General features: G+C 71.6%; 198 protein-coding genes and 1 other RNA gene (2 of these 199 running past the window's edge). 121 read left to right on the top strand and 78 right to left on the bottom strand.

Going from position 1 to position 230,686, the window contains the following annotated elements:
• Positions 1-5, top strand: partial view of an FxsB family cyclophane-forming radical SAM/SPASM peptide maturase gene (locus F5972_RS02090; protein ID WP_225311099.1) — the end only. 1,165 nt of this gene lie to the left of the window's left edge; the window shows 5 of its 1,170 coding nt (coding positions 1,166-1,170); its start codon lies off the left edge, out of view; it ends in the stop codon at positions 3-5.
• Positions 2-1,330 (top strand): HEXXH motif domain-containing protein, encoded by a 1,329-nt coding sequence (locus F5972_RS02085; RefSeq protein ID WP_150930497.1) that lies wholly within the window; start codon positions 2-4, stop codon positions 1,328-1,330. The genes F5972_RS02090 and F5972_RS02085 overlap by 4 nt, the downstream gene beginning before the upstream one ends.
• A 79-nt stretch (positions 1,331-1,409) precedes the next feature.
• On the opposite strand, the gene F5972_RS02080 is transcribed toward F5972_RS02085, so the two are convergent.
• Complete coding sequence (locus tag F5972_RS02080) at positions 1,410-3,116, bottom strand: ATP-binding protein (RefSeq protein ID WP_150930494.1); 1,707 nt, start codon at positions 3,114-3,116, stop codon at positions 1,410-1,412.
• A gap of 352 nt (positions 3,117-3,468) precedes the next feature.
• The gene (locus tag F5972_RS02075) at positions 3,469-4,983 is read right to left on the bottom strand and encodes an LCP family protein (protein ID WP_150930492.1); all 1,515 of its coding nucleotides are present in this window, start codon (positions 4,981-4,983) and stop codon (positions 3,469-3,471) included.
• Positions 4,984-5,037: 54 nt separating this feature from the next.
• Between F5972_RS02075 and F5972_RS02070 the strand changes: the two genes are divergently transcribed.
• On the top strand, positions 5,038-6,096 hold the full coding sequence (locus F5972_RS02070) for a glycosyltransferase family 2 protein (protein ID WP_150930490.1): 1,059 nt from the start codon (positions 5,038-5,040) through the stop codon (positions 6,094-6,096).
• A gap of 111 nt (positions 6,097-6,207) precedes the next feature.
• Here F5972_RS02070 and F5972_RS02065 read toward each other — a convergent pair whose 3' ends face one another.
• Positions 6,208-8,094 carry a CDP-glycerol glycerophosphotransferase family protein gene (locus F5972_RS02065; RefSeq protein ID WP_150930489.1) on the bottom strand — a complete coding sequence of 629 codons (1,887 nt, stop codon included), beginning with the start codon at positions 8,092-8,094 and terminating at the stop codon, positions 6,208-6,210.
• A gap of 34 nt (positions 8,095-8,128) precedes the next feature.
• Positions 8,129-9,535 (bottom strand): bifunctional cytidylyltransferase/SDR family oxidoreductase, encoded by a 1,407-nt coding sequence (locus F5972_RS02060; RefSeq protein WP_150930487.1) that lies wholly within the window; start codon positions 9,533-9,535, stop codon positions 8,129-8,131.
• A gap of 170 nt (positions 9,536-9,705) precedes the next feature.
• Between F5972_RS02060 and F5972_RS02055 the strand changes: the two genes are divergently transcribed.
• The 8 genes from F5972_RS02055 to F5972_RS02020 all read left to right on the top strand — a co-directional run bounded on the left by F5972_RS02055 (position 9,706) and on the right by F5972_RS02020 (position 17,869).
• Positions 9,706-11,271 carry a CDP-alcohol phosphatidyltransferase family protein gene (locus F5972_RS02055; RefSeq protein WP_225311098.1) on the top strand — a complete coding sequence of 522 codons (1,566 nt, stop codon included), beginning with the start codon at positions 9,706-9,708 and terminating at the stop codon, positions 11,269-11,271.
• Positions 11,272-11,448: 177 nt separating this feature from the next.
• Positions 11,449-12,126, top strand: coding sequence for a DUF5941 domain-containing protein (locus tag F5972_RS02050; RefSeq protein WP_225311097.1), 678 nt, complete (start codon positions 11,449-11,451; stop codon positions 12,124-12,126).
• Between the two features lie 93 nt (positions 12,127-12,219).
• Entirely contained in the window at positions 12,220-12,951 is a 732-nt protein-coding gene (locus F5972_RS02045; RefSeq protein WP_150930483.1) for a phosphocholine cytidylyltransferase family protein, read from the top strand.
• Positions 12,952-12,995: 44 nt separating this feature from the next.
• Positions 12,996-14,036 carry an iron-containing alcohol dehydrogenase family protein gene (locus F5972_RS02040; RefSeq protein ID WP_191909935.1) on the top strand — a complete coding sequence of 347 codons (1,041 nt, stop codon included), beginning with the start codon at positions 12,996-12,998 and terminating at the stop codon, positions 14,034-14,036.
• Positions 14,014-14,772: a CDP-alcohol phosphatidyltransferase family protein gene (locus F5972_RS02035; RefSeq protein ID WP_150930479.1), complete on the top strand. Its 759-nt coding sequence runs from the start codon at positions 14,014-14,016 to the stop codon at positions 14,770-14,772. The genes F5972_RS02040 and F5972_RS02035 overlap by 23 nt, the downstream gene beginning before the upstream one ends.
• 174 nt (positions 14,773-14,946) lie before the next feature.
• Positions 14,947-15,828 carry a glycosyltransferase family 2 protein gene (locus F5972_RS02030; RefSeq protein WP_150930478.1) on the top strand — a complete coding sequence of 294 codons (882 nt, stop codon included), beginning with the start codon at positions 14,947-14,949 and terminating at the stop codon, positions 15,826-15,828.
• Between the two features lie 138 nt (positions 15,829-15,966).
• Positions 15,967-16,596, top strand: a complete 630-nt coding sequence (locus F5972_RS02025) for an ion transporter (RefSeq protein ID WP_191909898.1) — start codon at positions 15,967-15,969, stop codon at positions 16,594-16,596.
• A 769-nt stretch (positions 16,597-17,365) separates the two neighbouring features.
• Positions 17,366-17,869, top strand: a complete 504-nt coding sequence (locus F5972_RS02020) for an ion transporter (RefSeq protein ID WP_318527499.1) — start codon at positions 17,366-17,368, stop codon at positions 17,867-17,869.
• Between the two features lie 43 nt (positions 17,870-17,912).
• On the opposite strand, the gene F5972_RS02015 is transcribed toward F5972_RS02020, so the two are convergent.
• Positions 17,913-18,662 carry an acetoacetate decarboxylase family protein gene (locus tag F5972_RS02015; protein WP_150930472.1) on the bottom strand — a complete coding sequence of 250 codons (750 nt, stop codon included), beginning with the start codon at positions 18,660-18,662 and terminating at the stop codon, positions 17,913-17,915.
• A 147-nt stretch (positions 18,663-18,809) separates the two neighbouring features.
• Here F5972_RS02015 and F5972_RS02010 point away from each other — a divergent pair, with 147 nt between their 5' ends.
• Both F5972_RS02010 and F5972_RS02005 read left to right on the top strand, forming a co-directional pair.
• Entirely contained in the window at positions 18,810-19,178 is a 369-nt protein-coding gene (locus F5972_RS02010) for a YciI family protein (RefSeq protein WP_150930469.1), read from the top strand.
• A 39-nt stretch (positions 19,179-19,217) separates the two neighbouring features.
• A complete protein-coding gene (locus F5972_RS02005) occupies positions 19,218-20,435 on the top strand; it encodes an RNA polymerase sigma factor (protein ID WP_150930467.1) in 1,218 nt (405 codons plus the stop codon).
• A 16-nt stretch (positions 20,436-20,451) separates the two neighbouring features.
• On the opposite strand, the gene F5972_RS02000 is transcribed toward F5972_RS02005, so the two are convergent.
• From F5972_RS02000 to F5972_RS01985, 4 genes are all read right to left on the bottom strand, one after another.
• Positions 20,452-21,636: a glycosyltransferase gene (locus F5972_RS02000; protein ID WP_150930465.1), complete on the bottom strand. Its 1,185-nt coding sequence runs from the start codon at positions 21,634-21,636 to the stop codon at positions 20,452-20,454.
• 86 nt (positions 21,637-21,722) lie between these two features.
• On the bottom strand, positions 21,723-24,086 hold the full coding sequence (locus F5972_RS01995) for an acyltransferase family protein (protein WP_150930464.1): 2,364 nt from the start codon (positions 24,084-24,086) through the stop codon (positions 21,723-21,725).
• Between the two features lie 240 nt (positions 24,087-24,326).
• Complete coding sequence (locus F5972_RS38700) at positions 24,327-26,387, bottom strand: LCP family protein (protein WP_263641789.1); 2,061 nt, start codon at positions 26,385-26,387, stop codon at positions 24,327-24,329.
• A gap of 321 nt (positions 26,388-26,708) precedes the next feature.
• Positions 26,709-28,265 carry a phospholipid carrier-dependent glycosyltransferase gene (locus tag F5972_RS01985; RefSeq protein ID WP_150930462.1) on the bottom strand — a complete coding sequence of 519 codons (1,557 nt, stop codon included), beginning with the start codon at positions 28,263-28,265 and terminating at the stop codon, positions 26,709-26,711.
• Positions 28,266-28,633: 368 nt separating this feature from the next.
• Here F5972_RS01985 and F5972_RS01980 point away from each other — a divergent pair, with 368 nt between their 5' ends.
• The 3 genes from F5972_RS01980 (at position 28,634) to F5972_RS01970 (ending at position 32,956) form a co-directional block, all read left to right on the top strand.
• Entirely contained in the window at positions 28,634-30,796 is a 2,163-nt protein-coding gene (locus tag F5972_RS01980; protein ID WP_150930460.1) for a hypothetical protein, read from the top strand.
• Positions 30,797-30,941: 145 nt separating this feature from the next.
• Positions 30,942-31,874, top strand: coding sequence for a glycosyltransferase family 2 protein (locus F5972_RS01975; protein ID WP_225311096.1), 933 nt, complete (start codon positions 30,942-30,944; stop codon positions 31,872-31,874).
• Complete coding sequence (locus F5972_RS01970) at positions 31,871-32,956, top strand: glycosyltransferase family 4 protein (protein ID WP_150930458.1); 1,086 nt, start codon at positions 31,871-31,873, stop codon at positions 32,954-32,956. The genes F5972_RS01975 and F5972_RS01970 overlap by 4 nt, the downstream gene beginning before the upstream one ends.
• Before the next feature lie 22 nt (positions 32,957-32,978).
• Here F5972_RS01970 and F5972_RS01965 read toward each other — a convergent pair whose 3' ends face one another.
• Positions 32,979-33,935, bottom strand: a complete 957-nt coding sequence (locus F5972_RS01965) for a lysylphosphatidylglycerol synthase transmembrane domain-containing protein (protein WP_225311095.1) — start codon at positions 33,933-33,935, stop codon at positions 32,979-32,981.
• Positions 33,936-34,081: 146 nt separating this feature from the next.
• Between F5972_RS01965 and F5972_RS01960 the strand changes: the two genes are divergently transcribed.
• The 3 genes from F5972_RS01960 (at position 34,082) to F5972_RS01950 (ending at position 37,212) form a co-directional block, all read left to right on the top strand.
• Positions 34,082-34,936, top strand: a complete 855-nt coding sequence (locus tag F5972_RS01960) for a class I SAM-dependent methyltransferase (RefSeq protein ID WP_204284069.1) — start codon at positions 34,082-34,084, stop codon at positions 34,934-34,936.
• A complete protein-coding gene (locus tag F5972_RS01955) occupies positions 34,933-35,859 on the top strand; it encodes a lysylphosphatidylglycerol synthase domain-containing protein (protein ID WP_150930456.1) in 927 nt (308 codons plus the stop codon). The genes F5972_RS01960 and F5972_RS01955 overlap by 4 nt, the downstream gene beginning before the upstream one ends.
• Before the next feature lie 225 nt (positions 35,860-36,084).
• Positions 36,085-37,212: a glycosyltransferase family 4 protein gene (locus tag F5972_RS01950; RefSeq protein WP_150930454.1), complete on the top strand. Its 1,128-nt coding sequence runs from the start codon at positions 36,085-36,087 to the stop codon at positions 37,210-37,212.
• A gap of 275 nt (positions 37,213-37,487) precedes the next feature.
• Here F5972_RS01950 and F5972_RS01945 read toward each other — a convergent pair whose 3' ends face one another.
• The 7 genes from F5972_RS01945 to F5972_RS01915 all read right to left on the bottom strand — a co-directional run bounded on the left by F5972_RS01945 (position 37,488) and on the right by F5972_RS01915 (position 50,289).
• On the bottom strand, positions 37,488-37,898 hold the full coding sequence (locus F5972_RS01945; protein WP_150930453.1) for a DUF6896 domain-containing protein: 411 nt from the start codon (positions 37,896-37,898) through the stop codon (positions 37,488-37,490).
• Positions 37,899-37,993: 95 nt separating this feature from the next.
• Positions 37,994-38,419 (bottom strand): hypothetical protein, encoded by a 426-nt coding sequence (locus F5972_RS01940; protein WP_150930451.1) that lies wholly within the window; start codon positions 38,417-38,419, stop codon positions 37,994-37,996.
• 204 nt (positions 38,420-38,623) lie between these two features.
• Positions 38,624-38,836, bottom strand: coding sequence for a DUF7660 family protein (locus tag F5972_RS01935; protein WP_449843631.1), 213 nt, complete (start codon positions 38,834-38,836; stop codon positions 38,624-38,626).
• 136 nt (positions 38,837-38,972) lie between these two features.
• Entirely contained in the window at positions 38,973-39,383 is a 411-nt protein-coding gene (locus F5972_RS01930) for a DUF7919 family protein (RefSeq protein WP_225311094.1), read from the bottom strand.
• 228 nt (positions 39,384-39,611) lie between these two features.
• Positions 39,612-40,103: a hypothetical protein gene (locus tag F5972_RS01925; RefSeq protein WP_150930447.1), complete on the bottom strand. Its 492-nt coding sequence runs from the start codon at positions 40,101-40,103 to the stop codon at positions 39,612-39,614.
• A complete protein-coding gene (locus F5972_RS01920) occupies positions 40,100-46,873 on the bottom strand; it encodes a polymorphic toxin-type HINT domain-containing protein (RefSeq protein WP_150930445.1) in 6,774 nt (2,257 codons plus the stop codon). The genes F5972_RS01925 and F5972_RS01920 overlap by 4 nt, the downstream gene beginning before the upstream one ends.
• An 86-nt stretch (positions 46,874-46,959) precedes the next feature.
• The gene (locus F5972_RS01915; RefSeq protein WP_150930443.1) at positions 46,960-50,289 is read right to left on the bottom strand and encodes a LamG-like jellyroll fold domain-containing protein; all 3,330 of its coding nucleotides are present in this window, start codon (positions 50,287-50,289) and stop codon (positions 46,960-46,962) included.
• Between the two features lie 552 nt (positions 50,290-50,841).
• On the opposite strand from F5972_RS01915, the gene F5972_RS01910 reads away from it, so the two are divergent.
• Positions 50,842-51,945, top strand: a complete 1,104-nt coding sequence (locus F5972_RS01910) for a mannose-1-phosphate guanylyltransferase (protein ID WP_225311093.1) — start codon at positions 50,842-50,844, stop codon at positions 51,943-51,945.
• A gap of 64 nt (positions 51,946-52,009) precedes the next feature.
• On the top strand, positions 52,010-53,224 hold the full coding sequence (locus F5972_RS01905; RefSeq protein ID WP_225311092.1) for a DNA-3-methyladenine glycosylase family protein: 1,215 nt from the start codon (positions 52,010-52,012) through the stop codon (positions 53,222-53,224).
• 12 nt (positions 53,225-53,236) lie between these two features.
• On the opposite strand, the gene F5972_RS01900 is transcribed toward F5972_RS01905, so the two are convergent.
• Positions 53,237-53,875: a hypothetical protein gene (locus F5972_RS01900; RefSeq protein WP_150930441.1), complete on the bottom strand. Its 639-nt coding sequence runs from the start codon at positions 53,873-53,875 to the stop codon at positions 53,237-53,239.
• Between the two features lie 106 nt (positions 53,876-53,981).
• Here F5972_RS01900 and F5972_RS01895 point away from each other — a divergent pair, with 106 nt between their 5' ends.
• Both F5972_RS01895 and F5972_RS01890 read left to right on the top strand, forming a co-directional pair.
• Complete coding sequence (locus F5972_RS01895; protein WP_150930439.1) at positions 53,982-56,729, top strand: bifunctional FO biosynthesis protein CofGH; 2,748 nt, start codon at positions 53,982-53,984, stop codon at positions 56,727-56,729.
• A 67-nt stretch (positions 56,730-56,796) separates the two neighbouring features.
• Positions 56,797-57,603 carry a carboxypeptidase-like regulatory domain-containing protein gene (locus F5972_RS01890; RefSeq protein ID WP_150930437.1) on the top strand — a complete coding sequence of 269 codons (807 nt, stop codon included), beginning with the start codon at positions 56,797-56,799 and terminating at the stop codon, positions 57,601-57,603.
• Between the two features lie 99 nt (positions 57,604-57,702).
• On the opposite strand, the gene F5972_RS01885 is transcribed toward F5972_RS01890, so the two are convergent.
• Positions 57,703-59,127, bottom strand: coding sequence for a coenzyme F420-0:L-glutamate ligase (locus tag F5972_RS01885; RefSeq protein ID WP_191909897.1), 1,425 nt, complete (start codon positions 59,125-59,127; stop codon positions 57,703-57,705).
• A 43-nt stretch (positions 59,128-59,170) separates the two neighbouring features.
• A complete protein-coding gene (gene cofD, locus F5972_RS01880; RefSeq protein ID WP_150930435.1) occupies positions 59,171-60,106 on the bottom strand; it encodes a 2-phospho-L-lactate transferase in 936 nt (311 codons plus the stop codon).
• 172 nt (positions 60,107-60,278) lie between these two features.
• Between cofD and F5972_RS01875 the strand changes: the two genes are divergently transcribed.
• From F5972_RS01875 to F5972_RS01860, 4 genes are all read left to right on the top strand, one after another.
• Entirely contained in the window at positions 60,279-62,780 is a 2,502-nt protein-coding gene (locus tag F5972_RS01875; RefSeq protein ID WP_150930434.1) for a hypothetical protein, read from the top strand.
• A gap of 192 nt (positions 62,781-62,972) precedes the next feature.
• Entirely contained in the window at positions 62,973-63,230 is a 258-nt protein-coding gene (locus F5972_RS01870; protein WP_111701756.1) for a WhiB family transcriptional regulator, read from the top strand.
• Between the two features lie 306 nt (positions 63,231-63,536).
• On the top strand, positions 63,537-66,533 hold the full coding sequence (locus F5972_RS01865; protein ID WP_150930432.1) for a glycosyltransferase family 2 protein: 2,997 nt from the start codon (positions 63,537-63,539) through the stop codon (positions 66,531-66,533).
• The gene (locus F5972_RS01860; protein ID WP_150930430.1) at positions 66,530-68,002 is read left to right on the top strand and encodes a DUF5719 family protein; all 1,473 of its coding nucleotides are present in this window, start codon (positions 66,530-66,532) and stop codon (positions 68,000-68,002) included. The genes F5972_RS01865 and F5972_RS01860 overlap by 4 nt, the downstream gene beginning before the upstream one ends.
• Positions 68,003-68,055: 53 nt before the next feature.
• Here the strand turns inward: F5972_RS01860 and F5972_RS01855 are convergent, their stop codons facing one another.
• Positions 68,056-68,523, bottom strand: coding sequence for a metallopeptidase family protein (locus F5972_RS01855; RefSeq protein ID WP_225311091.1), 468 nt, complete (start codon positions 68,521-68,523; stop codon positions 68,056-68,058).
• Between the two features lie 201 nt (positions 68,524-68,724).
• On the opposite strand from F5972_RS01855, the gene F5972_RS01850 reads away from it, so the two are divergent.
• The 7 genes from F5972_RS01850 to F5972_RS01820 all read left to right on the top strand — a co-directional run bounded on the left by F5972_RS01850 (position 68,725) and on the right by F5972_RS01820 (position 75,335).
• Positions 68,725-69,090, top strand: a complete 366-nt coding sequence (locus tag F5972_RS01850) for a DUF3499 domain-containing protein (RefSeq protein WP_139573364.1) — start codon at positions 68,725-68,727, stop codon at positions 69,088-69,090.
• 115 nt (positions 69,091-69,205) lie between these two features.
• Positions 69,206-70,561 carry a phosphomannomutase/phosphoglucomutase gene (locus F5972_RS01845; RefSeq protein WP_150930428.1) on the top strand — a complete coding sequence of 452 codons (1,356 nt, stop codon included), beginning with the start codon at positions 69,206-69,208 and terminating at the stop codon, positions 70,559-70,561.
• A gap of 4 nt (positions 70,562-70,565) precedes the next feature.
• Entirely contained in the window at positions 70,566-70,739 is a 174-nt protein-coding gene (locus tag F5972_RS01840) for a Trm112 family protein (RefSeq protein WP_150930427.1), read from the top strand.
• Positions 70,736-71,881 (top strand): SIS domain-containing protein, encoded by a 1,146-nt coding sequence (locus F5972_RS01835; RefSeq protein ID WP_150930425.1) that lies wholly within the window; start codon positions 70,736-70,738, stop codon positions 71,879-71,881. The genes F5972_RS01840 and F5972_RS01835 overlap by 4 nt, the downstream gene beginning before the upstream one ends.
• 44 nt (positions 71,882-71,925) lie before the next feature.
• Positions 71,926-72,867 (top strand): cation diffusion facilitator family transporter, encoded by a 942-nt coding sequence (locus F5972_RS01830; protein ID WP_150930423.1) that lies wholly within the window; start codon positions 71,926-71,928, stop codon positions 72,865-72,867.
• A gap of 133 nt (positions 72,868-73,000) precedes the next feature.
• A complete protein-coding gene (locus F5972_RS01825) occupies positions 73,001-73,597 on the top strand; it encodes a DUF6230 family protein (protein ID WP_150930421.1) in 597 nt (198 codons plus the stop codon).
• Between the two features lie 34 nt (positions 73,598-73,631).
• Positions 73,632-75,335 (top strand): DUF6114 domain-containing protein, encoded by a 1,704-nt coding sequence (locus tag F5972_RS01820; RefSeq protein ID WP_150930419.1) that lies wholly within the window; start codon positions 73,632-73,634, stop codon positions 75,333-75,335.
• Positions 75,336-75,361: 26 nt separating this feature from the next.
• Here the strand turns inward: F5972_RS01820 and F5972_RS01815 are convergent, their stop codons facing one another.
• A complete protein-coding gene (locus F5972_RS01815) occupies positions 75,362-75,694 on the bottom strand; it encodes a MerR family transcriptional regulator (protein ID WP_150930417.1) in 333 nt (110 codons plus the stop codon).
• A 172-nt stretch (positions 75,695-75,866) separates the two neighbouring features.
• Here F5972_RS01815 and ahcY point away from each other — a divergent pair, with 172 nt between their 5' ends.
• Positions 75,867-77,294 (top strand): adenosylhomocysteinase, encoded by a 1,428-nt coding sequence (gene ahcY, locus F5972_RS01810; RefSeq protein WP_150930415.1) that lies wholly within the window; start codon positions 75,867-75,869, stop codon positions 77,292-77,294.
• A gap of 100 nt (positions 77,295-77,394) precedes the next feature.
• Positions 77,395-78,639: an adenosylhomocysteinase gene (locus tag F5972_RS01805; RefSeq protein ID WP_150930413.1), complete on the top strand. Its 1,245-nt coding sequence runs from the start codon at positions 77,395-77,397 to the stop codon at positions 78,637-78,639.
• A gap of 167 nt (positions 78,640-78,806) precedes the next feature.
• Here the strand turns inward: F5972_RS01805 and F5972_RS01800 are convergent, their stop codons facing one another.
• A complete protein-coding gene (locus F5972_RS01800; protein ID WP_150930411.1) occupies positions 78,807-79,427 on the bottom strand; it encodes a TetR/AcrR family transcriptional regulator in 621 nt (206 codons plus the stop codon).
• 72 nt (positions 79,428-79,499) lie between these two features.
• On the opposite strand from F5972_RS01800, the gene F5972_RS01795 reads away from it, so the two are divergent.
• Entirely contained in the window at positions 79,500-79,787 is a 288-nt protein-coding gene (locus tag F5972_RS01795; RefSeq protein ID WP_191909896.1) for a hypothetical protein, read from the top strand.
• On the top strand, positions 79,784-79,969 hold the full coding sequence (locus F5972_RS01790) for a hypothetical protein (RefSeq protein WP_150930409.1): 186 nt from the start codon (positions 79,784-79,786) through the stop codon (positions 79,967-79,969). The genes F5972_RS01795 and F5972_RS01790 overlap by 4 nt, the downstream gene beginning before the upstream one ends.
• A gap of 3 nt (positions 79,970-79,972) precedes the next feature.
• Here the strand turns inward: F5972_RS01790 and F5972_RS01785 are convergent, their stop codons facing one another.
• Both F5972_RS01785 and F5972_RS01780 read right to left on the bottom strand, forming a co-directional pair.
• The gene (locus F5972_RS01785) at positions 79,973-80,422 is read right to left on the bottom strand and encodes a Mut7-C RNAse domain-containing protein (RefSeq protein ID WP_150930407.1); all 450 of its coding nucleotides are present in this window, start codon (positions 80,420-80,422) and stop codon (positions 79,973-79,975) included.
• Between the two features lie 286 nt (positions 80,423-80,708).
• Positions 80,709-81,632, bottom strand: a complete 924-nt coding sequence (locus F5972_RS01780) for an RDD family protein (RefSeq protein ID WP_225311090.1) — start codon at positions 81,630-81,632, stop codon at positions 80,709-80,711.
• A 190-nt stretch (positions 81,633-81,822) separates the two neighbouring features.
• Between F5972_RS01780 and F5972_RS01775 the strand changes: the two genes are divergently transcribed.
• The gene (locus F5972_RS01775; protein WP_150930403.1) at positions 81,823-82,815 is read left to right on the top strand and encodes a stage II sporulation protein M; all 993 of its coding nucleotides are present in this window, start codon (positions 81,823-81,825) and stop codon (positions 82,813-82,815) included.
• A gap of 22 nt (positions 82,816-82,837) precedes the next feature.
• On the opposite strand, the gene F5972_RS36865 is transcribed toward F5972_RS01775, so the two are convergent.
• The 5 genes from F5972_RS36865 to F5972_RS38695 form a co-directional block, all read right to left on the bottom strand.
• The gene (locus F5972_RS36865; RefSeq protein ID WP_191909895.1) at positions 82,838-84,280 is read right to left on the bottom strand and encodes a DUF58 domain-containing protein; all 1,443 of its coding nucleotides are present in this window, start codon (positions 84,278-84,280) and stop codon (positions 82,838-82,840) included.
• A gap of 7 nt (positions 84,281-84,287) precedes the next feature.
• On the bottom strand, positions 84,288-85,286 hold the full coding sequence (locus F5972_RS01765) for an AAA family ATPase (RefSeq protein ID WP_150931233.1): 999 nt from the start codon (positions 85,284-85,286) through the stop codon (positions 84,288-84,290).
• Positions 85,287-85,351: 65 nt separating this feature from the next.
• Complete coding sequence (locus tag F5972_RS01760) at positions 85,352-86,524, bottom strand: DUF4350 domain-containing protein (protein ID WP_150930401.1); 1,173 nt, start codon at positions 86,522-86,524, stop codon at positions 85,352-85,354.
• Complete coding sequence (locus F5972_RS01755) at positions 86,521-87,183, bottom strand: DUF4129 domain-containing protein (protein WP_225311089.1); 663 nt, start codon at positions 87,181-87,183, stop codon at positions 86,521-86,523. Before F5972_RS01755 ends, F5972_RS01760 begins: the two co-directional genes overlap by 4 nt.
• A gap of 5 nt (positions 87,184-87,188) precedes the next feature.
• Entirely contained in the window at positions 87,189-88,730 is a 1,542-nt protein-coding gene (locus F5972_RS38695) for a DUF7544 domain-containing protein (RefSeq protein WP_150930399.1), read from the bottom strand.
• 312 nt (positions 88,731-89,042) lie between these two features.
• On the opposite strand from F5972_RS38695, the gene mtrA reads away from it, so the two are divergent.
• The 6 genes from mtrA to F5972_RS01720 all read left to right on the top strand — a co-directional run bounded on the left by mtrA (position 89,043) and on the right by F5972_RS01720 (position 96,296).
• Complete coding sequence (gene mtrA / locus F5972_RS01745) at positions 89,043-89,720, top strand: MtrAB system response regulator MtrA (protein WP_030509347.1); 678 nt, start codon at positions 89,043-89,045, stop codon at positions 89,718-89,720.
• 15 nt (positions 89,721-89,735) lie between these two features.
• Positions 89,736-91,490, top strand: a complete 1,755-nt coding sequence (gene mtrB / locus F5972_RS01740) for an MtrAB system histidine kinase MtrB (RefSeq protein ID WP_150930398.1) — start codon at positions 89,736-89,738, stop codon at positions 91,488-91,490.
• The gene (locus F5972_RS01735) at positions 91,480-93,249 is read left to right on the top strand and encodes an LpqB family beta-propeller domain-containing protein (RefSeq protein ID WP_150930396.1); all 1,770 of its coding nucleotides are present in this window, start codon (positions 91,480-91,482) and stop codon (positions 93,247-93,249) included. The genes mtrB and F5972_RS01735 overlap by 11 nt, the downstream gene beginning before the upstream one ends.
• Positions 93,250-93,295: 46 nt before the next feature.
• Complete coding sequence (locus F5972_RS01730) at positions 93,296-94,057, top strand: ComF family protein (RefSeq protein ID WP_150930393.1); 762 nt, start codon at positions 93,296-93,298, stop codon at positions 94,055-94,057.
• 525 nt (positions 94,058-94,582) lie between these two features.
• The gene (gene hpf / locus F5972_RS01725) at positions 94,583-95,278 is read left to right on the top strand and encodes a ribosome hibernation-promoting factor, HPF/YfiA family (protein ID WP_150930391.1); all 696 of its coding nucleotides are present in this window, start codon (positions 94,583-94,585) and stop codon (positions 95,276-95,278) included.
• 313 nt (positions 95,279-95,591) lie between these two features.
• Positions 95,592-96,296, top strand: a complete 705-nt coding sequence (locus F5972_RS01720) for a response regulator (protein WP_225311088.1) — start codon at positions 95,592-95,594, stop codon at positions 96,294-96,296.
• Positions 96,297-96,585: 289 nt separating this feature from the next.
• On the opposite strand, the gene F5972_RS01715 is transcribed toward F5972_RS01720, so the two are convergent.
• The 3 genes from F5972_RS01715 to F5972_RS01705 form a co-directional block, all read right to left on the bottom strand.
• Complete coding sequence (locus F5972_RS01715) at positions 96,586-97,653, bottom strand: pentapeptide repeat-containing protein (RefSeq protein ID WP_191909894.1); 1,068 nt, start codon at positions 97,651-97,653, stop codon at positions 96,586-96,588.
• Between the two features lie 409 nt (positions 97,654-98,062).
• Positions 98,063-99,268, bottom strand: a complete 1,206-nt coding sequence (locus F5972_RS01710) for a winged helix-turn-helix domain-containing protein (RefSeq protein WP_150930387.1) — start codon at positions 99,266-99,268, stop codon at positions 98,063-98,065.
• Positions 99,269-99,371: 103 nt separating this feature from the next.
• Positions 99,372-99,644: an HGxxPAAW family protein gene (locus F5972_RS01705; RefSeq protein WP_150930385.1), complete on the bottom strand. Its 273-nt coding sequence runs from the start codon at positions 99,642-99,644 to the stop codon at positions 99,372-99,374.
• Between the two features lie 220 nt (positions 99,645-99,864).
• On the opposite strand from F5972_RS01705, the gene secA reads away from it, so the two are divergent.
• Positions 99,865-102,666 (top strand): preprotein translocase subunit SecA, encoded by a 2,802-nt coding sequence (gene secA / locus F5972_RS01700; protein WP_150930382.1) that lies wholly within the window; start codon positions 99,865-99,867, stop codon positions 102,664-102,666.
• Positions 102,667-102,902: 236 nt separating this feature from the next.
• Here the strand turns inward: secA and F5972_RS01695 are convergent, their stop codons facing one another.
• The 3 genes from F5972_RS01695 to F5972_RS01685 form a co-directional block, all read right to left on the bottom strand.
• The gene (locus tag F5972_RS01695) at positions 102,903-103,373 is read right to left on the bottom strand and encodes an Rv3235 family protein (RefSeq protein ID WP_150930380.1); all 471 of its coding nucleotides are present in this window, start codon (positions 103,371-103,373) and stop codon (positions 102,903-102,905) included.
• 262 nt (positions 103,374-103,635) lie between these two features.
• Complete coding sequence (locus F5972_RS01690; RefSeq protein ID WP_150930378.1) at positions 103,636-104,970, bottom strand: PTS transporter subunit EIIC; 1,335 nt, start codon at positions 104,968-104,970, stop codon at positions 103,636-103,638.
• A gap of 26 nt (positions 104,971-104,996) precedes the next feature.
• Positions 104,997-105,737, bottom strand: coding sequence for a GntR family transcriptional regulator (locus F5972_RS01685; protein WP_150930376.1), 741 nt, complete (start codon positions 105,735-105,737; stop codon positions 104,997-104,999).
• 153 nt (positions 105,738-105,890) lie between these two features.
• Here F5972_RS01685 and F5972_RS01680 point away from each other — a divergent pair, with 153 nt between their 5' ends.
• The 7 genes from F5972_RS01680 to F5972_RS01650 all read left to right on the top strand — a co-directional run bounded on the left by F5972_RS01680 (position 105,891) and on the right by F5972_RS01650 (position 112,155).
• Positions 105,891-106,925, top strand: coding sequence for an SIS domain-containing protein (locus tag F5972_RS01680; protein ID WP_150930375.1), 1,035 nt, complete (start codon positions 105,891-105,893; stop codon positions 106,923-106,925).
• Between the two features lie 32 nt (positions 106,926-106,957).
• Entirely contained in the window at positions 106,958-107,194 is a 237-nt protein-coding gene (locus tag F5972_RS01675; RefSeq protein ID WP_036329147.1) for a glucose PTS transporter subunit EIIB, read from the top strand.
• A gap of 106 nt (positions 107,195-107,300) precedes the next feature.
• On the top strand, positions 107,301-107,747 hold the full coding sequence (locus tag F5972_RS01670; RefSeq protein WP_150930373.1) for a PTS sugar transporter subunit IIA: 447 nt from the start codon (positions 107,301-107,303) through the stop codon (positions 107,745-107,747).
• A 7-nt stretch (positions 107,748-107,754) separates the two neighbouring features.
• Positions 107,755-108,390, top strand: a complete 636-nt coding sequence (locus tag F5972_RS01665) for an HAD family hydrolase (protein WP_150930371.1) — start codon at positions 107,755-107,757, stop codon at positions 108,388-108,390.
• Positions 108,391-108,414: 24 nt separating this feature from the next.
• Positions 108,415-108,672 carry an HPr family phosphocarrier protein gene (locus tag F5972_RS01660; protein WP_150930369.1) on the top strand — a complete coding sequence of 86 codons (258 nt, stop codon included), beginning with the start codon at positions 108,415-108,417 and terminating at the stop codon, positions 108,670-108,672.
• A 235-nt stretch (positions 108,673-108,907) separates the two neighbouring features.
• On the top strand, positions 108,908-110,608 hold the full coding sequence (ptsP, locus tag F5972_RS01655) for a phosphoenolpyruvate--protein phosphotransferase (protein WP_150930367.1): 1,701 nt from the start codon (positions 108,908-108,910) through the stop codon (positions 110,606-110,608).
• Positions 110,609-110,796: 188 nt separating this feature from the next.
• Positions 110,797-112,155, top strand: coding sequence for a glycoside hydrolase family 3 protein (locus tag F5972_RS01650; protein WP_225311087.1), 1,359 nt, complete (start codon positions 110,797-110,799; stop codon positions 112,153-112,155).
• 65 nt (positions 112,156-112,220) lie between these two features.
• Here the strand turns inward: F5972_RS01650 and phzG are convergent, their stop codons facing one another.
• Positions 112,221-112,856 (bottom strand): phenazine biosynthesis FMN-dependent oxidase PhzG, encoded by a 636-nt coding sequence (gene phzG / locus F5972_RS01645; protein WP_150930365.1) that lies wholly within the window; start codon positions 112,854-112,856, stop codon positions 112,221-112,223.
• A 226-nt stretch (positions 112,857-113,082) separates the two neighbouring features.
• Here phzG and F5972_RS01640 point away from each other — a divergent pair, with 226 nt between their 5' ends.
• The 3 genes from F5972_RS01640 (at position 113,083) to F5972_RS01630 (ending at position 115,020) form a co-directional block, all read left to right on the top strand.
• The gene (locus tag F5972_RS01640) at positions 113,083-113,778 is read left to right on the top strand and encodes an HAD family hydrolase (RefSeq protein WP_225311086.1); all 696 of its coding nucleotides are present in this window, start codon (positions 113,083-113,085) and stop codon (positions 113,776-113,778) included.
• Between the two features lie 61 nt (positions 113,779-113,839).
• Entirely contained in the window at positions 113,840-114,337 is a 498-nt protein-coding gene (locus F5972_RS01635) for a DUF6912 family protein (RefSeq protein ID WP_150930361.1), read from the top strand.
• 50 nt (positions 114,338-114,387) lie between these two features.
• Complete coding sequence (locus F5972_RS01630) at positions 114,388-115,020, top strand: HAD family hydrolase (RefSeq protein ID WP_150930359.1); 633 nt, start codon at positions 114,388-114,390, stop codon at positions 115,018-115,020.
• A 13-nt stretch (positions 115,021-115,033) separates the two neighbouring features.
• Here F5972_RS01630 and F5972_RS01625 read toward each other — a convergent pair whose 3' ends face one another.
• From F5972_RS01625 to F5972_RS38690, 3 genes are all read right to left on the bottom strand, one after another.
• A complete protein-coding gene (locus tag F5972_RS01625) occupies positions 115,034-115,483 on the bottom strand; it encodes a hypothetical protein (protein ID WP_150930357.1) in 450 nt (149 codons plus the stop codon).
• A complete protein-coding gene (locus F5972_RS01620) occupies positions 115,476-121,760 on the bottom strand; it encodes an RHS repeat-associated core domain-containing protein (RefSeq protein WP_150930355.1) in 6,285 nt (2,094 codons plus the stop codon). Before F5972_RS01620 ends, F5972_RS01625 begins: the two co-directional genes overlap by 8 nt.
• A 109-nt stretch (positions 121,761-121,869) precedes the next feature.
• The gene (locus F5972_RS38690) at positions 121,870-126,000 is read right to left on the bottom strand and encodes a LamG-like jellyroll fold domain-containing protein (protein WP_150930353.1); all 4,131 of its coding nucleotides are present in this window, start codon (positions 125,998-126,000) and stop codon (positions 121,870-121,872) included.
• Positions 126,001-126,395: 395 nt separating this feature from the next.
• On the opposite strand from F5972_RS38690, the gene F5972_RS01610 reads away from it, so the two are divergent.
• The 5 genes from F5972_RS01610 (at position 126,396) to F5972_RS01595 (ending at position 131,223) form a co-directional block, all read left to right on the top strand.
• A complete protein-coding gene (locus tag F5972_RS01610; protein ID WP_150931227.1) occupies positions 126,396-127,115 on the top strand; it encodes an HAD family hydrolase in 720 nt (239 codons plus the stop codon).
• A gap of 188 nt (positions 127,116-127,303) precedes the next feature.
• Entirely contained in the window at positions 127,304-127,552 is a 249-nt protein-coding gene (locus F5972_RS01605; protein ID WP_150930351.1) for a hypothetical protein, read from the top strand.
• A gap of 264 nt (positions 127,553-127,816) precedes the next feature.
• On the top strand, positions 127,817-128,008 hold the full coding sequence (locus tag F5972_RS01600; RefSeq protein ID WP_150930349.1) for a hypothetical protein: 192 nt from the start codon (positions 127,817-127,819) through the stop codon (positions 128,006-128,008).
• 67 nt (positions 128,009-128,075) lie between these two features.
• The gene (locus tag F5972_RS36860; protein ID WP_191909893.1) at positions 128,076-128,213 is read left to right on the top strand and encodes a hypothetical protein; all 138 of its coding nucleotides are present in this window, start codon (positions 128,076-128,078) and stop codon (positions 128,211-128,213) included.
• Positions 128,214-128,304: 91 nt separating this feature from the next.
• Positions 128,305-131,223 (top strand): DUF11 domain-containing protein, encoded by a 2,919-nt coding sequence (locus tag F5972_RS01595; RefSeq protein WP_150930347.1) that lies wholly within the window; start codon positions 128,305-128,307, stop codon positions 131,221-131,223.
• Between the two features lie 105 nt (positions 131,224-131,328).
• Here F5972_RS01595 and F5972_RS01590 read toward each other — a convergent pair whose 3' ends face one another.
• Positions 131,329-132,873, bottom strand: a complete 1,545-nt coding sequence (locus tag F5972_RS01590) for a penicillin-binding transpeptidase domain-containing protein (RefSeq protein WP_150930345.1) — start codon at positions 132,871-132,873, stop codon at positions 131,329-131,331.
• Between the two features lie 108 nt (positions 132,874-132,981).
• Between F5972_RS01590 and F5972_RS01585 the strand changes: the two genes are divergently transcribed.
• From F5972_RS01585 to F5972_RS01570, 4 genes are all read left to right on the top strand, one after another.
• Positions 132,982-133,944 carry a LysR family transcriptional regulator gene (locus F5972_RS01585; protein ID WP_150930343.1) on the top strand — a complete coding sequence of 321 codons (963 nt, stop codon included), beginning with the start codon at positions 132,982-132,984 and terminating at the stop codon, positions 133,942-133,944.
• Positions 133,941-134,828: a serine hydrolase gene (locus F5972_RS01580; RefSeq protein ID WP_225311085.1), complete on the top strand. Its 888-nt coding sequence runs from the start codon at positions 133,941-133,943 to the stop codon at positions 134,826-134,828. The genes F5972_RS01585 and F5972_RS01580 overlap by 4 nt, the downstream gene beginning before the upstream one ends.
• Positions 134,829-134,890: 62 nt before the next feature.
• Positions 134,891-136,804 carry an acetoacetate--CoA ligase gene (locus tag F5972_RS01575; RefSeq protein WP_150930340.1) on the top strand — a complete coding sequence of 638 codons (1,914 nt, stop codon included), beginning with the start codon at positions 134,891-134,893 and terminating at the stop codon, positions 136,802-136,804.
• A gap of 70 nt (positions 136,805-136,874) precedes the next feature.
• On the top strand, positions 136,875-138,317 hold the full coding sequence (locus F5972_RS01570) for an AAA family ATPase (protein WP_150930338.1): 1,443 nt from the start codon (positions 136,875-136,877) through the stop codon (positions 138,315-138,317).
• A gap of 6 nt (positions 138,318-138,323) precedes the next feature.
• Here the strand turns inward: F5972_RS01570 and F5972_RS01565 are convergent, their stop codons facing one another.
• Positions 138,324-138,926: a winged helix-turn-helix transcriptional regulator gene (locus F5972_RS01565; protein ID WP_150930336.1), complete on the bottom strand. Its 603-nt coding sequence runs from the start codon at positions 138,924-138,926 to the stop codon at positions 138,324-138,326.
• Between the two features lie 98 nt (positions 138,927-139,024).
• Between F5972_RS01565 and F5972_RS01560 the strand changes: the two genes are divergently transcribed.
• The gene (locus tag F5972_RS01560; protein ID WP_150930334.1) at positions 139,025-139,669 is read left to right on the top strand and encodes a dihydrofolate reductase family protein; all 645 of its coding nucleotides are present in this window, start codon (positions 139,025-139,027) and stop codon (positions 139,667-139,669) included.
• Positions 139,670-139,706: 37 nt separating this feature from the next.
• The gene (locus F5972_RS01555; protein WP_150930331.1) at positions 139,707-140,573 is read left to right on the top strand and encodes an alpha/beta fold hydrolase; all 867 of its coding nucleotides are present in this window, start codon (positions 139,707-139,709) and stop codon (positions 140,571-140,573) included.
• A gap of 285 nt (positions 140,574-140,858) precedes the next feature.
• Here F5972_RS01555 and F5972_RS36855 read toward each other — a convergent pair whose 3' ends face one another.
• From F5972_RS36855 to F5972_RS01505, 10 genes are all read right to left on the bottom strand, one after another.
• Positions 140,859-141,983 (bottom strand): HpcH/HpaI aldolase/citrate lyase family protein, encoded by a 1,125-nt coding sequence (locus tag F5972_RS36855; protein ID WP_191909892.1) that lies wholly within the window; start codon positions 141,981-141,983, stop codon positions 140,859-140,861.
• Positions 141,984-141,993: 10 nt separating this feature from the next.
• Positions 141,994-143,460 (bottom strand): dihydroorotase, encoded by a 1,467-nt coding sequence (locus F5972_RS01545; RefSeq protein ID WP_150930329.1) that lies wholly within the window; start codon positions 143,458-143,460, stop codon positions 141,994-141,996.
• A complete protein-coding gene (locus tag F5972_RS01540; protein ID WP_150930327.1) occupies positions 143,445-144,884 on the bottom strand; it encodes an MmgE/PrpD family protein in 1,440 nt (479 codons plus the stop codon). Before F5972_RS01540 ends, F5972_RS01545 begins: the two co-directional genes overlap by 16 nt.
• Positions 144,877-145,713, bottom strand: a complete 837-nt coding sequence (locus F5972_RS01535; RefSeq protein WP_150930325.1) for a cyclase family protein — start codon at positions 145,711-145,713, stop codon at positions 144,877-144,879. Before F5972_RS01535 ends, F5972_RS01540 begins: the two co-directional genes overlap by 8 nt.
• Before the next feature lie 113 nt (positions 145,714-145,826).
• The gene (locus F5972_RS01530) at positions 145,827-147,059 is read right to left on the bottom strand and encodes a CaiB/BaiF CoA transferase family protein (RefSeq protein WP_150930323.1); all 1,233 of its coding nucleotides are present in this window, start codon (positions 147,057-147,059) and stop codon (positions 145,827-145,829) included.
• Positions 147,050-148,462, bottom strand: a complete 1,413-nt coding sequence (locus F5972_RS01525) for an FAD-dependent oxidoreductase (protein WP_191909891.1) — start codon at positions 148,460-148,462, stop codon at positions 147,050-147,052. Before F5972_RS01525 ends, F5972_RS01530 begins: the two co-directional genes overlap by 10 nt.
• Before the next feature lie 80 nt (positions 148,463-148,542).
• The gene (locus F5972_RS01520; RefSeq protein WP_150930319.1) at positions 148,543-149,661 is read right to left on the bottom strand and encodes an ABC transporter substrate-binding protein; all 1,119 of its coding nucleotides are present in this window, start codon (positions 149,659-149,661) and stop codon (positions 148,543-148,545) included.
• Between the two features lie 45 nt (positions 149,662-149,706).
• Entirely contained in the window at positions 149,707-150,867 is a 1,161-nt protein-coding gene (locus tag F5972_RS01515) for a class I SAM-dependent methyltransferase (protein ID WP_150930318.1), read from the bottom strand.
• A complete protein-coding gene (locus tag F5972_RS01510; protein ID WP_150930317.1) occupies positions 150,864-151,100 on the bottom strand; it encodes a hypothetical protein in 237 nt (78 codons plus the stop codon). Before F5972_RS01510 ends, F5972_RS01515 begins: the two co-directional genes overlap by 4 nt.
• The gene (locus F5972_RS01505; RefSeq protein ID WP_191909890.1) at positions 151,100-151,927 is read right to left on the bottom strand and encodes an acetoacetate decarboxylase family protein; all 828 of its coding nucleotides are present in this window, start codon (positions 151,925-151,927) and stop codon (positions 151,100-151,102) included. Before F5972_RS01505 ends, F5972_RS01510 begins: the two co-directional genes overlap by 1 nt.
• A 258-nt stretch (positions 151,928-152,185) precedes the next feature.
• Here F5972_RS01505 and F5972_RS01500 point away from each other — a divergent pair, with 258 nt between their 5' ends.
• The 20 genes from F5972_RS01500 to hxlB all read left to right on the top strand — a co-directional run bounded on the left by F5972_RS01500 (position 152,186) and on the right by hxlB (position 170,248).
• Positions 152,186-153,010 carry an ABC transporter ATP-binding protein gene (locus F5972_RS01500; RefSeq protein WP_150930313.1) on the top strand — a complete coding sequence of 275 codons (825 nt, stop codon included), beginning with the start codon at positions 152,186-152,188 and terminating at the stop codon, positions 153,008-153,010.
• A 10-nt stretch (positions 153,011-153,020) separates the two neighbouring features.
• Positions 153,021-153,878 carry an ABC transporter permease gene (locus F5972_RS01495; protein WP_150930310.1) on the top strand — a complete coding sequence of 286 codons (858 nt, stop codon included), beginning with the start codon at positions 153,021-153,023 and terminating at the stop codon, positions 153,876-153,878.
• Positions 153,878-154,696 carry an IclR family transcriptional regulator gene (locus F5972_RS01490; RefSeq protein ID WP_150930309.1) on the top strand — a complete coding sequence of 273 codons (819 nt, stop codon included), beginning with the start codon at positions 153,878-153,880 and terminating at the stop codon, positions 154,694-154,696. The genes F5972_RS01495 and F5972_RS01490 overlap by 1 nt, the downstream gene beginning before the upstream one ends.
• A 53-nt stretch (positions 154,697-154,749) precedes the next feature.
• Positions 154,750-155,640, top strand: coding sequence for an alpha/beta fold hydrolase (locus F5972_RS01485; protein ID WP_150930307.1), 891 nt, complete (start codon positions 154,750-154,752; stop codon positions 155,638-155,640).
• Positions 155,637-156,995, top strand: coding sequence for a phenylacetate--CoA ligase family protein (locus tag F5972_RS01480; RefSeq protein WP_150930305.1), 1,359 nt, complete (start codon positions 155,637-155,639; stop codon positions 156,993-156,995). The genes F5972_RS01485 and F5972_RS01480 overlap by 4 nt, the downstream gene beginning before the upstream one ends.
• Positions 156,996-157,039: 44 nt before the next feature.
• Positions 157,040-157,903 carry an amidohydrolase family protein gene (locus F5972_RS01475; protein ID WP_150930303.1) on the top strand — a complete coding sequence of 288 codons (864 nt, stop codon included), beginning with the start codon at positions 157,040-157,042 and terminating at the stop codon, positions 157,901-157,903.
• A 104-nt stretch (positions 157,904-158,007) separates the two neighbouring features.
• Positions 158,008-158,919 carry an ABC transporter ATP-binding protein gene (locus tag F5972_RS01470; RefSeq protein ID WP_150930301.1) on the top strand — a complete coding sequence of 304 codons (912 nt, stop codon included), beginning with the start codon at positions 158,008-158,010 and terminating at the stop codon, positions 158,917-158,919.
• Positions 158,916-159,629 (top strand): ABC transporter permease, encoded by a 714-nt coding sequence (locus F5972_RS01465; RefSeq protein WP_150930299.1) that lies wholly within the window; start codon positions 158,916-158,918, stop codon positions 159,627-159,629. The genes F5972_RS01470 and F5972_RS01465 overlap by 4 nt, the downstream gene beginning before the upstream one ends.
• Before the next feature lie 11 nt (positions 159,630-159,640).
• Positions 159,641-160,792, top strand: a complete 1,152-nt coding sequence (locus F5972_RS01460; RefSeq protein WP_150930297.1) for a sensor histidine kinase — start codon at positions 159,641-159,643, stop codon at positions 160,790-160,792.
• The gene (locus F5972_RS01455) at positions 160,789-161,394 is read left to right on the top strand and encodes a response regulator transcription factor (protein ID WP_150930295.1); all 606 of its coding nucleotides are present in this window, start codon (positions 160,789-160,791) and stop codon (positions 161,392-161,394) included. The genes F5972_RS01460 and F5972_RS01455 overlap by 4 nt, the downstream gene beginning before the upstream one ends.
• A gap of 327 nt (positions 161,395-161,721) precedes the next feature.
• Positions 161,722-162,417, top strand: a complete 696-nt coding sequence (locus F5972_RS01450) for an isochorismatase family protein (RefSeq protein ID WP_150930293.1) — start codon at positions 161,722-161,724, stop codon at positions 162,415-162,417.
• Positions 162,418-162,420: 3 nt separating this feature from the next.
• Complete coding sequence (locus tag F5972_RS01445) at positions 162,421-163,209, top strand: ATP-binding cassette domain-containing protein (RefSeq protein WP_150930292.1); 789 nt, start codon at positions 162,421-162,423, stop codon at positions 163,207-163,209.
• Complete coding sequence (locus F5972_RS01440) at positions 163,206-164,231, top strand: ABC transporter permease (protein WP_150930290.1); 1,026 nt, start codon at positions 163,206-163,208, stop codon at positions 164,229-164,231. The genes F5972_RS01445 and F5972_RS01440 overlap by 4 nt, the downstream gene beginning before the upstream one ends.
• A gap of 52 nt (positions 164,232-164,283) precedes the next feature.
• The gene (locus tag F5972_RS01435; RefSeq protein ID WP_150930287.1) at positions 164,284-165,318 is read left to right on the top strand and encodes an ABC transporter substrate-binding protein; all 1,035 of its coding nucleotides are present in this window, start codon (positions 164,284-164,286) and stop codon (positions 165,316-165,318) included.
• Between the two features lie 55 nt (positions 165,319-165,373).
• On the top strand, positions 165,374-166,111 hold the full coding sequence (locus F5972_RS01430) for an SDR family NAD(P)-dependent oxidoreductase (RefSeq protein ID WP_150930285.1): 738 nt from the start codon (positions 165,374-165,376) through the stop codon (positions 166,109-166,111).
• On the top strand, positions 166,092-166,934 hold the full coding sequence (locus F5972_RS01425) for an FCD domain-containing protein (protein WP_150930283.1): 843 nt from the start codon (positions 166,092-166,094) through the stop codon (positions 166,932-166,934). The genes F5972_RS01430 and F5972_RS01425 overlap by 20 nt, the downstream gene beginning before the upstream one ends.
• 14 nt (positions 166,935-166,948) lie before the next feature.
• Complete coding sequence (locus F5972_RS01420) at positions 166,949-167,341, top strand: RidA family protein (protein WP_225311084.1); 393 nt, start codon at positions 166,949-166,951, stop codon at positions 167,339-167,341.
• Positions 167,338-168,735, top strand: coding sequence for an amidohydrolase family protein (locus F5972_RS01415; protein ID WP_150930279.1), 1,398 nt, complete (start codon positions 167,338-167,340; stop codon positions 168,733-168,735). Before F5972_RS01420 ends, F5972_RS01415 begins: the two co-directional genes overlap by 4 nt.
• Entirely contained in the window at positions 168,732-169,694 is a 963-nt protein-coding gene (locus F5972_RS01410; protein WP_150930277.1) for a sugar kinase, read from the top strand. Before F5972_RS01415 ends, F5972_RS01410 begins: the two co-directional genes overlap by 4 nt.
• Positions 169,691-170,248: a 6-phospho-3-hexuloisomerase gene (gene hxlB / locus F5972_RS01405; protein ID WP_150930275.1), complete on the top strand. Its 558-nt coding sequence runs from the start codon at positions 169,691-169,693 to the stop codon at positions 170,246-170,248. The genes F5972_RS01410 and hxlB overlap by 4 nt, the downstream gene beginning before the upstream one ends.
• Before the next feature lie 53 nt (positions 170,249-170,301).
• Here hxlB and F5972_RS01400 read toward each other — a convergent pair whose 3' ends face one another.
• Entirely contained in the window at positions 170,302-171,015 is a 714-nt protein-coding gene (locus F5972_RS01400; protein WP_150930273.1) for a DUF4328 domain-containing protein, read from the bottom strand.
• A 127-nt stretch (positions 171,016-171,142) separates the two neighbouring features.
• Here F5972_RS01400 and F5972_RS01395 point away from each other — a divergent pair, with 127 nt between their 5' ends.
• Positions 171,143-171,955 carry an alpha/beta fold hydrolase gene (locus F5972_RS01395; protein ID WP_150930271.1) on the top strand — a complete coding sequence of 271 codons (813 nt, stop codon included), beginning with the start codon at positions 171,143-171,145 and terminating at the stop codon, positions 171,953-171,955.
• An 8-nt stretch (positions 171,956-171,963) separates the two neighbouring features.
• On the opposite strand, the gene F5972_RS01390 is transcribed toward F5972_RS01395, so the two are convergent.
• Positions 171,964-172,824, bottom strand: coding sequence for a helix-turn-helix domain-containing protein (locus F5972_RS01390; protein ID WP_150930269.1), 861 nt, complete (start codon positions 172,822-172,824; stop codon positions 171,964-171,966).
• Between the two features lie 127 nt (positions 172,825-172,951).
• Here F5972_RS01390 and F5972_RS01385 point away from each other — a divergent pair, with 127 nt between their 5' ends.
• Positions 172,952-173,707, top strand: a complete 756-nt coding sequence (locus tag F5972_RS01385; RefSeq protein WP_150930267.1) for an SDR family NAD(P)-dependent oxidoreductase — start codon at positions 172,952-172,954, stop codon at positions 173,705-173,707.
• 16 nt (positions 173,708-173,723) lie between these two features.
• Here the strand turns inward: F5972_RS01385 and F5972_RS01380 are convergent, their stop codons facing one another.
• Positions 173,724-175,253 carry a carboxylesterase/lipase family protein gene (locus F5972_RS01380; protein WP_150930265.1) on the bottom strand — a complete coding sequence of 510 codons (1,530 nt, stop codon included), beginning with the start codon at positions 175,251-175,253 and terminating at the stop codon, positions 173,724-173,726.
• A gap of 134 nt (positions 175,254-175,387) precedes the next feature.
• Between F5972_RS01380 and F5972_RS01375 the strand changes: the two genes are divergently transcribed.
• The 5 genes from F5972_RS01375 to F5972_RS01360 are packed head-to-tail and all read left to right on the top strand — an operon-like array spanning position 175,388 to position 177,869.
• Positions 175,388-176,275, top strand: a complete 888-nt coding sequence (locus F5972_RS01375) for an SDR family oxidoreductase (protein WP_150930262.1) — start codon at positions 175,388-175,390, stop codon at positions 176,273-176,275.
• A 1-nt stretch (position 176,276) separates the two neighbouring features.
• On the top strand, positions 176,277-176,417 hold the full coding sequence (locus F5972_RS36850) for a nuclear transport factor 2 family protein (RefSeq protein ID WP_191909889.1): 141 nt from the start codon (positions 176,277-176,279) through the stop codon (positions 176,415-176,417).
• Between the two features lie 12 nt (positions 176,418-176,429).
• Positions 176,430-176,666, top strand: a complete 237-nt coding sequence (locus F5972_RS01370) for an SgcJ/EcaC family oxidoreductase (RefSeq protein ID WP_225311141.1) — start codon at positions 176,430-176,432, stop codon at positions 176,664-176,666.
• A gap of 58 nt (positions 176,667-176,724) precedes the next feature.
• Positions 176,725-177,375, top strand: a complete 651-nt coding sequence (locus F5972_RS01365) for a winged helix-turn-helix transcriptional regulator (protein WP_150930258.1) — start codon at positions 176,725-176,727, stop codon at positions 177,373-177,375.
• A gap of 35 nt (positions 177,376-177,410) precedes the next feature.
• Positions 177,411-177,869, top strand: coding sequence for a DinB family protein (locus F5972_RS01360; RefSeq protein ID WP_263641788.1), 459 nt, complete (start codon positions 177,411-177,413; stop codon positions 177,867-177,869).
• An 18-nt stretch (positions 177,870-177,887) separates the two neighbouring features.
• Here the strand turns inward: F5972_RS01360 and F5972_RS01355 are convergent, their stop codons facing one another.
• Together F5972_RS01355 and F5972_RS01350 are read right to left on the bottom strand one after the other, a co-directional pair.
• Positions 177,888-178,106, bottom strand: coding sequence for a hypothetical protein (locus F5972_RS01355; protein WP_225311083.1), 219 nt, complete (start codon positions 178,104-178,106; stop codon positions 177,888-177,890).
• Positions 178,107-178,231: 125 nt separating this feature from the next.
• On the bottom strand, positions 178,232-178,435 hold the full coding sequence (locus tag F5972_RS01350) for a hypothetical protein (protein ID WP_225311082.1): 204 nt from the start codon (positions 178,433-178,435) through the stop codon (positions 178,232-178,234).
• Positions 178,436-178,643: 208 nt separating this feature from the next.
• Between F5972_RS01350 and F5972_RS01345 the strand changes: the two genes are divergently transcribed.
• Together F5972_RS01345 and F5972_RS01340 are read left to right on the top strand one after the other, a co-directional pair.
• A complete protein-coding gene (locus tag F5972_RS01345; RefSeq protein ID WP_225311081.1) occupies positions 178,644-179,327 on the top strand; it encodes a phospholipase D-like domain-containing protein in 684 nt (227 codons plus the stop codon).
• Between the two features lie 139 nt (positions 179,328-179,466).
• Entirely contained in the window at positions 179,467-182,553 is a 3,087-nt protein-coding gene (locus F5972_RS01340) for a DUF3427 domain-containing protein (protein ID WP_225311080.1), read from the top strand.
• A 152-nt stretch (positions 182,554-182,705) separates the two neighbouring features.
• Here the strand turns inward: F5972_RS01340 and F5972_RS01335 are convergent, their stop codons facing one another.
• Positions 182,706-183,815, bottom strand: a complete 1,110-nt coding sequence (locus F5972_RS01335; RefSeq protein ID WP_225311079.1) for a DUF3103 family protein — start codon at positions 183,813-183,815, stop codon at positions 182,706-182,708.
• 730 nt (positions 183,816-184,545) lie between these two features.
• Between F5972_RS01335 and F5972_RS01330 the strand changes: the two genes are divergently transcribed.
• From F5972_RS01330 to F5972_RS01315, 4 genes are all read left to right on the top strand, one after another.
• Positions 184,546-185,649, top strand: a complete 1,104-nt coding sequence (locus F5972_RS01330; protein ID WP_150930248.1) for a methyltransferase domain-containing protein — start codon at positions 184,546-184,548, stop codon at positions 185,647-185,649.
• 187 nt (positions 185,650-185,836) lie between these two features.
• Positions 185,837-186,499 (top strand): hypothetical protein, encoded by a 663-nt coding sequence (locus tag F5972_RS01325; RefSeq protein ID WP_150930246.1) that lies wholly within the window; start codon positions 185,837-185,839, stop codon positions 186,497-186,499.
• Positions 186,496-187,173 carry a DUF4166 domain-containing protein gene (locus F5972_RS01320; RefSeq protein WP_150930244.1) on the top strand — a complete coding sequence of 226 codons (678 nt, stop codon included), beginning with the start codon at positions 186,496-186,498 and terminating at the stop codon, positions 187,171-187,173. Before F5972_RS01325 ends, F5972_RS01320 begins: the two co-directional genes overlap by 4 nt.
• 10 nt (positions 187,174-187,183) lie before the next feature.
• Entirely contained in the window at positions 187,184-187,819 is a 636-nt protein-coding gene (locus tag F5972_RS01315; protein WP_150930242.1) for a TetR/AcrR family transcriptional regulator, read from the top strand.
• Between the two features lies 1 nt (position 187,820).
• Here F5972_RS01315 and F5972_RS01310 read toward each other — a convergent pair whose 3' ends face one another.
• Positions 187,821-189,947 (bottom strand): glycoside hydrolase family 6 protein, encoded by a 2,127-nt coding sequence (locus F5972_RS01310; protein ID WP_150930240.1) that lies wholly within the window; start codon positions 189,945-189,947, stop codon positions 187,821-187,823.
• A gap of 198 nt (positions 189,948-190,145) precedes the next feature.
• Complete coding sequence (locus F5972_RS01305) at positions 190,146-191,108, bottom strand: NAD(P)-dependent alcohol dehydrogenase (RefSeq protein WP_150930238.1); 963 nt, start codon at positions 191,106-191,108, stop codon at positions 190,146-190,148.
• Positions 191,109-191,208: 100 nt separating this feature from the next.
• Here F5972_RS01305 and F5972_RS01300 point away from each other — a divergent pair, with 100 nt between their 5' ends.
• Positions 191,209-191,889, top strand: a complete 681-nt coding sequence (locus F5972_RS01300; protein WP_150930236.1) for a TetR/AcrR family transcriptional regulator — start codon at positions 191,209-191,211, stop codon at positions 191,887-191,889.
• Between the two features lie 72 nt (positions 191,890-191,961).
• Here the strand turns inward: F5972_RS01300 and F5972_RS01295 are convergent, their stop codons facing one another.
• From F5972_RS01295 to F5972_RS01275, 5 genes are all read right to left on the bottom strand, one after another.
• The gene (locus tag F5972_RS01295) at positions 191,962-193,560 is read right to left on the bottom strand and encodes a tripartite tricarboxylate transporter TctB family protein (protein WP_150930235.1); all 1,599 of its coding nucleotides are present in this window, start codon (positions 193,558-193,560) and stop codon (positions 191,962-191,964) included.
• Entirely contained in the window at positions 193,557-194,003 is a 447-nt protein-coding gene (locus tag F5972_RS01290; protein WP_150930233.1) for a hypothetical protein, read from the bottom strand. Before F5972_RS01290 ends, F5972_RS01295 begins: the two co-directional genes overlap by 4 nt.
• A 186-nt stretch (positions 194,004-194,189) precedes the next feature.
• On the bottom strand, positions 194,190-194,756 hold the full coding sequence (locus F5972_RS01285) for a hypothetical protein (RefSeq protein ID WP_150930231.1): 567 nt from the start codon (positions 194,754-194,756) through the stop codon (positions 194,190-194,192).
• A gap of 211 nt (positions 194,757-194,967) precedes the next feature.
• On the bottom strand, positions 194,968-195,888 hold the full coding sequence (locus F5972_RS01280; protein WP_150930229.1) for a hypothetical protein: 921 nt from the start codon (positions 195,886-195,888) through the stop codon (positions 194,968-194,970).
• Between the two features lie 88 nt (positions 195,889-195,976).
• On the bottom strand, positions 195,977-196,825 hold the full coding sequence (locus F5972_RS01275; RefSeq protein ID WP_150930227.1) for an SDR family oxidoreductase: 849 nt from the start codon (positions 196,823-196,825) through the stop codon (positions 195,977-195,979).
• Between the two features lie 85 nt (positions 196,826-196,910).
• Here F5972_RS01275 and F5972_RS01270 point away from each other — a divergent pair, with 85 nt between their 5' ends.
• Together F5972_RS01270 and F5972_RS01265 are read left to right on the top strand one after the other, a co-directional pair.
• Positions 196,911-197,633 carry a TetR/AcrR family transcriptional regulator gene (locus tag F5972_RS01270; RefSeq protein WP_150930225.1) on the top strand — a complete coding sequence of 241 codons (723 nt, stop codon included), beginning with the start codon at positions 196,911-196,913 and terminating at the stop codon, positions 197,631-197,633.
• 141 nt (positions 197,634-197,774) lie between these two features.
• Positions 197,775-198,095, top strand: coding sequence for a hypothetical protein (locus tag F5972_RS01265; protein ID WP_150930223.1), 321 nt, complete (start codon positions 197,775-197,777; stop codon positions 198,093-198,095).
• Between the two features lie 74 nt (positions 198,096-198,169).
• On the opposite strand, the gene F5972_RS01260 is transcribed toward F5972_RS01265, so the two are convergent.
• A complete protein-coding gene (locus tag F5972_RS01260; protein WP_150930221.1) occupies positions 198,170-198,640 on the bottom strand; it encodes an NUDIX hydrolase in 471 nt (156 codons plus the stop codon).
• A gap of 44 nt (positions 198,641-198,684) precedes the next feature.
• On the opposite strand from F5972_RS01260, the gene F5972_RS01255 reads away from it, so the two are divergent.
• Both F5972_RS01255 and F5972_RS01250 read left to right on the top strand, forming a co-directional pair.
• A complete protein-coding gene (locus F5972_RS01255; RefSeq protein ID WP_150930219.1) occupies positions 198,685-198,924 on the top strand; it encodes a ribbon-helix-helix domain-containing protein in 240 nt (79 codons plus the stop codon).
• Positions 198,921-199,355: a PIN domain-containing protein gene (locus F5972_RS01250; RefSeq protein WP_150930217.1), complete on the top strand. Its 435-nt coding sequence runs from the start codon at positions 198,921-198,923 to the stop codon at positions 199,353-199,355. The genes F5972_RS01255 and F5972_RS01250 overlap by 4 nt, the downstream gene beginning before the upstream one ends.
• Before the next feature lie 96 nt (positions 199,356-199,451).
• Here the strand turns inward: F5972_RS01250 and F5972_RS01245 are convergent, their stop codons facing one another.
• A complete protein-coding gene (locus F5972_RS01245; protein ID WP_150930215.1) occupies positions 199,452-200,201 on the bottom strand; it encodes a helix-turn-helix domain-containing protein in 750 nt (249 codons plus the stop codon).
• Between the two features lie 74 nt (positions 200,202-200,275).
• Between F5972_RS01245 and F5972_RS01240 the strand changes: the two genes are divergently transcribed.
• Positions 200,276-201,130: an SDR family oxidoreductase gene (locus F5972_RS01240; RefSeq protein ID WP_150930213.1), complete on the top strand. Its 855-nt coding sequence runs from the start codon at positions 200,276-200,278 to the stop codon at positions 201,128-201,130.
• A gap of 19 nt (positions 201,131-201,149) precedes the next feature.
• Here the strand turns inward: F5972_RS01240 and F5972_RS01235 are convergent, their stop codons facing one another.
• From F5972_RS01235 to F5972_RS01215, 5 genes are all read right to left on the bottom strand, one after another.
• Positions 201,150-202,622, bottom strand: a complete 1,473-nt coding sequence (locus F5972_RS01235) for an FAD-binding oxidoreductase (RefSeq protein WP_150930211.1) — start codon at positions 202,620-202,622, stop codon at positions 201,150-201,152.
• 107 nt (positions 202,623-202,729) lie between these two features.
• Positions 202,730-204,181, bottom strand: a complete 1,452-nt coding sequence (locus F5972_RS01230) for an NADH-quinone oxidoreductase subunit NuoF family protein (protein ID WP_191909887.1) — start codon at positions 204,179-204,181, stop codon at positions 202,730-202,732.
• The gene (locus F5972_RS01225) at positions 204,178-205,161 is read right to left on the bottom strand and encodes a hypothetical protein (RefSeq protein ID WP_150930209.1); all 984 of its coding nucleotides are present in this window, start codon (positions 205,159-205,161) and stop codon (positions 204,178-204,180) included. The genes F5972_RS01230 and F5972_RS01225 overlap by 4 nt, the downstream gene beginning before the upstream one ends.
• Positions 205,162-205,285: 124 nt before the next feature.
• Complete coding sequence (locus F5972_RS01220; RefSeq protein ID WP_150930207.1) at positions 205,286-206,437, bottom strand: DUF1996 domain-containing protein; 1,152 nt, start codon at positions 206,435-206,437, stop codon at positions 205,286-205,288.
• 11 nt (positions 206,438-206,448) lie between these two features.
• Positions 206,449-207,039 (bottom strand): DUF4142 domain-containing protein, encoded by a 591-nt coding sequence (locus F5972_RS01215; protein ID WP_150930206.1) that lies wholly within the window; start codon positions 207,037-207,039, stop codon positions 206,449-206,451.
• A gap of 129 nt (positions 207,040-207,168) precedes the next feature.
• On the opposite strand from F5972_RS01215, the gene F5972_RS01210 reads away from it, so the two are divergent.
• Entirely contained in the window at positions 207,169-207,735 is a 567-nt protein-coding gene (locus F5972_RS01210; RefSeq protein ID WP_225311078.1) for a sigma-70 family RNA polymerase sigma factor, read from the top strand.
• The gene (locus F5972_RS01205) at positions 207,735-207,932 is read left to right on the top strand and encodes a zf-HC2 domain-containing protein (protein ID WP_111699420.1); all 198 of its coding nucleotides are present in this window, start codon (positions 207,735-207,737) and stop codon (positions 207,930-207,932) included. The genes F5972_RS01210 and F5972_RS01205 overlap by 1 nt, the downstream gene beginning before the upstream one ends.
• Before the next feature lie 84 nt (positions 207,933-208,016).
• Here F5972_RS01205 and F5972_RS01200 read toward each other — a convergent pair whose 3' ends face one another.
• Positions 208,017-208,733 (bottom strand): ArsR/SmtB family transcription factor, encoded by a 717-nt coding sequence (locus F5972_RS01200; RefSeq protein ID WP_150931215.1) that lies wholly within the window; start codon positions 208,731-208,733, stop codon positions 208,017-208,019.
• Positions 208,734-209,114: 381 nt separating this feature from the next.
• Between F5972_RS01200 and F5972_RS01195 the strand changes: the two genes are divergently transcribed.
• From F5972_RS01195 to F5972_RS01185, 3 genes are all read left to right on the top strand, one after another.
• Positions 209,115-210,068 carry a DMT family transporter gene (locus tag F5972_RS01195; RefSeq protein ID WP_150930204.1) on the top strand — a complete coding sequence of 318 codons (954 nt, stop codon included), beginning with the start codon at positions 209,115-209,117 and terminating at the stop codon, positions 210,066-210,068.
• Positions 210,069-210,180: 112 nt separating this feature from the next.
• Positions 210,181-211,002 (top strand): tryptophan 2,3-dioxygenase, encoded by an 822-nt coding sequence (locus F5972_RS01190; protein WP_150930202.1) that lies wholly within the window; start codon positions 210,181-210,183, stop codon positions 211,000-211,002.
• A 28-nt stretch (positions 211,003-211,030) separates the two neighbouring features.
• Positions 211,031-215,974 (top strand): NAD-glutamate dehydrogenase, encoded by a 4,944-nt coding sequence (locus tag F5972_RS01185; RefSeq protein ID WP_150930200.1) that lies wholly within the window; start codon positions 211,031-211,033, stop codon positions 215,972-215,974.
• Positions 215,975-215,992: 18 nt separating this feature from the next.
• Here the strand turns inward: F5972_RS01185 and F5972_RS01180 are convergent, their stop codons facing one another.
• On the bottom strand, positions 215,993-217,126 hold the full coding sequence (locus tag F5972_RS01180) for a hypothetical protein (protein ID WP_150930198.1): 1,134 nt from the start codon (positions 217,124-217,126) through the stop codon (positions 215,993-215,995).
• An 83-nt stretch (positions 217,127-217,209) separates the two neighbouring features.
• Here F5972_RS01180 and prfB point away from each other — a divergent pair, with 83 nt between their 5' ends.
• Positions 217,210-218,328: a peptide chain release factor 2 gene (prfB, locus tag F5972_RS01175; protein WP_150930196.1), complete on the top strand. Its 1,119-nt coding sequence runs from the start codon at positions 217,210-217,212 to the stop codon at positions 218,326-218,328.
• A 12-nt stretch (positions 218,329-218,340) separates the two neighbouring features.
• Here prfB and F5972_RS01170 read toward each other — a convergent pair whose 3' ends face one another.
• Positions 218,341-218,532 carry a hypothetical protein gene (locus F5972_RS01170; RefSeq protein ID WP_150930194.1) on the bottom strand — a complete coding sequence of 64 codons (192 nt, stop codon included), beginning with the start codon at positions 218,530-218,532 and terminating at the stop codon, positions 218,341-218,343.
• Positions 218,533-218,711: 179 nt separating this feature from the next.
• Here F5972_RS01170 and ftsE point away from each other — a divergent pair, with 179 nt between their 5' ends.
• The 7 genes from ftsE (at position 218,712) to F5972_RS01130 (ending at position 226,502) form a co-directional block, all read left to right on the top strand.
• Positions 218,712-219,401 (top strand): cell division ATP-binding protein FtsE, encoded by a 690-nt coding sequence (gene ftsE, locus F5972_RS01165; RefSeq protein ID WP_111699428.1) that lies wholly within the window; start codon positions 218,712-218,714, stop codon positions 219,399-219,401.
• Positions 219,402-219,415: 14 nt separating this feature from the next.
• The gene (gene ftsX, locus F5972_RS01160; protein ID WP_150930192.1) at positions 219,416-220,315 is read left to right on the top strand and encodes a permease-like cell division protein FtsX; all 900 of its coding nucleotides are present in this window, start codon (positions 219,416-219,418) and stop codon (positions 220,313-220,315) included.
• 66 nt (positions 220,316-220,381) lie between these two features.
• Complete coding sequence (gene smpB / locus F5972_RS01155; RefSeq protein ID WP_150930189.1) at positions 220,382-220,864, top strand: SsrA-binding protein SmpB; 483 nt, start codon at positions 220,382-220,384, stop codon at positions 220,862-220,864.
• 3 nt (positions 220,865-220,867) lie between these two features.
• On the top strand, positions 220,868-222,751 hold the full coding sequence (locus tag F5972_RS01150) for a penicillin-binding transpeptidase domain-containing protein (protein ID WP_150930187.1): 1,884 nt from the start codon (positions 220,868-220,870) through the stop codon (positions 222,749-222,751).
• Between the two features lie 393 nt (positions 222,752-223,144).
• Positions 223,145-223,532: a transfer-messenger RNA gene (gene ssrA / locus F5972_RS01145) on the top strand.
• A gap of 177 nt (positions 223,533-223,709) precedes the next feature.
• Entirely contained in the window at positions 223,710-225,830 is a 2,121-nt protein-coding gene (locus tag F5972_RS01140; protein WP_191909886.1) for an NACHT domain-containing protein, read from the top strand.
• A gap of 138 nt (positions 225,831-225,968) precedes the next feature.
• Positions 225,969-226,502, top strand: a complete 534-nt coding sequence (locus tag F5972_RS01130; RefSeq protein WP_404803024.1) for an IS5 family transposase — start codon at positions 225,969-225,971, stop codon at positions 226,500-226,502.
• Positions 226,503-226,613: 111 nt separating this feature from the next.
• Here the strand turns inward: F5972_RS01130 and F5972_RS01125 are convergent, their stop codons facing one another.
• A complete protein-coding gene (locus F5972_RS01125) occupies positions 226,614-226,952 on the bottom strand; it encodes a VOC family protein (RefSeq protein WP_225311077.1) in 339 nt (112 codons plus the stop codon).
• Between the two features lie 198 nt (positions 226,953-227,150).
• Between F5972_RS01125 and F5972_RS01120 the strand changes: the two genes are divergently transcribed.
• Positions 227,151-227,786 (top strand): GntR family transcriptional regulator, encoded by a 636-nt coding sequence (locus F5972_RS01120; RefSeq protein WP_150930181.1) that lies wholly within the window; start codon positions 227,151-227,153, stop codon positions 227,784-227,786.
• On the opposite strand, the gene F5972_RS01115 is transcribed toward F5972_RS01120, so the two are convergent.
• The gene (locus tag F5972_RS01115; protein WP_225311076.1) at positions 227,759-228,802 is read right to left on the bottom strand and encodes an adenosine deaminase; all 1,044 of its coding nucleotides are present in this window, start codon (positions 228,800-228,802) and stop codon (positions 227,759-227,761) included. The genes F5972_RS01120 and F5972_RS01115 overlap by 28 nt on opposite strands.
• 91 nt (positions 228,803-228,893) lie before the next feature.
• Positions 228,894-229,976, bottom strand: a complete 1,083-nt coding sequence (locus tag F5972_RS01110) for a S1C family serine protease (protein ID WP_150930180.1) — start codon at positions 229,974-229,976, stop codon at positions 228,894-228,896.
• 136 nt (positions 229,977-230,112) lie between these two features.
• On the opposite strand from F5972_RS01110, the gene F5972_RS01105 reads away from it, so the two are divergent.
• Positions 230,113-230,686 carry the beginning of an acyl-CoA dehydrogenase gene (locus F5972_RS01105; RefSeq protein WP_150930178.1) on the top strand. Its footprint extends 1,670 nt past the window's final position, so 574 of the gene's 2,244 nt are visible here — the first part of the coding sequence; its start codon is at positions 230,113-230,115; its stop codon lies beyond the right edge, outside the window.

Genomic DNA, 230,686 nt, shown 5'->3' with positions numbered 1-230,686 from the left:
GATGATCTCACCGCAGCTGACAGAGCACCGGATCCCGGCCGACGCGTTCGACGAACTCGCCGGGGGCGCGGGGGGCGCCCCGGCGGTCGGCCGCCTGGTCGCGGCCCAGTACAGCAAGCACCTGCTGCTCGTACGGGGAGTGCTGGACGCGGCGCGGCGGGCCGGGCACGCGCGGTGGGCCGCCGCGCGCCGCGCCTACGACCTGCTGGCGGCCGTCCAGGCGCATCACCCCGAGGCGGTGGCCGCGGTGCTCCGCCATCCGTCGGTGGGGGCGTGGGCCCGGCACGCGGTCGCCACCGGCGAGGGGATCGAGCGGTTCGCGTCCCTCGCCGCCGCCGCGGTGGTCAGGGCCGGTGTGACGTGCGAGGTCGACGTCCCGGTGACCGGCGGAGTGGTCACGCTCCCCTCGCTGGGCCAGGTCACCCTGCCCGCCGAGTGCGCGGCCCGGACCGCCACCGCGACCGTCCACTCCGCTCCCGGCGGAGCCGAGGTCGGCGTGGAGGGCCTCGCCGTACGGATCGGGGGAGCGGAGCCGGGATGGACGGGCCTGCGGTCGCTGTCCGCCGAGAGCGACGGCCGGCGGTTCCGGGTGCTCGTGGACGACCTCGACCCGCACCGGATGCCCGGCTCGGGCAACCTGGGCGGCCGTCTGAGCGAGCCGGAGGCGGAGCGCTGGCGGGGCGTGCTCCAGGAGGCGTGGGACCTGCTGGCCCGCAACCATCCCCGGGTGGCCGACGAGGTCGCCGCGGCGATCACCGTCTTCACCCCGCTCGCGCCGCCGGAGCGCGGCCTGTCCAGCGCGACCTCCCGGGAGACGTTCGGCTGCGTCGCGCTGTCCACGCCCCCCGACGCGCAGACGCTGGCGGTCACGCTCGCCCACGAGACGCAGCACGCCAAACTGTCCGCGCTGCTCGACATCGTGCCGCTCACCCGGCCCGACGACGGCGCCCGCTACTACGCCCCCTGGCGCGACGACCCCCGGCCGGCCGGCGGCCTGCTGCAGGGGGCATACGCGTTCCTCGGCGTCGCGGGCTTCTGGCGGCGGCAGCGGCACCACGAGAGCGGTGCGGACGCGGTGAGCGCCGCGGCCGAGTTCGCCCGGTGGCGTGAGGCGGCCCGCGTGGTGTCGGGCACCCTCCTCACGAGCGGCAGCCTGACCGCGCCCGGCGAGCGGTTCGTCGCCCGGATGGCGCGGCGGCTCGACGAGTGGCGCCGCGAACCGGTCCCGGCCGCCGCGGCGACAATCGCCAGGGAGGCCGCCGACCGGCACCTCACGTCGTGGCGCGAGCGCAACGGCGAGCTTCCCGCCCCGGTGGCCCCGGTCGCCTGAGCCGCCGGCGACAGCCGTCCGGCCACATCGGCGGCGGACGACGCGCCGGGTGATCCTCCGGCTGACAAAACTCGATCACTCAGCGGGGGAAGGCGGGCCCCGGCCCGTACCTGACCCCGGTGCCGCCACGCGCGTCCCCGATCTTCTCCAGGATCCGGCGGGCGCGCAGGTCGTCGAGCATGTCGCGCGCGGCGTACACCTGGATGTCGAAGAGGCGCTGCAGGGTGCGGTTCGTCACGAAGCCGTACTCGCGAACGTGATCGATCACTTTCTGGTCCGTTCCGTCCACGCCTCGGCGCCGGTAGGCGACCGCCCGCGACATCGCCGCCACCGTCTCGGCCCGTAGACGATAAGTGGGGAACGGTTTCCTGACCGTGCGTCTGGTCGGCTCCAGCAGGGCGAACTCCTCCGCCATCCGCGAGAGCACTTCCTGGGCTTCCGCCGGAGGGCGCTGGATGACGGCGGCGAGCCGGAGCGCGTCGACCGTGCTGGTGCCGCGCAGATGCGACAGCGTCAGCAGAACGTTGACGTCACGCCCGGCCTTCGCCGGCAACTCCCCAACGAAGCGAACGAAGGCGTCGTTTCCGATGCCGCCCGGAAGCGTCGCCCGTACGAAGGTGCCGTTGTCCTCGATGGTCGGAGGTTCCTTACCCACGCGGAGCATCTCCCGGTAGGCCCGGTCGATGCCCTGGCCGGTGCGCTCGGCGAGCTGCAGTGCGGAGATCGCCTCGGTCAGGAGCCGGTTACGAGGCGTCGACGGGTGCGTGAGAATGTTGTCCGGCGTGACCCCGGCGACCAGCCCGCCCGGGCTCGTGATGACGAGCCGTTCAGGCGAGTGCTCGATGTCCACCGTGCCACCGGTCTCGAACGACCGGTGGATGAACGCGTTCACGATCAGCTCGCGTACGGCGTCCTGCGGATAGTCGGTGAGTTGCAGTTGCACCCCACCGGAGATGGTCAGGGGGTGGATCTCCCGGCGCGTGGCGACCGCCTCCGCCATGGCGTCGATCGCGGCGAGCAGAGGTTTGGTCCCTCTGGCCCTGCCCGTCGCCTCGCTTCCCAGGGTCGGGCGGAACTGATACGAGTACCCGTAGCTCGGCACGATCGTGCGCAGTGCCCGCTCGTCGGCCAGCAGGAGAACTCCGGCATTGGTGACACCACCGCCCGGAGCGATGAGCCGCAGCGCTTCGAGCATCGCGCGGTCGGACAGTTCGGCGATGTGATCGCGGCCGGCCGCCACTAGTAGATCGCGAAGACGGGCTACTTCGACGGCGCTCAGGTCGTCGAGCCCGGCGCCGGACGCATCGGCGGACCAGTCGATCTGGCCTCGCGCGATCATGACTTCGCGCTGCTGGGCGGGCGGAAACGGAAGGCATTCCTTGCCGAGGCGACGTGTGGCGAGGCCCGCGGCGTTGCTGTGCGGCATGACCCCGCGGGGAACGGACACCACGACCAGCCGGACGCCGTCCACGAACCTCTCCACGACGAATGGCGTGATCGGAGGAGACGTCTGATCGAAGACCCCCTTGCGGATTCCGTCCAGGGAGTATGAGGCGGGTACGCCTCGCAGCGCGGCCTCGCGCACTGTCGCCTTGTCGTCCACGCCCAGCACGACCGTGCCGCCCTGGGCGTTGATGAAGCAGACCAGCGCGTCGGCGAGCAGGCTGAAGGTGACTCTGGGCGAGTCGGCGACGAGCTTGAAGTCCAGAGTCTCCGACTCCAGCGCATCCGCCGGCACGCCTGCGCCGACGGTGTCGAGCACGGCGTTCAGCGCCTCCGGTTCCATGCACTGATGCTAACTGAGAGAGCGGTAATTCCGACGCTTTCTCAGTTGCCGCTCAGTGATCTCATGCGTCAGCCGCCGCCGGCCGTGCTGTCGGCGGCGCGAGGTCATGATGTGGACAGCAGTGAGCCGAAGCCGAGCAGGGCCAGGAGGAAGGCCAGGGCCGCCACGCCGTACACGACGTTCATCGCGACCGTCCCCGCGAGCGCAGGAAAACGGGCGATGAAAGGCCGTCCGCCAGTATTCGGTCCACTTGTGGATGACGCTGGTGCCTTTTTGAACGGGCACCCGTTCCGCTTTCTGAGTTATCCACGAACCGGAATTCCGGTGCGCGTTTCACCGCGGCCGGTGGAAGTCACTTCTTGCAGATGTTCTGGGTCGCGGTGCGGGCCGAGGGGGTCGCCACCGGCGTGGAGGCGGGGGAACCCGAGGCGGACGCCGTGGGGGCCGCGGTCACGGTCACCTTCTTCACGTCGTGGTTCTTCTGGCCCACGACCACCTCGATGCCGGTCACGTCCGGCTGCTCGCGCAGTTCGGCGCCCGGGATCGCGGCGGCCACCGTACGGGCCGAGTCCTCGCGGCCGGGCGGGTAGCGGACGACCGTGTTCGCGAAGTCGCGCCGGGCCGTGTCGCCGGGGGCCGACGGCACCATGAACCCCGCCTCGACGAGCTTGGTCTTCGTGGCCGCGCCGAGGCCTTGGATGAGCGTGCCGTTGAGCACCTTGACCGAGATCCGCGCGGGCGGGATGGTCAGGGCCCTCGGCGAGGCCGAGGCCGCGGGGCTGCTCGATGGAGACGCCGACGGTTTCGTGGACGCGGACGCCTTCGCCGGCGGCTCCACGAGGGGCTGGTCGGCGTCGAGCCGCCGGAACAGCTCACGGGCGGCCGGCTTGTCCCACAGCACCGCCGACTCGCCCGTGGGCGAGCGGTAGTTCACGTCGGCCAGCGGCACGGTCGCGAACGCCACGTCGTCGGTCGAGACGTCCCTGAACTGGCTGACCATGCCGAGCAGGTCCTTCTGCAGGGCGGGGTCCACCATGATCGTCCTGAACGTGGAGTCGAGGAACCCGGCGAGCTTGGCCGGGTTGGCCAGCGTGCCGCCGCTCAGCGCCTTGTCGAGCAGCGCCGAGATGACCTGCTGCTGCCGGTCGATGCGGTCGAGGTCCGACCGGGCCGTGGCCCTGGTGCGGGCGTACGCGAGCGCGTTGACCCCGTCCAGGGTGTACGTCCCCGGCCGCAGGTTGAGCTTCGTCTTGGGGTCGTCGATGGCCACCGGCGTGCAGACCGTGACGCCGCCGAGCGACTCCACCACGCCGATGAACCCGAGCACGTTCACCTCGACGTAGTGGTTGATGCGCAGCCCGGTCACCTGCTCCACCGTCTTGACGGTCAGCTTCGGCCCGCCGAACTGGTACGCAGAGTTGATCTTGTGGTCGCCCTTGCCGGGGATCGTCGTCCAGGTGTCCCGCGGCAGGCTGACGACGGTGACCCTGCTGTGGTCCTCCGACAGGTGGAGCACCATCATCGTGTCGGTGCGCTCGCCGACGTCGCGGCCGAGGTGGAGCTGGACCTGCTGGCGCCTGCTCAGGTCGTCGCGCTTGTCCACGCCGACGAGCAGGATGTTCATCGCGCCCCGTGACGTGGTCTCGCTCGTGCCCGCCTCCACGGACCGGATGCGGCCGGAGGCGAAGTTGGGCACCGTCCACAGCACACCCGAGCCGACCAGCACGATTCCGGAGAGCGCGCCCGAGATGACCAGGGATCGGAGGTTGGTCCCGCGGCGGCGGGCGCGCTGCGGCGCCAGCCGCACTCCGCCGTACCCGTCGCCCCCTATGCGGACGCCGGAGTCCTCCTGATCCTCGCCGGGCATTCCCGTCCTCCGGTTGCCGTCTCCACCCCTCCGTACAGTAGCGTGAGCGCCGCCATGAAGCCCTTTCCCGACTCGCGACAGTCGAGCCAGAATCCCGCGCGGAACTGGCCGCCGGTATCGGTGATCATGCCGGTGCTGAACGAGGAGCGGCACCTGCGCGACGCCGTCCGGCAGGTCCTCGAACAGGACTACGAGGGCCCGCTCGAGGTCGTCATCAGTGTGGGCCCGTCCCACGACCGCACCCAGGAGGTGGCCGACGCCATCGCGGCCGAGGACCGCCGCGTCGTCGTCGTGCCGAACCCCACGGGCCGCACGCCCAACGCGCTGAACGCCGCGATCGCCGCGTCCCGCAACCCGATCATCGCGCGGGTGGACGGGCACGCGATCCTGCCCCGCGACTACCTCCGTACGGCGGTCGAGACGCTGGAGCAGACCGGCGCCGACAACGTCGGCGGCATCATGGCCGCCGAGGGGATCACGCCGTTCGAGCAGGCGGTGGCCTGCGCCATGACCTCGAAGATCGGCGTGGGCAACGCCCGGTTCCACACGGGCGGGGAGGCCGGCCCGGCCGACACCGTCTACCTGGGCGTCTTCCGCCGCAGCGCGCTCGACCGGGTGGGCGGCTACGACGAGCACTTCCTGCGCGCGCAGGACTGGGAGATGAACCACCGCATCCGGGAGACCGGCGGGCTGGTGTGGTTCCAGCCGAGGATGCGCGTCACGTATCGGCCCCGGCCCAACGTGCGCGCCCTGGCCAAGCAGTACTTCCACTACGGGCGCTGGCGGCGGGTCGTCTCCCGCACCCACCAGGGCACGATCAACCTGCGTTATCTCGCCCCGCCCGCCGCCGTCGCGGCGATGGCGCTGGGCCTGGTGGTCTCGCCGGTGTTCTGGCCCGGCCTGCTCGTCCCCGGGGGCTATCTCGCGGCGATCGTCGCGGGCTCGGTCCTCACCGGCCGCCACCTGCCGCCCGCCGCGCTCGTACGCCTCCCGGTGGTGTACGCGGCCATGCACGTCTCGTGGGGGACCGGCTTCCTGACCAGCCCCCCGAAGCTCAGCAAGCCCCGTCCCAAGCCGGAACGGGCGAGCCTAGACGACCTTTTCGAAGACTGAGGTGTCCAGCGTGCAGCCGATCGGGTGGGGGACGAGGATCTCCCGCCCGAACGGCACCGTCGAGGTCACCTGGTACCGCCCCTTGACCTGGAAGCCTTCCGTGAGTGATGTTCAGTCGTGTGCGGAGGGGGCGAGGGCTTCGAGGCCGAGGAAGCGGGCGCGCTCCTCGGCGCGGGCGGCGGCCCGCCGTACGGCGTCCTCGAAGCGGGCCAGCGGGTCCGGATGGTCCGGATGGTCCGGGCCGAGCAGGTAGCCCCGCAGGGCGCGGCGGGCGCCGGCCATCTCGTCCTCTCCTGGAGCGTCCAGGCGGCGCAGGATGTCCGGCAGTTCCGCCAGGTCGGGGCCGAGCAGGTAGGCCGCCCCGGCGGCCGGGTAGCGCTCGCGGAAGCGGTCCCCTGACAGGGCGGCCACGTTCGTCACGACGTACGGCTTGCCGCTGGCGACGAAGTCCGACACCACGCTGGAGATGTCGGAGATCAGCACATCGGCCTCGTTGAAGCAGTCGTAGAGCGACGGCTCCCGGCCGGTCACGGCCACGTGGGGAATGCCGGTCCGCTCGCCCAGCAGCGCCATGATCCGCCGGTGGGCCGTACGGGCCGCCGGGGACCGGTGGCCGGTCAGCGGGTGGGGCTTGTAGATCACCCGTACCGGCTGCGCCAGCAGCGCGCGCACGATGGCGGGCCCCATCGCGACGAGCGAGCTGTGGAACACGTCGTCGCTCCACCCCTCCCACGTCGGGGCGTACAGGATGGTCCGGTACGGCGCCGTGCCCTTCGTGTGCGGGCCGGTGCGCCGGATCCCGGCGAGCTGCGGGCGGCCCACCTCCTCGACGGCCTCGTCCCGCACGCCCACCTGGGCGCGCAGGTAACGGTCGCGCCCGGCGGGCCCGGCCACCCAGACCTCGTCGTACACCTTCGTGTACGGATTGAACGACGCCTCCTTGTCGCTGTCGCCGTGGCCGATGAACACGCTGCGGACGCCCGGCACCCGCAGCATGTGGATGTTGTTGCCGACGTTGGCGGGAAACAGCGCGACCCGGACGCCGTCCAGCGCGCGGAAGTTCATGAGGTCCACCGACGAGGGGATGCACACCACCGGCAGCGTCGTCGGGCCGAGGGCCGTGGCGAGCGACCGCTCGCGCAGCACCACCAGCGTCCTCGGCCTGATCCGTTCCAGCGTGCTCAGCCACATCGTGGCCTGGTACGCGGCCGTGGCCGGGCCGGAGAAGTACATGACGACCTCGGGCCGGTAGGCGGCGACCCACTCGTCCACGGCCGACAGGACACGCCGCCGGTCGCCCAGGTGGGCGGCCCGCCGGGCGTGGACCAGCAGCGTGGCGGTGACGACGGCCTCCAGCGCCACGGCCGCGGCGGCGCCCGCGGCGCCCGCCCAGCCGAGGCCGGACGGCGTCAGGGCCGCGGCCGGCACGATCGCCAGCGCGTCGAGGTAGAGCGGGCGGGTGCCGCGCCAGGCGAGCAGCGCGCGGGGCGGCGCGGGCGGGATCGGCAGCGCGGTCAGACGGATGTTGCGCGTCACCACCGGCATCTGGTGGTGGACGCGATCGAGCCGGCAGGCGAGCCAGGTCTGCGCGGCCCGCACGCCGTGGAACAGGAACAGCCCCGTCGCCAGCGCGGCGTACCACCACGGCCGTCCCGGCGCCATCCGCGCCAGCAGCACCACGGCGGCGGTCTCCCGCGCCAGGAAGCGGACCGTGGCCCCAAGATGAGCCCGGCTGAGCGCCGCCGCCGCCCGGCCGGGCAGCGCGGTCTCCGCGGCGTACGACAGCGGCGCCAGCACCGCGAAGGTCGCGGGCAGCGGCCAGACGGCCGCCGCGAGCAGGGCCGGGTACGACGCGAGCGTCAGCGCGGTGAGCAGCCCGCGGTGTCCCCCGGCCAGCCTGCGCAGGCCCCGGCGCCCCCCGGCGGCCAGAGCCAGGCGGCGTGCGAGCGGCGTGAGCCGCGCCTCGGAGGCCGTGCGCCCCCTGATGTTTCCCCCCATGGGCGAACGCCCGTCCCTCCGTACGTGGTTGCGGTCATCGGCTGAGCCGCACGTCCACGACCTGTCCCGTGAGGCGGGACAGCAGCACGTCGAGGCTGGTGCGGGCGACGGCGGCGGGGGAGAGAAGCGTTCCGGCGGGTTCGTCGCCGAACGCGCGCAGCCGCATGGGGGTGGCGGTGCGCTCGGGGTTGACGCAGTTGACGCGGACACCCTGGCAGGCCCACTCGTCGGCGAGCGCCTGGGTGAGGTTGACGACGGCGGCCTTGGTGGAGGAGTACAGGCTGTAGTCGGCCCGGCCGCGCGTGTAGGACGAGGACGTGTAGAGCAGCAGGTGGCCGTGGGTCTCCATCAGGTATTTCACCGAGGCGCGGGCGATGTTGACCGGGCCGAGGTAGTTGACGCCGATGGTCTCCTCGATCGTGTGCTGGCCGGCCTCGCCGAGCCTGCCCATGTGCAGCACGCCCGCCGTGTTGACGACGTGGTCGATCCGGCCGGTCGCGGCGTACACGCGGGCCAGGGCGTCCTCGACGGCGGCGGCGTCCTCGACGCGCACGCCGTTCTCGCTGCGGGAGAAGGAGTGGACGCTCGCGCCGTAGCCCCGGGCGAGCGTGACGACGTCCGCGCCGATGCCGTAGCTGCCGCCGAAGACCACGAGCGTGCGGCCCTCCAGCCCGGCGCGGTACTGCGCCTCGGTCAGCGCGGGAGCGGTGTTCTCGGCGAGCTGGAAGAGCTTGTCGGCCAGATAGACGTCGACCGGGTGGGTGACCTTCATGTTGCGCTCGCTGCCGGGCACGATGTAGATCGGCACGTCGGGCAGGTAGCGCAGCACCACGCCGCAGTCGTCGGTCGTCGGCAGGGAGGGGAACTCGGGGTCGGCCAGGGCGCGCTCGTACGCCGCCCGGATCACCGACAGCCGGAAGCACTGCGGGGTCTGCCCGCGGCGCAGCCGGGAGCGGTCGGGGATGTCGCGGATGATCTCGCCGCGCGGGCCGGGGGCGGCCACGACGATCGTGTCGGAGGACGGGATCGCCACCTCGACCGCCTCGTAGCGGCCGAGCGCCGCCACGCACTCGCTGATGACGCGTGGCTCGATCAACGGCCGGACCGCGTCGTGCAGCAGCACGTCGCACTCCCGCTCGCCCAGCGCGGACAGCGCCCGCCAGGTCGTCTCGGTACGGCTCGCGCCTCCTTCGAGCACCCGGGAGACCTTCGTGTAGCCGTTCCGCCTGACGAGCTCCTCGGCGTCCGGGACGAAGCCGGGGGTCATCAGGACGATCACCTCGTCGATCTCCGGATGGCCGTCGAACACGTCGAGGGTGTGCTCCAGGATCGTCTTTCCGGCGATCTTCAGAAGCTGTTTCGGCGTGTTCAGCCCCACGCGCTGGCCGACGCCGCCGGCCAGCACGACCCCCACCCTGCGCAGACGCGATTCCGCGATCATGATGTCCTCCCCGACAGCAGACCATACCCGTGCCGGAAGCCGCAGAAGGTGATTGCCACCTAGTGATCACTCGGTTACTTTGCGAGGTGAGCACGTGCGGCCGACGTGAAACGGGTTTCCATATGGGGGCGGATCCGAGCAAGCCCGGTACGGTACGGGACACACAGACGGTGGCGGTCGTCCTCGCGACCTCGCCGGCCGCCGGGCTGCCCTGCTCCGACGGCGCCCGGTCGGAGGGCAGCCTCCTGGAGCGGCTCGTCGCCCAGCTGCTCACCCTGCCGGTCCGCGAGGTCGTGGTCGTGGTGAGGAGCCAGGACGGCTGGGAGGGCGAGCGAAGACAGATCGCGGCGGGCGGTCCGGGGCCGCAGGCCGCGGGCGGGCGGCGGCCGGGTCCGGCGGGCGGGCCGGAACGGGAGATCGAGAGCGGCCCGCGGCACCAGATCTGCGTGAGCGACGGCCTCGCCGAGGACCTGCGGATCGTGGCCAAGGCGGCCCGCGCCTCGACCTCCCCGGTCGCCGTGCTGGCCGCCGACGTCGTCGCGCACACCGACGCGCTGGCCCTGCTGCTCGAACATCCCGCCCGCCCGACCGGCGCGATCGTCGCCAGCGGCGACCCGGCCCCGCTGCGGCCGCCCGTGCGGACGGAGTGGGGCCGCGTCGTGTCGGCCGGCACCTCCTTCCACGAGGTCGAGTGGGCCAACGGCACCTTCCGCGGCGTCCTGCAGGTCGGGGAGGCGCACCTCGCCGGGCTCGCCGACCTGGCCGAGGAGCTGGCCGACCTCGCCCAGCGCCGCCACCTCGGGCGGGTGGGCGACACCGAGGTGCCCGAGCTGCTGCTCACCGGGCTCGCCCGGGCGGGCGTCCCGGTGCACGCCGTCACGCCGGGCGCGCTGCACTGCGGGCGGGTCGCGACCCGCCCGGCCGCCGAGCGGGCGGTGCGCGAGCTCGCCGACGTCGACGAGCCGCGGGCCCGGCTGGACGCCGCCGTGAAGAGCGGAGACGGCTTCTTCACGACCTTCTGCGTCAGCTCGTGGTCCCGCCACCTGATCCGGCCGGCCGTACGGCTCGGCCTGACGCCCAACTCGATCACCGGCGTCTCGGTCGCGTTCGCGCTCATCGCCGCCGTCTGGTTCTCCGACGGGCACCGGGCGGGGCTCGTCGTGGGGGCCGTCGCGCTCTACCTGTCGTTCGTGCTCGACTGCCTGGACGGTCAGGTCGCGCGGTACACACGCCGGTTCTCCCCGCTCGGCGGCTGGCTCGACGCCATCTGCGACCGGATCAAGGAGTATGTGGTCTACGTCGGGCTGGTGCTCGGGTACACCTCCGGCCCGGAGGGGTCCTGGCAGATCTGGGCCCTGGCCGTGGCCGCGCTGATCCTGCAGACGATCCGGCACATGGTCGACTTCGCGTACGCCGGATCGCTGGCGGACCGGGCGCGGGCGGCGAGCCTGCGGGCGGCGGCCCCGCGTTCGATGGCGGTGCCCTGGGACGAGGCCCCGGCGGCGGCCGCGGCCTCGGGCACCGGGTCGGTGCTGGCGCTGTCGCGGCGGCTCGACCGGGGTGTGGCCTACTGGCTGAAGAAGATGATCGTCCTGCCGATCGGGGAGCGGACCGCCCTGATCTGCGTCACGGCGGCGCTGTTCGACGCGCGGGTGACGTTCCTCGCGCTGCTCGGCTGGGGCGGGGTGGCGCTCGTCTACACGGCCGCCGGGCGGATGGCGAGGTCCTTCGCATGAGCGAGCGTAGCGAGCGAATCAGTGAACACAGCGCCCGGCGAAATGCTGACCTGCGCGCCTCCGGCACGACCCTGCTTCGAGCCGAAGGCGAGGAGGTGGCATGAGCGAGCGTAGCGAGCGAATCAGTGAACACAGCGCCTGGCGCATGCCGCTCCGAGCCGAAGGCGAGGAGGTGGCATGAGCCGCCCCGGCAATGACGCCGCTTACGACGCCGCTCGGGAGGGCTCCGACGTGATCTCCGTCCACATGACTCCCGTGCCGCGCAGCGTCGTGGTCGCCCAGCGCGACGACGGCCCGCTGTCGCGGGCGATGGGGCTGCTCGTCGCCGGGCAGCTGCCGCCCCTGCCGCCCGCGCTCGCCGGGGCGTTCGTGACCGGCGTGCTGCTGGTCCTCGGCATCGCCGGGGCCGACGACTTCGCGGTCTTCGCGCCCGCGATCGCCCTGCTGCTCGCCGGGGCGGGCAGCGCGCACCGGCACGACGGGCGGCTCGACTGGCTGGCGCCCCCGATTCTGCGCCTCACGGAGTACGGCTTCGTCGCCTCGGCCGGGTTCGCCCGCTCGGTGCCGCCCGTGATCACCTTCGCGCTGCTCGGCGCGATGGCCTTCCACCACTACGACATCGTCTACCGGGTGCGTCAGCACGTGTATCCGCCGCCGTGGCTGGCCACGGCCGGGCTCGGCTGGGACGGCCGGATGCTGGTCGTCGCCCTGGCCGGACTGCTCGATATGGTGGCTCCCGCGTTCGTCCTGCTCGCGCTCTACCTGTGGGGACTGTTCGGCTGGGAGAGCCTTACCTGCTGGCTGGCCGCCCCCCGCACGCCCGACCAGGCGGTGGAACCGGCTCCCCAGGATTAACGTCAGACCAACGGCGGATTACCCAAGTGCGGCCCCGGGCCAACTAACCTTTGGGTTTACTGTCTGACGCTCGACCTCAAGGAGTGCGGGAAATTGCTCGGAATGGTGCTGGCCGCCGGAGCCGGACGTCGCCTGCGGCCGTACACCGACACGCTGCCCAAGGCGCTGGTGCCGGTCGACGGTGAGACCACGATCCTCGACATCGCCCTGCGCAACCTGGCGGCCGTGGACCTGCGCGAGGTCGTGGTCATCGTCGGCTACCAGGCCCAGGCCGTACAGGAGCGCCAGGCCGACCTGGAGCGCCGCCACGGCGTGTCGCTGACGCTGGTGCACAACGACAAGGCCGAGGAGTGGAACAACGCCTACTCGCTGTGGTGCGCGCGTGACCACTTCTCGCGGGGCGCGCTGCTGGTCAACGGCGACACCGTCCACCCGGTCTCGGTGGAGCGGACTCTCCTCGCCGCCGAGGACACCTCCGACATCCTGCTCGCCGTGGACGACGTGAAGTCCCTGGCCGAGGAGGAGATGAAGGTCACACTGGAGGACGGCCGGCTCAAGCGGATCACCAAGCTGATGGACCCCGCCGAGGCGTACGGCGAGTACATCGGCGCCACGCTGATCCGGCCCGGCGCGGCCGAGCGGCTCGCCGACGCGTTGCAGGCCACCTTCGAGCGGGACCCCCAGCTCTACTACGAGGACGGCTACCAGGAGATGGTCCGGCGCGGCGAGACCATCTCCGTGGCGCCGATCGGGAAGGTCGACTGGGTCGAGGTGGACAACCACGACGACCTGGCGAAGGCCCGTGAGATCGCGTGCCGTTACTGAGCCGCGCGGCCTTCTGAGGAGTTCGCATGCCGATTCTGGCAAGGATGCTCCCCGCCCCCCTCACGATGGAGGTGCGGCGGGGCGCGATCGCGCAGCTCGGCACCCTGCTGGCCGACAGCAGGGTGGCCACCTCCGGCCGGGTCGCGGTCGCGGTCGGCGTGGGGCAGGGCGACCGGATCGCCGAGGTCATCGCGCCCTCGCTCGGTGAGGCCAAGGTGCTGCGGGTGGCGGACGGCACGGTCGACGCGGCCGTGTCGCTCGGCGCCGACCTGCGCAAGGGCAACTACGAGGCGGTGATCGGCGTCGGCGGCGGCAGGACCATCGACGCCACCAAGTACGCCGCGTCCCTGGCGGGCATCCCGATGGTCGCGGTGGCCACCAACCTCTCCCACGACGGGATCTGCTCCCCGGTCGCCTCCCTCGTGTACGAAGGGGGCAAGGGCTCGTTCGGGGTACCCATGCCACTGGCGATCATGGTGGACCTGGAGTTCGTCCACGACGCCCCGCCCTCGCTCGTCCGGTCCGGGATCGGCGACGTGCTCAGCAACCTGTCGGCGATCGACGACTGGCAGCTCGGCAACGTCGAACGCGGCGAGCCCATCGACGGCCTCGCGATCTCGATGTCGCGTACGTCCGCCGAGGCCGTTCTGGGAAGGCAGGACTCGATCGAGTCGGACGCGTTCCTGACCGTGCTCGCCGAGGCGCTGATCCTTTCGGGCATGTCGATGGTCATCGCCGGGTCAAGTCGTCCGGCGAGTGGCGGCGATCATGAGATCCTTCATGCCGTGGACCAGCTTTTCCCCGGAACCTCCAACCACGGTGAGCTGGCCGGCATCGGCGCGGCGTTCTGCTACTTCCTCCGGGAGGACGCGCACCGGCTCGGCCAGGTGACCGACTGCCTCAGACGGCACGGCCTGCCGGTCGTGCCCGGCGACGTCGGCCTGACGACCGACCAGTTCACGGCCGCGGTGATGCTGGCCCCCAGCACCCGGCCCGGCCGCTACACCATCCTTGAGCACCTCCGGCTGTCGGAGCCCGAGGTCCGGGCGAGAGTTGAGGACTATGTCCGCGCCGTCGGTAGCTGAGCTTCGCGCGGTCGCCCAGCCGCAGACCACCATGGACCGCCGCAGCGGCGAGCACTGGGCAGGCCTGCTGTACATGCGGCGGCTGTCCATCTACGCCACCTGGCTGCTGGCCAAGACGCCCATCACCCCCAACCAGGTCACCGGCCTGATGATCCTGTGCGGGGTGGCGGCGGGCGCCGTCCTCGCCCTGCCCGGGCTCTGGGCGGCGCTGGCCGCGGCCCTGCTCATCCAGGTCTACCTGCTGCTCGACTGCTCGGACGGCGAGCTGGCCCGCTGGACCGGCCGCACCTCGATCACCGGGGTCTACCTCGACCGGGTCGGGCACTACTTCGCCGAGGCGGCGCTGCTGATCGGCCTGGGCTTCCGGGCGTCGGAGACGCTGCCCGACTGGTACACGGTCATGGGCGTGGCGGCGGCGCTGGGCGCGATCCTGATCAAGTCGGAGACCGACCTGGTCGACGTGGCCCGCGCCCGGTCCGGCCTGGTCGCGACCACCGAGGCGGCGGCGCAGCAGTTCGCCTCGCCGCGGCTCGCGCTGGCCCGCCGGGCGGCGGCGGCGCTGCGGTTCCACCGGGTGATCCAGGCCGTCGAGCTGTCGCTGATCGTCGTGGCCGCGGCGGTGCTCGACAACTGGTTCTCCGCCACGCGGATCCTCATGGTCGCCTGCCTCGTCATCGCGGTGGTCCAGCTCGTGCTGCACCTGGTCAGCATCCTCGCGTCCCGGCGGCTGTCGTGACGGGGGCGGCGCGGCGTGCCGATCGCTCGTACATCCGCGGTTGGGTGGGTGTTTGGTGGCAGTTCCGATACCCTTGTGCCACGGTAAACCAGGCAGCTCCCGGATCGCCCGGCCATACAGACTCGGTGAACATGAAGTCGTGTGCAGTGCGCCCCGCGTCGAGGCGATGACGCGGTGAAGATCTCCTGTGTCATCCTCACCATGGGCAACAGGATCGCCGAGCTCGACCGGGCGGTGGAGTCCGCGCTCACGCAGACCGACGGCGACATCGAGGTGGTCGTCGTCGGAAACGGCGCGGACGTCCCGGAGCTGACCACCGCACCGCCGCTGGGCACCTCGGCGACGATCAAGACGGTCCGGCTGGAGCACAACGCGGGCATTCCCGAGGGGCGCAACCGGGGCGTGCAGGAGTGCTCCGGCGACATCGTCCTGTTCCTCGACGACGACGGCTGGTACGCCAACACCAAGGTGGCCGCGCACGTCCGCGAGCGGTTCACGCACGAGCCCGACCTCGCGGTGATCTCCTTCCGGGTGATGGACCCCGAGGGCGGCCTGGTGCAGCGGCGCCACGTGCCCCGCCTGCGGGCCGGCGACCCCGAGCGCTCCTCCCCCGTGACGACCTTCCTGGGCGGTGCCTGCGCCATCCGCAAGTCGGCGTTCCTCCAGGTCGGCGGGTTGCCCGAGCGGTTCTTCTACGCCCACGAGGAGACCGACCTGGCCTGGCGGCTGCTCGGCGAGGGCTACCGCATCGAGTACGACGCCGAGACGGTGATGTACCACCCGCTGGTGCTGCCGAGCCGGCACACGGACTTCTACCGCCTGAACGCCCGCAACCGGGTGTGGCTGGCCCGCCGCAACCTGCCGTGGCCGCTCGCCGCGCTCTACCTGCTCAACTGGATGGTGCTCACGCTCGTGCGGGAGCGGTCGCTGCCCGCCGTCAAGGCGTGGTTCGGCGGGTTCGTCGAAGGGCTGCGGGAGCCGGCGGGCGAGCGCCGTCCGATGGCCTGGCGCACCGCCTGGCGCATGCTCCGCCTCGGCCGCCCTCCCATCGTCTGACGCCGCGCTCACGGCCACTCCGTACGGGTGGTCTGGTGATCGTGCCCGTCGGCCAGGACGGGACATACGTCCTCAGGAACCACATCCAGCAGCGAACTATAGGATTTCGGGCGATTGTTCTCGTCTGATCTTCTGGGTGTGGGATTGCCGGCTCATCGCGAACGACTCCGCGTCCTCGTCGACACGCCGGCCTTCCAGCGGGTGGTCATCGCCGTCATCGCGCTGAACGCGGTGACGCTCGGGCTGGAGACGTCGCCCGAACTGGCCGACCGCCACTCCACGGCCTTCCTCGTGGTCGACCGGGTCATCATCGCGATCTTCGTCGTCGAGATCCTCGCCCGGATCTCCGCGCACGGGAAGGGGTTCTTCCACGACCCCTGGAACTGGTTCGACCTGCTCATCGTGGCCGCCGCCCTCGTGCCGGCCTCGGAGTCGCTGTCGATCCTGCGGCTCTTCCGGTTCCTGCGCGTCCTGCGGCTGATCTCCGTGGTGCCGGGCATGCGGCGGGTCGTCTCCGCGCTGTTCACCGCGATTCCCGGGCTGACCTCGGCGCTGGTCCTCCTGCTGCTGTCGCTCTACCGACCTGTGGGCCAGTGCTCCGGCGTTCACGCCGGGGGTGAAGGCCCACGCGGGAGTGCCCACCAGGGCGCGAGCGTGCCCTGGCCCTCCACCCGTGAACAGATCAGCTCATGGGTCAAGCCCTGGCGGGAGAGATGCTCACACTGTCCGCTCACATGGGTCGTTTCTGCTGGTCGATGTAGTGCTTGAGGACCGTGAGCGGTGCGTTGCCCACGCTTCCGGCAAGGTGGCAGCCGCACCCAGAAGTGCCCGCTCCACGGGGTACCAGCGGACGGAAGCGCTGTATATCTCGCTGGGATCCGCTCCGAGACGCCCTTCAGTGCGGGTGGCGCCCGCGCCGCAGATCGAGGGGTGACTCACGGTGTGGATTCCGTCACGGTGGCGTAAACCCGGGGGTACGATCAGGGCGTGGAGGTGGCCAGGCAGGCGCGGGCGCACGTGGCGCGACTCGACCTCACCGCCGCCCACATGGCGGTGCTGGACGGTCAGGCCCACACCGCCCGCGCGCTGTGGAACCTGCTGCACGAGTACTGCACCTTCCGGCAGGGCCGCCTGGCCTCGGTCAAGGACTGCGACACCGCGATCCGGCAGACCCGCCGCGAGATCGACTGGATGGGCCGGCTGCCCGCCCAGGCGGCCCAAGCGGTGCTGAGAACCTACCGGCAGGCGTGGGCCAACTTCTTCGACCCCGCCCATCCCGCCGGGCGGCCCGGCTTCAAGAGCCGGTCCCGGTCCCGGATGGCCGTGGATGTCCCCCAGGGGCGGGACCTGAACATCGCCCGGCTGAACCGGCGGTGGGGCGCGGTCAACCTGCCCAAGGTCGGGCGGGTGCGGTTCCGGTGGACCAGGGACCTGCCCGGCGTCACCAGGGGCGGCCCGGCCGGGCGGATCACCGGAGCCCGGCTAGTCAAGGACGCCCACGGGTGGCAGATCGTGTTCCGGACCGAACGCCAGGTGCCTGCCCCGGCCGCCCGCCCCGGCCCTGTGGTGGGGATCGACCTTCGGAGACCTCGGGACCTCGCTGTTCACCATGTTCACGGTGCTCACGGTCGAGAACTGGCCGCAGGTCGCCGAGGACGTGATGGCCAAGGAGCCGATGGCCTGGGTCTTCTTCGCCACCTTCATCGTGATCACGGCGTTCTTCGTCCTCAACCTCCTCATCGGCGTGATCGTCTCGGCGATGGAGGCGGAGGTCAACGCCGCGCGGTGGGAGGAGGACCAGGCGCTGGAGCTGGAGCAGCACACGGCGGTGATGAACGAGATCCGGGCGCTGAACGAGAAGATCGACCGGCTTGCGGCCGCCCTGCCCGCCTCCGCCGACCCCGCTCGCGCGGCCCCCGGCGACGCTCCTCAGGCGGCCTCCGCCGACGCCGCTCGCGGCGGGCTCGCCACCGAGCCCGAGGCCGTGGACCCTGGCGACCCACCGGAGGAGGAGCTCTGCTCCTGCCGTCGGGACCCGTGACGCGCGCCGGTCCCGGGCCGATCCAGGCCTCCCGGGCCGGGCTTCACGCCTGTCGCGGCTCCTCGAACGTCATCGACACGTGTTCGGCGGTGACCGTCAGCAGGGCCCGCCGGGGCAGCCCCAGCTCGCTCAGCTCCTTGGCGATCGGATGGTTGCCGAGCCGGACGAGCGCGCCGCCCGGCCGCCACCGGATCCCCCTGGCGCGGGCGGCCCAGGAGACACGCCGGGTCACCCCGTCCAGATGGGTGTAGGCGTCCGGCACCGGAACGGACCCGCCGACCAGCGGCGCTGGAGCGGCCGGCATCCCCGGCCTGATCAGCAGGTCGACGACCATCCGGCCGTCCCTGCGCAGCACGCACCGCTTGTACGGCGAGCCGAGCCGCAAATCGACGTCGGCCAGTTCCTTCGGGAAGCCCCAGATGCTCCTGCCCGCCTCCAGCGTGAAGCCCTGGTCGACCGGGAGCCAGTGGACGAAGGCGCCCGAGCCCGCCCCGCGCAGGTCCTTGAGACCGGCGAGCAGCCCCCGCCTCGGCGGGGCGCCCGCGCCGGCCGGCCGTACGAGGAACATCACGCCGAACTCGTCGTAGGAGCCGAGGTCGGAGTCGCGGTAGCGGACGAACGCCAGCATGCACAGGGCCTTGCCGGGCAGCACCTCGGTGACGTCCATCCCCGAGTACGCGAGGACCGCACGGGCGGCGTCGGCCCGCACCAGGTAGGCGGCGAGGCACATCGAGGCGTCGCGGACCTCCACCGGCATCTCGACCCGGCGCCCCTGCACGACATGGCTTGCCATGGTTCCAGTACAGCAAGCCCGGCCGCCGGAGGACAGTCGTACGGCGGCAAGGTTGTCCCAGATCGGATGTCGATGCGCGATGAGGCCGATCGTATAGAGGGTGAGGGCCGGCGCCCCGCCTGCCCGCCAGAGGAGGTACGGAAGACGATGAGGCACTATCTGCTGAGCATCCGGCAGCCCGGCGGCGGGACGCCCCCGCCGGAGGTCCTGGACCCGATCATGCGGGAGCTTGCGGTCCTCAACGAGGACCTGCGGGCCGCGGGGGCATGGGTCTTCAGCGGTGGGCTGCACGCCCCGGACACGGCGACGGTGGTCCGGGCGCGCGACGGCGAGGAACTCGTCACCGACGGTCCGTACACCGAGGGCAAGGAGCACGTCGGCGGGCTGACGATCATCAGGGCGTCCGACCTCGACGAGGCGCTGGAGTGGGGCCGCAGGCTCGCGCGGGCGACCACGCTTCCGATCGAGGTGCGTCCGTTCGCGCACGTCGTGGGTGACGACGGCGGAACCGCCTAGCATGCCGGCTCGCATCGGCCCTCCGCCGAGGGAAGGGCGATGACGGGGGTTTCCGACGTCGAGCGGGTGTTCCGCGAGGAGTACGGCCGCGCCGTCGCGGTCCTGGTCCGCGACTTCGGCGACATCGACCTCGCCGAGGAGGCGGTCCAGGACGCCTTCGCGGAGGCGGTGCGGCGCTGGCCGCGGGACGGGACGCCGCCGCGCCCAGCTGGATGGATCATCACGACCGCCCGCAACCGGATGATCGACCGCTTCCGGCGGGAGGCCACGCGCGAGGACAGGCAGGTGCGGGCCGCCTTGTCGCACCACCACGACGAACCGGACGAGGAGGGCGCGGTGCGCGACGACCGGCTCCGGCTGATCTTCACCTGCTGCCATCCCGCGCTCGCTCCCACCGCCCGGGTCGCGCTGACGCTGCGCCTGCTGGGCGGGCTCACCACAGCGGAGATCGCGCGGGCGTTCCTGGTCGCCGAGCCGGCCATGGCCCAGCGTCTGGTGCGGGCCAAGGCCAAGATCCGCGATGCCGGGATCCCGTACAGGGTTCCGCGCGAGGCCGACCTGCCGGACCGCCTCCGGGCCGTGCTGGCCGTCGTCTACCTGATCTTCAACGAGGGGCACACGGCGAGCGCGGGCGACCGGCTGGTCCGCGAGGATCTGTGCGCGGAGGCGATCCGGCTCGGGCGCCTGCTGGCCGAGTCGATGCCCGACGAGCCGGAGGTTCTCGGCCTGCTCGCGCTCATGCTGCTCCTGCACGCGCGCCGGGCGGCCCGCACGACGCCGGACGGCGACCTCGTGCCCCTCGCCGGGCAGGACCGGAGCCTTTGGGACCACGCCCTCGTCGCCGAGGGCCGGGACCTCGTGCGGGCGTGCCTGCGTCGCGACATGCCGGGGCCGTACCAGATCCAGGCGGCGATCAACGCCGTCCACAGCGAGGCGCCGTCCGCCGCCGCCACGGACTGGAGGCAGATCCTCCGCCTGTACGACCACCTGCTGGCGCTCACGCCGAGCCCCGTCGTCGCGCTGAACCGCGCGGTCGTGGTGGCCGAACTCGACGGTCCTCGCGCGGCACTCGCCCTTCTGGAGCCTTTGGACCTGGGCGGCTACCACGTCTTCCACGCCGTACGGGCCGATCTGTTGCGGCGGCTCGGCCGCACCGGGGAGGCGGCCCGCGCGTACGAGGCGGCGGCAGCCCGCAGCCGCAACGCCGCCGAGCGCGCCTTCCTCGAACGCCGCCGCCGGGCGCTCGGCGTGGAGTGAGGCCGGCGGCGGCCCGTCAGGCGGGGACCGTGCGGCCGGGACGCAGGGCGGAGACGGCTCCGGGGGCCTCGGCCCACCGCTCCAGCAGGGCGACGAACTCCCCGGCCACCGCGGGCCAGTGGTAGTGGTTGAGCGCCTCGACGTACCCCCGGGTGCCCATCGCGGCCCGCCGGTCGGGGTCGTCGCGCAGCCGCAGCACCGCCCGCACGACCGCGTCAGCCACCGTGTCGGACGCCGACTCGGACGCCGCGCCGGTGACCGCCCCGGTGTCCGGCCCGGCCTCGCCGAAGGGGACGATCGTGCCGCAGTCGACCCGTCCGACCAGGGACGCGGCGTTCGGCAGCGGGGTCGTCACGACGGGGATGCCGCGCGCCATGTACTCGACGATCTTCGTGGGCGTCGACTGCCGGTAGTTCGGCAGGTCGTGCAGGAGGGACAGCCCGGCCAGGGCGCCCTCGGCCATCCGCAGCGCGTGCCGGTTGGGGACGTACCCGAACCAGTCGAGCACGCCCTCGCGCTGCGCGTCGCGCAGCATCGGGCGGACCGCGGCGTCGGCCGGCCCGATCAGGTCCAGGCGGATGCCGTACGGGCGCAGCCGCCGGGCGACCTCGATCATCTCGGCGGCGCCCCGCGCCGCCGAGATGTGCCCGACATAGACGACGCGGGAGTCACCCGGCGGCGGAGGCGGCGTCGGCGGCACGTACGTGTGGTTGGGCACGACGGGGTGCGGGCCGGGGAAGCGCGCCCGGTAGGCCTCCTCGGCGAGGATCAGGTGGAGGCGGCGCTCGGCCCGGCTCTCGATCGCCCGGATCAGCGGCGGCAGGACGCCGCGCAGCGGCCCCGGAAGGTACGACTTGGTGTCCAGCGCGGCGATCGTGTCCTCGTGGACGTCCCAGACCGTGGGCGGCCTTCTGCGCGGCAGGGTGAGCAGCAGCTCGATGTCGTGCACGAGCAGCAGGTCGGCGTCCCGCGAGGCCCTGCGCAGGGCCGAGGAGGACGCCCGCAGCGCCCTGCTCCGGTGCAGGCCCACCGCCCGGGGCACGTCGACGGCGCGGATCCCCGGCGACGGCGTCACGTTGCAGTGCGTGAACGGCGCGACGAAGGTCACCTCGTGTCCCGCGTCGAGCAGCGCCCGGATCTGCCGGTGGGTGATCCGCGCGTCCTCCGGGTGATGCACGGTCGTGGCGACACATACCCTCATACAGGGAGGCTGGCCGCGCAGTCCGAAATGACCGGATGCCTCGGGTGAATGCTCCCCGAAATGCGGCTGAACTTCCCGTGCGGGCGCTACTTCGTCGCCTGCGCGCTCGGCCTGCGGTAGAGCCAGGTGAGCCGGGGCTCAAGCAGCCACTTGAACGCGGTGCGGGTCACCGGCAGGCACAGCACGATGGCCAGGGCGAAGCACGAGCACACGATGGCCGCCACCCCGAGGGGGCCGTACAGCCAGGGCACGCTGAGCCAGCCCATCTCCTTGGCGATCATGATGGGCACGCCGTGCAGCAGGTAGCAGTAGAGCGTGCGGGTACCGAGGTCGGTGAACCACGTCTGCCGCCGGGGAACCAGCGACATCACGGCCGCCGACATGGCCAGCGCGGCCACGAGCAGCCCCGTACGCAGCGCCATGCCCTTCCACCACACCAGGTGGAGGTCCTTGAAGCTGTTCTTGTAGTAGATCGGGCCGAGCTTGATCGAGTAGTTCGTCACGAGGAAGACGGCCACGCCCGCCGCGCCGAGCAGGACGACCACCGACAGTGCCCGCACCCAGCGCTGCTTGAGGAAGTCGAAGACCTCCGGCTTGAGCACGAGGCCGAGCACGAAGAACGGCAGCAGGCCGAAGAACCGGTCCATGCTGAAGTCACCGGTCAGTTCGGAGAATCCGGCGAAGAGATACACCGCGATCGAGATGACGAACGGATAGCGCATGCGCTTCCACACGGGTGTGGACAGCCGCCAGAACAGCAGGGCCAGCAGATACCAGTTCAACCACGCCGGGTCCATGATCGTGATGCTGAACTTGTGCCCGAAGGCGGTGCGCAGCAGGGCGTAGCCCACCTCGACGATCACGTAGGGCACGAGGAACGTGTCGACCAGCTTGTTGGTCTTGGCGTTGGAGTTCCAGAAGTTCCTGGACAGGTAGCCGCTGATGATGACGAACAGCGGCATGTGGAAGACGTAGATGAACAGGTACGCCGCCCGCGACGAGTCGGCCGCGAGCGTCGGGACCAGCGCGTGCCCGATCGGCACCAGGGCGATGCCGACGAACTTCACGTTGTCCAGGTAGGGATCGCGCGGCTTCCTGGCCCGGGGCGCGGGCTCCTGCTCGGGCTCCTGCCCGGGGTCGCCGCCCTCCATCCCGTCCTGCCGGTCCGTACGCCGGGCGAACGGATCGCCGAACGGGTCGGCGGACCGGCTGGGCGCCTCGGCCCAGGCGGGCAGCGGAGCGCGCAGCGGCCTGCCGAGCGGGCCCGTCGGGCGGGGGTCCGGCACGCCGTCGTCCTGGACGCGCCGCCAGGGGTCCCACTGGCCGGGGTCGCCCTCCGGGCCGGGCCACGCGGGGGCCGCCGGGGCCTCCGGCACGGGCGCGGCCTGGAAGGCGGCGGGCGCGGCGTGCGAGGCCGCTCCTCCGGGGGGCGGGGGAGGGGCCGTGAAGTCGGTGATCGGCGCCTGGAAGGCGGTGGGCGGGTCGTCGTCCGGGAACGGCCGTTCGCCGCGACCACCGGACGCGGCCCGCTGCGAGTAGGGCGGGACGCCGAAGGGATCGTCCGGAGGCGAGGACAGCGCGGCGGTGCCGGTCGGCGGGGTGTCCAGGAACGGGTTCACGGACATGTCGGGACCGGCCTCGGGGCCGCCGAAGGCCGGAGCGGGGAAGGCGGGCGGTGCAGCGGCCGGGTTCGGCGGCGTTCCGAAGACATCGGCTCCGCCGCCCCCGAAGGCCGGGGCGGGGAAGGCGGGCGGTGGAGCGGTGGGGTTCGGCGGTGTCCCCAAGACGTCGGTTTCGCCGCCGCCGAAGGCGGGAGCGGGGAAGGACGGTGGCGTTCCGAAGGATTCGGTTTCGCCACCGCCGAATGCCGGGGCGGGGAAGGCGGGGGTGCCGCCGGGGACGGGTGTGGGGGCGTCCGGGCCGGATGCCAGGGGCCGCCTGCCCGGCCCGTTCGGTCCCCGGCCGGGACCGGTCTGCCCCCGTCCGGCGGAGAAGTAGTCGAATCCCGGGGCGGAGGGCGCGGACTCGGGCGGCGCGCCCAGCCGGGCGGCCCCCGGCCTGCGCGGCGTGCGTACGGGCAGGGGCTGCTTCTCGTACGGCGCCTGGCCGGCGGGAGACGCCCCGCCTGCCGGGGCCTGCGCCTGCGGCGTCGCGTCGCCCGGCCGGCCGTCCTCGTGGCGTCCGCGCACGGGCAGACCGGGGTCGCCCTCCGCGGCCGGATCCGGGGCGCCGCCCTCGTGGCGGCCGTGAGCCGGCGCGCCGGGCTGGTCCGCGTGGGGTTCGCGCACCGGAGCGCCCGTGGCCGACGGCTCCCGGCGGGCCGGACCGCCCTCCGGAGCGGGCCAGTCTCCGGTGATGCGGCCTATCACTCCGGTAGGAGCCTCTTCGGCGTCGGCGTCGACGCCTGGCGGGGAACCGGGAACCGGGGGATGACGGCGGGTGTCACTCACGGGAGAAACGCTCAGCTATCTGTCGGGGGAGGCTCGGGGGACGGCCACGCTCCAGGGGCACCCGAGGCGTGTCACCGCGTCCTTTCGGACACTAGCGAAGGCGCCCCGGCGCATCAGCCGAACGGGCGAACAGGGGCGCGTTCGCCAGATCACCACCCTAACGTTCTTGGACACCTCTGTCGCCTCGGGGGCCGGACGTAACCCAGGTGTATCCGTCCCGTCCGGCCCCCGGCGACGCGTCTAGCTGGAGCAGATGTCGGTGTCGGCGGTGACCGCGTTGTCCCCGACCTGGAGGGGAATCCGCACGCCCTTCCAGTCGGCGCCGATCACCAGCTGGACGATCGGCCCGCGTACCCGGCCCTTGGGCGCGTCCGGTGGCGGCGACGCCGGGGTGAACGGCGTAACCGGCCCGGTCGCCGCCTTGCCCGTCTCCGGGGAGACGGGGTTGAGCAGCTTGCTGATCAGGATCTTGGAGTAGTTCCAGCCCTGGCCGGTGTAGCGGACCATGGTCTTGGGCTGGTCGCTGCCGTCGGGCTTCTTCGCGTCGCCGACCCCGACGACGTTGAAGCCGAGCCCGGTGAGCTCCTCGGCGACCTCCTTGGCGAGGCCGGACTTGTTGGTGCCGTTGAACACCTGCACCTTGACCTGCTGCGGCTTGGTGACCACCGGGCCGCTCGGCGAGGCGGCGGCGGACGCGGCCGGGCTCGCGGAGGCGGTGGGCGTCACCTCGGTGTCGTTCGCGATGGCCCGGAACAGGTTGCCGGCGGCCGGCTGCTTCCACTGCACGCGGTTCTTGTCGGCCACGTACGGCTCCCACGGGACCGTGGTGGCCTTGAAGCCCTTGGCCGAGAGCTTCTGGGCACTCGTCGCGATCTTGATGAGCTCCTCGGTGTTGAGCGCGTCGTCCATCGTGACGGACCGGGCCGCCGCCGCGATGAACTTCTGCAGCTTGGTGACGTCCCTGAGCAGCGCGCTGCTGGTCGCCTTCTTCACCACCTGGGAGATGAAGACCTGCTGGCGCTTGATCCGGGAGATGTCGCTGCCGTCGCCGATGTGGCGCAGCCGTACGTAGCCCAGCGCGGCCTCGCCCATCACGACCTGCTTGCCGGCGGGGAGCGTGAGCTTCGAGTTCTTGTCGTTGACGGCCTGCGGCAGGCAGATCTGGATGCCGCCGAGCGCGTTCACGATGTTCTTGAAGCCGGTGAAGTCGACCTTCATGAAGTGGTCGATGCGGATGTTGGTGAGGCTCTCGATCGTGCGGCGGGTGCAGATCATCCCGCCGTCGGAGAACGCGGAGTTGATCATCCCCATGTGCGCGGGGACCAGCGTCTTGTTGCGCGAGTAACAGGCGGGGATCAGCACCATCGAGTCGCGGGGGAAGCTCAGCAGCGTCGCCGCGTCCCGGTTGGGCGACACGTGCAGCAGCATGATCGTGTCGGTGCGCTCGCCGTCGTTGACCAGGTGCTGGCCGTACCTCTTGTTGTCGCCGGTACGGGTGTCCGAGCCGACGAGCAGCACGTTGATCGCACCGGTCGGGCTCACGGGACGGTTCTTGTCGAGTTCGTCGGTGGACGCGCCCCTGTTGATCAGGCCGAGCGTGCTCCGGTAGACCTTGTAGGCCGTCAGCGTGCCGATCACCAGCACACACGTCAGCGCGATGCTGATCCAGCCGCCGACGCTGAGGCGCGACCGGCCGCCGCCCGATCCGCGCCGGGAGGGCGGCTCGTCGTCCGGAGGCAGGCCGTCGCCGCCACCCGAGGCGCGACGTCCGCGGTCGTCGCCGGGCTCGCGCCGCCGGCGACCGGCGGGTTCGCCGGGGCCGCCGGGTACGGCCGGTCCGCCCGGTCCGGCGGGGGAGACGCCGTAAGCGGTCTCCTCGTCGCCGCGCCTGCGGCCCCGCCGCCGGGGCGGCTCGCTCTCGTGGCCGTCGCCGGCGGGGCGGCGGGCCTCGCGGGTGGGTTCGAAGCGGGCCTCGTCACCCGGCCCGTAAGCGGGTCCGTAGCCCGGCTCATGACTCGGCTCGGGGCGCTGGCCGGAGCGGCGGCGTCCCCGGCCGCCCTCCTGCGGGCCGGGAGGGAGGTCGCCCTGCTGCCTGCGTCCGCGCGGCATGTCCGCGTAGCCCGCGGGGTCGGCCGGCAGGTCGGCGTAACCGGCGGGCACGGGGGCCGCCCTTCTGCCGCCACGCGCCGGCGGCTGGAAGGCGCCGCCGTACGAGCCGTCGTCGGAGTGACCCCAGACCCTCTGGTCAGCGGAGGCGGGAGGAGGCCCGGCGGGCGGGGTGACGCGCCTGCGCTCGCTCACCGCGGGCCCGCCCAGGAGGCGGCGGGACGAGTGGGCGAGAGGCCGACAGGGTCAACGTTTCGCTCGCACACTTGTCCTCCTTGCCTGGCGATCACGGGGCGCGCTCCGAGCGTAGGTCACGGGAGCGCCTGCGGGCGCCACGATTGGGAGGATCCAGGCCCGGCATACGCCGCGCCACTGCCCCCCTGATCCCAGGGCCAGAGCATACTAAACACCGACATTTTGGGTATAAGAATCGGTTTGTCTTTACCCTGACTTGGTGTTCTTCACGCCATTCGTCCAGGTCACATCACCCTGGCGGAACTTCTAGGGATCGGCCGCTCAGGCGCCCTCGTGGCGGCCTTCGGACACCGGTGCGGCGGCCCGTGTGGCGGTCTGTGTGGCGGCGCGCCTCGCAGCGTGTGTGGCCGACTGTGTGACGGCCAGCGCGGCGGCCAGGCAGGCGAGCGGCACCGCGGGCAGCGTGTAGCGGTAGTCGAACTGCGCCGTCGCGGCGGGAACGAGCAGCAGCGCCCAGGCCGTCGTCCAGCCGAGCAGCCAGCCACCGGGCGCCGGCGTTCCCGGCTCCCTCCGGGCCGCTGTCATCCGCCTCGCCGCCCACGCGGCGGGCGGCACCAGGAGGACGGCCAGCAGCGCCGCCCCGGGCAGCCACGCCACCCGCTGGTAGCCCCGCATCCAGCCCGCGAGCGGCTCGGCGATGCGGACCGTGAGCGACCCCTGCTCGTAGCGCCGGGCGAACTCCTTGCCCACCAGGGCGGGATACCGGCCGGGCGGCGGCGGCACGGTCGCCGGGAAACGGTAGTAGCCGTAGGTGTCGGCGTCCGGGTAGACGGGCCGCCCGGGCGTGAACGACCGGCCCAGCTCGGTCAGTGTCGTACGGAGGTATTCGAGCGGCTGGCTGCGGATCGCGAGCGAGGCGAACCTCCCGGCCAGCGTGTCGGTCTCCTTGGTGAACGTGATGCCGGGCAGCCGGACCAGGGGTGAGGCGGCGTCCCAGATGTACTCCTGGGACACCGGGCGGGCCGCGGGCGGCCGGGGATCGCACAGTACGGCGAGGTCGGCCGGCGGGTCCATCACCGCGCAGTCGGCGAACGACATCGTCCGGGCGTAGAGGAAGACGCCGTTCGAGCCGATGATCCCGAACCGCTGGTGGGCCGCGTAGAACCAGCCGGCGTACGCGGCGACCGGCACGAGCGCGGTCACCAGGAAGGGCAGGACGATCGCGGCCACCACCCTGCCAGGACGTACCGTGCCTTTGCTCTCCGCCATCGCTTCCGCCGTGCTTTCGGCTGCGGCACCCGCTCGCCGCATGCCGTACGCGAGCAGGAACAACGCGAAGACGGCGATCAGCGGGAGCCCGATGGTCCTGGTCAGCGTGGCGGCGGCCAGCAGGAGGCCGAGCGCGGCGGACGCACGCGCCGTCAGCGGCCGGCGCATCGCCAGGCACACCGCCGCGACGAGCAGGAACGTGAACAGCGAGTCGGAGACGAGCAGGTGCTCCAGCTCGATCTGGTAGGCGTCGAGCAGCACCGGCACACAGGCCAGGACGGCGGCCCACGCGCGGCCTCCGCGCCGCAGGACGGTCACGTAGACCATCACGCCGGTGAGCAGCCCCAGCAGATGCTGGACGGTCACCACCAGGCCGAAGCTGTGGAACGCCTCGAACAGCCGCAGGAACATCGAATAGCCCGCGGGGCGGACGAGGTCCGGCCTCGGCCGCATGGCGGTGACCACGTACGTGTAGGAGTCGGGGAACCACAGTGCAGGCCGGTAGCCGAGCACGGTCACCAGCCGCAGCAGCGTGCCCAGCCCGAGGACCCCGAGAAACCACCGGTGCCGGCGTGCCCATCCCGGCAGGTCCTCGCGCGCCCAGGCCATCGGACGGACCGGATTTCGAGGAGCCGGCCGGTCCCGCCCCCAGCGCCGGAGCCGCCCACTCGCGGGAGCCCCGCCCCCGCCGTCCGACACCTGCACTCGCCCCCCTGCCCGCTTTCCGGCGTACGCTACCGGCTCCGTAACCCCCTCTGCGCGAGTCGCTGTGTTGTCTGTGGACGACGGCGACGCGTGGGGTGGGGGGAACGGCTGGGGGAGGGTGTGGGCCGGGGGCGACCGATAGTCTCGGCTGCATTCCAGCGAACAGTCGTGGGCGTACGCGGCTGCCGGCCGGCGGCCCCTCGAACGGGGTGGCGGGTGAGGCGGCCGACAGGGCGGCGGGCACACCGATGGGCAGGGTGGCGGAGACACCGATGGGCAGGGTGCTCGCGGCCGTCTCCGTCGTGCCCGCGCTCGCGCTGAGCGGATGGCTGCTCGCCGGGCTGCCGCTGCTGCTGCTCGGCTGGTTCCGGCCGCTGCCGATGACGCTGCTCGGCGGCGGGGCGGCAATCCTGCTGTGCGCGTACGGCCTGCGTCGCCTGCCCGGGGCCGCGGCGACGCACCGATGGGCGACGGCGGCGGTCCTCGCCGTGGCGCTCGGGTCGGGGGTCCTCAACGGGCTCCTGCACGGCGAGCAGCTGATCGTCCGGCGCGATCCGGCGACATACGCGCAGTACGCCGTCTGGCTGGCCAGGCACGGGTCGCTGCCGATCCCGGTGGGCGACTTCGGCGGCGCCGATCCCGCCCTGCGCTTCGACAGCATGGGCTTCTACCTGGTCGACGGCGGGATCGTCCCCCAGTTCATGGCCGGGCCGCCCATGATCCACGCGATCGGCCACTGGCTGGGCGGCGTGCCCGGCCTGCTGCTCGTGCCGCCCGTGCTGGGCGCGCTCGCGGTGCTCACCGTCGCGGGGACCGCGGCGCGGCTCGCGGGCCCGCGCTCGGCGCCCCTGGCCGCCCTCGTCTTCGCGGTCGGCCTGCCGGTCCTCTACGCGTCCCGGACGACCTTCAGTGAGATCCCGTCCCTGATCCTGCTGTTCGGCGGGATGAACCTGCTGCTCGACGCGCGGACCCGGCTCCGGGCCACGCCGTCCCGCTCGGAGCCGGACCTCGGACCCGGGCCGGGCCCGGCGCACGGCCCAGAGCCGGAGCCGGGCACACTCGCGAAACGGCCGGGCTTCGGGCCCGCCGCGCTCGCGGGGCTGTCGTTCGGGCTGGCGCTGCTGGTCCGCATCGACGGCCTGCGTGACGTGCTGCCCGTCCTGATCCTCGCCGGGGTGCTGATCGCGCTCGCCAGGATCACCGGGAACCGGAGGGCGGAAGGCCGGCTCGGCGTACCCCTCCTGCTGGGCCTGGCCGTCGGCGCGACGTGGGGCTTCACCGATGGCTACGTCCTCGCCCGGCCCTATCTCGCCTATCTGTCCGGTTCGCTCACGCCCCTCCTGGCGATCTGCGCCGTCGTCGTGGTCCTCACGGCCGTCGGCGCCGCTCTCGCTCCGTGGCTCGCGTCGCGTACGCGGTCGTCCGTCCCTCGTGTCCGGTGGCTGCCCAATGCCGCGGCGGCCCTCGTCGTGCTGGTCATGGCGGGCTTCGCCGTACGGCCGTGGGTGCAGACCGTGCGGCGCGTCGCGGTCACCCCCGAGGACCGGCTCACCTCGGAGTTCGTCGAGAAGACGCAGATCGCCAACGGACTGACGCCCGACGGCTCACGGCTGTACTACGAGCACTCCCTCGACTGGCTGTTCTGGTACGTCGGCGTTCCCGTCGTCGTGCTCGCGACCGTCGCGGCGGCGGTGCTCGCCCACCGCCTGGTCAGGGGACGTGAGTTCGCCTGGCTGCTGCCCCTCGCCGTGATCGGATGGACGACGGTGACGACGCTCTGGCGTCCCGCGATCACGCCCGACCATCCCTTCGCCTCCCGCAGGCTGGTGCCGGTCGTCGTCCCCGGGCTGGTGCTGCTGGCCGTCTGGGGGCTCCGCTGGCTCTCCGGACGGCTGCGGGAGCGGCTCGCGGCCCGCGCCGCCGAGCCGTCCGGGTGGCTCGCCTGGTTCGCCGGCCGGCCGTGGCGCTCGCGGGCGGCCGCCGGGGCGGGAGCGCTGCTGCTGGTCGTGCCTCCCGCGATCACCTCGATCGGGACGGCGTTCACGCCGGTCAACCGGGGCGAGGCCGCGGCGGTGGCGGGACTGTGCGGCGCGCTGCCGAAGGACGCCTCGGTGCTGATCGTGGAACGGGTCACCGGTGACCGCCTCACGCAGGTCGTGCGGGGTCAGTGCGGCCTGCCGACGGCCCGCGTCGTCTACCCCCCCGACTCCGACGTGCCGCGCCCCGCCGACGTGCTGCGCCTGGCGGGAGCCGTCCGGCGTACCGGCCGCGTGCCCGTGCTGCTCGCGGCCGAGCCCGAGCAGCTCATGGCGTACGGCCCGGCGAGCCGGGTGATGAGCCTGCGCACCCGGCAGGACGAGCGGTCGCTGGCCGACGCGCCCAACGGCACCTGGTCGCTGCGCGTCGACGTCTGGTCGACCGTTCTCAGGGGGTAGACCGACAGATCCGGCGGAGTGCCGTCGCGCGGCCGGGGTGCTCCTGGTGGGAGCGGTCGATGCGGCCACGAAGGGGAATCGGCTGTGCGGGCGGTGCCCGCGAAGTGAGACCGCCACTTGGCGGGGCAGAGTACCCTTGCCGGACGTGACCACGCCCGAGACCTCTGGAAGCGCCGTGACTCCCGCACAGACACCGTACGTCACGATCGTCCTGCCCTGTTACAACGAGCAGGACCACGTCGTCGACGAGGTCGAGCGCATCTCCGCGGCGATGGACGCCAGCGGTTACACGTACGAACTGCTGGCGGTGGACGACTGCTCCACGGACGAGACGCTCGCGCGCCTGCACGAGGCCGCACCGCGCTTCCCGAACATGCGGATCAGGGCGTTCCACCGCAACGGCGGGTCGGGCACCGTACGGCGGATCGGCAGCCAGGAGGCGCGCGGCGAGATCGTCGTGTGGACCGACGCCGACATGAGCTATCCGAACGAGCGCATCCCCGAGCTGGTCCAGATCCTGGAGAAGGACCCGACGATCGACCAGGTCGTGGGCGCGCGGACCACCGAGGAGGGCTCGCACAAGTTCCTGCGGGTGCCCGCGAAGTGGTTCATCCGCAAGGTCGCCGAGCGGCTGGCCGGGCAGAAGATCCCCGACCTCAACTCCGGGCTGCGGGCCTTCCGCAGGTCGGTGGCCAGGCCGTACCTGCGGCTGCTGCCCCCCGGCTTCTCCTGCGTCACGACGATCACGCTGGCGTTCATGTCGAACCAGCACGACGTCTACTACCTGCCCATCGAGTACGCGAAGCGGGCGGGGAAGTCGAAGTTCAACTTCGTCTCCGACGCCTACCGCTACATCCTGCAGGTGCTACGGATGATCATGTACTTCAACCCGCTCAAGGTGCTGATGCCGCCCGCGCTCTGGCTGGTCGGCATCGGTCTGGCCAAGGGCGTGTTCGACGTGGTCAGGTACGGCTTCTACCTCACCAGCAACACGATCGTGACGTTCCTGTCCGGGATGCTGATCGGGGCGGTGGCGCTGCTCGCGGACCTGATCGTGCGATCCAGGGGTGACGTTTGAGGATCGCGATCGTCGGCCCGACGTATCCGTACAAGGGCGGCGGGGCGCAGCACACCACCGAGCTGGCCCACCGGCTGCGGGCGGCCGGGCACGACGTCGTCATCGAGTCGTGGCGGGCGCAGTATCCGTCGTTCCTGTATCCCGGTCAGCAGACGATCGACAGCCCGGAGGGCGAGCCGTACCCGGGCACCCGCCGCGACCTCGACTGGCGCAGGCCGGACGGCTGGGTCGCCTGCGGGCGGCGGCTGCGCGGCGCCGACCTCGTCGTGCTCGCCGTGCTCAGCCCGGTGCAGGTGCCCGCCTACCTGGGGATCCTGTACGGCCTGCGTCGCCGGGCCCGGGTCGTCGCACTGTGTCACAACGTGCTGCCGCACGAGAGCAAGCCGTACGACCGGCCGTTGACGAAGGCGCTGCTGCGCCGGGTGGACGGCGTGCTCGCGCATTCGGAGCAGCAGGCGGGCCTCGCCCGCGGGCTCACCGCGGCGCCGGTGCGGGTGGCCGCCCTCGCACCGCACCTGCCCGCGCGCGGCGCCCGGGCCGGCGAGGGCCGTGAGCCGTACGGCAGGCTGCTCTTCTTCGGCATCGTCCGGCCGTACAAGGGCCTCGACCTGCTGCTGGAGGCGCTCGCGCAGGTGCCGGACGTACGGCTGACCGTCGCGGGCGAGTTCTGGGGCGGCTTGGAGGAGACGCGTGCCCTGATCGGCCGCCTCGGCCTGACCGGGCGGATCGACCTGCGGCCGGGGTACGTCGCGGCCGACGACGTGCCGGGGTTGTTCGCCGAGGCCGACGCGCTGGTGCTGCCCTACCGTTCGGCGACGGCCAGCCAGAACGTCTGGCTCGGGCACGAGCACGGAGTGCCGGTGATCGCCACCCGGGTCGGGGCGCTGCCTGACAACGTGCGCGACGGCGTGGACGGCCTACTGGTGGAGCCGGGCTCGGCCGGGGCGCTGGCCGAGGCGATCAAGAGGTTCTACGAGCCCGGGACCCCGGAACGGCTGCGGGCGGGCGTCGCGCCCGTCGATCCCGAGCCGCACTGGGCCGCGTACCTGGACACCCTGCTCGCCACCGCCCCGCCGGCCTGAGCGGCTCAGCGCGCCGGGTGGTTCAGCGAGACGGCGCGGCGAGGTCGTCCGGCGCTTCGGCGCGGACGCCGCGGGCGAGGAGGAAGCCGAGGCCGGCCCAGGTGACGTCGGCGAGGGTGAACATCACCCGGGACACCACGGCGACCACCAGGGCGCTGGGCGTGTCGAGCAGCGGGGCGAGGGCCACGACCATCGCCCCCTCCCGCACGCCGATCCCGGCCGGGACCACGACCGTGAGGATGCCGGTGGACCAGGCCAGCGCGTACGCCCCGGCCGCGATCGCGTAGAGGGACACCCCTCCGGGCCGCAGGCCGCCCACCAGGGCCCACAGGTGCACGCCGTACACGAGCCAGCCCGCCATCGTCCACGCGGCGGCCCTGGTCATGTCCGCCCCGCTCGGCACCCGGTCGAGCGGGTCCCGGCGGGCGACGCGGAGGGCGAGGCCCAGGCCCCAGGCCAGCACGCGCGGGTGGAGGCCGACGAGGATGAGCGGCACGAGCGCGAGCAGCCACCACGCCTCGCGCGCGATCTGTCCCGACAGCGTCGCCGCCGTGAGGGCGAGCGCGCAGCCCAGCGAGGTCACCAGCCCGAGGGCCGTGGCGCCGAACGTCCGCCTGGGCGGCGCTCCGTGGTCGCGGGCGAGCTCCATCATCGCGGCGAACGCCCAGACGGCGCCGGGGATGTACTTCCCGAGCTGGCCGACGAACAGCACCCGCGCGGCCACGCGCAGCGGCAGCGGGGAGCCGAGCCCCGCGAGGATGTCGCGCCAGGCGACCAGCATGAAGGCCAGCCCCACGAGCACGGCCAGGAACGAGACTCCGAGCGACCACCACGACAGCCGCTCCAGGGCGGCCCAGGTCTCCGTCCCGTTCCGGGCCAGGCCGTACGCCAGGAAGGCGAGGGCGGCCAGGGCGAGCAGCACGCGCGGCAGCGGGCCGGAGCGCAGGCGGTTCGGCAGGCCGTTGGGCAGGCGCGGCACGGGCACAGGGTACGGCCTGACGCTACCTGCCGGTAGGTCCGGCGCGCGGTTGTCCACAGGGTCGGTTGATCGGCGACGGGGGCAGGGCGGGCACGGGTACTGTTGGGCAGCGTGGACGACCGTCAGGACGCGAGGGTGATCGACCGGTGAGCGGGGAACGCGCGGCCCAGCTGGAATACTCCGAGCTCCAGGCGGCGATGCTCGACGAGGAGAAGCGCCGCCGCAAGGCCGCCAAGATCATCGCGGTGCTCGCGCACTTCCTGGGCAGGGACGCCGGCAAGCCCGGCGAGGCGCTCTCCGGGCTGACCGTCGGCGACGTCGGGTGCTCGGCCGGGTTCATCGCCGACGAGCTGGCCGCCGCGGGCGCGCGCCGCACGCTCGGGCTCGACATCGACGTCCCCGGCCTGCGCAGGGCGGCCGACCGCTTCGGGGCCCGGGTCGGGTTCGTCTGCGCGGACGGCTCCCGGCTGCCGCTGCCGGACGGGTCGGTCGACGTGCTGGTCTTCAACCACATCTACGAGCACGTCGTGGACCCCGACGCCGTGATCGCCGACATGCACCGGGTGCTGTCCGACGACGGCGTGCTCTACCTCGGCCTGGGCAACCGGCTCGGCGTGATGGAGCCGCACTACAAGCTGCCCTTCCTGTCGTACCTGCCGCCCGCCGCGGCCGACCGTTACGTGCGGGCGTCCGGCCGGGCCGACCACTACTACGAGCGCTTCCGCACCCGCCCCGGCCTGCGTCGGATGCTCGCGGACTTCCACGTGTGGGACTACACGTTCCCGGTGCTGGCCGCGCCCGAGCGGTTCGCGGGAGGCGAGTTGTTCCCCGGCGCCGTGGGCCGCGCCGCCAAGGCCACGCTGGAGCGCACCCCGCGCCCGGCGCTGCGGGCGCTGCTGCCGGTCGTCCCCACCTATCTGTGGGTGGCCACCAAGACGCCCCGCCGTCCGCTCGGCGCGGCCCTGCCTCAGCCGCCGGAGCCGGTGCGCACGTCGCGATGAACCGCCGCAAGCTCGTACGCACGCTGTTCCTGCTGGTCGCCCTCGGCTTCGGGATCTGGGCCGTCGCGGGCCAGTGGAGCGCCGTGGCGGACGGCTTCGGCCGGCTGTCGTGGGCGGAGCTCACCGGCTCGCTGGCGGCGGTGCTCGGTGCACTCCTCGCGGGGATGCTGATGTGGCGGGCGCTGCTCGCCGACCTCGGCTCGCCGCTCGCGTTCACCGACGCGGCGAAGATCTTCTTCGTGGGCCAGCTCGGCAAGTACATCCCCGGGTCGGTGTGGCCGATGATCGCCCAGATGGAGATGGGCCGCGACCATGGCGTGCCCCGCTCCCGCAGCGCGGCCGCCTTCTTCCTCACCTATCCGGTCTATCTGGGCACCGGCCTGCTGGTGTCCGCCGTCACGCTTCCGGTGCTCGCCGGGCAGTCGGTCGCCCGATATGCCTGGCTCCTGCTGCTCGTGCCCGTGCTCGCCGCCGCTCTGCATCCCGCCGTGGTCAACCGGGTCATCGCCTTCGGGCTGCGCAAACTGCGCAGGGAGCCGCTCGAACGGCCCCTCACCCGCCGCGGCCTGCTCGTCGCGTGCGGCTGGGCCCTGACCGGCTGGGCCGCGTACGGCGTGCACCTGGCGCTGATCGTGCACGGCCTCGGGGCCGGTGGGCCCTCGGCGGTGATCCTGAGCGTCGGCGCGTTCGCGCTCGCCTGGTGCCTCGGGTTCGTCTTCATTCTGGCGCCGGCCGGGGTCGGTGTGCGCGAGGCCGCGATGGTCGCGGCGCTCGCGCCCGTGCTCGACCGGCCCGTGGCCATCGCCGCCGCGCTGTGCTCCCGGCTGATCGTGTCTCTCGGCGACCTCGTGTGCGCCGGGGCCGCCGGGCTCGCCGCCCGCCGAGCCACCTGTACGCGGGAGGAACCCGTCATCCGGGCCTGATTCCGTGGATTGTCCGCGCCTTGCGCATCCTGGGAGACAACCCCCATGTGATAACACTCACGTTTCGGGGGACGCCGGAAATAGAGTGACAAGGGAGGGATGCTGGGCAGGCGTCCGTATGCGGCGGGGGCCCAGGTCCCTGCCGGAACACCTGCCGGACAGCGGGACCGTGAGGACGGGGAGCGAACCTCCGCCGGAGCGGGCCCAGTGAGGGGAGCGATTCACTTGACACCCCGAGTGCTCGTCGACGCCGCCGCCGTCCCCGCCGACCGTGGCGCCCTCATCAGGTATGTGGATGGTCTGGTCGCGGCCCTGCACGAGGCGGGCGCCGATCTCGCCCTGGTCTGCCAGCGCGCGGACGCCGAGCGGTACGCGGCCCTGGCGCCCACGGCCCGGATCCTCTCCGGGCCGCCCGCGATCACCAACCGGGACAAGCGGCTCGCCTGGGAGCAGACGGGCCTGCCCGTCCTCGCCCGGCAGGCCGGGGCCCAGGTGATCCACGCCCCCTACTACTCGATCCCGCTGGGCTCCGGCCTGCCCACGGTGGTCACCGTCCATGACGCCACCTCCTTCACCGACCCCGATCTGCACGACCCTGTCAGGGCCTCGTTCTTCCGGTCGGCCACCCGTACGGCCGTCCGCCACGCCAACCGGGTGATCGTGCCGTCCAAGGCCACCCGGGACGAGCTGGTCCGGGTGCTCGCCGCCGACCCGACCCGGATCGACGTCGCCTATCACGGGGTCGACTCCGCGCTGTTCCACCCGCCGGCGCCCGAGGACGTGCGCCGGGTGGCGGGCCGCATCGGCCTGCACGGCCGGCCGTACGTCGCCTATCTGGGCGCGCTGGAGCCGCGCAAGAACGTGCCGAACCTGGTGGCCGGCTTCGGCCGGGCGGTCGCCCACCTGCCCGACCCGCCCGCGCTGGTGCTGGCGGGCGGCCCCGCATGGGACGAGGAGGTCGACGCCGCGGTGGCGGCGCTGCCGCCCCGGGTGAAGGTCGTGCGCCCCGGCTACCTGCCCTTCGCCGACCTGCCGGGCTTCCTCGGCGGGGCGCTCGCGGTCGCCTCGCCGTCGCGGTGCGAGGGGTTCGGGCTGCCGGTGCTGGAGGCGATGGCCTGCGGGGCGCCCGTGCTGACGACCCACCGTGCCTCACTGCCGGAGGTGGGCGGCGACGCCGTGGTCTACACCGAACCCGACGCCGACAGCATCGCGCGGGCGCTGCGTGCCCTGCTGGAGTCGCCGGAACGGCGCGAGTCCCTGGCCGAGGCGGGGGTCACCCGTTCGCGCGAGTTCACCTGGAAGCACTCCGCCGAGGCCCACCTCCTCGCCTACCAACGCGCCGTCGAGGGTTAGTGTGCCGAGTGATTCGTCCGCGCCACGTCGTGGACGGCGTCGAGTAGCACGGCATTATCCGGCCTCGCGCGAATTACCTGGTCCTCTGCCGAGGGCTGACGGCAAGCGGAGGCGTACGCCGACGGCCCGTGAACAAGTTGCGACTCTTCTTCGCACGGACTGGTTCACATTCGCTGGCCCGCTGTTCGTGAATGTTCGCGGCTGTCAGCGTGTCCCCGGACAAGCTGCCATGGCGGCTGATCCGGCACGTGGAGCTCTTTGCTTCGATCGGCCCGTCAAGGATGGGGCAACCTGAACCAGTTTTTCCTGGGCTCTATCAGCTCCCCCGAATTCACGAGGTCGCGACACGCCATAAGAATATCATCTCGGGATTTGGAGACCTCTCGGGAGGTGCTCCCCAAGTACCTGGTTATGCGCCATGCGTCGAATATCTCGTGATCGTCGTCGTCGATGTCCACGTCGACTTCTCGGCCTTCGGGGTCGGCCATCCAACAGCCGATTCCGTGGACAGAGTAGCAAGTTCCGTCCTGGAGGCCCGCATCGCGGGGAATGGCTCTCCGGTGAGCCATGTGCACGATGTCTTTGACGCTTTGGGCGCCGCCGACCTGGGCAATCGCCCTGTCGCGCGTAGACCGCAGTGCGGCCACGAACGACCGCACCGCCTCGACCGCTGACCATTCGTTCACGATCGGATGCTATCAGGACCGACGACATAACAAAGTTTCGACCGTCGTCGAGATCTCCATATCTTCCACTCCAGAAAATTCGAATAATGGGGCCATCATGAGCATGGCGACAAAAAGTGTTCCCTCTCCAGAGGGGTCCACTGCAGAATCACTGAAACAAGAAGCCCTTCTACTCCGACTCCGAAGGGCACTGAATCGGCGCCGACGTATCTCTCTTCCGGCTGCTTGTGTAAAGTGATCCTGAGATGGTCGCCGTGTATTTCGAAATGAAGGTCGGGCACTTCTATCGCGTCCTGCTCCGGTGTTGCGCGAACGAGCGGGACATAGTTTTGGCCCGAGGTCGGCCGGAAATCCTCAGGAAGAGTCTTGACGGTGGCCGCGGGGCGTGAGCTGGTCTCGCCGGTCTTGGGGTCGGTGCTCTTGACCCGGTCGCCGATCTGGACGTCCTCGATTGGTTTGGTGGATCCGTCCGCGAGCAGCACCGCCGTGCCCGGCACGAAGTTGTTGCAGGCCGCGGGCACCGAGCGTCCCTCGGCCGCGGCGGTGACTCGGCCCGCCCGGCCGCCCACGGCCCTTACGCCGATCCGGCCGAGCGGTAGGACCGGACGCGGTCAAAGGGGGTACGGCTGGGCGCCCGCCAGTTGGTAGGCGAGCGCCTCAGGGAGCCTCACGCCGCCGCGGTCCCGGGGAGGGCTGTTCCCCGGACCGCCGTTTCGGTGAGCCGGCTATTCGTAGAGGGTCGCGGCCGCCAGCATGTCGCCGACCAGCTGCCATGACGGCTGATCCGGAACGGAGAGCCCCTGATTGCGGAAGTAGCCGTCCATCGCGGAGACGAATGCCGCCAGCCCGTCCAGGAATCGCGGAAGCGTGTCGTTCTCCCACTCCTCCGCCTCGGGAGAGGCGGACACCTCCGCCATACGACGGATGAACGCCGCCAAATCCGGCTGCCGCGAGGCTGCTCAGCCGGGCCTGTTCCGCATACGGCCTTGAGAAGGCGAGACCACGCGTCTCCTCCCAGATGTGCTTGGTGGCATCGGATTCACCCAGACCTCGGTTCCGGATGACGTCGTGAGATCAGGGTAGGCGGAGCACTGCCTCGATGAACTCGGCAGGGGGGAGATAGGAGTGCTTGTCGATGTAGTGCACGATGAGCGTCGGAGCTGAGTACACAACGCCGTCCTTCGCGGCAACGTGGATTTCTCCGGTCCCCAACCAGGCATGTCCACTCCGGCTCCCCGGCACGGGGATCCTGATCGGTGATTCCTCCTCACAGAACTCGCAGTAGTGGAGTCCCCGCATGACATTCTGCGGGGTCGCGGCGAGGCGGCTGAGGATGGCAAGGACCGCGGGAGCGCATCGCCCCGTCTCAAACTCCCGGCCCCTGCCCAGCCATCCGACGTTCAGCATCCTCACGCCGTTGTGAGGTGCGGGCAGATTCGCGTCCTTCCAGTAGGTGTACGGCGAGAGATCCTCGTACGTCGCCACTTATCTGACCTCCTGACATGCCGCCCAGTGGCAGGTCCCCACGCGGGGTTTCAGTAGTTCGCTGAGATGAGTCGCGCTGACCACCGTGTGGGACTGCTCACGGATGGTGGGCCCGCCGGGGGTTTGAGCGTGTGGTCGGGAGCCGCCAACTCCCACCGCGAGATGGTCGAACCGACCTCAACCTCCAGGTCCATACCACCCGATTCCTTCGTCTGGTCTGGCACGGCATTACAAGGGGAAGGACTGGAGCTCCCCCGAGCCTCGCTTCACAAGAAGGAGCGGGGGTGCGCTGTTCCCGGTCGGTGCTTCAAGCGTGAGTTTTACGTCCTTCTCCAACAGGTCGCTCAGCCATCGCATGAACTCGACGAGGTGCTTCAGGGCGGGTACCGACGTTATCTGGCCGGCCTGGAGACTGAACTCGATCTCATCCGTAGAGTAGAAGTGACACCAGATCCAGACATCCCCCACGGTGACCCGCAGATCGTATGTGTCGGCCTCCGGCGAAGCTCCGGCGAAAATGGTCGCCGCCGATAGGAAGTCGACGGCACGCTGCCTCACAAACAGCTGGGGATCCCAGCGGGAGCCCTGCAGACTCGCGAGCAGCCGTTCCCAGGCATCCAGGTCGGCGTCCATCACGTAGATGTCGCGCACGGAGCCCAGTTCGTCGTCGGTGAACAGCGGGATGAGCGACTCGAAGTCGCTCGCATGCGAGCCTGTCACAGGAACCCCTCGAAGGTTGCGCCGCCACCACGCATGCTCCACCGCACTCCGCGTCCGTCACCTGGTAGACGAAAGTCTCGGGTGATCCCGCCGTAGTGCGCCGTCGCAGAATGATTGACGCTCTCTACGACACCAGGGTTGGTCATGATGTCTTCCACATGGTAGTCGCCGATAAGCGTCCTGTCGGCGTTGGTCGATATGGGGCCGACATCATACTTCGCGATGTGTGCTGGAGTTCTCTTCAGGGGATCGACATGCTTTTGGTAGGACCTGCCAGCCGGACTCAATCCTCCCTTGCCCTGCTGCGTCGCCATACTCACCAGGTCATCAACCGAGGCGCTTTCGACGGCGCTGTTGCAGTTGTGGACGAGCACCGGGGTGTTACCGACCGCCACGTAGTAGGTGTGGAGGTCGGCGATGGTGAGGTTGTGGGCGTGCTGGTGGTGGGCGGTCCACTTCTTGACCGCGGTGATCTGGACGAGGGTGCCGGCGCTGGTGCGCAGCCACATGCCGGGCTTGAGGTTCTTGGCGTCGACCCAGGCGTGGCGGCCCGGGATCCAGAAGGGGTGGCCGTCGGTGGCCGTGACCGTGCCGGTCTTCGTGCCGTCGGCGACGGCGATCCGCACGAGGTGTTTGTCGCCGTAGCCGTGGATCAGGGCGGTCACCGGGCGCGCGCCGGTCTCACCGGTCTCCGGGTCGGTGCTCTTCACCCGGTCGCCGACCTGGACGTCCTCGATCGGCTTGGTGGATCCGTCCGCGAGCAGCACCGCCGTGCCCGGCACGAAGCTGTTGCAGGCCGCGGGCGCCGAGCGTCCCTCGGCCGCGGCGGTGACCCGGCCGGCCCTGCCGCCCACGGCGGCGCGGATCGAGGGTGCCGCCGCCTTGGCGGCGGCACCGATCGCCCTGCCGATGCCGGCTCCGGCGAGGCCTTCCAGTGATCCGATGGCGGCGGATCTCAGGGCGTCGCCGACGCTGTGGATGCTGTCCTGCATCGCGTCGGAGACGAGATGGGCGGCGGCTCCGGCGAGCATGGCGCAGCCGACGGTGCCGGCTCCCGCCGTGACCGCCTCGCAGGCCACGCCGACGCCGACGGCGACGATCGTGGAGACGATGACGGTCTTGTGTTCGGCGACCCACTGCCCGGCCGTGCTGACGGCCTTGCGGATGTGGCAGCCGAAGTTCCACGTGCCGCAGGTGGGCTTGGGCGCGTGGTAGACCGGGGTCGCCGAGTAGTGGCCGACGGGTCTATAGCTGGGGTGCGGGCGGATGGGGCGGTGAGCCTTGGCCGCCGCGATGTCCTGCTGCCAGCCCCGGTAGCCGCCGTTGCGGCCGTTGGCGTAGTCCTCCGGGATGAGGCCGTCGGGGTCGCTGGAGGTGACCGGCGAGTTGTTCGCGTACCCGTAGCCGTTCATCTGCTGGGGGTCGGCGACGTCGATCAGCGGGTCGACCGACAGGAACCGGCCGGCCGCCGCGTCGTACTCGCGGGCGCCGAGGTGGGTGAGCCCGGTGGAGGCGTCGATCGTCCCTCCGACGAAGCCCTTCTCGCCGGGCCAGGCGGTGGGGGCGGTTCCCCGGGCCTGACCGAACGGGTCGAAGCGGCGCAGCGTGACCGCCTGCGTCGAGGCGTCGACCGCGGCGGTGGCGGTGCCCTGCGGGTCGGGGGCCAGCCAGGACAGGCCGGCCTTGGTCCGCACCGCGACCTGCGCCCCGCCGTGGTTGTAGTAGCGGGTGTAGGAGGTGGCCTGTGAGGCGGTGTCCAGGCGGACCTCCTGCCCCGGCAGATACAGGGTGGCGCCGGTGGGGTCGCGGCGGATCAGCCGGTTGCCGTCGGCGTCGTACAGATAGGAGGTGGTCTTGCCCGCCTCGGTCACCTTGGCGAGATGGCCTTCGGCGTCCCATTCGAGAGCCTGCTGCACGGCCCCGGCGGTGCGGCCGGTGGTGTTGCCGGCCGCGTCGTAGCCGTAACTGTCGCTCTGCCCGTCGTTCGGGCCGCCGGCCGTCGCGACCGTGCGCAGCGTGTGCGGCTGCGGCTGCCCGGCGGCGGGGAAGGTGGAGGTGCGGGTGACGTCTCCGCTCCCGCTGTGCCGCACCTCCCGCGTACGGTTGCCGGTCGCGTCGTAGCCGAACGACGACCAGTACGGCGCGGGCCCGCCCAGGACGGACGTGGACGGGGCGGCGGCGCAGTCCTCGGCGCCCTGGGCCCAGGCCTCGGTCAGCCGCCGCAGGTAGTCGTAGGTGAAGCACTGGACGTCGGGGGTCTGCCCGGACGGCTTGTCGGCGATCGAGGTGATGTTGCCGGCCTCGTCGTAGCCGTAGTTGAGGTCGCTGATCCCGATGGGGGCGGTCTCGCGCTGGGTGAGGACGCGGTTGAGGCGGTTGGTGCCGTCGTCGAAGTAGAAGTAGCGCATCACCCGCTTGCCGGTGCTGCTCGTGCGCAGCGTCTGCCACAGCGGCTGGGACAGCTTGGAATACTTGGTGTCGGTGACGTAGCTGGTCAGGCCGCTCGTGGTGACAGGGTTGCCGAGCTCGTCGTAGCCGTACAGCATGACCTCGCGCAGCATGCCGCCGGCCGCGGGGATCGCCGACCCCGACAGGGTGCCGTCGACGTTGTACGACGCGCCGTACTGGTAGCTGCCGGCCAGCTTGCCCTCCGCGGCCGGGACGACCATGGTGGTGGAGGTGGCGCGGTAGGCGTCGTCGTAGGTGTCGACCCTGGTCGTGTACGCCTGGCCGCCCGCGTAGCGGGTCGAGGCCACCGGCAGCCCCTTGACCGAGGTCCCGTTCGCCAGCGTGTCGTACGTCCAGTCGGCGAGCTTCGTGCCGGTGGGCGAGCCGTCGTACCTGCCGGTCGGGCGGCCCAGCACGTCATAGGTGTAGGCGAGGGTCCTGCCCCGCGCGTCGGTGCTGGAGGTGAGCTGGTCGAGGTCGTCGTACGCGAAGGTGGTGCGGCCCTTGTCGGGGTCGTCGGCGCGGACCTTCCGGCCGCGCGGGTCGTAGCCGTACGACCACTGGTTGCCCGCCGGGTCGGTCACCTTCGCGAGCTGCCCGCCCGGGGTGTAGGCGTAGCGGGTGGCGTCGTAGGCCCCCGAGGGAACCCCGCCCTTGTACTGCCGCAGCTCGGTCGTCCGGCCGCGCGCGTCGGTGTAGGTGGTGGTCGCCGTGCCCCCGGCGGGCGGGGTGAGGTCGACGTGGTCACCGCCGTACGCCGTGGTGGTCCGCCACTTCTCCACGTTGTGGACCAGAAAGACGGAGGCGGTCGGCCGTCCCGCGCCGTCGTACTGCGTCCGCGTCTGGCCGGGGATGTCGGCGTCGTTGCCCACCTCCCACAACGTGGTCGCGGGGGACTGGTCGTTGAAGTAGGGCTGGTTGGCCTTCACCGCCTGGCCGCGGCTGTTGTAGTAGGTGTCGGTGATCACCCGGCCGCCGCCAGGGGCGGGGGCCTGCGTCTGCCGCACCCTGAGCAGCCCGTCGAACAGCGTGTGACCGGTGGTGTAGGTGCCGTCGTTGCGGATCGTCTGGGTGGTCACCGCGACCGGCTTGTCGGTACGGACCAGATAGGCGTACTTCGCACTGGGCGAGGCGGAGTTGCTCGCCTTCGGCCGCGTCGGCAGCCACACCTGGCTGGTCCGGCCGAGCGCGTCATACGTCACGTCGGTCCGCTTGCCGTTCGGGTCCACGACTCCGGTCGTGGCGCCCCACTCGGGGCGGATCTCCGTCGTGGTGACGTGACCGGCCGGGTTGGTCACGGTCGTCTTGGTGACCAGGCCCCCGGAGGCCGGGGTGTAGGCGGTGGTCGTCTTGTGCTGGGCCGCGTCGGCGACCTCGACCACCCGTCCGTACGCGTCGTACTTCGTGGTGGCGACGGTGACGTACGAGGGCGAGCCGTCGTAGCCGGCGAGCTTCTCGGTGGTGGTGACGTCGCCCTTCGTCGGCGCCGCGCCGTACGCGCCACCGTCGTAGGACATGCGGGCGTCGGACAGCAGGTCCTTCGACCGGTCCGGGGTGACCGAGCAGGCTACCGAGACCGTCTCCACCCGGGCGAGCGTGTCGATGATCCACTTGCTGTCGTTGCGGGCGTACGTGTTGCGCACGCACTGGTCGTCGTCGGCGGTGGAGGTGTCGCCGAGGTCGTTGACCTGGGTGGCGAGCGCGTCGTTGTCGAAGGCGGTGGCCGACTCGGTGCGGCGCCACCCGCCCGCGGTCAGCGCGGTGCGGGTCCGGGTCCTGGCCGTGTCGACCATGTAGGCGCGGCTGGTGCCCCAGGAGCGGACCCGGGTGGCGGTCGGGCCGCGCGTCCACGGGTCGGAGATGGCGCCCTCCAGGACCGTGCCCCCCGCCCGGGTGTAGGTGGTCACCTCGCGGACGACGCCCTGCAGCCAGTCGTCGTCGGTGCTGGCCGTGCCCTCGGAGTCGGTCACGCTCACCGAGCGGGTGCCCGAGGTGGTCCTGTCGCCGTCCATGCCGCGGAAGTAGAGGTATTCGGTGAGCGACCGCTCGCCGTCCGGGTCGCCCTCGTAGACGCGGACCTTCTGGTATCCGCGCCACTGTGACCAGGTCTTGTACTTCTCCTTGGTCAGCCCGTCATCGTCGTCGTAGTGCCAGGCCGCCGGGCCGACGTACTCGTAGCCCGTAGTGGTGAAGGGGGCACCGCCGGTGCGGTCGATCTCGCTGACCTCGGTGACGACGTACTTGTGGAACCAGTCTTTGATCGGGTCGCTCGCGCCCTCGGGCGTCCAGTACTGCGGGAAGCACCGCTTGGTGTTGTTGTCCGGCGCCGGGGTCTGACCGGCCTTGCACTCCTCGCCCGAGTAGGTGACGGAGATCTGGCCGCCGGTCTCGTTGGAGACGACGGTGATCCGGCGCTTGGTGAACGGCGGCAGGCCCTCGGTGCCGTCGACCCGGTTGTGCATCTGCGCGCCGCCGAACGTGACCGCCGGCAGGGCGGCGCTGCCGCCGGTCTTGCCGGTCTGCTGGACGGAGTCCAGCCACAGCGCGGGGTCGGTGCCGTCGCCCGCGCCCGGGAACAGGTGGGTCAGGGTCCAGGTGTCGACGTCGGCGTACGCGCTGCCGGACCAGATCTGCGTGGTGACCGAGGTGAGCCGCTTGCGCGACCAGAACGTCGGCGAGACCTTGCCGGTGCACGACTGCCCGGAGTCGCAGTTCTGGTCCATCGGCACGTCCGGCCAGTGCGAGGCGTTCGCGGTGGTGAACTTCGACGTGGCGCAGTCGAACGACGAGTCGGGCAGGCATCGCTCGGCCACCCCGAAGGTCACCCGAGCCGGCGCGGAGGCCGAGAACAGGCTGTCGGACCGCTGCGCGTAGTCGATCCGGCTCAGGTAGCCGCCGCGGTCGTAGGAGGTGGCGGTGGCGAGGTTGCGAGCGTAGTAGTTGGTCTCCTTGGCGTACCAGTAGGTGGCGGCGTTGCCGTTGGGGTCGACGACGTAGTCGAGGTTCCACCGCCACGCCTGCCTGCACCAGGACGCGGCGTACGTCGAGCCGTGGCACGGCTCGCCGGAGTCGTCGCCGAACACCGGGACGGTCCAGGTGGAGTCGGTCTCCGGCTTGCCCGACGCCCAGCCGGGCAGCCGGGCGAGCCCGAAGAAGTACTGTGTGCCGTCGGTGGTGGTGATCTTCCAGTGCTCGCCGTCGTCGTCGCCGTTGGCGGCGCCGGTCAGCTTCTCCACCTTGGCGGCGTCGTCGTTCTTCATCCGCCACACGCCGGTGGCGTCGTCACGGATCAGCTCGCTCGCCTTGCCGCCCAGGGTGACGGTCGCGTTGTCGTACGCCCAGCACTGGTCGCCGGTCTTGGGCGTCACGCCGTCGTCGGCGCAGGACTTGTAGCGGCGCTCGACGAACCCGCCGGAGGTGAGGTCCCAGCCCTCGCCGATCCAGGAGGTCTGGTTGTTGGTGGAGGAGGTGCGCCCGTCCACGCTCCCGGAGGAGTACGACAGCGCGAGCTGCGGCATCGGGCCGCCCAGGCCCGGGGGCGTGCGCAGCGGGTACGACCAGGAGAACTCGCCCGTCGAGCCGCCGCCCGACCAGGTCGCCGACGGCGACAGGGAACTCGCGGTGAAGTCGCCCGACCCGCCCGAGGGAGCCGCCGTCAGCGCGTACACCGACCCCGCCGCGGGGGCGGCCTGGACGACGGCGGAGACCTTCCCGTCCCGGTTCTCGCTCGGGACGGGAGTCGCGGTCCGGCACGCGGGGGCGCCGGGGGTGGTCAGCGCGCAGGCGGGCAGCTGGACCAGCCGCAGCCGCGCGGCCCAGTCACCGCCGTAGGCGTCCGCGAAGCTCGAATAGTCCACTTCGAGGTCGGCCCGTCCGGCCGCCTGCTGGTCCGTGCGGGCGACCCGAACGACGACGCCGTCCACGCCGAGCCCGGCCGCCGCCTTCCGGTCGAGCATTTGCACTGCCAGAGTGCCGGTCCCTGTGCCGCCGGCCTGATCGGCGGGCACGCCGACGGAGACGGGAAGATCGCCCGCGCGGGCCCTGCCATCGCCAGACGGGCGGACGGTGGCGGTGCCGGGGTTCGGCCAGGCGGCCTCGCGTGCCCGCCACGCCGTGCCCGCCTCGGGGTCCTTCCCGGCGGGCCGCGCGCTCCCCGTACTGCCCGAGACCGAGGAGACGTCGCCGGGCCGGTGCGGGCCGTCCGGTGCCGCCTGCGCCGCCCGCGGCACCTGGAACAGGCCGAGCAGTACGGCCGCCGCCACCGGCGCCGCGAGACGGGTGGTCCACCTGCGGGACAGGGGGACCACGGGTTTGCCGATCACTTCAGAGCCTCCGTGAGGACGGGCGGAGCCGGGAGAACGAGGGAAGGGAGCGCGGTCGTCACCGGCCGCACCGGTCGGGGGAGCGGTCACGCGAGCCCCAGTGTGAGGTTGAGGATCTCCTCGTCGGTCAGGACGCCGGTGTAGACGTGGACGTCGTCCAGGTCGCCCGGCCAGTAGCCGGTGGCCGCGCCCGCCGATCTGGCCCGGCCGACCTGCAGCGCGCCGGTGGAGTTCCAGGGCGCGCCGAACGCGGCGACGGCGACCTTCTGGCCGTTGACGTACAGCCGCTGCTCCTTACGCGGGTAGTCGTAGACGCCGGCCAGCAGCGTCCACTGCTCCAGGTCGACGGGGGCCAGCGCGGGGTCCGCGGTGGCGCTGAACAGGCTCGCCGTGTCGGTGTCGGCGTCCGGCAGGTCGAACGACCACCTGCCGGTGGAGCCGAAGACGCGGTAGCCGAGCGTGAAGGCGCTGCGGCGGGTGCCGTCCTGGCTCACGGCGGTCGCCGTCTTTCCCGCACTGTTGAGCCGGACCCAGGCCACCGCGGTGAAGCTGCCGTCGGTCCGGGTGACGTACGCCGGTGTCGCGGCGTACTGGGCGGAGCCCGGCAGCGCCAGCGCGTCGAGGTCGTGCCCGTCGGTGGTCCACCCGGCCCCGCCGGACAGGGTCGCGGTGCGCCCGGTGTGGCTGGTGGAGGTGGCGGCGGACGTGCCGGCTCCCTCGTCGAACCGCCACCAGCCCTGGTGCTGCGGCGGCCGGTTCACCAGGTCGGCGACCTCGGACGGGTAGACGATGCGGTCCCACACCCGGACCTCGTCGACGACCCCGCTGAAGTAGTTGCCGAGCACGCCGTCGATCTTCATGCGGCCGATCTCGAAGGCGCCGGTCGCGTTCCAGGGCGTGGTGAAGGCGGGCTGGGACGACTGCAGCCGTCCGTTGACGTACAGGCGCAACTGGGCCGCGGCCGGGTCGTAGACGCCGACGAGGTGTTCCCAGGCGTTGAGCCGGGCGGGCGCGTCCGAGACCGCCTTGACCGGTGAGACGCCGTCGGCGTCGGAGGGGCGGCGGCCGAAGCTCCACTTCTTGTCGCCGTGGTTGTAGTAGAGCTGGAAGCCGGCGGCGCGGTTCCCCTCCTGGGCCGCGACCGTGTTGACGTGGGTGTCGTTGGTGACCTGCGCCCAGGCGGAGACGGTGAAGGCCTTGCCGGTGTCCAGCACGGGGCCGCCCGCCGCGAGGCGGCTGCTGGTGCCGTTCAGGTAGGCGGCCTTGACCGAACGGCCGCCGCCGAAGGACACGTCGGTCGCCGTCAGCGCCCTGCCGCCGACCGCGTCGGCGGCGGTGGCCGACGTGGCGGCCTCGTCCATCGTCCAGTACGAGACCGGCCCGGCCGCCGTGAAGGAGACGTAGAACTGGTAGGCGGCGTACGGCCCGAGGTTGCCCGCCTGGTCGACCGGCCATACGTAGACCGTGTTCAGCCAGTCGTGCGACGGGGCGATCTGCACGGTGGCGGTGCCGGACGACGCCTGCACCCGGCGGCGCGCCGTGATGTCGTCCACCGCGTAGTCGAAGGCGACCACGTCGGGGTCGGCCGCGTTCCGCGTGAAGGTGAAGGCACCCGGGCGGCCGATCCCGTCGTGCCACAGGCCCGGATCGGCCGGCTCGTCCGCCGGGTAGCGCGCGGAGGAGACACCGGGCAGTCCGGCGGGGACGGCGGTGTCGACCCGGAACTCGCACCAGGCGCTCCACGGCCCGCCGTCGGTTCCGTCGTACGCCCGGACGCGCCAGGAGTAGACGCCGCCCTCGGTCAGGCCGGACAGCGTCACCTTGTGCTCGACCGGGTCGACGGACGCCTGGTAGCCGGTGGTCTTGGTGTACAGGTCGCCCCAGGTGCCGGCGGAGGAGCTGTAGACGTTGACGTCGAACTCGGCCCGGACCCCGTCGCCCGCCTTGTCCGGGTCGTAGACCTTCGCCTTGAGGGCCGGCGTCAGCGAGTTGACCGCGGGCCGCCCGGAGCCCGTCGCACAGGGCGTGGCCGGGGCGGTGCCCATCGCGGCGGGCCGGCTGGGCACGCTGTTGTAGGTGACGACGAGCTTGGCGGTGTCCTGGTCGAACCCCTTCCAGCCGTAGTTGTCGGTCTCGTCGCCCGCGATCAGGCCGAGGGTGGTGTCGTCCAGCCCGCGCCCGGCGGTGCTGACCACCGCGTCCGTCGCGTCGAACTCGATCCCGCCGCTGTCGCACCCGCCGGGTGCGTAGCCCTTGGCGACGTTCAGCTCGTCCAGCTTCCTGTGCAGCGCCGGCTGCTTGCTCCAGGTGGTCGACTGGGAGATCGGCCCGGTGAACCACAACTGGACGGGCCGCGCGCTGCACGACCAGGACCAGGTCTCCGTAATCCGGAACGTCGCCTTGAGGATGTGCTTGTACGCCACGTGGTCGGTCCGCATCCGATAGAACGAACGACGCTTCACCGAGCCGTTGTACGAGCCCGCCTCAGACCGGTGAGCGGGATTCCAGCCGGTGTAGGAGCCGTCGGACGACACCATCGCCCAGCCGAGCCTCGACCCCGTCCACTCCGGATCGATGAAGACGGGAAAGGTGGTCCGTGAGTCGGTCAGCATGGCCCGGTCCGGGGTGATCGAGATCGCCGACGAGGTCACCTCGGTGGGCATCGTGGCGCGCCTGCTCCCGCTTTCCGGCCCCTCCGTGGACGCCTGGCGCCCGGCGGTGGCACCCGACCGGTCGGCGGACGAGTCCCACATCTGCGGCGCGGGGGAGTGGAAGACCACGGCCCCGCCCTCGGTGACCGCCTGGGCCGCTCCCTCCGCGCCCTCGCTGACCGCCACACCCTTGGCTCCGAGGCCGAAGGTGATCGTGGCGAGCGCCGGGTCGGCCGCCGCCTGCGCGTTCTTCACGACGAGAACCTCGGAGAAGCCGGTGACCGAGACAGTCACCCGCAGGTCGACCCCCGGCAGCACCTCCGGATAGGTGGCCGCCGACCCCTCGATCTTCGGCGCCGGCAGCCTGCCCGGCCAGCTCATGGACAGCTCACGGCCCTGGTCGGAGATGGTCGCGAACGGACCGTCCCCGCCGCCCGACAGGGACAGGCCCACCGCCGTCGCCACCGGCGCGATCGTCCCGTCGGCCTCCGCCCGCAGCGTCGTGTCCACGGGAGCCCACCCGGAGCCCCGGCGGACCCGGACCGGCAACGGGCTCTGTTCGAGCGTGAACGTCCCGTCACCGTTGGCGTACACAGTCCGGTTCTCCGTCCGCCGGTCGAGCACCTCGACCGGCTGCCCGGAGTCCCGGGCGGCGCGCAGCGCGGCGGCCTCGTCCGGCTGCGCCGCCGGAACCGGCTCGGCGTACGCACGGCTCCCGGGCGTCAGCGGTGACAGCGCGGCGGCGATGAGGACGAACGCGGGCATGGCACGGTGCAGCCTCGAACGGTGCAGCCTCAAGCAGGACTCCAGGAAAAGGAGGATGGCCCCGAGTGGGGGCGAAAGGGGATTGGCGCGCCGATTCGGTGCTCTTGGCCGCGCCGACACATGTAATGCGCCGGTTAAGTGGTATGTCAAACAGCTTCGTGCAGATTGCTACTTGAGTACGGCTGCGCCGGAGTTCTGGCCTTTCACCCTTTCCTGTGCCGACCAGCCGCGATGTGCCGATGTGTGCGCGACTGGCAAGGGATCGGGAACCCATGGCAGGTTAGGGCTGTATGTCCGATCGGATACGCACGAAACTGCCCTGAGTGGGGGGAAATGCGTGCCGGAACTCGGGTCTCTCCGCAATGCGGCCGAGGATACGGTCGGCAAAAAGGGAATTATGGTGGGTTCGTTTTCGGGCGTCCGTTTGTGGCCCTGTGTGCCGTCCGATTTGAGGGTTCGGCGACGGAGGTAGCGCGCCTGCCAGGAAATATCCGGAAAGATGCCTGTGGCGGGACGCCATACGAAGGTTCTGTCTAGGCTACTCTCGCGGCTGTGAGGGACAGTTCTGTGCGGTCGCCGGACGGTCTTGAGGCGATCCTTCTCGTGGGCGGCCAGGGCACGCGTCTCCGGCCGCTGACACTCAGCACGCCGAAGCCGCTGCTGCCGACGGCGGGGGTGCCCTTCCTCGCGCACCAGCTGGCCAAGGCGCGGGCGTACGGGGTGCGCCGGGTGGTCTTCGCGACGTCCTACCGGGCCTCGATGTTCGCCGAGGCGTTCGGCGACGGGGCGGGGTTCGGCCTGGAGATCGTGTACGTGACCGAGGACACCCCGCTCGGCACCGGCGGTGCGATCCGCAACGCCGCACAAGCCCTGACCTGCCCGCCCGAGGCGCCGGTGCTCGTGCTGAACGGCGACATCCTGTCGGGCCACGACATCGCCGCGCAGGTCGACCTGCACGTCTCACGCGGTGCCGCGGTGACCCTCCATCTCACGGAGGTGGACGACCCGTCGAGGTTCGGCTGCGTGCCGACCGACGACGAGGGCCGGGTCACCGCCTTCCTGGAGAAGACGCCGAATCCGGTGACGAACCGGATCAACGCGGGCTGCTACGTGTTCCAGCGCTCGGTCATCGACACGATCCCCGAGGGCAGGGTGGTCTCGGTGGAGCGGGAGACCTTCCCCGGCCTGATCGCGGCCGGTGAGCTGGTGCTCGGTTTCGCCGACGCGTCGTACTGGCTCGACGTGGGCACGCCCGCGGCGTTCGTGCAGGGCTCGGCCGATCTGGTGCTGGGCAAGCTCGGCTCGCCCGCCCTGCCCGGCCCGGCCGGTGAGCGGCTCCTGCTGGACGGGGCCGTCGTGTCGCCCGAAGCCAAGGTCACCGGCGGCACGGTCGTCGGCCCCCGGGCCACCGTCGAGGCGGGCGCCAGCGTGCGCGGCAGCGTGCTCTCCGAGGGATGCCACGTCGCGTCCGGCGCGACCGTGGTGGACTCGGTCGTCGGCGTGGGCGCCCGCGTCGCCTCCGGCACCGTGCTGCGTCAGGTCGTGGTCGGCGACGGCGCGTCCATCGGCCCCGGCAACGAGCTCACGGCCGGCATGCGCGTGTGGCCCGGGGTCACCCTGCCCGAGTGCGCCGTCCGCTTCTCCAGCGACGTGTGACACCGGTCCCGCTCCCACCCGTCATCGGGGGGAGCGGCAGACTGGGCGGGTGGAGGCGAGCCGAATGCCCAGATCATCCGCGCCCGGCGGCGTGCCCGTCACGGCGGGCACCCCTCCGTCCTGCGCGGTCTCGCCCGGCACCGGCACTTCCGGTGCTGCTCTTTCCGTTGCCGCTCGCGGGGTTCCCGCCGGTCGCGGTCCGGGGGCGCAGGCGCGCGAGCGGCGGTGGCGGCCGGCCGCGCCGGTCGACGTGGCGCTGACGCTGTCGCCGCACCGGCGCGGGGGAGGCGACCCCGCCTGGCGCCGTACGCCCGACGGCGCGTTCTGGCGCACCTCGCGCACTCCCGAAGGCCCCGGCACCCTGCGCGTGACGGGGAGCCGCGACGGCGAGATCCACGGGCAGGCGTGGGGCCCGGGGGCCGGGTGGCTCCTGGAGATGCTTCCCTCGCTACTGGGCGCCGACGACGACGTGGCCGGTTTCGCCGCGTTGCTCGCACGGCTCGCCCGCTCCACGGATCCGCGGCACGTCCGGGCCGCCGCGTTCGTCGCCGATCTGGCCGGACGCTCCGGCGGGCTGCGGATCGGGCGCAGCCTGCGGGTCTTCGAGGCGCTCGCGCCCGCCGTGCTGGAGCAGAAGGTGGTCGGCAGGGAGGCGTGGCGGGCCTGGCGGTTCCTGCTGCGCCGGTACGGCGAGCCCGCTCCCGGCCCGGCTCCCGAGGGCATGTACGTCGTCCCGTCGCCGGAGGTGTGGCGCGTGGTCCCGTCGTGGGACTGGCACCGGGCCGGGGCGGAGGCCGTACGGGCCAGGACGATCGTCAACGCCGCGCGCCACGCGGCGAAACTGGAGCGCACGACAGGCGCCGCCGGGTCGGCGGATCCGCCGGACCCGGTGCCGTCACCTGACGCGGCGTCGATCTCAGCGGGCGCACCGGACGCGGCACAGGTCGTGGCCGACGTGGATGTCGCTGTGGGGACCGAGGGCTCGGCGAAGGCGGACCGGCTGCTGCGGGCGCTGCCGGGGATCGGCGTGTGGACCTCGGCCGAGGTGCGCCAGCGTGCGCACGGCGACCCGGACGCGCCGAGCGTGGGCGACTTCCACCTGCCCGGCATCGTCGGCTACGCCCTGACCGGCCGGAAGACCGACGATGCCGGCATGCTCGAACTGCTGGAGCCGTTCCGCGGCCACCGCCACCGGGTGGTCAGGTTGATCGAGCTCAGCGGGGTCAGGCCGCCGGCCCGCGGTCCCCGCATGGCCGCCCGCGACTACCGCTCCTTCTGAGCGAGCCGTCCGTCACCGCCCGCCGGAACGCAGGGACTGGTTGATCCCGCAGTGGACCACGGTCGGCAGGCATCCGCCGTTCAGCGTGTTGAGGACGACGCTGTCGCCCGCCACCTGCTGGAGGCCGGCGACGGCGGAGCCGCTGTTGCCTCCGGGCGCGTTCACGTTGCGCCTGCCCCTGGACACCTGCCGCACGGGGCTGCCGATCTGCGGCGAGTTCGCCGATCGCACGCCGCTCGTGACCTGCCAGCCGCCGCCCCGCCCGCGCCGCACCTGCCACACCCGCGCGGCGTCCAGCGCGTGCCGAGCCCCTGGTGTTTGGCCTTCCCCTCGCGCCTGTCGCGCTTCTGGCACCTGCCGTGCCCCTCGCGCCTGCGGTGCCGCTGACGCTTCCGGTGCCCGCGTCGCCTTCCGCGCCTGCCCCGCTCCTCGGGTGTGCCCCGCCTTCGTCGCCTTCCGCGCCTGTCGCGCCTGCACCGTGTCTCCGGCGAGACGGCCGTGGCCGGTACGGTCGCCGTGGGTGACGTGGTCGGTCACCGGAAGCGCCCGAAGGGCCGGTGCCGCGAGCGCCTGGGCCGTCGGCGGTCCCAGCGTGCCGAAGACGAGCGTCACGACGACCAGTCGCCGGGCCCCTGCTGATCGGAGATACACGACCGGCTGATACCCCACCGCCTGGCGCGGCCGCGCCGCCCCTGATCAAAGAGTTGGTCCGGAGGCGGCTGCGCCGTCCGTACGCAGGGCTCATAGGCTGCGGGCTATGACGGCGAAGCGACCCCCGGACCTCGACGGCACCCCTTCGACCTCGACCGCCGGCCCGGCCTCCGGCGGCGGGACGCGCCGGGCGCTCGCGCGGGCCCGGGACGGCAAGACGCTCGATCTCGCCGAGACGGCGGTCCTGCTGCGCGCTCGCGGCGACGATCTTGACACACTGCTCGCGTACGCCTCGCGGGTCCGGGACGCGGGCCTGGAGGCGGCCGGGCGGCCCGGCGTCGTCACCTACAGCCGCAAGGTGTTCATCCCGCTGACGCGGCTGTGCCGGGACAGATGCGGCTACTGCACGTTCGCCACCGCCCCCCACCGGCTCCCGGCCCCCTTCCTGTCGCCGGACGAGGTGCTGGAGATCGCCCGCCGGGGCGCGGAGATGGGCTGCAAGGAGGCGCTGTTCACGCTCGGCGACCGCCCCGAGGACCGGTGGCACCAGGCGCGCGAGTGGCTCGACGCGCACGGGTACGACGACACCCTGTCGTACGTCCGGGCGATGGCGATCCGCGTGCTGGAGGAGACCGGGCTGCTGCCGCACCTGAACCCCGGCGTGCTGACCTGGCGGGATCTCCAGCGGCTCAAGCCGGTCGCGCCGTCGATGGGCATGATGCTGGAGACCACCTCGCGGCGGCTGTTCACCGAGAAGGGCGAGGCCCACTACGGCTCCCCGGACAAGGACCCCGCCGTACGGCTGCGCGTGCTGGAGGACGCCGGCCGCTCCAGCGTGCCGTTCACGACGGGCCTGCTGATCGGCATCGGCGAGACGATCGAGGAGCGGGCCGAGTCGATCTTCGCCATCCGCCGGGTGGCGCGGGAGTACGGCGGCGTCCAGGAGGTCATCGTCCAGAACTTCCGCGCCAAGCCCGACACGGCCATGCGCGGCATGCCCGACGCCGACCTGCACGAACTGGCCGCGACGATCGCGGTGACGCGGCTGGTGCTCGGGCCGAAGGTCCGCGTGCAGGCGCCGCCCAACCTGATCGGCGAGGAGTACGCCCTCATGCTGCGGGCGGGAATCGACGACTGGGGCGGCGTCTCCCCGCTGACCCCCGACCACGTCAACCCCGAGCGGCCGTGGCCGCAGATCGACGACCTCGCCGCCCGGACCGCCGCCGCCGGGTTCGCGCTGCGCGAGCGCTTGACGATCTATCCGGAATATGTGCTCGCGGGGGAGCCCTGGCTCGATCCCCGGCTCGCCGGGCACGTCGCGGCGCTGGCCGACCCCGCCACCGGGCTCGCCAGGGAGGGCGCCGTGCCGCGCGGCCGCCCCTGGCAGGAGCCCGACGGCGGCCTGGGAGGTCTCGTCACCGGCGGACGGGCCGACCTGCACACCGCCGTCGACGCCGAGGGCCGTTCGGGCGACCGCCGCGACGACTTCGACAGCGTGTACGGCGACTGGGACGCGCTGCGCGAGCGCCTGCCCGGCGGCGCGCGCACGACCCCCGCCGATGACCCCGCCGACGACCCGGCCGATGGCCCGGTCAACGGCCAGGCTGACGGTCACCCGTACGGCAGGGTGGACAGCGGCGTGCGGGAGGCGCTGCGGCGGGCGGAGGCGGACCCGGCGCGGCTGACCGACGAGCAGGCGGTGGCGCTGCTCGGTCTCGCCGGAGACCAGACGGGCGCGGGCGCCGACGACGCGGGCCTGGACGAGCTGTGCCGGATCGCGGACGGGCTGCGCCGCGAGGCGGTGGGCGACGACGTGACCTACGTCGTCAACCGGAACATCAACTTCACCAACGTCTGCTACACCGGCTGCCGGTTCTGCGCGTTCGCCCAGCGGCGCACCGACGCCGACGCGTACACCCTGTCGCTGGGCGAGGTGGCCGACCGGGCGCAGGAGGCCTGGGACGCCGGGGCGACCGAGGTGTGCATGCAGGGCGGCATCCACCCCGACCTGCCGGGCACGGCCTACTTCGACATCGCCCGCGCCGTCAAGGAACGCTGTCCCGGCATCCACGTGCACGCGTTCTCGCCGATGGAGGTCGTCAACGGTGCGAGCCGGGCGAACCTGTCTGTCGAGGAGTGGCTGCACGCCGCGAGGGAGGCGGGGGTCGACTCGCTGCCCGGCACGGCGGCCGAGATCCTCGACGACGACGTCCGGTGGGTGCTGACGAAGGGCAAACTGCCCACCCGGGAGTGGGTCGAGGTCATCACGACCGCCCACCGGGTCGGCATCCCGACGACCTCGACCATGATGTACGGCCACGTGGACACCCATGAGCACTGGGTGCGCCACATCCGGCTGATCCGGTCGATCCAGGAGGAGACAGGCGGGTTCAGCGAGTTCGTGCCGCTGCCGTTCGTCCACCACAGCGCCCCGATCTACCTGGCCGGGATCGCCCGGCCGGGGCCCACCGCGCGGGAGAACCGGGCCGTCCACGCGCTGGCGCGGATCATGCTGCACGGCGCGATCCGCAACATCCAGTGCTCCTGGGTGAAGCTGCGCGACGACCTGTGCCGCGACGTGCTCGCCGGAGGCGTGAACGACCTCGGCGGCACGCTCATGGAGGAGACGATCAGCAGGATGGCCGGCTCGGAGAACGGGTCCTACAAGACGATCAGTGAGATCGCGGCCATGGTCGCCCCCACCGGCCGCCCGCTCCGCCAGCGCACCACGTCGTACGGCCGGCCGAGCGAGGAGCGGGCCGAGGCGGCCCGGCGCAGTGACGGGGTGTGCCAGTCGGTCCGCCGTGTCCGGTTCGTCGAGACGCCGCAGGCCGGGCGGCAGCCGATCGGATAACCCGGCCTGCCGCGCCGCACGTCGCTTCCAAGCCGACTGCAAGATCATGATCATAATCTCCGTCGGCATGGAGAGACGAGTGGCGCTCGGCGTCCTGCTGACGGCGGCTCTGAGCGGATGCGGGATCGTGGAGGAAGGCCAGGTGAGCGGTTCGGTGCGCGGGGAACGGTCCGGGCGGGGCGGGGAACCCGGAGAGGTCGAACCAGGAGAGGTCGAACCCGGCGTCCTGAAGGGGCGGGTGGTCGACGCGCAGGGCAGGCCCATCGAGGGAGCCGAGATCGTCGCCGACAATCAGCTGCTCTACAACAGCAACGCGGTCGCGCGGACCGGTGGCGACGGCCTCTACCGCGTCGGCACCGACGTCAGGGCGACCTTCCACGCGTCGGCGACGGTGGTCAGGCGGTACAACGGCCAGGACTACACCCTGAGCCTGGCACCCGACGACGACGCGCCGTTCGCCGGGCCCAGCGGCGCGATCAGGAACTTCACCTGGAGACTCACCGGAGAAAAGCCCGACGATCTCGGCTTCTACGGAAGCAAGGTGCTGTTCCGCCTGGACCTGACCGACCAGATCAACACGGGCGCCTTCCTGGACGACGAGAAGGTGCGGCTCACCCTCACCCCGGAGGGCCCGCTGATCGACGGCTCCGAGGGCACGCGGATCGTGCGGCAGGCGACCCGGAACGGGGACGGCTCGGGCCTGGAGGACATACCCATCGGCCGCTACCGGATCGCGGCCGACTACGAGGGCCGCCCTCTCCGGGTGAAGCTCCTCGACGGCGGCGACTACGCGGAGGAGGTCGTCGCCGAGTTCGCCCCTCTCATGACCGGCATCTACCGGATCGAGTTGGAGCTCGGGCTCCCGCAGGGGTGACGCGGACGGGCGGCTCTCCGTGGGGCAGGAGCCGAGCCAGATCAGCGACGCGTGCCGGCCTTGTGGCCGCGCCACCCCGCATGCATCCGGAAGTGACGGTCAGCGGGTGACGTAGAAGTCGGCCGGGTCGCGCGGCGGCCGGTCCTTCGGCGGCGCGGCGGGATGGCCGACGGCGACCGCGCCCATGGGGTCCCAGTTCTCGGGCAGGTCGAGCACCTTGCGGACCACGTCGCGGCAGAACATCGTGGACGACACCCACGCCGAGCCAAGCCCCTGCACGGCGAGCTGGACCAGGAAGTTCTGCACCCCGGCGCCGGTGGCCACCACGAACATCTCCCGCTCGGCGGCGTTCCTGCGCTGATCCCGGTAGGTGTGCGAGCCGTCCATGACCAGGCAGGGCACCGCCAGGTAGGGCGCGTTCCGCAGCACGTCGCCGCGCCGGATCCGGCGGGCGATCGACTCCTCGGAGAAGCCGTCGGAGCGCAGGTCCGCGATCCAGGCGTCCCGCATCGCGTCGAGCAGTTCCGTACGCGCCCGGGGGGTCTCCAGCAGCACGAACCGCCACGGGGTGGTGTGGTGCGGGGCGGGCGCGGCGATCGCGGCGGCCACGGCCCGCCGCACCGCCGCCGGGTCGACCTCCCGGCCGGAGAACTCGCGGATCGTGCGGCGGGCGAAGACGACGTCGGCCGAGCCGTACCGGAACATGTCCTCGTCGGCGGGCCGCACCAGCGCCTGCCCGCCCGGGCCGTCCTCGCCGGTCACCAGGGTGCCCAGCCCGCGGACGACCGCCACCGGCACGCCGGACAGCTTGCCCTTCGCGAGGTCGCCCGCCGCCGCGATCTCGTCGGCCAGCGCGACCACCGTGGCGTTCAGCGGGTTGCCGTAGGCGTCGGCGCCGCCGCGCAGGTCGTCCAGGGGCCGTACGCCGGACGCGCCGATGGCGACGTCGGTGAGGCCGTGCCGCCAGGGCCGGCCGAACGTGTCGGAGACGATTACCCCGACCCGCACGCCGAGCCGTTCGCGCAGCCCGCGGCGGATCCGGCCCGCCGACGCGTCCGGGTCCTCGGGGAGCAGAAGCACGGTGCCGGGGGCGGTGTTGGAGGCGTCCACGCCGGCCGCGGCCATGACGAAACCGTGCCGGGTCTGCGCGATCACCGTGTCACCGCGCCGCGCGACGACGCGCTGCGTCTCCTCCTCGATCGCGGCCGTACGGCTGTCGCGCGGCGCCGCGCCGCGGCCCGCCGCCGTCGCGCTGCCGTCCGGTGCCGGCGGGAGGTCGTGCGGCGCTGCTCCGCGTCCCACTGCCGCGCCGCCGGGTGGTGCCGGTGGGTGGTCGTGCGGTGGTGCTTCGGCGGCGTCGCCGCGGCGGATCCGGCCCTCGGCCTTGCTCACGATCTTGGAGGTCACGACCAGGATGTCGCCGTCCTCCAGAGTCGGCGCGGCCTCGGCCACGAGCAGCGCGATGTCGTCGCCGGGCGCGACCTCGGGCATGCCGGTCACGCCGCTTACGGTGATGTGGGTCATGAACCGCCTCGATGCGTCGTGGAAGGGGATCACCGGAACGTCGTCACCGCAGGGACTGGGCCAGGGCGAGGGCCGCGGCGGCGAGGTCCCTCGTCGCCGTGGGGTCGCTCATCAGGAGCGGACGGGCCTCCACCGTCACGCCGTCGAGCGCCACGCCCTTGTCCTCCTCCGCGACCAGCCAGCCGTCGACCAGAGCCGATCCGTACAGTTCGAGGACGGCCTGGGCGCTCGTCTCGACGCCGATCGCCGTCAGGCAGGCGTCGGCCATGCCGCGCACCGGAGCGCCGCCGATGATGGGGGAGACGCCGACGACCGTCTTGTCCTCCAGCGCCGCCCGGATGCCCGGGACCTGCAGGATCGTGCCGATGCTGACGACCGGGTTGGACGGCGGGAGGATCACGAGGTCGGCGTCGCGGATCGCGTCGAGCACGCCGGGGGCCGGGCGGGCCTCGGCGGCGCCGACGAGCACGATCTGCTCGGCCGGCACGGACGCGCGCAGCCGCACCCACCACTCCTGGAAGTGGACGGCCCGCCGGCCCGCGTCGTCGGCGACGACCACATGGGTCTCGGTGCGGTCGTCCGACATGGGCAGCAGTCGCACCCCGGGTCGCCAGCGGTCGCACAGCGCCTCGGTCACCTGAGAGAGGGGATAACCGGCGGCCAGCATCTGGGTGCGGATGATGTGGGTGGCGAAGTCGCGGTCGCCGAGGCCGAACCACTGCGGCTCCATGCCGTACGCGGCGAGTTCCTCCTTGACCGTGAACGTTTCGCCGTCCCGGCCCCAGCCCTGCTCCTCGTTGATGCCGCCGCCCAGGGTGTACATGACGGTGTCGAGATCGGGACAGACCCGTAGCCCGAAAAGGGTGATGTCGTCGCCGGTGTTGCCGATGACGGTGATCTCCGAACCGGGCGCCGCAGCCTTGAGACCTCGGAGGAAGCGGGCGCCGCCGATACCTCCGGCGAGGGACACGATGCGCATGCCGCCAGTCTTCCACCGGGCGACGGGCGGGCCGCTCACCACACCCCACCTATTGCGTTAACCAGGGAAATGTAGGGTGTGTCGGGCTTGTGAGGTTCTTGGGACTGCCGACACTTAAGTCCGGCATGTGCGAAACTTCCCCGAGGGCCATCTGGACCGTTGGGGGTAAGCCGTGCTGAAGGTCGATACCGACCGGCTCAGAGAGCCGGCCGCGTGGACGATGCTCGCGGTGGTGATCACAAGCGTCCTTGTGGGAATCGCACGGTTACTCATCGGCTCCTCCGCGCTCGGCGGCACGTTCGGCCTGCGCGCGGCCGCGAGCCTGCACACTCTCGCTTCTCCCTTGTCGACCGCGCTGGCGGCCGGCGCGGTGCTGCTCGTGGCCAAGGCGGGCGCCCCGACGCCACGGGCCCGCCTGGTGGCGCTGGGCGCGGCCGGGTCGCTCGGCCTCGGCGTCGTCTTCGGCGTGATCGGCGTGCTGGGCGTCCTCGTGGGCGACCTGCCGAGCTTCCGCGACCGCTTCGAATACCTGATCACCGGCCTGCCGATGCTCGCTCTCGCCGTCTTCGGGGCGCTGTTCGCGCTGAGCACGGCCACCGCGCTCCAGTCCGGGCAGCGGCCCGCGGCTGACTTCTTCGGCCGGCGCGACGACGCCTATCCGTCCCGGCCGAACGTCCCGGCGCTGCCGCAGGGGTACGGCGACGCCCAGGGCCGCCCGTCGTCCTACGGCCAGCCCCAGGGACAGCCGCAGAGCCAGCACCAGGGCCAGCCGCAGGGCGTCCCGGTCGCCAACGGCGCGGTTCCGAACGGCGCGGTCCCCAATGGCGCGGCCTCCGGCGGACCGGCCCACAACGGCATGCCCGCCGACCGGCAGCAGGGCCCCGGCCAGCACGCTTCCGTTCAGCACGCTTCCGTTCCACAGGGGCCAGGCCAGCAGGGTCCGGGGGAGCAGGGCCACGGTCCGCAGGCGTACGGCCAGCAGAGTTCTGGTCAGCAGGGGCCGGGCCACGAGGGGCAGGGCCGGCAGCCCGGCACCCACGACCTCCACGGCGAGCCCGACCAGGGCCGACAGAACGGCTCGCAGAACCCCCACCACGCCGGTCAGCCCACCTTCGGTGAGCACGCTGCTCAGCACACGGGTCAGCACGCCGGGATGTCCGCGCCGGGCGGCGGTCCCGTCCAGGCCCCGGCGTACGGCGATCCCCAGACACAGCAGGCACAGCACGGCCAGCAGGCACCGGCGGCGCGGCAGGAACAGGCCCAGGGTGCTCCCGGCTATCCCCAGCCCGCGATGGCCGCCGAGCAGCAGTACGGCCAGGAGACCTACGCTCCGCAGGACCGGCCGCACGCGTCCTACGCCCAGGAACGCGGCCAGGGCGCCTTCGGCCAGGAGCGGCCCCAGGACGTCTACGGCCAGGACCAGCCGCGTCAGCCGTACGGCGGCGCGGCCACCGGACAGGGTGACGCCTACGAGGCGCAGGGCGGCTACACCCCCGCCTCCACCGCCCCGCAGCCTCCGCTGTTCGGGCAGCCCGGCACGCCGGTCAACCCCCAGAGCCCGCAGGCACAGGCACAGGGCCAAGGACAGACACAGGTGCAGCAGCCGTGGCAGGCCGAGCAGCAGGCGCGGCCGTCGATCCAGGACCTCCAGACCGGCGCGCACTACTCCGACTACGGCGCGCCGGGCTACCAGCAGGAGCGGCCCTCCGCCGGTCAGCACGCGGGCCAGCCGGAAAGCGGACGGTACGGCGGGCAGCCGGAGGCCGCCCCCTACGGCCAGCAGCCCGCCAGCGAGTCCTACGGTCAGCAGCCGGGCAGTGCCTCCTACGGTCAGCAGTCCGAGGGCGGCTCCTACGGCCGGCACGGCGACAACAGCGCCTATGGCCAGCAGCCCGCCGGCACTTCCTACGGCCAGCAGCCCGGCGGTGCTTCCTACGGTCACCAGGGCGACAGCGGCTCGCACAGTGGTCAGGGTGACAACGGCGCCTACGGTCAGCAGGGCGACAGCGGCGCCTACGGCAGGCAGCCGGAGGCCCTTCCCGCCCACCAGCGGTCCGACTACTCCGCCCCGCCGCAGGGCCCGGTGTTCGACCAGTACGGCTACGCCGGCCAGCAGAGCGAGACCGGCGGCTACGGCCGCTTCCCCAACCCGCCCGAAGGCCCCGGCTTCCCCCCGGCCGGCGCCGAGGGCAGGCCGTACGAGCAGGACCAGCCGTACGGTCACTCCGGATACCCCGGCTCCGAGCCCGCGGCGGGCGGCCCGGCCTACGACGCTCCCCCCGCGTACGAGAGCCCGGCCGACCCGAGGGAACAGCAGCTCGCGCAGGCCTACCAGCAGGCGCAGAGCTACCAGAAGATCGCCCTGCCGGACCACCCCACCGGTCCGCAGGACCTGCCCGAGTACTACGACAACCCGCTCGGCCACCCCCAGAGCTCCGAGCCCGCGCCGTTCCAGGCCCCGCCGCCGGGACCCGGCGAGCAGACCCTGCGCTTCGATCCCTCCGCCTACCGCGGCGACCCGCTCACCGACCCGCTGCGGCGGGAGGAGCCCATCGATCCGACGGCGATCTACACCCCGGACAGGTCGCAGGCAAAGTATGAGGAAGGTTCCGCCCCCGATCAGGCAGGCCGCGGAACCGACCCCAACCTCCCTTGGTATGGTTCCGAACGCTGACAGGACCGAACAACGGGGCATACGAACCGGGGCAAGCAGGTCTTTCCCCGGGTATCGTTATGCCGCTTGACGCCACACGCGCCACGCGCGTGTAATTACAGACATGTTGTTACGCCTTCCCAAGGGTGGGTATGGGGCAGGCGTTTTTATGGGGGGCCTCATGTGGGCGGGCGAGCGACAGGGAGGTGTGCAATGACCGAGCTGGTCATGGCACAGGCGCTCGATGGTGAAGATCTTGGGTGGCAGGAACGCGCCCTGTGCGCGCAGACCGATCCTGAGGCGTTCTTTCCTGAGAAGGGCGGCTCCACCAGGGAAGCCAAGAAGGTGTGCCGTTCGTGCGAGGTTCGTGCGGAGTGCCTTGAGTACGCGCTCCAGCATGACGAGCGTTTCGGCATCTGGGGCGGTCTGTCCGAGCGCGAGCGACGCAAGATGAAGCGCCAGGCCGTCTGACGACGCGAACGGGGCCGCGCGCTCGGCGCGCGGCCCCGCGTTCATGTCCGGCGCGGTTCGGTCCGGCGGAGTTCGGCCCGGCGAGGTTCGCCTCCCGCGTGGCCTGTGTCCGGCGAGGTGCGCGTACGGGCCCTCTGTACGGGTCCGGCGGGGGTCGTGTGCGGTGGTTCGTCCTGGGAGCGGCGTCGGCGGCGGAGTGCCTCCGAAGTCTGTGCTGACATCCTGTTTCGCCTGGATGTGATCGGGTGAGTCCGGGTTGCCGTATCGTGGTCGGCGCTCAGCCGTACGACCCCCTTAGGACTCGACGTGCACTCGGTGACCGCGATCGTCGTCGCTCACGACGGCGCCCGCTGGCTCAAGGAGACGCTGGCGGCGCTGCCGCGCCAGACCCGGCCTCTCGACCGTGTCGTCGGTGTCGACAACGGCAGCCGGGACGGCAGTGCGAAGCTGCTGACCGAGGCGTTCGGCTCGCACAACGTGCTGACCATGCCGAGGTCCACCGGATTCGGCGAGGCCGTCCACGAGGTGCTGCGGCGGCTGCCGCCCGCGCCCGGCCAGGAGTGGGTCTGGCTGCTCCACGACGACTGCGCTCCCGACGCGGGCGCGCTGCAGGCCCTGCTGTGGGCCGCCGACCACGACCCGAAGGCCGCGATCCTCGGCCCCAAGCTGCGTGACTGGCTCGACCGGCGGGTGCTGCTGGAGATGGGCGTGACCGTCAGCAGGTCCGGACGGCGCGACACCGGCCTGGAGCCGAGGGAGTACGACCAGGGCCAGCACGACGAGATCGCCGACGTCCTGTCGGTCTCGACGGCGGGCATGCTCATCCGCAGGGACGTCTGGGACGAGCTGTCCGGCCTCGACACCTCCCTGCCGCTGTTCCGCGACGACCTCGACCTGTGCTGGCGCGCCCGCGCGGCGGGACACCGCGTGCTGAACGTGAGCGACGCGGTGGCCTGGCACGCCGAGGCGTCCGCACGGCGCCGCCGCCGCATCTCCACGAGCGAGGAGCACCCGCGCAGGCTCGACCGGCGCAACGGCCTGTTCGTCCTGATGGCGAACCTCCCGTTCGGCGCGTTCGCGCGGTCCGTGCTGCGCAACGTCTTCGGGTCGGCGCTGCGGGCCCTGCTGTTCCTGCTGGCCAAGCAGCCGGCCAACGCCCTGGACGAAGTGGCCGCGCTCGGCTCGGTCCTCGGCCGTCCGTGGCGCCTGCTGCGGGCCCGCAAGGCGCGCAGGAACGGCAGGAAGCAGAGCTGGCCCGCGATCAGGCGCAAGCTCACCCCGCCCGGCGCCGCGCTGCGCCGCCTCGCCGACATGGTGCAGGGCTTCCTCGCCGGGACGGGCCCGGTCGACTCGGCGGGCCGCCACCACGCCGCCGCCGACCCCGGCGAGGAGGACGGCGACGAACTGCTCACCGACTCCGGAGGCGTCCAGCGCCTGCTGAGCAGCCCCGGAGTGGTGCTCTGCCTGATCCTGGCCGTCATCACGGTCGCCGCCGAACGGACGCTGCTGCCGGGCGGCCTGCTCGGCGGCGGTGCGCTGGTGCCGGTCACCGGGAGCGCGGCCGACCTCTGGCGGCTCTACGTCGAGGATTACCACGCCGCCGGGCTCGGCTCCGGCACCTGGGCCCCGCCGTACGTCGCCGTGCTGGCCGGGCTGTCGGCGCTCGCGCTCGGCAAGACGTGGCTGGTCGTCGGCGTGCTGCTGCTCGGCTGCGTGCCGCTGGCCGGGTTCTCGGCGTACGCCGCGACGAAGCGGATGATCCCCTACACGCCGGCGCGGGTCTGGCTGGCCGCCACCTACGCGCTGCTGCCGGTCACGACGGGCGCGGTGGCGGGCGGACGGCTCGGCACCGCGATCGTGATCGTGCTGCTGCCGGTCTACGCGGCGCTCGCCATCCGGGTGATGGCCGGGTCGAGCCGGGCCGCCTGGGGGTTCGGCCTGCTCCTGGCCGTGGGCACGGCGTTCGTCCCGCTCGTTTACGTGCTGGTGGCGATCCTCGGTGGCCTCGCCGCGGTGTCGTTCGGCGGCATCCGCAGGGGAGTCACGAGGTCGATCGCGATCGGTCTCGGCACCCCGGTCGTCCTGCTGTTCCCGTGGCTGGTCCAGATCGCTCAGGAGCCGGGGCGCATCCTGCTGGAGTCCGGCCTGCACGATCCCCGGCTCTCCGACCCCCGGCTCGCCGCGGAGTCGCTGCTCATGCTGAGCCCCGGCGGCCCGGGGGTGCCGCCCGTGTGGGCGACGGCCGGCCTCGTCGCGGTCGCGCTGGCCGCCCTGCTGCTGCGGCGGCACCAGATGGTCGTCGCGATCGGCTGGGGCGTGATGCTCTTCGGCCTGCTGGTGGCGATCGTGGTCAGCCGGATCACCGTCCACGTGGGAGGAGCGCTCGGGGAGGCCACCGGGGGAGCCGTCCCCGTCTGGCCCGGCGTGCCGCTGGCGTTCGCGGCGACCGGCCTGCTGGTCGCGGCGGCGCACCCCGCGCACCGGATCACCGAGTTCCGCGCCGCCCGCGGGCTGCGCCGCCTGGGGGCGATGCTCATCGTCGTGGTGGCCTTCGCCACGCCGCTGGCCGCGGCCGGGCTGTGGGTCGTCAGGGGCGCGGACGGCCCGCTGCGGCACGATGTGGCCGATCCCGTGCCGCTGCTCGCCGCGGTCGAGTCGGCACCGGGAGAGGGCACGCTGCTGCTGCGGGCCAGGGACGGCGAGGTCGGCTACACGCTGCTGCGCGGCCGGGGCCCGCTGATCGGAGAGTCCGACCTGGAACCGCCGGGTGAGGCGAGCGCCCGCTTCGGTGCGGCGGTCGCCGGGCTCGCCTCCGGGCGGGGTGGCGAGTACGCGCGGACGCTCGCGTCGTCCGGAGTCCGCTTCGTGTCGGTGCCCGCCCCGGTCGATCCGGCGCTGCAACGGGCGCTCGACTCCGAGCCCGCCCTGGCCAGGAGGAGCCTGTCGGAGGCGGGGGGCCTGTGGCGCATGTCGGGCCAGGTCACCATGCCGCCGCCCGCGGTTTCCGGGAGCGCCCTGCACCGCGGGTGGCTGTGGGCGCAGGGCGCGCTGCTCGTGCTCGTGCTCGTGCTGGCCTCGCCCGGCGCCCGTACGACGGATCCGGCGGACGGTGACTACACCGACTCTCCGGCCGAGGAGGGGCCGCGGGGCCGCCGCCGCGCGCGGGACGACAAGGGCCGGAACGACAAGGGCCGCGATGGCAGGGCCCGCGGTGACAGGGGCCGGGAAGGCGGAGGCCGCGGCAGAGGCGGCGAGGACAGGGGCGGCGACGACAGGGGCAGGGAAGAAACGGTGCCCGCGTGAGAAGACTGATCGAGAACCGCTTCGGCCTGCTCGCCCTCGTGCTGATCGCGATGGGCGCGCTCTTCGGCGTGGCCTTCGTCAGCAGGCCCGCCCCCGTGACCCAGGTGCGGCCGCAGGCCGTCAGGGCGCCCGTCGAGTCGGTGACGGCCGTGTGCCCGGCTCCGGCGGGCAGCAGGGTGAGCGTGGTCACCCCGCCCGGCGCCGGCGGACCGGGCAGCGCCACCCTGTCGGCGATCGCCGCCCCGGACGCGAAGGGCGCGGACAAGAAGACAGGCGAGGACCCGGGGGAGAAGGACGCTGTCATCGACCGGCCGGGTCTGCTGTGGCAGCGGGAGATCGCCTCCGGAGGCGGCCCTCTCATGGTCGTCGGCACCGGCTCGATGGCCGCCGGGCTGGAGAGCGCGCAGACCGCCAGGGAGACCTCCGGCGCCCAGCGGGGCCTCGCCGGGGTGCGTTGCGTCGAGCCGGGCGCCGACACCTGGTTCGTCGGGCCGGGCCCCGCCGCCGCCGAGATGACCCTCTATCTCGCCAACCCGGACTCCGCCCCGGCCGACATCACGTTCATGGTCTACTCGGGCGAGGGCCCGGTGCTGAGCGAGCGTGGCAACGGCGCGGTCGTCAAGCCCGGCGGGCATCGCGTGATCAGGCTGCGCGACCTCGCGCCGTCCCCGCTGATCATGGCGTTGCGGGTGAGCACCCGCAGCGGCCGGGTGGCCGCCGCCGTGAAGGCCGTGCTCGGGGAGGGCCGGGGCGCCGACTGGCTGCCCGTCGCCGCCGCCCCCGCCACCCGGGTGGTCGTCCCCGGCATCCCCGGCACCGCGGGGAAGCGCGAGCTGTACGTCGCCGCGCCCGGGGAGACCGACACGGTCGTACGGATCAAGGCGGTGCTGGAGGACGGCTCCTACGCGCTGAAGAACAAGGAGACGATCGAGGTCCCGGCCGGCTCGACGGCCTCAATCGACCTGTCCACCGGCATCGGCGGGCAGCCCGCCGCGCTGGTGCTGGAGTCCGACGTGCCGATCGTCGCGGGCCTGAAGATCACCGGAACCGGCGCCCGGCAGGACGTCGCCTTCACGGCCGGCGCCGACTCGATCGATCTCGGCAGCGTCGTCGCGGACGCCCAGGCGACGGGTGGCAAGCAGGTCTCGCGGCTGGTGCTGTCGGCGCCCTTCGCCCCGGCCACCGTCGAGGTGCGGCTGCTGCCCGCCAAGGGGGAGGCGCCGGCCCCCGTCGAGGTGAAGCTGGCCGCCGCCCACACCCAGGAGATCAGGCTCACTCCGCGCGGGAGCAAGGACGCCTTCAGCGTCGTCGTGCGTCCGCTGCCCGGCTCCGGCCAGGTGTACGGCGGCCGCGTCCTGGACGAGGCGACCAAGGACGGCCAGCTGGTCACCGCGCAGCCGCTGGCCGTGGGCCGGATCTGGGCCCTGGTGCCCCCGGCCGTCGACGCACCGGGCGTCGTCCTCCCCTGAACGGCGGCCCCTGTACGGCGAGGTCTCTCGGCGTCTTGATCAGGGGGTGGGTCTCAGTGACGGTCGTCGTAGCCGGGATCGATCGTCTCCGGGGTGAGGCCCAGCAGGCTCGCCACCTGCTCGACCACCACGTCCAGCACCAGAGTGCCGAGCGTGTCGCGGTCGCGGGCCCGCGCCTCGAGCGGCCGGCGATACAGCACGACGGTCGCGGGGTCGTCCCCGGCGGCCGACTCCGCCCGTCCCAGCGGGATCGGGTCCGACGACATCCGGGCCGGGCCGTCCACCAGCTCGTCGGCCGGCGGCACCTCCTCGACGGCGAACTCGACGGCGGCGAGCTGGGCCCCCCACCGGGGCTTGAGCCGGTCGACCGCGTCGAGCACCAGGTCGTCGAAGCGCTCCCCGCGGGACTTGGCGATGGGGACGTGCGAGGGCGCGAGCGGGCCGCGCATCCCGCGACCGTGCCGGTCGCGCCGGCGCACCCGCCGCGGGGGGTCCGGCCTGTCACCGCTCCGATCGCTCACGCAGTCAGCTTAAGGCGTGCCCGGCGTGATCCGCCGGACACCGGCTGAGCGCCTTCCGCAGGTACGACGGACCGCGCGGCGTTGTGTCCGCTTTGCCCGACAATCTCATGAGGACTTCTTAGAACGCTGAATTGTGGCGACACGCTCGATAAGAGCCGCAGGGTGGTGGCAATGTGAACGCGGACCGGATACGGTCCCTCCGTGAGCCCCGTCCGCAGCTGTTCCCGTACCGCCTGCAGGCAGCCTGCCGTCTTCACACTCACGTATGTCTACGCCGACTCGACCGCCGTACTCGGCCCTCTGGCGACGTACGTCGAGCCCCATTGCTACGACCTGTGCGCGGAGCACGCGGAACGGCTCACCGCGCCCCGAGGGTGGGAGGTCGTTCGCCTTCCGTCCGAGTCCGTGTCCCCGAGCGGAGACGACCTGGAGGCGCTGGCGAACGCGGTCCGTGAGGCCGCCCGCCCCGCTCCCGCGGCGGGAGAGCCGGTCGGCCAGGCGGTCGAGGTGGGACGCCGGGGCCATCTCCGCGTGCTCAAGTCGGCACAGCCCAATCGGGAGCGCTGAAGCGTTCAGACTCCGCGCGACGAGATCGCGCGCACCGCGTTGGATCGCCCGTTGTGGGGGCAATCAGGCGCTATAGGCTCAGGTGCGAAGACTTAACGACTTTTAGGGGCGTGCAGTGGCCGACCTCAGCAGGATCTTCAAGGCGTACGACGTGCGCGGTGTGGTGCCCGACGAGCTCGACGAGGAGATCGCGCAGGCCGTAGGGGCGGCGTTCGTGGAGCTGACCGGTGCGACGTCGGTGGTGATGGCCCACGACATGCGCACCACCTCCGGCCCGCTGGCCGCGGCCTTCGCGCGGGGCGCGACCTCCCGCGGCGCCGACGTCGTCAACGCCGGCCTCGGCTCGACCGACATGCTCTACTACGCCAGCGGCAGCCTGAACCTGCCGGGCGTGATGTTCACGGCGAGCCACAACCCGGCCAAATACAACGGCATGAAGATGTGCCGCGCCGGGGCCGTTCCCGTGGGCACCGACACCGGGCTGCTGGAGATCCGCGACCGCGCGGCCGAGCTGCTCGACACCGGGCTGGGCGGCACCCCCGGTGCGGGAACGGTGACGGAGCGCAATCTGCTGGAGGGCTACGCCGCCCACCTCAAGACCCTGGTCGACCTGTCGGGCATCCGGCCGCTCAAGGTGGTCGTCGACGCCGGCAACGGGATGGGCGGCTACACGGTTCCCGAGGTCTTCAGGGGCCTGCCGATCGAGCTGACCCCGCTCTACTTCGAGCTCGACGGCAGCTTCCCCAACCACGAGGCCAACCCGATCGAGCCGGAGAACCTGCGCGACCTGCAGAAGGCGGTCGTCTCGCAGGGCGCCGACATCGGCATCGCCTTCGACGGCGACGCCGACCGCTGCTGGGTCATCGATGAGCGGGGCGAGTCGGTGCCGCCGTCCACGATCACCGCGCTGGTCGCGGTGCGCGAGCTGGCCAAGGACCCCGGTGCCACGGTCATCCACAACCTGATCACGTCCAAGGGCGTGCCGGAGATCGTCGCCGAGCACGGCGGCAAGCCGGTCCGCACCCGCGTCGGCCACTCGTTCATCAAGGCCGAGATGGCCCGCACCGGCGCGGTCTTCGGCGGCGAGCACTCGGCCCACTACTACTTCCGCGACTTCTGGTTCGCCGACTCCGGCATGCTGGCCGCGCTGCACGTGCTCGCCGCGCTGGGCGAGCAGGACCGGCCGCTGTCGGAGGTGCTGTCGCGTTACTCGCGCTACGCCGCCTCCGGAGAGATCAACAGCAGGGTGGACGACCAGACGGCGGCCCTGGCCCGCGTACGGGAGACGTTCGCGGCGCGGGAGGGTGTTACCTTCGACGAGCTGGACGGACTCACCGTCAGCGGTCCGGACTGGTGGTTCAACCTGCGTCCGTCGAACACCGAGCCGCTGCTGCGGCTCAACGCGGAGGCCTCCGACGAGGAGAAGGTCGCCGCCGTCCGCGACGAAGTGCTCGCCGTCGTAAGGAGCTGATGAGTTGAAGATCGACGACTGGCTGCTGGACATCCTCGCGTGCCCGGCGTGCAAGTCCCCCCTCCACGCCGTGCCTGAGGCGGACGAGCTGGCGTGCACGTCCGAGTCGTGCGGCCTGGTCTACCCGGTGCGTGACGACATCCCGGTCCTCCTCGTCGACGAGGCCCGTCGGGCATGACCGGTGCCGGTGGGGCCCGGTTCGAGCCCGACCGGCTCGACGACCAGGCATATCTGGTGGAGGGCGACCCCTCCGGAATGCTCCGTACGGCGGCCTCCTCGGCCGCCGAGGTGCGCACGGCGTACCGGGCGGCCGTGGAGAGCGGCCTCGCGCGGATCGGCCGCGACGGACGTCCGCGGGCGATCGTGGTGGTCGGCATGGGCGCGAGCGGGCTCGCCGGCGAGGTGCTCGAAGCGCTGTGCCGGTACAGCGCCCCGGTTCCGGTCGTGACGGTGCGCGGCTACCGGCTGCCCGGCTGGGTCGGCGCCGCCGATCTCGTCGTCGCCGTCTCCCGCTCGGGGACGACCGAGGAGACCGTCGCCGTGACCGCCGAGGCCGTACGGCGCGGCTGCGCTGTCGTCGGCGTGGGCGCGCCGGACACGCCGCTCGCCGCCCTGGTCACGCGGGGCGGCGGGCCGTACGTGCCGGTCGGCGGGGTGGCCGGGCAGCCGGAAGCGACCCTGTGGTCGCTGATGGTGCCGCCGATCCTCGCGGCGACGGCGTTCGGGCTGGTCCCGGTGGACGAGGACGAGTTCGAGGCGGTCGCGAGGCGGCTTGAGGATCTCGCGCACCGCTGCCGCCCGTCGAGCGAGTCGTTCATCAACCCCGGCAAGACGCTGGCCATGGAGCTGGCCGGCACGGTTCCGGTCGTCTGGGGCACCTCTCCGGTGGCCGCGGTGGCGGCCCACCTCCTGGCCACCCGGCTCGGCGCCCACGCGGGCTATCCCGCGACCTGGGGCGAGCTGCCCGAGGCGGCGCACAACCAGATCGGGACGTTCGACGGCCCCCTCGCCGGGCGCGACATCTTCGCGGACCCTCATCCCGACGAGCCCGGAGGCGGCCCCCGGCTGCGCCTGTTCCTGCTGCGTGACGTGGAGGAACACCCGCAGGTGACCCGGTCCCGCACGGCCGCCGTACGGATGGCCGAGGATCGCGGGGTTCCGGTGTCGGAGATCACGGCCGACGGCGTGCGCCCGCTGGAGCGGCTCGCCGCCCTGGCCGGGCTGGTCGACTACGCGACTGTCTACCTTGCTCTCGGGTACGGGATCGACCCGGCGTCGGTGGCCGTATCCACGGAACTCCGGGCCCGGATTTCCCAATAGGGGCACTAGGATCGCTTCGGCCTGTAGATATCGAGGAGTTCAACGTGAGTGCGGGTGGCGGTACCAAGGCGATCCTCGCGGCGCTCGGCGCCAACATGGCGATCGCGGTGGCGAAGTTCGTGGCGTTCATCTTCACCGGGTCGTCCTCCATGCTGGCCGAGTCGGTCCACTCCGTGGCCGACTCCGGCAACCAGGCGCTGCTGATGCTGGGCGGCAAGCAGGCGACCAAGCGGAGCACCCGCAAGCACCCGTTCGGCTACGGGCGCGAGCGCTACTTCTACGCGTTCGTCGTGGCGGTGGTGCTGTTCACGATCGGCGCCCTGTTCTCGCTGTACGAGGGCTGGCACAAGATCGCCGACCCGCATCCGGTGGAGTCGCCGCAGTGGGCGTTCGGCGTGCTGGTCTTCGCGATCGTCGCCGAGGGGTTCTCGTTCCGTACGGCGATCAAGGAGTCGAGGGAGCACAAGGGCAAGGAGTCCTGGGTGTCCTTCATCCGGCGGGCCAAGGCGCCCGAGCTGCCCGTCGTGCTGCTGGAGGACTTCGGCGCCCTGCTCGGCCTGGTCTTCGCGCTGTTCGGCGTCGCGATGGCGGTGATCACCGGCAACGGCATGTGGGACGGCGTGGGCAGCCTCGTGATCGGCCTGCTGCTCGCGGTGATCGCGGTCATCCTGGCCGTCGAGACCAAGTCGCTGCTGATCGGCGAGAGCGCCGCTCCCGAGATGGAGAAGAAGATCTGCGCGGCGCTGGAGTCGGCTCCCGAGGTCAGCCGGGTGATCCACCTGCGCACCCTGCACCTCGGCCCGGAGGAGCTGCTGGTCGCCGCCAAGATCGCGGTCGAGCACGACGACACCGCGAGCGAGGTGGCCCGGGGCATCGACGAGGCCGAACGGCGCATCCGCGAGGCCGTGCCGATCGCCCGGGTGATCTACCTGGAGCCGGACCTCTACCGGGCGGACGCCGCCTCGACGCAGCCCGCCGGCACGTGACCGGCTTTTCGCTCGGTCACTTTTCCGCTGCGCACCGTGATTGAAATGTGATCCTGAGTCACTTCAACCTCCCTGGTACCGGTCGGTAACTTTACTTGTGCATCTGACCGGTTCCCCCCTCCGGAGGTGACTCATGATTCAGCAGGGACGCGTGCGCTGGAAACGGTTCGCGCTCGTCTTCGTACCCGCTCTCGCGGTCGCCTCCGTGCTCGTCGGCGCGACCGCGGAGGGCGCCATCGGCGCGTCGTTCGTGGTCTCGGGCGACACGTTCAAGGTCTCCGCAGACAAGCTGCAGGGCCAGGGCTTCGTGCAGTACGGCAGCGTCACCGAGAACAAGAAGGGCCGGAAGATCCCGGTCGCGGTCTCCGGCATCCGGAAGGCCACCCTGACGAACATGTGCCAGACCGTCCTGATGAAGTCGCCGGTCGGCGCGGTGACGCTCCGGATCACCGCGGGCACCGGCAAGGACCCGGTGACCGCCGAGAACATGATCGTCGACGCCTCCCAGATCCAGGGCAACGCGGTCTTCACCGGCATCGAGGCCGGTCGTGACGCCAGCACGCTCGACCAGGTGCCGGAGGCGCAGGGCGCCGCGGGCATGTTCGGCCAGCAGGCGACCGCGGTCTCCATCGAGAACTTCCGGCAGGTCTCCTGGTCGGTCAACGCGGCGACCTTCAAGCTTCCGGGGCTGAAGCTGAGCGTCGAACCCGGCGAGCACGAGTGCTTCTGATGCGGTGGCAGGTCGAATCCCTCGGCGGGCGGCGATGAACGGTTCCTGGCGCAGGTCCCGGCCCTTCTGGGGCGGCCTGCTGGTGCTGATCGCGGGCCTGGAACTGCTGAGCATCCCGTTCGCGACGAAGGCGCTGCCGCTCGTCATCCAGTCGGGCACGGTCGGGGCCACCTACCTCATCGCGCTCGTGCTGGTCATCCTGGGCCTGATGATCTGGCTCCAGCCCGGTCAGCGGGCGTTCCTCGGCGTCGTCGCCGTGCTGGTCTCGATCGCGTCGTTCGTGTACGCCAACCTGGGCGGCTTCCTGGTCGGCATGCTGCTCGGCCTCGTCGGGGGCGCGCTCGCGGTCGCCTGGGCTCCGGAGGAGACGGCCCCCCACGCCTCCGGGACGCCCGCCGAGCCCTCCGGCGCCGCCGCGCCCGCCGGGCTCTCCGGTGCCGCCGCGCTCGCTGAGCCCTCCGGCGCGCCCGCGCCCGGTGGCGGAGAGATGACCTTCACCACCCGCCGGGTCGTCAGCCGCGACGAGCACCTGCGGCCGGCGGGCGCCCAGGCCGGCCCGCGGACCCAGCCCCAACCACCCGTCGCGCAGGACGACACGCAGACCGGCGCGCGGGACGACACTCAGACCGGCGCGCCGGCCGAAGCGCGGACCCCGCCGCGGCCGCCCGTCGCGCCGCCCACCGGAGACGGCCACCAGGTCCTCGTCGGCCGCATCCGCCCCACCCCGCCCCCCGAGGACGCGGGCTCGCGGGGCGGCCCGGACGACGACAGTGACGAGGGCGGTGACGGGGGTGTGCGGGCGGGTTCGCCCGATGACGGGCCCCGCCCGCCCGCAGGCCCGCCGGGGCGGTACGAAGGGGGGCCGGGCGCGGCGGGCAGGGCGCTGGCGATCGCGATGCTTCCCGTCCTCCTGGTGACGGGGACGGGCGTGCCACAGGAGGACCCCGGCGTCTCCGCACAGCGCGGCACCGTCACCCGGGCCGCGCCCGCTGCCGCACGCAGCGCGGTGGCCGATACCCGCTCCCACGCGGTGTCCAACGCGGCCGTCCGTACGATGCCCGCCGTCGGCTCCCGTGCCGTGTCCCATGCCGTGCCCTACGCGGTGTCCACTCTGCTTCCCGGGGCAGTGCCCAGCGCCGTCTCCGGCGTCGTCCCGGACCTGGTGCCCACGATCGTGCCCACCGACCTGCCGGGAGCCCTGGGGTCGGCGAACCCCCTGGCCCCTCTCACCGGCGGAAGATCCCGTTCGTCCGGGGCGTCGCTGTCCCCGGGCGAGGACGAAGGGGGCCAGGCCCCGCCCGCCGGACCCACGGACGGTCAGGTGCGGGTCGCGGTCGAGCCCGCCGCCGTACGGGCCCCCTCGCTCACCATGACCGGCATGAAGTTCACCGGGGTCGTGGAGATGCCCACCGCGACCGGCACGGTCAAGATGCTCCGCTTCACCATGCACAAGGCCGTGCTGGAGCGGCCTCAGCAGACCATGGGCTCGACGACCCTCGTCGGCAGCGCCTTCACCTTCGAGGGCAACGTCGTGATCTGCACGACGGAGATGACCGCGAAGCTCCTCGGCGTGCCCCAGCGGTTCACCGCCGAGCATCCGAACATCCTGGTCCGGGCGCTCAAGCTGGTGCCGTCGCTGAACGTCCCGCTGACGATGACCGACGTCGTCAGCGAGCAGCCGTACGTCACGGCCGACTCCCTGCGAGCGGACGATCTCCACCTGGTGGTCGGCGCCTGAGCCGCGGGCTCGGACGATGGCCTGAGTCAGCGGTGCCGCAGCAGCCGGAGGGCCTTCTCCTTCTCGAAGTCCAGCGCCCGGCGCGGCGCCTGGATGCGGCCGATGCGCACGCCGAGGTCCCGTACGGCCTGGGCCACCGCGGGCTCGGACAGCGCCCGGAGCGCGAAGGCCAGTTCGGCCGGTGAGACGTCGAAGCGGCGTTCCAGGTCCACCGCCTGCCGCACCGCCTCGATCTCGTCCGGGCCGAAGCGCCGGTGGGAGCCCCGGTCGCGTACGGGCGGCAGCAGGCCGAGCGCCTCCCGGTAGCGCAGCATGCGGGGGGACATGCCGAGCCGCCGTGCCGCCTCGGTGATGCGCATGATGCCTCCGGTCCACGTTCCCGGACCCCACGCTAGACAGTCCCGGAGCCTTCCGGCACCCGTCGGCGGCCGAATCTCACATTCTTGTGTCAGGTTCGCACGCCCGCGTATGCGTCCCGAGTCCCGCGACGCCTAAACTCGCACCGACGAGACAACGGAGAGGGACACACTCATGGACTTCAAGGTCGCCGACCTTGCGCTCGCGGAGTTCGGCCGCAAAGAGATCCGCCTCGCGGAGCACGAGATGCCGGGCCTCATGGCGACCCGGAAGGAGTACGCCGCCGCGCAGCCGCTGCGGGGTGCGAAGATCATGGGCTCGCTGCACATGACCATCCAGACCGCCGTGCTGATCGAGACGCTGGTCGCGCTGGGCGCCGACGTCCGCTGGGTGAGCTGCAACATCTTCTCCACCCAGGACCACGCCGCCGCCGCGGTGGTCGTCGGCCCGGACGGCACGGCCGACAACCCCTCCGGCGTCCCCGTCTTCGCCTGGAAGGGCGAGACGCTGGAGGAGTACTGGTGGTGCACCGAGCAGGCGCTCCGCTGGCCCGACGGCTCCGGCCCCAACATGATCCTCGACGACGGCGGCGACGCCACGCTGCTGGTGCACAAGGGCGTGGAGTTCGAGAAGGCCGGCGCCGTCCCGGTCGCCGGTGAGGACGACCCCGAGGAGTGGGCGGTCATCCTCGACACCCTCCGCCGTACGGTCTCCGCGGACAACTGGTGGACCCGCGTCGCCGAGGACATCAAGGGCGTCACCGAGGAGACCACGACCGGCGTGCACCGCCTGTACGAGATGCACAAGACCGGCAATCTCCTCTTCCCGGCGATCAACGTCAACGACTCGGTGACCAAGTCGAAGTTCGACAACAAGTACGGCTGCCGCCACTCGGTGATCGACGGCCTCAACCGCGCCACCGACGTGCTGATCGGCGGCAAGGTCGCCGTGGTCTGCGGTTACGGCGACGTGGGCAAGGGCTGCGCCGACGCGCTGCGCGGCCAGGGCGCCCGGGTCATCGTCACCGAGATCGACCCGATCTGCGCGCTCCAGGCGGCGATGGACGGCTTCCAGGTCACCACCCTGGAGGAGGTCGTCGGCATCGCGGACATCTTCGTCACCTGCACCGGCAACTACGGCATCATCAGCGCCGAGCACATGTCGCGGATGAAGCACCAGGCGATCGTGTCCAACATCGGCCACTTCGACAACGAGATCGACATGGCCGGCCTCGGCCGGATCGACGGCGTCAAGAGGATCAACATCAAGCCGCAGGTCGACGAGTGGGTGTTCCCCGACGGGCACTCCGTCCTCGTGCTCGCGGAGGGCAGGCTGATGAACCTGGGCTGCGCCACCGGCCACCCCTCGTTCGTCATGTCGAACTCGTTCACCAACCAGGTCATCGCGCAGATCGAGCTGTTCACGAAGACCGACGAGTACCCGACCGGCGTGTACGTGCTGCCCAAGCACCTCGACGAGAAGGTCGCCCGCCTCCACCTCGACGCGCTCGGCGTGAAGCTGACCACGCTGAGCAAGAAGCAGGCGGAGTACATCGGCGTCGACGTCGAGGGCCCGTACAAGCCGGACCACTACCGCTACTGACGGCGGGACGGCCGCGGGGGTCCCAGGCCCCCGCGGCCCGCACGAAAGGCGCGTACGAGAAGGCGCCTACGAGAAGCGGCACGAAAGACGGAGGGCCGGCGTGACACAGCCGGACATCGCGGAGGCCGGGGAGCGGCGCATCGAGTGGGCGGCCCGGTCGATGCCGGTCCTCCAGGCCATCGGCGCCGGGTTCGGCGCCGACCGGCCACTCGACGGCCTGCGCATCGCCGCGTGCCTGCACGTGACGGCCGAGACGGCCGTGCTCATGGGCGCGCTGCGGCAGGGCGGCGCCGAGATCGCCCTGGCCGCCTCGAACCCCCTGTCCACGCAGGACGACGTCGCCGCGGCGCTGGGGGAGTACGGCATCGCCGTGCACGCCCGCGCCGGGGTGGACAGGGCGACCTACTACCGGCACATCAACCAGGCGCTGGACATCGCGCCGCACATCGTCCTCGACGACGGCTGCGACCTCGTCAACATCCTGCACACCGAGCGGGTCCAGCTTCTCGACGGCGTGCTGGGCGGCTGCGAGGAGACCACCACGGGGATCATCCGGCTGCGCCAGATGGCCTCGGAGGGCGCGCTGCGCTTCCCGGTCGTCGCGGTCAACGACACCCGGACGAAGCGGATGTTCGACAACCGCTACGGCACCGGCCAGTCGACGCTCGACGGCATCATGCGGGCCACCAACGTGCTGCTCGCGGGCCGCACCGTCGTCGTCGCGGGCTTCGGCTTCTGCGGCAGGGGAGTCGCGGAGCGGGCCAAGGGCCTCGGCGCGCGGGTAGTCGTCACCGAGATCGACCCGGTCAAGGCCCTCGACGCCGCCCTGCAGGGCTACGACGTGCGGCCGATGAGCCGGGCCGCCGAGATCGGCGACGTGTTCGTGACGGTCACCGGCAACCGCGACGTGATCCGCGCCGAGCACCTGGCCGCCATGAAGGACGGCGCGATCCTCGCGAACGCGGGCCACTTCGACGTCGAGATCGACGTGCGGGCGCTGGAGGGAATGGCCCGGGAGGTGCGGTTCGGCATCAGGCCCAACACCGACGAGTACGTCCTGGAGGACGGCCGCAGGCTGCTCCTGCTCGCCGAGGGCCGCCTGGTGAACCTCACCGCCGCCGAGGGCCATCCGGCCGCCGTGATGGACATGTCGTTCTCCGCCCAGGCTCTCACCGTCGCCTGGCTGGTCGAGGAGCCGTCCCGGCTGCCGCCCGGCGTGTACGACGTCCCGGCCGGCATCGACGTGGAGGTGGCCCGCCTGAAGCTCGCCGCCGCCGGGATCTCGATCGACGCCCTCACCGCCGAGCAGGAGGAGTATCTCCACTCCTGGCGGCTCGGGTCCTGACCCGTCCCCCCACGCCCCGCACGTCTCGCACCGCGCCGCCCCGCCGCGCGTCCGCCACGTGGGCCTTGAACCCGTCCTGGCGGTGGGTGCGGGTCTTGTGCACGTGCCGGGATTCGGTGGCGCGTGATGTGGAGAGGTTCTCCGTGGCCCGGCGAGGCTGGGCGAAATCAGGTGACAAGCTCGTCGAGGTGCGCTTGAAGGACCTCGACGCAGCCTTGCGGGCTCAGTACGCCCGGGTGCAACACCGTGTTGAGACTGAGTCCGTCCAGCAGTGAACTCAACCGCTCGGTCTCGGTGTCGATGCGCAGTTCAGGCCTGAGCGCCCCCATCTCTCTCATGCGGATGAGAATCCGCCTGACAAGGGCCCTCGTGCCGGCGGCGGACTTGTGCGAGAGCTCGACGTCGATCGCGGGATGGGTTCTGGCCGCCGTGACGAAGTCGATGAAGACCGCGACCTCGGCCCGGCGGGTCTCGTCAAGGGGGAGCAGCTCGGAGAGCAGGTCCATGGGGAGACGCCTTCGCTGTGCCGAGGGCAGGGCGTCCACATCTCCCAGGTCGTCGATACGACGGAGGAGCCGATCACTGACCCGGTCCAGCATGGCCTGCATCGCGAACCGCATGAGCTCCTGCTGGTTGGCGAAGTAGTGCCGTAGGGAGCCGATGTTGAGGTCGGCCTCATCCGCGACGGCACGCAGTGACGCCCGTTGCAGGCCCTCGCGCAAGACCACCCTGAAAAGCGCGTCGACCACGTCATTGCGGCGGGCGACGGGATCAACCTGCTTCGGCATGGCCCCTTTGTATCACGCGTGTGATACTTTCGTTTTATCACACCCGTGATAAAACGATGGAAAGGAGATCCCGTGGAGACGATCCTCAACCTGCTGCTCATCAGGTTCGCCCTGGTCGTGAGCGGTCTCGTAGTGATCGCCCTGATCGTGTTCGCCGTCGCCGTGACACTCAAGCGCCGGGGCGGGATCGACCGGGTCCGTCCTTACGCCGAGCCCGTGGCCCGCGCCGTCGCCCGGCATCTGGGCCGTGACACCTCACGCTCCCGGCCCGGCGCGTCCCGTGGGACCCTGGCGGGCGATGCCGCCAGGGTCGCCGCCCGCTACCTCGCGGAGGAACGGCGCCGGAACGGTGACCGATGACCGGCGGCCTGCTCCATGCGCCGCTGGCAGGGGATGGGGGATCCGAAATTCTCGATCACCTGCTGTCCGACGTTCTGATCAAGGGGGGCATCGTGGTCTTCGCCCTGCTCGCTCTCGTGCTGGGCATGGTGCTCATCTGGAGGAAGATCGGAAAGGGAGACGTTCCCGAGCATGATCGATAGGTGTCATGACCGGGTGCTGCGAGCCGCAGAGCCCCTGCGGCGCAGGATGCCCCGGTCCCGAATGAGCAGTACCCTCTCCTCCGCGTTCGCCTGGGCCACCAGGGTGTCGTCGTCGACGTCGTTGCGGTAGGCGACGTCCACGCCGACAAGGCGCAGCCGCCTGGACAGCGCGACGAGGTGGCCGTCCAGCACGAACCGGGCCCGCGCGATCGGCTGCGGCCGGTCCACGCCGTGCACCTCGACCACCTCGCCGGTGAGCGGCCGGTACGTCGCGGGGACGGGTCGGCGGCCAGCGGTCAGGCCGCCGATCTCCGTCAACGGCACCCCCGCCGACTCGACCACGCGGCCGAGTGAGGAGGTGCCGTCGTAGGGGAGCCCCAGCTCACGCCGCCGGTGGCGGGGGGGGGCGAGGAACAGCCACAGTTCCGGGTCGAAGCGGACCGTCGTCGCCATGCGTCCAGCATGCCAAGAGCGCGCAACGGCCGTTCGGTGGATGCCGGGGCGCCGCCCGCCGGGGATGCTCGACGCGTGATCTCCTTGGCTACAGTGACGCCCGACCGGTGACGCCGGCCGGTGACGCCCCGCCAGTGTCGCCCAGGCAGTGTCGCTCAGAACACGGAGGCGGGCACCGTCGGTGTGACCTCTCCCTCAACACACCGGCGGCGCCCGCCTCAACCCCACTGCAGGATGCCCCATGACCTGCAATTGCCACAGGTGCCCCCCAGTCGCGGGTCTACACCTAAATCGGCGGAACAAATCCTCCGGAAGTCGCCGCGGACCCTTCCCGCGCCTCTCCCCGAGGGGTGCCCGGCGCGGTCTGTCGCGCCTCCACCTGACGTCTGACCAGGGGATTTCCCCCGTGCGTGCCGTGCCCGCGCGGGCCGTACCTCCGCGCGCCATAGCGCGCGCGATTTTCGCGGATTCCGGCGAGCCGCGCCTCCTCCCGGCGCCTGCGCTCGGCCAGCACGGCGGCCAGATAGGCATACGGCGGGACACCGGGCGGAGGCGGCGGCGCGATCCGCGCGCTCACCTGACCGGCCACCCGCATCCCCATCTCCTCCCGCATCGCCGGGCTGAGCTGGTGCCACCGGACGAGGTACTGCCGGGCGGTGGCGGCGAGCTCGCCGGACAGGCCGGAGAGCTCCAGCGTGGCCGCCCAGGACGCCAGCGCCGGCGGCATCTCGGGAGGCGGGGTCTCGCCCGGCCCGCGCTCGCCGATGACGATCGTCCCGGCGAACACGTCGCCCAGGCGTTTGCCGCGCTGGTTCAGCAGCGAGGTGATGAGTGCCGGGGCGCCGAACAACGGCGTCCAGAACTCCAGGAACCCGGCGAGTCCGCGGAACAGCGCCTGCCGGAAACGCTCCGGCCCTCCGTCGTCGCTCACCACCCGCAGGCCCAGCGCGAGCTTGCCCGGTGAGCGGCCCCGGGTCAGCGTCTCGAACGCGACCGGATAGCCCACGATCACCAGCACGGTGAACAGGATGATCAACGCGACGGACAGCGCGTCGTCGGTCAGCGCCGAGGCGTTGGACACCAGCACGGCCGCCACGACGAGCACGGTCCACTGGATGACGAAATCGATCAGGAAGGCCAGGGCGCGGCTGGGCAGCTGGGCCACGCGGACCTCGACGACGACGGCCTCACCCGTCACGACTTCGGACACACTGCGCACCCTACTGTGTTCAATTGCCGCGCCTTCGGCACGGCGGCTCGGGCGCCTACAGTCCGTGGTCGTGCCGGAGGCGCGCGGCATGGGCAGCCCTCGGTGCGTGCTCGCTCGTTCCTCGCTCCGCGCGCTCCTCAGTCCAGACACGGCCGCGCACCTCGCGGCCGTGGTCGATAGGGTCCGATCCGTGGACATCGATGCGTTCGTCGCCGCGAGCAAGCCGTCCTGGGACCGGCTGGACGATCTCGTACGGCGGCGGCGCACGCTGCGCGGTGCGGAGATCGACGAACTGGTGGAGCTCTACCAGCAGGCGGCCACGCATCTGTCCATCGTCCGGTCCGCGTCGACCGACGCGCTGCTCGCCGGCCGCCTGTCGTCGCTGGTCGCGCGGGCCCGTTCGGCCGTCACCGGCGCGCACAGCCCGGCCTGGCGGGAGGTGGCCCGGTTCTTCACCGTGTCGTTCCCGGTCGTCGCCTACCGGGCCCGGCGCTGGTGGATCGGCGCCACGGTCGCTTCTCTTGTCGTGGCGTACGTCATGGGCGTGTGGGTGGCGACCGACCCGGCGGTACAGGGCATTGTGGGCACGCCGGAGGAGATCCGGCAGATCGTCGAGCACGACTTCGCCGACTACTACTCCGAGAGCCCGGCGGCGTCCTTCGCGGGCCATGTGTGGCTCAACAACGCCTGGCTGTCCATGCAGGTGGTGGTCTCGGCGATCCTGCTCGGCCTGCCCATCCCGTGGATCCTGTGGCAGAACTCGGCCAACGTCGGGGTGCTGGGCGGCCTGATGCACGCCCACGACAGGGCCGACGTGTTCTGGGGGCTGATCCTGCCGCACGGCATGCTGGAGCTGACCGCGGTGTTCCTCGCGGCCGGGGTTGGCATGCGGCTGGGCTGGACGGTCGTGGACCCCGGCCCGAGGCGGCGGGCGGATGCGCTGGCCGAGCAGGGCAGGGCCGTGATGAGCGTCGCGCTCGGCCTGGTCGTGGTGCTGTTCGTCTCCGGGCTCATCGAGGCGGGGGTCACCCCCTCGGGCCTGCCGACCTGGGCGCGCATCACGATCGGCGCGCTCGCGGAGGCGCTGTTCCTCACCTACGTCGTCGTCTTCGGCCGCCGGGCGGAGCGCCGGAACGAGACGGGGGACATCGAACGCGCCCCCGACCTTGCCCCCACGGCCTGACGGGTCCCCATAGCCTGACGGGTCACAGCCGGCCGGCGGCCTTGAGCGCGAGATAGGCGTCGGCGAGCGCTGGGGCGAAGTCCTCGGGCAGCGCGTCGACGACCTCCACGCCCTGACGGCGCAGGGTCGCCGTGACCTCGCTCCGCTCGCCGCGCAGCCGTTCCGCGGCGGCGGCGTCGTACACCGCCTCGGCGCTGCCCCGCCCGGCCGCCATCTCGGCCACCCGCGGGTCGGCCACCGCGGCGACCAGGACCAGGTGCCGCGCCGACAGTTGTGGCAGCACGGGCAGCAGCCCCTCTTCCATGGCCGCCGTGTTCAGGTCGGTCAGCAGCACCACCAGGCAGCGCCGCCGGGCCCTGGACAGCACGGCCGCCGCCATCCCGGCCGCGTCGGCCTCGACCAGCTCCGCCTCGATCGGCGCCATCGCGTTCACCATCGACGACAGCAGTTCGGTGCGCGACGCGCCGGACACCTGGGCCCGTACGGCCCGGTCGTAGGCGAGGAAGTCCACCCGGTCGCCGGCCCGCGCGGCGAGGGCCGCGAGGAGCAGCGCGGCGTCCATCGACCAGTCCAGCCGGGGCCATCCGGCGGCCCCCGAACCGGCCCCGGAAGAACCAGGCCCTGGACCGAGCCCTGAAGCGAGCCCTGGACCGGCTTGCGAACCGGCTTCCGGGCCGCGTCCCGCGTCCGGGCCCGGCGCGCTGACGTCCGGTCCGAAGCCGAGGGGCGCGGTCCCGATCCGGCCGGCGGAGGTGCGGCCGGTGTCGAGCACGATCAGCACGCGGCGGTCGCGTTCCGGCCGCCAGGTGCGCACGACGACGTCGCTGCGCCGGGCGCTCGCCCGCCAGTCGATGGAGCGGACGTCGTCGCCGACCACGTACTCGCGCAGCGAGTCGAACTCGGTGCCCTGGCCGCGCACCAGGGCCGGGTGCCGTCCGTCCATCTCGCGCAGGCGGGCCAGCCGCGCCGGCAGATGCCTGCGGCTGAGGAACGGCGGCAGCACCCGGACGGTCCACGGCGCCTCGAACGTCCGCTGCCGCGCCGCCAGGCCGAGCGGTCCGACCGAGCGCACCGTCACGGCCACGGCCTCCCGGTCGCCCCTGCGTACGGGCGTCAGCGTCGTGACCAGCCGCCGTCGCTCGCCGGGCGGCACGTCGAGCGCCTGCCGCCGTGGGGCGGCCCCGGCCGAGGGCTGCCAGGCGTCGCGCAGCGCGCCCCGCAGCCGGCGCGGGCCGGGGTTGTCCACGACCAGCCCGATCGCGAGCGACCCGCCGAGCCGTACGCGACTGTCGCCGTCCCGGTGGAAGCGCAGCCCGCGTACGCCGCCCGCGAGCAGCAGGTCGGCCGTCACGAGCGCGGCCAGCACCAGCGCGGCGGCCAGCACGACCAGGCCGGGCTCGGGGGCGAGGAGCACCACGATCGCGGCGAGGGCGGCGAGCAGCCCCGCGCGCCCGGTCAGCGCCACGCGGCCCTCACCGGGGCACCGGTACGGCCGACAGGATGCCCTCCAGGATGCCGTCCGGGGTGGCGCCCTCCAGCTCGGCCTCCGGGCGCAGCCCCACGCGGTGCCGCAGCGCGGGCCGGGCAAGGGCCTTCACGTCGTCGGGGGTGACGTACGACCGGCCCGACAGCCAGGCCCAGGCCCGCGCCGCGGCGAGCAGCGCGGTGGCGCCGCGCGGCGAGACGCCGAGCTGGAGCGAGGGCGACTGCCGGGTGGCCCGGGCGAGGTCCACGATGTAGCCGAGCACCTCCGGGCCCACGTGGACCTGGGCGACCGCCCGCCGTCCCGCCGCGAGGTCGGCCGCGGACGCCACCGCCTTCAGCTCCGACAGGTCGCGCGGGTCGAAGCCGAGCGCGTGCCGTTCGAGGACGGCGATCTCCTGCTCGCGCGGCGGCAGCGGCACGGTGAGCTTGAGCAGGAACCGGTCGAGCTGCGCCTCGGGAAGCTGGTAGGTGCCCTCGTACTCGACGGGGTTCTGCGTCGCCACGACGATGAAGGGATCGGGCAGCGCGCGGGCCGCTCCCTCGACGCTGACCTGGCGTTCCTCCATCGCCTCCAGCAGGGCGGCCTGGGTCTTCGGCGGCGTGCGGTTGATCTCGTCGGCGAGCAGCAGGTTGGTGAAGACCGGCCCCTCGCGGAACTCGAACTCCGCCGTCCGCGCGTCGTAAACAAGCGATCCCGTCACGTCGCCCGGCATCAGGTCGGGGGTGAACTGCACACGCTTGAAGTCGAGCGCGAGCGTGGCCGACAGCGTGCGGACGAGCAGGGTCTTGGCCACCCCGGGCACGCCTTCCAGCAGCACGTGACCCCGGCAGAGCAGCGCGATGACCAGGCCGGTGACGACCGGGTCCTGGCCCACGACCGCCTTGCCGACCTCCGCGCGCAGCGCCGCCAGCGCCTCCCGCGCGGCGTCGGCCCCGGGAGGCGCCGGCAGCGGCGGAAGCGACGCGGACGACGAAGCCGGCGGCATCGGTGGCGACGTGGCCGGGGGTACGGGGGACGACGCCGAGGGGGCGGCGCCCGGTCCGGGGGTGGTCACGAGTCTCGAACCTGCCTTTCCAATGTGTCCAGGTCGGCGGCGAGGGCCACCAGTGCGGCGTCGTCGGCCGGTTCGGGACCGCACAACAGCGCCCGCACGGGTCCCGGGTCCCGCCCGGTGCGCGCCGCAGCGGCGTCGGCCACCTCCTCGGCCGTCGCGGTACGCGGCACGCCCAGGAGAGGGGCGAGCCGGTCGGCGGCGGCGGCCCGCAGGGCGAGGGCGGCGCGGTCCCTGGCCCGGCGTGACCGGTAGAGCAGGCCCCGCCCCTCCACGGTCTCCGAGGCCCGGACGACCACGGGGAGGCGCTCGGTCACGACCGGCCCAAGGCGGCGCGCCCGCCACAGGGCGGTCACGGCCACCGCGACGACGAGCTGGAAGACCGCCCAGGGGACGCCGCCCGGGATGAGGTCGCCGAGCGACCTGGCCGGTTCGCCGTCCGCCCCGGTCGCGCGGTCTTCGGCGTCGGCGGGATCGCCCTGGGCGAGCCAGACCAGCTTCGGCCGCGCACCGGCCAGGTTCAGCGCGAGCGCCGCGTTGCCGTCGTCCGCGAGCCACATGTTGGTCAGGAACGACGCGTCGCCCAGCGCGGTCACCGTGTGCCCGTCCTCCGTGTAACGGACCAGCGTGTGACCGTCGCCCGCCGGATAGCAGCCCGTCGATCCGGGCGGGCTGGAGAAGGAGATGCCGCCGGTGAAGGCGCCACCGGCCCGCACGGCCTCCCGCAGCGCGCACCGGGGCGGCCGGGAGCGGACGCGCTCGACGCTCTCCCTGTTCAGGCCCGGGGCGAGAACGTCGAGGAAGGACGCGTGTCCGGCGATGAGCCGGTCGCCGGGCGCCTCGGCCAGCCGGACGGCGGCGTCGTGGCTCCCGAGCAGGCTCGCCTCGGTGATCAGCAGCAGGGTCTGCGGCCCGGCGGCGGCCACCGCCGCGCCCGGCGTCTCCACCCGGACGACCTCCACCCCGTGCGCTTCGAGCAGCCTGGAGAGGGCCGAGCTCCCGATGAGCGAGGTGTCGGCCGGGTCCAGGAGCCGCCCGGTGGGCTGGTCCGGCGCGAGCAACGCGGGCAGCGCCGCCGCGCCCAGCACGAGCAGCACCACCAGCGCGCCCCAGGCCGTCCCCCGGCCCCGCCGCCGCGTCCCGGCCTTGGTCGCGCTCCCGGTCGTGGTCATGCCGTCACGCCCGTGCGGGCCGACCGCAGGCGCTCGTCCAGGGAGGCGAGCGTCAGATATTCCTCGCGGGTGCCGCCGGCCTCGCCGTACGTGACGTCGTCGAACAGGCGTGCCGCCGCCCGCAGGTCCGCGGCGTGGGACGGCAGCGCCTGCCCGGCGGCCTCGGCGAGCTCCATCGCCGTACGGCCCGGCAGCGGGGCGACGACGGCGCGTTCCTCAAGGTCGCGGGCGACGGCGCGTAACCGCTCGCGGATGGCCCCGGCCCAGTCCTCCTCGGCCGCCAGGCGTTCGGCCTCCGACCTGTGCTCGGCGGCCGTCCGCTCTCGCCGTCCGAACACGGCCCCCGGCTCCGCCCTCCCCGAGCCGGAGAAGCGGCGCAGGGCCCACAGGAGCAGCAGGGCGAGGACGACCAGGACGACGACGATCAGGACGAGCGACAGCACGCCGCCCGTGCCCGTGCCGTCGCCGCTCATCAGGTCACCGATGAACTGGAAGATTTCCCGCTGCAACCGGTCGAACAGCGACTCGTGCTGGTAGGCCGCCCTCGACAGCTCGCGCGCCGCCTCGTCCGCGGCCTGGTCGCGGCCGACGTCGACGGGCGAGTCGAGCGACGGCATGAACGACGGCACGAACGACGCGGCGAGCGGTGCGAACGGCACCGTCGTCACCCCTGCGGTCCGTTCGGCGGGGTTCCGTAGTAGGGCGAGGCCCCGGGTGGGGTTCCGTAGTAGGACGAGCCTCCGGGTGAGGTCCCGTCGTAGGGCGGAGATCCGGGGCCGGGCACCGGTCCCGCCGCGGCCGCGTGGCTCGGGTGCCACAGGTCGTCGACGCCGGTGTGGACCCAGCCCTGCGACTGGTTCTGCGCGGCCGCCGTCTGCAGCACGAGGTCGAACGCCTCGGCCCGCATCCGCCTGTCGGCGTAGAGGAGCCCGGCCACGCCCGCCTGGAAGGGATAAGTGATCATGGAGGCGACGACGCTGCCCGCGGCCAGGAGGACCGTGGTGAGCGCCGTGGCGGCGACCGTGCCGCCGCCGAACATCCCGATCAGGGAACCGCCGATCGTGAACGGGACCCCCAGCACGCTGGAAGCGATGCCCGCGAGCACGGCGGTGAGCACCAGGATGCCGAACACCCGCCAGCTGTCGCCCTTCACCAGCCGCCACGATCGGGCCATCGCGTCGGTGACCCCACGGCCCTCCAGCACGACCGCGGGGGCCGCCAGCGAGAAGCGGGTGTAGAAGAAGGCGGCGTACGGGATGTAGGCCAGCACGAACAGCAGGGCGACGGCCACGAAGGCGCCCGCCGTCGCGTCACCCAGCCCCAGAGCCACGAGGAGCGCGAGGAGGACGAGCACCGGCGCCACGAGGATGAGGGCCTGCAGCATAGCCAGCCCCAGCAGGGCGAGCACCCGCGACCGCGCGAGCTGCCAGGCCTCGCCCACCGTGATCCGGCCGCCGAACACCGCGCGGCCGAGCACCCGGGTGAGGATGCCCGTGAGGATCATGGTTCCCAGGAACGTCATGACGTAGGTGATGATCGCGCCGATGTACTGCGCGGCCACGCCGACGACCGGGAGCGCGGGCGAGCCGGTCGTCGCGTAGGAACCGGAGCCGAAGCCCTCCAGCGCCGTCCCGAACATGCCGAGGCCGACCGCCTGGCCGAGCGCGCCCGGGATCGAGGTGACGGCCGCCACGATCGCCGACAGGCCGAGCGTGGCCTTCGGGTTCGAGCGGATCAGCTTGATCGTGCCGTCGAAGATGTCGCCGAGCGTCAGCGGGCGCAGCGGGATGATCCCCGGCCGGGGCGCCTCGGGCGGGCGCTGTCCGTAGGAACCCTGTGCGTAGGAACCCTGCGCGTAGGGACCCTGGGCGTAGGGACCCTGGGCGTAGGGACCGGACCCGTAGTGCGGTCCGCCCGCCTGCGGGCCCTGACCGGACGGCCCGGACGGCCCGGACTGGCCGTAGCCGGGCTGACCGTACTGCCCAGGCTGGCCGTACGAGCCGTGAGAACCGGGCTGTCCGGGCTGGCCATGCTGTCCGGGCTGGCCGTACGGGCCGGTCTGGGGGCCGGCCGGGCCTTCCCGGCCGCCGGGGGCGGCCCAGGATCCGCCCGTTCCGCCCGTCCCGGCGGCTCCGCCGTACGGCGGAGGTTGCTCGGCCGCCCAGCCGGAGGGCACGTCGGGTGAGGAGCCGGGGCCGTCAGTCATGTCCCAATCCTGGCATGATGTACGTGCGTGTGCCGCGTGATCACCAAGCGTCCCGTCGCGGGGGTGAGCGGGGGATGGTTGAAACCGGGGCGCGGGCGCACACTTGGAACGTGACCGCACCACGGGATTCCCGCCGGTGTGACCGCATCTGGTCAGATAATCCCGCGCTTCGTCTGCTGCGCCTAAACTCCATCCCGCCTAAACTCCAACCTCTGTCATGGTCGTGTAACACCCGAGTGGCGGCCACCGGTAGCCTGCGGGGGTACCTGTGACAAACGCCCAAATCTCCCAAACGCGTACGAATGAGGGGCCATGAAGGGTCGCGTGCTGGTCGTCGACGACGACGCCGCTCTCGCCGAGATGCTCGGCATCGTCTTGCGCGGGGAGGGTTTCGAACCGTCGTTCGTGTCCGACGGCGACAAGGCGCTCGACGCGTTCCGGGACACCCGGCCGGACCTCGTCCTGCTCGACCTGATGCTCCCCGGCGCCGACGGCATCGACGTCTGCCGCCGCATCCGGGCCGAGTCCGGGGTCCCCATCGTCATGCTGACGGCCAAGAGCGACACCATCGACGTGGTCCTCGGCCTGGAGTCCGGCGCCGACGACTACATCGTCAAGCCGTTCAAGCCGAAGGAACTCGTCGCCCGGGTGCGCGCCCGCCTGCGCCGCACCGACGAGCCCACCCCCGAGATCCTCCAGATCGGCGACATCACGATCGACGTGGCCGGTCACTCGGTCAAGCGCGGCGAGGAGACCATCAACCTCACGCCGCTGGAGTTCGACCTGCTGGTCGCGCTGGCGCGCAAGCCCCGTCAGGTCTTCACCCGCGAGGTGCTGCTGGAGCAGGTCTGGGGCTACCGGCACGCCGCCGACACGCGCCTCGTCAACGTGCACGTCCAGCGCCTGCGCGCGAAGATCGAGAAGGACCCCGAGCACCCGGAGATCGTGGTCACGGTGCGCGGGGTGGGTTACAAGGCCGGCCCCGCGTAAGCGCCCGCTCCCACCATGCCGGCACCCGCGAGAAAGCCCCGCCGCCGTCGGACCCCTGGCCAGATCGCCCGTGGGGTCCGCAGACGCGCGCGCCGTCTCGCGGGCCGGCTGCGGAGGGTCTGGCGGCGCTCGCTCCAGCTCCGCGTCGTCACCAGCACGCTGGTGCTGTCGATGGCCGTCGTGGTCGTCCTCGGTGTGTTCCTGATGCAGTCGATCTACGCGTCGGTGCACAACGCCAGCGAGGTGTCCGCGGTCGCGGAGTCGCAGGCCAACAACGCCACCGCGAGCGGTTACCTGAGCCAGCTCTCCGACATCGGCGACACCGGGCAGGACGGCACGGCGCCCGGCCCGGTGGGCGATCCCGCCGACACGGCGGCCCAGGCGCTGGCGGACCGCTCCGGCGGCCGCTACGACGTCGTCATCTACAACACGAGCATGGTCGGGCAGGGCAGGGTTTCCGGCCAGATCGACCCGCTGAGCATCCCCGCGTCGCTCCGGGCGGACGTCCGGAACAGCGACGAGGACCACCCTCTGTGGCACCAGACCGTGACGGTGCGCTACATCGGCGCGAAGCAGCCCGAGCCCGCCCTGGTGGTCGGCGCCATGGTCAACGGGACCTACGAGATCTACCACGTCTTCCCGCTGGGCGACGAGGAGAAGACGTTCCAGGCGGTCCAGCGGATGCTGATCGGCGCGGGCGCCGCGCTCGTGCTGCTGCTCGCGGGCGTCGCCTCGCTCGTCACCCGCCAGGTGGTCATCCCCGTACGGCTCGCGCGCCAGGCGGCGGAACGACTGGCGGCCGGTCGCCTGGAGGAGCGGCTCAAGGTGCGCGGTGAGGACGACCTCGCCCGGCTGGCCACCTCGTTCAACGAGATGGCCTCCACCCTGGCCGTGAAGATCCACCAGCTGGAGGAGCTCTCCCAGGTGCAGCGCCAGTTCGTCTCCGACGTCTCGCACGAGCTGCGTACGCCGCTGACGACCGTCCGCATGGCCGCCGACCTGCTGTACGAGGGCCGCGAGGACTTCGACCCCTCGTCGGCGCGGGCGGCCGAGCTGATGCAGAACCAGCTCGAACGCTTCGAGTCCATGCTCGCCGACCTGCTGGAGATCAGCCGGTACGACGCGGGGGCCGCGACTCTCGACCTGGACCCCGTCGACATGCGCGACGTGGTGCTGCGCGCGGTGGGCGACTCCGAGACGCTGGCGGAACGGCAGGCCACCCGGTTCGAGCTGCGCCTGCCCAACGAGCCCTGCATGGCCGAGGTGGACAGCCGCAGGGTCGAGCGGATCCTGCGCAACCTGCTGTTCAACGCCATCGAGCACGGAGAGGGCCGGGAGATCGTGGTCACGCTCGGCGCCGACCGCGACGCCGTGGCCGTGGCCGTACGCGACCACGGGGTCGGCCTGAAGCCGGGCGAGGAGAACATGGTCTTCGACCGCTTCTGGCGGGCCGATCCCTCGCGTGCCCGCACCATCGGCGGCACGGGGCTCGGGCTGGCGATCTCGCGGGAGGACGCGATGCTGCACGGCGGCTGGCTCCAGGCATGGGGCGCCCCTGGTGAGGGCAGCCAGTTCCGCCTGTCGCTGCCGCGCGTCGCGGGGGCGCCGCTGCGCGGATCGCCGCTCCCGCTGGTGCCGCCGGAGGTGGAGATGCGGCGCACCTGGCGCGGCCACGTCACGCCGGTCCTGACCCCCGCCATCGGGGCGATCTCCGAGGCCGGGCCCCGCGTGCGGGAGAGCGCAGAAGCGGGCGGTTTCGATGCCGACTGAGCGTCGCGGCGCGGTGACCCGCCGCCTCGCGGCGTTCGCGGGCGTGGTCCTCGTGCTGGCCGGCGGCGGGACGGGCTGCGCCACCGTGCCGACGAGCGGCCCCCGCCTCGCCCAGGTGGACAAGAGCAAGGACACGCTCAGCGAGCCGTACGTGCGGATCATCGCGGAGCCGCCGAAGCAGGGCGCCTCGCCCGACGACATCGTCAAGGGCTTCCAGGCCGCCATGGCCTCCTTCGACGACGCCGAGTTGCGGATGGCCAAGCAGTACCTCACCCCGGGCGCGGCCCAGCGCTGGAACCCCAGGCGGCAGACCCGCGTCTACGAGGGCAAGATCGAGCCGGACCGCACGCAGGACCTTGAGCACGCCACGCGGACGACGGTGACGCTGAAGGGGACGAAGGTCGCCACGATCGACTCCGAGGGCAGGTACACCCCCGCGACCGGCGCCCTGGTCGAGCCGTTCACCCTGGTCAAGGTGGGCGCCGAGTGGCGGATCGACATCCCGCCGGACGCCCGCCTGCTGTCGAGCGACGACGTGCGGCGGGCGTACCGGCGGGTGGATTTGTACTACCCCCCGGCCATCCCGGCGACGGGGCTGGTGGCCGACCGGGTGTGGGTGCCCATCGAGCCGAGCAGGGGGGTGCCCGAGACGCGGGTCCGCCGCCTGCTCGCCGGGCCGACCTCGTCGATCGCGAGCGCGGTGCGCAGCGCCTTCCCGGCAGGCACCGACCTCAACCGGATCACCGTCGAGGGCGACACGGTCGTGGTCGACTTCACCTCCCAGGTGGACACGGTGTCGACCGACCGCCTCGACGCGATCAAGGCGCAACTCGTGTGGACGCTCGGCGACCTGGTGACCGGCCGTACGGTGGAGATCCGCGTCAACGGCAGCGGCTCCGGAGTCCGGTTCCGGCCCGCCGACTACCACGCGTACGACCCGAACGTGCTGAGCAGTTCGCCGCAGGCCTACTACATGCAGGGCGGCAGGCTGCTGCAGTACAAGGAGAAGGGCGCCGGCACCCCCGTGCCGGGCGCGGCGGGCGAGCAGGCCGGGAAGTTCACCGAGCCGGCCGTCCTGACCCAGTATCCGGTCTCGGTGGCGGCCCTGGTCAACGGCGACGGCGTCTACGTCGCGCCGATGACGCCGGGCAGCGCGTGGCAGCGGTGGATCGCCGGCCGGAACATGAGCCCGCCCTCCTGGGACCGGTACGGCGCCGTCTGGTCGGCCGAGAAGGTGAGCGCGCACGAGAGCCGCGTCTGGACGGCGATCGGCGGCCAGCCCCGCAGGGTGGAGATCTCCGAGGAACTGTCGTACGGGCGCATCATCAAGTTGCGGGTCTCCCGCGACGGGGCGAGGGTCGCCGCCATCCTCGACGACGGGCTCGGCACCTCCGTTCGGGTCGGCACGATTCTCCGCCTCGGCGAGCAGGTGCGGATCGACGACGTTCGGACGCTCATCGACTCCCGCGACGACCAGCAGATCGAGGACATCGCCTGGCAGGACGCCACCGATCTGCTCGTGCTGTCCAAGGTCAAGAGCGGCCAGGAGCTGACCCCGTGGTCGGTGATGGAGGGCAGGACGGACCCGGACGCCGGGCCCATCAAGCTGGATTCGAAGATCGAGTCGATCGCCGCCGCCCCCGACCACGTGATCGCCGCGGCCGACGAGGGCCAGGTGATCAGCTACAGCACCGACAAGCAGGCCTGGAACCAGCTCGCCAAGGACGGCGCCACCAATCCGGTCTATCCCCTCGGCTGACCGGTCGTCCCGCCGGAATGTCGGTGGCGGGCGGGATGCTGGGCGCGTGGTGCCCGCGCTGCTCGACCTGATCCTCCCGCCCCGTTGCGCCGGATGCGGCGCGTGGGGCGCGACGGCCTGCCCGTCCTGCCTGGCGAGGCTTCTCGGCGAGCCGGCTCCACGGCCGCCGGACCCGGCGCCCCCGGGCCTGCCGGACTGCTGGTCGGCCACCGCCTACGAGGGCGCGGCCCGCCGGATGATCCTCGCCTGCAAGGAACGCGGCCGTACGGCCCTGGTGCCGGTCCTGGCCGCCTCCGTGGCGACCTGCGTCGCCGCCTGGCAGGAAGCCGAGGCGGCGCCGGTGACGGAGACGTGGCTGGTGCCGGTGCCGAGCGCCCGGGCCGCCGTCCGCCGCCGGGGGCACGACCCGGTGCGCGCCGTCGCGACGGCCGCCGCCCGCGAGCTGCGCGGGCAGGGCCTTCCCGCCGTGCTCGCGCCGCTGCTGCGGCAGCGCAGGCGGGTGGCCGACCAGGCGGGCCTAAGCTCGCCGGAGCGGGCCGCCAACCTCTCCGGCGCCTTCGTGGTCGGGGATCGCCTCGCGGGGGCGCTGGGGCCGTCTCACAGCGGCACAGGGCGTGGTGTGGGATTCCGGGTCGTCCTGGTGGACGACGTCGTCACGACCGGGGCGACGCTGGCGGAGGCGGCGCGGGCGCTGCGCGCGGCGGGTGTCGCGCCGGCCGCGGCGGTGACGATCGCCGCCACCCCCAGACGTGTCCCATATGTCGCGACACGCCGGAAGTGCCGCGTTGCCGACAATCACGGATGGTAAAACCCGAGGCAGATTCACCCCTCGTCCCCATGGAGAGGACCGGACGGCGGATTCGGCGAGCCACCTGCTCGGGAGAGGTGTGGACACCGGATCTGCGGGGATTCCAGGAATATGACCGCGAGTTTTCCAAGGGTGAGACGGCAACCCAGATCACGCAAAGTGATCGTCCGGCTCTCCTCTTGGCTGACATTCATGTCGGCAACGACTAGCGTTCAGACATGGCACCCGTCCGGGTCCGTGGTTGCGCCGGGCCGACTCCCTCGTGGGGTCCGGCCTGGCAAGCCGATGCCAGCCGCAGGCGAAACGGTCCACGTAAGGCGACTCTTGGTCGACCGATCACGGTGCGGCTTAGAGGTAAGTCCTGCCCTCCCGGGGGTCCAGATGTCCCCCGCAAGAGGAGAAGGGCAGTAGTGGCGACTGAGCTGCGAACCCCTCAGCAGGCGGATGTGGGGACGAAGACCAGGTCGGCCGGACGGGTGCTCCGAAAGCCGTGCACCGCAGTCGATGTGCGAAGGGAGGCTTTGCGTGGAAATCATCGTCAAGGGACGGCACACCACAGTGAGTGACCGTTTCCGTGATCATGTGACGTCCAAGCTGGCCAGAATCCAACGACTGGACAACAAGCTCATCCAGGCCGATGTGGAGGTCTCCAAGGAGTCCAACCACCGGCAGAGCGGGCAACGTGAACGGGTGGAGCTCACCATCCACTCACGTGGCCCCGTCATCCGCGCCGAGGCGTGCGCGGACGACCGCTTCTCGGCGCTGGACATCGCCATCGGCAAGCTCGAAGAGCGGCTGAGGCGGCTCGCCGACCGCCGCAAGATCCACCACGGGAAGAACTGCCCGCCCTCGACGGCCGAGCTCACGGCGGTGATGGAGGACGCGCAGGGGGTGGTCCGCACCGCCCGGGAGGAGCCCGGGCCGGTCGCGGAGGTCGCGGCGGTGCAGGCGGCCCCGGCGGTCGCCGAGTGGGAGCCTGAGCAGGAGCGGGTCGAGGATTCCGGGCCGATCGTCCCCATCGAGATGGACGGCGACGGACCGCTGATCGTGCGCGAGAAGTTCCACAAGGCCGACCCCATGACGATCGACCAGGCGCTCCTCGAGATGGAGCTGGTGGGTCACGACTTCTACCTCTTCCGCGACAAGGAGGGCGGCCTGCCCAGCGTCGTCTACCGGCGGCGCGGCTACGACTACGGTCTCCTCAGGCTCATCGAGCCCTGAGGCAGGTCTTCGTGTGGTCCCCGGCCCGGACGAACGCGCGGGGATCCAGGTGGATGCATCGCAAGGCGGAGGAGGAGGTCGGAGCGGAGCCTCCGGCCGACGACTCCGGGCCCCGCGGAGATTCCGAGCCTGCGAGGAATCTTCGCGGGTGGGGCGACAACGCAGCGAGGCGCCGCCTGGGTCCCGCGCACCGGGCCGGGGCACCGCGCGATCCCTCGGAGGAGGCCCGGTCCGGCGCGACGAAGATCCCTAACACTCCGGAACCCGTGTAATGATGGCGATCCAGCGTCCTTGGCCCCCGCAAGGAGGTTCCGTGACCCGACCCGACGAGGCGGCTCGAGCAGCCGGCAGAAGCGAGCCGATCCGTGTCCTGATCGTCGACGATCACGCACTGATCCGCCGCAGCCTGGAGCTCGCGCTGGCCGCGGAGGCGGACATCGAGGTGGTTGGCGAGGCCAGCGACGGCCAGGAGGCGGTTGAGCTCGCCGATCGGCTGATGCCGGACGTGGCGCTGATGGACGTCCGGATGCCGAAGCTGGACGGCATCGGAGCGACCCGCAAGATCAAGGAGTCGGTGCCGAGCACCCGGATCATCATGCTGACGGTCAGCGACGAGGAGGAGGACCTCTTCGAAGCGATCAAGGCGGGCGCGACCGGCTACCTGCTCAAGGACGTCCAGATCGACGAGGTGCCCGACGCGGTGCGCGGGGTGCACGAGGGGCAGTCGCTCATCAACCCGGCCATGGCGGCCAAGCTGATCACCGAGTTCGCGAACATGAGCCGCAAGGAGGCCGAGCGGCCCCCGCAGCTTCCCGTCCCCCGCCTGACCGAGCGCGAGATGGAGGTCCTGCGGCTGGTCGCGAAGGGCATGAACAATCGCGAGATCGCCAAGGACCTGTTCATCTCCGAGAACACGGTGAAGAACCACGTCCGCAACATCCTGGAGAAGCTGCAACTGCACTCCCGGATGGAGGCCGTGGTCTACGCGGTGCGCGAGCGCCTGCTGGAGATCACCTGAGCCTCGGCCCGTCCAGGAAGCGCTCTTCGCGTGACCAAGGCATGCCGACCACCGCGACCCGGGGAGCGTTCCTCACCTGGGACCGGTCGGGACTGCGGATGGGGGAGCAGCGACCGGAGTCGCGGCTGAAGCGTCCTGCACGGAGGCCCCGCGGGGGGTGCCTCTGCGGGCGCGGCCAGCCGGGACCGCCGGGGAACGCTCCGCCGGGTCGTCAGGTTCGAAGCGCCCCGTCCTCACCCTGAGTGAGCGCCGATCCAGGCGCCGCCTGAGCCTCGAGGCCGGCACGCGGTCAAAACCTCGTTTTGGCATCCACAGTGGCCACGGTTCGAATCTCCTTCTCGGTCATCCCCCGCACCCCCTGCAGGTTCGCGCTGCGCAGGTTCGCGCCGCTCAGGTACGCGCTGTTCAGGTACGCGTCGTTCAGATCCGCGCCGCGCAGATACGCGCCGATCAGGTTCACCTTGACCAGGTCCGCGCCGCGCAGGTATGCGTCGCTCAGGTTCGCGCCACGCAGGTTCGCGCCGCTCAGGTTCGCGTCGCTCAGGTTCGCGTCGCTCAGGTTCGCGTCGCTCAGGTTCGCGTCGCTCAGGTTCGCGCTGCGCAGGTACGCGCCCCGTAGGTATGTGCGAGGGAAACGCGCCTGGGAGAAGTCGGTAACGCCATCGCCCGCGGAGGAGGGGATGCCTTCGCTGCGTCCGGCGGCCAGGGCGGGGGCGATGGTCAGTGCCGCGAGCACGTCGGCCCCGGGCCTCGTGAGCGGGATCTCAGCGAGGGCGGAAAAAGTTTTCGCGGTGCACTGCTTGGGTGGTTTGCTCTTGCGGTCCTGTGGAGTGCAGGTGTCGTGGCCTCGGACGTAGGCGGCCAAGACATTGCGGATGGTTTCGCGGTCACGGGGGGAGTCGGCCGCGAGGCGCTGCAGGGCGTAGATGCCGCCCAGGCATACGTCCTGCTTGGACGAGCCGAGCTGTTCAACGGCCTTGGTGTAGCGGTCGGTGATCTGCCCCTGCTCCGCGGTCAGCTGGGCCTGGCGGGAGGTCTTCAGGGACTCGGCGGTGTACCGCAGGCCTTGAACGGTGAAGACCACTCCGCCGATGACGACCAGGCCGGTGGCGGCCTGGATCAGGGTGTTGCGGGCCGCGTTGACGGCCTCCACGCGCTCGATGACGCTCATCTGCCGGCGTTCGACGGGCGTCAACGGGGAGGTCTCGCCGGCCAGGCGGCGGGCCAGCGGGCCGATCATGAATGCGATCCCCAAGCAGGCCGCTACCGCTAACGCCAGGCCGATGAAGGTCCAGCGCGCCCAGTTCGGACCCTGCAGCTCCAAGGCCGCGGCAGAGCAGGCGCCGATCAGGGCCACGGTCAGCAGCAGACCGAGGGCCCGAGGTAATCGGCGCTGAGGGGGTACCAGAGCATCCTCTGCGGGGCTCGGTGAGCTCTCCGGCGTTGCCGCCGATGGCGGCCCGACAAGAGCTACCGAGAGTGCGGGATGGGCGTGGCGGCGTGCGTGGACGGCCATGGCCACACCGATGACCGCAGCCACGGCTATGACCGCGCGCGGCGGCACTCGGGGAGGTCGGGACATGCCCCTATTGCACCGCTTGGGCGGGCAGCGCGCGGGAGAATCCGGCGGGTGTCCACCAGGTCGATTCGGGCAGGGTTCCAGGCCGTCATGTCCTGCCGCACGATCCGGTGTTGCCGGCCCCGATCTGATCGTCATACGGGGCACGCATGCATGGACGGTCACCGCCGCCGGGCTGAAAGGCCGCTCAGCGGGGGTCGCGGGTTACGGCGGCGCGCAGCGGGGCCTCTAGTTCGGGCGTCCCGACCCGCTCGACGCGTACGTCGGCGCAGCCGACCCAGCTCGCGGCCTCCCACAGCGCGTCGCTCATCGCCGTCACGTCCCTGGCCCGCGCCCCGGGCTCGAAGCCGACCTGGCGGGCGACCAGGGTGGCGCCCTCGCGGGCCGGGTCGACCCGGCCGATGATCCGGCCGCCCGCGAGCACGGGCATCGCGAAGTAGCCGTGGACCCGCTTGTCCCTCGGCACATAGGCCTCCAGCCGGTGGTTGAGGCCGAAGACGCGCTCGGCCCGCGCCCGCTCCCAGATCAGCGAGTCGAACGGCGACAGCGGCGTCGTGCGGTGCCGCCCGCGCGGCTCGCCGTCCAGCGCCGCGGGGTCGGCCCAGGCGTTGGGCCCGCTCGCGCCCCCGCCGCGCCGGGCGGGCCAGCCCGACACCCGTACGGGCACGAGGCCGGCCGCTCCGCTGAGCAGGGCCTCGTCGAGCAGGGCGCCGTGCGCGCCCTTGACGCGGGTGAAGTCGGCCAGATCGGCCCGGGTGGCCACGCCCAGCGCGCGGCCGGCGATGCCGGTCAGCCGGGTCACGCACTCGGCGTCGGAGAGGTCCAGGCCGAGCAGCTCCGCCGGGACCGCGCGCTCGGCGAGCTCGTAGACCCGCCGCCAGCCGACGCGGCGGGTGCAGACGACCTCGCCGATGTCGAGCAGCCACTCAATGGCGATCTTGGTGTCCGACCAGTCCCACCACGGGCCTCCATTCTTGGAGCCGCCGATGTCGGCGGTGGTCAGCGGGCCGTCGGAGCGCACCTGCTCCAGCACCTTGTCGACCACGGGCGGCACCTCGTGCCACCGGAACCGCCGTTCCCGGAACGCGCGGCGGCGGAAGTCGTACAGCGGCCACTGCTCGATGGGCAGGACGCAGGCGGCGTGGCACCAGTATTCGAAGGCGCGGGCGGGGGAGTCCCAGTAGGCGCGCTCGACCGAGTCCCGGCCGACCGCGCCGAGCCTCGCGTACGCGACGAGCTCGTGGGAGCGGGCGAGGACGGAGATGGTGTCGAGCTGGACGGCGCCGACGCGCCGCAGCATGGCGGGAACCCCGCCGGCGCGCGCGGCGGCGCCGAGGAAGCCCTGGGCCCGGAGGATGATCCTGCGGGCCTCGTCGGCGGTCAGATCGGTCACAGGAGGAGATGGTAGACGCGGTGACCGACAAAACGCCTACGGCGGTTCTGGGGCCGGGTCTCCCGGGCGGGCCGGTGAAAGCTTCAGCGGCCCCGTGCCTGTTTCAGGAACCGATGGACCGGTGCTCGAAGGGGGAGTGGTGCTCCTGCACCTGGATCTCCCGGGGCGCGTCCACGATCACGTCCGAGAAGATGTCGAACGCGAGGGCGAGCAGTCCGCCCACCGCGCAGATGCCCGCGCCGATCCACACGAAGAGCCAGTTCGGGCCGAGGGTCAGCGCCACGCCCCCGATCGTGAAGCCGATGAGGATGATGCTGACGGCGAGCCACGATTTGGCGCTTCCCGCGTGGCTGCCCTGGTGTCCGCTCTGTGCCATACCCCGTTTTCTACCTGATGGGCCGGGCGGTCGGGACATCGGGGGAACCCTCTGGGCGGTTTTCTCCTTATGAGATAGGAGATTGTGACGCGGCGCTCCGTCGATTGCGGGTGGCTGTGTCTGGTGATGGAACCGCCTACGATGGTTAGCGGGGAAGTATGTCTCGTCCTCACACCCCGGTGGTCGGCCGGGGTGAGACCTGCGAGGAGCTTTACTAAAAGTGCCAGCCATTCTCGACAAGATCCTTCGCGCCGGCGAAGGCAAGACTCTGCGGAAGCTCAAGCGCATCGCCGAGCAGGTCAACTCCATCGAAGAGGACTTCAAGAGCCTGTCCGACGCCGAGCTCCGCGCGCTGACCGCCGAGTACAAGCAGCGGCACGCCGACGGCGAGTCCCTCGACGACCTGATGCCGGAGGCCTTCGCGACCGTGCGCGAGGCCGCCCGCCGGGTCCTCGGGCAGCGCCACTTCGACGTGCAGCTCATGGGCGGCGCCAACCTCCACATGGGCAACATCTCCGAGATGCGCACCGGTGAGGGCAAGACGCTCACCTGTACGCTTCCCGCCTACCTCAACGCGATCTCCGGCAAGGGCGTCCACGTCGTCACGGTCAACGACTACCTGGCCAAGCGCGACGCGGAGACGATGGGCCGCGTGCACCGCTTCCTGGGCCTTGAGGTCGGGGTCATCCTGGCCAACATGCCGCCGGACGAGCGCCGCAGGCAGTACAACGCCGACATCACGTACGGCACGAACAACGAGTTCGGCTTCGACTACCTGCGTGACAACATGGCGTGGTCGATGGAGGAGTGCGTCCAGCGCGGCCACAACTACGCCATCGTCGACGAGGTCGACTCGATCCTGATCGACGAGGCCCGCACCCCGCTCATCATCTCCGGCCCCGGTGAGCAGTCGGGCAAGTGGTACCAGGAGTTCGCCAAGATCGTGCCGAGGCTCCGCCGCGGCACCGAGGGCAAGGACGGCGAGGAGAGCACCGGCGACTACGTCGTCGACGAGAAGAAGCGCACGGTCGGCATCCTGGAAGCGGGCGTGGAGCGGGTCGAGGACTGGCTCGGCATCGACAACCTCTACAAGCCCGAGCACACCCACCTCGTGCAGTTCCTCAACAACGCGCTCAAGGCGAAGGAACTGTTCAAGAAGGACAAGGACTACATCGTCGTCGACGGCGAGGTTCTGATCGTCGACGAGTTCACCGGGCGCGTGCTGCACGGCCGCCGTTACAACGAGGGCATGCACCAGGCCATCGAGGCCAAGGAAGGCGTGAAGATCAAGGACGAGAACCAGACTCTCGCCACGATCACCCTCCAGAACTACTTCCGCCTGTACGAGAAGCTCGCCGGCATGACCGGTACGGCCGCGACCGAGGCCAACGAGTTCCACCAGACGTACAAGCTGGGCGTCGTCCCGATCCCGACCAACCGGCCGATGGTCCGTCAGGACCAGGCCGACGTGGTCTACAAGACCGAGGACGCCAAGTTCCAGGCGTGCGTCGACGACATCAAGGCGCGCTACGAGCAGGGCCAGCCGGTCCTCGTCGGCACCACGAGCGTCGAGAAGTCCGAGAAGCTGTCGCGCATGCTCAAGCGCCAGGGCGTGCCGCACGAGGTGCTGAACGCCAAGAACCACGCCCGTGAGGCGGCGATCGTCGCCGAGGCGGGCCGCAAGGGCGCGGTCACCGTGGCCACCAACATGGCCGGTCGAGGCACCGACATCATGCTCGGCGGCAACCCCGAGTTCCGCGCCGACCTGGAGCTTCAGCAGCGCGGCCTGTCGCCGTCCGAGACGCCGGACGAGTACGAGAAGGCCTGGCCCGAGGCGCTGGAGAAGGCCAAGGAGGCCGTCAAGGCCGAGCACGAGCAGGTCGTCGACGCCGGCGGGCTCTACGTGCTGGGCACCGAGCGGCACGAGTCGCGGCGCATCGACAACCAGCTCCGCGGCCGTTCCGGCCGTCAGGGCGACCCCGGCGAGTCGCGGTTCTACCTGTCGCTCGAAGACGACCTCATGCGGCTGTTCAACGCCGCCCGGGTCGAGATGATCATGACGCGGCTGAACATCCCGGACGACGTGCCGATCGAGTCGGGCATGGTGTCCAAGGCCATCGCGTCGGCCCAGCACCAGGTCGAGCAGCAGAACTTCGAGATCCGCAAGAACGTCCTGAAGTACGACGAGGTGATGAACCGGCAGCGCACGGTCATCTACGCCGAGCGGCGGCGGGTGCTGGAGGGCGCCGACCTGCACGAGCAGGTCCGCACCTTCGTCACCGACGTCGTCGACGACTACGTCAAGGGCGCCACCGGCGAGGGCTTCGCCGAGGAGTGGGACCTCGACAAGCTGTGGAAGGCCTTCGGGCAGCTCTACCCCGTCTCCGTCACGGTCGACCAGCTCGTCGAGGAGGCCGGCGGCGCCAAGGAGGACCTCGACGCCAAGCTCATCGCCGACAAGATCAAGGAAGACGCGCTCCAGGCGTACGACCGCCGCGAGGAGCAGCTTGGTCCCGAGGCGATGCGCGAGCTGGAGCGCCGGGTCATCCTCTCGGTGCTCGACCGCAAGTGGCGCGAGCACCTCTACGAGATGGACTACCTCCAGGAGGGCATCGGCATGCGCGCCTATGCCCAGAAGGACCCGCTGATTGAGTACCAGCGCGAGGGCTTCGAGATGTTCTCCGCGATGCTCGACGGCATCAAGGAGGAGTCGGTCGGCTACCTGTTCAACCTCGAGGTCGAGGTGCAGGCCAACCCGATCGTGGAGGAGAACGCCGAGGAGGACACGGCGCTGTCGGAGACCGGGTCGATCATCGCCCGGGCACTGCGGCAGCCGTCGCGGCCGACCGAGATGGTCTACACCGCGCCCGGCGAGAGCGGCGACGTGGAGGTCAGCCGGGTCAGGTCGACTCCCGAGCAGCGCGCCGCGTACGGCGACGTCGAGCGCAACGCGCCCTGCCCCTGTGGCTCGGGCAAGAAGTTCAAGCGCTGCCACGGCGACCCGCGCAACCAGCAGGCGTGACCGTCAGGCGCGACCTGAGCTGAGAAGGACCCCGCCGGACATGTCCGGCGGGGTCCTTCCATGTCGTGGGGAAGGGCCGGCAAAAGGGGCCGGGTAAGGCCGACGCCAAGGGCCACGGCCCGCAGCGCCGACGCGAAGGAGCCCTACCAGGAGCGCCAGTCTGATGGGTTGCGACCGGGGGGCGGCACCCGGTCACGACCGGGAGCGCCGGAGACCGGGGGCGGGAACCCGCGGGGTCAGGCGGTCTCGAAGTCGGTGACCAGCCACTGCATGCCCTGCCGCTCCAGCCGTACGGCGAGCACCCGGCTGCGCGGACCACAGTTGACCAGCAGGCACATCTCGATGACCCCGTCCACGGGCCGTTGCACGTGCGGCAGGCCGGTCAGCGGCGGCCGCTCGGTGTCGATCATCTTTCCGGCCCGGACCAGTTCGCGGTAGGCCCGCTCGGTGAGCCGGCCGGCCACCGTCTCCGGCGGCCTGCGGCCCGCCAGGATCTCCGCCAGCGCCTGGCCGAGCCCCCGCAGCCGGCGCTCGTCGGTGAGGGAGCCCCCCGGCCGTCCGTACGGGTACGACACGGGCGGCGCCGGGAGGGTGGCCGGGGCGAGTGCGAGCGCGCCGTACGTCACGGGACCGCCGTCCCGCTCCTCGTAGGGAGGATCGGCCGGGGGGACGGACGCGAGCCGTGGCAGGGGGACGGGCTTGGGCATCGGGACTCCGCTCTCGCGCGCCGGATCTGACGCCTAATAGAGGTTGCGGTCGTCCCGCCTGATACCGGGGTCGCCAACTTTGCCGAGAGCCGCCGCGGTGTGCCGCCATTCGCCCGGGAAGGTCCGGCCGAGCTGGGGGGAACATCCCCTGTTAGTGGAGCATGGAGAAGGATATTAAGGTCATCCGGAATTGGCGGAGAACGCGACAGGGGCGCCCGGGATCGCCGGGCGCCCCTGTTCCCCACAAAGGGGGCGTGACGCGTCAGGCGCGGGCGCGCGCCGTCTCGGCGCTCTCCCCGGAGTCCACATCGGGCTCGGGTTCCCGGCCGGGCGTCATGATGTTCAGCTTCTTGATGAGGAAGCTGAAGATCACGTAATAGAGGACGAAGTACACGACACCGATCAGCATGATCAGCCAGAAGTTGTGCGTGTTGTCCTTCGTCGCGTTCAGCGCGGCGTCGATGGCTCCGGCGGAGAACCCGAAGCCGAGGCGTCCGTCCAGGAACGCCACCAGGGCCATCGAGACGCCGGTGAGCAGCGCGTGCACCGCGAACAGCACCGGCGCCACGAAGATGAACGCGAACTCGATCGGCTCGGTGATGCCGGTGACGAAGGAGATCAGCGCCGAGGAGATCATGATGCCGCCGACGGTGGCGCGGCGGTGCGGCGGTGCGGCCCGCCACATCGCGATCGCGGCGGCCGGCAGGCCGAACATCATGACCGGGAAGAAGCCCGCCATGAACGCGCCGGCGCCGTCCTGCCCGGCGAAGTAGCAGTTCAGGTCGCCCGCGGCGTGGGTGGCCCCGACGGTGCACTCCGGCACGGTGAACCAGACGATCGAGTTGACGAAGTGGTGCAGGCCGAAGGGGATGAGGCCCCGGTTCACGATCCCGTAGATGCCCGCGCCGAATGCCGAATTGTTCGCCAGCCAGCTGCCGAAGTTGGACAGCCACTCACCGATGGTCGGCCAGATCAGGCCGAAGACGACGCCGAGGACGAGCCCGGACAGCGCCGTGAGGATCGGCACGAAGCGCCGCCCGCCGAAGAAGGCCAGGTAGGCGGGGAGTTTCGTGCGGTAGTACCGCTGCCACAGGACGGCCGCGACGAGGCCCATGAGGATGCCGCCGAGCACTCCGGTCGGATTTGCCGACGCCAGGTTGAGCGCCTCGGCGGGTTTGCCGTCCGCCCCCAGGACGGACTGCGCCACCTTCTTGTGGACCGCCGCGTCCGCGGCGGCGTCGAAGAACATCAGGTGGGTGACCCGGTCCCAGACGAGGTACCCGACCACCGCGGCCAGGGCGGTCGAGCCGTCGGCCCGCCGGGCGAAGCCGACCGCGACACCCACCGCGAACAGCAGCGGCAGCGCGTCGAACAGGGCCCCGCCCGCGCCGCCGATGACCTGCGCGATCTTGTCCAGGGTCGCGTTGTCCGTACGGCCGAGCAGGTCGTCCTGGCCGATCCGGAGGAGGAGCGCCGCGGCGGGCAGCGCCGCGATCGGAAGCATCAGGGAGCGGCCGATGCGGGACAGCGCGGTCATCAGCGCGTTCTGGCCCGAGGGTGCTGCGGGCAGGCCCGCGTCGGCGGAGGTGGAACTCATGGGCTGTTCCTCCAGGATGGGGGTTGCTAGAGGCGTCTGGCCGGGGCTCCGAGGAGCGTCCGGAGTTGGTAGCGGTCGGCCCGATAGGTCGAGACGCCGAGTTCGGCGCAGACCCCGCCGGCGAAGGACCGGCGCTGCAGCAGCAGCACGGCCCCGCCCCGGGGCAGCTTGAGCAGGTCGGCGTCGCTCGGATCGGCGACGCCGCCGTCGATGGTCAGCTCCCCGGCGTCCATCACGAGCGCGTAGCGCGACTCGAGCAGGGCGTACAGGGATCGTCCGGTCAGGTCGAACTCATCGAGGTCGGGCGCGAGCTTGACCGGGATGTGCGCCCGTTCGATGCTCAGCGGTTCCCCGTCCGCCGTGCGCAGCCGCTCGATGAAGTGGACGGCGTCGCCCGGCTGGATGCCGAGCTGCCGCGCGAGGTGGGCACTGGCCCGGACCACCCGCCGGTCCAGGTCGCGGGAGCCCGGCTCCATGCCGCGCGCCCGCATGTCGTCGGTGAAGGAGGTGAGCTGGAGGGCCAGCTCGATCTTCGGCCGCGCCACGAACGTGCCCTTGCCCGGCACACGGTGCAGCCGCCCCTCGGACACCAGGTGGTCGACGGCCTGCCGTACCGTCATACGAGACAGGTCGAAGCGCTGGCTCAGGTCACGTTCGGAGGGGATCGCCGCGCCGATCGGCAGCTCGTTGTTCTCGATGAGGTCGAGCAGGATCTCCCGTAGCTGGAAATACTTGGGCACCGGGCTGTCCGGGTCGATCTGGGCCACTGATCCCTCCCCTCTCGCTCCGGATCGTGTGGATAAGTTAAGGTTCTTACTGGTCTAGTCCGGACTAGACCACAGCCGGGAAATATGTGTCAATGTATGGGCCGGCGACGGATCCATAACAGACAAATCTCGCCAAGCGGGGGATGATCACCTATGACGACCAGAATGCGCGGTGAGATCGCCGAGCAGCCCGCGGCGATCCGGGCGACGCTGGACGCCCTGCTCCCGCGGACCGGCGAGGTCGAGGCCGTCGCCCGCGGCACCCGGCACCTGCTGTTCGTCGCCCGGGGGACCTCGGACAACGCGGCCGTCTACGGCCGCTACCTGATCGAGGCGCGGGCCGGTCGGCTGGCCGCGCTGGGCGCCCCCTCGATCGCCACCACCTACCGCCGCAAGCTCGACCTCGATGGCGTGCTGGCCGTGGGGCTGTCCCAGTCGGGCCGTACGGAGGAGATCGTCGAGACCCTCCAGTGGGCCAAGGACTGCGGCGCGCGGACCGTCGCCGTCACCAACGGCGGCGAGGACTCGCCGCTGGCCCAGGCGGCCGACCTCGCGCTGTGCACGCTCGCCGGCGAGGAGAAGGCCGTCCCGGCCACGAAGACCTACACGACCCAGCTCGCCGCGCTGGCCGTGCTCGCCATCGGCCTCGGCGCCGACGTCGACCCCGACGACCTGCGCCGGGTGCCGGACGCCGTGGAGAAGCTCGTCTCCGACCCCGGCGACCTCGACGCCGTGGTCGAGGGCCTGGCCGACAAGCCCGGCGTCGTCGTCTCCGGCCGCGGGCTGGCGTTCTCGACCGCGCTGGAGCTCGCGCTCAAGCTCAAGGAGGCGTGCTACCTGCACGCCATGGGCCTCTCGTACGCCGACCTGCTGCACGGCCCGATCGCGGTCGTGGACGCCGACACCCCGGCGATCCTGGTCGCGTCCGGGCAGGGCCCCACCCTCGCGGGCACCGTCGCGCTGGCCGAGCGGGTCACCGGCGCGGGCGCCGCCGCGTACGGCGTCGGGGGCGGCGAGCGGCTCGCCGCGGCCTCGACCGCCGCGCTGAACGGTCCGGACCTGCCCGAGTGGGTGGCGCCGTTGGGACTCATCGTCCCGGGGCAGTTGCTCACCGAGGCGCTCGCGCGCAGGCTCGGTATCGACCCCGATTCCCCCCGCGGTCTGAAGAAGGTCACCCAGACCGACTGAACGACAGGCCGATCGAATACAGGAGGACCCCCATGGCTGCAGACGCCGAGGCGATCATCGCCGGGCTCGGTGGCGCCGACAACATCATCGAGGTGGAGCCGTGCATCACGCGGCTGCGCACCGAGGTGCACGACGCGTCGAAGGTGAACCAGGCCGCGCTCAAGGCGGCCGGCGCCCACGGAGTGATGGCCGCGGGCAACGTCGTCCAGGTCGTGGTGGGCCCCGAGGCCGACACCATCGCCAGTGACATCGAGGACATCATCGGCTAGACCGGCAGGTCACGACGGGTCCGCCGGTCCCTCACCCGTCCCTCACGGGTCTCCGGCGGTTCCTGACGTGACGCCTGCCCGGATCACATCAGGGAAGGGCGCTTCATTGACGACTGTTCTCGCCCCTGTCGCGGGGGCGGCCATCGGGCTGTCCGCCGTGCCCGATCCGGTGTTCTCCCAGGCGATGGTCGGCCCCGGCACCGCGATCGATCCCCGCAGGGAGCCCGTCGAGGCCCTGGCCCCGATCGACGGCACGATCGTGAAACTGCACCCCCACGCGTACGTCGTGGTGGGCGACGACGGCAGGGGAGTGCTGGTGCATCTCGGCATCGACACCGTCCAGCTCAAGGGGGAGGGCTTCCGCCTGCTCGCCGCCGAGGGCGACCGCGTACGGGCCGGTCAGCCGGTGGTGGCGTGGGACCCCGCGGTCGTGGAGGCGGGCGGCCGGTCGCCGGTCTGCCCGGTGGTGGCGCTCGACGCGGTGCGGGACGCGGTCGGCGGGATCGCCGAGGGCAGCGTGAACGCGGGCGACACGTTGTTCGAGTGGTCGTGACGGCGTCATGAAGGCCGCGCTCTTCGACCTCGACGGCACTCTGATCAACACCGAGATCCGCAGCCGGGCCCTGTGGCGGATGCTCCTGGACAACCACGGGATCGCCCACGACGAGACGCTGCTGCGGCGCTTCATGGGCCGCCGCGGCTCCGACGTCATCCCCGAGGTGTTCCCCGACATGGATCCGCGGGCGCTGATGGACGAGATCTCCACCTACTACGACCATCCGGATCTGCCCGCCATCGTGCCCGTGCCGGGGGCGGCCGACCTGGTCCTGCGGGTCGCCGGGCACGGATCTCCGCTCGCGCTGGTGACCTCCGCGGATCGGGACTGGGCGGTGGAGCGGCTGACCGAGATCGGGATCCTGGAGGTGGTCCGGACCATCGTGTCCGCCGAGGACGTGACCGTGGGCAAGCCCGATCCGTCCGGCTATCTCCTGGCCGCGGGCCTGCTCGGGGTGGACCCCGCCGCGTGCGTGGTGTTCGAGGACTCGCTCGCGGGCATCGAGGCCGCCCGGACGGCGGGTATGACCTGCGTCGCGGTGGCGACCACGCATCACCCGGATGAACTGTCGCATGCGGATCTGGTAATCCCCGACATGTCGGGTATTGACTGGCCTTTGACGGAACCACCGGCGGTCTAGACCACCGCCCGCAGAGGAGGAAACGTGGCCGAACGCAGAGTCAGCGTCACGTCGGAGGTCGGGCTGCACGCCCGCCCGGCGGCGACGTTCGTGCAGACCGCGGCGAAGGCGTCGTACGACGTCACCATCGCCAAGGCGGGCGGCACGCCGGTGAGCGCGAAGAGCATCCTGTCGGTGCTGGCGCTCGACGTACGACAGGGGGAGTCGATCGTCATCAGCGCGGAGGGCGAGGGGGCCGACGCGCTGCTCGACGAACTCGCCCAGATCGCCGCGGCCCCCTGACGCCGGCGGACGCGAGGTGAACACACGGCGGACGCCGGCGGGCGGCGAGGCGACGGGCCCGGGGCCGCTCACGGGAGCGGGTGACAGGGTGACCGGTCCGGAAGCGGGCGACAGGGTGACCGGCCCGGGCACCCTCACGGGGGGCGGAGAGACGGGCCGGAAGGCGCCCGGCTCGGGATCGGGTGACAGAGCGACCGCCGCGGGGTCATCTACCGCTGAGGGGTCGTCTATCGGCATGGGGTCGTCTACCGGCCTGGGGTCGCTGACCGGCACGGCGGTCAGCCCCGGCGCCGGGTACGGCCCGGCCCACGTGCTGGCGGGGGAGATCCCCGAGCCCGACAAGGAGTCGCGGCACGGCGGCGACGCCGCCGCCGAGCGGGCCCGCGCCGAGCGGGCGGTCGAGGAGGTGGCCGCCGACCTCGAGGCGCGCGGCGCCAGGGCGGGCGGGGAGGCCCAGGAGGTGCTCGGCGCGCAGGCGCTGATGGCCCGCGATCCCAGCCTGGCCGCGGAGGTCGGCGCGCTGATCGATCGGGGCGTGGCCGCCCCGCGCGCCGTCTTCGACGCCTTCGGCAAGTATCGCGACCTGCTCGCCGCGGCCGGAGGCTACCTCGCCGAGCGGGTGACCGACCTCGACGACATCCGCGACCGGACGATCGCCGTGCTCACCGGCCTGCCCATGCCCGGCGTGCCGGCGAGCGCCGCCGAGCCGTTCGTGCTCGTCGCCAGGGACCTCGCCCCGGCCGACACCGCGCTGCTGTCGAAGGACGTGGTCGCCGCGTTCGTCACCGAGCAGGGCGGGCCGACCAGCCACACCGCGATCCTCGCGCGCGCGATGGGCGTGCCCGCCGTCGTCGGCTGCGCGGGCGCCACCGCGATCGCCCCCGGCACGCCCGTGCTGGTGGACGGCGGCTCGGGTGAGGTGCTGCTCGCCCCCGGCCCGGACCGGGTCGCGGCGGCCCGCCGGGCCGTCGAGGCGCGGCGCGCGGCGCTGTCGGCGGCCGACGGCCCGGGCGCGACCGCCGACGGTCACGCCGTGCCGCTGCTCGCCAACATCGGCGGCCCGCGCGACCTGCCGGGCGCCCTCGAACACGGCGCCGAGGGCGTCGGCCTCTACCGCACCGAGTTCCTCTTCCTCGACCGTGCGTCGGCGCCGTCCGCGAAGGAGCAGGAGGAGGCCTACCGCGCGGTGTTCGAGGCGTTCCCCGGCGGCCGGGTGGTGGTGCGCACGCTCGACTCCGGGGCCGACAAGCCGCTCGCGTTCCTGCCGCCGCCTGAGGAGGAGCCGAACCCCGCGCTCGGGGAGCGCGGCCTGCGGATGTTCCGCCGGTATCCCGAGATCATGGCCGCCCAGCTCGGCGCGCTGGCCGCCGCGGCGGCGGGCGCCTCCGCCAAGGTCCAGGTCATGGCGCCGATGGTGGCCACGGCCGAGGAGGCCGAGTGGTTCGCCGAGGCCTGCCGTACGGCGGGGCTGGACAGCGCGGGAATCATGATCGAGGTGCCGTCGGCGGCGCTGCGGGCGGCGGACCTCATCCGGGCCGTCGACTTCTTCTCGATCGGCACCAACGACCTCACGCAGTACGCGCTCGCGGCCGACCGCCAGGTCAGCGCCGTCGCCGGGCTGCAGGACCCGTGGCATCCGGCGGTGCTCGACCTGATCGCGATGGCGGCTTCGGCCGCCTCGGAGGCGGGCAAGGGCTGCGGGGTCTGCGGCGAGGCGGCGGCCGATCCGGTGCTCGCCTGCGTGCTCGTCGGCATGGGGGTGACCTCGCTGTCGATGGGCGCTCCCGCGCTCCCGTGGGTGCGCGCCGCGCTGGCCCGGCACACGCTCGGCGAGTGCCGTTCCGCCGCCGTGGCGGCCCGCTTCGCCGTCTCCGCCGGGGACGCCAAGGCCGCCGCGCGTGCGGTGCTGCCCGGCCTGGAGGACCTCGGGCTCTGACCCGTATCTGATCGGTACCGCGTGGGCGGCGGGCGCCTCGTCCCGCCGCCCACGCCTGTCCGGGAGCCGGTCCGGGAGCCGTCTGCGAGCTGGTGCCCAGCCGGTCCGGGAGTCGGTTCACCGCCGGGTCACAGCAGGTTCGCGAGCCGGTGGGTGAGCAGGCCCGAGGTGCGGTTACGGTAAAAGGCGTGCCAGCACTCAGACAAGGCGTGGTCATGCTCGCCGCCCTCCTCGTGGCCGGATGCTCGTCCGGAACCGGCGCCGTGGGCGCGCAGACCTCGCAGGGTGCGTCCGCGCCGGCCTCCTCCGCCGCTTCCGCCGCTTCCACCGCAGGCTCCGCCGCCTCTACCGACACCACTCCGGCCACGTCGTCATCGGACGGGTCGTCGGGCGGGTCGTCGAAGGGGCTGGCCGAGCGGACGCTCGCCGCGATGAGCCTGCGGGACAAGGTCGCGCAGTTGTTCACCGTCGTGGTGTGGGGCCCGAAGGCCGGGGCGCCGAGCAAGGAGAACCAGGCGCGGTACGGCGTGGCGACGCCGGCGGAGGTCGTGGAGAAGTTCCGGCCCGGCGGGGTGATCCTGTTCGACTGGGCGGGCAACGTGTCGGGGGCCGGGCAGGTGGCGGCGCTCACGACCGGCCTGCGCGAGGCGGCCCGCGAGGACGGCGGCGCGCCGCTCGTGATCGGCGTGGACCAGGAGAACGGCATCGTCTCCCGGCTCCGGGCCCTGGTCACCAAGCTTCCCGGAGCGGCGCAGATCGGCGCGACCGGCCAGACGGCCAACGCGCGGGACGTCGCCCGGGTCACCGGTGAGGAACTGCGCGCTCTCGGCATCTCCCTCGACTTCGCGCCGGTCGCCGACGTCAACGTCAACCCCCGCAATCCGGTCATCGGGCCGCGCGCCTACGGCTCGGACCCCAAGAAGGTGGCGCCGATGGTCGGCGCGGCCGTCGACGGCTTCCACGCGGCGAAGGTGGCCTCCGTCGCCAAGCACTTCCCCGGCCACGGCGACACCTCCGTCGACAGCCACACCGGCCTCCCGGTCATCAAGCACACGATGTCCAAGTGGCGGACGCTGGACGCGCCGCCGTTCCGTACGGCCATCGCCCACGGCGTGGACGTCGTCATGTCGGCGCACGTGGTGATGCCGGAACTGGACCCGTCCGGAGACCCGGCGACGCTGTCGCACCGCATCCTCACCGGCCTGCTCCGCGACGAACTCGGCTTCGGCGGCGTGATCAGCACCGACGCGCTGGACATGGCCGGGGTACGCAAGAAGTACGGCGACAGTGAGGTGGTCGTGCGGGCCGTCCTCGCCGGAGCCGACATGCTCCTCATGCCGCCGAACCTCCCGAAGGCGTACGACGCCATCCTGAAGGCGGTCAAGTCGGGGCGGATTTCCGAAAGCAGGATCAACGAGTCGGTGCTGCGGATCCTGCGGCTGAAGGAGAGGCGCGGCCTCTTCGGGCCGATCCGCACCGACCCCGGCGCGCTGCGGTCCCCCGAGCACCTCAAGGTGGCCCAGCGCGTCTTCGCCCAGTCCCGCTGACCCCGCCGAGCGAGTAGCCCCTGTTCAAGCGACGCCCGGTGGTGCCGGCGCCACCGGGCCGCGGGTCACGGCTGCAGCCGCTGCGCCGTCCAGCGGCCATCGATCAGCCGGTAGGCGAGCCGCCGGTGCAGCCGATCTGGGCTGCCGTGCCAGAACTCGATCCGGTGCGGGACCAGGCGGTACCCACCCCAGCCGGCCGGCCGGGCCACCGGCGCGTCCCCCGCAGCCAGCTTCCCGGCCCGGTCGCGCAGCTCCTGGGCATCGTCGAGCGGGTGGCTCTGCTGCGAGGCGGCCGTGGTCGCCTGCGCGGCCCGCGGGCGAGCATGGAAGAGTTCGTCGGACTCCTCGTCGCCGATCCGCTCGACCGGCCCGTCGACGGTGATCTGCTGCAGCGTCTCGCGCCAGTAGAACGTCATCGCACCCCAGGGGCGCTGGGCGAAATTCCGGCCCTTGCGGCTGCCGTGGTGCGAACCGAACAGCAGACCGCGCTCGCTGACTCCCTTGAGGAGGATCATCCGGCTCGACGGGCGCCCGTCGGCGTCCGCCGACGACAGGCTGACCACCAGCGGCTCGCGCACCTGGCGTTCGACGGCGGAGTCGAGCCACTCGGTCAGCAGCGCGATCGGGTCGGCGGGCGGTGCGTCGAACTCCGGCAGGGCCAGTCCGGCGTCGCCGCTGAGGGTGTCGGCGTGTGCGGTCATGCGCGCCTCCTTGTTCTCACAAGTACGAGCACCAGCGTGGCAGGTCCAGCGCGGTCGGTTCGCTGGCCCGGCCGCTCTCGCCGGTCCAGGCCCCGGGTGTGCGCGGCGAGGTGACCGCCGACGTGTCCCCGGTTTCAGGTCCTCACCACCGAGCAGGTCACCGGCCTCCATGCCTGCGCTGTCCCCGCGGAAGCCTATATTTGAGGCACGTCGGCTGGGAGGTGCGGTGCTCAAGGGTGTGCTGATCGACTGGGGCGGGGTTCTGACGACGAGTCTGACCGAGTCCCTCGTGGAGTGGATCGAGGCCGACCGGATCGACCCCCGGCACTACCGGGAGGTCATGCGCGCGCTGGTCACCCAGGCCTACGGGGCCGGCGGCGAGGCCGGTGCCGGGTCGGTCGTCGAGAACCCGATCCACGCGCTGGAGCGCGGCGAGATCCCCATCCTGGAGTTCGAGCGCGACCTGGCCGCCCGCCTGTTGACCCTCGACGGCGGCCCGCCCGAGGCGGACGGCCTGCTGACCCGGATGTTCTCCGGGTTCCGGCCGGTCGAGGAGATGAACGAGATGCTGCGCCTCGCCCGCGTCGCGGGGCTGAGCACCTGCCTGGTGTCGAACTCGTGGGGCGACCACTACACGCGCGAGGGCTGGGAGGCCATCTTCGACGCCGTCGTCATCTCCGGCGAGGTCGGCATGCGCAAGCCGGAGGAGCGCATCTTCCACCACGCGCTCGGCCTGCTCGCGCTGGAGCCGGGGCAGTGCGTGTTCGTCGACGACATCGAGGAGAACATCACGGCGGCCCGGGCCGTCGGGCTGGTCGGCGTCCACCACACCGACCCCGTGGCGACCATCGCCGAGATGGAGCGCCTGTTCGGCCTGCCGCTGCGCGCGGCACGCTCCGCGGAACAGCCCCCCGGTCGGTAAATTCAGCCGCAGGGACGGGCCGGGGGTGTCCCGGCCGCACCTATATCGAGTCGAGGAACGCATGCGCGTGTATCTGCCGTCCACGCTGCCCGCGCTGGCGCGCGTCGTCGCCGCCGGTGAGCTGGGTCCGGCTCCGCTGAACGGCTTCGCGGTCACCCCCGCGCTGGTCGAGTGGTACGCCTCGGGGGACACCGAGGAGCTGGAGTACGTCGCGCTCACCGAGGCCGCCCGCGCCTCGCTGCGCCTGCTTGCCGCCGGTCAGGAAGAAGGGGCCGCCCGGCGGGTGGTCCTCGCGGCCGAGGTCCCGGACGAGACCGTGAAGGCCGGCGCCGGCCTGAAGGAGCGCGCCCATGTCCGGGTGGTCGAGCCGGTCCCGCTGAAGCTGCTCGCCGCGGTGCACGTGGACGACCCGGCCGCCGTGCCGGACGTCGAGGCGGCGATCGCGGCACTGCCCGCGGCCGACGCCGGGGACGACGACGCGCGGTTCGTCGTGGACGGCGTGGAGGACCACGAACTGCTCTGGTACGCCACGCAGGAGATCCCCGATCTGCTGAGCTGACCGGCGCCGTTCACGATTTCGTCACAGGCGCCGTCTAAGCTTGAGACGAGATGACACACATAGTCTGGGACTGGAACGGGACGCTCTTCCACGACGTCGACGCCGTCATCGGCGCGACCAACGAGCTCTTCCAGTCGTACGGCCTCGGGCCGTACGACGTGGAGGGCTTCCGCGAGGTCTACACCCGCCCGATCTGGGTGGCGTACGAGCGCATGCTCGGCCGGCCGCTGCGCGAGGGTGAGTGGGAGCTGCTCGACACGGGTTTCCACGAGCACTACCACCGGCTGATGGAGGTCTGCAATCTCGCCGAGGGGGCGCAGTCGAGCCTGCGCGCCTGGGAAGAGTCAGGCCGCACGCAGTCGCTGCTGTCCATGTGGGGCCACGAGCGGCTGGTCCGCAAGGTCGGCGAGTTCGGCATCGACGGTCACTTCCGCCGGGTCGACGGGCTGCGTTCGGCGTCCGGGGGCCACAAGGCCGAGCACATGGTCGAGCACCTGCGGGCCCTGGGCATCGACTCGGCGAAGGTCGTCGTCATCGGCGACAGCGTGGACGACGCCCACGCCGCCCTGCACGTCGGCGCCCGCGCGATCCTCTACACGGGCGGCATGACGCGGCGGTCCGACCTGGAGGGCGTCGGCGTCCCGGTGGTCGACTCGCTGGCCGACGCCCTCGACTTCGTCTGACGGCCGCCCGGGCTCACGCGCCCCGGCGGGCCTGGCGTTCCTCCTCGTCGAGGAGCCACTGGGGCTTGGCCCTGCGCGGCGGCCGGTAGAGCCGCTTGACCGCGACACCGCCGAAGACGAACGACGCGAACAGGAACAGGCCCATGACCGCGTCCCAGGTCTCCTGCCCGGAGACGCGGGTGTAGGCGAGCATCACGGCCCACATCGCGAGCATGACGGCCCCGGGGAGCTGCGCGAACGGCAGGTTGCGCAGCTCCTTGGGGTTGTCGGTGTCGAAGTAGCGGGCCGCCCAGGTGCTGTCCGGCCCGCTCCGGACGAACCTCACGTGGTTGACGACGCCGAGGATCGCGAGCAGGGCGGCGGCGAGCACCGCCCACACCGGCGCGTGCGGGTAGCCCGCGACCTCGGCCGGGGCGGCCGCGAGACCCGCCGCCCCGGACAGAGCGCCCGTCACGCTAGCCAAAGACACTCTTCCACCCCTTCTTGATACCCGAGCCCACCGACTTGACGGTGTTGATCACCGGCTGACGGAGGTGGTCGTAGGCCGCTATCGCGGTGTCGCCGACCACGCCGCCGACCATACCGCCGATGTACGCGCCCGCGGCGCCGCAGACGGCGGCGAGCACGACACCCGGGCTGCACGCGGCCGCCCCGATCGTGGCGCCCGCGTAGGAGCCGCCCGCGACCGCCGCCCCGCGGATGGTCGCCCGCGCGATCTTCTCGCCGGTGTTGACGTCCTTGCCCGAGTCGCTGTTCCACTGGGTGAGCGCGCCGTCGGCGAAGGTGGCGACGACGCCGAACCTGCCGACGAACTTGCCCGCCTTGCCGAGCCGGGAGCCCCACTTGATGCCGCGCGCCTCGACCCGGAGGGACTTGGCGTCGTACCACTTGCTGAGCCCCTGCCACAGCCACTTCGTCAGCCAGTTGCCCTCCGGATAGCTGACCGACTTGAGCTTGTAGACGCCGGCCATGACCCGGCGGCTCTCCTTGAAGTTCTCCCCCCAGGTGTTGAGCATGTCCGCGGGGCCGCCCAGCCCGTACGCGAGCCAGCCCAGGGCGGTGAACTTGCGTGGATCGACGCTCGACAGGGTGTTGCTCTTGACCGTCGCGCCGAAGCCCGGGCCGGAGCGGTGCGGCGCGCCGCCGCCGCCACCGGTGTAGCCGCCGCCGCCGTGCTTTCCGCCGCCGCCGTGGTTCCCGCTGCCCCCGCCGCCGTGGTTGAGGAGGGCCAGCAGGGCCCGCATCAGCGCCAGCAGGATCGCCAGCCAGCTTCCCCAGAACTTGCCGTCGGGGTCGGTGAAGGTGATGGGGTTGTTGCCGGCGTAGGCGTAGCCGTTCATCTGCTGCGGGTCGTGCGGGTCGATGATCGGGTCGACGCTGATGAACCGGCCGGTCGCGGGGTCGTACTCGCGCGCCCCGAGGTGGGTGAGGCCGGTCGACTCGTCCACGGTGCCGCCGACGAAGCCCTTCTCACCCGGCCAGGAGCCCGGGGGCGAGCCCCGCAACTGGCCGAAGGGCTTGAACCGGCGCTGCGTCAGCGACTGGTCGGCCGCGTCGATCGCGAGTTCCGACGTGCCGTTCTGGTCGGCGGCCAGGAACTTCACACCCGAGGTGGTGCGCACCGCGACCGTCGCGGTGTCGTGGGTGTAGTAACGCGTCGCCTGGGTCTTGCCGGTGGCCTTGTCCAGGCGAAGCTCCATCCCCGGGAGATACAGCGTGGTGCCGCCGGGATCGCGCCGGATGAGCCGGTTGCCGTCGGCGTCGTACAGGAAGGAGGTGACCTTCGCGCCCTCGGTCACCTTGGCCAGGTGACCCTCGACGTCCCATTCCAGAGTCTGGGCCGTGCCGCCGATCGTGCGCCCGGTGGTGTTGCCGGTCTCGTCGTAGGAGTAGGACTCGGTGCGGGCGCCCGCGCCGCCGGTCTGGGTCACCCCCGACAGGGCGTGCGGATGCGGTGAACCCGGAGTGGGGTACCCGTAGATCCGCGTCGTGTCGGCCGTGCCGCCGACGCCGTGCTCGACCTCCTTGGTGCGGTTGCCGGTCACGTCGTACCCGAACGACTGCCAGTAGGGCGCGACGCCGCCGACGATGCTCGCGCTCGGCGTGCCCGCGCACGTCCCGGTGCCCTGCGTCCACGCCTCGGTGAGCCGGCGCAGGTAGTCGTAGCCGAAGCACTGGGTGTCGGTGCCGGTGCGGGACACGTCGGAGATCGAGACGACGTTGCCCACGTCGTCGTAGGTGTATGTGGCGTCGCGGTCCACGCCCGGCACGTCCTCGCGGTCGACCCGGGACGAGTGGAGGCGCTGCGTGCCGTACTCGTAGGAGTAGGTGAACCAGGTCTTCTTGCCGCCGGTCGACAGTTCGTACTGCTCCGGCTTGCCCGTGAGGCTGTGGATCGAGCCGGTGACGTACGGCGACAGGCCCGACATGGTGGTCGGCCGGCGCAGGTCGTCGTAGGAGTAGACGACCGTCTCGGCCGGCAGACCGCCCGCGTCGGGATAGGTGGCCGACTGCACGGTGCCGTCCAGCTTGTACCGCGTGTCGAAGACGTAGCTGCCGCCGAGCGCGCCCTCCGTGGACGGGACCGTGACGGTCGTACGGATCGCCCGGTAGAGGTTGTCGTAGGCGTTGAACGTGGTCGTGTACGCCTGGCCGCCCGCGTACCTCGTGGCGCTGGACGCCTGTCCCTTGCGCACGGTGTCGTAGGTCCACGCCGCGAGCAGCGGGCCGGTCGCCGAGCCCTCGCGGCTCTCCGTCTTGCGGCCCATGGAGTCCCACACGTTGAAGATCACCTTGCCGCGCGCGTCGGTGGTGGTCAGCACGTGGTCGAGGTCGTCGTACGTCGTCTTCGTCGTCCCCTTGTCGGGGTCGCGCACCTCGGTCTCCCGGCCGCGCAGGTCGTAGAAGTGCGTCCAGACGTTGCCCGCCTGGTCCTTCACCGTCGACAGCTTGCCCGCCGGCGTGTAGGTGTACGTCGTCTTGTCGTAGTCGCCGGTGGGGGAGTCGCCCTTGTACTGGCGCAGCTCCACGACCTGGTTGCGGGCGTCGGTCAGCGTCGTCACCGGCGTGTCGCCCGTCGGCGGGTCGACGGTGACCCGCCCGCCGCCGTAACTCGTGACCGTGCGCCACTTCTCCTTGGTCTCGCCGTTGCCGACGAGGAACCGTTCGAGGGTCACCCGGTTGCGGCCGTCGTAGTCGAACACCTTCTGCGACTCGACGTCGCCGTCGTACGCGCCGAACAGCTTCGTCGCGGGGGCGGTGGTCGAGTAGTACTGGCCGTATTCGCGGGCCACGTTGCCGCGCGAGTCGTAGAACTTGTCGGTGACCAGCCGGCCGCCGTCCGGCCCCGGCTCCTGGGTCTGACGCAGCCGCAGCCGCCCGTCGTACAGCTCGTACGTCGGCGGGGTCTGCCCGCCCTCGGCGTCGAGCTTCTTCGTGCCGATGGCGACGATCTGGCCGTCCACGATGCGGTAGCCGAACTCCAGGTTCGGAGTCTGGCCCCCCGCCTTCGACCGGTCGGGCATCCACACCTTGAGCAGCCGGCCGAGCGCGTCGTAGTCCAGGTCGGTGCGCTTGCCGTTGGCGTCGAGCTTCACGGTCTCGAACCCGTACGCCGGGTCCTTCTCCTGACTGGTGACGTGGGCGGTGGCGGCGTCGCCGGGGACCACCGGCGGGCCCGTCACCTTCACGCCCGTGTTCAGCCCGAGGGTGTCGGTGTAGGCCGTTGTCGTGACGTGGCCGCCCGCGTTCTTCGTGGTCAGCTCGCGGCCGTAGGAGTCGTAGGTCGAGACCTCCTTGGCGACGTACGTCGCCGTCGTGCCGTCGTGCGCGGCGATCGTCTCGACCCGGGTGATGTCGCCCCTGGTCGGCGCGGCTCCGAAGGCGCCGTTGTCGTAGAAGGTGCGGTCGTCCTCGACGACCTGCTTGGACCGGTCGGGGGTGGCCGCGCACAGCACGGCGACGGTCTCCACCCTGGACGGATATTTCAGCATCCACGCCTTGGTGTTCTGGGCGTAGGTGGTGCGGGTGCAGCGGTCGTCGGCGGTGGTGGACAGGTCGCCCTTGTCCTCCATCTGGGTGGCGAGGCCGGCGACGGGCTCGTACTTCGTCGACGTCTCGGTCTCCCGCCAGCCGCCGCCGTCCATCGCGGTCCACGTGTGCGCCGTGGCGACGTTGACGATGTTCGCGGTGACCGTGCCCCAGCTGCGGGTGCGCTTGGCCGTCTCCTGGTGCCACGGCGTGTTGACGGTCTTGACCGCCACCGGGCCGTTCACGCCCTCGTACTCGGTCCGCTTGAGCTCGAAGCCCTGGAGCGGGTCCTCGTCGACGACGCTGCCGCCCTCGTCGTCGGAGACGGTGACCTTCTTCGTGCCGCCGCTCGGCCCGGCCCGGTCGCCGTCCATGCCGCGCAGATAGCGCGTCTCGACCAGGGACCGCAGGTCGTTCCAGCCGCCGGTCCGCACCCGTACGCGGCCGTAGCCACGCCACTGCGACCAGGTCTTGTACTTCTCCTTGGTCATGCCGTCGTCGTCGTCATAGTGCCAGGCGGCGCCGTCGAGATACTCGTACGTCGTCAGCGCGTCCGGCGACCCGCCGGTGCGGTCGGTCTGCACGACCTGGGTGACGACGTACTTGTGGAACCAGTCGGTGATCGGGTCGGCGTACCCGGCGGGCGACCACTTGACGGGGAAGCAGCGCCGGGTGTTGGTCTGCGGCGTGGGCAGCGAGCCGAGCGCGCAGTCGGCGTCGGAGTAGTTGATGTCGATCTGCCCGCCCGACTCGTCGTAGATCGCCCCGAGCCGGTACTTGATGAATGGCGGGATGTCGTCACCCTGCTTGTCCACCCGGTTGGGCAGCTGCACGTGGTTGAAGGTCACCGCGGGGAGCGTCACCGGGGTGCCCGTCGCGCGGCCGGTGTGGCTGATCGACTTCACCAGCAGGGCCTGGTCGATGTCCGCGTCGCCCCACAGGTGGTCGATCGCCCAGTCGTCCACGTCGCGGTAGGTGCCGTCCGCCTTGATCACCTGTGTGGTGACGCCGGTCAGCCGCTTGCGCGACCAGAACGTGGGCGCGAGTGTGCCGTGCGTCCCCTTGCACTCGGTGCCCGAGGCGCAGTTCAGGTCGTACGGCACGTCGGGCCACTTGGTGGGGTTCGAGCCGATCTTGCTCGGGTCGCAGTCGAAGGCGTCGGTCTTCAGGCACCGCTCGGAGACGCCGAACACCACCCGCGCCGGGGCCTTGGCGGTGAAGAGGGTGTCGGAGCGCTGGCCGTACTCGATGCGGTCGAGCCAGCCGCCGCGCACGTACGGCGTCTCGTCCTCGGGCTTGAGGTTGCGGCCGTAGTGGTTGCCCTCCTGCTGGTAGTAGTACGAGATCGCGTTGCCGCGCGGGTCCACGACGTAATCGAGGTTCCACTGGTAGGCCTGCTGGCACCACGAGGAGGCGAAGGTGGAGGCGTGGCACGGCTCGTCCGTGTCGTTGCCGAACACCGGGTGCGTCCAGGCCGACTTCGTCTCGGGCTTGCCGCTGCTCCAGCCGGGCAGCCGGTTGAGCCCGAAGAAGAACTGCACGCCGTCGGGGGTGGTGAGCTTCCAGTACTCCCCGTCGTCGTCGCCGTTGGCCTTCGCCGTGTCCTTCAGGCGCTCGACGCGGGTGCCGTCGTCGTTCTTCATCCGCCAGGTGCCGTCGGACGCCTGGATCAGCTCGCCGCCGCGCCCGTTCCAGCTGATCACGGCGTTGTCGTACGCCCAGCACTGGTCGCCGGGCGGGGTGCCCCACTGGTCCTTCGGCGCGCCGTCGTCGGCGCAGGGCTTGTAGGCGCGCTTGATGTAGCCGGGCCAGTAGTCGAAGCCCTCGCCCACCCAGGACGGCTGGTTGTTGGTGTTGGACGTGCGGCCGTCCACCGCGCCGGAGGAGTAGCCGATCTCCACCTTGGGCGCCAGCTCACCGGGGACGGGCGGCACCCGCAGGGGATAGGACCAGGAGAAGTCGCCCGACTGCTCGGCCACGGTCCAGGTGGCCGACGGTGACAGCTTGGTGGCCTTGTAGTCGCCCTTGTCGCCGGAGTCGCCGGAGACCGCGGCCAGCACGGTCGCCTGCTCTCCCGCGAGCGCCGAAGCCCCCGCCGCCATCCCGGCCGGCGCCTCCGCCGGGGCGGCCGGGACGGTGGCGGTGAGCGTGCCGTTCGCCGCGTCGTTGCGCGCCGGGACCGGCGTCTCCGTACGGCAGGCCGGCTGGTCGGGGGTGGTCAGCACGCACGCGGGCAGCCGGACCAGCCGCAGCCGGCTGCCGTACGAGCCGCCGAAGTCGTCGGCGAGGGCCGAGTAGTCGACCGTGACGCTCGTCGTGTCCTTGGCAGCACCCTCTTTGGCGGCGCTGTCCTTGGTCACCGTCTCTTTTGCGGAGGGGGTGACGGTGAACAGCGCGCCGTCGACGCCCGCGCGCTCGGCGGCGCCGCGGTCGAGCATCCGTACGGTGGCGGGGGAGGTGACCTTCACCTCTCCGGACGCCGGCCGCCGTTTGGCGGGGGTGCCCGCCGGGTCGGGCCGGCGGGGCTTGACGCCGAGCGTCTCGCCGCGGACCACGCGTTCGGCGCTCTTCACCTCCGGCCGTCCCGCGTCCGGCGCCGCCGCCTGGGCGGGCTGGGCGACCAGCGACGCCGCGACCGTGACCAGCGCCGTGATCGCGGCGACCCCGCGTCTGAACCGCTGCCGCGACCGCCGGGTCAACAGGCGGCTCACGGGGTGGCGGCGGGAACCTCTCTTCGGGTGGGGGAACCCGTTCATACGCAACCTCCCGCCCGGCCGCCGTGCGGCGGCCGGGCCTGGTTCGAGTTCGAGTCGCCTGCTGTCAGAAGTTCGAGTCGGTGGCCAGTTCGACGCCGCCGGCCAGCATCTGGATCTGCTCCTCGGTGGCGATGCCCTGGAAGGCCCACACGTCGTCGATCACGCCGGGCCAGTACTCGCCCCACGCGCCGTCCGCCTTGCTGCGGCCGAGCTGGAGCCCCTTGCCCGCGTTGAAGCCGATGACGTTGTGCCGCCAGGACACCGTGTCCTCCACCTGCTCCAGTTCGCCGTTCACGTAGAGCCGCATCTCGTCCTGGAAGGCGTCGTACACGATCGCCACGTGGTCCCAGTCGAAGCCGGACTGGAAGGCCGAGTGCTCGGCGGTCGGCCGGGCCGCGCCGCTCGCGTCCTTGTCCGGCATCTCGATCTGGTAGCCGCCCGCGTTGGCCGGGTCGCCCGAGTCGGGCCGGTAGCGCAGGGTGAACGCGCTGTTGACCGAGCCCTCCTGGCTGAAGACCGCCGCGGCCCTGGACGGTCGTCCCGCGGTGGTCACCCAGCCCGCGATCGTGAAGCTCTCGTCGGTGCGGACCGCCGGGACGGAGGTGGCGGCGTAGTCGCCGTCGCCGTCGAGCACCAGCCCGCCGGGCGGGGTGCCGACCCAGCCGGCGCCCTGGTCGATCCTCGCGTTGCCGTTCAGCGTGACGTGCCGCCCGGACGGCCCGTCGTCGGCCGCGATGGTGAGGGAGGCGCCGGAGGCCAGGGTCGCGATCTCCGAGTCGCTGATGATCTGGTCGAACAGCCGCACGTCGTCGATGTCGCCGGGGAAGTAGGACTTCAGCGTGCCGTACCAGCCGGCCCCGATCTGCACCGCGCCGCCGGCCTTCCACGGGGTGGTGAAGGCCGTCGTCGAGTTGAGCTTGCCGTTGACGTAGAGCCTGATCTGCTTGTTCGCCGCGTCGTACACGCCGGCGAGGTGGGTCCAGACGCCGCCCTCGGGCACCGCCGTCGACTGGGCCCGGGTGATCACGTCGTCGTCGTTGTCGTTGTTGTAGCGGTTGAAGATCCACCGGTCGTAGCTGGAGGAGTAGTACAGCTCGAACCCGCTGCGCCGGGTGCCGGCCTGCGTCGCGATGATCGCGGCGTGGGTCGGCTTGGTCGCCGGGAGCTTCGCCCACGCCGTCACCGAGAAGCTCTTGGTGGTGTCGGGCAGGACCGGCCCGGTGGTCTTGAGATAGCCGGTGGTGCCGTCGAGGTGCACGGCCTTGCCGAAGCGTCCGGCCGCGCCGAACGTCACGCCGCCCGCCGGTCCGGCCGGGTAGCGGCCGCCGGCCTCCTCCGCCCGTCCGGCCCCGGCCGCCTCGTCCATCTTCCAGTAGGCGGTGGAGGCCCGTACGGCGGAGGCGGAGTCGTTCAGCTTCCAGCGCGCGGCCACCACCGGGTGCTGGGTGAACAGGTTGCCGACCTCCTCCGGCGTGACGATGCGGTCGAAGAGCCGGACGTCGTCGATCTCACCGGGGAAGAACGCGTCGAGCTTGCCGTACCAGCCCGTGCCGATCTGCACCGGGCCGGTGGCGTTCCACGGCGTGGTGTAGGCCGTCGTGGCCTGCAACTGGCCGTTGACGTACAGCTTGATGTTCTTGGCCACCGCGTCGTAGACGCCGACCAGGTGGGCCCACTCGCCGCCCTGCGGCGCGGCGGCGCCGACCGCCCGGCTGATCGACCCGTCGGTCGTGTCGTTGTTGTAGCGGTTGAAGACCCACCGGTCGTAGCTGGAGGAGTAGTACAGCTCGAACCCGCTGCGCAGGCTGCCCATCTGGGTGGCGATGATCGAGGCGTGCGCGGGCTTGGCCGAGGGCAGCCGCGCCCAGGCCGACACCGCGAATCCGGCGGCGGTGTCCAGCACCGGCCCGGCGGTCCTGACGTAGCCGGTGGTGCCGTTGGTCTGCATGGCGGTCTTCGAGACGCCGTCCACGCCGAGCGTCACCCCGCCGTAAACGGTCGCGGGGTACGCGCCCGAGACGTCGGTCACCTGCGGGGAGTCGATCGGCTCGTCCAGCGCCCACTGGGCCTTGGCCGGGGAGCCCGCCTTCACGCGGAACACGTAGCGCCCGATCTCACTGGAGTTGCCGGCCGCGTCGAACGCCTTGACCGTGAGGTAGTTCGGCCCGGCGTGCTCGGGCGCGATGTCGATGGTCACCGGCCCGCCCGCGGCCGACGGCTTGCGCTCGTTGGCGGAGGTGGGGTTGGAGTTCACGCCGAACCAGTACTTCACCACGTCAGTGGACGACGAGGTGGCGGTGAAACGACCGTAGCGGCCGACGCCGTCGTACCACGGGTCGTCCTCGTTCTCCGGGTCCGACTGCGGGTACGCCGTGGACGACAGCGCGGGAGCCGCCGGCACGCTCTTGTCGTAGCTGAAGTAGCAGGCGGTGGCGTCGCCCGCGTAGCTCCACGGGCTGTACTGGTAGCCGTCCCAGGTGCGGACGTACCAGTTGATGGTCTTCTTCTCGGGGATCGAGGACGGCAGCGTCACCTGGAAGGTCGAGCCGGTGGTCTTCGGGCCGATCTTGCCCGACGACCACTTCTGCGCGCCGTCCCAGGTCGCGCCGAACTCGGCGTACACCTTCTTGGCGTCGGCGGAGTCGGCGTCGTGCAGGACCGCCGAGATGGTGGGCGGCACGCGCACGGCGGGCGCGGGGGAGTAGACGCACTTGCCGCCGGGGTTCATCGACAGGTCCGACATCTTCGGCTGCGGCGGCGGGGTGTTGTAGTTGACCCGCAGATAGGCGTCGTCGGCGAAGCGCTTCCAGCCCCCGGGGTCGGTCTCATAACCCGCGCGCAGGCCGAACGTCGTGGTCGACCACTTGCCCGCCGATGCGTCCTTGACGGCCTTGGTCGCGTTGAACTCGACGTCGCCCGCCGGGCAGCTCGACGACCAGCCCTTGGCCACGTCGCGGGTGTCGAGGTGCTCCAGCCAGTTGTCCGAGGTGGAGTTCCAGGTCGAGCTCTCGACGAACCCCTTGGTGCGCCACAGCTGCACGGTGCGGCCGTCGCACGAGTACGACCAGGTCTCCTTGGCCACGAAGTCGGCCGAGATGATGTACTTGCCGGAGTAGGCGCTGGTCGGCATGCGGTAGAAGATGCGCTTGACGTCGGACGGCGCACACTTGGAGTCGCCCTGGCACAGACCCATGCCCGAGTCGGCCTTGCCGCCGAACTTGTAGTACGACTGGCTGGGATAGGTGCGCGACACGTACGCCCAGGCCGACGCCTTGACCGTCTTCCACACCGGGTCGATGTAGACGGGATAGCGGGTCTCGGGGTTGTCGAGCAGCGCCCGGTCGGGGGTGAGCGTGAGGTTCCCGCCCTCGACGGCCGCGTTCAGGGAGGCGACCTTCGAGGTGTCGGAGGGGCCGCGCTCCAGCGGAGCCGAGGTGGCCGCCTTCAGCGCGGGGGTCGGTGCGCCGGAGTCCCACATGACCGCCGCGGGCGCCTCGAACAGCGCGCCGCCGCCCGCGGCGTCGACCGCCTCGACGGCGCCGCCCTCCTTCGTCCGCACGCCGACGCCCGCGCCGCCGAGCCCGAGCGTGAGCCGGGCCAGCGCGCCGCCCGCGGCGGCCTCCCTGGTCTTGACGACGAGCGTGTGCGCGAAGCCGTCCACGTCGGCCCGTACGACGAGGTCGACGTCCTTCATGACGTCGTGGTAGGTGGCCGAGTCGCCGTTCAGTTCGGGCTCGGGCAGCCCGCCCGGCCACTTCAACGACATCTCGCGGCCGGCCCTGGCGATCCGGGCCAGCGGCGCGTCGCCGCCCCCGGACAGCGACAGCCCGACCGTGCTCGCACGGGGCCCGATCGAGCCGTCCGCCCGCCTGACCAGCGTGGTGTCGGGCGTGGTCCAGGACTCGCCCTGCCGCACCCGCACCGGGCGCAGGTGCTCGACCGTGGTGAACGTGCCATCGGGGTTGGCGTAGGTCTCCCGGTCCTCGCCGCGCTTGGCCAGGACCTCGACGGGACGGCCGGCCTCGCGGGCCGCCCGCCCGGCCGCCTCGTCGGTGGGAGCCGTCCCGTCGGACGGCTGCGGATCGGTCTGTGCGGCACGGGGAGCCGCGTACGCCGCGGTCCCGCCCCCGGAGTTTACGGTCAGGCCGGTCGCGAGGACCGCGGCCAGCACTGTGGAACCCAGCTTTCGGTACACGACTTCCGCCTCATTCTGGACAAGGTGGGGCGAGAGCTAAGAACCGCAAGGAAAGTACATAAATCGGTTAAGGCCCCCTGATCGTTAAGGGAACCCCCGGTGACTGGGCTTGTCAAGATCTTGTCTTGCCAGATCGTAGGAGGTTAGGATCAGTTGATTCGGAGGGTCAGCCGGGGTGGGATTGCGGCCGTTCCGTATGTCGTCCCTGCCGTTTTCCGGTCATGCCCGATGGTTGATAACGGGCCGTCCGGTGTGGTGTCGTGCCGGTTTTCGGCCGCGCACTCGCCGCCGCCGGCTCGCCAGGCCGGTATGCCGGTGGCGGCCGCGGCATCGTGTGCCCCGCCCGTGGGCCGTACGCTGGGCACGATCCCCGACGCACCCCCACGGAGGCCGCGATCAACCGCCTCGTTCTCTGGAACGTCGACCTCACGCTCGTCGACGTCGCCATCGTCACCCGCGACGCCTACGCGGCCGCCTTCCGGATGGTGACGGGACGGCCGCTGGTGAAACTCGCGCCCGCGGCGGGCCGCCCCGACTCCGAGATCGTCTTCGAGACCCTGGCCGTGAACGGCATCGCCGTCGAGGACCATCACCTACCGAGGTTCCTCGACGCGCTGGCCGTCTGCTTCGCCGAACGGCGCGACCGTCTGACCAGGGAAGGGCGCGCGATGCCCGGGGCCAGGGACGCGCTCAAGGCCGTCTCCCGCCTCGACGGCGTCGTGCAGTCGGTGCTCACCGGGACCGTCAAGAGCAACGCCGTCCTCAAGCTCAAGGCCTTCGGCCTGGACAAGTGGATCGATTCCGAGGTGGGCGGGTACGGCGAGGAGGTCTATCCCAAGGCCACCCTGCTGCAGGTCGCCCAGGGCCGGGCCAAAGAGCGGCACGGCGCCGCCTTCACCGCGGGCAACACCGTGCTGGTCGGCGACTCCGCCCGTGACGTCCAGGCCGCGCGGATCGGCGGCGCCGCGATGATAGCCGTGGCCTCGGGCCGGTCCACCCCGGCCGAACTCCACGAGGCGGGCGCCGACATCGTGCTGCCCGACCTCACCAACCCCTCCGAGGTCGTCGCCGCCGTCGCCCGCCTCACCACCCCGGCCGACCGCACGGTTCGCTGACCTTCCCGCACGCTCGACGCGGGCAGGCCGGTCTCCGCGGGCTCCTCCGGGTGAAAGTTGCACGTCGCGTGCCACGGCGTCCGGCATCGGCGCTGCATACCGGCGGCCGGCGCACGGGGGGTTGCCCGGCGTTCCTCCGCAGCGTGCAATGCGAGTGTCTGATCACGACCTTCTGCAGAGGAGATCACGTGCGTCACCGACTCGCGGCCCTGCTGATCCTCGCCACGGCCGTCGTCGTCCCGGCCGTGGCCTCGGCCGCCCCCGCGAGCGCCTCGACCCTCCAGCGCGTCTACTCCAGCCTGCCCTACTCGCTGTGCATCTCGTGGGGACAGTCGGGCTACCAGAACGGCCAGTGGGGCACCTGGTGGTGCAGCACGCATCAGCCGCAGAACGACCCCTCGAACCCCACCTACGACCTGTGGGCGTACGTGAACTGACCAGGACCGTCCGCATGGCCCTGAGGAAACGGGCCGCGACCTGCGCGCCGGGCCGCTCGTGTTCCCCGGCGCGCTCGGCGCGGACTGAACGTTTCGGGACCGTGGCCTGGGTTCTTCTCGGCGGCCGGTCGGCTCCCCCGATGGGCGCGATCCTTGACACCAACAAGGTCACCGTTGACGATGCGTCTGCCGGAATTCCATCGTGCGGTGTCTCGGCCTGGGTCGGCACCGTCCCGCGTGCGCTGAGAGGTGCATAGCCGTGGCTTGGACAAGACGGATGACCTTGGGCCTGAGCACGATCGTCGGCCTGCTGACCATGCTCGCCACACCGGCACCGCCGGTTCCGCCGACGTGCGCACCGTGACCGACTACGCCTGCCTGCACACCACGCCCCGGTGTGCGCTTCCGCAAAAGTTGTGGCAGGTACACATCGACGTCGTCGGCATCGGCGGCTGAACACCCGTCCACCAGGCAGCGGTGACAGGTGACGTGAGCTCACCAGGAACCTGGCCGCCAGGCTGGGGTGACGCTCGCCCTGGCCTTCCTCGCGGCCGTGGCCGCATCCCAGCCTGACGGCGACGAAGAGCACCTCCCCTTGACGATGCCCGAGATCCGTCGCCTGACAGCCGCCGTCGCCCGCCTCACCGGTGAAATGCGGTGATCAGCGGAGGTAGGTGAGTATACGGATACTCTTGGCGGGCCTGATCGCGTGATTGATCCTTAGCGCAAATCTCCCTACGCAAGGATTCGCGATGATCAGTCGAATCTCAGCCGTCGCGGTGCTCCTCCTCGGGATGCTCGCGATGAACCTTGCCGGTGGAACCGCCCGAGCCGCCGGTACGCGCCCCTTCTCCCTCACCATCACCCACGTGGAGTGCGTGGACGACTGCGACGAGGAGGGCCTGGAGGCCGCGCTGGAAGGCCACGCCGACTTCTACGCCAAAGTGTGGATAAACGGCGTGAAACAGCCACCAGGCAGCAGCGACGACGACCCGTCTACCCCCGTCATCAACAACAACGGGAGCATCGACCCGTTCTGGGTGGTGTCGACGCAGGTGCCCGACAGCGTGGTGAACGTACCGGTCACCATCCAGATCTGGGACAAGGACGACAGCTCCGGCGACGACCTCGGCGACGCGAGCCCGCGCGATGACGACAACAACCTCGACTTCAGGGTCACTTACTACAACGGGAAATGGATCGACCACACCGGCCAGGAGGACCAGGTCAACTGGCCCCAGTCCTGTTCGACGGGGGACGGCGGAGACGACGACGAACCGCGCGTCAAGGTGTGCTTCGACGTCAGCACCGAGTCGACCAGCGGCGACTCCGACGGCGACTTCCTGCTCGACGGATGGGAGCGCAACGGCTTCAACGCGGACGGCGACGGCACCGTGGACGTCGATCTCCCCGGCATGGGCGCCGACCCGCTGCGGAAGGACCTGTTCCTGGAGGTCGACTGCCTGGCCGCCGCCGACCACGACCACTGCCCGGCCCAGGGGGCGGTCCAATCGGTCGCCCAGGCGTTCGCCGACGCTCCCGTCGACAACGCCGACGGCACCAAGGGCATCCAACTGCACGTCGACGTCGGCAACATGTACCGCCAGGCCCTGGGAACCGCCACCACGGTGCCGCGCACAGGGGCGGCGGCACCGGTGGGCACCTTCGGCAACTACGGAGGCGGCGGCGACCGGATCGCGGAGGCCGGCAACACGGTCGTCGACTGGGACGGAGCCGCCGGCAGGCCGGCGACGAACTTCTTCACCCTGAAGAACATGAACAGGGCGCGCGACCTCGTCTTCCGCTACGCGCTGTTCGTCCACCAGACCAACTACCGGTCCGCGGCCAACGACTGCACCAGCGGCTGGGCGAAGGGCATCCCCGGCGTGAACTTCATCGTCGCCTTGGGCGGCACGAACGCGGGGGGCGGCGCCTGCTGGGGGACCAACGCCGGCGGCCGTTCGGTCGGCACGCAGAACGAGCAGGCGGGCACGCTCATGCACGAGTTCGGCCACACCCTCGGCCTGCAGCACGGCGGCGGCGACAGCGTCAACAACAAGCCCAACTACCTGAGCCTCATGAACTACACCTTCCAGGACTGCACCGTCCCGGCGTTCCCCGGAGTCGTCCCGGGAGGCTGCGACTACTCCCGCATCGCCCTTTCGCCGCTCAACGAGGTGCTGCCGCCCGGCCTGGACGAGTGCGCCGGAATCGGCGTCGCCGGCGCGGGCGGGAACGACTGGGACGGCGGCGGACTGTCCGGTGCGACGTGCGGGCCGCCGCTGCCGACCGCCAACGTGTCCGCGAACATCAACGGCGACTTCAACGACACGAACGGCAACGGCACCCAGGACTCCGGTGAGACGCCCATCCTGGGAACGCTGAACGGCGCCGAGGACTGGAACAAGATCTTCTACGGGTTCCGCACCATCGACGGTTTCCCGACGGCCGGCAGGCCCACCGAGGGCGAGCCCGACCCCGACGCCGTCCGCGACAACCGCGCGTTCCTCGCTCCGCTGGTCCGGCCGGAACCGGCTGTGGACACGACCGGCCCGGCAGGCGCCAACCCCGGTGACACCGTCGGCTACGACGCCAAGGTCGTCAACACGGGCCGCGGCCCCGCCCTGTCCACCGAACTCACCGATGTCAGACCCGACGGTACGCGTGCCGTCTTCGACATCGGGCTGCTCCCCGTCGGAGCCGGTGCGACGCGCCACGTGAGCGTGACGGTGCCGTGCACCGCCGAGGACGGCACAGTCCTGACGAACAAGGCCTCCGCGACGGCAAAGGACATGCTCGGCAACGCCTTCTCCGGCTCAGGCACGGTCACGACCACCGTGCACGCGCCGGTGCTCGCCGTGTCGAAGACCGCCACCCCGTCCGTCAACCCGGGCGAGGCGATCACCTACCGGATCACGTACGAGAACACGGGCGGCGGCGACGCGGACGACGTGGTCGTCACCGACGTCCTCCCCGCCGGGGTGTACTACAGCAGGGCGCTGGACACGGGAGCCGGGCCCGCGCCGGAGGTGACCCTCAACGGGGACGGCACCCGCACCCTCGTCTGGCACGTCGGCGGCGTCACCGGCGCCTCGGGCCGGAAGACGATCGAGTACACCGCCCGGCCGAGCCTGCTCGCCACGCCGGGAAGCACGGTCGCGAACACGGCCCGGGTGACGTTCACCAACGCCAACGGCTGCACGTACGCGCCGGTGACCGCGTCGGCCACGACGAGGATCACCCAGGTGCCCGCGACGCGCGACCCGCTGAGCCAGGGGTACTGGAAGACCCATTCGCAGCAGTGGACGGGCGAGATCCTCGCCCGCATCCAGGCGACCGACCAGCGTTTCGAGAGGGCGGACGGCTCCACCGCCGACGGCGCCCTGTCGCCGGCCGAGGTCACGGCCGTCCTGACGGCGGGCGGCCCGCAGGCGGGCATCCTGCGCACCCAGCTTCTCGCCGGCTACTTCAACCTCGCCACCCGGCGCGTCAACGCCGACACGAGGGTCTCCTCGGCGGCGGCCCTCCGGAACGACGTCCACACCATCCGCGACGCGGCTCTCTTCGCCGCCGGGACGCTCGCCCTTCCCGTGGCGGGCAACGCGGACCGCTACGACGACGCGATCCGGATCCTGGACGAGATCAACAACAACAGGAGCGAGGTGTACTGAACCACCCACACCCCGGCCCCCGCGCCGGGCCGAGAGGCCGGTTCCGACGATCGGAGCCGGCCTTCCGGCCGCTTCCGCGGCGGCCGGCGCGCGTACGGTCGTCGCTCAGAGCGCCTTGAGGAAGCGGGCCGCGGCGGGGGCGGCCACCTGGGCTCCGGTGCCGCCGCCCTCGACCACCACGGCGAAGGCCAGGTCTCCCTTGTAGCCGATGAACCACGAGTGGGTGGGCGGGTTGGTCCCGGAGCCGTACTCGGCCGTCCCGGTCTTGCCGGCGGTGCCGACGGGGAAGGACACGCCGCTCGCGGTGCCCTCGCTGACGACGGCGGGCATGAGGCGGCGCAGTGCGGAGACCACCGCGGGTTCGAGCGTGCGCGGGGGAGTGCCGCCGTCCGGGACGAGCGCGGCCGGCACCAGCCGGGGCTGACGCCAGGTGCCCGCGGCGATCGCGCCCGCGACCGCGGCCATGTTCAGCGGGCTGGCCAGGACGCGCCCCTGGCCGATGGCGGCGGACGCGAGGTCGGTGTCGTCGCGCGGCGCGGGGAAGGCGGCGTCCACGGCGGGTACGCCGATCTTGATGCTCGCGCCGAAGCCGAAGTCGGCGGCCACCTTGGCCAGGCGGTCCGCGCCGAGGCGCCGCACCGACATCTCGCCGAACGTCGTGTTGCACGAGTGGGCGAAGGCGTCCACGAAGGGTAGCGTGCCGTAGTCGTGGTGCTCGGCGTTGTGGAACGGGAAGCCGCCGATCGTCTTCTCGGCCGGGCACTCGACGGTCTGACCGGGCGTGACGCCGCCCGCCACGAGAGCGGACGCGGTCACGACCTTGAAGGTGGAGCCGGGCGGGTACGCGCCGAGCAGGGCGCGGTTGTAGCCGCCCGGCTTGTTCACCACCGCCAGGACCTCGCCCGTGGACGGGCGCAGCGCGACGAGCGAGGCGGGTTTGTCCACGCCCTCCAGGGCCCGCGCCCCCGCCCGGTGCACCCGCAGGTCGAGCGTGGTCCGCAGCGGCTCGCCGGGCTTCGCCCCGCCCTCGGCGAGGGTGACCACCTTCGCGCCCGTCCGCGTGTCGACGAGGTCGGCCCGTGCGGACGCGGTGCCGTCGAGGCGGGAGCCGTACTGCTCGTGCAGCGCCTCCACGAGCTGCCGCACGGAGCCGGGAGCGTCCGGCGTGTCGATGCGGGTGCCGTCCGCGGCGGTCGTCGGGGCGCGCTCGGCGGGCGCCGTGGTGAGCTTCGCCCGCACGCCGCCGGTCAGCCGCGGGTGGACGGCCGCCGGGGTCCAGGCCACCTTCCAGGCGCGGTCGCGCTCGACCAGCCGCAGCCTCCCGTCGTACGCGACGGGCAGCGGGCCGGTGAGCCGGGCCCGGAACCGCACGGTCTCCTCCTGGACGTCCCGCACCTGGAACCGCTGGCCGGTCAGCTTCAGGTCGTCGTGGAAGCGGCGGTAGGTGCTGTCGAAAGCGGCCGGCGGGTCGGCCGTGAGTGCGCGCATCGCCGCGTAGTCCGAGCGCGACCAGGCCGCGAGGAACTCCCGCGCGGTCTCCTCGGGCGAGCCCTTCGTGCGCAGCGCCCAGATGGTCGCCCCCGCGGCCACCACCGGAACGAGCACCCCCGCCGTGACGTACGGCCACCGCCTTCGCCTTCGCTCCCTCATGCGTCCCCCTTCGAGTCGAGTGCGCGTCAAGAGCAGCAGACCGGCCGGGAGTATGTCCAATATGGATATCAACGCGCTTCATGTGCGGTTTGGATATGCTCCCAGCTCGTGGACCTTGTCCGGCATCTCGGCTACTTCCTCGTCGTGACGGAAGAGCTGCATTTCGGGAACGCTGCCGCGCGGCTCGGCATGGCCCAGCCGCCGCTGAGCCAGCGCATCAGGCGTCTGGAGGAGGAGCTGGGCATGCGCCTGTTCGAGCGGTCGAGCCGCCGGGTCGTGCTGACCGAGGCGGGCCGGCTGCTGGTGCCCGAGGCCCGCGAGATCGTCGCCAGGGTGGAGCGGATGCGCGACCTCATGGCCGACCTGGCGCGCGGCGACGCGGCGGTCGTGCGTGCGGGCGTGCCCGCCGATCTGGGCGCCCCCGTGCTCGCCGCGCTCATCGCGGGGTTCCGCGACTGCCGCCCCGACGTACGGCTGGCACCGGCCGAGATGGGTACGGCCGCGCAGGTCGCCGCGTTGCTGGAGGGCAGGCTCGACGTCGGGCTGCTGCGGAATCCGGTCGCCGCGGACGGGCTCGCCTACGGGCCCGTGCTCGTCCGGCACCCGGGCGTCCTGCTGGCCGAGGACGACGAGCTGACCGCCTGGGCGACCGTGCACCTAGGCGACCTGGCCGGGCGGGAACTGGTGCTGTTCCCCCGGGACGCCGAGCCCGGCCTGTACGACGACACGCTGGCCTCCTGCCGCCGCGGCGGCTTCGTGCCCACCGCGATCACCTGTACCGACCGCGCGGAGTTCGCCCTCGGCCTGGTGCTGTCGGGCACGGCCGTCGCGTTCGGCGCCCCGGCGGAGACGCCGGGGGTGGTGTGGCGGCCTCTCGCGGGCACGCCTCTCGCCTGGCGCTGCCTCCCGGCCTGGCGGGCCGAGCCGGGGCCGTACGTGCGAGACTTCACGGCCGTGGCCGTACGGGTGCTGAAGGAGAGCGCGGGCATGGTGGACGAGGGAGCGCCGCCCACGCACCGGCCGCCGACGCCCCGCGTGGCGCCGCGCCCGGCGACCGGGTTCCTCGCGTGAGCCCCGGCGTGGATCCGCTGGAGCGCGTCTTCCGGGGCGCCGGCGTCACCGGGTGGCTGCACGCCGTCGACGTCGACGGCGGGCGCGAGGTGGGCCTGCGGGCCGGCGAGTCGGTGGTGCTCGCGTCGGTCTTCAAGCTGCCCCTGCTGCTGGAGCTGTACCGCCAGGCCGAGCGCGGGCTGCTCGACCTCGCGGGGCTCGTCCGCGTGCCGGCGGAGGGCCGTACGCGCGGGGGCACCGGGCTGGCGGCGATGCTCGACGACGCCACGCTGTCGCTGCGCGACCTGGCGTACCTGATGATGACGGTGAGCGACAACGCGGCGGCCGACGCGCTGCTGGCCCGGGTGGGCCGGGAGGCGGTCAACGCGTTGCTCGACCGCCTCGGGCTCACGGAGACGCGGGTGGTGCACGACTGCCGCGACATGCTCACCAGCCTGTGGGAGGACGCGGGCGTGGCGGACCAGTCCGACGTGACGCAGGCGTGCGCCGATCCCGAGGTGGTGGCGCGGCTGCGCGCGCTCGACCCGGCGCGCAGCAACCGGAGCACGCCCCGCGAGATGACCCGGCTGCTGGCGATGATCTGGCGGGACGAGGCGGCGGGCGCGGCCTCCTGCGCGGCGATCCGCCGCCTCATGGCCCTGCAGGTCTGGCCGCACCGGCTGGCCTCGGGCTTCCCGTTCGACGACGTCGCGGTGAGCGGCAAGACGGGCACGCTGCCCACGCTCCGCAACGAGGTCGGGGTGGTCGAGTATCCCGACGGCGGGCGCTACGCTGTCGCGGTCTTCACCCGGTCGCTGAGCACGGCGCAGAACCAGCCGCGGGCCGACGCCGCGATCGGGGCCGCCGCCCGCGTCGCGATCGACCAGCTCAGAACCCACATATGACAGGGGCGTTCTGTGTGGGCCGCGAGGGTGACACGTGGCCCGGGCATGGCGAAGATGGGGGCATGGTCGAGGAAGGCGCTCTGCTCTGGGAACCCACGCCCGACGTCGTGCGTGCCGCCCGGATCACCCGATACATGGAACGGCTGGGCCACACCGGGGCGTACGAGGACGTGTGGAAGTGGTCGGTCGAGTCTCCGGCCGACTTCTGGACGTCGATATGGGACTACTTCGGCGTGATCGGCACGCGTGGCGACGGGCCCGTCATCCAGGGAACGATGCCGGACGCCGAATGGTTCGCCGGCTCGGCCCTCAACTACGCGGAGAACGCGCTGCGCGGCCACCCCGGCCGTACGGCGGTGGTCTTCCGCGACGAGTCGGGCAGCCGCTGGCAGTACTCGCTCGGTGAGATCCGCGAGGAGGTCGCCCGGGTCCGGGCGGGGCTGGTGCGGCTCGGCGTCGGACGCGGTGACCGGGTCGCGGCCTACGTCCCGAACATCCCCGAGGCGCTCATCGCGTTCCTCGCCACCGCCTCGCTCGGGGCGATCTGGTCCTCCTGCTCGCCCGACTTCGGCGCGCCCAGCGTGACCGACCGGTTCGCCCAGATCGAGCCGAAGGTGCTGATCGCGGTGGACGGCTACCGCTACGGCGGCAAGGCGTACGACCGGTCGGCGGTGGTGCGGGAGATCGCCGGGAAGCTGCCGGCGCTGCGGGCGACCGTCTGGATCCCCCGGCTCCGCGCGGACGCGCCCGAAGGCGCTGCGAGCTGGGACGATCTGCGCGCCGAGGCCGCGCCCCTGGAGTTCGAGCGGGTGCCGTTCGGCCATCCGCTGTGGGTGCTCTACTCCTCGGGCACCACCGGCCTGCCCAAGCCGATCGTCCACGGCCACGGCGGGATCGTCCTGGAGCACCTCAAGTCGCTGTCCTTCCACCAGGACCTCGGCGAGGGGGACGTGTTCTTCTGGTACACCACCACCGGCTGGATGATGTGGAACTACCTCATCGGCGGCCTGCTGGCAGGCGCCACCGTCCTGCTGTACGACGGCAGCGCGGCCCATCCCGGCACCGAGGCCCTGTGGCGGCTCGCCGCCGAGGAGGGCGTGACCTACTTCGGCACCGGCGCGCCGTACATCGTGGCGTCGATGAAGGCCGGGCTGCGGCCGGAGGGCCTCGACCGGCTGCGCGGCATCGGCTCCACCGGCTCGCCGCTGCCGCCGGAGGGGTTCGCCTGGGTTTACTCCGAGGTCGGGCCCGGCGTGCAGCTCGGCTCGTTCTCCGGCGGCACCGACGTGTGCACCGGCTTCGTCGGGCCGGTGCCGCTGCTGCCGATCAGGGCCGGCGTCATCCCGTGCCGCTGCCTCGGCGCGTCCGTCGAGTCGTTCGACCCCTCCGGCGCCTCGATCGTCGGCGAGGTGGGCGAGCTCGTCATCACCCGGCCCATGCCGTCCATGCCGGTCATGTTCTGGAACGACTCCTCCGGCGACCGGTACCGGGAGTCGTACTTCGCCGACTATCCGGGCGTCTGGCGGCACGGCGACTGGATCAAGATCCTCCCTGACGGCGGCTGCGTCATCTACGGCCGGTCCGACTCCACCCTGAACCGCGGCGGGGTGCGCATGGGCACGAGCGAGTTCTACCGGGTCGTGGAGCGCTTCGAGGAGATCGCCGACAGCCTGGTCATCGACACCGGGCAACTCGGCCAGGAGGGCAGGCTGCTGCTCTTCGTCACGCTCGCCGGCGGCGCGGTCCTGTCCGACGACCTGGTCTCCCGGCTGCGTACGGCCCTGCGCACCGAACTGTCGCCCCGGCACGTGCCCGACGAGATCCACGAGGTCCCCGGCATCCCCCGCACGCTGTCGGGCAAGAAGCTGGAGGTCCCCGTACGGAAGATCCTGCTCGGCACGCCGATCGACCGGGCCGCCAACACCGACGCCATGGCCAACCCCGAGGTCCTCTCCCACTTCGCGCCGGACCACTGAGATCGCCGTCTGTATAAGTACACTTCTAAGAAGTCCACTTATAAGAAGCGCACTTATACCCGGAGGGGCCATGAAGCCCGCCCATATCTTCGACCGCGATCGTGAATGGGCCGCCCTCAGAGCCTTCGCCGAGTCGCCGAGCCCGGAGATGCGGCTGGCGGTGGTGAGCGGCCGCCGCCGGCAGGGCAAGACGTTTCTCCTGCAGGCGCTCGCCGACGTGTACGGCGGCTTCTACTTCGTGGCCGTCGAGAGCACGTCGGCCGACGCCCTCCGGCAGTTCGGCACGGCCGTCGCGGCCTACCTGGGGGTGCCGGGCACGCTGGCGTTCGCCAACTGGGACGAGGCGATCGTCCATCTGCTGGACCACTGCGGCGACCGGCTCATCGTCCTCGACGAGTTCCCGTACCTGACGAAGGCCGATCCCTCGATCCCCTCGATACTCCAGCGGGAGATCGACGGGCGGGGCGCGCATCGGGCTGCCGGCAGCCGGGTGCGGCTGGTGCTCGCCGGGTCCGCGATGTCGGTGATGGGGAGGCTCCTCGCCGGGCAGGCGCCGCTGCGCGGGCGGGCCTCGCTCGACCTGGTGGTGCAGCCGTTCGACCACCGGCTCGCCCGGCGGTTCTGGGGGATCGAGGACACCCGGCTCGCGCTCCAGGTGAACGCCATCGTGGGCGGGACGCCGGCGTACCGGACCGGTTTCGTCGACCACGAGGCGCCGGGCGACGACCTCGGCGACTGGGTGGTCAGACGGGTGCTCGACCCCGCGGTGCCGCTCTTCCGCGAGGCCCGATACCTGCTGACGAACGAGATGGAGATCCGCGACGAGGCGCTCTACCACGCGGTCCTCGGTGCGATCGCGGCCGGGAACAACACGCGGGGCGGCATCGCCGGGCACATGGAGCGGAAGGCGACCGACATCGCCCATCCGCTCGCCGTCCTGGAGGACTGCCGGCTCATCCGCAGGGAGATCGACCCCATCCGCAAACGGTCGCTCTTCCGCGTCGCCGAGCCGCTCGTCACGTTCTACGAGGCCATCATGCGCCCGGCCTGGAGCCTGCTGGAGCGGGGGTGGGCCGACCGGGTGTGGCGGGGCGCCGGGGCCAGGTTCGCCGCGCAGGTGGTGGGCCCGCACTTCGAGCACGTGTGCCGGGAGTTCGCGCTCGCCCACGACTGGAACGGCGAGTACGCGACCGAGGTCGCCGCGGGGATCGCCCCCGGCGGCGGCAGGGGGCAGAACATCGAGGTCGACGTGATCGCCCTCGCCCCGCAGGACGACCACCCGCGCCGGCTGCTGTCCGTCGGCGAGGCGAAGTGGTCGCAGACCATGAACGTCGGCCATCTCAAGCGCCTGGAGCAGGCCAGAGACCAGTTGCACACGCGGGGGCTCGACACGCGCGACACGGTGCTCGCCCTCTACAGCGGCGCCGGTTTCGACCCCGAGCTCACCGAGGCCGCCGCCCGCGACCCCCGCGTCCTCCTCGTCGATCTCCCCCTGCTGTACGGCGGCGCGTGAGCATCGTCACCGCCTGAGCCCGAAGTCTCGGGCCATGTTCTCGCCGGCCTCCGGGTCGCGGTCGTCGACGAAATCGACGGAGCCTCTGCCACGCCGCGGCGCGGGTCGGTCCGGACGCCCCTCCGCCACGACGCGTTCGTACGCCTCCTGGAGGAGCTGGGACGCGCGGGGGCGGGCCGGGTCCGGGCGGGGGATGCCCAGGTGCGCCTCGCGCAACTCGTCCATCAGGTCCTCCCAGAGGGGCGGCCCGCCCTCCTCCAGCAAGCGGGCCCGTACGGCCAGCTCCGGTGTCGCCGGGAGGTGACGCAGACCCCAGGAGCCGAGCGCGACCATGATCGGGACCGTCTGGATGCCCGCCTCGGTGAGACTGTAGGTCCCTCGGCGTCCTCGCCCCGCCTCCTCGTGGGTCAGGAGCCCCTTGGCGACGAGGGCCTTGAGGCGGCTGCTGAGGATGTTCGACGCGATCCCCTCCATGGAGCCCGCGAGCAGGTCACGGAAGTGCCGGCGCCCACCGAAGATCATGTCGCGCAGCACGATGAGGCTCCACCTGTCTCCGAGCGCCTCCACCGACCCGTTGATCGGGCAACCCGACCGTGGCTCGTCCCGCATGCTCGACCTCCAGCTGGTTGCGTTTTACAACTACCTACTTTACGCTCTTCCTCAGTGGTTGCAATCTGCAAGCACTTCTGGAGATCAGGAGATCGACCATGTCGCGTGTCAGGGTGCACAACTTCGCCGTCTCCCTGGACGGCTTCGCCACCGGCGAGGGCCAGAGCCGTGAGGAGCCGTTCGGCCACGCGGGCGGACGGCTGCACGAGTGGTTCTTCGAGACGCGGACCTTCCAGGCCATGCAGGGAAAGACCGGCGGGAGCACCGGGGTCGAGGACGCCATCGTCCGTACGTGGGACATGGGTATCGGGGCGGAGATCATGGGCCGCAACAAGTTCGGGCCGCAGCGGGGCCCGTGGGAGAACCACGACTGGAACGGCTGGTGGGGGCCGAACCCGCCGTTCCACACGCCGGTGTTCGTCCTGACCCACCACCCCCGGCCCTCCGTGGAGATGGAGGGCGGCACCACCTTCCACTTCGTCGACGCCACCCCCGAGGAGGCGCTGCGTCAGGCCCGCGAGGCCGCGGGCGACCTCGACGTGCGCATCGGCGGCGGGCCGAGCACCGTCCGCCAGTTCCTGGCCGCCGACCTGGTCGACCACATGCACGTCGCCGTCGTCCCGATCGTCCTCGGCCGCGGCGAACGGCTGTGGGACGGGCTGGAGGAACTCGAGAAGCGCTTCGAGATCGAGTCGGTGTCCACCCCCAGCGGCGTCACCCACATCACCTTCACCCGCCCGTGAGCCCAGCCCGCAAGCCCCGACCCGAAGGCCGACCAAGATGACCGAACAGCAGGTTCCCGAGCAGCAGGTTTCCGGGGACGACGTTCCCGGGCATATCGCGCCGGTGGACATCACGTCCGTGAACGTCGTCTCCGCGGACGGCACGACCCTCGCCGTCGACGCGATCGGCCAGGGCGCGCCGGTCATCCTCGTCGGCGGCGCGTTCAACGACCGCTCGACCGTGGCCGCGCTCGCCGCCGAACTCGCGCCGGCGTTCACCGTGCTGACCTACGACCGGCGCGGCCGGGGGGCCAGCGACGACCGGAGCGAGGACTACCAGGTGGCCAACGAGGTCGCCGACCTGGCGGCCGTCATCGAGCACGCCGGCGGCCGGGCCTCGGCGTTCGGCCACTCCTCCGGCGCCGTCCTCGTGCTGGAGGCCGCCAGGCGCGGTCTGCCGATCGACCGGGTCGCCGTCTACGAGCCGCCGTACCACGCCGACGAGAACCAGCCGCGCCTGGCGGCCGAGGTCTACGACCGGCTCAGGGCACTGGTCGCGGCCGGGGACCGCGACGGTGCGGCGGAGTTGTTCCTCCGCGAGGCGGTCGGCGTCCCGGCCGAGGCGATCGCCGGGATGAAGGCCGGCGAGGGGTGGGCGTTCATGGCGGACAAGGCCCCCAGCCTGCCGTACGACGTGCTGGTCACCGCGCCCTGGCAGGGGACGGCGCAGGAGCGGGTCGCCGGGATCGGCGTGCCGGTGCTGGCGGTCTACGGCGACCGGACCTCGCCCGGCCTCGCGAAGGCGACGGAGGCCGTCGCGGCGGCCCTTCCCGGCGCCGAACTGCGGGTGATGCCCGGTGAGGACCACGCGGTGCTGCGGCGGCCCGCCGCACTGGCGCGCATCCTGACCGACTTCTTCGCCTAAGCGTCCGCCCGCGTCGTACGGCTTGCCGGGCCGGCGAGCCCCCGCGCCGGTTCCCCGGCCTCCCCGCAGTGCACGGCCGTCCTGCCGCCTGCGGTGAGACATCCCATGGCTTCGAGACATCCCATGAAGCTCTCATCACAACGCGCCCGCGGGCCGAGTGCGGACCGGACCGAAAACGCCTGAAGGCGCGGTCGCGGGACGCCCGGGCGAGTCCGTTTCCCGACGGGGCCGGGGCCGCCAGGTCAGCGGCCGCCGGGCTTCCGGAGGCCGCTGTGGACCGGACGCCTACGACGCGGGGGCCCGGCCGAGGACTTCGCGGGCCGACCGTGCGACGGCCTCGTCGATCATCCGTCCCCGGGCGTCGACGGCCACGCCCGTTCCGGACTGGTTCGCGGCCCCCAGCCGTGTGACGACGTCGCGCGCCGCGGCGATCTCGGCGGGCGACGGGGTGAACACCTCGTTGATGACCGGCACCTGGCGAGGGTGGATCGCGGTGCGTGCCCGGAAGCCCTCGCACAGCAGGGCGCGGGTGGTGGCGGCGAGGTCCGCGCCGGTCGCCGACAGGTCGGTCTCGACGGGGGCGATCGGTGCGGCGAGCCCGGCCGCGGCGGAGGCGACCACCAGGGCCGCCCGGTGCGGCGCCAGTTCCGCCCGGTCCCGGCCGGGCCGTATGCCGAGCTCGGCGGCGAGGTCCGCCTCCCCGATGCCCAGGCGCAGCACGCGCGGCGCGCGGGCGATCTCGGCGACGGCGAGCAGCCCGCGGGCGGTCTCGATGACGGGGACCACCCGCATCACGCCCGCCGGGAGCCCGGCGGCGCGCTCGGCCGCGGTGAGCAGGGCGTCGACCCGGGCGAGCGACTCCGGATCGGCCTTGGGCACCCAGACGCCGGCGCAGGAGGGCAAGGTGACGGCGGGCACGTCCTCGTCCAGGCGGTCCGCGTTCACCCGCACCCACAGCTCCGGGCCCCCGAAAATGGTCCCGTTCGGAGCCGACGCGGTGGATACGGTCGTAGCGGCCCCGTTTGGAGTGGGCCCGGCCGGAGTGGGCCCGTTCGAAGTGGCCGAGGGAGACGTGCCAAGAGCGGACCCGTGCGGAGTTGATCCGCTCCGAGTGGATCCGCTCGGGCCGAATTCGTGCGGGGCGGCCGGGGGAGGTGCGCCCGGAGCGGGACCGTCCGGTGCGGAGGCGTCCGGCGGGGCGGCCGCCGCGCCCTCGTCGGTGAGTCCGGTGAGGAACGCCGCTACCACCTCGCGAGCGGAGTCCTTCGCGGGTGGGGCGACGGCGTCCTCCAGGTCGAGCACCAGCCCGTCGGCCCCGCGCTCGCGCGCCCGCGCGAGCTTCTCCCGCCGGTCTCCCGGCACGTACAGATAACTGCGCGCCACCATCCGGGCCCGTCCCTCCGGTTGCATCACTTCTCGCTCAGTCACGTACGGTCGGCCGGCGCAGGTAGACGCCTTCCGCCTCGCCGGTGACCTTGCCGTCGGCGAGGATCCGCCGGCCGCGCAGGAAGGTGTCGGTGACGGCGGCGGTGAGCTCGAAGCCCTCGAAGGGCGTGTACTCCTGCGCCGACTCCGAGTCCTCCGCGCGCACCGTCCAGGTCACCGACGGGTCGACCAGTGCGATGTCCGCGTCGTAGCCGACCTGGAGCGCGCCCTTGGTCCGCAGCCCGAACCGCTGGGCGGGGTTCCACGAGGTGAGCTGGGCGATCCGCTGGTACGACAGCCCGCGCCGCCCGCCCTCGGTGACCAGTCCGGGCAGCAGATACTCGGCGCCGCCGAAGCCCGACTTGGCCAGGAAGACGTCCTCGGGCGGGTTGCCGAACTTGAGCTCCTCCCGGCAGCACGCGTGGTCGCTCACCACCCAGTCGAGCTCGCCGTCGAGCAGGTGCCGCCACAGCGCCTCGACGTCCTCGCGCGGGCGCAGCGGCGGGTTGACCTTGCCGCCGAGGCCGTGCGCGGTGTCCACGTCGGCGAGCAGGTGGCCGATGGTGACCTCGCGGCGGAAGTCGATGTGCGGGAACGCCCTCGCCATCCGCAGCGCGGCGTCGACGGCCTTGGCCGAGCTCAGGTGCAGCAGGTTGATCTTCGGCATGCCGGTCTCGTGCGCCAGGTACGCCGCGATCGACACGGCCAGGCCTTCGGAGTGCGGCGGCCGGGACGCCGAGTACGCCGCCAGGCCGGACAGCGACGAGTCGGCCTCCACCAGCTTCGTGTACGCCGTCATGATCTCGGCGGTCTCGCAGTGCAGCCCGAGCGAGATCTCGTCGGCCAGGTCGGGGAACCGCTCCCGCGCCGCCTGGATGCCGCGCATCACGAACTCGAAGTGCGCGAAGTCGTACCGCTCGCCCTCGGGCGTCATCAGGAACGCGCTCTGGTCGCTGGACCGGCCGTGCAGGCCGTGCCCGCCGTAGAACATGAAGATCTTGAACGAGGTGACCCCGAACCGCTCGATGAGCATCGGGATCTCGTCGATGTGCTCGTTCATCATCGGCGCCAGGTGGAAGGCGTAGTCGACCAGCGCCCGTCCCTCGGAGCCGGCCAGCACCTCGGGGAAGAACTCCGCGTACGGGCCGCCCTTGTTGAGGTAGTACTGCCCGGTGCGCATGTAGTTGAGCGCGGAGGTGACGCCGCCCTGGGCGCACGCCCGGCTCTCCACCTCGGTGTCGACGGACAGCGGGTTGTAGATGCCCCAGTGCTGGTGGGCGTCCACCACGCCGGGGAAGGCGAGCCGGCCCGCGGCGTCCACGACGGTCGCCGCGTCCTCGGCGGTGATCGAGGGCGCGAGTCGGACGATCCGGCCGTCCGCGACGCCGATGTCGAGTCGTTCGGGCTCGGGCCGGTCGTGGTCGACGACGAGCGCGTTCGCGATGATCAAATCGAGGGCCATGAATCCTCCTGAACTGACAGCCGGGCGAGCAGCGAGCCGATGACGGGCAGGGAGGGACCGGTGCCGAGCGTCAGCACGGCCCGCTCCACATCCGCGGCCGCGCCGGGCGGCACCCGTCCGGCGACGTTGTCGCGGAACTTGCGGGCGAGCTCCGCGTCGGTGAGCGGGCGCCGCGGGCCGCCCCGGTTCTCCGGCACCTCCTCGACCCATTCGGCGCCGTCGTGGGTGGTGACCGTGAGCACGGCCGGGAACTGGTGGGGGAAGATCTCGTCGCAGCGCGCGTCGGGGACGACCTCGACGCGCGCCATGAGCGCCCGGCGGGCCGGGTCGGCGGCGAGTTCGTCGGTGTAGTCGGCGAGACCCGCGCCCAGGCCGGACCCGCCGAACAGGCCCACCGCGACGGCGTACGGACCGGAGAACTGGGCCTGGTAGCCGGTCTGCGGCTCCCGCTTGCCGGCGATCGGCTCGCCGATCGTGCGTACCACCGCCGACGGCACGCCCAGCGTCGCCGAGCGGACGTCCTCGGGCCGAACCCCGCGCTCGCGGAGCAGGGCGGCGGCGTCCACGGCGGTGTGCGTGAAGTGGTTGGCCGGGTACGGCTTGAAGAAGATGCCCGGCACCTCCCACTGCTCGCCGAGCCCGTCGGTGACGGCGGAGGGGTCGTAGCGGTCCCGGACGAACGCCTCGAAGAACCCGAACCGGCCCTCCAGCACGGTGGGCGGCCCGGTGAACCCGCGGCGCACCAGCTGGGCGGCGGTGACCGCGGAGTGCGCGGCCCAGCCGCAGTGCAGCCGCTTGACCGTCCCGCCGGTGCGGTTCGCCTCGATCACCCCGGCCGCCATCGACGCGGTGACGCCGAGCGCGTGGCGTACGCCCTCCTCGCCCAGGCCGAGCAGCAGGGCCGCGGCGACCGCGCCGCCCATCGCGCCGCAGATCGAGGTCGCGTGCTGGCCGTGCTCGAAGAACACCGAGTTGCCGAGCTCCGGATCGTAGGCCGCCATGCCGAGCCGCACCGTCGTCTCCAGCCCGACGGCGATCGCGCCGACGACGGCGGCGCCGTCGGCGTCGGCCACCTCCGCCGCGGCCAGCGCGGCGGGGACGACGGCGGCGCTGGGATGCAGCACCGAGGGCAGGTGCGTGTCGTCGTAGTCGAGGGAGTGCGCGGTCACGCCGTTGACGAACGCGGCCCACGCGGCCGGCACCGGGCGCGGCGCGCCGATGGCGTGCGCCTCCGGGCGGCCGCCCTGCTCCACCACGTGCTCCAGCGCGGCGCGGCTGGTGGGCAGGTCGCCCGCGGCGACGCACAGCCCGAGCACGTCGAGCACGCGCCGCCGCACGCTGGTCGCCACCGCTTCGGGCAGCGCGCCGGCCGCCGTCCTGGCGGCGAACGCGGCGAGTTCCTCCGCGAGGGTCCGGTCAGGCACCGGTGACCACCGCCAGCGGGCGCGCCGGGGAACCGGTGGCGCCGTAAAGGGCGAGAGGGCTGAGCACGAAGAGGAACTCGTGCACCCCGGCGGCGGCCAGGTCCTCCAGCGCCATCGCCTCGATGATGTAGATGCCGTGCTCGACCAGCAGCACGCGGTGCGCGGGCAGCGCGGCGTGCCCGGCGCCGGGAGCGAGTCGTTCGAAGGCGATGGTGTCGGCGCCGACCGCGTGCACCCGGCGCTCGGCGAGCCAGCGCGCCCCCGCCTCGGACACGCCGGGAACGCCGGAGTCCTGCCCGATGTAGACGTTCCGGTCGGGGTCGTCGAAGTGCCGGCCCCAGCCGCTGCGGATCAGCACCACGTCACCGGCCTCCGGCGCGGTGCCCTGCCGCTGTACGGCGGTCTCCAGGTCGGCCGGGGTGATCTCGTAGCCGGGCGCGCAGTGCCGTTCGCCGATGGCGGCGGGCACGTCCAGCAGCACCCCGCGGCGGACGATCGGCTCGATGGTGTGCGCGCCGAGTTCCTCGTACCGCCCGCCGACCCCGGCCGCCGCGGCGTCCCCGCCGCCGTACAGGCGGCCGTCCTGAGAGACGTGGGCGAGGGCGTCGATGTGCGTGCCGACGTGCGTGCCCATGCTGATCAGGTCGTTGGCGGCCGATCCGCCGTCGGCCCGCACCCGGTCGCCGTGACGGCGCGGGAGGGTGTGCCAGTACGGCGGGTGGTTGGGCGACTGCGGCATGCCGATGGTGAACGGCCTGCCCAGGTCGTAGATCCGCAGCCCGCCGCCGGCGATGCGCAGCAGCGGGTCCCCCTTCGTCGCGGTCGTCATGCTTCCTCTCGTTTCACTGCCTCGCCCGTACGCGGGCGGGCTCGGCCGTGTCGCCGCTTCCGCCGCGCTGTCACGCGCGCTTCTCATTCGGACGTCTCCCATCGGACGCCCTCTCATCGGACGACGCGGCGGGCGCGTAGCTCCGCCACCCGCTCGGGGTCGTAACCCAGCCCCTCGACCAGCACCTCGTCGGTGTCGGCCCCCAGCTCCCGGCCGCTGAACCGGATCGAGCCGGGCGTCGCGGACATCCGCCACATCACGTTGTGCATGGCCATCGGCCCGAAGTCCGGGTCGTCCACCGTCGTGATCATCTGGGTGGCCCGCACGTGCTCGTCGGCGGAGATGTCCGCCATGTCGTAGATCGGCGCCACCGCGGCGCCGGCGGCGGTGAACGCCTCCAGCACCTCGGCGCGGGTGCGTGCGGCGATCCAGCCTCCGACGTACTCGTCCAGTTCGTCGGCGTGCTCGGCGCGCTGGGCGCCGGTGGCGAACCACGGCTCGTCGATCACCTCGGGGTGCCCGACGAGGCGCAGCACGCGTTCGGCGATCTGCTGGGCGCTGGTCGAGATCGCCACCCAGCGGCCGTCCTTGGTGCGGTAGGTGTTGCGCGGGGCGTTGTTCGCCGAACGGTTGCCGTGCCGGTGCCCCACGTGCCCGAGCTGGTCGTATTCGAGCGGGCCGGGGCCGACGGCGGTCAGGATCGGCTCCAGCAGGCTCATGTCGATCACCTGTCCGGCGCCGCCGTGCAGGTCCCGGTGATAGAGGGCCATCATGGCGGCCGACGAGGCGGCGATGCCGCAGATGCTGTCCGCGAGACCGAACGCCGGGAGCGTCGGCGGCCCGTCGGGCTGGCCGGTGAGATGGGCGAAGCCGCTCATCGCCTCGGCCAGGGTGCCGAAGCCGGGCCGGCTCGCGTACGGCCCCTGCTGCCCGAACCCGGTCACCCGCACCAGCACGAGCCGCGGGTTCACCTCGTGCAGCTTCTCGGGGCCGATTCCCCAGCGCTCCAGCGTGCCCGGGCGGAAGTTTTCCACGACGACGTCGGCGGTCTCGGCCAGCCGGAGGAACACCGCCGCGCCGTCGGGGTCGGAGAGGCTGAGCCCGATCGTGCGCTTGTTGCGGGAGATCTCCTTCCACCACAGCGGCTTGCCGTCCTTCGACCTGCCGTGCCCGCGCATGCTGTCCCCGGCCACCGGGTGCTCGATCTTGATGACGTCGGCGCCGAAGTCGCCGAGGATCTGGCAGCAGAGCGGCCCGGCCAGGATCGTGGAGGCGTCGATCACCCGGACGCCGGCCAGCGGGCCGGCGGGCTGCTGCTCGTGAGGCTGCGGCGGGGTCAGGTCCATGTCAGCATCCGATCGCCGAGCAGCCGGCCGAACGTCATGGCGGGCGTGGCCAGCATGCCGCCGCAGAACGAGTCGCCCATCAGCTGACCCGAGCCGAGGATCTCGCCGATGGCGTACAGGTTCGGGACGGGGTCACCGGCCCGGTCCACGACGCGCAGCCGCGTGTCCACCGCGAGCCCGGCCGTGGAGGTGATCGACATGCCCTGCACGCGGATCGCGTAGAAAGGCGGCTCGGCCACCGGCAGCGGCCGGTGCGTGCGGCCCAGCGGGTCATCGCCGCCGAGCGCCGCGTTGTACTCGGCGACGGTGCGCGCGAGGTTCTCCGGGTGGACTCCCGCCAGCCGGCCGAGCTCCTCCAGCGTGTCCGCCCGGTGGAACATCGGGTGGGTGCCGAAGTGGCCCAGCAGCGTCTCCAGCGGCCAGTCCGGGACGAGCCGCGGCGCCTCCCGGGCGATGCGGTCGTCGAAGACGATCCAGCGCCGCAGCTCCGGCTGCGCGCGCAGGGCGTGCTCCCGCCGGTCCACGCTCGGGTCGTCCTCGGCGACGAACCGCTCGCCGTGCGCGTTGACGTAGATCTCCCAGGGTTGCCGCATCTCCGGCCAGTGCACCGGCCGGCACAGCACCGGCGCGGGGTGGTCGTCGTGGTCGAGCACCGAGCCGAACGAGCAGAGGTACTTCTCCCCGCCGCGCACGTACCCCCCGGCCGAGACGCCGAGGTCGAGACCCCGGCCCCTGGCGTACGGGTAGGAGGCGGCGGCGTACGCGGTGACGCCGTTCAGCTTCCTGAACCGCTCCGGGTCGGAGTTGTAGCCGCCGGTGGCGAGCACGACGTTGCGGCCGGTGTGCTCCTCGGTGCTCCCGTCGGCGAGCCGCACCGTGACGCCGGTGACCGCGCCGTCCTCCTGGCGCAGCGCGACCACCTCGGTCTCCAGGAGGAGGGTGATGCCGCCCTTCGCCCGCTCGGCCTCGAACGGCGGCAGCAGCGCGGCAAGGATGGACCGGCCCGCCTCCGGGCCCCAGTAGTACCGCGGGGTGCTGTACGGCTCGTGGTTCTGGCCCTGCACCGGATGGTCCGGCAGCACCTCGTACCCGTTGCCGAGCAGCCACTCGAAGGTGTCCGCCGCGTTCTCGACGGCGAGCCGCACCAGGCCCTCGTCCACGGTGCCCTTGCTGATCCGGAGGATGTCCGCCAGGTGGGCCTCGGGGGAGTCCTCGATGCCCCGCTCGGCCTGCAGGCGGGTGCCCGCGGCGCTGAGCTGCCCGGTCGCGATGTGCAGGGTGCCGCCGACGCGCGGCGCCGGATCGGCGACCAGCACCCGCGCGCCCCGGCGGGCGGCGAAGGTCGCCAGGACGAGCCCTCCGGTGCCGGCACCGGCGACGATGACGTCCCACGCCTTGTTCACAGAAGCGGTCCCTTCGTGAGATGGCTGATGCGGCTTCGGCGGGGGTGGCGCGCTCCGGCCGGGGCGCGCCACCCGCGGCGTCAGCCGGTCGTGTAGTCGCGCGCCTGCTTGATCAGGGCCGCCTTGTCGAACTTGTTCACCTCGGTGACCAGGCTTCCGTTCCAGACCTCCGAGGGCACCGGCTTCTTGGCCACCTGGCCGGTGGACACGGCGTACTCGGCGGCCTTGTTCAGCCCCTCCTCGGTGAGCACGCCCCAGTCGGGCCAGGTGCTCGGGTCGCCGCTCTGCGGGCTGGAGGTGGACAGCCACGCCTTCATCAGGGTGACCAGTTCCTTCTTCTTCTGCGGGCTCGCGTTGGGCCCGGCGATCTGCGGGAAGACCTTGGTCCCCATCTCCACGGCCGCCTCCGGGTTGACCGCGGCGAACATCAGGCCCTTGTACGCGGCCCGCATGTACCGGGTGAGCACGTCCTTCCTGGCGTCCGTCAGGTCGTCGGCGCGGGCGGTGAAGGCGATGCTCGGCATCCCGTCGAACAGCGGCGGGTTCTGCAGGTAGGTGAAGCTCGACCCGCTCATCTCCAGCTGGGCGAACAGCTCGGCGTAGAGGGCCAGCGCGTCCACCTGGTGGGAGTCGAGCGCGGCCTTGGCCTGCGCGCCCTGGCCCACCGGCAGCAGCTGCACGTCGGTGTCGGGGTTGAGGCCGTTCTGCTGCAGGAACGAGCGGGTGAACAGGTTCGAGCCGGACGCCAGCGAGATGATGCCGATCTTCTTGCCCTTGAGGTCGGCGGCGGTGGAGATCTTCGATCCCTCGGGCACGCCGATCTTCCAGGGGAACGACGTGTTGATCGACCCGACGGTGCGGACGTCCACGCCCTTCTGCACCGCCGCCATCGTCGAGACGACCTCGGCGTTGGTGGCGAGCGCGTCACCGGCGGCGATCACCTGCAGCGCCGCCGTGGAGCCGTTGGTGGTCTGCAGCGTGACGTCGAGGCCCTCCTCCTCGAAGTACTTCATCGCGGTGGGCACCGCGAACAGGGCGATCTGCGTCGACCCGGGGACGGCGGCCGTGGTCACGTACGTGACCTTGGTCTTTCCTCCGCTGCTCGGGGCGGCGGCGACGCCGCCGGTCTCGTCGCCGCCCGAACACGCGGTCAGCGCGGTGGCGACGAGCACCGCGATCGCGACCAGTGACTTCCTCACTGCGGGACTCCTTGCAAGATGTGGTGCGGGCTGGGGTGTGGAGTGTCAGCGGGAGGCGGCGAGGACCTGCATCCGGCCGCCGCCGGACGTGCTGCCGGATTGGCCCGTGGTGAGGCGCCGCCCGGTCGGGATGAGCTCGCGGTGGACGGTCGCGGGGTCGAAGCCGGCCGTGGCGGCCATCGCCACCAGGTCGAGCGTGCGGACCTTGCTCCAGAACGGCTCGTTGTTGTTGGTGGTGTCCCACTCGACGAGGAACTGGGCGAAGGGGTCCATGGTGTCGAACGGCGGATACTCGGCATGGATCATCAGGCCGCCGGGACGGAGCAGGCGGTAGCTCTCGGAGAGCACCTGCTGTACGGCCTTCACGCTCGTCTCGTGGAGCAGGATGTGCGACACGACCAGGTCGAAGCTCGCGTCGGGATACCCGGTCGCGGTGGCGTCCCGCTGCGCGAAGTGGACCGGGGCGCCGAGCGCGGCGGCGCGGGCCCTGGCGTAGCGCAGCATCGGGGCCGCGACGTCGATCGCGTACACCTCGGCCGCCGGGTAGCGCAGCGTGTAGGGGATGGTGCTGTGCCCGACCGAGCAGCCCATGTCGAGGATGCGGGCGGGCGTCCAGCCGGGCCGGCGCCGGTCCAGGTAGCCCCTGATCACCGACCATCCCTTGTCGTCGTTCAGCCCGCCGAGCTGGCCGCCGGCGTAGACGTAGACGCCGCGGTCGTAGAGGGCTCCCGCGGTGACGTCGTCGTCGGCGAACTCGCGGTAGTAACCGGTCGGCATGCAGTGGATGTCGACCGCGCGCAGATACCGGGGGATCTCCAGCGCCGGGTCCAGGTCGAGCGAGCCCGGGGCGGCGGACGCGCCGGCGGCGAGGTCGAGGATGCGGTCGAGCTGCCGGGACGCGCTGGTCAGCACGAGATCCCACATCTGCTCCTGGGAGCGCCGCCGCAGCGCGCTGAACAGCCGCATCCGCGGGTCGGGCGCCATCAGCGACGCGATGACGCGGCGGTCGGCCGGCGGCGCGCCGTGCTCGGCGACGTGGCGGGGCACGATCTCGGTCTCGTAGTGCCGCCGCAGCTCGGGCGCGATCTCCTCGGCCAGCTTCCGCTTGAGCGTCCAGATCTCGTTCTGGCGCACCGCCTCCTCGGCCGTGGGGACGGCGAGGGCGTCGTGGACGGTCTGGCCGTCGGCGAGGGCCGCTGCTGTCATCGGTCTTCCTTCCCGGTCGTGCCCTGATCCGTGGTGAGGCGTGCGAAGAGCTCGTCCACGAGGCGCGGCATGAGGTCGGAGTCGTCCGGCGGGGGTGGCCGCCGGCCGTCCCGCTCGGCCTCCAGCACGGCGCACCGGTGCCGCAGCACCGCGACCTCCTGCGTGAGCAGCAGCAGCCCGGACAGCAGCGCGTCGGCGTGCGGCTCGCCGAGGTAGCGCGGCGCCGCCGTCATCAGGCCGGTCCGCCCGCGGAGTGGTCGGCGGCGGAGTAGTCGTGCACAAGCCGGGCGTCGGTGTCGGTCGTCCAGCCCTGCTTGTACGCGTACGCCGCGATGGGCTCGCAGTCGCGCAGCGGGGCCAGGTCCTCGTTCTCCGCGTCGTGGATCTCCAGGTGGGGGCGGCCGGTGAACACGTCGCCGGTCCGCACGCCGCGCAGTTGCAGTTCCAGCAGCTGGGTGGCCGCCGGGATCTCCGGACCGGGCGACGGCTGGTGGCGGAGCAGGTAGCCGCGGTCGCCGTACCCCGGCATCTCGGCGGGTGTGATGGCCCGCTCGATCTCGATGCCGACCCGCAGCACGGGACGCCCGAGCCGGGTGACCTCGCCCGCGAGCCGGGCGCCCGGCCCCACCTCGCCCATGGCCGGGTTGTAGGGGTTGAGGTGCGTTCGCCAGACCTCGCCGATCTTCTTGCCCCAGCCCATGATCGAGCCGAAGCCCATCGACCAGTCCTGGGTGACCCAGATGAACGTGCTGAACCGCCCGGCCCGTTCGCCCAGCCGGCAGTAGAACCCGACGATGCCCTCGCCGTACTGCGTGCGGCGCGGCGAGAGGAACGCCTGGTCCGGCTCGTCGGCGCTGACCTTCACCATGTCCGCGACGTAGGCGAACCCGAGGCCGTCCTCGACCGGCTCCAGCGGCTCGGGCAGGTAGCGGCGGGCCAGGTCGCGGCCCGCCCGGAACACGACGCGGATCGCGTCCGCCCCGATGTGGTGCGGCGGCGGTTCGACCAGGGACGCGGTCCCCGACGGAGACAGCGGGTTCGAGAACCCATTCAATTCCACGTCTGACTCCTTCTGCCGGGCCGGAAAGCTCCCTCTGATCGTTCCGTTGAGCGGAACAACAGATTTGCAAGACGAACGCAGGCTAAGAGCCTTGGAAGACCGCGTCAACCCTCTCTGTACGAAGAAATGGCTCGTCAACATCATTGGATGACCTCTTGACGGCGCCCGGAATGCGGACTTACGGTCTCCCCTATCGATATCCCGTTCCGCTGATCGAAACGCGGTCGGCACAATTTGGGCCCACCCGAAGGGACATCTGTGACTCGTTCAGCCGCCAGTACCGGCAACGTCCGGACGCCCGAGGACGCGCACGATCGCTGGATCGACGTCCGGGGGCTGCAGAAGATCTACCGGCCGCGGAAGTCCGAGCCGACGCACGCGCTGGCGGATGTCGACTTCGCCGTACGCAAGGGCGAGTTCGTCGCGGTCGTCGGCCCGTCCGGCTGCGGCAAGACGACCCTGCTGAAGATCCTCGCCGGGCTGGTCCAGCGCTCGGAGGGGACGGTGCGGATCTCCGGGGTGGACGTGGACGGGCCGAAGCGCGAGGTCGGCATGGTTTTCCAGGCGCCGACGCTGCTGCCGTGGCGGACCATCCTGGAGAACGTGCTGGTCCCCGTCGAGGTGCAGAAACTCGACAAAACCGCGCACCGGAAACGGGCCGTGGAACTGCTCGACATGGTCGGGCTCGGCGGTTTCGCCGACAAGTACCCCAACGAACTGTCCGGCGGCATGCAGCAGCGCGCCGGCATCTGCCGCGCCCTCGTCCACGACCCGGCCGTCCTCCTGCTGGACGAGCCGTTCGGCGCGCTCGACGCGATGACCCGCGAGTACATGAACGTCGAGCTGCTGCGCATCTGGCGGGAGAGCAGGAAGACGGCCGTCCTCGTCACGCACTCGATCCCCGAGGCGGTGTTCCTGTCCGACCGGGTCATCGTCATGACTCCGCGCCCCGGCCGGATCGCCGAGATCATCGACATCGATCTCGACCGTCCGCGCGATCTCAGCATCATGGCCTCGGACGCCGCCGGAGTGTACGTCGAGCGCATCCGCCGCTACTTCAACAACTCCGGCGTCATCAACTAGGAGACGAACGATGGCCTCCCTCAACACGGCGCCGTCCAAGCCGGACGCCACCCCGGCCGCCACCGCCGCACCCCGCCGGCGGCGCCGCCTCGACCTGCACGAGCGTCCCGAGCTGATCCTCGTGCCCGCCGTCTTCGTCGTCGTGGTCCTCGCCTGGCAGTTCCTGACGGTGCCGCTGGGGATCAAGGAGTACGTGCTGCCCCGGCCGACGCAGATCCTGGACGCGTTCGTCGCCCAGCTCGGCTCGCCGGCCTTCTGGAGCAACGTCCGGGTGACGGTGACCGAGGCGCTGACCGGCTTCGTGATCGCCGCGGTCGGCGCCATCCTGGTGGGCACCTTCGTGGCCCAGGTGCGGGTCGTCGAGCGCACCGTGATGCCGTACGTCGTGGCGATCCAGACCATCCCGAAGGTCGCCATCGCGCCGCTGATGGTGGTGTGGTTCGGCTTCGGCGCCGAGTCGAAGATCATCATGGCCGCGGTCATCGCGTTCTTCCCGGTCCTGGTCAACGTCATCGCCGGGCTGAAGTCCGCCGACGCGGACAAGGTCGAGATGCTGACCAGCTTCGGCGCCTCGAAGTTCCAGATCTTCCGGATGGTGCGGCTGCCCAGCGCGCTGCCGTTCATCTTCGCCGGGCTCGACATCGGCGTCGTGTTCTCGATCCTCGGCGCGATCGTGGGCGAGTTCATCGGCGCTAAGGAGGGCCTGGGCTACCAGCTGCTGCAGGCCAACTACAACTTCGACATCCCCGGCCTGTTCGCGGTGCTGCTCGCGCTGTCCGTGCTGGGAATCGTCGCGCATCTGATCGTCCGGTACGCCAACCGTCGTATCGTGTTCTGGAACTCCGGCGACAGAGGTGGCGCACACTGATGCTGATCTCCGCCCCCTTCGAGGAACGCGAGGAACGCGAGGACCCGGCGCGCGCGAACGGGTCGGCCTCCGGGCTGGGCCGCGCGCTGCAGGTGATCTACGCCGTCGGCGAGTCCGGCCCGGAGGGCGTCGGCGTCTCCGCCCTGGCCCGGGAGGTCGGGCTGTCCAAGGCCGTCGCCCACCGCATCCTCAAGGTGCTCAGCGACGACGGCTTCCTCAGCTTCGAGAGCGACACCAAGCGCTACACCCTCGGCCCCGGCGCGTTGCAGGTCGGGCTGGCCGCGCTGCGCCAGCTCGACATCCAGCGCATCGTCCGGCCCCTGCTGGAGCGCCTGGTCGCCGTGACCGACGAGACCGCGACCCTGTCGGTGCGGCAGCGCTGGTCGCGCATCTACGTCGACCAGGTGCTGTCTCCCCAGGAGATCCGCATGTCGGTCACCCTGGGTCATCCGTACCCGCTGCACGCGGGCGCGTCGTCCAAGGCCCTGCTGGCCGCGATGGACGACGAGGAGATCACGCGCTACCTCGCCACCCACTCCCTCGACCATGTCACCGCGACGACCATCTCCTCCCGCGACCAGTTGCTGGCCGAGGTCGCGATGATCCGCCGCCGGGGGTACGCCGTGAGCACCGGCGAACGCGAGGCCGGCGCGGCCAGCATCGCCGCCGCCGTGCTCGGTGCGGGCGGGCGCGTCCTCGGCGCGATCTCGGTGTGCGGGCCGCTGCACCGCTTCCAGACCACCGAGATGCCCCACTACGGCGCGCTGGTCGCCGGGGCGGCGCAGGAGGCGTCCCGGGCGGCCGGTTACCGCCCCTAGCACCCACCGATCACCGCTTTTCCGCACGTTTTCCGCGAGGAGCTGAGCTCGTCATGAGCCGACGCATGTACTTCGACACGTCCTGCGGGCAGATCCACGCCCGGATCGGCGGCACCGGAGGCCCGCACCTGCTGCTCCTGCACGAGAGCCCGCTGTCGTCCTTCGTGTACGAGGACATGATCGCCCCGCTCTCGGCGTGGGCCCGGGTGATCGCGCCGGACACGCCGGGATACGGCATGTCCGACCCGCCGCCGCGCCGGCTGACCATCCCCGAGTACGCCGAGCCGATGGTGGAGATCATCCGCGGCCTGGACGGTCCCGTCCTGGTCGTGGGGTCGCACACCGGCGCGAGCATCGCGATCGAGGTGGCCCGCCAGGCCGCCGGCCGGGTCGCCGGGCTCGCCCTGCTGGGGCTCGCGACGTACACCCCGGAGCAGCGCGCGGACCGCCGCCGGAACTGGGCGCCAGACCAGCCCCCGGTGGAGGACGGCTCGCACCTGACCGCGGCCTGGGAACGTTACAACGCGCTGTGGCGCGGCCTCGACCCCGCCGTCCGGCACCAGGCGGTGAGCGCGATGCTGGGGTCGATCGAGCGGTTCAACTGGGCCTACCATTCCGCGTTCGAGTACGAGGCGCTGCCGCCGCTGCGCGAGGTGACCTGCCCGGTCTGGGCCACCGCCGCCGAGGGCGAGTTCCTGGAGCCGGCCACCCGGGAGGCAGCCGCCGCACTCGGCTTCGCGTACGAGATGATCCCGGGAATCCCCGGCCAGCCGTCGGTGCGGCGGCCTGCGGAACTGGCCGCGATGCTCCGCCGCTTCGCCGAGCGGGTGCTGCCACTCCCGGCGGCATCCACGGCGGCCCCGGCCGGGCACGGACAGCCCGCGGCAGTGCCCGGCGCCGTGTCCGGAGCCGCGTCCTCCGGGGACGGGCGGACCGCCGGATGAGCGCGCTCCCCTCCGGTCGCCCGTGGGACCCCGACGCCGTCGCGTCTCTCCAGGACGAGCGGCTGCGCGCGACGATGCGGCGCGTCGCCTCCCGGCACCCGTACTACCGGGACCTGCTGCGTGAGCGCGGCATCGACCCCGATGCCGTACGCGGCACGGCCGACCTGCCGTTGCTGCCGCTGACCGGGAAGGCCGACTTCGCCGCCGCCCCGGAGCGCTTCCGCCTGGAGCCCACCGGCGACCCCGCCGACCAGTTGTGGGACATCGCCTACACCTCGGGATCGACCTCCACGCCCACCCCGATCTACCAGGCGGCGTACGACTTCCACGCGATCCTGCTGGCCCAGCGGCGGATGGCCGAGATCCGCGGCATGACCTCGGCGGACCGCATCGCCAACCTCTATCCGCTCACCCCGCAGCCGCACGGCGCCTGGACCCGCGCCAACCACGCCGCCGCCGCGCTCGGCGCGTCCGTGGTCTGCGGCATGAGCGGCGCCACCGGCTGGTTCGGGGTGTCGCGCCGCCTGCCCGAGGTGGCCGAGCTGGTCGTCGCGAGCGACCCCACCACGCTGTGGGGCGTCCCCAGCTACCTGCGCAGAGTGCTGGACGAGGTGGCCCGTCAGGGCGGCCGGCTGCCGAGTGTGCGCATGCTCGCGGTCAGCGGGGAGCCCTGCACCCCCGAGACGGCGGACGTGCTCGCCGGGCTGACCCGCGACCTCGGGGCGCGGGAGGTCGTCGTCTCCAACAGCCTGGGCGCGTCCGAGCTGCAGTGCGGCCTGGTCGAATGCGAGCCGGGCGGCGGGTTCCACAACCCCGCCCCGGAGCTGTTCCACATCGAGGCGGTGGACGACGACGGGCGGCCCTGCGCGCCCGGGACTCCCGGCCGGCTCACCCTGACCCACCTCGACCGCCGGGGCACCGTGCTGCTGCGGTATCTGCTCGGAGACGTCGTGACCGTCGACCACGGCAGGTGCCCGCACTGCGGCCGCGGCGGCGGCCGGGTGGTGGCCTATCACCACCGCACCGGCAGCGCGACCAAGGTGCGCGGCCAGCTGCTGGACGGCCAGGTGCTGGGCCGGACCGTCGAGCGGGTGCCCGGTGTGCTCGAACACCGGGCGACGGTGCGCTGGACGGTCCCGTCCGACCCGCTCTCCGGCGACGAGCTGGTCGTCGCGGTGGCCCTGACCGCAGGCGCCGACGCCCGTGAGGTCGTCCCGGCGGTCCGTACGGCGGTCAAGCGGGCCTGCCGCGTCACCCCGCTCGTCGAGGTGGCGACGGCCGACGAGATCTTCCCGGCGGACGAGCGCATGAAGCCACGCCGCTTCCTCGACGAACGCGCCTCCGCGAATCGGTGAGCGCCACCACTGGGCAGCAAAGAGCACTGACGAAAGGTTCGGCAATGAGCGAGCGGGTCGCGGCGATCGACATCGTCTGCAACCTCTTCACCCCGGAGGTCGTCCGGTCGCGGCCGGGCTGGACGCAGACCTTCCTGGGCGGCAAGGTGCACACCGAGGACCGCACCCTGGGCGGCCTCACCCTCGACCAGCACGTCGAGCGGCTGGACGAGGCCGGCGTCGAACGCGCGCTGCTGATCGCCCCGAAGATGGGCCGGGTGGGCCTGCCGGAGTCGTGGCAGATGGACCCGCGCCACGTGGCCGACGCCGTGCAGGCCCGGCCCGACCGCTTCAGCGGCCTCATCGGCCTGGACCCCTACGCCGGCATGCGCGGCGTGCGCGAGCTGGAGAAATGGGTCCGTGAGTACGGCTTCGTCGGCGCCCATCTCTACCCGCACTGGTTCGAACTGCCGCCCGACGACGCCCGCTACTACCCGCTCTACGCCAAGTGCGCCGAGCTGGGCGTCCCGATCCAGATGCAGGTCGGCCACTGTCTCCGCTACAGCGACGAGCACCCGCTGCCCTCGGTCGGCCGCCCCATCCTGCTCGACACGATCGCCTGTCACTTCCCCGAGCTGAAGATCCTCGGCATCCACATCGGCTGGCCGTGGACCGAGGAGATGATCGCGGTCGCGTACAAGCACCCCAACGTCTACATCGGCGTGGACGCCTACGCGCCCCGGCACTGGGACCCCAAGCTCGTCCACTACGCCAACACCTTCGGTCAGGACAAGGTGCTCTTCGGCACCGACTTCCCGGTGATCCCGCACCAGCGGGCCCGGACCGAGATCGCTGAGCTGGGCCTGCGCCCCGGCTCCGAGCGCAAGCTCCTGCGCGACAACGCCCTCCGCGTGTACGACCTGCCCTGATTTCTCCGGCCCCGCCTTCGTCGGGGGAGACCGTGACATCTGTCGTGGCCCGGTCGTGACAGACGGCGGGGGTACGCGCCGGGGCGGCGGTGGAGGCTCGCCGTATGAACCTTCATCACGGCGCCCCCGCCCTGTCGGCCGCGGGGCTGCGCAAGGCGTACGGCGGGACCCGCGCGGTCGACGGGATCGACCTGGTCGTGGGCCCAGGAGAGGTGGTGGCCCTGCTCGGCCCCAACGGCGCGGGCAAGTCCACCACGATCGACATGATCGTCGGGCTGGTCCGTCCGGACGCCGGGCAGATCGCCGTGTTCGGCGCGTCTCCCCGCGAGGCGGTGCGAAGCGGCGTGATCGGCGTGATGCCGCAGGAGGGCGCGCTGCTCGACGACGTGACCGTGGGGGAGACCGTGACGCTGGTCGCGTCCCTCCACCGGACGCCGCTGCCCGTCGAGGAAGCGCTGCGCCGCGCCGGGGTGGCGGACCTCGCCGGCCGGCGGGCCGCGCGGCTGTCCGGCGGCCAGCGGCAGCGGGTCCGGTTCGCCATGGCGCTGGTGTCCGGCCCGGACCTGCTGGTGCTCGACGAGCCGACGGCGGCGATGGACGTGACGGCCCGGCGCGAGTTCTGGCAGTCGATGCACTCGTTCGCCGGGACCGGCCGCACCGTCCTGTTCTCCACGCACTACCTGGAGGAGGCCGAGGCGTACGCGGACCGGGTCGTGCTGATGCGCGCGGGCCGCGTCGTGGCCGACGGCCCGGTGCCGGCGGTCATGGCCGGGGTGTCCGGCCGTACGGTGACTGCCGTCGTACCCGGCGCCCGCGCCGAGGACCTGGGCACGCTCCCCGGCGTGACGTCGGTGTCCGTCCACGAGGGCAGGGCCGAGCTGCGCTGCACCGACTCCGACCTGGTCGTACGGGAACTGCTGGCCCGCCATCCGGACGCCCGGGACGTCGAGGTCGGCACGCTGGGCCTGGAGGACGCGTTCCTCCGACTGACCGGAGCCTCGGAGGCCGTGCGATGACCGGATATCTCGCGTTCGAGATCAGGCGGACGCTGCGGGACGTGAAGTTCCTGCTGTTCGCGGTCGCCCTGCCGGTGGGGCTGTACCTGCTGATGGCCGGCCGTTTCGCCGACCAGGGGGCTCCCGCGTCGTACGTCATGGGCGGTGTCGCGGCGTTCGGGGCGATGAAGGCGGCACTCGACACGGGTGCTCGCACGGCGGTGGAGCGCGACATCGGCTGGCAGCGCCAGTTGCGGCTCACCCCGCTCAGCGGCGGCGGTTATCTGCTGGCCAAGGGATCGGTGGCGATGGTCGTGGCGCTGCCGCCGGTGGCGGGGGTGTCGCTCGTCGCCGCGCTCGCCGGCGGGGTGCACCTGTCTCCCGGCGGCTGGGCGTCGGCCGTGCTCGGCGTGTGGGCGGGCACGGTGCCGTTCGCCCTGCTCGGCCTGCTGATCGGCCAGTTCGCGACCGCGCGGAACCTGCAGGCGTACCAGGGGGCGGTGGTGCTGCTGCTCAGCTTCGTCGGCGGGCTGTTCATCCCGGTGAGCACGTTCCCGCGGGCGCTCGCGACGGTGGCGAAGGTCCTGCCGAGCTACTGGCTCGCGCAGGTCGGCCACGCCGCCACTCTGGGCGGTGACGTCTGGCGGGCCGCGCTGGTCCTGACGTCGTACGCGCTCGTGCTCGGCGCCGCCGTGGCCGTCCGGTATCGCCTCGGCGCCGCTCGCGCCTAGGGTTGACTGACGTGGGCGATCAGGACGATCAGGGCGTATGGGGGCGTTCCGCCTGGCCGGTGTGGACCCCGGCCCGGCCGGCCTCCCGTGCGGCCCACATCCGAGGCGTCGTCGTGCTGTCGTTGCTCCTGGTCTGGCCGCTGCGGGAGGCGCTGGGGCCGGACCGGGTCTGGCCGGAGACCCTGGTGGTGCGCGTCGCGCTCGGAGCCGTCACGCTCCTCTACGCGGCGGGCTGGCTCGGCGCCATGGTCGCCGGGGTCCGTCTGCCGCCCCGGCGGCGGATCCTGCTCATCGGGACGCTGTTCGCGCTGGCGGTCGTGGCGGCCCTGCTGCGTGACGGCCCGTCCTACCTCGGCCACGCCGGCGTGTTCGGCTTCGCGCTCGCGGTGGCGGCCTGGCTGCTCCCGGCCCGCTGGAGCGTGCTGCTCGGGGTGACGACCTGGGCGCTTCAGGTGCTCACGCTCGGTGTGGCCCCCGGTCCCGTCGTTTGGGAGCACGTGGGCGGGCTCGTGCCCGGGATCGTGATCCCGGTGGCCGTGACGCTGCTGATCCGGCTCGTCGTCCAGCTCGGCCAGGCCCGCGAGGAGATCGCGGCGCTGGCCGCCGCGGCGGAGCGCGACCGGCTGGCCAGGGACCTCCACGACGTGCTCGGCCACAGCCTCACCACGATAACCGTGAAGAGCGGCCTGGCCCGGCGCGTGCTGGAGAGCGGCGGCGACCCGGAACTCGCGCTGGCCGAGTTGCGCGACGTCGAGCGACTGTCCCGGCAGGCGCACGGCGAGGTGCGCCTTACGGTGTCGGGCCGCCGCCGGCCGTCCCTCGCGGCCGAGTTGGCGGGGGCTCGCGCCGCGCTGCGGGCCGCCGGGATCGGCGCCGTCCTCCCGCCGTCCGCCGACCACGTCCGGGCGGACCTGGCCGGGCCCTTCGCGTACGTCCTGAGGGAGGGGGTCACCAACGTGATCCGGCACAGCGGCGCGAACCGGTGCGAGGTGCTGCTCGGGGACGACTGGCTGGAGGTGCGCGACGACGGCCCCGGGCAGCACGTGGAGGGGCCGGGCAACGGGCTCTCCGGTCTGGCCGAACGGCTGCGCGCCGTCGGCGGGCGGATCGAGGCGGGCCCGCTGCCCGGGGGCGGCTTCCGGTTGCGGGCGAGCCGCGCGTGATCAGGGTCCTGCTCGCGGACGACCAGGCGCTCGTACGCGGCGCGCTGGCGGCGATGCTGGCGCTGGAGCCCGACATCGAGGTGGTGGCGCAGGTCGGCTCAGGTGAGGAGGTCGTCGACGCGGCCCGGCGCAGCCGGCCCGACGTGGCGTTGCTGGACGTGCAGATGCCCGGCAGGGACGGGCTGGAGGTCACCGCCGACCTGCGCGCCGCGCTTCCGTCCTGCCGGGTGGTGATCTGTACGACCTTCGGGCGGCCGGGTTACTTCGCCCGCGCGATGGAGAACGGCGCCTCGGGCTTCGTCGTGAAGGACGCGCCGCCCGAGCACCTGGTCGACACGGTGCGGCGGGTCCACGGGGGCCTGCGGGTGGTCGATCCCGCCCTGGCCGCCGAGTCGCTCGCCAGCGGGTCGAGCCCGCTGACCGCGCGGGAGCGCGACGTCCTGCGCGCGGCCCGGCAGGGCGGCACCGTGGCGGAGATCGCCCGGAGCCTGCACCTGTCCGCCGGGACCGTACGCAACCACCTGTCCGCGGCCATCGGCAAGACGGGGGCGAGCACCCGCGCCGAGGCCGCGCTCATCGCCGACGAGCACGGCTGGCTCTGATCCGGCTCCGGCCGAGAGCTCGCCCCGCGGTCACTGTGGTGAAGGCGTGCTCGCGGGCCGGAACACCGCGGGGTTGCGGGGCGCCCACACGTTCGGCGGCCGCGCGGCGGCAAGGACGGCCATCGCGAATCCTCCTCCACGGGTCGGCGGGACGTCCGTCGCCGATCCTGCCCCTCACAACGTCAGTGTGTCAACTGTGACACATGAATCAGCTTGCTGACCGTGAAACCGCAGAACAGGTCATTTGGTGTGTCGGTATTGACACACGCTTCACGTGGGTGGCAGGGTCGGGGCCCACGGGCGAGAGCCGCCCGCGAGGAGGTTCGAGTGACCACTGTCAACGAGACGTACGCGCACAGCCTGGAGAACGCGGACCTGCGCGCCTTCTACGAGGCCGCCGGCTTCGCCGGGCGCGTCGGATGGGGCGAGCGGCCGGCGATCCTCGTGATCGACATGGCCGGGGCCTGGGCCGATCCGGGAGAGCAGATCGGCTCGGACCTGTCGGCGGTGTCCGACAGCATCGTCCGCATCCTGGAGGAGGGCCGCCGCGCGGGCCTGCCGATCATCTTCACCACCATGGCGTGGGACCCGAGCCTGGCCGAGATCGGCGAGGTGGTCCGCCGGAAGACGCCGCACAGCGAACTGATGCTGCACGGCACCGAGCGGGTCGCGCTCAGGCCGGAGATGGGCCGTCGTCCCGAGGAGCCGCTCGTCGTCAAGCCGCGCGCCTCGGCGTTCTTCGGCACGTACGTGGACGCGATGCTGATCTCCGCCAAGGCCGACACGGTGATCGTGGTGGGGTGCAGCACCAGCGGCTGCATCCGGGCGACCGCCGAGAGCGCGTTCAACCGGGGATTCCACGTGATCGTGCCCCGCGAGGCGGTCGGCGACCGGAGCCCCTCCGCGCACGCCGCCAACCTCTTCGACATCGACGCCCGCTACGGCGACGTGCTGCCCGAGGCCGAGGTGCTCGACCACCTGCGAGCGCTGCCTCAGACCCATCCCCGTGCCGCGGAGGAATGACCGATGACCGACCGGCAACCTCCGGTGCTGCGGGCCACCGGCCTCGCCAAGTCCTTCGGCCACGTGCAGGCGCTGCGGCACGGTGAGCTCACCGTCCACGCCGGGGAGGTGGTCGCGCTCGTCGGCGACAACGGCGCCGGCAAGAGCACGCTGATCTCCTGCATCTCCGGCGCCCACCTGCCGGACGCCGGCGAGGTCAGGGTGGACGACCGCCCGATGCCGCTCGGGTCGATCAAGGCCGCGATGGAGCACGGCATCGCCACGGTCTATCAGGGCCTGGCGATGGCCCCCGACCTGTCGGTGGCCGAGAACCTGTTCCTCTCCTGCGAGCTGCGCCGCCCCGGGCTGCTGGGCCGGCTCGGCCTCCTGGACAAGAAGGCGATGCGCGAGCGCGCCTGGGAGCTCATGGACAGTCTCGGCATCACGACCCTCCAGGACGTGACCCTGCCCGTCGGCGACCTGTCCGGAGGGCAGCGCCAGGTTGTCGCGGTCGCCCGCGCCGTCTCCCGCGCGGGGCGTCTGGTGATCATGGACGAGCCGACGGCGGCGCTCGGCGCCCGGCAGTCGCAGATGGTGATCGAGACCATCCGGGCGACCCGCGACCGCGGCCTCGGGGTGGTCCTCATCTCGCACGACCTGCCGAGGGTGCTGGAGGTCGCGGACCGGATCGTGGTCATGCGGCTGGGCCGGGTGGTGGCCGACGTTCCCGCACGGGATCTGAAGATCGGCCAGATCGTCGCGCTGATGCTCGGCGAGCAGAACGACCCACGTGAGGAGAGCCTGCCGGCATGACCGCGACGCAACCGACACTCCGGGCCCCGTCGAACCGTGCCCGCGCGGGCGCGCTGATGCGGTCCACCCCCGCCTACATCGTGGTCGCGCTGGTCGCGCTCGTCGTGGTCTTCACGATCATCTCGCCCGAGGGCCGCTTCCTGGACGCCACCAACCTGCAGGCGGTCGGGCGCAACAGCGCCGGGCTCGTCCTGCTGGCCGTCGGCCTGACCTTCGTCCTCGGCGCCGGGCACATCGACCTCAGCGTCGGCGCCACGCTCGTGCTGTCGTCGGTGGTGGCGGGCACCGTGGCCGTGGACATCGCCGGACCTCCGTCGGCGTCGGGGGTCTTCCCGAGCGCCGGGCCCGCCATCGCCGTCGCGGCGCTCGCCGCGGTCGTCGTGGGAGGGATCGCGGGGCTGGTCAACGGGCTCCTGGTGACAAAACTGAAGGTCAACTCCTTCGTCGTCACGCTGGGCACGATGGGCGTGGCCACCGGCGCCGCGCAGGTCCTCACGAACGGGTCGAACGTCGCCGGGATCCCGCCGGACGTCCAGACGTCCTTCGGGCTCAACTCCGTCGCCGGAATCCCGCTCCCGCTGGTGCTGGCCGTGGTGGTCGCCCTGGTGGCCGGGGTCGTCCTGTCGCAGACCAGCGCGGGCAGGCACGCCCTCGCCATCGGCTCCTCCTCCGACGGGGCCATGCGGGCGGGCGTCAACGTCCAGCGCAGCACGATCGCGGTCTTCGTCATCTCCGGGCTGATGGCCGGGATCGCCGGATTCCTCGACATCACCCGCTTCGGCACGACGGCCATCTCCGGGCACGAGACGACCATGCTGCAGGCGCTGTCCGCCGTGATCATCGGTGGGACGAGCCTGTTCGGCGGGCGCGCCTCGGTGCTGGGCTCGGTCCTCGCCACCTTCATCCCGACCATGCTGCTCGCCGGGTTCGTCATGGTCGGCGTCTCGTCCTTCTACCAGAACATCGCCATCGGCGCCGTTCTGATCATCGCCGTCTGGCTCGACCAGCTGCGCGGCAAGTAGCCCTCCACCGAGATCCCCTGCCGAGATTCGCGCCGAAACACGGAGAACCACCATGAACGTACACACCAGTGTGCTGGCCGCCGCGCTGACGGCGATCGCCCTGACCTCCGCCGCCTGCGGCTCGTCGGGTGACCCCGGCGCGGCGGGCGGCACCAGCGGCGCCACCGCCGAGCAGAAGTCCGGCCCCCTGCAGATCTCCCTTCTCACGACGTACAACGGCCTGCCCTTCTACACGGCGATGCAGTGCGGCGCGCAGGACGCGGCCAAGAAGCTGGGCGGCGACATCACGGTGAAGGCCGACGGGCCGTCGCGGGGCATGAACGCCGCCGACCAGACCCCGGTCCTCGAAGGGGTGGTCAACCGGCGCCCCGACGGCATGATCTTCGTACCGGCCGACCCGGCCGCGATGGTCGCGCCGATCAGGCTCGCGGTGAACGCCGGCATCCCGGTCGTCACCACCGACGCGACGCTGAACGAGAAGGTGGCCAAGGCGCAGTTCCGCGGGGACAACAACGCGGGCGGCGCGCTGGCGGCCGAGGAGCTGCTCAAGCGGGCCAAGGGACAGAGCGGGAAGGTGCTGGTGCTCGACACCCGGCCCGGCCTGCCGGTGACCAACGAGCGTGCCGAGGGATTCGTCAAGGCGCTCAAGGACTCCGGCTCGGGCCTGCAGATCCTCGGCACGCAGTACTACGAGGACGATCCGACCAAGGCGGCGACCATCGTGCAGAGCTCGCTGGGCGCCAACCCGGACATCGTCGGGATCTTCGCCACCTCCGAGTCGGGCGCGATGGGCGCCGTTTCCGGGCTCCAGGCCGCCAAGGTCGACAACGACAAGATGACCGTGATCGCGTACGACGCGGGCCCGACGCTGGTCACCGCGCTGCGCGCCGGGACGCTGGACGCGCTCGTCGCGCAGGGCTCCTACACCCAGGGGTACGACGCGCTGACCCGGCTCGTGCAGGACATCCGCGGCGAGGTGCCGCAGGGGGCGGCCTTCGACAACGTGGTGCCGAACGCGATCGTCACCGCCGACAACGTCGACTCGCCGGAGATCAAGAAGCTGCTCTACCCCACAAGCTGCTCTTGATCGTGGCACTGTCGCTGTCGAACATCATCAACGCGAATTCAACGAGGGGATCGAGATGACGGCCGACCTTGCCGGGAAGGTGGTGGTGGTGACGGGCGCGGCCTCCGGGCTGGGCGCCGCGACCGTCAGCGACGTCCTGGAACGCGGCGGGCGGGTGGTCGCCGTGGACCGGGCGCAGGAGGTCAAGGCGCTTGCGGGAGACGGGGTGCTGCCCGTCGTCGCCGACGCCGCCGACGAGCGCCAGGTGCTGGACGCCGTACGCGCGGGGGAGGACGCCTTCGGCCTGGTGAACGGCGCGGTCGCCTGCGCGGGGATCACCCGCGCCGGGACGGTCGACTCCATGAGCCTCGACACCTGGAACGAGGTGCTGCGGGTCAACCTGACGTCGGTGTTCCTGCTCGCGAAGGCCGCCGTCCCCGCGATGCGCCGGGCGGGCGGCGGTGCGCTGGTCGCGGTCGCCTCGCAGGTGGGGCTCGTGGGCTACCCCGAGAACGTCGCCTACTGCGCGGCGAAGGCGGGCGTGATCAACCTGGTCCGCGCGATGAGCGTCGACGCCCGCGACAGCGGCGTCCGCGCCGTGGCGGTCTGCCCCGGGCCCGTCGACACCCCGATGCTGCGCGAGGGTTTCGAGCAGACCGGGGAGGGATACGACCTGGCGGCCTCGCGGGTGCCGCTGGGCCGCGTCGCCCGGCCGGAGGAGATCAGCGCCACGATCTGCTTCCTGCTGTCCGACGCGGCGGCCTTCGTCACCGGCACGGCATGGACGGTCGACGGTGGCTACACAGCGCAGTAACCCCGAGGCCGGCGACCCCCTGCAGGCCGGTCCCCACGCCTCCGTCCACGCCTCGCTGGAACCGAGGGCCCTGGAGCTGCTCCGGGCCATCGCGGACTCGCCGGAACCGCTCGGCGCGCGGGAGCTCGGCCGCCGGATCGAGGCCGGCAACCGGCCGCTGAGCGAGTCGACGGTGAACCGGCTGCTGCGGCGGCTCGACGAGCAGGGCCTCACCCGTTCGATGGACGGCCGGGGACGGGTCGTGTCCGAGGCCGGCCGGGTGCTCGCGCAGCGGGCCGCGGCCGAGGTCACCTGGCACCAGCAGATCGGCTCCCTGGAGATCCGTACGGTGCAGGACGTGCGCGACCTGCTGGTCGCCCGGCGCGGCGTGGAACGCGAGATCGTCCGGGAGGCGGCGACGTCGGTCTCCGGCGAGGACGTCGAACGCCTCCAGTTCGTCATGGAGGAGTACGAGCGGTCCGTCCACACCGAGGAGCGGCGCCGCGACGTCTCCACCAACTTCCACAAGGCGCTCGCGTCGACCGTGGAGAACACGATGCTCCGCGCCGTCGCCATGGTGATCTTCGATCCCCGCTTCGACATGCTGGAGCACGTCCTCGACATGGTCACCGCCGGGCGCGGCACGACCATGCACTCCGTGCACGAGCACGAGGAGATCATGCGCGCCATCCGGGCCGGCGACCCGGACGCGGCGGAGGCGGCCATGGTCCGCCACATCAACCGCCTCATCGCCGACGCCAGCGCCGTGGTCGCCCCGTCCACGCGCCTGGCGATCGAACTGCTGCTCAAGAACCACAGCCCCGTCATCGGCGGCGGCACATGACCTTGGAGGAACCCGTGTCCACTATCACCCCGATCATCACCGACGCCGCGGCGGCGCCGAGCGCGTCCTACTCCCAGGGCATCGTGGCCGGCCGTCTCGTCGTGACGGCGGGACAGGTCGGCCGCGACGCGGCCACCGGCGAACTGCCGGCCACGCTGGCCGGGCAGGTGGAGTCGGCCATCGCCAACCTCAAGGCCGTGCTCGCGGCCGCCGGGCTCGACCTGTCGCACGTGGTGAAGACGACCTGCTTCCTCACCCGGATCGAGGACTTCCCGGAGTTCGACGCCATCTACCGGAAGCACTTCTCCGACCCGCTGCCCGCGCGCAGCACGGTGGGCGTCGTGCTGGCGGGCGACCTGCTGTTCGAGATCGAGGCGTTGGCCGTCAAGCCCGAGGAAGTGGCATGAGGCCCGGTTTCGACCTGCTCATCCGCGGGGGCGAGGTCGTCAACGGCGACGCCCGGGCGGCGCTGGACGTCGGCGTGGCCGGAGGGCGGGTCGCCGCCCTCCTCGCCCCCGGCTCGCCGGCCGCCGCCGAGCGGGAGATCGACGCGACCGGGCTGCTCGTCATGCCCGGCGGCATCGACACCCACACCCACGTCGCCTGGCCGTACGACGACACCGTCACCGTGGACGACTGGCACTCGGCGACCCGGGCCGCGGTGCTCGGCGGAACGACGACGATCATGGACTTCGTCCCGCCCGCCGAGGGCGGCCTGGCCGCGCGCTGCCGCGCCCGGGTCGAGGAGGCCGCCGCCGACGCGGTGATCGACTTCGGGTTCCACCCGATCCTCACGGCGTCCGACACCCGGGACGTCGAGGACATCGGCAAGGTCATCGCCGAGGGCTTCACGTCGTTCAAGATGTACACGACGTACGAGGACCGGCGGGTCGACGACGGAGCCGCCTGGACGCTGATGCGGGCCATCGCCGCGAACGGCGGGCTGCCCGGCTTCCACGCCGAGAACCATGAGATCCTCACCAGCGCGCTGGACGACCAGGTCCGCTCCGGCCACCTGGGCCTCGCGGACTACCCCCACAGCCGCCCCGGGCTGGCCGAGGCCGAGACCATCCACATGGTGTCGATGTACGCCCGGCGGCTGGGCACGCCGGTCTACATCTTCCACGTCTCCGGCTCCGACGCGCTCGACGCCGTGCGCTTCGCGCGCCAGGCCGGCACGGTCGTCCACGCCGAGACCTGCACGCACTACCTCGCGCACGACGAGAGCGTCTTCACCGGCGAGGACGCGTGGCGCTTCGTCATCTCCCCGCCGATCCGCGGCGCGGCCGACCGGCTCGACCTGTGGTCGGGGATCGCGGACGGCACGGTCGTCTCCGTCGGCTCCGACCACTGCGCGTACGACACCTCCGCGAAGCGGGGCTGGGAGCACGACCACCGCCACATCCCGGCGGGCGCCCCCGGCATCGAGGCCCGCACGCCGGTGCTGTGGAACGAGGCCGTGAACGTTCGCGGGCTCGATCCGTGCCAGTTCGTCCAGGTCTCGGCGGAGCGCGCCGCCCGGGCGCTCGGGCTGTTCCCGCGCAAGGGCCGCGTGGCGGTCGGCGCCGACGCCGACCTCGTCCTGTGGGACCCGGCCCGCACCTGGACCGGAGCCGACCTGCGGCCCGTCTCGCCCGCGACCTTCTCCCTGTACGAGCGGTCGAGCGGCACCGGGCTCGCCCGGCACGTCGTGGCCGGGGGCCGGCTGGTCGTCGAGAACGGGACCTTCGCGGGGGAGAGGGGCGCCGGACGGTTCCTCGCCCGCGCGCCGATGGCCCGGCAAGCAGGCGCGCGGGCATGAGTGCACCCGACGTCGTCACGTACGGCGAGATCATGGGCAACTTCGTGGCCACCGAGGTGGGCCCGCTGGAGAAGGCCACGTTGTTCGAACGGCGGCTCGCGGGATCGGAGCTGAACGTCGCGGTCGCGCTGGCGCGGCTCGGCCACCGGACCGGCTACGTCGGCCGCGTGGGCGACGACCCGCTCGGGGACGCCGCCCGCGCCCGCCTGCGCGAGGAGGGCATCGACGACGCGCACGTGCGCGCCGAGGACCACGCGGTCACCGGCATCCAGTTGAAGCAGCGCGTGCTCGTCGGGGACCCCCGCTACGTGTACTACCGCCGAGGGTCGGCCGGGTCGCTGCTCGCGCCGTCCCCCGAGACGCTCGCCTACGTGGCGTCGGCCCGGCACCTGCACGCGACCGGTATCCCGCCCGCGCTGTCGGCGACGGCCCGCCGGTTCGCGTACGAGGCGATGGAGGCGGCGCGGGACGCTGGGGCGGGCGTCACCTTCGACCCGAACCTGCGTCCCACCCTCTGGCCGGACCACGGCGAGATGACGCGCCTCGTGGACGACCTGGCAACGCGGGCCGACTGGGTGTTGCCCGGCGTCGCGGAGGGCGAGGCGCTGACCGGACGGCGCGAGCCGGAGGCCATCGCCGACCACTACCTGTCGCGCGGAGCCCGCGGAGTCGCCGTCAAGCTCGGCGCGGCAGGGGCCATGCTGTTCACGCCCGAGGGGTCGTGGACCTGCCCGCCGTTCCGGGTCGTCACGGTCGACACCATCGGGGCGGGCGACGGGTTCGCGGCCGGGTTCGTCAGCGGCCTGCTCGACGGGCTCGACGAGGAGCAGCGTCTCCGGCGCGCGTGCGCGGTGGGGGCGCTCGCCACCAGCAACAAGGGGGACAACGAGGGCATGCCCACCCGCGCCGAACTGGGCGCACTCCTCGCGGCCGACCTACCGGTGGAGGGAACGCGATGACCGCGCGCAGCCTTCTCGACGTCGTCCAGTCGGAGGTGGCCGGCGTCCTGGCCGAGGTCGACCCGGCCACGCTGGAGACGGCCGCCGACCTGCTGGACCACGCGCCGCGGATCTTCGTGGCGGGGGAGGGCAGGTCGGGCTACATGGCCCGGGCGTTCGCCATGCGCCTCGTGCATCTGGGCCGTACGGCGTACTTCGTCGGCGACACCTGCACGCCGTCGACCGGGCCGGGCGACCTGCTCGTCGCCGTCTCCGGGTCCGGCACGACGGCGGCCACCGTACGCGCGGCGCGGGCGGTGACCGACGGCGGCGGGGGAGTGCTGGCGGTCACCACCGCGCCGTCGTCGCCCCTCGCCTCCGGCGCGCTGCACGTCCTGCACGTGCCCGCCGCCACCAAGCACCGGCGCGAGGGCGAGGCGGCCACAGTGCAGCCTCTGTCAAGCCTGTTCGACCAGTGCACGCATCTGCTGCTCGACTGTGTCTGCCTGGAGCTCGCCCGGCGCCACGACGTGACCGACGAGCAGGCCAGGCAGGCCCACGCGAACACCGAGTGACAGGTCGGTCCACACGGCGGGGTTCTGGACAGCGGGGTCAAGACGGCGGGGGTTCAGACAGCGGGGTTCTGGACGACGCTGGGCATCGGCGTCGCGGCGGTCCGGCGGTCCTCCTGGAAGCGCGTGATCGACAGGACGACCGCGACGGCGAGGGCGGCGGTGACGATGTACGCGGCGTTGACGGCGATGTCGAAGAGCGCGGCCTCGCGCATCTCCGGCAGTTCCTCGGCGTTCAGGTATTTGCGGCCCACACCCTTGGCGATCCACATGCTGACAAGCCACGCCAACCACCAGGCCCAGATCAGCCCGGATCGGCGGGCGGTCGCGAAGTTTCCGGTCTCCTCGACGGCGCCGGGCTTCGACGCCGTCCAGATGTCGTCGACGATCTGCTTGGGATACCACCAGCAGAGGATCGGGAAGCCCCAGCCGAAGACCAGCCAGGGCCTGGCGCGCCGGTGCGGCCACGGGCTCAGCGTCTCGGCGTTCGTCCGGGCCCGGAAGAGCCAGACCAGGAACACGATCGCGGTGGCGATGTAGACGACGGTCTCCACCAGGCCCGACAGGGCGTACAACGTGTCGCTGGCGTCGCCGTCGGCCTGGGAGGCGGAGGCGGGGTCGGCGAGGAACCGGTCGATGAGCAGGGCCCGCTGCACGTCGACGGCGGAGGAGAGCACGCTCACCAGGGAGTCGGCGGCCAGCATCACGACCGCCGCCGTCCCCAGGGCCCGGATCGGCTGCAGCGGTGTGGGCGGTGCTGTGGGATACACGGAGAACTCCTCAGGAGGGGGTGAGGAATCATCATTCACCGCCGTACGACCGTGATCATCCGAATTTCCACTTCGTGATCATTTCTCTCGGGCGGGGCGGCTCCGGTGCGCTCGTTAGGGTGGGGCGATGGACGTGAAGATCAGCGGTCTTCCGGTGCACGTCGTCGAGCACGGCGGCGGAATACCCGTTCTGGCGTTGCACGGCGCGGGCGTGGACCATCGGGAAATGGCCGGCGCGCTGGAGCCGGTGTTCCGCGACCGGCCCGGTTATCGGCGCATTTATCCGGACCTGCCCGGAATGGGGCACACCCCGTTGCCGGACTGGTTTCGTGGCTCCGACGACACCTTGGATGTCGTGCTCGGCCTGGTCGACGCTCTGGTCGGAGACGAGCCGTTCGCGGTCGTCGGCCATTCCTTCGGCGCGTACCTCGCGAGGGCCGTCGCCGACCGCCGCCCGGAGCGGGTCGCGGGACTGGCGCTCATCTGCCCCATCGGCGAGGAGGCGGGCGACGTGCCCGCGCACGCGGTGCTGCACGGCTCGGCCGACGCGGCCGACGCGCTGAGCCCGGACGAGCGGGCCCAGTTCCGCGACTACTTCGTGGTGCAGACGCCCGCGATGGTGGAGCGCTTCCGGGAGCACGTGGCCCCTGCCCTGCCCCTCGTCGACGGTGCGGGCCTTGAGCGGATCTCCGGACAATGGCGGCTGAGCGAGGCTCCCGCGGAGACGCCCCCGTACACCGGCCCGGCGCTGATCCTCGCCGGCCGCCAGGACGGCACGGTGGGGTACGCCGGTCCGTGGGAGCTGGTGGAGCGGTATCCGCGGGCCACGTTCGCCGTCCTGGACCGGGCCGGCCACGCGCTGCCGCACGAGCAACTCGGCCTGTTCACCGCCCTCGTCGCCGAATGGCTCGACCGGGTGCACGAGCACCGTACGACGTGACGCCGGTCTCAGCCGCTGACGGCGCGGAGGGCTCCGGGGTGACGGCCGGTGAGCCGGTCGAGTCGCGCGGCGGTGGCGTCGTCGGCGGGGAGATAGGCGATCAGTAGCTGGCTGTCGTCGTCGGACAGGCCGAGGGTCTCGTAGGCCAGCCGCAGCTCGCCCTCCTGTGGATGCGCCAGCCGTTCGACGCCGGTGCGCATGGCCGGGCCGGGCGGAGCCGTCAACCGGTCGGTGAAGGGGGCGCCGACGGCGAGGGTCAGTTCGTCGACGAGGTGGCCGACGTGCGGGTCCCCCCGGCGAAGGCCCAGGCCGAGGACGGCGATCCGCTCGTCGGCCACCCGCTCCCACTCCGGATAGGCGGCCCTGGCCCTCGGGTCGGCGAACAGGTAGCGCAGCAGATTGGCCCGCCCGTGGTCCAGCAGCCCGATGGGACCGGTGAGCCGCTCGAAGCCGTCCGTGTGGGCGAGCACGTCACCGAGCCGGTTGACCACCAGCGCGGGGGCGGGTTCGAGCCGGTCGAGCAGCGCCCGCACGGTGGGCCGCACCGACTGCGCGGGCGGCCCCTGGCACATGCCGACCAGCCGGCCCGCGCCGTCGGCCGCCTTGTAGTGGTTCAGCAGACGGAGGCGCTCGTCGGCGGACAGGCGCAACGCGTCGGCGAGAGCGGCGAGCACGGGCATCGAGGGGTGACGATCACGCCCCTGCTCAAGCCGGGTCAGGTATTCGACGCTGACCCCGGCGAGCGCGGCCACTTCGGAACGGCGCAGGCCCGGGGTACGGCGCCGGCCGCCGCCCGGCAGCCCGACATCGGCGGGGGTGACGGCCTCGCGGCGGGCCCGCAGGAACTCGCCCAGGGTGGTGTCGCTCACGATTCGCAGGCTACCGAGTGACCTCGGCTCCGATCGTGGCCCTGCCGGGGCCAGCCTCGGCCCGGCCTCCCTCGGATGGTCGCCGCCGCCGGATCCTTGGGTTTCCACTGTGCTGAGGAGCGTCGAAATGGATATGGGACTCACCGGCCGTACGGTCATCGTGACGGGAGCCTCCGGCGGCATCGGCCGCGAGATCGCCCGCGGGTTCGCCGCCGAAGGGGCCGACGTCGTGCTCACCTATCACCACTCCCAGGAGGGCGCGGAGCGGCTCGCCAAGGAGATCGGCGGACGCTCGCTCGTCGCGCCGTACGAGCTGGACGACGACGAGGCGGCCCGCACTCTTGCCGAGACCGTGATCGAGTGGTCCGGCCGGATCGACGTGCTGGTCAACAACGCGGTGCACTGGGGCGCCACGGAGCCGGATGCGGGCCTCGCCTTCGAGGCCGTGTCCGACGAGAGGTGGCAGAAGACGATCCGGGCCAACGTCGAGGGCGCGCTCCGGCTCAGCCGGGCGGTCGTCCCGTCCATGCGAAAGCGCGGATGGGGCCGGCTGGTGCACATCTCCTCGGGCATCGCGGTCGACGGGATGGCCGGTGGGGAGTACTACGGCGCGGCCAAGGCGGCACTGCACGGTTTCAGCAGGTCCGCCGCGTTCGGGCTCGGTAAGGACGGCGACATCCTGTCCAACGTCGTCATGCCCGGCCTCACCAGGACGGAGACCAACGGCGCGATCGTCGAGCAGGCGGGCGGGCACTACAGCGCGCTGGCTCCGATCGGCCGCCTGCTCGACGCCGCCGAGGTGGCGGGCGCCGTCGTCTACCTGGGCTCCGCCGCCAACACCGGCATCACCGGACAGGCGATCAAGGTCACCGGCGGAGCGTGAGCGCGGCGCTCGTCTCCTACGGCGCGAGCAGCGGGAGCGCCGGGAAGGCGTGGTCCTGCCACAGCAGCCGCGAGGCCTCCTCCGGATAGGCGGTGACCGTCGACGGCGTGTCGAAGACCTGCGCGAGGCGGCGCTCGGCGTCGTACGGAGGCCAGCCCGGATCGCCGTGCGCGGCGAACGCCGTCCACGCCGTACGGATCCGCGCGGACAGCTCCTCCGCCGCCGGGGAGGGCGGGTCGCCGATCAGCATGGCGGGTTGGCCGCTGCTCAGGTTGCCGAACACGAGCGGCACGTCCAGGCCGTGGCAGGCGCCAAGGGCACCGCCCAGCCCCGGGGCGGGCCACGTCAGTTCGTAGAGGTGGGCCCGCCCGCCACCGGCGATCTGCGCGTCGGCGAGGTGGAGGCTCGGCATGCGGAACAGCCAGTCGGCGTTGACCAGCTCGTACAGCTCCTCGTCGGCCGCGGCCGGGAACGCCTCCCGGTAGCGGCGCGCGCCGTCCGGGCCGGGGGCGAGCATGCGCAGAGCGGTCTCGGTCTGCTCGGGTGTGACCTGGCCGAGCACGCCGTCGATCAGGCTGAACAACCGGTGCTCGTCACGCGTGTGCCCGGCGAGAAGCTCGACGTCCCGGGCGGCGCCGCCGGCCAGCGCCTGCCAGGGGGTCATCGGCAGGACGTCGCCGTCGACGACCGGCGCGAACGGGATCGGCCGGTGGGTGATCTGCCCCCAGCGCTCCCGCCACCGAGTTATCTTCGCCGAGATCGCGTCACCCGCGGCTGGCAACCGAGCCGGGTCCACCGCCGACAGGTCGGCCGCTGTGGGCCGTACGCCCAGCTCGGCGGCGCAGGCCGCGGCGATGTCGGAGGCCAGCTCGGGGGAGAAGAACGTGCCCGGCACACTCTGCGCGACCGCCCGGCGGAAGAGCCCGGCGGCGCGCGGCATGGCGAGCAGCGCGGCGACCGATCCGCCGCCCGCCGACTCCCCGAAGACCGTGACCCGGCCCGGGTCGCCGCCGAAGGCCCGGATGTTGTCCCGCACCCACCGCAGGGCCTCGACCTGGTCGAGCAGCCCCCGGTTGGCCGGGGCCCCGTCGACCAGCGCGAAGCCCTCGATGCCGAGCCGGTAGTTGAGGGTCACGACCACGGTTCCGCTCGCGGCCAGGCGCCCGGCGTCGTACTCCGGAAGGCCGGAGTTGCCCGAGACGTAACCACCGCCGGGGATCCACACCATCACCGGGAGCCCCGCCGCCGGGCTCGGCTCCGGCGTCCACACGTTGACGGTCAGCCAGTCGTCACCGGCGGTGTCCTGGGACCCGCCGAGCAGGCCGGACTGCGGGGGCGGCGGGCCGTACGCGACCGCCGGGCGCACGCCGTCCCAGCCGCGCACCGGCCGCGGCGCGGCGAACCGCAGGGCGCCGACCGGCGGCTCGGCGTACGGGATGCCGCGGAAGACCGCCGTCCCCGCCTCCCGAACGCCGCGCAGGACACCGGCCGCCGTACGGACTTCCGGCTCGGACTCGTACGGGTTGCCAGACGCGGTGACGGCCACTTCGCGATCTCCTCTCCGAACCTGCCCGGCCGAGCATCGCAACCCGCCACGTCCGCCGGCAAAGCATTTTGGATGCTACGCAGTAGGTATGACTTACTTGTTTTTGTGTAGTGATGAGTACTACCGTCGTAGTCATGATTCTTGTCACCGGAGCGACGGGGCTCAGTGGGTCGATCGTCGTCAGGGAGTTCGCGCGGCAGGACGTTCCCGTCCGAGCGCTGGTCAGGGACCCGGACAAGGCCCGGAAGCTCCACGGGCTGCCAGGGGTGGAAGTGGTCGAGGGCGACATGCTGCGCCCCGAGACCCTCACGGCCGCTCTGCGCGGTGTGGAGCGCGTGCTCCTGATCTCCTCGCCGAGGGAGCGCATGGTGGAGACGCAGTGCGCGTTCGTCGACGCGGCCAGGGCCGCGGGCGTGCCGCACATCGTGAAGTACTCCGGCAAGGAGTCCGGCGTCGGGTTCGACCCCGGCAGCTTCACGGGGACGCGTGAGCACCTGGAGATCGAGCGCCGCATCGAGGCGTCCGGCCTGGCCTGGACCCATCTGCGCCCGAGCCAGTTCATGGAGTTCTACCTGCCCGGCACCTCCACGGGCGTGGATCCGCACCGGCGGGAGCTGCGCATGTCCATCGGCGACAGCAGGCTGTCGCCCGTCGCCATCGAGGACGTCGCCAGGGTCGCGGTCGCGCTGATGACCTCCGCCGGCCACGAGGGCAGGGCGTACGACATGACCGGCCCGGAGGCGCTGACGATGAAGGAGATCGCCGAGCACATCACGGAGGCGACGGGAACCGCCTTCCGCCATGTGGAGCTGCCCCTGGACGACAAGCTGCGCGAGTGGAGGGAGGCGGGGACGCCCGAGCCGTCCCTACGGATCCTGCGTGAGCTTCTCGCCGAACGGAAGCGGCGTCCCGAGTCCCACGTACGGCTGGAGACCCATCGGGCCTTCGGGGTGCGGCCCACGAGCTTCGCCGAGTTCGCCCGCCGCCACGCGGCGGCCTTCCTCGGGACTGTTGGAGGATGAGATGAGCTCGGACCCGCGCGCCGAGGAGCGCGCCGTACGGGCCCTGTTCGCGGCGACGTCGGCCGCGTGGTCGGACGGCGACGCGTTCGCCGGTCGGTACGCGCGGGACGCCAGCGTGATCCTGCCCGGGGTCCACCTGTAGGGCAGGGACGGCATCCGGTCGGCCATGGGCGCCGCCTTCGCGGGGCCGCTGAAGGGGTCCAGGCGCGTCCACACCCCGGAGAGCGTCCGGTTCCTCGGCCCGGACGTGGCCCTCGTGGTCACGCGGAGCGTCACCGCGTTCGCGGGGGAGGAGGAGCCTCCGGCCGACCGGTGGGAACTGGCGACCTGGACCCTTATGCGGCACGACGGCGAATGGCTCGTCGAGGCGTATCACAGCTCGCCCGGCTGACGCTGTACTGAACTACGGGAAAGCAAGCGTCCGCTCCGGGATGAGTAGGATGAGCGACGTGACCACGGCACGCACGTACGGCGACCCCTGCGCCGCTGCGCGCGCTCTCGACCTGCTCGGCGAGCGCTGGGCGCTGATGATCGTCCGGGATCTGCTCTTCGGCCCGAAGCGCTACAGCGACCTGCAGAGCGGCCTGCCCAACGCCAGCCCCACCGTGCTCTCGCAGCGGCTGCGCGATCTGGAGGAGGGCGGGGTGATCCGGCGGCGCAAGCTGGGCCCGCCGGCGCGCGCATGGGTCTACGAGCTCACCGAGTGGGGCGACGACCTGGAGCCGATCCTCGTCCACTTGGGCCGATGGGGCCGTCACTCTCCCCGGAAGGAGACGACGACGCCCCTGGGGACCGATTCGCTGATGCTCGCGATGAAGAGCCATCTGGACCCCGCCCCGCTGGGCGACCTCGACGCGACGTTTCTGGTCGACGTCGGGGAGGACGTCTTCACCCTTCGCATGTCCGGCGGCGAGCTCGCGATCCGACGGGGCGAGCCGGACCGGTGGGACGCGGCCCTGCGCACCGATCCCGCCGCCCTCAAGGCCCTGGTCATCGACCAGAAGCCCACCGGCCAGGCCGGGGACCGGCTTGAGATCACCGGCGACCGCGCGGCCCTCCAGCGACTGCTGGACGCCCTTCATACGGGAGATCAAACGTGAGCGCGTCGGGTGAGATTTCGTCCCTCCTCGGTTACTTGAACTGGAAGAGGCGGCACGTCCTCGACATGGTGGACGGACTGGACGAGGCCGACCTCCGGCGGCCCGTTCTTCCGTCCGCCTGGACCCCGGCCGGGCTCGTCCGCCATCTCGCCATCGACGTCGAGCGCTTCTGGTTCCGTGCCGTCTTCGGCGGCGACCCTGACGCGATTGCCTCGCTCGCCACCCCGGCGGACGCGTGGCAGGTGCCCGGCGACCGGCCCGCCTCCGAGGTGTTCGCCCTCTATCGCGAGGAGACAGCGCGGGCCGACGAGGTGATCGCCTCCAGCGCCCCGGACCAGGCGCCGCGCTGGTGGCCGGACTACCGCGACGACCAGCCGCCGAGCGACCTGCGTGAGGCGATCCTCCACGTCCTCGTCGAGACGGCGACCCACGCCGGCCACCTCGACGCCGTACGCGAACTGATCGACGGCAAGCAGTTCCTCGTCCTGGACTGATCGTCGCCCGCGAGGGTTTTATCGAGCGCGGCCGAGCAGCAGTTCCATCCACAGCGGGCGCATCCGCGCGTACGGCAGGCGCTCGGTCTCGCGCATCTTCGGCCGGTCGCCGCTCCGGTCCGTACGGCGGACGAACAGCAGCCCGCCGGAGGCGCACAGTTCGTACGCCAGCGGCGAGCAGTCGTCGCAGGTATGGGCGACGACCCGGACAGAGACACTGCGCCGGGTCTCCCGCATCCACCGGATTGCGACATGGCCAGGCTGCTCAGGTGCCACATGCAACCCTGGGCAAGCGTCCTCGAACTGGCTGAGGGCTTTGAGCGCCTTGACGGCGGAGGCTCGTAGGGCAGACGGCGGCGCACTCATTGGGGCGGTAGCTCCGAAGCGAGCCGCTCTTGGTCGCGGAGTTGTTCACCGAGTTGGTGCGCGTCGTCCCCGTCGATCGTGTGGCTCAGCCCGTAGTTCATCTCCACGTCGGTGAGCTGCCGATTACGCGTCGCCCAGAGGCGATCTGCAGAGCTTCGCCAGATTGTCCAGCCGGGGAACGCGGCCTGCAGTTCCTTCAACGGTCTCGTCGTACGCATGGCCACAGCGTGACGTTTGGTATTGGATCGTTTACACTCCGTTCTTGGGACGTGCGGGACGTTTTGCGTTGCCGCTCAGATGCGTCCTCAACGTCCTCCCGATTCGAGGTCGCGCGTGTCAAATGACTCTCTACGGCAAGCAATGACCGATGCGAGACTTACCGAAAGGGACCTCGCATTGCGGTGCGAGGTGGACATCAAGACGGTGTCCCGCTGGCTGGCTGACGAAGCGCGTGTCCCGCATCCACGTCACCGGTGGGCGGCGGCCGAAGCTCTGGGGGTGGATGAGTCCGTGTTATGGCCTGAGGCGATACGGAACACGGTCAAGATTGGGCCCGATCGGGAGATTGTTACGGTCTACCCCTACCGTTCCGCCTGTCCCAAAAGTGTATGGCGGACGCTGATTACTGAAGCACAGTCGCACATCACCATAGCCGGATACACGAACTACTTCCTCTGGCTGGAACACCCCAACCTGGCCAAAGTTCTCAAGCGCAAGGCTGAGCAGGGTTGCAAGATCCGATTCCTGATCGGCGATCCCGACAGTGACGTGACCCGTCATCGGGAGGGCATCGAAGCGGTGCCGCTGACGGTGTCCACCCGCATCCGCATTACTCTCGCCGAGTTGGAGCAACTCAAAGGTGTGTCCGGCATCGAGGCGCGCTTCGGCGACGAGCACATAGCCCTGTCGGTGTTCCAGTTCGACGACGAGATGCTTGTCACCCCACACTTGGCCAAGCTGGTCGGCCACGATTCGCCAATGCTGCACCTGAAGCGCTACCAGGACGACGGCCTCTACGACCGCTTCACGTACCACGTCAAGGAGCTGTGGTCGGCAGGTCGGGACATCTGGTCAGCAGCAAGCGCGGGATGACATCAGCCGTGAGGTCTGAGTTCGGTGAATCGGGATGAGCGGCAGCTTTGTGGCCGTTGTGGCGAAATCCGAGCCGGCGTTCAATACGATGATCACTTGCGGTGCGCCTGTAGCGCAGACCTAGCCACAAGGACATGTAGTGGACGACGCCCTGATCCCCGGCCTGTACGACTCGCTGCTCACTGACAAGCTCGCCAAAAGCGTCGACACGACGCGGCGGATGGGACACCTCGTGGAGGTGTCTGAAGTTGCCAGAGAAGAGGTAGCCCATCTGCTCGGCCGCTTTGTGGGCGAAACAGCAGCCCGAGCTTTGGCCATGTTGAAAGAGCCTCAAGAGCAGGTTGATCTGGTCAACCGGCTGCTGAACCAGTTGACGGAACCCGAGGCCGTAGCAGATGGGCCGAACCGGCTGTTGTCGATCGTGCGGGACAGTCCAGGCGCGAGCGCCCCAGTCCGCCCGTTGACCTCGCTGTCCGAAGCGGCGTTGCTGACCAACGCTCGCGAGGATCCCAACCTGGCGCATGAGTTGGCGGCCGAGTTAATCAGTGCCAACCGCGTGGACCTCTTGTGTGCCTTCGTCAAGTGGTCGGGACTGCGGATCCTGGAACGCTCCCTCGCGGACCTGCAGCGCAGGGGTGTTCCTCTCAGGGTGATCACGACGACGTACATGGGTGCCACCGAGCGGCGTGCGCTGGACCGACTGGTGCGCGACTTCGGCGCCGAGGTGCGGATCAGTTACGAGCAGAACTCCACCCGCCTACACGCCAAGGCATGGCTGCTGCGCCGGGAGACCGGCTTCGACACCGCTTACGTCGGCAGTTCCAATCTCTCCAGGGCGGCACTGCTGGACGGGCTCGAATGGAACGTACGGCTGTCGTCCGTGACTACCGCTCGGCTGCTGGACAAGTTCGAGGCTACCTTCGACTCCTACTGGAACCGGCCAGAGTTCGAGCTATATGACCCGGCAGTTGACGGTGACCGGTTGGATGAGGCGCTGTCCCGATCAAAGGTGGGTCAGCAGCTTTTCGATATCCCCGCCTTGGTGCCGCATCCTTTTCACCACCAGCGGGAGATGCTGGAGGACTTGGACGTCGAGCGCAGCGTGCATGGTCGGTATCGCAACCTCCTTGTCGCGGCTACCGGAACCGGTAAGACGGTAGTAGCGGCTTTCGATTACCGTAACCTGCAACATCGGCTGGGGCGCCAGCCGTCATTGCTGTTCGTCGCGCACCGGCGCGAGATCCTGGCTCAGGCATTGCGCACGTACCGGCAGGTGCTGGCTGTGCCAGATTTCGGTGAGTTGCATGTGGGCGACGATCGCTCGCGGGCCTGGCGGCACGTCTTCGCCAGCGTGCAGTCGCTCACCGCCATGGGGATCGAGTCATTCGACCCTGGGCATTTCGACGTAGTCGTCATCGACGAGTTCCACCACGCCGCCGCTCGTACCTATCGACGGATCATCGATCACCTCAAACCCAAGGAACTGCTGGGGCTCACCGCCACCCCGGAACGTGCCGACGGGACCTGGGTTCAGGACGAGTTCTTCGAGGGCCGGATCGCCTCCGAGTTGCGTCTGTGGGACGCATTGGATGCCGACTTGCTCTGCCCGTTTCACTACTTCGGTATCAATGACGAAACCGACCTCACCGGCATCAAGTGGTCGCGCGGCTCCTACGACAGCAATGCGCTCGACAACTTGTTCACTGGAGACGATGCCCGAGCTCGCCTAGTCTTCAATGCGCTGAACGACAAGGTTAGCAACCTCGCCACTGTGCGTGGCCTGGGCTTCTGCGTCTCGGTACGGCATGCGCGTTTCATGGCCGACTTCTTCACGAGGGCAGGGTTGCCCTCTCTTGCGGTGGACGGCTCCACTGATGACGCTTCCCGGAAGGCGGCACTGCGGGCGCTGCGGGATGGCGAGGTCCGCTTCCTATTTGCGGTCGACCTGTTCAACGAGGGTCTGGACGTACCTGATGTAGATACCCTGCTGCTTCTACGGCCGACTGAGAGTGCCACCATCTTCCTCCAGCAGCTTGGTCGAGGGCTTCGCCGTACTCCGGAGAAAGAGGTGCTGACGGTGTTGGACTTCGTCGGCCAGCACCGTAAGGAGTACCGTTTCGCTAACCGGTTCCAGGCACTGACTGGGTTCTCTCGCGGCAGGTTGGACAAGCAGGTTAAAGACGAGTTCCCGCTGCTGCCGTCGGGCAGCCAGATCGTGCTGGACCGAGTGACCAAGGATCGGCTGCTGGCCGAACTCAAGATCCATCTCGGGGCGACGGTGAACACTCTGACGCAGGAGATCCGTTCCTGTGCGGAGACGTCGCTTACCGCGTATCTCGAAGAGATGGGGCGGGACATCGGCGACCTGTACCGCAACCGAAGGTACTGGACGTCGCTCCTTCGTCGCGCCGGCCTGTTGACCGAGCCTGGCTCGCCGCTAGAGGAGGCCCTTGGTCGGCGGATCCGGGCGCTCTTGCACGTGGACGATCGCCGCCGTGCCGAAGCGTATGATCGATTGCTAAGCGCCGACGGCCCGCGCTACGCAGACTGCTCGCCTACGGACCAGGCCTTTATGCGAATGCTGTGCTTCTCCTTCTGGCGTGACGGCGGGAACTTCTCTTCCTACGATGAGGCGCTGGACCAGCTGCGCAAAGAGCCCGTTCTATGCGAGGAGATCCGGCAGGTTCTCGCCTACGGCGTTGACCGCCCAAGGTATGTGGCCCGACCGCTCGATGCAAAGGTTGGTGCGGTTCCGCTCGCGGTCAATGCCCGTTATTCCACGGAGGAAGTGCTCGCTGCGATCGGATGGGCATCGCTTGGTGGGCTGGTGCCGTCCACGATGCGCGAGGGTGTCGCGTGGAGCCCTGCCACCCAGTGCGATGCGCTGTTCGTCACGCTGAACAAGAATGAGAAAGAGTTCTCCCCTCAGACCATGTACCGGGACTACGCGCTCACCCCACGTCTTTTCCACTGGGAGTCACAGAACCGGACCAGTTCTCATTCCGCCACAGGTATGCGCTACCAGGCCCATGACGCTGAGGGTAGTCACGTTCTCCTGTTCACCAGGGAGCGTAAGGAAAACGAGAGTGGTCATCCCGAACCTTTCGTCTTCCACGGCACTGCGCGGTACGTCGAACATCGAGGCGATCGTCCGATGGCCATCACCTGGAAACTCGATGAGGAAATGCCAGCTGACCTATTCCGGAGGGCTGCTATTGCTGGGTAGGTCCGGGCGAAGCTATTGAGTCCTCCCATACGATCGGCGACTTCGCCGAACGGCTGTCGGTCGCACCGAGTTGCCATCACCTCGCCCACCTGTCGGTGGGTATCGAGGGGCCCGGCCGGATCGGGGCCTGCCCGACCCGGCCGGGTTAGGGATCAGAGTTCGGACACCCAGTACGGCTCCACGTCCATCCAGCCGTTCCCTCTCGCGCCGTTCAGGCGGCCGCGGCTGGTAGTGGACAGCGTGTACCAGGAGTCCACATAGTCGGGGTCGTCGGTCCACCAGGAGGTGGGGATGGCGGAGATGATGGCGTTGACCAGCGGGATGTAGGTGCCGGCGTCGGCGATGGTGAGCAGCACGGTGATGATCGCCTGAGCGAGTTGCTGGTAGTTGGTGTCGCCGTCGTCCTCCATCATTACGACGTCGGCCAGGTTGTACTTGTAGCCGTTGAAGTGGACCAGGAGCTGGTTGGGGTAATAGGTCGTGCCGTCGTGGTCCAGGTAGGGCATCTGGACGATGGTGACGGTCGCCTTGCCGTCCAGGCCGAAACCGCCGACGATGCTGTAGATCTCAGCGGCTCCCTTGATCCACGGCTCCTCGTCATCCGACAGCCGGACCGCGTCGATCTTGGTGGCCCAGTACCCGCCCGACGACTGGACGGTCGAAAGCGGCTTGGCCTCGGTCACCCCGCCGCGGGAAAGGGTCTTGCGCATGAGGTCGATCCCCATGGGCAACGCTTTGGCCACGTCGACCTCGACTACCAGCACCGGCCGCTCAGGCTCCACGGCGGGGTCGAGGGTTACCTTCCCACCGAGCGGGTCGTACGCGGTGATCGAGGCGACCTCGTCGTCCGTGGGCGCCGCCGCTACCAGCGGCACCTCACCGCGGGACAGTCCGGCGCGCATCGCGTCGGTGGCAACGCGCAGTTGCAGCAGTGAGCCGCTGTTCGCGGGGAGACCCTTGGCGGCGAGCACGGCATGGTTGGCCGTGCGGGCGGCCTGGGCAAGGCCCGTGTTCGCAGTGAGCGCCAGCAGGTCCGCGGGCGCCGAGGCGGTAGCCGATACGGCGCGGTCGCGGACCTTCCGGTCAGCCAGGGCGCTTGCGACCTGTGCGGCGAGACGGTCGGTGGCGGCGGAGACCGTGCCGCCGGCGGCGGGAGCCGAGGAGGAGGCGGGCGCCGGATCGGTGGGAGAGGCCAGGGCCGTTCCGCTGGACAGGGCCAGCGCGGCCGCCATGGCGATGGCGGACGTGAGGACTCGGGTCACGAGTCTTCTCCTTCGGTCAGGGTTCCGGCCGGTCGGGGGTGTCGGGGCCGGAGGGCGAGACAGTTGGAGAGTGACAAGTCCTGATAGTTCGTGAAATGTGGAAACCTGCCGATGACCGCCCCGCCATTCAGTGCGGCTTTACGCTTTTCTGACCAGTTCCGTCAACCGATGATGGTACGAATCTGAACACCTGTCCCCGGCCTGCGGCTTCGTGCCGATACCTTGCCACGCTTTGATCTAACCCCCTCGCCCTGACGCGTCGGCATCGTTGATCGACTTCTTCGCTTCCGGCATGGGTATGTCGAGTCGCCACAGGGGGTTGCAACCGCTGGTCGAGCAGTTTGCTCAACCATGTTGCTGACGGCATCGACAGGGGAGCATCCTGACTGGGAGCACCAAGTGTGTGCGACTCGTTACTGTGCGCGTCGCTCGGTGTTCTCGTGATCCCTGTCCGGCTCGCCGCAGGAGGACTGACACGATGCTCCGCCCGACGTTGTTCCGACTTCTGGTCCATGAGCGCCACTGGGACGGCTGGGTGGTGATTTGCGACCGCTTCGAGCGAGCGCTCCGAACAGGCAGACGACGTGGTTCCCCTGAACGAAGGAGTTCACCGCATGGCGAAGCATGAGGGGCAGAAGCCGACGAGCAAGCCCTTCACACCCGAGAAGCCCACCCCTGACGGGGACCGCCCTAACACCGGCGGCGGTCAGCACGAGAAGCCCCAGGGCAAGTGACGGACAACGCGCGCCTGATCGCACAGCTACAAGACCTCGACTCGCGATGGGTGGACGTCATGCGGGCGGTGCCGCGTCACCTCTTCATCCCTGATCAGGCATGGTGCTCGCCTGACGACGGTCCGGGCTATCTGATCGACCGGACCGCCGACCCGGACGGGTGGATGGACGCCGTCTACTCGAACACGGCGATCGTCACCCAGCTCGAGGACGGGACGACCGATCTGAGCGCGGGAAGCGGGGACTACACCTCGTCGTGCTCCATGCCCAGCATCGTCGCGGCGGGCCTGGACCTGCTCGATCCCTACGACGGTGACGAGGTCCTGGAGATCGGTGCAGGAACCGGCTGGACGGCGGGCCTGCTGGCCCATCGCCTCGGCGACGGCAACGTCACCAGTGTCGAGATAGATCAAGCCGTCCTCACCGCAGCGACCTTGAACCTCAAGAACGCCGGGCGTCTCCCTCGGCTCGTCCTGGGAGATGGAAGTGCCGGGTGCCCGGATGGCAAGCCCTATGACCGGGTCCACGTCACCTGCGGCGTCGATGTGGTGCCCCATGCCTGGGTCGAGCAGACGCGTCCGGCGGGCCTGATCGTTTTCCCCTGGATGCCTCGGTGGGAGGCCGGTCACCTGACCAGGTTGACCGTGACCGGGGACGGCACGGCCGTGGGGAGGTTCTATCGAGGCTGTTCCTTCATGATGCTGCGGTCGCAACGGCGGCGCGTACCCGAGCTGGTGGGCGACTACCGGGAGTCGTCGACCTACCTGGACCCCCGCCGGATCGTACGCTCCTCGGTCGGAGCCGATGTGGCGGTCGCGGGCACGATCCCCGACCTCAACGGCCGGCACGCCGACGAGGACAACGGCGAGTTTCACCTGTGGCTGTGGTCGGACGACTCCGATGCTCAGGTGCACTACTCGCCTGAGTACAAGCGCGTGGCCGTTCTCCAGAGGGGGCCGCGTGATCTCTGGGACGAGCTCGAGGCCGCGTTCCTGTGGTGGGTCTCCTTCGGTTCCCCAGGGCGTGACCGGTTCGGCCTGACCGTCACGCCGGAGGGCCAACACCTCTGGCTCGACTCCCCGGCGAACGTGGTCGGGTAGGCGCCTTCGAAGCTGGGCGCGGCGGCATGGCCGACGACGCCGCCTTCCCGCTGGCATTGGGCACCCTGAGCAGAGGACTTGAGCGGTCGCTCAAATCGGCCTACTCTCAGTTTTGAGCGAGTGCTCAAAACTGTGGAGGTGGCTTGTGGGTCGCTTCGTGTATGTCGAGTGTCTGGTCCGGGCACCCATGGATGCTCTCTGGGAGCTGACGCAGACCCCTGACCAGCATCAGCGGTGGGATCTGCGGTTCAGCGAGATCGACTACCTGCCGCGCGCCGACGGCGAACCCCAGAAGTTCCGGTACGCCATCAGGCTGTTCCCCGGCCTTGTCATCACCGGTGCCGGCGTCACGGCCGGAGACCACCTCGACCCCGGCGATAGGACGTCCGCGCTGCGGTTCGCCTCGGCGCACCCGCTGTCGCCGATCCGCTCGGGCTCCGGCTACTGGCGATACGTCCAGACCGCCGACGGTGTCCGCTTCCTCACCCGGTACGGCTACCGCCCCGGCTGGGGACGGGCCGTGGACCTCGTCTTCCGGCCGCTCATCGGCTGGGCGACGGCGTGGTCCTTCGACCGGCTCCGCCTCTGGCTGGAGACAGGAAAAACGCCCGAGCGCTCCCTGTGGCAGGCCCTCGCCGAGGTGTGCGTACGCGTGCTCGTCACCGCCACGGCCACAGCATTGGCCCCGCCCGCGACAGCCGTACTGGTCGCGGCGCTGGCGGTCCTCCTGCCGCCGCTGCCCGGAACCCCCGCCGCCCGGCGCTGCCTGCGCCGCCCAACCAGCTCAACCAGCCGCCCGCGCGAACCGCGAACGGCGAAAGCCCCGCTGCCCGAACTGGAGACGCGATGACCTCGATCTTCGAACGTACCCTCGGCCCCGACTTCGCCCGCCTGCATCCGCAGTTACGCCGCCGCTTCGGCGTCAGCGTCACCGGCGGGCGGGCCTGCGTCGGCACGGGAACGATGGACCACATCTGGCACGCCGCGTTCACCCGTCCGTTCCTGGCCCTCGGCACCTGGCGCAACATCCTGGTCCCCGAGAAGGGCCGGCGGGTGCCGTTCACCATCGAGAACTATCCGTACGTCGACTCCCACGGCCGCGAGACCGTCACGTTCGTCCGCACCTTCGACCTGCCCCGCCGTCGGCGGCGGTTCGACGCCACGATGGTGTACGACGACGAGCGGCGCGGCATCGTCGACTATCTCGGTTCGCACCAGCACCTGGCGGTCGATCTGGACATGGAGGTGGACGAGCACGGGGGCCTCGTCATCCGGTCCGGCGAGTTCCGTCTGCACGAGGGGCTCGTCTCCTGCCGCCTCCCCGATTCCATGACCGGGACCGCTGTCGTCAGGGAGTCGTACGACGACGACGCCGGGCTGTTCCGCGTCGGCGTCACCGTCTCCAACGCGAAGCTCGGCCCGCTGTTCGGCTACTGGGGAAGGTTCCGGGCGCGCTACGTCGACGTCGTGGAGCACGGCGTACCCGCTACCGTGAAGCCGCGGCGCGAAGAGGCACGCCGCTGAGGGAGTGACGATGGGCGACACCCGCACGAGGCTGCTCGAAGGAGCGCTGCGGACCTTGCGTACGCAGGGCATCGCGGGCGCCTCCGCGCGGGCCGTCGCCACCGCCGCCGGGGTCAACCAGGCGCTCGTCTTCTACCACTTCGGCACCGTCGACGACCTTCTCGCCGCGGCCCTGCGGTACGGCTCGGAGCAGCGGGTGGCGGTCTACCGTGACCGGTTCGCGGCGGTGACCTCGTTACGCGAACTGCTCGACCTGGGCCGCTCGCTGCACGCCGAGGAGCGTGAGGCGGGGAACCTCGCCGTGCTCGCCCAGATGCTCGCGGGCAGCCAGATGGACGGCAGGCTCGCCCCCGCCACCGCGGCCGGCCTCGGCATGTGGGTCACCGAGATCGAAGAGGTGCTCCTGAGGGTGCTGACCGGCACGCCGCTCGCCGAGTTCGTGGACGTCGCCGGGCTCGCCCGCGCCACCGCGGCCGCCTTCGTCGGCCTCGAACTGTACGAGGGGGTCGACGAGGACGGCGCGAAGCGCGCGTTCGACAGCCTGGAGCAGCTCGCCGGCCTGGTCGCGGCGCTGGACGACATGGGCCCGCTGGTCCGCCGTACGGTCCGGGCCCGGCTTCGCAAGGCCAACGCCACCGAGAAGTGAGTCAGCGCAGCGGAGGCACGGCGTTCTTCGCGCGGTCGAGGGCGAGAGCGGCCCACCAGGTGCCGCCGACCGGGTCCACCTGGCGCCACTCGGGGTCCTCGGGACCCGGGCCGCCGCGGGTGCACTGGCCGTTCGACCGCTCGGGGGCGCGGAGCCACAGGAACGCGTCGGCCAGTTCGCTGCCGGTCTCGGTGGTCGGACGGGGTCCCACGCCCAGGCCCGGCGGATTGCACCACTTCTCCGGGTCGGCGTACTTACCCTTCGGCGGTTCCCACCCGCCCCTGCCGTTCCGGCTGCTGTCGAGGACGAAGTGGGTCAGCGGCGCTCCGGCCGGCACCGCCCCCATCTCCGCGCCGGTGCAGGCGCTCCCGGGGTCCTTCGTCTTCACATGAAGGCACAGGGACAGGCTCTCCCCATACCGTAGGAGCCGGTCGGTCTCCTGATAGTCCGACATGTTCAGATAGAACCCGTCGGCTCGCGCCACCCCGGCCTTCAGGAGCCGGTCGGCGATCTCGGCCATGCCCGGCCAGCCCTCGATGCCGCCGTCGAGATACACCGCCGTGTGCGGAAGCCTCCGCAGGAGGTTCACCGCGTATCCGAGCTCACGGTAACGCTCGGCCGCCGCCGCCCTGCCCCCGGCCGGGCAACTGTCGGATCCCGGAATCCTGGTCAGGCTGTTCGGCTCCAGCACGACCACCGCCCGGCCCGAGCCGATCGCCTTCGCCACCGCGTCGATCCAGGCGCGGTACGCCCGCTCGTCCGCTTCGCCCCACTTGGAGCAGTCCTTCTTCGGCACCTGGTCGGTCACGATCACCGCGACGGCGTGCCGCGCGGCGGCCGCCCGCATGGCGGACGCGACAGTACGGCCTGCCTCGTCGGCCGACGCGTTCAGGTTCACGGGGTGCGGCACCGCCGCCAGGGCGCGCATCAGCGCGGCGTCGGCCTTCCTGCCCTGCGCGTTCCAGATGTTCGCCTGGCGCCGCGCGTCCGGATCCGCCCGGTACGCGAACCGTACGCCGGGCTCGCGCAGCGGGTTTCCCCTGCCGGGGTCGTCGCCGCCCGCCTGGGGCGCCTGTGACGTGGCCGGCGCGGGGTCACCTCCGGCCACCGCGGCGGAGCGCGTGGACGTCACGGAGGTCCCCGCGTGCGGCGCGTCGCCATCCCAAGGTCGTACGGCGATCACCGTCGCGATCACGGCCACCGCGGCGACCCCGGCCGCGGCTCCGGCGACCAGCCCCCGTCGGTTTCTCCGCCCGCCGGGCAGGGTGGTGACCCACACCTCCGGCCCGGCGGGGGAGCCGGTAAGGGCGTCCAGGATCTCCGGCACGGTCGGCCGTACGGCCGGGTCCTTGGCCAGGGCGCGCTCGATCAGCGGGCGCAGCGGCCCGTCCAGGCCGTCCAGTCGCGGCTCCCCGTTGATGACCTGGTTGAGCACGACCGGGAGCGGCCCGTTGCCGAACGGCGCCCGGCCGGTGGCCGCGTACGCGACCGTGCCCGCCCAGGCGAAGACGTCCGACGCGGGGGTGAGCGCGCTGCCGTCGAACTGCTCGGGCGACATGAACGCGGGGGTGCCGACGACGGCGCTGCTGTGCGTGCCGGTGTCGGTCACATGGGCCACCCCGAAGTCGATGACCTTCGGGCCCATGGGGGAGAGCAGGACGTTGCCCGGCTTCAGGTCGCGGTGGATGATGCCCGCCGCGTGGACGGCCCGCAGCGCGGTCGCGACGCTGACCGCGAGGCCGTCCAGGCTGGAGCCGCGCAGCGGCCCGTCCCGCTCGACCGCCTCCCGGAGGGTCGGCCCGGGGACGTACTCGGTGACCAGGTAGACGGTCTCGCCGTCCACCTCCGCGTCCAGCACGGCGGCGGTGCAGAAGCGGGCGACCCGTTTGGCCGCCTCCACCTCGCGCCGGAACCGGCGGCGGAAGTCGGGGTCGGCGGCGATCGTGTGGTGGAGCAGCTTGACCGCCACCCGCGTGCCGTCCGGCGCCTCGCCGAGGTAGACGACGCCCATGCCGCCCTCGCCCAGCCTGCGCACCAGCCGGTACGGCCCCACCTGGGCCGGATCACCCGTACGCAGGCCGGAGGGTAAGCTCCCCGCCTCGCCGCCGTTCGTACCAGAGTGCGACATCGCTCGGCCCCCGCTGAGATGTCCCGAAAGGTCAGGTCAGTACGGGATCTTATTGACCGCCACCGGGCCCGGCCACCGCCGAGCACGTGCCACTACGGCGAAGGCGCGAAGAGGAAGAAGGGGCGCGGCGTCGGCGTTCCGTCCCCCTTCCGTCCCCTGGGCGTCCGGACGGGCTCGTGACCGCCCCGGGAACCGCCCTCAGTCGACCCTGACGACGTACTTGCCTCGAACCCCGCCCGCCGCCAGCGCCCGGTGTGCCGCCGCTGTCTCTTCCAAGGGGAAGCACGTGTCCACCGCAGGGCGCAGTCTCCCCTCCGCCACCTCGCGCGCGAGGTCGTCGAAGAGCGCCCGTTTGGGGTTGCCGCTGAAGAAGCGCACCCGGCCGCGCCCGTGCACGGCGCTGGCGGCGATGTAGCCGAGTGAGGCGGCGAGCCGTGTCAGGTCGAAGGCGATGGTGACCATGCGCCCGCCGGGCGTCAGCAGGCGCCGGAAGGCCCGCAGGTCGGTGCCCGCGGTGTCGAGGACCACGTCGAACAGGCCCAGGTCACTCGGCGAGACGCTCCGGTGGTCGGTGGCGTGGTGAGCGCCGAGCGTACGGACGAAGTCGAGGTTGGCGGCGCGGGCCAGGGCCGTGACCTCGGCACCGTACGCCCGTCCGAGCTGGACGGCGGCGTTGCCGACGCCACCCGCGGCGCCCCGTACGAGCAGCCGTTCGCCGGGACGCAGCCTGGCCTTGTCGCGCAGCGCCGTGATGGCCGTGGTCGCCACCGGCAGCGCGGCGGCTTCCACCAGATCGAGTCCGTCCGGGACCCGGCCGATCCGCTCGGTGCGGACTGTCACGTATTCGGCGGCGCTGCCGAATCCGGTGCGGCCCACGACGCCCCACACACGGTCGCCGACCGCGACGCCCGTCGCGCCGGCGCCGAGCGCGGCGACCTCGCCGGTGAAGTCCAACCCGACGCGTTGCGGGAACTTCCGTCCGGTGAAGAGACGGAGGCGGCCGGAACGGGCCGCCAGTTCGCCGCCGTTGACGCTGAACGCGCGCACCCGCACGAGTACCTCGCCGGGTGCCGGTTCGGGGCGTGGCACCCGGCCCACGTACAGCACCTCGGGGCCGCCGAAGCGGTCGAAAAGCACTGCTCTCATCGTGCGGTCGTCCATCGTTCTCACCTTCGTCTCCAGTGGCCGTGCGGGGTATCCGGCCCCGAGCGTAGGCTCTTAACTGGACGGCACCGTCCGTTTGGACCGGAGGTGAGAGACAGTGGCGGAGGAATCCTCTCGGATCGCGGGCCCGGGGCTGCGGGCCGACGCCCGGCGCAACCGGGGGCGCATCCTCGTCGCCGCCCGTGCGGTCTTCGCCGAGCACGGGATCGACGCGCCCATGGCGACCGTGGCCCGAAGGGCCGGGGTCGGCGTGGCGACGCTGTACCGGCGTTTCCCCACCCGGGATGACCTGGTGCGGGCCGCGTTCGCGCAGCAGATGGAGACCTGTGCCCGAGCGCTCACCGAGGCGCTGGCCGACCCCGACCCCTGGCGGGGTTTTCAGCGACTGGTCGAGACGGTCTGCGAGCTTCAGCGGGAGGAACAGGGCTTTCCGGCGGCGTTCATGGCCGCCTTCCCGGACAGCATGGCCGAACACATGCAGGCCCGGGAACGGACCGAGCGGGACCTCATGACCCTGGTCCGCAGGGCCCAGGCAGCGGGCGCGCTCCGGGCCGATTTCCACCCTTCCGACCTTGTCGTGGCCGTGTTGTCCCACTGTGGTCTGGTCACCGCGCTGCCGCATGACAGTGCCGCGTCCCGGCGCCTGGTGGCGTACCTGCTCCAGTCATTCCGCGCCGAGGCGGCTCACGAAGTCCTGCCTCCGCCGAGCGCTCTGTCGCTGCGCAGTCTCCCGCTCGCGGCCGGCGGCTCCCAGAGACAGCGGCCCCCCAGGGCCTGACGCGAGAGTGGACGCCGCCCGGTGTCCGCGCTACTGCACGCAGAGCGCGGACACCGTCGCGCCGCGCGGCACCTACTCGTCCTTTTCCCTGTGGTCGAGGCCGGTGAACTGGCGCATATACGCCTGGTAGGCGTCGGCCCGGACCCTGGCCGACGGCGATCGGACACCTTCGGCGATGTGCTGGGGGATGTCGCCTGCGCCGGCCCGCCTGGACCGGTAGTCCCGCAGTCGTTCCCGGTGATCGTCCGCCCAGTCGTGGATCGCCCCCTTGCGGGGGAAATGGAACGCCGCGCCCAGCAACGGCATGAGGAGAATCGTCGTCAGGATGACGCCGACGTCATTGAGGAGCACCCCGAAAACCAGCAGGAATCCGACCACGAAGCCGGCCCTGAACAGACCCCTCCGAGTTCTTTCGCGGTCGGCCCTGGCCTCCTCGGCCCACTCGCGCACGCGCTGCAGCGGAGGCTGGTACGCCGCGCCGAGCCGTATGACTCTTGGCAGCCACCCCGCGTACGCCGCCAGGGTCAGCGTGACGAGATACCAGGACAGCGTCGCGGCGATGTCCGCCCGGATCCAGCCCCACATGATCCAGGCCACCGGGATCGTGGCCGCGCCCCAGGCCCCGAGCCACAGCGTCGCGCGGATGACCGCTTCCAGCCGGGCAGCGGGCGAGAGCCGCCAACTCTCGTAGTCGGCCCACTGCCGCTGCCGCAGAGCGGAGGCGGAGTCGAGCGCGGTCCGTATCCGCTGGTTCTGCCGGTCGGCCTCCGCCTGCCGGCGCAGCTGCGCCGCCTGGGCCGCGGCGAAGGCGGCGAAGTCGGCGCGCACGAGCCATCCGACAGGGGTTTCCGAGCCGCCGTCCCGCGCGCGCAACCAGTCGTACCACTCGATCTCACCGGCAGGGGGTGGCGTCACGCTCTCACGGCCGGCGCGCAACCACGTCCTGGCCTCCGCGTAGGGCAGAAGGGCCGCCAGCAGCAGCCCGCGCGCCCCGCTCGCGGCCCATTCCCGGGCTTCGGGCGGGAGCCCGGGAACCTGAGCGGCGAGCCGCCGCCACGAATCCCAGGCCTCGTCCCAGGCCCGCTGCGTTCCGCGCAGCGCGCGCAGCCCGCTGAACGCGGACAGGGCGTCCAGCAGACCGCCCTCGCAAAGGTCGCGGTAGAGCTCCCATTCGGGGCCGCTTTCTTCCAGACGGCCGATCCGGCAGGCCTCGGAAAGCGACTCCGGGGTCACGACCGTTCCTCGCCAGACGGCTTCTCCCTCCGGATCGAGCCAGCCCAGCAGGTGAAGCAGTTTCAGGTCGGCCGGGAGGGCGTCGTCCCGGAGCCGATGGTCGATGAGTTCTATCTGAGCGGTCAGGTCGTCGGCGGTGAGGCCGTCGAGATCGCGCAGCCAGGCGAGGAGACCGAGCCAGCCGTCGGAGGGCGCGCCGGTCGCGGCCGCGCCCTCGAAGAACTGGCGCCTCGCGGCGGCCCAGGCGCGGCGGATGACGGCGGCGAGTTCTTCCCGGGTCGACAGTGTCGCACCCGCGAGGACCAGCGGGCGGCGATGCGGCGTCGCGTGGTGGATGTGATTGATCTGGACGTTGCGGTCGCCGAGCTGGAAGGGAGCGGGGCCGTGGAAGACGTTTCCCGATACTCCGTCTCCACCTGATTCGGAGTCGCGGGTCATGGCCTCGGCCCGAAATGGTTGTCCTGACGGTTGTGGTCGCCGACCTGGAATGCGGCCGGTCCCTGGAAGACGTTTCCCGACACTCCTCCCACCGATGCCTGACGAGCCTGGTCGGCGATGTCGTTCAGTTCGCGGGCGACCTGTTCGCGTTCGGCCTCGCCGAGACTCTCCAGCAGCATCTCGAATCGGGCCGTCCAGGACGCCTCCTGCCGGGCCCGCGTCAGCGCCGCCTCCCCGGGGGTGAGCGAGGCGAGCTCCGTCGCGGTCTGATCGAGCCGCAGCAGTTCCGCCTGCTCACGGTCGGGATCGTCGCGGCTGAGCACCTTTGCCGCCCGCTGCCGCACGCTCACCCACATATCCGTGCCCGCGGCCTGCACCACCGCGGTTCCGCCCGCCGCGGCCACCGCTGCCAGCCATTCGACCAGAATTTTCGGCCTCCTCACACGTTTTCCTGACACTGTATAACTGGCCATGGGGAGGTCGCCGGGTGTCCCGACAGGGAAATCGATCCGGAAAACGAGGCCGCCTGAAAGAATGACGCCTGATAACGCGGGAAGCGTCGGCCACGGGGTCCGTCGCCGACGATTCGCGCCCCGCGATCGTCCGAAAGCTCAGTGCACGCAGAGAGCTCAGTGCACGCAGAGAGCGGACACGGTGACGTCGTAGATGTACCAGCTTCCGTCGGGAGCCGCGTACACGTAGGTCACGCCGGTCGTCTGGAAGCCGGTGCAGTCGCCTCCGGCCGCGAGGACGGAGGCACGCGCCGCTGCCCCGCCGTTCTGCACGGCCACTGAGTAGGTGCTCGCCTGACCTCGTGCCGTCGCGGTGCGCGGCACGGTGTACGACGGCGGTGGCGGCGCGGGGGCGCACAGGCCCGTCGCGGTCCCGTTGTACACGTAGCCGCCCCCGCTGGGCACGGTGTACGCGAGGGTGGCCGACGAGGTCACGTCCGTGCAGACCTCCCCGAGCTGGGCGGCCGTCTGCGTGAGGGCGGTGCGGGCGCTCGTCTGGGCCGCCGCCGAGGCCGACGCCTGCGTCTGGCCCCATGCCGAGCCGGTCGCCGTCCGCCAGGTGTCGGCATGGGCCGCCGCCGCGTCGAGGCCGATCCCCGTGGCGACGAGCGCCACCAGCATCAGCAGCCGTCCGGCGAGCGAACCACGCCGGGATCTTCCGTACGGTTCGTCGTGCTGGGCCATTCGCGCCTCCTAAGAGCGCCTGATGAACAGCGACAGTGCGGGAATCCGATCCCCGCGTACGGGGACGATCTTGGGGCGCGAGGTCATCGTAGATTCGCCGTTTTCCGCTGACCACCCTTCGGCGCCGCGGGCGGGATGGGCGCGCTGGTGAGCGGTCCCGGCCGGTGAAAGTTTCGCCGGCGCGGTTCGCGCGTTCCGGGTCCGGTGTGGCTCACCCGGTCTGGTCGAGTCGCCGCCAGCGACCGGGGTCGTTGAGCCGTTGCAGCCGCAGAGCCTCGTCGTGATAACCCTTGCGGGCGTCGTCTTCGGCGCGAAAGGCCACGTCCCTGCCGCGCGGCTCGGTCGCTGTCACGTACCAGTCGCCGTACTCGCAGCCGCCCGGCAGCCGGCCCAGGGTGATCTCGAAGGACTTGCGGGGATCGGCGGCGGCGAACTCCCAGCGGGCCACCGGTTCGCGATCGGAACAGCCGGACAGCCACCCCGGGGGCAACTCCGTCTGCCGGGCTTGGGTTCGCCTGGCGGCCAGGCGCTTCAGCTCCTCCGGGGCAACCTGGAGGTACGCGGCCAGGACGCGGGAGGCCTGCGACAGCCCATACTCGGCGGACACGTCGCGTTCGATCTCGTCCCAGTGGGTGCCCACCACCGGTGCCAGCTCCAGGGCGTCGAGGGTGCCCGACATCAGTTCCGCACGGACCGGGAGGATGTCCTGGAGCCATCCCGCGCCGGTCTCGTGCAGGTTGAACAACTCGGAGTCCTCGGCGTACATGCGCAGCCGCAGGAGCAGGTCGTCGCCGCTCGTCTCCACGTTCAGCCCTTCGAGCACGTCGCCGTGCGCGTACGGCGCGACCGCCTGCGCGGACAGCGCCGTGCCGGGGATCCGGAAGGCGACCGTACGGGGACCGGTGTTGTCGAAGAACAGCCAGGCGTCGAAGGTCCGCTCGACGAACCGCTCCATCTCCCGCGTGTAGTCGTCCCAGTCCACGGACGCGGAGAACGAGGCCGGGGTCACCATCGGCTGCCCCGGCAGCATCCGCAGCGCCGCTTGCGTGTTCTCGTCGAGAACGCGGTCGAGCACCACGGCCTCGATGTACGTGTAGTGACGACGTTCGTCCCGGTATTTGCGCCTGCCCATGTCCGCACTCCCTGGAACCGCTCGGTCCGACGTAATCTAATGATCACGCGAATCGAACGGGCGGAAACGGGTCGAACGTGACGGCCGGTCAGGTCGCGAGTGCTGCCGCGAGCACGTCGCGGAACGCCGTCGGCTTACGGCCGAGCAGGTCCCCGAGAGCGGGGCCGACCTCGGCGAACTCGCCCTGACGGCTCGCCTCGTACATGCCGAGCATGAACCGTGCCTGCGCCTCGGGGATGCCGCGCGCCACCATGCCGGCGACCCACTCGTCGTCCGGGACGGTGACGCGGACGACCTCGCGCCCGGTGAGTTCGGAGGCGATCGCGGCGATGTCCGCGAGATCCAGCGCCTCGGGGCCGGTCAGCGGTGGGGTGACGCCGTCGAGCCGGCCCTCCTCGGTCAGCGCGACGGCGGCCGCCTCGGCGAGATCGGTGTGGGCCGTCCAGGAGACCGGCCCGTCCGCGGGCGCGACGATCTCGCCGCTCCTGAGCCCCTGGCCGATGACCCGGACGATGGTGTCCGCGTAGAACCCGTTGCGCAGCGCGGTGAACGGCATCCCTGACGCCCGCAGGTCCTGTTCCGTCTCCGCGTGGGACGGCATCGGGAGGAAGGGAGACGCCGGGTTCGCCCCCATGTGGCTGGTGTAGAGGACCCGCCCGGCGCCCGCGTCCCTGGCGGCCTCGATCGCCGTACGGTGCGGCGCGGCGTCCGCCGGGCCGGAGACGATCAGCACCCGCGCCGCGCCCTCGAACGCGTACGCCAGGCTCGCGGGGTCGTCGAAGTCGCCCTGCCGGACGCGGACGCCTCGGTCCGCGAGGTCTTGGGCCTTCCCGGGTTCGCGCACGCTGACGCCGACCCGCTCGGCGGGAACCCGCGCGAGCAGGTGCTCGACGGCAAGGCGGCCAAGCTGACCGGTGGCTCCGGTGACGATGATCACAACGTGCTCCTGTGTTATCGGTGATATCACTGATACGCTAACACTGGAAAATCACCGATAGCAACTCTTTGCTATCGTTGGAAGCATGAGTGATCCTGGGGGCGAGACGGCCGGTCGCGACCGAGTACGAGCGCACATCGTGTCGGTCGCGGCGGCACTGCTCACCAGTGGCGGACGCGACGCCCTGTCGACCAGAGCGGTGGCCGCCGCGGCGGGCACCCAGGCTCCGACGATCTACCGCTTGTTCGGCGACAAGGAGGGCCTGCTCGATGCGGTCGCCGAGTTCGGCTTCACCTCATATCTGCGGGACAAGAAGGCCCGTCCGCTCGCCGGCGATCCGGTCGAGGAACTGCGGGCCGGATGGGACCTGCACGTCGGCTTCGGGCTGGCCAATCCCGCCCTGTTCTCGCTCATGTACGGCGATCCCCAGCCGGGGCGGCAGTCACCCGCCTCGGCCGTCGCCTTTCGCATTCTGGGGGAGCGCATCCGCGACATCGCCGCCGCGGGCCGGTTGAAGGTCGGCGAGCGCCTGGCGGCGGACCTCGTGCACTCCGCCGGCACCGGGGTCGTCTTCACGTTGCTCGCCATGCCGGAGGAACGGCGTGACATGCGCCTGTCCGAGGCGGCCCGCGACGCGGCGATCGCCGCCGTCACCACCGACGCCCCCGCCGTCGAGACCCCCGGGCCGGCAGCGGCGGCGGTGGCGCTGCGCGCCACCCTGCCGGACGCCACGGCCCTCACCGACGGTGAGCGTCACGTGCTCGGCGAATGGCTCGACCGCCTCGCCGCCGGGCCACCGACGAATTGATTTCCTGTTCCGGACTTCAATCTTCGGTCCTGTGGCCAGCCCGTAAACCGCTCATTCAAATCGTCTATCACCCCCTATGGATATCCCCCCAAAGCTGTGATTACCATCAAGAAGCAAACACGGCACCGAAGGAGGCAACTAATGGGCCGTATCAAGAAGTTCGGCGTTTCGGCGGCCGCGATGGCCGCGATCGCCGCCGCGACAACGCTGATGTCGCCGACTGCTCCCGCCCAGGCGGCGCCGACCTGCAGCACCAGCGCGCAGATCGGCGTCGTCGGCGGCACCGGCTGGGCGACGTGCAGCGGTACCGGAGTGACTCAGACGCGGGTCGTGCTCTTCTGCCAGGACAGTAGCGGTGGCTACACCACGGTTTACGGCCCTTGGGTTGCCAATTCCGTGAAATCAAATGCCAAATGCAGCAGCAGCTCATGGCCGATATCGGTCGGATATCAAACAATCTGAGCCGCGCCGCGATCGTCCTTCGCCGTCCCAGTGCTACGGCGAGGTGCTCGGACCGCCGTTTCGCCCAGCCGGGGCTATCCGATATGGGGTTGGCTGCGGTTCTGCAGGAAATGCGTGATCCGCAGCCGCTGCGTCTCATGCATGGGAAGTTGTGCGACCTCGTCCCGGGTGACCCAGCGAGCTTCGGTCGACTCGTCGCTGACGGTGAGGGCGCCCCCCGTACGGCGGGCTGTCAGACAGACATTGAACTGCCGGCGTACCTCACCGTCGGTGTACGCGATGATGTGGCGGGCGTCCGTGTACAAGCCGACGATGCCGGTGATCTCGATGTCGTAACCGGTCTCTTCCTTCACCTCGCGTACGGCGGTCTGCGGGACTGACTCCGTCAGGTCCATCCCGCCTCCGGGGAGCGCCCACAGGCCGTTGTCGGCCCGGCGCTGCATCAGGATGCGGCCCTTCTCATCACTGACCACGGCGGAGACGCCCACGACAAGGCTGTTCGGTTCGGGCGCCGCCGGGTCGTCGTAATACTCGGTGCGAGCCACGGGCACTCTCCTGTCGATACCAGTACATGTGTTAGCGTTGGTACATGTCGATGAAGAGGACGAACGTCTACGCCGATCCTGAAGATCTCGCCCTCATCAAGGAAGCCGCCAAGCGCCGCGGCATTCCCGAGGCGGAGATCATTCGTGAAGGAATCCATCTCGCTGCGATGGCGAACCGGGTGTGGGACGAGCCCTTGGACTGGCCGACCTTCGAGGGCAGCGGTGAGCCGGTCACCAACGATGAGATCACGTCGGTAGTGGCCAGGGAGGTCACAGGTAGGTGATCGTCATCGCCGACACCTCCGGCATCATCGCCGCCTCTGATCGGAACGCCACTGACAGCGTCGGCTGTCAGACCGTTCTCCGCGAGGCTGGGACCGTGGTCGTCTCTCCACTGGTGTTGGCGGAAGTCGAGCACCTGGCCAAGGTCCGTTTCGGTTCCGCCGCTCGGACGCAGATCATCGCCTTCATCCTTTCCAACGCGCACCGTCTGCGCTTCCACATTCCGGAAGTCTCGACAGAGGTCCTGGATGCGGCGTGTCTGCTGCGGCACCGCTACGCCTCATTGGACCTGGACCTCGCCGACGCGGTCAACGTCGTCCTTGCCGCGGAGTTCCGGACCGACGCCATGCTCACGCTGGACCGCCGTGATTTCCGAGCGTTGCGCCCTCTGACTACGCACAAGGCCTTTCGGCTGCTGCCCGACGACATGTGACATCGTCACCGAAAGGGAGCAACGTTCGCGGGACCACCAGCAGAACGCCCCGATCATCACGCGACTCAATGATGGGAGCCTGGGCATCGCGCCGGGTCAGCAGGGTTGGGGGGTCGGGAGCCGTCCGGCGAAGAACGCCCCTGGGGGGACGCCCATCATGCTGCAGAACTCGGCGGTCATGTGGGACTGGTCGTAGTACCCGGTGGTCGCGGCGAGCTGTGCCAGTCGCCCGGAACGGACCCGGCCGCGGGTGAGCGCGTCGCGGAGGCGGGCGATACGCGCGAAGGACTTGGGCGGGAGCCCCGCGTCCTCGGTGAGCAGGTGGCGGAGGTGGCGTTCGCTGACGGACATGCGGTGCGCGAGATCGGGCAGGCACATCGGCCGCCGGGCCGACAACGCCCCGGCGGCGCTGTGGACCAGGCGAGCACGGGTCAGATCGTCCGGTGGCCGGGTGCCGATGCGGGCACGTAAGGCTGCCTCGATGTGCTGGACGATGAGGTGGCGGTCACCTTCGAGGTCGGCCAGCCGCCGTTCGAGGCGGGCCGCGGAGGCGCCCCACAGGTCGGCGAGCGGCGTCACCCGATCCACCAGCTCGCTGATCGGCGGACCCAGCAGAGGCCGGGCCATGCCGGGCCGCAGCCGGACCCTCAGGCAGATCGGCAGGTCCTTGCCGGCGTGATAGGAGGCCCTCGTCCGAGGGCCCGCCACCAGCAGGTCGCAGTGACCGGCCGCCGTGCCGCGGAACACCAGGGTGGTGGCGGTGTCCGGGAGACGGACGAGCTCGTCTCCGGTCGCCCCGCTCAGATCGTGGACGTCCTCGACCAGCGTGACAGGCCCAGCGGTCATGACCCCACGCTACCGGGGGGAGCCGTGCCGATTTTTCCTATCGATGACGGCGGCACGCGGGCAGTCTGGCGTTCGTGATCCTTGTTACTGGTGCCACCGGCACCATCGGCCGGGAAGTGGTCCGGCTGCTGGCGGCCCGTGGAGAGCGGGTGCGCGCGATGACGCGGACCCCCGGGAAAATCGCGTCGCCTCCTCCCGGAGTGGAGGTGGTGCGGGGAGACTTCACCGATCCCGAGTCGCTGGTCGTCGCGGCCGAGGGAGCGACGGCCGTGTTCATGCTCAGCGCGCCGGGGCCCTGGATGGCCGAGCACGACGAGGCGATGCTCGCCGCGGCGCGCTCGGCCGGCGTGCCCAGAGCGGTCAAGCTTTCGGCGATCGGCACGGGTGACCACGCCGACGGCAGGGCGGGGGATTGGCACCTTCCCGGAGAACAGGCGGTTCGGTCCGGCGGCCTGGCCTGGACGGTGCTACGGCCCTCCTGGTTCGCCTCCAACACCCTTCGCTGGGCCGAGGCCGTCCGCGCCGGCGGGCCGATCCCCAACCCGATGGGAACCGGCGCCCAGGGCGTCGTCGACCCGGCGGACGTGGCCGAGGTGGCGGCGCGGACGCTGACCTCGCCCGGGCACGACGGGCACGTGTACACCCTGACCGGTCCGGAACCCCTGAGCATCCCCGACATGGCCGTACGGCTCGGGGAGACGATCGGCCGGACCGTCGAGACCGTGGAGGTGCCGCTGGACGACTACCGCGACCGGTTGAGCGCCGCCGGACTGGATCCCGTCTTCGTCGAGACCGCGGTCGCCGGAGCGAGGCTCGTCGCGGAGGGCCGCAACGCGACCGTGACCGGTGACGTCGAGCGTGTGCTGGGCAGAGCCCCCCGCACCTTCGCCGTCTGGGCGCACGACCACCGCGCCGCTTTCACCGGATAGATCACCGGCGCGCGTACGTCTAAACACCTTGGGGGAGGCGGAAGAGGCGGCCGGGGTCATAGGCGGCCTTGACCTCGGCCAGGCGCGCGGCGTTCGCGCCGTAGTACTGCTGCCGCCAGTTCTTCAGCTCGGGGTCGACGTAGTTGACGTACGCGTGGTCGCCGAAGTGCGGCCGCATGGCGGCGTGGGCGGCGCGGGTCCAGGCGGCGGCGCCGGACTTGTGGGCGTAGTACTGCACGCTGAACAGCGCCTTGCGGTGCGGGAAGGCGGTCGCGTCCGGGCGGACCCGGGCGACGGCGCCGCCGAGCGCGTCGAGCAGCACCGAGTGCCGTCCCGGCGCGGCGACCTGGGCCAGCAGCGCCTTGATCCCGGCGGACGACAGCGGCGTGTAGGCGAAGTGCGACTTCGCGGTGAACGAGTCGCGGACGAGCCTCCCGCTCGCGTTCTGCCCGGGGAGCGTGCCGGGGCGGTGGCACTGCGCCACCGTCAGCGACGAGCACCCCGCCTCCACCATCATCGCGTGGTCGTACGCCGAGACCGCGACATAACGGGTCTTTGGGCCGGAGCCGACCCGGTCGGCGAGCTTCTGCAGCAGGTTCTCGCACGCTGCCTTTCCGCCGAGGTAGAGGCCGCCGACCATCACGTCCGGGGACGGGTCGTGGTTCAGGTGGCAGTTGGACCACAGCGCGTCGGGGGCGGACGGCGCCCACCCCTGCCACGCCTTGAGCACGGCGGCGGCCTTCGACCAGGGCCAGTGCAGGAAGAACAGCGTCACCTGACGGGTCGCGTGCGTGCGGAAGGTGAACGACGTCGCGACGCCGAAGTTGCCGCCGCCGCCACCCCGGGAGGCCCAGAACAGGTCCGGGTGCGAGGTCTCCGAGCAGGTCAGCGTCTTCCCGTCGGCCGTGACGATCTTCAGGGACTCCAGCACGTCGCAGGTCAGGCCGTACTGCCGCGACACCACGCCGATGCCGCCGCCCAGCGTGAGACCCGCCACGCCGACGGTCGGGCAGGAGCCCGCCGGGATGCTCACCCCGCGCGCGGCCAGCTTGGCGTACACGTCGACCAGGCGCGCGCCGGCGCCGACCGTGGCGTGGCCGCCCGCGTACGACACGCCGCTCATCCGCGACACGTCGACGACGAGCCCGGTGCCCGTGGACCAGCCCGCGTAGCTGTGGCCGCCCGACCGGGAGGTCACCGGCACGCCGAACCGCCGCGCGAACGCCAGGCACTCCGCCACGTCGGCCGCACCCGTGCAGTACGCCACCCCGGCCGGCCGTACGGAGTCGAAGGCCGCGTTGAACACGTGGCGCGCGTTGTCGTACGACGCGTCGCCCGGCCGGATCAGCCCGCCCTCCAGCCCCCGGCCGAGCGCGGACCAGTCGGCCGGACGGGGGCCCGCGGCGGCGAACGCCGTACCGGAGAAGGCGCCGGAGAAGGCGGCGGTCCCGGCGAGGGCCGAGACGCGAAGGAAGCTCCGTCTGTCGATCATGGTCGTACTCCCGAGGTGGTGATCTCCTCGTGAGACGCGTGCTGATCCGGTCCGGTTGGTTACAGTGTCATCACTTCGTCCCTCGTGTCTGTCTCACTTCGCGCCTCTCACTTAGCGCCGACCCGCAGGGCCAGCGCGGGGCACATCTCCACCGCCTTCTGCGCGTCGCCGAGCAGCCACGAGGGCACGCCGGTGTCCATGAACACCGGAAAGCCGTGGTGATCCAGCTTGACCAGCTCCGGCACGAGATGCGCGCACAGGCCGTGGCCCTGGCAGCGGGTCCAGTCGACCATCAGCCGGACGTCCCGCGCCTCCTCCACGGGCAGGGGGAGCACGCCCTTCGTCTCCCGTCCGCAGCCGCCGTGGAAGCGGTGTTCCTCCACGTCCTCGGCGAACGCGTCCAGGGCCGACAGCACGAACCGGGCCGAGCCGTCCGGGTGGAAGCAGGCGCCCCGGCCCTTCACGGCGGCGGCCGCCCGGCGGACCACCTCGGGGCCGTCCGGATCGCCGTCCTGGAGCTGCCGGAAGGCCCGCGCGAGGTCGGGCAGGCCGAGGCGGCACGGGCCGCACTGCCCGGCCGACTGCGCGGCGAGGTAGCCAACCACCCGCGCGGTCTCGCCGAGCGGGCAGGTGTCCTCGCCCAGCACGACCACGATGCCCGCGCCCAGCTCGCCGCCCGCCTCCTTCGCGCCGCGCCGGGACAGGACCGTGCCGTACGCCGCCTCGGCGGACATCCAGGTGCCGTGATATCCGCCGAGCAGCAGGCCGTCTCCCACCTTCGCTTCGCACAGGCTCAGCACGTCGGCCAGCGGCACCCCCGGCGGCACCTCGACCACCGCGGGAGCGCCGACCGAACCGCCGACCGTCAGCAGGATCGTCCCCGGCTCCTGCACCGTGCCGACCGCGGCGTACTCCTCCGGCCCCAGCTCGGCCAGCACGGCGAGCTGGGCGAAGGTCTCGGTGTTCGACAGCAGGGTCGGCAGGCCGTACACGCCGCTGTCGCTGGAGCGGACCTTGCGGCCCGGCGGCAGCCCGATCTCGCCGTTGACGGCGCGGACGAGCGCGCCGCCCTCGCCGGAGACGAACCGCTCCTCGATCGCGGCGACGCGTACGAGGCCGGTCAGGCCGCGCTCGGCCACGGCGGCGGTGACCGAGGCCTCGGCCAGTTCGCCGGCGCCGACCGCGACCACCACCTCACGGGAGCCGAGTGCGCTCGCCGCGAGCAGGGCGCCCTCCAGCACGAGGTGCGGCGCCCGGGTGAGCAGTGTCTTGTCCTTCAGGCTGGCGGGCTCGCCCTCGGCGGCGTTCACCAGCACGACCGTCTCGCCGTCCCGGGCGGACACGGCGCGCAGCTTGCGCGCGAACGGGAACGCGGCCCCGCCCCGGCCCCGCAGGTCCACCTCCTCGGCCATCGAGATGAGCGCGTCGACCGTCTGGCCCGGCAGCCGGTCGTGGTACTTGTGATGGGCGTTGAGGTCGAGCCTGCGATGCTCGTCGAGCCCGGCGGTCAGCCGGGACGGGCCGAGCCGCCGGACGTTGGAGACGCGGTAGGGAATCACACGATCCTCCGGAGGCGGGGTTCCTGGGGGGTGGGCGGAGCATCACTCAAGGCGTCACTCGGGGCGTCGCTCAGGACGTCCCGCAGGATGTAGCGCGGGGCGTCGGGGGTGGCGGGATCGGTGCCGGTGCGGGCCAGGACGGCCACCTCGGGCCGGGCCTGCGGCCTGACCGGCCGCGCCGTTCGCTCGCCGGTTCGCTGGTTCTCGTCCTCGCGGGTCGTACGGCGTGCGGTGCTGTCGGCGGCGGCGTGGGGGGCTGTGGCGGGGACTGCGGCGGGGACTGCGGCCCAGTCGCCGGTGGCGGCCTGCCGGGCGGGCCGGGTGGCGGCCGCGAGCCGGATCAGGAGGGCGGCGCCGACCGCCGCCAGGCAGGCCACGTAGCTGAAGGTGACCCACGGCGCGGCGGCCCGGCCCGCGGTCAGGCCGTGCAGGATCGCCACCGGCCAGGCGAGGTACGCCAGGTCGTGCAGCCCCCGCCACAGCCAGGGCCGCTCCGCCTGGGCGAACCTGCCCCGCATGACGCCGGTCGCGATGATCACGATGAACAGGTCGGAGGCCACGACCCCCATCGACACGTACACGTTGGTGGACGGCACCACCGACCCGTACGGCGGCACCAGCCCGGCGGCGATCTTCATGCCGATGTGCACGATGAGGAAACCGATGCCGAGCAGGGCCATGGCCCGGTGGATGAGTTGCACGCGCACCCGCTGCGCGATGGGCAGGATCACGCGGTCGGTCGCCGCCAGGCCCAGGGCGACCGTGGTGGTGAGGCCGACCAGCGAGAAGACGCCGGCGTAGAACGTGAGGAACGACTGGGCCTCGGCCAGGAACGCCGAGCCGCCGGCCGTCCGGGTGGCGGCCAGCCCGCCGGTGATGACCAGGGCGACCACGACGCCGAGGCCGACGCGTACGCCGCGCCGTTCGAGGTCGAGGCCGGAAGTCGGGCGGGTGTGCCGGGAAGCCCGTCTGTTGGGCACTGATTTCCTCCGTCGTACTGCCTTGGGGGGTGTGGAGGCGCCGTTCCCCGCCCTTGGGTGGGGCCCTCGGGTGGGGGTGGCCTGCGTGAGGACCGGGCGGGGAACGGCACGATCGGGGCGCGGCTCAGCAGCGCAGGCCGCGGTTGATACAGGTGACCACCGACCGCATCAACCGGTCGGGCATCACGTTCTCGAAGTCGGCGTGGTCGGTGATCGGGTTGTGCCGCTGCTCGGGGAAGCTGTCCACCGCGAACGACGGCCCGGCCGGCACCGAGTAGGCCAGCGTCATGCGCAGTTGCGGGATCGCCCGGGTGCCCGCCGGGCAGGCGCCGTTCCGGGCCGGGAAGACGACGTGGGTCCGGTGGTTGGCGCTGTCGGTGTTCTGGCCGTCCCAGCAACTGGGGAAGTCGAGCACGCGCAGCACCAGGCTGCCCCGGGGACAGAGCGGATATCCGCCGGTCAGCCGGTTCGTGAAGCCGCTGCAGGTCCACTGGGCGCGGGCGTTGACGCCGCCGTTGGTGGCCGCCTTCGCGTCCCCGGTGATGAGCCGGAGGAACCTCGGCATCGCCACGACCCTGCTGACGGGGTTGCCGCGGAACTGCAGCGTCACCGACCGGGGGAGCAGGATCGTGCCGACGTTGCCCTCGGCCGCGCCGCCCGGCTCCTCCGTGTGCCGCGCCGTCACGTCTTGCGCCGTCACATCTTCTCCTGGCACGTCCTGTCCTGGCACGCCCTCCGCCGTCGCGTCCTGCTGGATGCCGGTGGCTTCGGCGGCTTGGGCGGCTTCGGTGGGGGAGGCCGGGGGAGAGGCGGAGGGGGAGGCGGACGGCCGGGCGCCGAGGCCCTGCCGGCTGCGCAGCACCGGCCAGAAGTACGTGGACCTGTCGCCGAGCCGGCAGGTCGTGCCGCCCGCGGCGAGGCTCTCGTCGGTGGAGGACCCGTTGGTCGTGAGGTTGCCGACGTAGTCGTGGACGTGGTGCGCGCCGTTCGACACTCCCGGCGCGACGATGTGGTTGTCGGAGTTGCGGTGGCCGTTCTCGTTGCGTCCGCAGCGGGAGGTGAACGAGCCGCGCCCGGCGCGTACGCCGCCGTCGCCCGGGGGCACCCGCCGGATGTCAGCGAAGTCCTCCAGGGACGGGCCGACGTCCTCGCACCCCGCGCCCTGGACGGACGGATCGCAGTGGTCGGCGAGGGCGGGCCGGGCCCCACCGGCCAGCGGGTTCAGCGAGCCTCCGATCAGCACGCCCGCAATGGCGAGAATGAGCCGTTTTCGCATAGATGCACCTTCTAGACGGTGGGGGTGGGGAGGGCGGAGTAGTCGACGAGGCCCGTGCCTTCGAGCAGGGTCATGTGCTTCATCACGACGTCGACGGCCTGCCCGGCGAATTCGCGGACCAGGCTGTTCCGGGTGCCGGCGCGGACCGCGGAGACGAAGGTGAACACCTTGCCGTGGGCGCCCCGCAACCGGTCCGCGAAGACGCGGTCGAACTCGGGGCCGCGCGCGGCGGCCATCTCGTCGAGCCACCCCCGCTGGTCCGGGTTCGGCTGGTCGGGCAGCGGGACGCCGAGCTTGGCGGCGAGCTCCCTGACCTGCGCGTCGAGTTTGGTGTGGTCCTCCACCAGGTGCCTGCCGACGTCCTTGACCTTCTCGCTGCCGGCCCGGTCCTGGGCCCAGCGCCCGGCGGGGATCTCCCAGAGCCCCGCCCAGCGCACCCTGACCAGCAGGTCGCGGTCGGCCGGGCCCAGCGGGCCGTACGGAGTCTGTGTCCAGCCCGTCTGGGCCGACGAGGCGCTCCTGGGGACGACCACGATCACCGTGACGGCCGCCGCGAAGAGGAAGACGCCGAGCACCAGGAGTTCCCCGAACCGGAACCGCATCGTGCCTCCTTTCGTGACCTTCGGTCGGAGGTACGCGGCGTCGCCGGGGGAGGTTCAGGACGTAGTCAGAAATAACTGGAGTTACGGATGTGGTGTACGAACAACTAACGCTGGTGCAAATATGTGGCCGTGCGTCGACAACTCGACAGCCGGTTCGTGCGTCTGGACTCCAATGACTACGACGACCCCGATCGGGAGGATCTCCTGATCAGGGAGCTTTACCGCGAGTTCGGCGGTCCGCTGCTGCGTCAGGTGCGCAAGACGACCGGCAACGACCTGCAATGGGCTGAGGATGTCGTCCAGGAGACGCTGGTGCGTGCCTGGCGCAACTCGGCGAAGCTGACATGGGAGCCCCCCTTGCTCTGGGCGTGGCTCCTCACCGTCGCCCGCCGCATCGTGATCGACGGACGCCGCCGGCGCGGCGTCCGGCCTAGGGAGGTGGAGGCTCCCGAAGAGGACAGCCTTGCCGTGCCGGATGGCGCGGACCGCACGCTGGCGGCCATCGTGGTCGCGGACGCGCTGCGGAACCTGTCCGCCCAGCACCGGGAAGTTATCGAAGAGACATACTTACGCGACCGGACAGTAAGCCAAGCGGCCGAAGTTCTGGGCATCCCACCGGGTACCGTGAAGTCGAGGCTCTTTTACGCCATGCGCGCACTTCGTACGGCCCTGAAGGAGAGGGGGGTGGCCAGCTGATGTCCGCGTCGTCGCCGCACTTCGACGTGGCAGCGTACGCCCTGGGAGTGCTGGACGACGACGAGGCCGAGGAGTTCGAGCGGCACCTCGACGACTGCGCGCCGTGCCGGGCGGAACTGCTGGAGACACAGGACCTGCCCGGCATGCTCGACGCCTTCAAGGACGGCTCCATCCCCTCGGAACGCACCATCCCCTGATCCCGCCGGCTCCCGGCGCTCGCGATGCTCCCGGCGTTCCGCCCGCTTCGGTCAGCACCCGGCCCAGGCCAGCGCCCACCCCTATCAACGCAGGGCCGCCGCCGGGACGCCGAGCAGCTCCGCCAGCGCGCGTTCGCCCTCGGCGGTGACCTTGACGGCCCGGGTCGAGCCGATCCGCTCGCACCACTCCGCCTCCAGCGCGTGACGGCACAGCGCCGCTCCGGCGATCCCCGCCAGGTGCGGCCTGCGCTCGGTCCAGTCGAGGCACCCGCGCGCCAGCGGACGCCGGCCCGACGGGGCGAGGGGCGCTCCCAGGCCGGCGAACCAGCGCAGCCCGGCGTCCGTGAGCGCGAAGCCGGTGTCCTGGCGCAACAACCCGCGTTCGGTCATCGCCTCCGTGACGGTGATGCCGAGCCGGCCCGCCAGGTGGTCGTAGCAGGTGCGGCCGCGCGCCAGCGCCCCGGCCGCGCTCGCGGCCCGCAACGTGCGCGGCCGGTCCGACCGCCCGTGCCCGGGTGCGGCGTGCGCCGCGAGGTCCTCGATCAGGTGGGCCACCTGGGCGTCCGCCAGCCGTACGTAGCGGTGCCGGCCCTGCCGTTCCGCGGCGAGCAGCCCGCCCTCGACGAGCCGGTCGATGTGCGCGCTGGCGGTGGAGGGGGCCACTCCGGCGTGCCGGGCCAGCTCGCCCGCCGTCCAGGCCCGGCCGTCGAGCAGCGCCAGGCAGAACCGCGCCCGCGTCTCGTCGGCGAGGAGCGCGGCGAGCGCGGCCAGACCAGAGGTGACCCGCTCCGAAGACGGCATGGACGGCATCGACTGCGTGGACTGCGTGGACGGCATGGCTTCAGGATGCGGCACCCACGTTGCGGTCGCGGCCGAAGAGTCCGCGGCGACGCAGGCGGGGCGGAACGCCGGGCCGTCCAGCTTGCGGGGCCGTCGTCCAGCGGGATGTCCACGGACCCTGGCCGGGTCGGTCACTGCGCGGAACCTCCGGTCCTCGCGAAGCCCACTTCGCTGGGCGCAACGCTCGCGGTCCTCGCTCCCTTCCGCTCCGCTCCCTCCACCCCGGTGAACGTTGGCGGACAGCGCACCAGCTTGCGCGGCTGTCGTCCGGTTTGCGGGGCGGTCATCCAGGTCCGGAAATTTCGGTATCTGGCGAAACGTCCTGGTCCTAACGTGGGCCGGGTGAGAACCGAACCGCGCGCCGACCGCCCCCAAGAGCCTCACCCCCAAGAGACCACTCACCAGCAGCCCCTCCGTCCCGCGGCTCGTGCCGCCCTCGCGGCCGCGGGGGTCACGGTCCTGTTGTGGGCTTCGGCCTTCGTCTCGATCCGCAGCGCCGGAGAGGCCTACTCTCCCGGAGCCCTTGCGCTGGGACGGCTCCTCACCGGAGCCCTCGTGCTGGGCGTGATCACGCTGGTCCGCCGCCAGGGATGGCCGGCCCGTGCCGCCTGGCCGGGGATCGTCTGCTCGGGAGTCCTCTGGTTCGGCGGCTACATGGTCCTGCTCAACTGGGGCGAGCGGGAGGTGGACGCGGGCACGGCGGCCCTGCTGGTCAACATCGGGCCGATCCTCATCGCGCTCCTCGGCGCCAGACTGCTCGGCGAGGGTCTGCCGCGCCCGCTGCTCGCCGGCATGGCGGTGTCGTTCGCCGGCGCGGTGGTCGTCGGGCTCTCCATGTCGGGCGGTGGCCGCTCCTCCCTGCTCGGCGTGGTGCTGTGCCTGCTGTCCGCGGCGGCGTACGCGGGCGGGGTGGTCGTCCAGAAGCCGGCGCTCCGGCACGCGGGGGCGCTGCAGGTGACCACGTTCGGCTGCCTGATCGGGGCGGCGGCCTGCCTGCCCTTCGCGGGGGTCCTCGTCTCCGAGGTGGCGCGCGCCCCGCTGCCGGCGACGCTGAACATGCTCTATCTCGGCGTCGGACCGACCGCCGTCGCCTTCACCACCTGGGCCTTCGCCCTGGCCCGTACGACGGCCGGCCGGATGGGCGCGACCACCTACCTCGTGCCCGCCCTGGTGGTGCTCATGTCGTGGCTGCTGCTCGACGAGGTTCCCGGCCTGCTCACGCTGGCCGGAGGGGCCCTGTGCCTGGCGGGGGTGGCGGTCTCCCGCCGCCCCGGCCGGGCGCGGACCCCCGCGTAGATCCGGTGTGCGCCGAGTTGACGTCTGTGATGTCATGGGGTGATATCGGGGCCGTGGTGCGGGCTTTCGTTCAATGGGGAGCGAGAGCGCCGTGCCGCCTGAGGGGTGGGGAATGCCTGCGACGCCGTACGGCCGGGCCGGGTCGGGAGACGTGCTGCCCCCGCCGCGCAGCTTCGGCGAGGAGGGCGGGCGCCTGTCCTACGGCGGCTACCTCCGGCTGCCCGAGCTGCTCGCCCAGCAGGAGCAGCAATCCGGGGCCAGCGACGAACTGCTGTTCATCACCGTCCACCAGGTCTACGAGCTGTGGTTCAAGCTCCTGCTACACGAGCTGGAGCGGATCAGGGACGCGATGGCCGAGGGCGCGCTGTGGCGGGCCAGGCACCTGTTCCGCCGGGTGCACGCGGTCGAGCAGGTCCTGGTCGACCAGGTCCAGGTCATGGAGACCATGACGCCGCAGGACTTCCTGGAGTTCCGATCGGTGCTCGCCCCCGCGAGCGGCTTCCAGTCGGTGCAGTTCCGGGAGCTCGAGTTCCTGTCGGGCGCCAAGGACCCCTCCTTTCTCGGCCGGCTGCGGGGCGCGGACGACGCGGAAATCGCCAGGCTGCGGCGTCGGCTCGCCGAGCCCACGCTGTGGGATGCTTATCTCACCGCCCTCTCCCAGCGTGGCCTGCCGGTCTCCGACGAGGAGATCATGGACTCCCTGCTGGCCGTGGCCCGCGACCGGGGATCGTACGACGATCTGTGGGACCTGGCCGAGGATCTCCTCACCCATGACGAGACGACCGCGATGTGGCGGATGCGACACGTACAGATGGTCGAGCGCCAAATCGGGACGAAATCGGGTACCGGCGGCTCGTCTGGGGCACCTTATCTCCGGGGGCGGACGCGTTTGCACTTCTTCCCCCTCCTATGGGAACTACGGGCCTGGCTTTGAAATCCTCACAAGGGAGTGAGTTAGCAACATGCCGCTCGAGATGGCGCTGAACCGGCAGGAATCGGATGAGGCGCTGGAGGCGCTTCTCCGCACCGCCGCCGAGACCTGCGCACACGCGCCGGGAGCGCCGCACGTGGATGGGGAGGACCCCCTGGCCTTCCTGCGGCGGTACTACCGGAACGTCCCTCCTGAGGACCTGGCCGACCGCGACCCGGTGGATGTGTACGGGCCCGCGACGGCCCACCGCCACCTCGCGCAGAACCGCCCCCAGGGCCGCGCCCTGGTGCGCGTCTACACCCCGACCCTCGAAGAGTACGGCTGGGATCCGGGCCGTACGGTGGTCCAGATCGTCACCGACGACATGCCGTTCCTGGTCGACTCGGTGACGACCGAGCTGGACCGGCACGAGATCGGCACGCACCTGCTCATCCACCCGCAGATGCGGGTGCGCCGGGACATGACCGGCAGGCTGCTCGGCCCGGACCAGGAGAACGTGACCGGGCAGATCATCCGCGAGTCGTGGATGCACATCGAGATCGACCGGCAGTCCGACCCCGCCGTGCTCAAGGAGCTGGAGGGCGACCTGCAGCGGGTGCTGCAGGACGTGCGCTGCGCGGTCGAGGACTTCGCCAAGATGCGGGCGCTCGCCGTGCGGACCGCCGACGACCTGTCGGCCGAGCCGCCGCCGCTCGACACCGCGCAGGTCGAGGACAGCGTGGAGCTGCTGCGCTGGCTCGCCGACGGCCACTTCACGTTCCTCGGCTACCGCGAGTACCGGCTCGAGGACACCGACGGCGGCGCCGCGCTGCGCGCCCTGACCGGCACCGGGCTCGGCATCCTGCGGGCCGACAAGGCCGGATCGGCCAGCTTCGCCGCCCTGCCGCCGGAGGTCCGCGCGAGGGCGCGGGAGAAACAGCTGCTGATCGTCACCAAGGCCAACAGCCGGGCGACCGTCTATCGGCCCCACTACCTCGACTACATCGGGATCAAGGTCTTCTCGCCCGAGGGCGAGGTGATCGGCGAGCGCCGGTTCCTCGGGCTGTTCACCCACGTGGCGTACAACGAGTCGATCTCCCGCATCCCGGTCCTGCGGCGCAAGCTCGCCGATGTGCTGGACCGGGCCGGGCTGTCGCCCGACGGCCACGACGGCAAGGACCTCATCGAGATCCTGGAGACCTACCCGCGCGCCGAGCTCTTCCAGATCCCCGCGGACGAGCTGCTGCCGATCGCGCTCGGCGTGCTGCGGCTGAGGGAGCGCAAGCAGGTCAAGCTGTTCCTGCGCCGCGACGACTACGGCCGCTACATCTCCTGCATGATCTTCCTGCCGCGCGACCGCTACACCACCAAGGTCCGCCTGGAGATGCAGCGGATCCTGCTCAAGGCCCTCGGCGGCACCTCGCTCGACTACAGCACCTCGATCGGCGAGTCGGCGCTGGCCCGGCTGCACGTGGTGATCCGCGGCGAGCGGGGCAGGCCGCTCGGCGAGAAGCCGGTCGACGTGGAGGAGCTGGAGGCGCGGCTGGCCGCCACCACCCGCACCTGGGAGGACGACCTCAGCGACGCGATCAACGAGCTGTGCCCGGAGGAGGACGCGCCCGCGCTGCTGCGCCGCTACGGCGTCGCCTTCCCCGAGGGCTACAAGGCCGACTTCCCGGCCCGTACGGCGGTCGCCGACCTCAAGCGGCTGGAGGCACTCGGCGACGAGCCGAACGCCATCGGCATGAACCTCTACGAGCCGTACGGCGCGGCGGAGGGGGAGCGCCGGTTCAAGGTCTACCGGCTGGGCGCGCCGATCTCCCTGTCGCGGGTGCTGCCGCTGCTCCAGCGGATGGGCGTCGAGGTGGTGGACGAGCGGCCGTACGAGATCGACCTCGACCACGACCCCGCCACCAAGGACGCCTGGATCTACGATTTCGGCCTGCGCTACACCCCCTCCGACGAGGTGCACCGCGACGAGTTCAAGCGGCTCTTCCAGGACGCGTTCGCCGTGCTGTGGCGCGGCGAGGTGGAGAACGACGGCTTCAACGCGCTCGTGCTGGCCGGTGGGCTGACCTGGGAGCAGGCCGAGATCCTCCGGGCGTACGCCAAGTATCTGCGGCAGGCCGGGAGCACGTTCAGCCAGTCGTATATCGAGCGGGTGCTGCGCGGCAACGTGCGGCTGGCCCGGCTGCTGGTGCGGCTCTTCGAGGCGAGGCTCGACCCCCGGCGGCCGGACGACGCGAGGCCCGAGGTCTGCGACGCGCTGACCGAGGAGATCCTCGCCTCGCTGGACGAGGTGGCCTCGCTCGACGAGGACCGCATCCTGCGGGCCTACCTGGAGATGATCCAGGCGACGCTGCGCACCAACGTCTTCCAGGCCGACCGTACGGACGGGCGCGACGCGGGGGCGGCCGGCAGCCAGTTCGTCACCGGCAGGCGCAAGCCGTACATCGCGCTGAAGTTCGACCCGCAGGCGATCAGCGTGCTGCCGCTGCCGCGGCCGAAGTACGAGGTCTTCGTGTACTCGCCCCGGGTCGAGGGCGTGCACCTGCGCTTCGGCAAGGTCGCCCGCGGCGGTCTGCGCTGGTCGGACCGCATGGAGGACTTCCGCACGGAGATCCTCGGCCTGGTCAAGGCGCAGATGGTGAAGAACACCGTCATCGTGCCGACCGGGTCCAAGGGCGGCTTCGTCGTCAAGAATCCGCCTTCGGGCGGGCGTGACGAGATGATGGCCGAGGGCGTCGCCTGCTACCGCCAGTTCATCTCCGGCCTGCTCGACCTGACCGACAACCTGGTCGCGGGGGAGGTCGTGCCGCCGCCGGACGTGGTGCGGCACGACGGCGACGACACCTATCTCGTGGTGGCCGCCGACAAGGGCACCGCGACGTTCTCCGACATCGCCAACGGAGTGGCCAAGGAGTACGGCTTCTGGCTCGGCGACGCCTTCGCCTCCGGCGGCTCGGTCGGCTACGACCACAAGGCCATGGGCATCACCGCCAAGGGCGCCTGGGAGTCGGTGAAGTACCACTTCCGCACGCTCGGGGTGGACGTGCAGACCACCGACTTCACCGTGGCCGGCATCGGCGACATGTCCGGCGACGTGTTCGGCAACGGCATGCTCCTGTCGGAGCACATCCGGCTCGTGGCGGCCTTCGACCACCGGCACGTCTTCGTCGACCCCGATCCCGACGCGGCGCGGAGCTTCGCCGAGCGGCTGCGCCTGTTCGGGCTGCCCCGGAGCTCGTGGGCCGACTACGACAGGTCGCTGATCTCGGCGGGCGGCGGTGTGTGGCCGCGCACCGCCAAGTCGATCCCCCTCTCCCCGCAGGCGCGCGCCGCGCTCGGCCTGCCCCACGGCGTCACCGCGCTCGCCCCCAACGACCTGATCAACGCGATCCTGCGGGCGCCGGTCGACCTGCTGTGGAACGGCGGCATCGGCACGTACGTCAAGGCGTCGTCGGAGACCCACGCCGACGCCGGGGACAAGGCCAACGACGTGCTCCGGATCAACGCCGCCGACCTGCGCTGCAAGGTCGTGGGCGAGGGCGGCAACCTCGGCTTCACCCAGCGCGCGCGGATCGAGTTCGCGCTGAACGGCGGCCTGATCAACACCGACTTCATCGACAACTCGGCCGGCGTGGACACCTCCGACCACGAGGTCAACATCAAGATCCTGCTCGACCAGGTCGTCCGCGACGGCGAGATGACCGACAAGCAGCGCAACCAGCTCTTCCTCGACATGACCGACGAGGTCGGCCGGCTGGTGCTGGAGGACAACTACGCCCAGAACGTGGTGCTCGCGGCGGCCCGCGCGCAGGCGCCGGAGATGCTGCACATCCACTCCCGCTACCTGCGGAGGCTGGAGCGCGCCGGGCTGGTCAACCGGGAGCTGGAGTTCCTGCCGTCGGACAAGGTGCTCGCCGAGCGGCGCCAGGCCGGGCTGGGGCTGGCCAACCCCGAGTTCGCGGTGCTGCTGGCCTACACCAAGCTCGTCGTGGACGCGGAACTGCTGCAGTCGGACACCCCCGACGACCCGTCGCTCGCGTCGTGGCTGGTGTCGTACTTCCCCTCGGCGCTGCGTGACCGGCTCCGGCCCTACATGGACTCCCACCCGCTCCGCCGGGAGATCATCACGACCCGGATCGTCAACGACGTGGTGAACTTCGGCGGCACCAGCTTCGTCTTCCGGTTCGGCGAGGAGACCGGCGCCTCCGCGCCCGACATCGTGCGGGCCTACCTGGTCACCCGGGAGGTCTTCGACCTGCCGTCATTCGTCCGGCAGGTCGAGGCGCTGGACAACGAGGTCGACACCGCGACCCAGCTCGCCATGCTGCTGGAGGGCCGCAAGCTGTCCGAGCGCGGCACCCGCTGGCTGCTCGGCAACCGCCGGCCCCCGCTCGACCTCGCCTCCACGGCGCGGCACTTCATCGACGGCGCGGGCGGCCTGCTGCCGCACCTGCCGAAGTTGCTGACCGGCCCCGACCTGGCGGCGTACGAGGAGCGCAGAGACTCCTTCACGGCCAGGGGCGTGCCGGGGGACCTGGCCGAGCGGGTCGCGGCGATGGTGCCGGCCTACTCGACCTTCGACCTCGTGGAGATCGCGACGTACGTCGGGAGGCCGGTGAGCGAGGTGGCCGAGGTCTACTTCGACCTCGCCGACCGGCTCCAGCTCGCCCGGCTGCGGGAACGGGTGATCGCGCTGCCGCGCGACAGCCGGTGGAACTCGATGGCCAGGGCGGCGCTGCGCGACGATCTATACGCCGCCCACGCCACGCTGACCCGGGACGTGCTGATCCACAGCCGGCCGGGCCTGTCGCCGGAGGAACGGCTGGCGAGCTGGACGGAGGCCAACCAGGCCGCGGTGACCCGGTCACGGCAGACCCTGTCGGAGATCTGGGAGAGCGACACCTTCGACCTCGCGACGCTGTCGGTCGCGCTGCGCGCGGTGCGGACGCTGGTCTCCACCAGCAACCTGCCCCACGCGGAGGCGTAGCTCCCTCAGCCGCTCCTCTCAGCGGTTGAAGCCGCCGGTGACGAGGCCCTGGTAACCGACGACGTGCACGGGCGCGGTGGACGCCTTGGGCGGCACCGCGCTCACGTACTGCTGGGTCTCGACGATCTGCCGCTTCTGGTGGATGAAGAGGTCCTTCGTCGGGCTCAGCAGCCATCGGGCGGCGGCGGGGACCGCCAGCGGGCGGCCCTCGCCGCACTTGATCCCCTGACCCTGGCCCGGCTGGGCGCTGGTGATCCACGAGGACGTCCGGATCAGCGTGTACATCGTCAGCGCGCCGCCGTCCCGGGCGCGCAGCGCGAAAATCGGATAGTTCGGCGTGGAGGCGAAGATCGACTCGTACGCCATGCAGTCGTCGTTCTTCAGCTGCGCCTTGGTCCTGCTGATCTGGTCGTAGAAGCCGGTGGTCTGAGGGCCGGGGGCGATCAGCCCGGAGGCGTACCCCTTGGGGCCCTCCTCGGCGACCGTCGCGTGCAGCGGGCCCATCAGGTTGGGGCTGATCGCCACCGACGAGTCGCGCGAGCCGAGGGAGGTGGCGTACCCCTCCGCGTCGAGTTCGACCGCGGGCGGTTTCTCGCCGGAGTTGAGCAGCGACGCGAAGCTGTTGCGCCACGGGCCGTCCTGACCCTGCCGGACGAAGACGAACACGCCGATGCGGGGGCCGCCCTGCTTGCCGTCCTGCCCGCCGTGCCGTTCGGCGGTGGCCGCGAACCACTGGGCCGCGCCGCTCTGCCGGGGCACGAGCACCGTGCGGTGGTCCCACCGGTAGCGGACCGGCCGCCGGCCGCCCTGCGTACGGATCTCGGCGATCGTGATCGGGCGCTGGCCGTCCTGGGTGAGCTGGTACACCCAGCGGTCGGCGTGGGCCGCCCTGAGCACCTCGTCGGTCTCCAGGAACGTGTCGAGCGCCCGCGAGGCGTCCTTCAGGGTCAGGGCGGGCGGGCTCGGCGACGCGGAGGGCGAGGGGGACGGCGCCGGGCTCGCGCCCTGCCAACCGCCCTGCCCGCCATGCCCGTCGCCCGGCATGGTGGAGACGGCCGCGGCCGGGGCCCGCGGCGGCTCCCCGCCCGAGCAGGCGAGGACCGTGGACGCCAGGAGGGCGAGAGCCAGCGCACTCCGAACGACCCCGTTCACGCCAGCCTCCCGATGCGATCGATGCACATGCTATCGAGGCGCGCTGCCTGACAGGGTCTCCGGTTCGCGTACCCTTTACAGACGTGGCAGTCATCGATCCAGCCGAAGAGATCAACGAGCTTGGCGGCACGCTGAGAGGCATCCAGGACGTGCTCGACCTCGACGCCCTGCGCAAGCAGATCGCCGAGTTGGAGGAGCAGGCTGCCGCGCCCGACCTGTGGAACGACCCGGACCAGGCGCAGCGCGTCACCAGCCGGCTCTCCCACATCCAGGCCGAGGTGAACCGCGTCGACGGCCTGAGCCGGCGCCTGGAGGACCTCCCGGTCCTGTTCGAGCTCGCGGCCGAGGAGGGCGACGAGGACGCGCTGGCCGAAGCCGAGAAGGAGCTCGCCGCGCTCCGGGCCGAGGTCGGCGCGCTGGAGGTGCGCACGCTCCTGGCGGGCGAGTACGACGCCCGCGAGGCCCTGGTGACCATCAACTCCCAGGCGGGCGGCGTCGACGCGGCCGACTGGGCCCAGATGCTGCTGCGGATGTACCTGCGGTGGTCGGAGCGCAAGGGCTACCCGGCGGAGGTCTACGAGACCTCCTACGCCGAGGAGGCCGGCATCAAGTCGGCGACCTTCGCGGTCAAGGCCCCCTACGCGTACGGCACGCTCAGGGGCGAGCACGGCACCCACCGGCTGGTCCGGATCAGCCCGTTCGACAACCAGGGCCGCCGGCAGACCTCCTTCGCGGGCGTGGACGTCGTTCCGGTGGTCGAGCAGACCGACCACATCGACATCAACGAGGACGACCTGCGCATCGACGTCTACCGGTCGTCCGGGCCGGGCGGCCAGGGCGTGAACACGACCGACTCGGCGGTGCGGATCACCCATCTCCCGACCGGGATCGTGGTCTCCTGCCAGAACGAGCGGTCCCAGCTGCAGAACCGCGCGACGGCGATGGCCGTCCTCTCGGCCAAGCTGCTGGAGCGCAAGCGCCAGGAGGAGGCCGCGGCGATGAACGAGCTGCGCGGTGAGTCGACGACGTCATGGGGCACGCAGATCCGCAACTACGTGCTGCACCCGTACCAGATCGTGAAGGACCTGCGCACGGGCGTGGAGGCGGGCAACCCCTCCGCCGTGCTGGACGGCGACCTCGACGAGTTCATCGAGGGCGAGATCCGCTGGATGCGCCGCCAGGAAGCCGGCGACGCCCAGTAGAAACCGGCGGTCTCAGTAGCCGCTGACGTGTCCGACCGTCGCGACCAGGGCCACGACGAGGAGCACGATCAACGTGATGGTCAGGGGCGTCAGCCCCAGGAATCCGTGGTTGTGCAACTTGGCGCGGCCTTCGCGGCAGACGGGGCAGCGGCCCTCCACCACGGGGCCCGCGCACGCGGCGCAGATCAGATGTTCGCAGCTCATAGCAGCTTTACCGGCCCATCGCTCGAGGGCTAATCGTTTTGTTTCCGTTATGGACGTTCCATGCCAGTGTTACCCCTAGACTGGCCTTCGGCCAAACGGAACGTCGATCGACAGCAAAGTGACCGGCGACCCCCGCACCGGCCGTCCCACCCCCTAGACTGGCTAGCCGTGATGCGCCCGTGATCCATTTCGATAATGTCACCAAGGTCTACGCGAACCAAAACCGGCCCGCCCTCGACCACGTGAGCGTGGATGTCGACAAGGGCGAGTTCGTGTTCCTGGTCGGTCCGTCAGGCTCGGGGAAGTCCACCTTCCTCCGGCTGGTCCTGAAGGAGGAGCGGCCCAACTCCGGCTCGATCCACGTGGCCGGCAAGGATCTGGCGAAGTTGTCCAACTTCAAGGTGCCGCACCTGCGCCGCCGCATCGGCTGCGTGTTCCAGGACTTCCGGCTGCTGCCGAACAAGAACGTCTATGAGAACGTGGCGTTCGCCCTGGAGGTCATCGGCAAGCCGCGCCGGTTCATCCGCAAGGTCGTGCCGGAGGTCATCGAGCTCGTCGGCCTGGAGGGCAAGGCCCACCGGATGCCGGAGGAGCTGTCCGGCGGCGAGCAGCAGCGGGTCGCGATGGCCCGCGCGTTCGTCAACCGGCCGATGATCCTGCTCGCGGACGAGCCCACCGGAAACATCGACCCCGCCACGAGCATCGGCATCATGAAGGTGCTCGACCGAATCAACAGGACCGGCACGACCGTCCTCATGGCGACGCACGACGCCGCGATCGTCGACTCCATGCGCAAGCGCGTGGTCGAGCTCGAGGACGGCAAGATCGTCCGAGACCAGTCGCGCGGCGTGTACGGCCAGGCGTATTAGGAGTAACTGGGACCATGCGGGCCAACTTCATCTTTTCCGAGGTCTGGATCGGCCTTCGGCGCAATCTCACGATGACCATCGCGGTGATCGTGACCGTCGCCGTCGGCATGGCGCTGCTGGGCGTCGGACTGATGATCAACTCTCAGGTCTCGAAGCTCACCGGCTTCTGGAGCGACAAGGTCGAGCTGTCGGTCTACCTGTGTGTGAAGGGCTCGCCCTTCGACGCGTGCAAGAACAAGGGCGCGGTCACGCAGGAGGAGAAGGGCAACCTGGAGCAGACCATCCGGGGCCTGCCCGAGGTCGAGTCGGTGAAGTTCGAGACTCAGGCCGAGGCGTACAAGAACTGGCAGAACACCGAGAACAACACCCTGCTGCTGTCGGTGACCAAGGTCGAGGACATGCCGGAGTCCTTCCGGGTGAAGCTCAAGGACCCGGAGAAGGCGACGGTCGTCGCGAGCAACCTCAAGGGGCAGCCCGGCGTCTCCAACGTCGTCAACGAACGCGACCTGCTGCAGTCGGTCTTCGGCTTCATGGACACCCTGCGCAACATGGCGCTCGGCATCGCGATCCTGATGGTCTTCGCGGCCACCCTGCTGATCGGCAACACCGTGCGGCTGTCGGCGTACAACCGCCGCAGGGAGACCGGGATCATGCGGCTGGTCGGCGCGTCCAACATCTACATCCAGCTGCCCTTCGTGATGGAGGGGCTGATCGCGGGCCTGATCGGCGGCGTCCTTTCCGGCGTCCTGCTGATCCTCGTCAAGATCTTCATCTTCGAGGAGATCCAGACGTACATGGTGGCACCCCTCGGCTGGGACACCGTCGCCGGCGTGATCACCGGCACCATGGCCATCGGCGTGCTGATCTGTGTCTTCGCCTCGTTCGTCACGCTGCGCCGCTACCTGCGGGTGTGAGTTCCGCGCACCGCGTAGCCCGTCGTAGCTCGTTTTCGCCCTTCGCGGCGACGGTAGGCTCCCCTTATGCCACGTGAGACCGGGCGCAAGCTCATCGCCCAGAACAAGCGTGCCAGGCACGACTTCTTCATCGAGGACACCTACGAGGCCGGGCTCGTGCTGACCGGCACCGAGGTCAAGTCCCTGCGGGCGGGTAAGGCCAACCTGACCGACGGCTACGCCTCGGTAGAGGGCGGCGAGGTCTGGCTGATCAACGTGTACATCCCGGAGTACAGCCAGGGGACCTGGACCAACCACGCCGCCCGGCGCACCCGCAAGCTCCTGCTGAACCGCAAGGAGATCGGCAAGCTGGACGCGACGCTCAAGGAGAAGGGCCTCACCCTGATCCCGCTGTCGATGTACTTCAAGGACGGCCGGGCGAAGATCGAGATCGGCATCGCCCGGGGCAAGAAGGACTACGACAAGCGCCAGACGCTGATGGAGAAGCAGGCCACCCGGGAGATGTCGCGGGCGATGTCCAACGCGGTCCGCCGCCGGGGGGGCCGCTAGACCGTGCGCGCCAGAGTGGTACGGGCCGCGCTCGCCCTGGGGTTGACCGCGCCCTTGCTCACCGGCTGTTTCGAGGAGCCGTCGCCCCACGAGGCGGTGCGCGACTTCCTCGTCGGCTGGCAGACCGGGGACTACGCGGCCGCCGCGCGGCGGGCCGACGGCGACCAGGCGGCCGTACGGAAGGCGCTGGAGGACGCCCGCCTCCAGCTCGACGCCGCCTCCATCCGCTTCTCCCTCAAGGGGATCAGCCTGGACGACGAGACCGCGCGGGCCGCCTTCCACGCCGAGGTGGATCTCGGGGAGAACAACCCCCTCTGGCAGTACGACGGCGCCCTGCCGATGCACCTGGTCGGCGGGCAGTGGAAGGTGCGGTGGTCGCCGAGCGTCATCCACCCGGACCTGCACGCCGGGCAGCGTCTCGCGGTCGCCACGGTCCCCAAGGGCCGCAGGCCCATCCTCGACCGCGCGGGCAACCCCCTGCAGGACGAGACGATGCTGCACGTCGCGGGGGTCACCCCGGCCGAGGTCAAGGACCCCGCCCACCTGTGCGAGCAGCTGTCGAAGATCACCGGGTTCGCCCAGGACCGGCTGCTGAGCCGCGTCCTGTCGTCGCCGCCGCAGGACTTCGTCCCGCTCGCGACGTTCGGCCGGACGAAGTTCGCCCAGCTCAAGTCGAAGCTCGAGGCCATCGGCGGGTTGCGGTTCGAGATCGACAACGCGCCGGTGGCCCCCAAGTCGCCGACGCAGATCGTCGGGGTCGTCACGGCCATCACCCCGGAGGCGGAGCAGCGGCTCGGCGGGCCGCAGCGGGCCGGCGACACCCTCGGCCGGGACGGCCTGCAGAAGGCCTACCAGGACCAGCTCACCGGCTCCACCGAGACCCGGGTCGTCGTGCTGGACAACGCCACCGGGCGGCAGGTCAAGGAGCTCAAGGCGTGGCCCGGGCGGGAGAACGAGCCGGTCCGCACCACGATCGACAGCCGCCTGCAGAGCGCCGGCGACGCCGCCGTCGCGGGGTCACGCCCGGCCGCTCTCGTCGCCGTCAAGGCGTCCACCGGCGAGGTGCTCGCCGTCTCCACCAACCAGCTCCACCAGGAGGGGGACGCGCTCGCGGGCAAGTACGCGGCCGGTACCACCTTCTCGATCATCGCGACCGAAGGGCTGCTCAGGGCGGGCCTCGACCCCAAGCAGAAGGTGCCGTGCAGCTCCGACCGGACGGTCGGCGGGGCGCGCTTCCAGCAGCCCGGTGTGGACGGCGTGACGGTGCCGAGCTTCCAGACCGACTTCGCCCAGGGCTGCGTCACCGCGCTCGCGTCGCTGGCCCGCCGGATCAACGGCCAGGCGATCAGCCGCAGCGCGCAGCAGTTCGGGATCGGCTCCGGCTGGAAGCTGCCGCTGCGGACCTTCAGCGGGTCGGTGCCCGCCGCCCAGGGCGACGCCGCGGTCGCGAAGATCATCGCTGGGCAGGGCGCCAAGGTGAGCCCGCTCGCGATGGCCCTGGTCGCGGGAGCCGTCAAGTCCGGCACCTGGCGCCCGCCGACACTGGTCACCTCGCCGGCCGCCCCCGACCCGGTGGCGGAGGAGGCGGGCGGGTCCCCCGCGGTCGCGCCGACTTCGCTGGACCCGGCGGTCACGGCCAAGCTGCGCACGCTCATGCGGGCCGGCGTCACCTCGGGCGCGGCGGCCCCCGCCACCGCTCCCGGCGAGCCCGTGTACGGGGTGGCGGCCCAGGTGACCCAGGCGGAGAAGAAGGAGCGGACCAGGCTGTCCTGGTTCGTCGGCTGGCAGGGGGACGTGGCGCTCGCCGTACTGGTGAAGAGTGGCGACCAGGGGGCCGCTCCGGCGGTCGCGGGAGGCTTCTTCCGCGGCGCCCAGCCGCAGATCTGAGACAGCGCTGACCTGAGCCAGTGCGGGCCTGAGAAAACGCGGCCTGAGAAAACCGGGGAGCGCGAGCAACCATTGGGGACGTGACCGGCGTCTTCAAGGGTGACTGGGACCCGCTTCGGGGGGTTGCGGGCCCAGTCGCCGTGATGAGGACAGGGCTCCATCTCGGGGGGAGCCCTGCCATCCGGACCGGCTCGACCCTGCCGGTCGGCCCCCGGGGCGCCGCGCTTACGCCGCGCTCCGGGGGCTTCGGCGTCCCGGCGGGTCCCTGTGCGTCCCGGTGGTTCGCGGCGGGTTCCGGTGGGTGGAATCGAAGTCGCGTCGCGGGTGTTGTCATGAGTAAGCTTGTGTTGCCGGGCTCTCGGGTCCGGCTCTCAGCCTGAGAGATCTCGACCAGGGGGTGACCGGTTTCGACTTCGGCATTGCAAGTCAGGGGAAGCGGGTCGGGGACTGCGGACATAACCCCGTCAACACTGTGACCGCGACAATTAAGTGCCAATAAGAAGAGCACTGAGGTGAGCCAGGCTTCCCTGGCTCTCGCCGCCTAAGCAGCAGCGAAAAACCTCTGTCAGCCCGGGAGTGCCTCCGGCCCGGAACTGACATCGCTAGGAGGCTCAACCGTCCGACCCGGTCACGGGGCCGTACGGGAAACCAAACAGTGACTGAGCCCGTCGGCGACACGCCTGTGTGATCGCCGGGGCTGAGAAAAGCGCAACAGGCTGCACCCGGAGAAGTCCTGTCTTGGTGTTGAAGGACGCGGGTTCGATTCCCGCCACCTCCACCGGACGTGAAGGCCCACGCGGCGAGCGGATGCTCGCTCCGTGGGCCTTCGTGTTGTCTGAGGGTCTCCGTGATGGCCGGCCTTGTTTCGGGCGGCCGAATTGCCGCCCGGAGTATCCGGATGGTAACGGTTAGTGCCGATCGGCCGTGCTGTCCGCCGGGAGATCGCCATCATGTGCGGGTGAACCGGCGCAGATCGTGGATCGTGCTCCCTGCCGCCGCGCTCTGCGTGGCCGCGCTGGGCGCGGCCGTCGTCGTGGTGTTCAGAGCCGTGTCCTCGACGGATTCGCCGAACGTCGCCGATGCGGTGGCGGTCGCGCTGGCCGCGATGACCTCCGGGGTGGCGCTGCTGGGATGGGCGCGGAACCGGGCCGCGCCCCGCGTGACCCTTCCCGATCAGGTGTCCGCGGCCAAGGACACGCTCACCGCCCTGGTGCGCGACGCGTGGCGGGGCGAATCGATGATCCGAGGGCTGGAGCCCGACCCGATTCCGGTGGTCTGGCAGCTCACCGACGACACCGGCCTGCTGCATCACCGGCACCTGATCGGCGAGGGGAGGCTGGAAGGCGTCGGCAACGCCGTCGCCGAGCTGGCCAGGGACTTTCTCAAGCTCCGGCGGCGTCGTCTAGTGATCACCGGCGGCCCCGGCTCCGGGAAGACCACCCTGGCCATCCAGCTCCTGCTCGAACTGACAGGGAAGGAGCGCGACCCGTCCGATCCCGTACCGGTGCTGCTGTCGCTGTCGAGCTGGGACCCCGCGGCCGAGGACCTGCACTCATGGCTGACCCGGAGCCTGGAGCGTGGCTATGAGGCCCTGGGCTCGGCGGAGTTCGGCTCCGGGGTCGCCCGCGAACTCGTCAGGGGCGGCCACATCCTGCCCGTCATGGACGGCCTGGACGAGTTGCCCCGCCCGCACCGGGCCGCGATCGTCAGGGCGCTCAACGCCTCTCTGGACGCGGCCGAGTCGTACATCCTCACCAGCCGTACGGAGGAACTGGCCGAGGCCGTCGAGGACGCGAAGCAGCCGTTGCCGTCCGCGGCCGTCATCGCGCCGGCGCCGCTCACCCCGGCCGACGCCGAAGGGTACCTGCGCACCTGCCTGCCGCCGGAGCCCGGCCCGGTCTGGGAGAACGTCCTGGACGGCCTGCGCACCGGAGAGCTGGAAGGGCTGTCACAGCTGACGGCCACCCCTCTTGGCCTGTGGCTCCTGCGTGCCGTCTATATCGATCCCCATGCCGATCCGGCCCCGTTGACCGGGCGGCTGGGGCAGGATCCGGACGAACTGCGGGGCCACCTGTGGGACGGCCTGATCCCGGTGCTTCTCGCCGCCCGTTCGCCCGGTGCGTCGCCGACCGGCCGGACCGGGCCGCCCGAACTGACGCCGAGGCATGGCTGGGACGCCGGCGAGACGCGCCGCCACCTGGGCTACCTGGCCCGTCTGCTCTCCAAGAACGGCACCCGCGACCTGGCCTGGTGGCGCCTGGGCGGGCTGGTGCTCGAAGCCGACGAGCGCAGGCGTACGGCGACCACCGCCTGCCTGGTCGTCGGCGTGATCTTCGGCATGGTCGCCACGTTCGCGGGCGAGATTCATCCGCTGGTCACCCTTCCGGTGGGCCTCGCCGCGGGATTCGGGGTGCTGACGGCCACCCTGCGCGGGTTCACCGGGACACCCGGCCGGGTCAGCGTCGAGTTCCGCGGCAGGGTGCGGGATCTGGCCCGGCAGATCACGATCGTGCTCCTGCTCAGGATCCTGATCGGGATGGTCAGCGTCTCCGGGGCGGCACTCGTCGCGGAGGCGGAGCCCGGACTCGCGATCAAGGCCGGGTTCTGGGCGGGCCTCGCGCTCGGGCCGGGCCTCGTGCTCATCCAGTGGATGCAGCAGCCCACTCCTCTCACGGCGGCGACCACGCCGTACCACGCCTGGCGGGCGAGCCGTACCCTCGCGATCCTGTGCGGCGTGGTGCCGGGAGTCGGGGGCGGGGTGGTCACCGGCCTGGTGGGTGGGCTGGCGAACGGACCCTGGTTCGGGATCAGGCTCGGCGTCCTGTCCGGCGCCTTCCTGGCGCTCGGGCTCGGGCTCACCATGCTCCGTCACAGCGTGTGGCCCGCGTACCTGATCACCGTCCGTCACCTGGCCGAGCAGGGGAAGTGCCCGAAGAACCTGATGGACTTCCTGGACGACGCGCACCGGCTGGGACTGCTGCGGGTGGTCGGTCCGGTCTACCAGTTCCGCCACGCCGACCTGCAGGACCACCTCGCCGCCGGTACCCGGCTGACCGCGCGGCCGCGTCAGGAGGCCTGACCGAGCCGGTCTCGCCTTCTCGATCTCTGTCGGGCCGCACCAGCGTGCACCGGTGGGTCACCTAGGGCGTGTATCGGAAGTAGATCTTAAGGCGGGATGATCTTGTCCCGTGGCACGTGGAGATCTGACGGATACGCAGTGGGCCCGGCTGGAGCCGTTGTTGCCGATGGGCGCGAAGCCGGGCCGGCCGCCGGTCTGGGCCGACGCTCGCGTGGCGGCCTGACCACCAAGCTGCACCTGGCCGTCGAGCAGGGCCAGAAACCCATGTCGATCGTGATCACGGCCGGGCAGCGTGGCGATTCCCCGCAGTTCGAACCCGTACTGAAGAAGATCCGCGTGCGTCGCCTGGGGCTGGGCAGAGCGCGCACCACGCCGAACCGAGTACGCGCCGACAAGGCGTACGCCTCCCGCAAGAACCGCTCCTACCTGCGCAGACGCGGCATCCAGTGCACCATCCCGGACAAGGCCGACCAGGCTCGCAACCGAAGGAAACTTGGCTCCCGCGGTGGCCGTCCACCGAAGTTCGACCCGGAGGACTACAAGGCTCGGAACGCAGTCGAGTGCGGCATCAATCGCCTCAAGAGACACCGCGCCGTGGCCACGAGGTACGACAAACTCGCGGTCAGATACGAGGCAACCGTCCTGGTAGCGGCCATCAACGGGTGGCTGTGACCAGTACATTCGACGCCATGCCCTCTCCGAGGCGGCGAGCAGCTGACAAACAGCTCGCCCAAGCCTGAGCGCTACGGCATCTGACGGGGGATACCTGTCACGCCGACGATGTCAGGAAGACGTCAGGCAGAAGGGGTGGCCAGCCGGATCCAGCAGTACCCGCCAGCGTCCGTCGCCGGGCTGATGGTCCGGTTTGGCCGCGCCGAGTTCCAGCGCCAGCCCTTCCATCGCATCGAGGTCGTCAGCGCGGAAATCCAGGTGGAACTGTTGTGGCACGTCCTGACCCGGCCACTGCGGAGCCCGGTATCCGTCAACCCGCTGGAATCCCAGATCACAGCCGGAGCCGTTCGTCAGAGCGACGAACTCGCTCGTACTGAAGAGCTCGCGCATCCCGGTCAGCGCACCGTAGAAGCCCGCCAGCGTCTGCGGGTCGGCACAGTCCAGAGTCACCCCTCGCAGTACAGCGCCTGGCACCATTCGCTCCTTCGTGTCCGCGCGTCTGTCTCCGTGAGCCGCCGCTGCACGCGATCACCGGCCTACAGCCACACCGTACTCGCCACATCCACCGCTGAGGTAGCGGTTTGTCCCTGCCTCAGAGCAACGGGCGGCTGTGACCGGCGCTTTCGATACACGCCCTAGAGTCGTGACGTGCGTGGGAGGGAGTCCCATGCCAGGAGGCAGGAGGGGCAGCAGGTGGGGGAGCAGTTGGGAGAGCGGGGCGTGGAGCCTGCGGGGGAGCCGCGGGTGGTGGTGCGAAGGTCGCTGCCGTCGCAGCCCGCCGTACGGGCCTCGGCTTCGCTGTTCCTGACCGAGGCGGAGCGGCAGGGGGTGCGGGCCGGTCGCACGATGCTGTACGTCGGGCCGGAGCCCGCGCCGGGGCACGTGGCGGAGGGACTGCGGGTCGAGCCCGGGACGCCGGTGCTGGCCCGGCGCAAGCTGCTGCTCGCCGACGAGGTGCCGGTGCGGGTGGCCACCAGCTTCCTGCGGCTCGACCTGTTCGGGGGGACGGCGCTGGTCGAGCCCGGTTTCCTGCGCCCCAGTCTTCAGGCGTCGATCGAGGCCCTGGGACACCGCTTCGGCCGGGCGGAGGAGCATCTGATCGCCCGGCCACCGGAAGGGGAGGAAGCGGTCACACTCGATCTCGGTCCCGGCGAGTGGGTGGTCCAGATCGTACGGGCCGCCTACTCGGCCGACGATCTCCCGATCCACGTGCTGGAGACCGTCTGCGCGGCCTCTCGCCACATCTTCGAGATCACTCAGGTGAGCGGCGCCGACGAGTTCTGAGCCGCATAGGCGTCGATGTCCCTGAGCAGGGCGCGCTTGCCCGCACCGTCGAGGAAGGACGCCCGGACGGCCGTGCGCGCCAGGTCGGCCACGCCGTCGGCGTCCAGCGAGAGCAGTTCGGCCGCGACGGCGTACTCCCGGTTGAGATCGGTGCCGAACATGGGCGGGTCGTCGGTGTTGACCGTGACCGGCACACCGGCCGCGACCAGCGCGGGCAGCGGGTGCTCCGCCAGGTCGGGCACGGCCCCCGTCCGGACGTTGGAGGTGGGGCAGACATCCAGCGTGATGGTGTTCTCGGCCAGGTGCTCCAGCAGTGCCGGGTCCTGCACGCTGTGGATGCCGTGCTCGATCCGCTCCGCGCCGAGCTCCCGTATGGCGTCCCAGACGCACTGGGCGTCGCTGACCTCGCCGGCGTGCGGCACCGAATGGAGCCCGGCGGCGCGGGCCGCGGCGAAGTGCGGTGCGAACCACGCCCTGGGCACTCCGTTCTCCCCGCCGCCGAGCCCGAAGCTGACCAGGCCGTCCGGCCGCTGGTCCAGCGCGAGGGAGAGCGTCTGGTCCGCGGCCGGGATCCCGAAGTCGCCAGGGATGTCGAAGCACCAGCGCAGCACGATGCCGAAGTCCGTCTCGGCCCGGCGCCTGGCGTCCTCGATCACCTCGCAGAACTCCTCGGGCGCGAAGCCGCGGGCCAGGTGGGGGTACGGGGTGATGGTGAGCTCGGCGTACCGCACCTGCTGGGCGGCCATGTCGCCGCCGACGCCGTGGATGAGCGTCCACAGGTCCTCGGGCTTCCTGATGAGGTCCACGACCTGCAGATAGACCTGGAGGAAATGGGCGAAGTCGCGGAAGTCGTAGAACTTCTCGACCAGGGCGGGATCGGCGGGTACGGGCGTCGAGCCTTCGTAGCGCGCCGCGAGGTCGGCCACGATGTGCGGTGACGCCGCGCCGACGTGGTGAACGTGTAGCTCTGCCTTGGGCAGCCCGGCGATGAACCGGGTCAGTTCGGGGGAGATCACGCCCCGACCGTAACAACCGTATGGAGGCCCGCTCCAAGCGATTTCGCGCTATCTCACACCACTTTGTCAGGATCGCGGCTTTGGTTGCGGCTTATTGTCCGGCGGGCAGTTCGCTGAGGACGGCCGAGACCGTGCTCCTGGTGCCGTCCGGGTGCAGGATCTCGACCCGCGCGCTGTCTCCCGGCCGGAGCGTGGCCATGATCTGCGACAGTGCGGTGGCGGTGGGGGTCCCGGTGCCGTTGACCCGCACGATCACGTCGCCAGGGCGGATGCCCGCCTTGTCCGCGCCGCCTCCGGGGGCCACCGAGCCGACCACCACGCCGATCGGGTCGCCGTTCGCGTCGACCGCGGTGCCGACCCGTACGCCGAGGGCGGCCCGGCGGGTGTTGACGACCCGGCCGTACCGGATGATCTGGCGGGCCACGTCGGTCGCGGTGTCGCTCGGGATCGCGAAGCCGAGGCCGGGCGCGGCGCCCTGCTCGGGATCGACGGCGGCCAGTGTCGGAATGCCGATGACCTGCCCGGACAGGTCGACCAGGGCGCCGCCGCTGTTGCCGGGGTTGATGGGCGCGGAGGTCTGCACGGCGTTGGTGATGGTCGCGGCCCCGCCGCCGGCGTGCCGCTCGCCCGTCACCGTGCGGCCGAGGGCCGACACGATGCCCTCGGTCACGCTGCCGGAGAAGCCGAGGGGGTTGCCCATGGCCAGCACGATCTGCCCGACCTTGAGGTTCGAGGAGCGGCCGAACGTCGCGGGCGTCATCCCGTGGGCGTCCTCCACGCGGATCATCGCGAGGTCGCCCGCCGGATAGCTGCTCACGAGCCGGGCCCTCCTGGACTTGCCGCCGGTCGCCAGCGTCACCCGGAACTCGGTGGCGTTGCCCACGACGTGGGCGTTCGTCAGGATGTGCCCCTCCTTGTCGTAGACGATGCCGGAGCCCAGTGCCTGTCCGGTGGTGATCTGCACGGTCGACGGAAGGACCTTCTTGATGACCTGCTCGTAGGCCGACTCGAGCGCGACCGCCCGCGTGGGCGCGAGCGGGGTGCTCGGCGCCGTCGTCGCCACCGGAGGCGGGGTGGTCCCGGTGCCGGTGGTCCGCGGCGCGCACCCTCCGACGACCAGCGCCGCCACGGTCGTGCCGGCGGCCGTACGGAGGGCCTTCCGTGTGAGCTGCATAGCCCCTGTCTACCTGCGGCGATCGTGGTCGCAAGGCGGCGCGCCGCCGTCAGCGCAGGTCATGACCGGCCCCGAACCCGTCGGCGAATATTCCTCTAGAATATGGTTCTACGCGGCGTCAGGGCTGGAGGATCACATGGGGATCGGGCTGAACGAGGAGCACGAGGCGCTCCGCGAGTCGGTGTCCGGATGGGCCGAGCGGGCCGTTCCCGCCGACGTCGTACGGGGAGTGGTCGACGTCCTCGCCCAGCCGGGAGCCCAGCCGGGCGCGGAGGGGGGCGCGAGTTCGGGCATGGAGGAGCGTCCCGCCTTCTGGCCCGCCCTCGCCGGTCAGGGGCTGCTCGGGCTGCACCTGCCCGAGGAGTACGGCGGCTCCGGCTACGGCCTGCTGGAAGCGGCGGTGGCGATCGAAGCCCTGTCGGAGCGGATGACACCCGGCCCGATGGTGCCCACCATCCTGGCCGGTGCCGCGATCCTCGCCTCCGAGGCGAAGGCGCGGGCGGATCTACTGCCCGGGCTGGCGGACGGTTCCCTGACCGGAGCACTGGCCCTCAACAGTGAGATCGTCGGCGAACGCGAGGAGGGCGGGCTCAGGATCATCGGAACCGCCGCGCACGTCCTCGGCGCCGGGGTCGCCGACGTGCTGGTGGTCCCGGTGACCACGAACACCGGGGAGGAGTGGGTGGCGATCGACGCCGCCCAGGCCACGA

Source organism: Microbispora cellulosiformans (assembly GCF_008728085.1).
Lineage (GTDB): Bacteria > Actinomycetota > Actinomycetes > Streptosporangiales > Streptosporangiaceae > Microbispora > Microbispora amethystogenes.
The sequence above is the reverse complement of the archived record's forward strand: the minus strand, read 5'-3'. Positions and strand labels throughout refer to the sequence as shown.

Bases quoted from the DNA above. Each gene is read 5' to 3' on its own strand.
- F5972_RS02085 (WP_150930497.1), top strand. From the start codon at position 2: ATGATCTCACCGCAGCTGACAGAGCACCGGATCCCGGCCGACGCGTTC.
- F5972_RS02080 (WP_150930494.1), bottom strand. From the start codon at position 3,116: ATGGAACCGGAGGCGCTGAACGCCGTGCTCGACACCGTCGGCGCAGGC.
- F5972_RS02075 (WP_150930492.1), bottom strand. From the start codon at position 4,983: ATGCCCGGCGAGGATCAGGAGGACTCCGGCGTCCGCATAGGGGGCGAC.
- F5972_RS02070 (WP_150930490.1), top strand. From the start codon at position 5,038: ATGAAGCCCTTTCCCGACTCGCGACAGTCGAGCCAGAATCCCGCGCGG.
- F5972_RS02065 (WP_150930489.1), bottom strand. From the start codon at position 8,094: ATGGGGGGAAACATCAGGGGGCGCACGGCCTCCGAGGCGCGGCTCACG.
- F5972_RS02060 (WP_150930487.1), bottom strand. From the start codon at position 9,535: ATGATCGCGGAATCGCGTCTGCGCAGGGTGGGGGTCGTGCTGGCCGGC.
- F5972_RS02050 (WP_225311097.1), top strand. From the start codon at position 11,449: ATGAGCCGCCCCGGCAATGACGCCGCTTACGACGCCGCTCGGGAGGGC.
- F5972_RS02040 (WP_191909935.1), top strand. From the start codon at position 12,996: ATGCTCCCCGCCCCCCTCACGATGGAGGTGCGGCGGGGCGCGATCGCG.
- F5972_RS02035 (WP_150930479.1), top strand. From the start codon at position 14,014: ATGTCCGCGCCGTCGGTAGCTGAGCTTCGCGCGGTCGCCCAGCCGCAG.
- F5972_RS02015 (WP_150930472.1), bottom strand. From the start codon at position 18,662: ATGGCAAGCCATGTCGTGCAGGGGCGCCGGGTCGAGATGCCGGTGGAG.
- F5972_RS02010 (WP_150930469.1), top strand. From the start codon at position 18,810: ATGAGGCACTATCTGCTGAGCATCCGGCAGCCCGGCGGCGGGACGCCC.
- F5972_RS02005 (WP_150930467.1), top strand. From the start codon at position 19,218: ATGACGGGGGTTTCCGACGTCGAGCGGGTGTTCCGCGAGGAGTACGGC.
- F5972_RS02000 (WP_150930465.1), bottom strand. From the start codon at position 21,636: ATGAGGGTATGTGTCGCCACGACCGTGCATCACCCGGAGGACGCGCGG.
- F5972_RS01985 (WP_150930462.1), bottom strand. From the start codon at position 28,265: ATGGCCTGGGCGCGCGAGGACCTGCCGGGATGGGCACGCCGGCACCGG.
- F5972_RS01980 (WP_150930460.1), top strand. From the start codon at position 28,634: ATGGGCAGGGTGCTCGCGGCCGTCTCCGTCGTGCCCGCGCTCGCGCTG.
- F5972_RS01955 (WP_150930456.1), top strand. From the start codon at position 34,933: ATGAACCGCCGCAAGCTCGTACGCACGCTGTTCCTGCTGGTCGCCCTC.
- F5972_RS01915 (WP_150930443.1), bottom strand. From the start codon at position 50,289: ATGCCCGCGTTCGTCCTCATCGCCGCCGCGCTGTCACCGCTGACGCCC.
- F5972_RS01905 (WP_225311092.1), top strand. From the start codon at position 52,010: ATGCCCAGATCATCCGCGCCCGGCGGCGTGCCCGTCACGGCGGGCACC.
- F5972_RS01895 (WP_150930439.1), top strand. From the start codon at position 53,982: ATGACGGCGAAGCGACCCCCGGACCTCGACGGCACCCCTTCGACCTCG.
- F5972_RS01890 (WP_150930437.1), top strand. From the start codon at position 56,797: ATGGAGAGACGAGTGGCGCTCGGCGTCCTGCTGACGGCGGCTCTGAGC.
- F5972_RS01885 (WP_191909897.1), bottom strand. From the start codon at position 59,127: ATGACCCACATCACCGTAAGCGGCGTGACCGGCATGCCCGAGGTCGCG.
- cofD (WP_150930435.1), bottom strand. From the start codon at position 60,106: ATGCGCATCGTGTCCCTCGCCGGAGGTATCGGCGGCGCCCGCTTCCTC.
- F5972_RS01870 (WP_111701756.1), top strand. From the start codon at position 62,973: ATGACCGAGCTGGTCATGGCACAGGCGCTCGATGGTGAAGATCTTGGG.
- F5972_RS01835 (WP_150930425.1), top strand. From the start codon at position 70,736: ATGACCGGTGCCGGTGGGGCCCGGTTCGAGCCCGACCGGCTCGACGAC.
- F5972_RS01825 (WP_150930421.1), top strand. From the start codon at position 73,001: ATGATTCAGCAGGGACGCGTGCGCTGGAAACGGTTCGCGCTCGTCTTC.
- F5972_RS01820 (WP_150930419.1), top strand. From the start codon at position 73,632: ATGAACGGTTCCTGGCGCAGGTCCCGGCCCTTCTGGGGCGGCCTGCTG.
- F5972_RS01815 (WP_150930417.1), bottom strand. From the start codon at position 75,694: ATGCGCATCACCGAGGCGGCACGGCGGCTCGGCATGTCCCCCCGCATG.
- ahcY (WP_150930415.1), top strand. From the start codon at position 75,867: ATGGACTTCAAGGTCGCCGACCTTGCGCTCGCGGAGTTCGGCCGCAAA.
- F5972_RS01800 (WP_150930411.1), bottom strand. From the start codon at position 79,427: ATGCCGAAGCAGGTTGATCCCGTCGCCCGCCGCAATGACGTGGTCGAC.
- F5972_RS01790 (WP_150930409.1), top strand. From the start codon at position 79,784: ATGACCGGCGGCCTGCTCCATGCGCCGCTGGCAGGGGATGGGGGATCC.
- F5972_RS01785 (WP_150930407.1), bottom strand. From the start codon at position 80,422: ATGGCGACGACGGTCCGCTTCGACCCGGAACTGTGGCTGTTCCTCGCC.
- F5972_RS01765 (WP_150931233.1), bottom strand. From the start codon at position 85,286: ATGCCGCCGGCTTCGTCGTCCGCGTCGCTTCCGCCGCTGCCGGCGCCT.
- F5972_RS01760 (WP_150930401.1), bottom strand. From the start codon at position 86,524: ATGACCACGACCGGGAGCGCGACCAAGGCCGGGACGCGGCGGCGGGGC.
- F5972_RS38695 (WP_150930399.1), bottom strand. From the start codon at position 88,730: ATGACTGACGGCCCCGGCTCCTCACCCGACGTGCCCTCCGGCTGGGCG.
- mtrA (WP_030509347.1), top strand. From the start codon at position 89,043: ATGAAGGGTCGCGTGCTGGTCGTCGACGACGACGCCGCTCTCGCCGAG.
- mtrB (WP_150930398.1), top strand. From the start codon at position 89,736: ATGCCGGCACCCGCGAGAAAGCCCCGCCGCCGTCGGACCCCTGGCCAG.
- F5972_RS01735 (WP_150930396.1), top strand. From the start codon at position 91,480: ATGCCGACTGAGCGTCGCGGCGCGGTGACCCGCCGCCTCGCGGCGTTC.
- F5972_RS01705 (WP_150930385.1), bottom strand. From the start codon at position 99,644: ATGGCACAGAGCGGACACCAGGGCAGCCACGCGGGAAGCGCCAAATCG.
- F5972_RS01695 (WP_150930380.1), bottom strand. From the start codon at position 103,373: ATGCCCAAGCCCGTCCCCCTGCCACGGCTCGCGTCCGTCCCCCCGGCC.
- F5972_RS01690 (WP_150930378.1), bottom strand. From the start codon at position 104,970: ATGAGTTCCACCTCCGCCGACGCGGGCCTGCCCGCAGCACCCTCGGGC.
- F5972_RS01680 (WP_150930375.1), top strand. From the start codon at position 105,891: ATGACGACCAGAATGCGCGGTGAGATCGCCGAGCAGCCCGCGGCGATC.
- F5972_RS01675 (WP_036329147.1), top strand. From the start codon at position 106,958: ATGGCTGCAGACGCCGAGGCGATCATCGCCGGGCTCGGTGGCGCCGAC.
- F5972_RS01665 (WP_150930371.1), top strand. From the start codon at position 107,755: ATGAAGGCCGCGCTCTTCGACCTCGACGGCACTCTGATCAACACCGAG.
- ptsP (WP_150930367.1), top strand. From the start codon at position 108,908: ATGGGGTCGTCTACCGGCCTGGGGTCGCTGACCGGCACGGCGGTCAGC.
- phzG (WP_150930365.1), bottom strand. From the start codon at position 112,856: ATGACCGCACACGCCGACACCCTCAGCGGCGACGCCGGACTGGCCCTG.
- F5972_RS01635 (WP_150930361.1), top strand. From the start codon at position 113,840: ATGCGCGTGTATCTGCCGTCCACGCTGCCCGCGCTGGCGCGCGTCGTC.
- F5972_RS01630 (WP_150930359.1), top strand. From the start codon at position 114,388: ATGACACACATAGTCTGGGACTGGAACGGGACGCTCTTCCACGACGTC.
- F5972_RS01595 (WP_150930347.1), top strand. From the start codon at position 128,305: ATGATCAGTCGAATCTCAGCCGTCGCGGTGCTCCTCCTCGGGATGCTC.
- F5972_RS01590 (WP_150930345.1), bottom strand. From the start codon at position 132,873: ATGAGGGAGCGAAGGCGAAGGCGGTGGCCGTACGTCACGGCGGGGGTG.
- F5972_RS01575 (WP_150930340.1), top strand. From the start codon at position 134,891: ATGGTCGAGGAAGGCGCTCTGCTCTGGGAACCCACGCCCGACGTCGTG.
- F5972_RS01570 (WP_150930338.1), top strand. From the start codon at position 136,875: ATGAAGCCCGCCCATATCTTCGACCGCGATCGTGAATGGGCCGCCCTC.
- F5972_RS01565 (WP_150930336.1), bottom strand. From the start codon at position 138,926: ATGCGGGACGAGCCACGGTCGGGTTGCCCGATCAACGGGTCGGTGGAG.
- F5972_RS01560 (WP_150930334.1), top strand. From the start codon at position 139,025: ATGTCGCGTGTCAGGGTGCACAACTTCGCCGTCTCCCTGGACGGCTTC.
- F5972_RS01555 (WP_150930331.1), top strand. From the start codon at position 139,707: ATGACCGAACAGCAGGTTCCCGAGCAGCAGGTTTCCGGGGACGACGTT.
- F5972_RS36855 (WP_191909892.1), bottom strand. From the start codon at position 141,983: ATGCAACCGGAGGGACGGGCCCGGATGGTGGCGCGCAGTTATCTGTAC.
- F5972_RS01545 (WP_150930329.1), bottom strand. From the start codon at position 143,460: ATGGCCCTCGATTTGATCATCGCGAACGCGCTCGTCGTCGACCACGAC.
- F5972_RS01535 (WP_150930325.1), bottom strand. From the start codon at position 145,713: ATGACGACCGCGACGAAGGGGGACCCGCTGCTGCGCATCGCCGGCGGC.
- F5972_RS01530 (WP_150930323.1), bottom strand. From the start codon at position 147,059: ATGGACCTGACCCCGCCGCAGCCTCACGAGCAGCAGCCCGCCGGCCCG.
- F5972_RS01515 (WP_150930318.1), bottom strand. From the start codon at position 150,867: ATGACAGCAGCGGCCCTCGCCGACGGCCAGACCGTCCACGACGCCCTC.
- F5972_RS01510 (WP_150930317.1), bottom strand. From the start codon at position 151,100: ATGACGGCGGCGCCGCGCTACCTCGGCGAGCCGCACGCCGACGCGCTG.
- F5972_RS01495 (WP_150930310.1), top strand. From the start codon at position 153,021: ATGGCCTCCCTCAACACGGCGCCGTCCAAGCCGGACGCCACCCCGGCC.
- F5972_RS01490 (WP_150930309.1), top strand. From the start codon at position 153,878: ATGCTGATCTCCGCCCCCTTCGAGGAACGCGAGGAACGCGAGGACCCG.
- F5972_RS01485 (WP_150930307.1), top strand. From the start codon at position 154,750: ATGAGCCGACGCATGTACTTCGACACGTCCTGCGGGCAGATCCACGCC.
- F5972_RS01480 (WP_150930305.1), top strand. From the start codon at position 155,637: ATGAGCGCGCTCCCCTCCGGTCGCCCGTGGGACCCCGACGCCGTCGCG.
- F5972_RS01475 (WP_150930303.1), top strand. From the start codon at position 157,040: ATGAGCGAGCGGGTCGCGGCGATCGACATCGTCTGCAACCTCTTCACC.
- F5972_RS01470 (WP_150930301.1), top strand. From the start codon at position 158,008: ATGAACCTTCATCACGGCGCCCCCGCCCTGTCGGCCGCGGGGCTGCGC.
- F5972_RS01465 (WP_150930299.1), top strand. From the start codon at position 158,916: ATGACCGGATATCTCGCGTTCGAGATCAGGCGGACGCTGCGGGACGTG.
- F5972_RS01445 (WP_150930292.1), top strand. From the start codon at position 162,421: ATGACCGACCGGCAACCTCCGGTGCTGCGGGCCACCGGCCTCGCCAAG.
- F5972_RS01440 (WP_150930290.1), top strand. From the start codon at position 163,206: ATGACCGCGACGCAACCGACACTCCGGGCCCCGTCGAACCGTGCCCGC.
- F5972_RS01435 (WP_150930287.1), top strand. From the start codon at position 164,284: ATGAACGTACACACCAGTGTGCTGGCCGCCGCGCTGACGGCGATCGCC.
- F5972_RS01430 (WP_150930285.1), top strand. From the start codon at position 165,374: ATGACGGCCGACCTTGCCGGGAAGGTGGTGGTGGTGACGGGCGCGGCC.
- F5972_RS01415 (WP_150930279.1), top strand. From the start codon at position 167,338: ATGAGGCCCGGTTTCGACCTGCTCATCCGCGGGGGCGAGGTCGTCAAC.
- F5972_RS01410 (WP_150930277.1), top strand. From the start codon at position 168,732: ATGAGTGCACCCGACGTCGTCACGTACGGCGAGATCATGGGCAACTTC.
- hxlB (WP_150930275.1), top strand. From the start codon at position 169,691: ATGACCGCGCGCAGCCTTCTCGACGTCGTCCAGTCGGAGGTGGCCGGC.
- F5972_RS01395 (WP_150930271.1), top strand. From the start codon at position 171,143: ATGGACGTGAAGATCAGCGGTCTTCCGGTGCACGTCGTCGAGCACGGC.
- F5972_RS01385 (WP_150930267.1), top strand. From the start codon at position 172,952: ATGGATATGGGACTCACCGGCCGTACGGTCATCGTGACGGGAGCCTCC.
- F5972_RS01375 (WP_150930262.1), top strand. From the start codon at position 175,388: ATGATTCTTGTCACCGGAGCGACGGGGCTCAGTGGGTCGATCGTCGTC.
- F5972_RS36850 (WP_191909889.1), top strand. From the start codon at position 176,277: ATGAGCTCGGACCCGCGCGCCGAGGAGCGCGCCGTACGGGCCCTGTTC.
- F5972_RS01355 (WP_225311083.1), bottom strand. From the start codon at position 178,106: ATGCGGGAGACCCGGCGCAGTGTCTCTGTCCGGGTCGTCGCCCATACC.
- F5972_RS01325 (WP_150930246.1), top strand. From the start codon at position 185,837: ATGGATGCTCTCTGGGAGCTGACGCAGACCCCTGACCAGCATCAGCGG.
- F5972_RS01320 (WP_150930244.1), top strand. From the start codon at position 186,496: ATGACCTCGATCTTCGAACGTACCCTCGGCCCCGACTTCGCCCGCCTG.
- F5972_RS01315 (WP_150930242.1), top strand. From the start codon at position 187,184: ATGGGCGACACCCGCACGAGGCTGCTCGAAGGAGCGCTGCGGACCTTG.
- F5972_RS01310 (WP_150930240.1), bottom strand. From the start codon at position 189,947: ATGTCGCACTCTGGTACGAACGGCGGCGAGGCGGGGAGCTTACCCTCC.
- F5972_RS01305 (WP_150930238.1), bottom strand. From the start codon at position 191,108: ATGGACGACCGCACGATGAGAGCAGTGCTTTTCGACCGCTTCGGCGGC.
- F5972_RS01295 (WP_150930235.1), bottom strand. From the start codon at position 193,560: ATGACCCGCGACTCCGAATCAGGTGGAGACGGAGTATCGGGAAACGTC.
- F5972_RS01285 (WP_150930231.1), bottom strand. From the start codon at position 194,756: ATGGCCCAGCACGACGAACCGTACGGAAGATCCCGGCGTGGTTCGCTC.
- F5972_RS01280 (WP_150930229.1), bottom strand. From the start codon at position 195,888: ATGGGCAGGCGCAAATACCGGGACGAACGTCGTCACTACACGTACATC.
- F5972_RS01270 (WP_150930225.1), top strand. From the start codon at position 196,911: ATGAGTGATCCTGGGGGCGAGACGGCCGGTCGCGACCGAGTACGAGCG.
- F5972_RS01265 (WP_150930223.1), top strand. From the start codon at position 197,775: ATGGGCCGTATCAAGAAGTTCGGCGTTTCGGCGGCCGCGATGGCCGCG.
- F5972_RS01255 (WP_150930219.1), top strand. From the start codon at position 198,685: ATGTCGATGAAGAGGACGAACGTCTACGCCGATCCTGAAGATCTCGCC.
- F5972_RS01245 (WP_150930215.1), bottom strand. From the start codon at position 200,201: ATGACCGCTGGGCCTGTCACGCTGGTCGAGGACGTCCACGATCTGAGC.
- F5972_RS01235 (WP_150930211.1), bottom strand. From the start codon at position 202,622: ATGATCGACAGACGGAGCTTCCTTCGCGTCTCGGCCCTCGCCGGGACC.
- F5972_RS01220 (WP_150930207.1), bottom strand. From the start codon at position 206,437: ATGCGAAAACGGCTCATTCTCGCCATTGCGGGCGTGCTGATCGGAGGC.
- F5972_RS01215 (WP_150930206.1), bottom strand. From the start codon at position 207,039: ATGCGGTTCCGGTTCGGGGAACTCCTGGTGCTCGGCGTCTTCCTCTTC.
- F5972_RS01205 (WP_111699420.1), top strand. From the start codon at position 207,735: ATGTCCGCGTCGTCGCCGCACTTCGACGTGGCAGCGTACGCCCTGGGA.
- F5972_RS01200 (WP_150931215.1), bottom strand. From the start codon at position 208,733: ATGCCGTCTTCGGAGCGGGTCACCTCTGGTCTGGCCGCGCTCGCCGCG.
- F5972_RS01190 (WP_150930202.1), top strand. From the start codon at position 210,181: ATGCCTGCGACGCCGTACGGCCGGGCCGGGTCGGGAGACGTGCTGCCC.
- F5972_RS01185 (WP_150930200.1), top strand. From the start codon at position 211,031: ATGCCGCTCGAGATGGCGCTGAACCGGCAGGAATCGGATGAGGCGCTG.
- F5972_RS01170 (WP_150930194.1), bottom strand. From the start codon at position 218,532: ATGAGCTGCGAACATCTGATCTGCGCCGCGTGCGCGGGCCCCGTGGTG.
- ftsX (WP_150930192.1), top strand. From the start codon at position 219,416: ATGCGGGCCAACTTCATCTTTTCCGAGGTCTGGATCGGCCTTCGGCGC.
- smpB (WP_150930189.1), top strand. From the start codon at position 220,382: ATGCCACGTGAGACCGGGCGCAAGCTCATCGCCCAGAACAAGCGTGCC.
- F5972_RS01110 (WP_150930180.1), bottom strand. From the start codon at position 229,976: ATGCAGCTCACACGGAAGGCCCTCCGTACGGCCGCCGGCACGACCGTG.